The organism is Streptomyces sp. CB02261, from assembly GCF_001905665.1.
Lineage (GTDB): Bacteria > Actinomycetota > Actinomycetes > Streptomycetales > Streptomycetaceae > Streptomyces.
Map to the genome: position 1 here is coordinate 1 of NZ_LIVX01000003.1, position 225,535 is coordinate 225,535.

Here is a 225,535-nt window from a genome sequence, read left to right on the forward strand (position 1 = left end):
CTCTCCGTGAATGTTTACCCGTAATCGGGTGACACTCGCGTTGAGCGGGACAGTCAGGCCGGAATAGGGCCGACTGTCCACAGCGTCCTCGCTGTGTATGTTGCCTACCAGTCCACAAGGGGCCGGCAGGACTTTCAAAGGAACCTCGCCATCCGAAGATGGACGGGGTATCAACTAATCTGGCGTTGATTTTTGGCACGCTGTTGAGTTCTCAAGGAACGGACGCTTCCTTTGTACTCACCCTCTCGGGCTTTCCTCCGGGCTTCCCTTCGGTCTTGCGTTTCCGACTCTATCAGATCTTTCGGCGTCTGATTCCCAGTCAGCGGGGTTTGTCTTTGCGGCTGTTGGGCCGTTCCGACGAGTGAGACTTTAGCGGATTCCCTGCCTCCGACGCTAATCGGGCGGCTGCGCTCAGGTTTCGAACGCGGATTCCTCATTTCGCAAAAACGCACGGAAAGCAGAACGGCACGACAAAGCACCGTCAGCTTCTGTGGGTCTTGCGGGATGGCTGTCCGGGGCCGACCGGGGTCGGTGCTCACGTCGGACAACTCGGAGAACCTTACGGATCGGTCAATCCCGTGTCAACCCCGGTCCTCCGGCGTACGCTCAGCGCATGACTACGCGTGCGCACACCACCCAGTGGTGGGCCGCCTGACGGCGGCCCGCACTCGCGCATGCATCACGCGGCCGCCGCCTCGGCGGCCGTTCGCGTATCCCCCTCCGGGAGCCGGCCGTCGGGTCGGCGCACAGGAGAAGAGGGAGAACGTACGGGATGACGAGGATCTTCAGCGGGGTCAAGCCGACCGGGCACCTGACGCTGGGCAACTACCTCGGGGCCGTCCGGCGGTGGGTCGAGGTCGATCAGCATCGGGCGGAGGCGCTGTTCAGCGTCGTGGATCTGCACGCGCTGACCGTCGAGCACGACCCTGGGCGGGTCCGGCGGCTCAGTCGACAGGCGGCCACGCTGCTGCTGGCCGCCGGGCTCGATCCTGAGCTGTGCACCTTGTTCGTGCAGAGCCATGTGGACGAGCACGCGCGGCTGTCGTATCTGCTGGAGTGCACAGCCACGGACGGCGAGCTGCGGCGGATGATCCAGTACAAGGAGAAGAGCGTCCGGGCCCGGGCGGCTGGGGAGGGTGTGCGGCTGTCGTTGCTGACGTATCCGGTGCTGATGGCGGCGGACATCCTGGCGTACGGGGCGGACGAGGTGCCCGTGGGTGAGGACCAGACGCAGCACGTGGAGCTGACCCGGGACCTGGCGGTGCGGTTCAACCAGCGGTACGGGCACACGTTCACGGTGCCGAGGGCGACGCGGCCGGAGGTGGCGGCGCGGGTCATGGACCTGCAGGACCCGCTGTCGAAGATGGGGAAGTCGCATGCGAACGGGGCCGGGATCGTCTATCTGCTCGACGACGCGGAGACCGTGCGGCGGAAGATCATGCGGGCCGTGACCGACAGCGGACGGGACGTGGAGTACGACCGGGACGTCCGGCCGGGGATCGCGAATCTGCTCGATCTGCTGGCGGCCGCGACAGGTGGGAACCCGAAGGAGCTGGCCGGTGTATATGAATCGTACGGAGCGTTGAAAAAGGACACGGCGGAGGCGGTGGTCGAGCTGCTGAGGCCCGTGCGGGAGCGGCATGCCGAGCTCGCGGCGGACCCCGGCTTCGTGGATCAGGTGCTGAGGGAGGGGGCCGAGCGGGCCCGGGGGACGGCGCGGCCTCTGGTGGACCGGGCCTATGGCGCGATCGGGCTGTTGCCTGCCGGGTGACGGAACGCGTTGCGGTAGTCGCGTGGGCTGGTGGCGAGGTGCGAGGCGAAGTGCTGGCGCATCGTGACCTCGCTGCCGAAGCCCGCGCGGCGGGCCACCTGGGGGAGGGGGTGGTCGGTGAGTTCGAGGAGTTTCTGGGCGGCGGCGACGCGCTGGCCGATGAGCCAGTGCAGGGGGGTGGTTCCGGTGGTGGCCTGGAAGTGGCGGGCGAAGGAGCGGGGGGACATCCCGGCTCGGGCGGCGAGGGACGCGACGGTGTGGGGCTCGTCGAGGTGGGCGAGGGCATGGGCGCGGACGGCGGCCAGGGCGTCGGCGTCGCGGTCGGCACGGGGGGTGGGGTGCTCGATGAACTGGGCCTGGGTGCCGGTGCGGAAGGGGGCGGTGACCATCGCGCGGGCGATGGAGGCGGCGGCTTCGGCTCCGTGGGCGGTGCGGACGAGGTGGAGGCAGAGGTCGATCCCGGCGGCGGTGCCGGCGGAGGTCCAGACGCCGGTGTCCTCGACGAAGAGGGCGTCGGGTTCGACCTGGACGTTCGGGTGGCGGGTGGCCAGGGTCCTGGCGAGGTGCCAGTGGGTGACGGCGCGGCGGCCGTCGAGGAGTCCGGCGCGGGCGAGCACGAAGGCGCCGGCGCAGAGCGAGGCGACCGGTATGCCGGCGGTGTGGGCGCGGCGGAGGGCGTCGAGGACGGGGGCCGGGAGGTCGGCGTCGGGGTCTTCGATGCCGGGGACGAGGACCAGGTCGGTGGGGGTGAGGTCGTCGAGCCAGGTGAGGGGGCGGTCGGGGGTGAGGGTGAGGCCGCCGCGCAGCGGGATGGGGGTGTGCGGGTCGGCGGCGGCCCTGTGGAGTTCGAAGGGTGGGACGCCTCGGAGGGTGCGGTCGCTGCCCCAGACCTCGGTGATGACCGAGACGTCGAACGCGCGGACGCCGGGGAAGGAGAGAAGGGCGACGCGCTGGGGGCGGGGCGTGGCGGTGGGCGGCACGTGTGGCAGTAAACCATCGATCGCTGTCATTCACTCCTCTGGGAGAGCCGTCGGGCCGGGGGAAGGATCGTGGCTATGGAGATCGCACAGAACGCAGCGCTGGTTGTCATCGACGTACAGAAGGGCTTCGAGGATGAGTTCTGGGGGCGGCGGAACAATCCGTCGGCGGAGGAGAACATCGCGGCTCTGATCGACCTGTGGCAGGAGACGGGTCGGCCGGTCGTCTTCGTGCGGCACGACTCGCCGGAGGGCTCTCGTTCGCCGCTGCGGACGGGGTACGCGGGGAACGCGTTCAAGGACTTCGTCGAGGAGCGGCGGGGGAAGGGCGGTGGTCCGGAGCTGCTCGTGACGAAGACCGTGAACTCGGCCTTCTACGGGGAGCCGTCGCTGGACGGGTGGCTGAGCGGGCAGGACGTCGCGCAGATCGTGATCGTCGGGATCCAGACGAACATGTGCAACGAGACGACCGCGCGGATGGGCGGGAACCTCGGGTACGACGTGGTGTTCCCGTTGGACGCGATGCACACCTTCGACCTGGAGGGGCCGTTCGGGTGGTCGCGGAGCGCGGATGAGCTGGCACAGGCGACGGCCGTGTCCCTGCACGGGGGCGGGTTCGCGAAGGTCGTGTCGACGGAGGAGGTCGTGAAGGGGGCGGCCGCCGGGGTCCGGTGACCCCGGCGGGGCGGGCGGGGCGTCAGCTGGTGCCGGAGGCGAGTTCGCGGCTGCGGTCGCGGGCGGCTTCGAGGGCGGCGATGAGGGCGGCGCGGACGCCGTGGTTCTCGAGCTCGCGGATGGCGCTGATGGTGGTGCCGGCGGGGGAGGTGACGGCTTCGCGGAGCTTGACGGGGTGTTCGCCGCTGTCGCGGAGCATCACGGCGGCGCCGATGGCGGCCTGGACGATGAGGTCGTGGGCCTGGGCGCGGGGCAGGCCGAGGAGGATGCCGGCGTCGGTCATGGCCTCGACGAGGAAGTAGAAGTAGGCGGGGCCCGAGCCGGAGAGGGCGGTGGCTGCGTCCTGCTGGGACTCGGGGACGCGGAGGGTCTTGCCGACGCCGCCGAAGATCTCCTCGGTGTGGGCGAGGTGCTCGGGGGTGGCGTGGCTGCCGGCCGAGATGACGGACATGCCCTCGTCGACGAGGACGGGGGTGTTGGGCATGACGCGGACGACGGGGGTGCCGGTGGTGAGGCGGTCCTCGATGAAGGAGGTGGGGATACCGGCGGCGGCGCTGATGACCAGGCGGTCGGCGGCGACGTGGGGGGCGAGTTCGTCGAGGAGGCGGCCCATGTCCTGGGGCTTGACGGCCAGGATGAGGGTGTCGGCGCGCTTGGCGGCCTCGGCGTTGGTGACGGTCTCGACGCCGTAGCGGGTGCGGAGTTCTTCGGCGCGTTCGGCGCGGCGGGCGGTGACCAGGAGGTTCGCGGGGCGCCAGCCGGCGCGGATCATGCCGCTGAGGAGCGCTTCACCGATCTTGCCGGTGCCGAGGACTGCGACGGTCTGGGTCATGGCTCTGTTCACCTCGCCGGAGGGGGTACGTGTCGTCATCCTCGCACCGGCGGGCCGGGTGGTGTGCGGGTGTCCGAGGGGCGGTCACGCGGTGCGGCGGCGGAGGGTGGCCGCGCCGAGGGTGAGGACGAGGAGTGCGCAGCCTGCGACGACGAGGGCGTCGCGGACGAAGTCGCCGGTGATGTCGGGGTGGCGGAGGACCTGGTTCATGCCGTCGACGGCGTAGGACATCGGGAGGGCGTCGGAGATCGCTTCGAGGGCGGGGGCCATCCGGTCGCGTGGGGTGAAGAGTCCACAGAGGAGCAGCTGGGGGAAGATCACCGCCGGCATGAACTGGACGGCTTGGAACTCGGAGGCGGCGAAGGCGGAGACGAAGAGGCCGAGGGCGGTGCCGAGGAGGGCGTCGAGGAGGGCGACCAGGAGGAGGAGCCAGGGGGAGCCGATGACGTCGAGGCCGAGGAACCAGACGGCGAGGCCGGTGGCCAGGGTGGACTGGACGACGGCGAGGAGTCCGAAGGCGAGGGCGTAGCCGGCGATGAGGTCGGCTTTGCCGAGGGGCATGGCGAGGAGGCGTTCCAGGGTGCCGGAGGTGCGTTCGCGGAGGGTGGCGATGGAGGTGACCAGGAACATCGTGATGAGGGGGAAGATGCCGAGCAGCGAGGCGCCGATGTTGTCGAAGGTGCCCGGGCTTCCGTCGAAGACGTAGCGCAGCAGGAAGAGCATGAGGCAGGGCACGAGGAGCATGAGGGCGATCGAGCGCGGGTCGTGGCGCAGCTGACGCAGGACGCGGGCGGCGGTGGCGAGGGTGCGGGCGCTGCTCATGGCCGGGGCTCCTCTTGGGTGGTTCGGGGGTGCGTGGCTCGGGCGGCGGCGGCGTCGACGAGGTGGAGGAAGGCTTCTTCGACAGTGGCGGTGTCGTTGCGGCGGCGGAGGGCTTCGGGGGTGTCGTCGGCGAGGATCTCGCCTTCGCGCATGAGGAGGAGCTGGTGGCAGCGTTCGGCCTCGTCCATGACGTGTGAGGAGACGAGGAGGGTCGTGCCGCGGTCGGCGGCGATCTGGTGGAAGAGGTTCCACAGGTCGCGGCGGAGGACGGGGTCGAGGCCGACGGTGGGTTCGTCGAGGACGAGGAGTTCCGGGGTGCCGAGGAGGGCGACGGCGAGGGAGACCCGGCTGCGCTGGCCGCCGGAGAGCCGGCCGGCGAGGGAGTCGGCGTGGGAGGTGAGGTCGACGTCGCCGAGGGCGCGGTCGACGGTGGTGCGGCGCTCCTGGCGGTGGGCGCGGCCGGGGAGCAGTACGGCGGCGAAGTAGTCGAGGTTCTGGCGGACGGTGAGGTCGTCGTAGACGGAGGGGGCCTGGGTGACGTAGCCGATGCGGGAGCGGAGGGTGGGGTCGCCGGCGGGGTGGCCGAGGACCTGGAGGGTGCCGTCGACGTTGGCCTGGGTTCCGACGATGGCGCGCATGAGGGTGGTCTTGCCGCAGCCGGAGGGGCCGAGGAGGCCGGTGATGCGGCCGGCGGGGACGGTGAAGTCGAGGCCGCGCAGGACGGTGCGGGTGCCGCGGACGGCGGTGAGGCCGTGTGCGGTGATGGCCGGGGTCTCGGTGGCGGGCTCCGGTGGGGCGGGCGGGGCGTCGGCCTTGTCGGCGGCCTCACCCGCCGGGTAATTCATCATGTGATGAATAGTGCGCCTGGGGGTGCCGAGGGGTCAAGAGCTGGGTGGCACCCAGGGTGCGCGGTGGGGTGGCTTGCCGGTGGGTCCGCAGGCCCGTGCTCGGCCGTGGGCCCGTGCGGGCCGCGGGCCCGTGCTCGGCCGTGGGCCCGTGCGGGCCGCGGGCCCGTGCTCGGCCGTGGGCCCGTGCGGGCCGCAGGCCCGTGCTCGGCTACGAGCCGTTGGCATGGCGCTGCGGCCGGTGGCGGTGGGGGCCGGTGGGCGGTGAAGGGCTCCCGGCTGGCGGGCGGGGGCGCTTACCCGTTCCGTCCTTGCGGGGCGGGTGGGGGGCCACCACCGGCGGGTCAGCGGCGCTTGGGCTTTTTGCGGGCGGCTGGGTTGCCGGTGCGGGTGCCGCGGCGCTTCTCGAACTGGTCGCGGGCCTTGTCGTACTCCGCGCGGCGCAGCTTCTCGCCGGGGGCCTCGACGAGGCAGCGGACGCCGTACGCGAGGAGCGAGCCGATGAAGCCGATCGCCTTGAGGCTGCGCAGGGCCTCCTCGCGGGCCGGGTCGACCGGGCGGCGGAGGAAGCCCTCCCAGGTCTTGCGGAAGGCGATGGCGCTGCAGACCGCGAACATGACGACGACCAGCGTGTTGACGATGCCGCCGACGTCGGCGATCTGCAGGCCCTCGTAGCCGAAGCGCAGCACGAGGCAGGCCGCGACGGCGACCGCGAGCGAGCCGGCGGCCAGGCCCGCGCGGCGCAGCGCGTACCGGCCGCCGTGGTCGACCCAGGTCGTGCCGAAGAAACGGATCTCCTCGGGCTGGGGACCGGCGGGCGTGCCGCCGGTCGTGCGGGGGGTCTGCTCGTCGTCGCTCACGGGGTCGATTATCCCCGGGGCGACCGAGGAGACCCTCAGGCGCAGCGCGGTGCGACGAGGCCGTCGCTGCCCGTGTTCACGTACGCGTCGGAGATGTACTCGCCGGGCGCGATGCTGTCCCAGATCCGCGTGGTGCCGTACGGGCCGCTGATCCACTCGCCGTACTTCTGGCAGGAGATCATCACCGTGGCGCCCAGGGGCAGCACCCGGACGACCGGGTACGCGGTGCTCGGGCCCGAGCGCACGTTGACCCGGTAGCCCGGCGCGACCGCGTAGCGCGTCGCGCTCAGTGCGGTCACGGTGTCCCCCACGACGTTCTTCTCGTCCGTACCCATGCTGTCCTCCCCCTTGGCGCAAAAGCGCTCCACAGAGTTTCACTCTCCGCGACGCGCAGGCTAGCAAGCCCCACCGACATCGGGGATGCCATGGACTAGGCTCCGTCGGGTCGCGCACGTGCGCGCGAGGTGACGGGTGATCACACGGGGGTGGGCGATGCCGCCGTTGCGCGGTACCGGAGCCGACCGGGAAGCGGAGGGGCCCGAATACGCGGGCGACTACCGTCTCCAGGCATGCCTGGGCGCCGGCGGCATGGGTGTCGTGCACCTCGCCGCCTCGGCCTCCGGGCTGCGGCTCGCGGTCAAGGTCGTGCACGCTCGGTACGCGGAGGACCCCGAGTTCAGGGCGCGTTTCCGCCAGGAGGTCGCCGCCGCCCGCCGGGTCAGCGGAGCCTTCACGGCGCCGGTCGTCGACGCCGACCCCGATGCCGTACGCCCCTGGATGGCCACCCTCTACGTGCCCGGGCCCACCCTCGCCGACCAGGTGAAGCGGAACGGTCCGCTGGCCCCGGCCGAACTGCGCCGCCTCACCGCCGGACTCGCGGAGGCCCTGCGCGACATCCACCGCGCCGGGGTCGTCCACCGCGACCTCAAGCCCAGCAACGTGCTGCTCACCGACACCGGCCCCAAGGTCATCGACTTCGGCATCTCCCGGCCCGTCGACAGCGATCTGCACACCGAGACGGGCAAGCTCATCGGCTCACCGCCGTTCATGGCGCCCGAGCAGTTCCAGCGGCCCCGCGACGTCGGACCCGCGGCGGACGTCTTCGCCCTCGGCTCGGTCCTCGTGCACGCGGCGACCGGCCACGGCCCCTTCGACTCCGACAGCCCGTACATCGTGGCGTACCAGGTCGTGCACGACGAGCCGGATCTGACGGGCGTGCCCGCGGAACTGGCGCCGCTCGTCGCGCGCTGCCTCGCCAAGGAACCCGCCGAGCGGCCCACCCCGGCCCAGATCATGGCGGCGCTGCTGCCGCCCTCGTACGCGGCGGAGGCGTTCATACCGGCGCAACGCCGACGGCCCGCCCTCCCGGGCGGCGAGGACGGCGACCGGGGCCCCGCGCCCGCGTGGGACGCCGACACCCCGGTCCGGGCTCCCGCCGCTCCCCCGCGCCGCCGCCGGGGCCCGCGTCTCGGCCGGCCGCGCCTGCCGATCGCCGTCGCCGCCGCGCTCGCGCTGACCGGGGCCGGTCTGTACGCGGCCCTGAGCCCCACGGAGCCCGCCGGACCCGACACCCCCGCCCGTCCGGCCGAGGTGGCCACCGCCTTCGCCGGCTGGCAGACCACGCTCCAGAAGCACGGCCCCACGGTCGCGCCCGCGTGCGCCCACGCCGGGGGCGCGCTGTACTGCTCGGCCCGGGGCGTCGGCCTCGCCCGTCTCGACCCGGTGACGGGCCGCGTGCTCTGGTCACGACCCGTACCCGTCAAGGCGGAGACGCCCCTCGCTCCCTTCCTCCTCGCGGACGGTCTGATCGGCGCCGCCGCTCCGACGGGACCGCCTCGGGCGTACGCGGCCGCCGACGGAGCCCCCGGCTGGACGGCCGCGTCGGAGCTCCCCGAGCTGTACCGTCCGGCCGGCACCGCCCTCGTCCTGTCCGACGGGCAGGGCGGGCTCCGGGCCGTCGACAGCCGCAGCGGGAAGGAGCTCTGGCGCCACGGCCTGGCCGGCTTCGGGGTCCCGCTGCCGGGGGCGTACGACGCCCCGTCCGGGCTGCTCACCGTGGCCGAGGCCTCGGCCGACGGGACGCGCACGCGGGTCGGCGGGCTCCATCCCGGGACCGGTGAGGTGGCCTGGCAGCGGAATCTGGACGGCGACCTCGATCCGCTGGGCCGCACCGGCGACGGGACGCTGCTCCTCGGCTCCCGCTACCAGGGGACGCTGGTCGACGCCCTCGTCCTGCTCGACGAGGACGGCGGTTCCGTACGCCGGGTCCCGCTGCCCCACCGGATCGACGTCCGGGGCGTCGCCGTACGCGGCGCGGTGGTGTACGTGCTCGACACGGACGGCCACCTCACCGCCTTCGACACCGCAGCGCCGAAGGGACGGGTGCTGTGGGAGCTGGAGACCGGGGCGGGGAACGTGTCCTCGCCCGTCATCGGCTCCGGCGACCGGCTCTACTTCTCCGTCCAGGACGGACGGCTGCTCGCCGTCGACACCGCACGCGGGGCGCTGATCGGCCAGACCCGGCCGCGGCTGCTCAACGGGCGGCTCGCGTACGCGTCCCTGGTGCCGCCGCCGCTGGCCGCCGGCGACCGGGTGTTCGGGACGGCCCCCGACGGCTCCGTCTTCGCGGTGGACGCGCGCGACCCCGCGTCCTGGTGAGCCTCGTGTCCTGAGACCCACGCGCGCGCGTGGCCCGTCCGCGTACCCGGGAGAGACAGCGGCGGCGGGGAGCCGGCTCGTGCCGCTCCCCGCCGCCGCGGGTCGTCCCGGTGCCGGGATCAGCCCAGCCTGGTCACGTCGCGGACCGCGCCCTTGTCGGCGCTCGTCGCCATCGCCGCGTAGGCGCGCAGGGCCGCCGACACCTTGCGCTGGCGGTTCTTCGGCGCGTACACGCCGTTCAGCGCCTCCCGGCGGGCGGTGAGGGTGGTCTCGTCGACGAGCAGCTCGATCGAGCGGTTCGGGATGTCGATCCGGATGCGGTCGCCGTCCTCGACGAGGGCGATCGTGCCGCCCGAGGCCGCCTCCGGGGAGGCGTGGCCGATGGACAGACCGGACGTGCCGCCGGAGAAGCGTCCGTCCGTGACCAGCGCGCAGGTCTTGCCCAGGCCCCGCCCCTTGAGGAAGGAGGTCGGGTAGAGCATCTCCTGCATGCCGGGACCGCCGCGCGGACCCTCGTACCGGATGACGACCACGTCGCCGTCCTTGACCTGCTTGTTCAGGATCTTCTCGACGGCCTCGTCCTGGGACTCGCAGACCACGGCCGGGCCCTCGAAGGTCCAGATCGACTCGTCGACGCCGGCCGTCTTCACGACGCAGCCGTCGGCGGCGAGGTTGCCGTGCAGGACGGCGAGACCGCCGTCCTTGGAGTACGCGTGGGCCGCGTCGCGGATGCAGCCGCCCGCCGCGTCGACGTCGAGCGCCGCCCAGCGCTCGGACTGCGAGAAGGCGGTCGCCGAGCGGACGCAGCCGGGGGCCGCGTGGAACAGCTCGACGGCCTCGTCGGACGGCGAGCCGCCGCGGACGTCCCAGGTGTCCAGCCACTCCTTGATGGAGCGGGAGTGGACGGAGTTGACGTCCTCGTTGAGCAGGCCCGCGCGGTACAGCTCGCCGAGGATGGCGGGGATGCCGCCGGCGCGGTGCACGTCCTCCATGTAGTACGTGCGGTCCTTGGCGACGTTCGGGGCGACCTTGGCCAGGCAGGGGACCCGGCGCGAGACCTCGTCCATGTCGGTCAGGCCGTAGTCGAGCTCGGCCTCCTGGGCGGCGGCGAGCAGGTGCAGGATCGTGTTGGTGGAGCCGCCCATGGCGATGTCGAGGGCCATGGCGTTCTCGAAGGCCGCGCGGGTCGCGATCGAGCGGGGCAGGACGGAGGCGTCGTCCTCGTCGTAGTAGCGGCGGGTGATGTCGACGACCGTGCGGGCCGCGGCCTCGTACAGGCCCTTGCGGGCGGTGTGGGTGGCGAGCAGCGAGCCGTTGCCGGGGAGGGAGAGGCCGATCGCCTCGGTCAGGCAGTTCATCGAGTTGGCGGTGAACATGCCGGAACAGGACCCGCAGGTCGGACAGGCGTTCTCCTCGATGCGGAGGATGTCCTCGTCGGAGATCTTCGGGTTCACGGCGTCGGAGATCGCGTCGACCAGGTCGAGCGTGCGGACCGTTCCGTCGACGAGGGTCGCGCGGCCGGCCTCCATCGGACCGCCGGAGACGAAGACCGTCGGGATGTCGAGGCGCAGGGCCGCCATCAGCATGCCGGGGGTGATCTTGTCGCAGTTGGAGATGCAGATCAGGGCGTCGGCGCAGTGCGCCTCGACCATGTACTCCACGCTGTCCGCGATCAGGTCGCGCGAGGGCAGGCTGTAGAGCATGCCGCCGTGGCCCATCGCGATGCCGTCGTCGACGGCGATCGTGTTGAACTCGCGCGGGATGGCCCCCGCGGCCGTGATGGCCTCGGAGACGATCCGGCCGACCGGCTGGAGGTGGGTGTGGCCGGGGACGAACTCCGTGAAGGAGTTGGCGACCGCGATGATCGGCTTCCGGCCGATGTCCGCGCCGGGTACACCGGAGGCGCGCATAAGGGCGCGTGCGCCCGCCATGTTGCGACCGTGGGTGACTGTGCGGGACCTCAGCTCGGGCATCGTCGCTCGCTCCTCGTGAAGGGTGTGCTTGCATTCGAGCGTACGCCGACGGACCAAGATCTGGACAGGCTGTCCGTATGCCGGACGAGGTGTTCAGCTTTCGGTCAGGGCGCCGCGGGTGGGCTCCACCGGGGGGGCGGTCAGGCCTCGGTCAGGTACCGCTGGAGCGTCGGGGCCACCATCGCCACGATCTTCTCCGGGTCCGCCGTCGCCAGCGGCTCGACCTGGATCACGTACCGCAGGATGGCGATCCCGATCATGTGGGAGGCCGCAAGCTCCGCGCGGAACTTCGGGTCCGGTACGTCGAGCTCGTCCGCGATCCGCTCCAGGAGCCGCCGCAGCACGAAGGTCCGCAGCACCTTGGCCGCGGCCTCGTGGGTCAGCGCGGAGCGGACGATCGCGAGGAGCGGGGCGCGGCTCGCCGGGTTCTCCCAGACGCCGATGAAGAAGCGCGCGAGGCGCTCCCCGATGGTGTCGCGCGGGCCGCCGACGATGGCGGGGACGACGGTCGCCGGCTCGAACGACACCTCGATCGCGGCGGCGAAGACCTCGTCCTTCGTACCGAAGTAGTGGTGCACGAGTGCCGGGTCGACGCCGGCCGCCTTGGCGATGCCGCGGACCGAGGCCTTGTCGTAGCCGCGCTCGGCGAACTGGGCGCGGGCCGCATCCAGGATGCGTTCACGCGCGCCGGGCCCGCTCTCCTCCTCGGTACGGGACGGGCGGCCGCGGCGGCGCGGGGCCGGTTCGGTCACGGTCGGCGGGCCCGGGAGGAGCGGGTGGCCGCCGAGGCGAGATGGAGCCGGGTGAAGGCGAGGGCCTCCGCGAGGTCGGCCTCGCGTTCGGCGGCGGACATCGCGCGGCGGGTGTTGACCTCGATCACGACGTGGCCGTCGAAGCCGGTGAGCGCGAGGCGCTCGAGGAGCTCGGCGCAGGGCTGGGTGCCGCGCCCCGGGACGAGGTGCTCGTCCTTGGCGGAACCCCTGCCGTCGGCGAGGTGGACGTGGCCGAGCCGGTCGCCCATGCGGTCGATCATCGCCAGGGCGTCGGTGCGGGCGGTCGCGGTGTGCGAGAGGTCGACGGTGAAGTGCCGGTAGTCGTCCTTGGTGACGTCCCACTCGGGGGCGTACGCGAGCATCTCGCGGTCCTTGTACCGCCACGGGTACATGTTCTCGACGGCGAACCGTACGTCGGTCTCGTCCGCCATCCGCCAGATTCCGGTGACGAAGTCCTTGGCGTACTGGCGCTGCCAGCGGAACGGGGGGTGCACGACGACCGTCGAGGCGCCGAGCCGCTCGGCCGCCGCCTGGGCGCGCTGGAGCTTGACCCAGGGGTCGGTGGACCAGACGCGCTGGGTGATGAGGAGGCAGGGGGCGTGCACGGCCAGGATCGGCACCTGGTGGTAGTCGGAGAGCCGGCGCAGTGCCTCGATGTCCTGGCTGACCGGATCGGTCCACACCATGACCTCGACACCGTCGTAGCCGAGGCGCGCGGCGATCTCGAAGGCCGTCGCCGTCGACTCCGGATAGACCGAGGCCGTCGACAGGGCGACCTTCGCATCCGGGACGCGCACCGCTGGTTCTGCCACGGAGACAGGGTACGGGGCGGGCCGGGGGGCAGGGGGGTGGTTCCGGTCACGCGGGGGGCGGGCCCGGCGGGGTGGGCCCGGCGGGGTGGGGGCGGGGTTGCCGCCCCCGTGGCCCGTGCTCAGTGCTCCGGCAGGTGGTCCAGGCGGCGCAGGATGACGCCCTCGCGCAGGGCCCAGGGGCAGATCTCCAGCACCTCCACCCCGAACAGGTCCATCGCGGCCTCCGCGACGAGCGCGCCCGCGAGGAGCTGGCCGGCGCGGCCCTCCGACACGCCCGGCAGGGCCGCGCGCTCGGGGACGGTCATCCCGGCGAGGCGCGGGACCCACTCCTCCAGGGACTTGCGGGTCAGCAGCCGCTGGACGTAGAGGCCCTCGCCCGAGCCGGGGGCACCGGCGATCCTGGCCAGCTGCTTGAAGGTCTTGGAGGTGGCCACCACGTGGTCGGGGCGCCCCGAGCGGCTGAACTCGCTCACGTTACGGGCGATCTGCGCGCGCACATGGCGGCGGAGGGCCTTCACGTCGTCGAGGTCGGCCGGGTCGCCCCGCAGCCAGCCGGCGGTCAGCCGGCCCGCGCCCAGCGGCAGCGAGACGGCGGTGTCGGGGTCCTCGTCCATGCCGAACGCGACTTCGAGGGAGCCGCCCCCGATGTCGAGGAGGAGCAGCTTGCCCGCGGACCAGCCGAACCAGCGGCGGGCGGCGAGGAAGGTGAGCCGGGCCTCCTCCTCACCGGTGAGGACCTGGAGGTCGACCCCGGTCTCGTCCTTCACGCGCGCGAGGACGGCGTCGGCGTTGCTGGCCTCGCGGACGGCGGAGGTCGCGAACGGCAGCACCTCCTCGCAGCCCTTCTCCTCGGCGGCCAGGAGGGCGTCCCTGACGGTCGTGGTGAGCCGCTCGACGCCGTGCGGGGCGATGGCGCCCCGCTCGTCGAGGAGCTCGGCGAGCCTGAGCTCCGCCTTGTGGGAGTGGGCGGGCAGCGGCCGGGCGCCCGGATGGGCGTCCACCACCAGGAAGTGCACCGTGTTCGAACCGACGTCGAGGACTCCGAGTCTCATGGGCGGAACGGTACTGCGCGTACCCGCATACGCTTGGTGGTGTGCCAAAGACGAAGAAGGCGAAGCCCGGCAAGGACAGCGGCGACGACACGGCTGTGACGACGGCTGCGGCCGCCGTGACGGGCGTGAAAGCCGGCAGGACCGGCGGTGCCGTGAAGAGCGGCAGGAAGCGGGGCAAGGGCGTGGAGCCGGACGAGAAGGGCCTCGACTTCGCGCGCGCGTGGGTCGAGTTCCCCGACCCGGCCGACGACGAGCAGGTCTTCCGCTGCGACCTGACCTGGCTGACCTCCCGCTGGACGTGCATCTTCGGCAGCGGCTGCCAGGGCATCCAGGCGGGCCGGGCGGACGACGGCTGCTGCACGCTGGGCGCGCACTTCTCCGACGAGGACGACGAGAAGCGGGTCGCGACGCATGTGGCACGCCTCACTCCCGAGCTGTGGCAGTTCCACGACGTCGGTACGGAGTCGGGCTGGGTGCAGCTCGACGAGGACGGCGACCGGCAGACCCGCCGCTGGGAGGGGTCCTGCATTTTCCAGAACCGCCCCGGGTTCGCGGGCGGCGCGGGCTGCTCGCTGCACATCCTGGCCCTGAAGGAGGGCCGGGAGCCGCTGGAGACCAAGCCGGACGTCTGCTGGCAGCTGCCGGTGCGGCGCACGTACGACTGGATCGACCGGCCCGACGACACCCGGGTCCTGCAGATCACGATCGGTGAGTACGACCGCCGGGGCTGGGGTCCCGGCGGCCACGACCTGCACTGGTGGTGCACCTCGGCCACGTCGGCTCACGGGGCCGGGGAACCGGTCTACGTGACGTACCGGCCCGAGCTCACGGAGCTGATGGGCAAGGAGGCGTACGAGGTCCTCGTCGGCCTGTGCGAGGCCCGGCTCTCCTCGCAGCTGCCGCTCGTCGCCCCGCACCCGGCGGACCCGAAGGGCTAGACAGGGCCGAGGGCTCGGGGCCGGGTCGGCGGGCCGGGCCCCGCACGCGCGTCGCCCCGGCCCCCGCCGCGCTCGTTCAGGATGTGGACGGCGGGGGCTGTTCCTCCGTCGTCGGCGGGGGCGTGGTCGGTTCCGTCGGGCCCGGCTCCGTGGTGGCCGGAGGCGGCTCCTCCGTCGTCGGCGGCGGGGTGGTCGGCTCCGTGGTCGGAGGGCTCGTCGGCGGGGTCGTCGGCTCCGTCGTCGGAGGGTTGGTCGAGGGTTCCCCGGTCGTCGGCGGAGGCGTCGTCGGCTCCGTGGTCGGCGGGCTCGTCGGCGGGGTCGTCGGCTCCGTGGTCGTCGGCGGCGGGACGACCGGGTCGACGGCGGGGGGCGGGGCGGTCCATCCGCGCCCGTCGATCCTGACCACCGCCCCGGAGGGGTTCACCCCGATCCGGGCGCTCCAGACCCCCTGCGGCTCGCGACCGTGGTCGACGCGGACGGCGATGGTGACCGTCTCACCGGGGCGGAGCGTGCCGGAGGCCCGGCTGACGTACAGCCAGGGCGCGTCCGTCCACAGCGACCACTCGACGGGGGCGCCGCCCGCCGCGGTGAGGGTCAGCAGGGTGAGATCGCCGTCGCCGCGCGCGGCGACCGTGATCCAGCCGGGCGCGGTCTCACCGGGCCGGATCTCCGTGGGACCGGTGGGACCGCCGGGGCTGATCACCTCGACGGAGACGTCGGGGGCGCGGCTGCCCCGGGTGAAGCGGGGCTCGGGGGTCGTACGGGCGTTGCCCGCGTTCTCGTAGCGGTCGTAGGAGCGCCCGTCCGGGCCCGTCGGCTCGTCGGCCTCGCGCGCGCTGATCCGGGACCCGTCGTGGGCGGTCACGTCGGTGTCCGGGGCGCCCCGGTAGGAGGTCCACAGGGCGAGGACGGGCGCGGCGACCACGGCCGCGACGACCGTGGTCGTCACCGCGCGGGCCCGCATCCGGTCGCGGCGGGCCACATGGTCCTTCGGGTCCATGGGGAAGCCGGTCGGGCTGAAGCGCGGGGCTCCCGCACGCGCGCGCGGGACGTGGAGCATCGCCATGTACGCGGCGGCCCGCGGCGCCTCGACGAGCGGCAGCCCGCCCGGGGGCAGGGCCCCGCCGCCCGGCCAGGGGCCGGCGGCGCCCACGCGCTCGGCGGCCTTCCGGCAGCGGGGGCAGTCGTCGACGTGCCGGACGAGTTCCGCGCGCAGGGCCGCCGAGAGCAGCACCTGGTGGTCGCCGGTGAGCCGGGCCACGGTGGGGCAGCTGCCGGTCTCGACGACGGCGAGCGCGGCGCGGGTGCGCTCGACCTCGCAGCCGGCGGTGGCGAGGAGCTCGCGGGCGGCGAGCGGGTCGAGGGAGAGCACGGCGGCGACCTGACGGTGGCTGAGGCCGTGGCGTACGGCCAGCTCCAGGGCCTCGCGCTGCTCGGGGGTGGTGCCGGCGGCCTCGGGCCAGGCGAGCAGGGCGAGTTCGGCGCGGCGCCGCTCGGCGGTCTCCTCGGGGACCCGGGGCGGCTCGGGCGCGATGACGGCGGGCCGGCCGGTGTGGGCGCCCTGGCGCTTGCGGCGCTGCTCCCCGAGGCTGCGCAGGCAGGCCCAGCGGGCGAGGGCGTACAGCCAGGCCGTGCGCCCCTCCTCGTCGGAGGGGCAGCGGCCGTGGTGGCGCTCCGCGACGGCCAGGACGTCGCCGAGGACGGCGGTCGCCGTGTCGTGGTCGCAGAGCACGGAGAGGCAGTACGTGAAGAGGCCGTCGAGGGCGGCCTCGTAGCGCGCGGGGGGCCGCCGGCCGAGCGCGCGCGGTCCGTCGTCCGTGGCGGGGTGCGCCCGGTGTGCGCCGGTGGTGCGTGCGGTGGATTCCAGCCTGCTGCTCGTCACCGGTCGACCGTAGGCAGGGTGGGGGGCGCTTTTCGTACCGGTCGTGTTCTTCTCAGTCTTACGGGTGAATGAATCGCTCGAAAGGGGACAGGAACACGACATTCCGGGGCCGGGATGCGGTGCGGCGGCGGACCGGGGCCCGTTGTCGGTGGGGGCCGCTACGGTGGGCGACATGGCTGCCCGTACGAAATCGACCAAGGACCGGCCGTCCTACCGCTGCACCGAGTGCGGCTGGCAGACGGCCAAGTGGCTCGGCCGCTGCCCCGAGTGCCAGGCCTGGGGGACGGTCGAGGAGTACGGCGCGCCCGCCGTCCGCACGACCGCGGCGGGCCGGGTGTCCACCGCCGCCCTCCCCATCGGGCAGGTCGACGGCCGGCAGGCCACGGCCCGCTCCACCGGTGTCGACGAACTGGACCGCGTCCTCGGCGGGGGGCTGGTGCCCGGAGCCGTCGTGCTGCTCGCGGGGGAGCCGGGCGTCGGCAAGTCCACGCTCCTGCTCGACGTGGCGGCCAAGGCGGCGAGTGACGAGCACCGCACGCTCTACGTGACCGGCGAGGAGTCCGCCAGCCAGGTCCGGCTGCGCGCCGACCGGATCAACGCGCTCAGCGACCACCTCTACCTGGCGGCCGAGACCGATCTGTCGGCGGTCCTCGGGCACCTGGACGCCGTGAAGCCCTCGCTGCTGATCATGGACTCGGTGCAGACCGTCGCCTCACCCGAGATCGACGGCGCGCCCGGTGGCATGGCGCAGGTGCGTGAGGTCGCCGGGGCGCTCATCCGGGCCTCCAAGGAGCGCGGCATGTCCACGCTCCTCGTCGGTCACGTCACCAAGGACGGGGCCATCGCGGGCCCCCGCCTCCTGGAGCACCTGGTCGACGTCGTCCTGAGTTTCGAGGGCGACCGGCACGCGCGCCTGCGCCTGGTCCGGGGCGTCAAGAACCGGTACGGGGCGACCGACGAGGTCGGCTGCTTCGAGCTGCACGACGAGGGCATCACCGGCCTGACCGACCCCTCGGGGCTCTTCCTGACCCGGCGGGACGTGGCCGTGCCGGGCACCTGTCTGACGGTGACACTGGAGGGCCGCCGTCCGCTCGTCGCCGAGGTCCAGTCGCTGACGGTGGACTCCCAGATCCCCTCCCCGCGCCGGACCGTCTCCGGTCTGGAGACCTCCCGCGTCTCGATGATGCTGGCGGTCCTGGAGCAGCGCGGCCGGATCAGCGCGCTGGGCAAGCGGGACATCTACAGCGCGACCGTGGGCGGTGTGAAGCTCACCGAGCCCGCCGCCGACCTGGCGATCGCCCTCGCGCTCGCCTCGGCGGCGAGCGACACCCCGCTGCCGAAGAACCTGGTGGCGATCGGTGAGGTCGGGCTCGCGGGCGAGGTCCGCCGGGTGACGGGGGTGCAGCGCCGGCTGGCCGAGGCGCACCGGCTCGGCTTCACGCACGCGCTGGTCCCCTCGGACCCGGGCCGGGTGCCGGCCGGCATGAAGGTGACGGAGGTCGCGGACATGGGCGACGCCCTGCGGGTACTGCCCCGCAGCCGCCGCGCGAAGGCCCCGGAGGGCGGGGAGGGCTAAGGAGTGTCCGCCGAGGCCCGGCGCGCGGTGGGCGTACGGCGGGGGTGCGGGGCGGGGCACGGCGCGCGAGGCCCGGCGCGCGACGCGGCACGGCGCGCGGGGCCCGGCGCGCGGTGCGAGCGCGGCTTGTGCCGGGTGCGGCAGGAGTGCCGTGGGGGCGCGGCGGGTGCTGGTCCGGTACCCCGTAGGGGAGCCGGAAGGTTTCCTCCGTAGGCTGCACGAAGGCGCGGAGGGTTAGGTCCGTGCCGAGGCGGGGACCCCTTTCGGACCACCCGGGATCGGTCGGGGGCGGAGGGCGGCGGGGTGGTGTCGCTAGACTTTGCCCTGGTCTCGCCCATCCGTACGAGCCGGAGGAGTGCAGTGGCAGCCAAGGACGGGGCAGCAGCTCCTGGAAAGTCCGGCGCGGGCTCCGGCAACGAAGCACTGATGCGGGCCGCGCTGAGCGCGGTCGCGCCGGGCACCGCGCTGCGCGACGGCCTGGAGCGGATCCTCCGCGGCAACACCGGTGGGCTCATCGTGCTCGGCCTGGACAAGACGGTCGACTCGATGTGCACCGGCGGTTTCGTGCTGGACGTCGAGTTCGCCGCCACGCGCCTGCGTGAGCTGTGCAAGCTCGACGGCGCGCTCGTCCTCGACAAGGACATCACCAAGATCCACCGCGCCGGTGTGCAGCTGGTCCCGGACGCCTCCATCCCCACCGAGGAGACCGGCACCCGGCACCGTACGGCCGACCGGGTCTCCAAGCAGTGCAACTTCCCCGTCGTCTCCGTCTCCCAGTCCATGCGCCTGATCGCGCTGTACGTGGACGGGGAGCGGCGGGTCCTGGAGGAGTCCGCCGCGATCCTGTCCCGGGCCAACCAGGCGCTCGCGACGCTGGAGCGGTACAAGCTCCGGCTCGACGAGGTGGCCGGCACGCTCTCCGCCCTGGAGATCGAGGACCTGGTCACGGTCCGGGACGTCACCGCCGTCGCCCAGCGCCTGGAGATGGTCCGCAGGATCGCCACCGAGATCGCGGAGTACGTGGTCGAGCTCGGTACGGACGGGCGGCTGCTCTCCCTCCAGCTCGACGAGCTGATCGCGGGTGTGGAGCCGGAGCGCGAGCTGGTGATCCGGGACTACGTGCCGGAGCCGACGGCCAAGCGGTCGCGGACGGTCGCCGAGGCGCTCACCGAGCTGGACGCCCTGACCCACACCGAGCTGCTCGAACTGCCGGTCGTCGCGCGGGCGCTGGGGTACAGCGGCTCGCCCGAGACCCTCGACTCGGCCGTCTCGCCGCGCGGCTACCGGCTCCTGGCGAAGGTGCCGAGGCTGCCGGGCGCGATCATCGAGCGGCTCGTGGAGCACTTCGGCGGGCTGCAGAAGCTGCTCGCCGCCAGCGTGGACGACCTCCAGGCCGTCGACGGGGTCGGCGAGGCCCGCGCCCGCAGCGTGCGCGAGGGCCTGTCCCGGCTCGCGGAGTCCTCGATCCTGGAGCGGTACGTCTAGGAGACGGACGAGCCCCTCGGCGGACCTTCGGCGGTACGCCCCTCCGGGGCCGCCGGGTCTCGTCTGGCGGGGCCGCCGGGTCACGCGTGGCCGGGGCGGCCGCCCGGAGGAACGTCCCTCCGGGCCCGCCGGGTCACGCCGTCGGTTCAGTCCTTGGCCAGGGTGAACGAGGCCGGGAGGACCTTCGTGCCCGGCATCGTCGCTTCCACGAGGTAGGTGCCGGGGCCGGCCTGGCCCGGCGGGGCGGTGGCGCACCGCGGCGCGCTCCGCTTGCGGTCCCACTCCACGGTGTGGGTGACGGTGGCCCCCGCGGGGACGTGCAGCAGGACGGGGCCGCCGGGGCGCGGGCAGTCGGCGGAGGACCAGATCTCGTCGTCCTGCTTGTCGCTGATCGTCACGACCGCGGTGCGGGGCCCGAAGTCGGCCTTGCAGGCGGCGTTCGAGGTGTTCCTCGCGATGAGCTGGAAGCGGGGCCTCTCCCCCGTCTCGTAGCTGACCTGCACGCTGCGGAGCGTCAACTGCAGTGCTCCGGCGGGGCAGTTCGGGAGCGGTGAGTTCGCCGGTACGCGCTGTCCCGCGCCGGTGCCCGCGCCTCCGTCGCCGCCCGCGCCGTCGGTGTCGCCGTTCTTGCCGCCGTCACCGGTTCCGGTACCGGCGGTCGTGCCCGCGTCCGTACCGGCGTCGGCGCCGGAACCCGGGTCCGTACCGCCGCCGCCCGTACCGCCGTTGCCGCCGGTGGTGTCGCCGGAGTCGCCCGACTCATCGCGTCCGCCCGGCTGTTGGCTGATCGCCGGGCCCGTGCCGGACGGTCCCGGGGTGATCGAGGGGGGCGTGGGAGACGAGCCGTTGGCCCCGTCGTTCGGCTTCTTCCCGCCCCCGTCACCGGAGGTGACGGCCCATACGGCGAGGAGCGCGAGGAGCGCCACCAGGCACGCCGCCACCGCCCTCCGTCGCCAGTAGATGGTGGAGGGAAGCGGCCCGACCGGATTGCGCAAAGATCCCACGACCCGAACCTTACGAGAGATCCGGCTCAACTCCCGCCCCACCCGCCGCCCGAGACGGCAAGTTTTGCCGATCATCACATCCGTTCGTTCCGGGAACTTCTCGCGTGACGACGCCCGGCGCCTACGCGCTCCGTCCGAAACCGGGGGGAACCGGACGGAATCGCGAGACCCCCACTTTCGTCGGGGGTCGCTCTGGCCGTTGGCCCGGGGCGGAGGACTCCGGATTCCGGTTAGCGTCGTGCACCATGAACACCCTCCTCGACCTCTCCGATCGTCTGTATCTCGACGTCGCCGATCTCGCCCACTCCACCCCCCACTGGTTCCAGTGGCTCGCCGAGGTCTGGACCGAGGCCGGACTGCTGCTGTTCGGCGCGCTGTTCCTGGCCGGCTGGTGGCGCTCCCGTGACGGGTCGAGCCGGATGATGGCGCTCGCGCTGCTCGCCCCGCTCGCCACCGCCTTCGGGTACGTGGTGAGCGAGTCGCTGAAGTCGGTGATCGACGAGGAACGGCCGTGCCGCGCGGTCCTCGGGGCGCCCACCTCGCTCGTCACCTGCCCGCCGTACGGCGACTGGTCCTTCCCCAGCAACCACTCGGCCATCGCGGGCGCGGCCGCGATCGCGCTCGCCCTGTCCTGGCGCGGGATCGTCTGGCTGACCGTGCCGATGGCGCTCCTGATGGCGTTCTCCCGGGTCTTCGTCGGTGTCCACTACCCGCACGACGTCACGGTCGGTCTGCTCCTCGGCGGCCTGGTCGCCTTCCTCGTCATGCGGGCGGCGGTCCGGCCGGTGGGCACCCTGGTGGAGACGGCCCGGTCGAGCCGGAGTTCGGCGGTCGTGTGGTGCGCGGGCCGCGGACCCCGGGCGCACGCGCTCCCGCACGCGGAGGAGCCCCAGCGGGCCGGGCACGGCGTGTTCTAGCCGCGAGCCCGGCCTGATCGACAAGACACCCCCGAGGGCCCTCGCCCACCCCCGCGCTCGCTCCGGCGCACGCACCCCGGCGCGCGCGCCTCGGCGCGTGGTGCGATGCCACCCCGGTGCCCGTGCCACGGCGCGTACGGTTCGCGTCGTGGACGTGCCAGGATCGGGGGTGCCATGACTTCCATCGACGCTCCCCTCACGCCCGACGTCCCCGACGCCCCCGCCGGCCCGACGCCCCCCGCCGAGCTGCACGGGCCCGTCCTCGCCTGGTTCGACCGGCACGCCCGTGACCTGCCCTGGCGCCGCCCCGAGGCCGGCGCGTGGGGCGTCATGGTCAGCGAGTTCATGCTCCAGCAGACCCCGGTCGTGCGGGTCCTGCCGGTGTACGAGCAGTGGCTCGCGCGCTGGCCGCGCCCCGCCGACCTGGCCGCCGACGCTCCCGGCGAGGCGGTCAGGGCCTGGGGCAGGCTCGGCTATCCGCGCCGGGCGCTGCGGCTGCACGCGGCCGCCGTGGCCATAACGGAACGGCACGGCGGCGACGTGCCGACCGACCACGGGCAGCTGCTCGCGCTGCCCGGCATCGGCGAGTACACGGCGGCCGCGGTGGCCTCCTTCGCCTACGGACAGCGGCACGCGGTCCTGGACACCAATGTGCGCCGGGTCTTCGCCCGGGCGGCGAGCGGCGTGCAGTACCCACCGAACGCGACCACGGCCGCCGAACGGCGGCTCGCCCGCGCCCTGCTGCCCGAGGACGAGGCGACGGCGTCCCGCTGGGCCGCCGCCTCCATGGAGCTGGGCGCGCTGGTCTGCACGGCGAAGAACGAGGACTGCGCGCGCTGCCCGATCGCCGGGCTGTGCGCCTGGCGGCTCGCCGGGAAGCCGGCCCACGACGGTCCGCCGCGGCGCGGCCAGACGTACGCGGGGACCGACCGGCAGGTCCGGGGCCGGCTCCTCGCGGTGCTGCGGGACTCGGCGGAGCCGGTCGCTCAGGCGGTCCTGGACGCGGTCTGGGACGAGCCGGTGCAGCGGGCCAGGGCCCTGGACGGTCTGGTCGCGGACGGTCTCGTCGAGCCGCTGGACGACGGGTTCTACCGGCTTCCCGTGGCCTGAGCGGGGCTTTCCCGTGGCCTGAACGCGGCTTTTCCATGGCCTGAGCGTCCGCTGGGACCGGCCGGACGGCGCGCGAAACCTCCTCCGCCCCGCTGTTACACAACCGATGGGTAGCCGTGCGTCCACCGACGGCTGCCCCGCACAACCCCGTGACAACCGCTCCGTAGCGTCGTCCACGACACGAGGAACAAAGCTGGTCACGGGGTTCGGAGGCGGTTCGGATGAGGCATGGCGAGGTGCTCGACTTCGAGGAGTACGTACGCACGCGGCAGGACGCGCTGCTGCGCAGTGCACGGCGTCTCGTGGCCGACCCCGTCGACGCCCAGGACCTCCTCCAGACGGCTCTCGCCCGCACCTTCGGGCGCTGGGACGGCATAGCCGACAAGTCCCTGGCCGACGCCTACCTGCGCCGGGTCATGATCAACACCCGGACCGAGTGGTGGCGCTCCCGCAAGATCGAAGAGGTGCCCACCGAGCAGCTGCCCGACGCCTGCGGCGACGACCCGACCGAGCAGCACGCCGACCGGGCCCTGCTCATGGACGTCCTGAAGGTGCTCGCGCCGAAGCAGCGCAGCGTCGTCGTCCTGCGCCACTGGGAACAGATGAGCACCGAGGAGACGGCGGCGGCGCTCGGCATGTCGACCGGTACGGTGAAGTCCACGCTCCACCGCGCGCTCGCCCGGCTCCGTCAGGAGCTGGAGAGCCGTGACCTCGACGCCCGTGCCCTGGGCCGGACCGGGGAGCGGACGACCGTACGAGGCGACGAACGGGAGCGGGAGCGGTGCGCGGCCTAGACGGCGAAGCCGACGGCAGCAGACACGACGGCGGCGGTGACGGACCCGGCGGTGACGACCCGTACCGGGCCGGGCGCCGCCGCCGGCGTCGTACCGTCAAGGCGGCGAGCATCACGGCGGCGGCCGGGCTCGTCGCCCTCGGGCTGTCCATGGCCGCCTGCTCCAGCGGCGGTACCGGGTCCCGCGACGAGGGCGCGGCGGGCACCCACGAGGTGGCCTCGACGGGTCCCGCCCCCGCTCCGTCCGCCGCGGGAGGGCAGGCCCCCGCCGAGCGGGTCGATCCGATCGCGCTCCTGAAGGCCGACCCGAAGATCGGCGAGCGGCTCAAGACCGATCTGAAGCCGTGCGTCGCGGACGCCTACCCGGTGGACGCCTCCTACGGCAATCTCACGAACAGCCCCGCACCCGATGTCGTCGTCAACGTGATGACCTGCGGCGATGCCATCGGCATCGGCACGTATGTCTACCGGAAGCAGAGTGACCGGTACGAGAACGTCTTCATGGCGGAGGACGCGGCGGTCTACGCCACGATCGACCGGGGCGAGCTCGTCGTCACCAAGCAGGTGTACGCGGAGGGCGACCCGGTCGCGTACCCCTCGGGCGAGGACGTGATCACGTACCGCTGGTCGGGGAGCAGGTTCACCCAGCACGACTGGGTGCACAACGACTACAGCCGGGCCGTCGGCGACGGCGGTGTCGAGGAGCCCGCGCCCAGCGAGCCCCCGGCCGACTGACCCGGCCGCCGGGCCACGACCCGGAACCGTACGCCGGGCGCACTCCCGGAGCCGTACGCCGGGGCGTGTCCCCGGGCCGTACGCCGGGGCGTGTCCCCGGAGCCGTATCCCCAGAGCCGTACACCACCCCACGACCGCAGAACCAGCGCACGACCCGGAGGGCACGCACGATGGCCGAGACCCATGTCCTGTTCGTCGAGGACGACGACGTCATCCGTGAGGCCACCCAGCTCGCCCTCGAGCGGGACGGCTTCCGGGTCACGGCCGTGCCCGACGGGCTCTCCGGCCTGGACGCCTTCCGGGCGCAGCGGCCGGACATCGCCCTGCTCGACGTGATGCTGCCGGGCATGGACGGGGTCAGCCTCTGCCGGCGGATCCGGGACGAGTCGACCGTGCCGGTGATCATGCTGTCGGCGCGTGCCGACTCGATCGACGTCGTCCTCGGCCTGGAGGCGGGGGCCGACGACTACGTCACCAAGCCCTTCGACGGCTCCGTGCTGATGGCGCGTATCCGCGCGGTCCTGCGCCGCTTCGGCCACGCGGGCGCGGGGGAGCACGGTGACGACGGGCCGGGCGTCGGCGGGATCCTCGTCTTCGGCGACCTGGAGGTCGACACCGAGGGCATGGAGGTCCGCAGGGGCGGGGCGCCGGTCGCGCTGACCCCGACCGAGATGCGGCTGCTCCTGGAGTTCTCGTCCGCGCCGGGCACCGTACTGTCCCGGGACAAGCTCCTGGAGCGGGTCTGGGACTACGGCTGGGGCGGCGACACCCGGGTCGTGGACGTCCATGTGCAGCGGCTGCGCGCCAAGATCGGCCAGGACAGGATCGAGACGGTCCGCGGCTTCGGCTACAAGCTCAAGAGCTAGGGCCGGGTGTGAAGCTGCTTCCCCTCCGTACCGGCGTCCGCTGGAAGATCGCCGTCGCCATCGCCGCGGTCGGCGCGCTGATCGCGGTCACCCTGAGCGTGGTCGTGCACAACGCCGCCCGCATCTCGATGCTCGACAACGCGCGCGAGGTGCAGATGGAGCGGCTGCTGTTCGCGCAGCGGCTGTACGAGACGTCGAAGCCGAAGGAACCGCGCTTCGGCACGAAGATCAACGACCCGGCGCTGCCCGCCCAGCTCGACCAGCTGATGCGGGACAAGCGGCGGGGCACGTTCGTGCAGGAGCACCGGCACGGCGGGCCGCCCGACGTGTGGGCGGCCGTGCCGCTCGCCAACGGCGACGTGCTCTCGCTGCACATCCCCTTCGCCGACCGCAGCGCGACGATCATGAACGATCTGGACCGGGCCCTCGTCGTCGGCTCGGTCTCGGTGGTCTTCGGCGGCTGCGCGCTCGGTGTTCTCATCGGCGGTCAGCTCTCGCGGCGGCTGCGGAAGGCGGCGGTCGCGGCCGGCCGGGTCGCGCAGGGGAACACGGAGGTACGGGTCAGGGAGGCCGTCGGCGGGGTCGTCCGGGACGAGACCGACGACCTGGCGTGGGCGGTCGACGCCCTCACCGACGCCCTCAACGAACGGATCGAGGCCGAGCGGCGGGTCACCGCGGACATCGCGCACGAGTTGCGCACCCCGGTGACGGGGCTGCTCACGGCGGCCGAGCTGCTGCCGCCCGGGCGTCCCACCGAGCTCGTACGGGACCGGGCGCAGGCGATGCGGACGCTGGTCGAGGACGTGCTGGAGGTGGCGCGGCTCGACAGCGCGTCCGAGCGGGCGGAACTCCAGGAGATCGCGCTCGGCGAGTTCGTGGAGCGGCGGGTGCGGGCCCTGGACCCGGAGGTCGCCGTCCGGGTCGTCCACGAGTCCTGGGTGAACACCGACCCGCGGCGCCTGGAACGCGTCCTGGGCAATCTCCTCGCGAACGCCGCCAAGCACGGCAGCACGCCGGTGGAGGTCACGGTCGAGGGGCGGGTCGTCCGGGTCCGCGACCACGGGCCGGGCTTCCCGGAGGCGCTCCTCAAGGAGGGCCCGAGCCGGTTCCGTACGGGGTCGAGCGACCGCGCGGGCCAGGGCCACGGCCTGGGCCTCACGATCGCGTCGGGCCAGGCCCGGGTCCTCGGCGCCCGGCTGACCTTCCGGAACGTGGCCTCGGAGCGGGAGCCGAACGGGGTGGGCGGCGCCATCGCGGTCCTCTGGCTGCCGGACCACGCGCCGACGAACACGGGCAGCTTCCCGATACTGCGGCCGGCGACCGACTGAGGCGTGAGGGAAGAACGGCGGTGGGGCCGGCAGGTCCCGTCACCCGCCGGGTCCGGCCCCGTCCTACGCCGGGCCCGGCCCGTACGAGACAAGGGTGGGGCCGGTCCCCTTCCGGGACCGGCCCCACCCTTGTCGTATCCACGGCGCCGCGAGGTCAGACCGTCTCGGCGACCTTCGCGTCGTCGCCGTCCGTAGCCTTCGGGGCCGGGGCGGGCCCGGCGCCGCGGAGCGCCACCTCCTTGACGAGGAAGGCGAGGAGGAAGCCGAGGACGGAGACCGCGGCGGCGACCAGGAAGGCGCCGTGCGTGCCTGAGGCGACGGCGTGCTGGTAGGCCTCGCGGAGCGCCTCCGGCAGCTTGGCCAGGCTCGCCGCGTCGAGCTGGGCGGTCCGCTCGGTGAGCCCGGACCCGCCGCGGGCGGCCATCTCGTCCTGGACGCGGCTCGTGAAGAGCGCGCCCATGATCGCGACGCCGAAGGAGGAGCCGAGCGTCCGGAAGAGGGTGGTGGAGGACGAGGCGACGCCCATGTCCTTCATCTCGACGCTGTTCTGCGCGACGAGCATCGTGATCTGCATCAGGAAGCCCATGCCGGCGCCGAGGAGCGCCATCCAGACCCCGGAGACCAGCCGCGAGGTGCCGGTGTCCATCGTGGAGAGCAGGAAGAGGCCGGTCGTCATCAGCGCGCCGCCGACGATCGGGAAGATCTTGTACTTGCCGGTGCTCGTGGTGAACCGGCCGACGAGCAGTGAGACGACCATCATCGCGAGCAGCATCGGCAGGAGCAGCAGGCCGGAGTTGGTCGCGGAGGCGCCCTGGACGGACTGCTGGAAGATCGGCAGGTAGAGGACCGCGCCGAACATCACGAAGCCGGTGATGAAGCCGATCAGCGACATGACCGTGAAGTTGCGGCTGCGGAAGATGTGCAGCGGCATGATCGGGTCGCTCGCCCGCGTCTCGACGTACAGGAAGGCGGCGAGCGCCGCGGAGCCGCCGACCGCGAGGCCGACGATGGTGGCCGAGCCCCAGGCATACTCCGTACCGCCCCAGGTGGTGACCAGGACGATCGCGGTGATGCCGACGGTGAGCAGGGCCGCGCCGAGGAAGTCGATCCGGGTGCCCCGGGCCCGCTGCTTCCTGGGCAGGTGCAGGACGGTGGTGACCATGGCGAGGGCGACGGCGCCGAGCGGCAGGTTGATGTAGAAGGACCAGCGCCAGCCCCAGTGGTCGGTGATGGTGCCGCCGACGAGGGGGCCGCCGATCATGGCGAGGGCCATCACGCCGGCCATCATGCCCTGGTACTTGCCGCGCTCGCGGGGCGGGATCAGGTCGCCGATGATCGCCATCACACCGACCATGAGGCCGCCGGCGCCGAGGCCCTGGATGGTACGGAAGCCGATGAGCTGGCCCATGTCCTGGGCCATGCCGCTGAGCGCCGAGCCGATCAGGAAGATCACGATCGAGGTCAGGAAGACGCCCTTGCGGCCGAACATGTCGCCGACCTTGCCCCAGAGGGGGGTGGAGGCGGCGGTGGCCAGGGTGTAGGCGGTGACGACCCAGGAGAGGTGCTCCAGGCCGCCGAGTTCGCCGACGATCGTCGGCATCGCGGTGCCGATGATCATGTTGTCCAGCATCGCGAGGAGCATCGCGATCATCAGGGCGAGGAGGACGACGCGGACACTGCGTGGCCTGTGCTCCGAGTCCCCCTGCGCCGGCTTCGCTGTGGCTTGTGTCGTCATCTCGTTCCCTTACTTGCCGCCCGGCTAGTTACTACACTGGGGGACGGTAGGCCCGTAACTAGCCGGTCGTCAAGTAAGTTTTCTGGAAAGTGGAGAGCAGCCATGGCCCGAGGCAACACCCGCCAGCGCATCCAGGACGTGGCCCTGCACCTCTTCGCCGAGCAGGGGTACGAGAAGACCTCGCTGCGGGAGATCGCCGAGCACCTCGATGTCACCAAGGCCGCGCTCTACTACCACTTCAAGACCAAGGAAGACATCATCATCGGCATCTTCCAGGACCTCACCCGGCCCGTGGACGAGCTGATCGCCTGGGCGCGGGAGCAGCCCCGCACGCTGGAGGTCAGGGAGGAGATCCTGCGCCGCTACCAGGAATCCCTGATCAGCGCGTACCCGCTGTTCCGCTTCATGCAGGAGAACCAGGCGGCCGTCCGCGAGCTGAGCATCGGCCTGACCTTCAAGGAGCGGATGCTGGAACTGAGCGGTCTGATCCAGGAGCCCGACTTCGCCGTGCGCGACCGGGTGCGCTGCGTCAGTGCGATCTTCACGCTGCACGCCGGGATGTTCTTCATGGACAACGTCGAGGGCGACACCGAGGAGAAGCGCGAGGCCGTCCTCGAGGTCGCCCTCGATCTGCTGAACCAGGCCCACGGGGCCGGCTAGCGGGAGCTCGGAAGCTCACGCCGGGGTGGCGGAAGCTCAGATGGAGACGCCGTGGGACCGCAGGAAGGCGGCCGGGTTCACGGCGGAGCCGTAGTTCGGGGTCGTACGGATCTCGAAGTGGAGGTGGGGGCCGGAGGAGTTGCCGGTGTTGCCCGAGAGGGCGATCTGCTGACCGGCGGCGACCTTCTGGCCGACGTGCGCCTTGATCTTCGAGAGGTGGGCGTACTGCGAGTACGTGCCGTTGGCGTGCTTGACGACGATCGCGTTGCCGTACGCGGGGCCGTCGCCGCCGCCGTTGGGGCCGGCCTTGACGACGGTGCCCGCACCCGCGGCCTTGACCGGGGTGCCGACCGGGACGGCGAAGTCCTGGCCGGAGTGCTTGTGGGCCCACATGGCGCCGCCCTGGTTGTAGCTGGCGGTCAGGGTGTACGTGGCGACCGGCTTGACCCAGGACGCGGCCTTCTTCGCGGCGACGACCTTCGTGGCGGCCTTCTTGACGGCGACCTGCTTGGCGGCGGTGGCCTTCGCGGCGGCGGCCTTGACCTGAGCGGCTGCGTGGGCCTGGGTCTCGGCCTGGGCGGCGACGGCGGCGGATGCGGTGACCGCGACCGGGGCGGCGGCCTTGCCCTCGGCGGCGAAGGCGGACCCTGCTCCGGTCACCATCGTCGCCCCCAGGCCCGCGGCGGCGAGAGCGACAGCGGTGGCACGGGCGGCGGGGTTCATGACGCGCTTCGACATACGGGGGAAAACCTCCGGGAAGTACGGGACCCGGCGTGAACGGTGCGTTCCGTCGGGCTTGCTCATCCTTGGTAACCCGGACTCCCATCCAGCCCAAAACACCCCATCTACGACATGACGTCGTAGCGATCTCCGCGGAAGTTCAGCTCTTGACGACCTCCCGTGGCACCTTCGAAATCGGACATACCGGCACAAGGAAACCGGTTTATCTGCATGTCACCCGTGCCCGGAACCGCCGAAAACGCCGCCTCTCGTCCGGTTCGGGACCCTCTGGGACCAAAGTCCCGACGGTTTGGCCCTGAACGTCCAGAATCAACACCTATGGGCACCACTAATGCGGCTAGTACCCCTCAAAACGCCTGTGCGCCTTGTCACCAGACGCGGGGCGCGGATGGGATCTGGGTCACGCGACCGAGCCGCCTAGACGGCCGTCCCGCACTACGCTGACCGCTTCGGGAACCACGGGGGGACACACATGGAACCGGCACTCATCGGCACGCGCCTCGCCTCGGCGGCGATCGGCCCGCTCCTGAAGAAACTGCTGGTCAGCGACGCACCCGGAGCGGGTCTCACGGGCACGGCGCCCAAGGTCCGGCTCTCCGGCCTCGTCTCCTTCCGCGGCGAGAAGCGCACGCTGACGGAGAAGGACGTCCGCAGGCTCGCGACGACCCTCGTCGAACGCTCGGGCAGCGGCCCCGGCGAGACCCCCTTCCCCGCCGACGAGACGGGGGCCGTCACCGACACCCTCGCCGCCACGCTCCTCGCCCTCGGCGACCTCGACATGGACGACGTCCAGGCGGTGCGGATGGGCCACCAGGACCTCGCCCGCCGACTGCGCGCGGCCGCCCCGGCCCCCGACGGCCTCTCCACCGACTCCGTGCTCTACCTGGAGTCGATGACCGAGTGGGCCTGCCTCCACATCCTGGAGTTCTTCACCCAGCGCCCGACCTTCGTCGCCCGCGGCCTGGTGGAACAGACCCGCGGCCAGGCCGAGCTCATCGCGAAGATGGACGAGGTCATCCGCCGGACGCCACGGATCGACGGACGGGACGCGGAGTTCGAACGGCGGTACCTGGCACACCTGGCGAAGAAGCACGGCCGCCTGACGATCTACGGCATCGACCTGCACGAGACGCCCGACCGGTGGCCGCTGGACATGGCGTATCTGTCGCTGGAGGCGACGGGCCGGGAAGACGCCCTCCCGTTCGACGAGGAAGCGGCACACGTGGCCTGGCAGCGGGACCCCGCCCCCCTCCGCGCCGACCTCGCCCTCACCCGCCACGACAGGATCCTCCTGCGCGGACTGGCCGGTTCCGGGAAGACCACGCTCGTCCAGTGGCTGACGGTCTCGGCAGCGGCCGAAGGACAGCCGGAAGGCATGGCGTACCTCCGGGGCCGCATCCCCTTCGTCCTCCCCCTGCGCACCCTCACCCGCCACGGCGAGCGCCTGCCCTCACCGGACCTCTTCCTCGCCACGGCCGGCTGCCCGCTCACCCCGCCCGACGGCTGGGCCGACCGGGTCCTGGCCGCCGGCCGGGGCCTGGTCCTCGTGGACGGCATCGACGAGATCCCCGAGGGGGAGCGGGCCCGCGCCCGCGACTGGCTGCGCGGCCTCCTCGACACCTACGACGGCAACCGCTGGCTCGTCACCTCGCGCCCCACGGCCGTACGCGACGACTGGCTGGCCGGCGACGGTTTCACCGAGCTGACGCTCTCCCCCATGACCCGTACGGAGGTCACCACCTTCGTACACCGCTGGCACCGGGCTGCCGGGCCGGACGCCGCCCCCTTCGAGCAGCCGCTCCTCGACGCCCTCCGCACCACCGAGCACGTGGCCCAGCTCGCCACCAACCCCCTCATGTGCGGCCTCATCTGCGCCCTCCACCGCGACCGGCGCGGCTACCTCCCCCGCGGCCGCAAGGCGCTCTACGAGGCCGCGCTCTCCCTGCTGCTCGCCCGGCGCGACCGCGAGCGGGACATGGGCACCCCGTACGGGATCACCCTCGACGAGGCCCCGCAGATCCAGCTGATCCAGCGGCTCGCGTACTGGCTGACGCGCAACGGCCGGACGCAGATGGACCGCGACCACGCGAAGGCGATCGTCACCGAGGCCCTCCCGGCGGTCCAGGAGGCCGCGGCGCACCCCCCGGAGACGGTCTTCACCCACCTCCTCCACCGCAGCGGCCTCCTGCGCGAGCCTGCGGCGGACACGGTCGAGTTCGTCCACCGCACGTTCCAGGACTACCTGGCGGCGAAGGCCCTGGTGGACAGCTGGGACATCGGCGTCCTGGTCGAGCACGCCACGGACGACCAGTGGGAGGACGTCATCCGCATGGCGGTGGGCCACGCGCGGCCGCGGGAGTGCGCCGAGATCCTGCGCGAGCTGCTGACCGCGGCGGCCGGCAGCCAGGACCGGCGCGCCCGGCTGCGCCTCGTGACACTGGCGGCGACCGCCCTGGACCACGCGACGGAGGTGGCACCCGAGGTCCGGGACGAGGTCCTGGCCCGCGCGGCGGAGGTGATCCCGCCCCGCACCCCGCACGAGGCGCGGGAACTCGCGGCGGTGGGCCGACTGGTCCTCGACCTGCTGCCCGGACCGGAGGGGCTGGGCGACGCGGAGGCCCAGATGGCGGTGACGACGGCGACCCATGTCGCCTCCGACGCGGCGATCCCCTACCTGGCCCGATTCGCCGGCCACCCCGCCCTCCTGGTCCGTTCCCAACTCGTCTGGGGGTGGTCCCGCTTCGATCCGGACCAGTACGCCGAGGAGGTCATCGCGGGCCTCGCCCCGGACGGCCTCGCCTACACCGTCGCGACCGACGAGCAGGCCGCCGCTCTCGTGCGGCTCGGCCTGCGGCCCGGGTACCTGGACATCAGGGAGGGGATCGGCGAGCACGGCCTCGCGCTCCTCCGACCCCTGCTGCCCGGCGTGGAAAGGCTCCGAGTGATCGGCGTCGTCACGGGACGCCGGGTGCTCGGTGCGCTCTCGGCGCTCCGGCTGCCGCGGATGATCGCGCTCGAACTGGAAGTCGGCCTCGCCGATCCGCCCTTCCGGCTGATCGCCGACCTCTTCCCCCGCCTCCACCGCCTCGTTCTCCACGCGGGGCCCGGCGCCCGATGGGACGTGGCCCCGCTCGCACCCCTTCACGAGCTGGGGCGGCTGTACGTCCCCGCACGGGCCGAAGTCACCGGCACCGAGCACCTCCCACCCCAGGTCCGGGTGGCCACCTCCTGACCCCGCACGAGGTGACCACCTCCTGACCTCATACGAAGGGGCGGCCCCGGGACCATCAGGTCCCGGGGCCGCCCCTTCGGCGTCACACGCTCAGCGCGTGTGTCACGCGTCCTTCGACAGGTTCGGGCCCGTGCCGCCCGTCGCCTCGATCGGCGGGGCGTCCGGCAGAGCCGTCTTCTCCTCGCCGCGGAAGGTGAACGCGCGCTCCTCGCCCTCGCCCTCCGTGTCCACGACCACGATGTGACCGGGGCGCAGGTCGCCGAAGAGGATCTTCTCCGACAGCGTGTCCTCGATCTCGCGCTGGATCGTCCGGCGGAGCGGACGGGCGCCGAGCACCGGGTCGTAACCCTTCTTGGCGAGCAGCTCCTTCGCGGACTGGGAGAGCTCGAGGCCCATGTCCCGGTCCTTGAGGCGCTCGTCGACGCGGCCGATCATCAGGTCGACGATCTGGAGGATGTCGTCCTGCGTCAGCTGCGGGAAGACGATGACGTCGTCCACACGGTTGAGGAACTCCGGGCGGAAGTGCTGCTTCAGCTCGTCGCTGACCTTCGCCTTCATCCGCTCGTAGTTGGACTTCGTGTCGCCCTGGGCGGCGAAGCCCAGGTTGAAGCCCTTCGAGATGTCCCTGGTCCCGAGGTTGGTCGTCATGATGATGACCGTGTTCTTGAAGTCCACGACCCGGCCCTGGGAGTCGGTCAGGCGACCGTCCTCCAGGATCTGGAGAAGGGAATTGAAGATATCGGGGTGGGCCTTCTCGACCTCGTCGAAGAGAACGACGGAGAACGGCTTGCGGCGCACCTTCTCGGTGAGCTGGCCGCCCTCTTCGTAGCCGACGTATCCGGGCGGCGAACCGAAGAGACGGGAAACCGTGTGCTTCTCGCTGAACTCCGACATGTCGAGGGAGATCATCGCGTCCTCGTCGCCGAAGAGGAATTCGGCGAGCGCCTTGGAAAGCTCGGTCTTACCGACACCGGACGGACCGGCGAAGATGAACGAGCCACCGGGGCGCTTCGGGTCCTTCAGACCGGCCCGCGTACGGCGGATGGCCCGCGAGAGGCCGATGACGGCGTCCTTCTGCCCGATGACGCGCTTGTGGAGCTCGTCCTCCATGCGGAGCAGGCGGCTGGACTCCTCCTCGGTCAGCTTGAAGACCGGGATGCCGGTGGCGGTCGCGAGGACCTCGGCGATCAGATCGCCGTCGACCTCGGCCACGACGTCCATGTCGCCGGCCTTCCACTCCTTCTCGCGCTTGGCCTTCGCGGCGAGGAGCTGCTTCTCCTTGTCACGGAGCGAGGCGGCCTTCTCGAAGTCCTGCGAGTCGATCGCGGACTCCTTGTCGCGGCGGACGCCGGCGATCTTCTCGTCGAACTCGCGGAGGTCCGGCGGCGCGGTCATCCGGCGGATGCGCATCCGGGAGCCGGCCTCGTCGATCAGGTCGATCGCCTTGTCCGGGAGGAAGCGGTCCGAGATGTACCGGTCGGCCAGGGTCGCGGCCTGGACGAGGGCCTCGTCGGTGATGGAGACCCGGTGGTGGGCCTCGTACCGGTCACGGAGACCCTTGAGGATCTCGATCGTGTGCGGCAGCGACGGCTCGGCGACCTGGATGGGCTGGAATCGGCGCTCGAGGGCCGCGTCCTTCTCCAGGTACTTGCGGTACTCGTCGAGCGTCGTGGCGCCGATGGTCTGGAGCTCACCGCGGGCCAGCATCGGCTTGAGGATGCTGGCGGCGTCGATCGCGCCCTCGGCGGCGCCCGCACCCACGAGGGTGTGGAGCTCGTCGATGAACAGGATGATGTCGCCGCGGGTGCGGATCTCCTTGAGGACCTTCTTCAGGCGCTCCTCGAAGTCACCGCGGTAGCGGGATCCGGCGACCAGCGCGCCGAGGTCCAGGGTGTAGAGGTGCTTGTCCTTGAGGGTCTCGGGCACCTCGCCCTTGACGATGGCCTGCGCCAGGCCCTCGACGACGGCGGTCTTGCCGACGCCGGGCTCGCCGATCAGCACCGGGTTGTTCTTGGTGCGGCGGGACAGCACCTGCATGACCCGCTCGATCTCCTTCTCGCGCCCGATGACCGGGTCGAGCTTGGACTCGCGGGCCGCCTGGGTGAGGTTGCGGCCGAACTGGTCGAGGACCAGGGACGTCGAGGGGGTGCCCTCGGCAGGACCGCCGGCGGTGGCGGCTTCCTTGCCCTGGTAGCCGGAGAGCAGCTGGATGACCTGCTGCCGCACCCGGTTGAGGTCGGCGCCCAGCTTCACGAGGACCTGGGCGGCGACGCCCTCGCCCTCGCGGATCAGGCCGAGCAGGATGTGCTCGGTGCCGATGTAGTTGTGGCCGAGCTGGAGGGCCTCGCGGAGCGACAGCTCCAGGACCTTCTTGGCACGCGGGGTGAAGGGGATGTGCCCGGACGGGGCCTGCTGCCCCTGCCCGATGATCTCCTCAACCTGCTGGCGGACCGCCTCGAGCGAAATCCCGAGGCTCTCCAGGGCCTTAGCGGCGACACCCTCACCCTCGTGGATAAGGCCCAGAAGGATGTGCTCGGTGCCGATGTAGTTGTGGTTGAGCATCCGGGCTTCTTCCTGAGCCAGGACGACAACCCGCCGCGCGCGGTCGGTGAACCTCTCGAACATCGTTAATCGCTCCTCAGAGCGGTCAGTCAGTTAGGGGTCGATCCCCTCCCTGTCCTTCCGCAGCTTAGTCCCGCAAGCGGGGACCGCTCATTCCAACTGCCGACATCCGTCCGGATCACCCCCTCTTCAGCGGGGAGACCTGCTGCCGAACAGCCGACAAATGCTCCAACCCGATGGTGCGAGACGATGTTCCCGCAGGCCAAGTAGTTAGCCACGCCTTCACTACGCCGATGGCGAACGTGAGACGCCGAAGCCCGCGACTCGCCCCTCTCCACTAGGAATGTCTTACCCGTAAGCACTGACACTCCATGCGGCGCACCCCGGTTCCCTCCGCTACCAGCGAACACCCTTGCGCTGCCGAGCGCACTCTTACGCCCCATTCCGGACACCTTGCGCGTCCGGGAGGGGACGGTGCGTCACCGCCGGGCCGTAACCGACGCGCCTTCGCGGGAGTTCCCCGTGCATGCCCTTCTCCGTCCCGCCTCCCCGCACGCCGCTCGACGGTGGTCCGGCGGGGTGGTACGAGGACCAGCTCGGCTGGGCGACGGTGGCCGGCCCGCCGGTGCAGCTGGTCACGGGGCTGCGGTTCGACGTCCTGGATCTGCCCGCCGCGGCCGGCCGCGGCGTGCTGCGCCGGGTCGGTCCCGCCACGGGGCCGGTGGCCCTGCTCGGGCGCCGGATGCGGCTGCTCGTGGCCGCGGGGAGCGCGGAGGAGCTACCGGGCCTGCTCGACTGGCTGGAGTGGGGCGGGATCTCGCTCGATCTCGCGGCCCTGGGCGCCGACGGCCGGATGGCCGCGCCCCTTCCCCCGGGGCGGGGCGGCTCCGGCACGCCGGGCGGCGCCGTGTGGCTGCGGGCCCCGGCACCGGGTCGCGAGGTCGAGTCCTCGCTGCCGGCGCTGCGGTCCGCGCCGTGGGGCGGTGCGGCTGCCCCGTGTCTGGTGCGTCTCGTGGCCGCCGCCGCGGCGGAGTGCCATCGGGTCCGGCTGCTGAGTGCCCGGACCGGGGGTCCGGCGGCTCAGCAGCTGTCGCCTCAGCGGTTCGCGTCCTCGTAGGCCGCCTTGATGTCGGCGGGCACGCGGCCGCGGTCGTTCACGTTGTAGCCGTTGTCCTTGGCCCACGCGCGGATCTTCGCGGTGTCCTGGCTGCCCGTCGCCACGGCGCGGCCCTTGCCGCGTCCACCGGTGGTGCGGCCACCGGTGCGACGACCGCTCGTGGTGTACGGCTCGAGCAGGCCACGGAGCTTTTCCGCGTTGGCGGTGGTGAGGTCGATCTCGTAGGTCTTGCCGTCCAGCGCGAACGTCACGGTCTCGTCCGCCTCGACGCCGTCGAGGTCGTCGACAAGAAGGACCTGAACCTTCTGTGCCACCGGATTTCCTTTCATCGAAAATGCAGTACGCGGAAAGGAAACCGCTTTTCCCGGAAAAACACAAACCCCTGGCAGAGGTTCAGAAGCCCGGCAACGCGGGAAACGTGCGCGATTCGGACATAGGGTTCCGGCTGGGGGTTCCGGATCACAGGTGCAGAAGCATCCGACTGTTGCCCAAGGTGTTCGGCTTCACTCGTTCGAGACCGAGGAACTCGGCGACTCCCTCGTCATAGGAACGCAGGAGCTCACTGTAGACATCTCCGTCGACCGGGGTCTCGCCGATCTCGACGAAGCCGTGCTTCGCGAAGAAGTCGACTTCGAAGGTCAGGCAGAATACCCGCCGCACCCCGAGCCATCGGGCCGTGTGCAACAACTTGTCCAGCACCTGATGTCCGACGCCGGCCCCCTTGAACTCGGGATCGACGGCGAGAGTACGGACTTCCGCGAGGTCTTCCCACATCACATGGAGGGCGCCGCAGCCGACGACGGTGGCGTCCTCGTCGCGTTCCGCCACCCAGAACTCCTGGATGGACTCGTAAAGGGTGACGGTCGCCTTGTCGAGCAGGATGCCCCGCCGGACGAACGGGTCGACGAGACGGCGGACGGCGGCGACATCTCCGGTGCGGGCCCTGCGTACGGTGACGGCTTTGGCGGAGGCCGCGGAGGCGGCCGGGGAAGCAGACGGCGACATGGGGGGACGCTATCGCTCCCGGACCCCGGATTCGTCGGCGCCCTCCTCGGGCGGGGCGGCGAGGGGCGTATCGCGCTGGACGATACGGATGGCGTCGTTCAGGGCCTCGCGCTGGTCCTGCGACATCATGCCGAAGAAGGCGACGAGCGCCGCGGCGGGGTTGTCACTCCGGGCCCATGCCTCGTTCATCAGGGCCGCCGCGTATGCGGCGCGGGTGGAGACCGCCGTATATCGATAGGCACGGCCCTCGACTTCCCTGCGGACCCAGCCCTTCTGATGGAGATTGTCCATGACGGTCATGACGGTGGTGTAGGCGATGGACCGTTCCTGCTGAAGGTCCTCCAGAACTTCGCGGACGGTCACCGGACGGTTCCATTGCCAGACGCGCGTCATGACGGCGTCTTCGAGCTCTCCCAAAGGACGGGGCACACTGTCACTTTAGATCGCAAAACGCCAATGAGCGCTCATTGAGGGAAAGAAACGCAACAAAAAGGACGTACGACCACGAGGGTCGTACGTCCCGGGTGCCACGTCCGCCGCCCCGGAGGGCGGCAGGGGCTCAGCCGGCGGGGGTGCCGTCCGTCTGGCGGGTGGCCTCGGCGCGGGCGAGGGCGGCGTCCACGACCGCGTCCTCCTTGGCCTTGTTCGTGCCTCCCTGGCTCTTCACGATGACGACCACGAGGGCGATGAAGAACGCGGCCATCACGACGGGGGGCAGGAGCGCGGATACGTAGTCCATGGCGACCAGGGTAGCTAGCCCGCGACCCGTTCCTCGGGCGGGGGCGGGGGTACGGGCCTCCGGCGTGGCGGGAACACCTCGGAGGGCTTGGGGACCGGGCGCTCGGCCGGCGTGGGCGGCGTCGGCTTGGGCTCGTCGCCCGCCGAGCGCCCGCCGGACAGGACGAGCAGCCGGGCCCGGGGCGCGACGGCCGCCGAGGTGGAGGTGGCCTGGGAGACACGGGCCAGGCGGGCGCGCACGGAGCGCTCGGCGAGGATCTGGCAGCGGGCGAGCATCGCGGCCGCCGCGGGGTTGCGGCGCAGCGCGCGGAGGGCGGCGAGGTCGTCGGCCGCGGGGTCGCACCCGGCGGTGAGCGCCTCGTCCAGCAGCTCCAGGTAGCCGCTGAGGGACCCGGGCAGGGCCTCGCGGTAGCGGGCCAGGTCGTCGAGGAGGAACGCGCGGAGCCGGCCGGCCTCGCGTACGGCTTCGTCCACGGATTCGGCCAGGCGCAGCGCGTCCTGGACGTCCTCGTCCTGGAGGGGGGCTGGGTGGAGGGCGATGGCGAGGGCACGGCGGAGCACACGCAGCTCGTCCGCGCTGAACGCCATGCCGCCGCGGGATCCGTATGGCGTGGGCATGGGGCGACGATACGCGCTAATCGGACAATTTTCTCTTAGCGATCATTACGGCGCGCCGGTGAGGGCCCGCGACCGAGCCGCCGGGCGCCCCCTCGTCGACGGGGCACGAACCGCCCGGCCGGGCGTGAGCCCGGCCGCTCGACGAGACGCCCCCCGGGGCCTCACATGCGGGAGACGTTCCGCTCGTAGACCATGCGGAGGCCGATCAGCGTCAGCCAGGGCTCGTGCTCGTCGATCTCCTTGGAGTCGGCGAGGACCATCGGCGCCAGACCGCCGGTGGCGATCACCGTCACGTCCGACGGGTCGCCGTTCGCGCCGACGAGCTCCCGCTTCATCCGGGCGACCACACCGTCGACCTGGCCCGCGTAGCCGTAGACGATGCCCGACTGCATCGCCTCGACCGTGTTCTTCCCGATCACGCTGCGCGGCCGGGCCAGCTCGATCTTGCGGAGCATGGCCCCCTTCACCCCGAGCGCCTCGACCGAGATCTCGATGCCCGGCGCGATGGCCCCGCCCGCGTACTCGCCGCGCGCGGTGATCGCGTCGTACGTCGTCGCCGTGCCGAAGTCGACGACGATCGCGGGACCGCCGTAGAGCTCGACGGCGGCGACCGCGTTGATCACGCGGTCCGCGCCGACCTCCTTGGGGTTGTCCGTGAGGACCGGCACGCCCGTCTTGACGCCGGGCTCCACCAGGACCGCGGGTACGTCCCCGTAGTACCGCCGCGTCACCTCGCGCAGCTCGTGCAGCACCGAGGGGACCGTCGCGCAGATGGCGATCCCCTCGATGCCGTCGCTCAGCTCGACGCCGAGCAGGGGGTGCATGCCCATGAGGCCCTGGAGCAGGACCGCCATCTCGTCGGCGGTGCGGCTCGGATCGGTGGAGATCCGCCAGTGCTCGACGATCTCGTCACCGTCGAAGAGACCGAGGACCGTGTGCGTGTTGCCGACGTCGATGGTGAGCAGCATCAGGCCCGCACCTCGCGCAGGTCGAGGCCGATGTCGAGGATCGGGGAGGAGTGGGTCAGCCCGCCGACCGCCAGGTAGTCCACACCGGTCGCCGCGTACGCCGCCGCGTTCTCCAGGGTCAGCCGGCCCGAGGACTCCAGGGCCGCGCGGCCCGCGACGAGGGCGACGGCCTCCTCGGTCTCGGCCGGAGTGAAGTTGTCGAGCAGGATCAGGTCGGCGCCCGCGTCCAGGACCTCGCGGACCTGGTGCATGGTGTCGACCTCGACCTCGATCGGCAGCTCGGGGAACAGCTCGCGCACGGCCTTGAAGGCCTCGGCCACGCCGCCGGCCGCCACCACGTGGTTGTCCTTCACGAGGGCCGCGTCGGAGAGCGACATGCGGTGGTTGACGCCGCCGCCGCAGCGGACCGCGTACTTCTCCAGGGCGCGCAGGCCCGGCGTCGTCTTGCGGGTGTCGCGGACCTTCGCCTTCGTGCCCTCCAGGGCGTCCGCCCACGCGCGCGTGGCGGTGGCGATGCCGGAGAGGCGGCACAGGATGTTGAGCGCGCTGCGCTCGCCGGTGAGCAGGTCGCGGGTGCGGGCGGTGACGCTCAGGAGGACGTCTCCGGCCTCGACCCGCTCGCCGTCCTCGACGTGCCGCTCCACCTCGAACTCGTCCGCGCAGACGATGGACAGCACGGCCTCGGCGACCCGCAGCCCTGCGACGACACCGGCCTCGCGGGCGGCGAAGTCCGCGGTGGCGACGGCGTCCTCGGGGACGGTCGCCACGGTCGTGACGTCGACCCCGCCGTCGAGGTCCTCGGCGATCGCGAGGTGGGCGATGTCCTCGACCTGGACGGGGTCGAGACCGGCGTCCGCGAGCAGCTCGGCGAGCGCCGGGTCGAGCCCGCACTCGAACTCCTCGCCGCCGCAGCCGCAGCCGTCGCCGCAGCCACCGGTCTCCTCGGCCGCCGGGGAGGCGCTGATCTGGATCAGAGGGACGTCCACGGGCTCGGGACGGGCTTCCTCGGGCGTGGTCACTTCGGCTCCCTGGGGGCATCGGAGGTGGGGGGGAAGTCATGCGTGCCGGTCGTCCGGACGTCGAGGGTCCGCTCCGGCGTGAGGCGTACGACGAGATGGCGGCGCCAGTCCGTGTCGTCGCGGTCCGGGTGGTCCTCGCGCCAGTGGCAGCCGCGGGTCTCCTCGCGGCGGCGGGCGGCGGCGACCAGGACCCGGGCCACGCACAGCAGGTTGGTGGTCTCCCAGGAGTCGACCCCCGGCTCGCCCGCCTTGCTGTCGTCGGTGCCGCCCGCGAGGGCGTCGCCGTGCAGGGCGTCGAGGGCCTCTGCGGCCTCGCGCAGGCTCGCCTCGGAGCGCAGCACGCCCGCACCGGCCGTCATGACCCGCTGGATACGGGTCCGGGCGCCCGCCACGGGCAGCGGCAGGGTCACCGGGACCGGGTGGGGCACCGGGGCGCCCGGCACGCGCGGGGCGGCGGCCGTGATGTCCTCGGCGATCCGCTCGGCGAAGACCAGGCCCTCCAGGAGGGAGTTCGAGGCGAGCCGGTTGGCGCCGTGGACACCCGTACAGGCGACCTCGCCGCACGCGTACAGGCCGGGGACGGTGGTGCGGCCGCGGAGGTCCGTGCGGACGCCGCCGGAGGCGTAGTGGGCGGCGGGGGCGACCGGGATCGGCTCCGTCACCGGGTCGATGCCGTGGGAACGGCAGGCCGCGAGGATCGTCGGGAAGCGCTGCTCCCACATCTCGGCGCCGAAGTGGCGGGCGTCGAGGTACATGTGCTCGGTGCCCCGCTCCTGCATCCGGCGCATGATCCCCTTGGCGACGATGTCCCGGGGCGCCAGCTCGGCCAGCTCGTGCTGCCCGGTCATGAAGCGGACGCCGTCGGCGTCGACCAGATGGGCGCCCTCCCCCCGCACCGCCTCGGAGACCAGCGGCTGCTGGCCCTCGGAGCCGGCGCCGAGGAAAAGCACCGTGGGGTGGAACTGGACGAACTCCAGGTCGGAGACCTCGGCCCCGGCCCGCAGGGCGAGCGCGACGCCGTCGCCGGTGGAGACGGCCGGGTTCGTGGTGGCGGAGAAGACCTGCCCCATGCCGCCGGTGGCGAGGACCACCGCGGGCGCGTGGACGGCGCCGACGCCGTCGTGCTGCCCCTCGCCCATGACATGCAGGGTCACACCGGCCGTACGGCCCTCGGAGTCCGTCAGGAGGTCCAGGACGAGGGCGTGCTCGATGGTGCGCACGCCCCGGTCCCGTATCGCCTCGACCAGGGCGCGGGAGATCTCGGCGCCGGTGGCGTCCCCGCCCGCGTGCGCGATCCGGCGGCGGTGGTGGCCGCCCTCGCGGGTCAGCGCGATCTCGCCGTCGGCGGTCTTGTCGAAGTCGGCGCCGGTCGCGATGAGGCGGCGGACGGCGTCGGGGCCCTCGGTGACGAGGGCGTGGACGGCCCGCTCGTCGCAGAGCCCGGCACCGGCGACGAGCGTGTCGTCGAGGTGCTGCTCGGGGGTGTCGCCCTCACCGAGCGCGGCGGCGATGCCGCCCTGGGCCCAGCGGGTGGAGCCGTCGTCGAGGCGTGCCTTGGTGACGACGACCGTACGGAGCCCGGCGGCGGTGCAGCGCAGGGCGGCGGTCAGGCCCGCGACGCCGGAGCCGACCACGACGACGTCGGCGTCGATGGCCCAGCCCGGCGCGGGCGCGTGCAGCCGTATTCCGGTCACTTGGTGGCTCCGAAGGTCAGGGGGATGTTGTCGATGAGCCGCGTGCTCCCCACGCGCGCGGCGACGGCGAGGATCGCCTCCCCGTCGTGATCGTCGGCGACCTCGGTGAAGTCGGCCGGGTCGACGAGGGCCAGGTAGTCGAGGATGAGCGGCGGTTCCGCCCTGGTCGCGTCGTCGAGGACGGAGCGGGCGGCCGCCCGTACGGCCCCGGCGCAGCCGCCCTCGACGGCCTGCGCGACCGCGTGGGCGTCGGCGGCGGCCCGTGCCTCGCCGAGCCGGGACAGCGCCTCGGCGCGGTTCTCGGACCGGCCCTGGGCGCCCGGCAGGGACGCGGCACGCGCGCGCAGCGCCTCCTGGGCGGCGAGCCGGTCACCGGCGGCGAACAACGCGCGGGAGAGCGCGAGGGCGGTACGGCGCTCGTCGGCCGACAGGTACCGGTTGCGGCTGGAGAGGGCGAGGCCGTCGGTCTCGCGGACGGTGTCCACGCCGACGATCTCGACCGGGAAGTTCAGGTCGCGGACCATCCGGCGGATCAGGGCCAGCTGCTGGGCGTCCTTCTGGCCGAAGAAGGCCAGGTCGGGGCCGGTGAGGTGGAGGAGCTTGGCGACGACGGTCAGCATGCCGTCGAAGTGTCCGGGCCGCGAGGCGCCTTCGAGGCGCTCGCCCATGGGCCCTGCGGTGATCCGGACCTGGGGCTCCCCGCCCGGGTAGACCTCGTCGACGGAGGGCGCGAAGACGGCGCTCGCGCCCGCCTCCGCGGCCAGCAGCAGGTCGGCGTCGAGGGTGCGCGGGTAGCGGTCGAGGTCCTCGCCCGCGCCGAACTGGAGCGGGTTGACGAAGACGGTCACGACGACGAAGCCCTGCGCGCCGACACGCGCGCGTGCGGTCCGGATCAGGGTGGCGTGGCCCTCGTGGAGGGCGCCCATCGTCATGACCACGGCGACGCCGCCGGCCGGTCGGGCGGCGACGGCCTCCGCGAGGTCCCCGACCGTGGGGAGGAGCGGGGCCGGGTGCCGGACGGGCTGCCCGCTCCCGGCGCTCGTGCGGGCGGACAGGCTCATCGGTCGTCTCCTTGCGGCCCGTCGGCGGGCCCGGTGGTGCCCACCGCGCTGTCGGCGAGCACCCCCAGCAGGTCCTCGGCCAGCTCGGGCTTGAGCAGGCCGTGCGCGAGCGCCCGGTCGGCGGTCGTGCGGGCCATCGCCAGATAGCCGGCGACGGTGCCGGGCGCGTGCTTGCGGAGCTCCGCGACGTGGGCGGCGACCGTGCCGGCGTCACCGCGCGCGACGGGGCCGGTGAGGGCCGAGTCGCCGGACCGCAGGGCGTTGTCCAGGGCGGCGCCCAGGAGCGGCCCCAGCATCCGGTCGGGCGCGCCGACCCCGGCCTTGTGGAGCAGCTCCATCGACTGGGCCACGAGGGTGACTAGGTGGTTCGCGCCGAGGGCCAGGGCCGCGTGGTACAGCGGGCGGGCCTCCTCGGCGATCCACTCGGGCTCGCCGCCCATCTCGATCACCAGCGCCTCCGCGGCGAGCCGCAGCTGCTCGGGCGCGGTCACCCCGAAGGAGCAGCCGGCGAGTCGCTGGACGTCGACGGCGGTGCCGGTGAAGGTCATCGCGGGGTGCAGGGCGAGCGGCAGGGCGCCGGCCCGGCGGGCGGGGTCGAGGACCTGTACGCCGTACCGTCCGGAGGTGTGCACGAGCAGCTGTCCCGGCCGTACGGCCCCGGTGTCGGCGAGGCCCTCGACGAGACCGGGCAGGGCGTCGTCCGGCACGGTCAGCAGGACCAGGTCCGCGAGGGCGAGGACCCGCGCGGGCTCGACGACGGGGACGTCGGGCAGGAGGGCCGCGGCGCGCCGGCGGGACACGTCCGAGACGGCGGAGACGGCGACGGGGCGGTGCCCGGCGAGCTGGAGCGAGGCGGCGAGGGCGGGGCCGACACGGCCGGCGCCGACGACTCCGACGGTGAGCCGGGCGGGTCGGTCCTCGGCTCGGGGCTCTGGCGCTGCTGGTGCGTTCACGGTGGGGACGGCCTTCCGTTCCAGTCCTCGGCGGGTACCGGACGATTTCTGGTCATGCTACGCCAGCGTTTCGCCCGCCCGGTGGCTGTCCACAGGGGGTGTGGGCGGGGGGTGCGTGCGCGAGCCGGGCTTCGAGTGCGGAGGACGGGTGGGGGCTGGGGTGGTGGTGCGGGCGCTGGGGTGGTGGTGCGGGCGCTGGGGTGGTGGGGGCGGGAGCCCGGATGGTGCGGTGGGTGCGGGAGCTGGGATGGTGCGGTGGGCGCGGGAGCCGGGGTGGTGGGTGCGGGCGGTGGTGTGATGATCGGCCCATGGATCCTGTGGACGAGGAAGCGGCCCGGCGTCACCGGGCGAAGGTCTGGGGCGGCGCCGAACGGAAGCTGTGGCACGCCCCGGTGGACGGAACGGTCGGCACGCGCCTGCGTGCGCTCGCCGAATGGGCGGAGGCGTCCGGGCTCGCGGAGGGGCCGCCCGACGCGTACGGGGACGGCCTGGTCGAGGAGCTGGAGCTGCGCGTGGCCGCGACGCTCGGTCTGCCCGCCGCCGTCTTCTTCCCCACCGGCACGATGGCCCAGCAGGTGGCGCTGCGCTGCTGGGCGGGACGCACGGGCAGCCCCGTCGTCGCCCTCCACCCGCTCGCCCACCCCGAGGTCCACGAGGGCGGGGCGCTCGCGGCCGTCTCGGGGCTCCGCACGGTCCACCCCACCGACGCGCCCCGGCTGCCGACGGCCGAGGAGGTACGGGACCACCCGGAGCCCTTCGGGACGCTGATGCTGGAGTTGCCGCTGCGGGACGCCGGCTTCGTGCTGCCGACCTGGGACGAGCTGACCGGGACGGTGGAGGCGGCCAGGGAACGGGACGCGGTGGTCCACTTCGACGGGGCCCGGCTCTGGGAGTGCCCCGCGTTCCTGGGCCGGCCGCTCGCGGAGATCGCGGGGCTCGCCGACAGCGTCTACGTCTCGTTCTACAAGTCCCTCGGCGGGCTGTCCGGTGCCGCGCTCGCCGGCCCCGAGGACGTCATGGCGGAGGCACGGGTGTGGCGGCACCGGTACGGCGGCCAGGTCTTCCAGGAGTACCCGGCGGCGCTCTCCGCGCTCCGGGGCCTGGAGGTCGAGCTGCCCCGGCTGCCCTCGTACGTGGCCCACGCGCGCGTGGTGGCCGACGCGGTGCGGGAGGCCCTCACGGAGTCGGGGACGGGCTGGTTCCGGGTGCACCCCGAGACCCCGCACACCCATCAGTTCCAGGTCTGGCTGCCGTACGACCCCGAGACCCTGACGCGGGCGTCCGTCGCCCAGACCGAGTCCACCGGCACGGTCCTCTTCCGCCGCTGGTCCGCTCCGGGGGCGGGCGGCCCGCCGGGGGTCTCGGTGACGGAACTGACGGTGGCGGAACCGGGCCTGGAGTGGACGGCGGAGGACGTGAAGGCCGCGGTACGGGACTTCCTGTCGCGGCTCGCGTAGAAGCGCTCGCCTGAGGGGCGCCCGCGGGCGAGGGGCGCGCGGGCCGGGCGGGTCGTGCGGCTCGCGTGGAGCGGCAGCCGGGCGCACCGGGAGGCGCCCGGCTCACGAGGAGGCGCGCCGGCGCCACCACCGGCGCACGGCGGCGCGCGTCCCGCCCCGGGCGAGGCGGCCCGCCACCACGCGCTCGAACCGCCGGCGGTCGCGGACGGCCCGCAGCAGGGAGACGTCACAGGTGCCCGGCGCCGGTGGCATCGGTTCGCCGAGCCGCTCGGCGCGGTAGGTGTCGAAGAGGTACTGGTGCAGCGCGTTCATGCCCTCACGGTGCGCGGCACCGGCACGGCCGGTCCCGCCGATTGACGGCCCCCGTCAAACGGGGCGACCCGCCCCCGCCCCACCCCGCACCATGGACGCGTGAGCGTGACCATCGACATCACCGGACTGCCGCCCGAGCGGATCACCTTCTGCCCCTCGCCCCTGGCGGAGCTGGGCGCCGCCCTGCACGCCCTGGCCGAGCCCGCACACCACGCCCGGCTCCACGCCTGGACCACCACGACGGCGGCGGCGCTGAAGCCTGAGCTCGCGGACCGGCTGCACGAGGCCGACTTCATGTGGAACACCACCCGCTCGGACATCCTGCTGCCGGCGCGGCCCCGCGAGACCCTCGCCGAGGAGCTGGACGACCTCGACCTCATGGACGACGAGAAGTTCGTGGGCGCCGCGCTGGAGATCTCCTGCAACAGCAAGTACCCGCACGGCGCCCCCTCCCCGCTCGTCGACGAGCCGATGCGCCGCCGCGCCCTCGACCTGGCCGCCGCGCGCGGGCCTCGGCAGAGCGCCTTCGTGGAGCGGATGCTGGCCGATCCGCCCGGTACGCGCGCGTGGATCCGCCGGCTCCTCGAGGACTGCGACGAGGCGTTCTTCTCCGACACCTGGCGCCGGGTGCGGATCCAGCTGGCCGCCGACGCCCGGCACAAGACGGAGCTGATGCGCCGCAAGGGCCTGGCCGAGGCCGTCACCGCCGCCTCGCCCGCGATGGCCCTGGAGGAGGACGGACGGGGCTCCCGGATCGTCGTCGACAAGCTGGTCCAGGGGCGGACGGCCGAGGCCTCGGCGGTGACGTTCCTGCCGACGGCGTTCGGCTGGCCGCACCTCTTCGCCCTCTACACCCCGGGCTGGCAGCCCGTCATCCAGTACCCCGTCGCCGACCGCGACCTCGGCGGCGCGGCCTCCGTCGAGGCGGTCACGCTGCGCCTGGAGGCCGTCGCCCACCCCATGCGGATGCGGCTCTGCCGCAGTCTCGCCCGGGGGTCCAGCACGACGAGCGAGCTGGCCGACGCGTACAACATCACCGCCCCGGAGGTCTCCCGCCACCTCGCCGTCCTGAAGAAGGCGGGGCTGATCATCACCCAGCGGCGCGGCCGGTACGTCCTCCACCAGCTCGACGTGTCGGTCGTCGCACGCCTCGGCAGCGACTTCCTGGAGAGCGTGCTGCGCTGAGCGCCCCCGGCCGGGTCCGTAAAGTCCCGCCCGGCACGGCTCAGCCGGCCCCGCCGCCCGCCCTGACCAGGCCCGTCTCGTAGGCGAGGACGACGACCTGGACCCGGTCGCGGAGGCCCAGCTTGGTCAGGATGCGCCCCACGTGGGTCTTCACCGTCGCCTCCGACAGGACGAGCCGGGCGGCGATCTCGCCGTTCGACAGGCCCTGCGCGACCAGCATCATCACCTCGCGCTCCCGGTCCGTGAGCCGCCCCAGCTCCTTGTGCTCGGGCTCCTTGCCCGACGACGGCAGCATCGGGGAGAAACGGTCGAGCAGGCGCCGGGTGGTCGAGGGCGCCACCACCGCGTCGCCGCTGTGCACCGAGCGGATCGCGCTCAGCAGCTCCCCCGGCGGCACGTCCTTCAGCATGAAGCCGCTCGCGCCCGCCTTCAGCCCGGAGAAGGCGTACTCGTCGAGGTCGAAGGTGGTCAGGATCAGGACCTTCGGGGCGTCCGGCTGCGAGCAGATCCGCCGGGTCGTCTCCACCCCGTCGAGCTTGGGCATGCGCACGTCCATCAGGATGACGTCGACCGCCGTCGACCTCAGCACCTCCAGGGCCTCGACGCCGTCGCCCGCCTCCGCCACGACCTCCATGTCCGGCTGGGCGGCGAGCACCATACGGAAGCCAGTGCGCAGCAGCACCTGGTCGTCGACAAGCATCACGCGGATGGACATCAGTTTCCTTCGAGTCGTCAGTGGGCGGGCTTGAGGGGGAGCAGGGCGCTGATCCGGAAGCCTCCGCCGGGACGCGGACCCGCGTCCAGCGTGCCGCCGACCATGCCGACCCGCTCCCGCATGCCGATGAGTCCGTGGCCCCGGCCGTCGGCTCCGCCGTCCTCGTACATCTCCTGCGGCGCCCCCCGGCCGTCGTCCTCGACGAGCAGCCCGAGGCCGTCGTCGAAGTACACCAGCCGGACGCTGGCACCGACGTCGGGACCGCCGTGCTTGCGCGTGTTGGTGAGGGCCTCCTGCACGATCCGGTACGCGGTGAGCTCGACGCCGCTGGGCAGCGGGCGGGGGCTCCCCTCGATCGCGAAGTCGACGGTGAGCCCGGCGCCCCGCACCTGCTCGACGAGGTCCTCGATCTGCTGCACGTCGGGCTGCGGCACGTACTCCCCGGCCTCCTGGTGCTCCCCGGTGCGCAGGATGCCGAGGAGTCTGCGCATCTCGGCGAGCGCCTGCCGACCGGTGGTGGAGATGGTCTCCAGGGCCTGCTTGGCGGTCTCGGGGGAGGAGTCCATGACATAGGCGGCGCCGTCGGCCTGCACCACCATCACCGACACGTTGTGCGCGACGACGTCGTGCAGCTCGCGGGCGATCCGGGCCCGCTCGGCGGCGACCGCGACCTTGGCCTGGGCCTCGCGCTCCTTCTCCAGGCGGGAGGCCCGCTCCTCCAGCTGCGCGAAGTAGGCGCGGCGGGTGCGGAGCGAGTCGCCGAGGACCCAGGCCAGCACGAACGGCACGGTCATGATGACGACGAAGAAGACCTTGGCGGGCCCCGAGGAGGGGTCCGTGATCGGCCATCTCAGCGCGGCGAGCGGAGACGCGCAGAGGCCGCCCACGAGGGCGAGGCGGGAGCCCCAGCGGGGTCCGTCGTGCGCGGCGACCGTGAAGATGATGACGAGCATGGCGAAGTCGGCCAGGAACGGCTCGAGCCCCAGACCGAGCTGGAAGAGCCCGAGGGCGACCGCGAGCACCAGCATCTTCTCCGGTGCGCGCCGCCGCAGCGCCACGACCAGGGACAGCAGCGCGGCGACGACTCCGTACGCGGCGGGGTTGCCGACCGCCGGGTAGGTGTTCCCCACCCACAGCAGGGAGAACCCGAAGAGGACGACCGCCCAGAAGGTGTCGACGCCCGTCGGGTGTCTGCGGATGAAGTCGTAGAGGCGCTGCACGTCACCCAGAGTAGGGAAGAGCAACAGGTGCGGGGATCAACCGTGGGGTCGATCCTTGACGCGGGACCCGTACTCCCCGGGGTGGAGACTGGGGCCCGTGACGGATGAGACGTGTCAGTGGCAGGGGTGGCGGCAGGCCACGGAACGGGCGCTGTACGGCCCCGGGGGCTTCTACCTGCGCCCCGAGGGCCCGGCGGGGCACTTCCGCACCTCGGTGCACGCCTCCCCGCTCTTCGCGGCGGCCGTGGCCCGGCTGCTCGGCGAGGTCGCCGACGAACTGGGAACGGCCGAGGTGGACCTCGTGGACGTGGGCGCGGGGCGCGGGGAACTCCTCACGGGCGTCCTCGCCGCGACGGAGGGCCGGGGCCTCACGGTCCGGGCGTACGCCGTCGAGCGCGCCGCCCGCCCGGCGGGGCTCGATCCCCGGATCGTGTGGACCGACCGGCCGCCCCGGGGCGCGCGGGGGCTCCTGTTCGCGAACGAGTGGCTCGACAACGTGCCGGTGGACGTGGCCGAGGCGGACGCGGAGGGCACGGCCCGGTACGTGGAGGTCCGCGGGGACGGCGCGGAGCGGTTGGGCGCCCCGGTCTCCGGCCCGGACGCGGAGTGGCTGGCCCGCTGGTGGCCGCTGCGGGAGCCGGGCGCGCGGGCCGAGATCGGCCGGCCGCGGGACGAGGCCTGGGCGGCGGCGGTCGCCTCCATGGCGGCGGGCCGGGCGGTGGCCGTGGACTACGCGCACGTACGGGCCTCCCGGCCGCCCTTCGGCTCCCTGACGGGCTTCCGCGCGGGCCGCGAGGTCCCGCCGGTCCCGGACGGCGGCTGCGACCTGACGGCCCACGTGGCGCTGGACGCGTGCGAGGCGGCCGTCCGGCCGGGAAGCGAAGGGGGGCAGGACCCGGCGATGAGCGGCGGCCGACCCGGATCCGGCCGGGGGCCGGACCCTGCCGGGGACGGCAGTCGGCCCGGAGTCGCCGGGGGGCAGGACCCGGCGGTGAGCGGCGGCCGGCCCGGGGCCGGTGGGGAGCCGGACCCGGCTGGGAGCGGCGGTCGGCCCCCCGCCTACAGGGAGCCGGGCCCGGCCGGGAGTGGCGCGACGGAGCTGGTCTCGCAGCGCGAGGCTCTGGGCCGGCTCGGGGTGTCGGGCGAGCGGCCGCCGCTCGCGCTCGCCTCGACGGATCCCGCCGCGTACGTCCGCCGTCTCGCCACCGCCGGGGAGGCCGCCGAGCTGACCGCCCGGGGCGGCCTCGGTGACTTCCTCTGGCTGACCCGGCGGATCCCGGGCTGAGCCTCTGGGGGCCCGCGCGGTTCCCGCCGACGGCCGGTCCGGGGCGGTGGCTGCCCCGGTCCGCCCCGTCGGTCCTCCCCGCTCCGTGGGCGGGACCTCCGGGGTGCGGGCCGCGGGGGATACTGGCCGCATGACGGAGACGACGGTCGGTATCGGCGGCGCGGCGGAGAGCACCGACATGGTGCTGAACATCGGGCCGCAGCATCCCTCGACCCACGGTGTGCTCCGGCTCCGGCTCGTGCTCGACGGCGAGGTCGTCCGGCAGGCCGAGCCGGTCATCGGCTATATGCACCGGGGTGCCGAGAAGCTCTTCGAGGCGCGGGACTACCGGCAGATCATCATGCTGGCCAACCGTCACGACTGGCTCTCCGCCTTCTCCAACGAGCTCGGCGTGGTCATGGCCGTCGAGCGGATGCTGGGCATGGAGGTCCCGGAGCGCGCGGTGTGGACCCGTACGCTCCTCGCCGAGCTGAACCGGGTCCTCAACCACCTCATGTTCCTCGGCTCGTACCCCCTCGAACTGGGCGGTATCACCCCGGTCTTCCACGCGTTCCGGGAGCGCGAGGAGCTCCAGGCGGTGATGGAGGAGGTCTCCGGCGGCCGGATGCACTACATGTTCAACCGGGTCGGCGGCCTCAAGGAGGACCTGCCCGCGGGATGGCTGGGCCGGGCGCGGCAGGCCGTCGCGGACGTGCGGTCGCGGATGGACGTGTACGACCGGCTGGTCCTCGGCAACGAGATCTTCCGGGGCCGTACGCGCGGGGTCGGCGTCCTGTCCCCGGCGGCGGTCCACGCGTACGGGGTGTCGGGGCCCATCGCCCGCGCCTCGGGCGTCGACTTCGACCTGCGCCGTGACGAGCCGTACCTGGCCTACGGGGAGCTCCAGGACACGCTGCGGGTCGCGGTGCGCGAGGAGGGCGACTGCCTCGCCCGGTTCGAGTGCCTGCTCGACCAGACGCACAACTCCCTGGACCTGGCGGACGCCTGTCTGGACCGGATGGCGGAGCTGCCGCCGGGGCCGATCAACCAGCGGCTGCCGAAGGTGCTCAAGGCGCCCGAGGGCCACACGTACGCGTGGACCGAGAACCCGCTCGGCGTCAACGGCTACTACCTGGTGTCCAAGGGCGAGAAGACCCCGTACCGGCTGAAGCTGCGCTCGGCCTCGTTCAACAACATCCAGGCCCTCGTGGAGCTGCTGCCGGGGACGCTCGTCGCCGACATGGTGGCGATCCTGGGTTCGCTGTTCTTCGTCGTCGGCGACATCGACAAGTAGGACCGGGCCGGGCGGGGCGGCGGGCCTCCGCGTCGCCTCACCGGCCGGGAGACCGGTGAGGCGGTACGTCAGGAGTTCACCGCTCCGCGGAGTTCGGCGACGTCGAGCTGCTCGGTCTCGTCGTGCGCGGTCAGGTCGATGACCTGGCCGACCGCCTGGGACGGCGCCGCGGCGCCGGGCTCCGAGGCGGGCCCGGGGGTGCCGGCCGGGCCGACCGGGGTGAGCAGCGGGGTGCCGAGCGCGGCCCGGTTCGCCAGGGCCTCTTCGAGGGCCTCCTCGCCCACGACGTCGGCGAGGTCCGTGTGCTGCACGGCCTCGATGGCCGCCGCCGCCTTCTGCGTACCGAAGAAGTCGAAGCCGCCCTCGGGGCGCGCGACGGGCCTGCGGGCCGCGTACGGGACGATCGCCGCGGCGGTCGGCACCGCCGGCACCCTGGCGGCGGGCGGAAGCGCGAGGGAGGGGGCGGCCGGGCGGGTGTGCTCGGTTCCGGCGGCCGCCGCGTGCTTCCCCTGCGGCTCCTCCGTCTCCAGGGCCCGCTCCGCGAGGTCACGCGCGCGGGCCGCCTCGGTGGTGCGGCGGGCCTGCTGGGCCGCGGCGTTGCGCGGGAGGTCGCGCAGCGCCTGGGCGGCGCGGCGGAAGGCCTCCGGGGTGGGCAGGGAGCCACCGGCGGTCAGCGCCTTGGCCGTCGCTCCCGGGGCCGAGCCGTCCGTCGCCCCGGTCGCCTCAAGGGCGAGGACGCGCCGGCCTTCCAGGGCGCTGGCCCGCTCGGTCTCGGCGGTGGCGTACCGGCGGAGCAGATCGGCGTGCTCGCCGCGCAGGCCGGCGAGCTCCACGCGCTTGGCGCGGAGCTTGGCGTCGAGCCGCGAGCGCAGCGCACGGGACTCCTCCAGGTCGGACTCCAGCTCGGCGAGCCGCTCCTCGGCCTTCCACTGGTCGGCGGTGCGGGCCCGGTCGAGCTCGGCGACCTTCAGACCGGCGCCACGGTCCCAACTGCGCATGAGGACGGCACCGGTGACGGCGGCGGCCGCCGCCGCGGCGGCGAGCAGCCGCACGACCACCAGATCGCCGGGCAGCCAGGAGGCCGCGGCGCACACGACCGCGGCGCCGGCGACCGCGGAGGGCGGCAGCAGCTTGTGCAGAGGCGGGGAATGGCGGTGGCGTCCACGTGGCATGGCCTGAAATTTACCGTGCGTAGGCGCCGTGTGGGGCGTCGGCCCGGCAATCTCTTGGCGACTTCTCGCCATGAGAAGTGGATATCCGCCGTTCCGGTTCCGTTTCGGGCCGACTCCCCTCCGTCGGCATCTACTTCTTGAGCAGCCCCTTCGCCGTCAGATAGTCCTTGGCGACGTCCTCCGGCTTCGCCCTCTCGGCGTCCACCTTGCGGTTGAGTTCGGCGAGATCCGCAGTGGTGAGGACCTTGGTGATCTTGTCGAGGGCGGCGGCTATCTCGGGGGAACCCGCGTCCTCGGCGTTCACCACGGGCAGCACGTTGTCGGCGTTCTGCAGCTTCTTGTCGTCATCGAGGAAGACGAGGCCGTAGCTGTCGATCGTGGCGTCCGTCGTGGTCGTCAGGACCAGCTGGTCCACCCCGTCCTTGACCGCCTGCTTGGCCTGCGGGGTGCCGACGCCCTTGGGGTCGATCCCGGTCACGTCGATCCCGTACGCCTTCTTCAGACCGGGCGCGCAGAACGGCCGTACCGCGCATTCGTCACCGGCGGCGATCTTCACCTTCAGCTTCGCCGCGCCGAGATCCGAAAGCGTCTTCAGCTTGTTCTTCTCGGCGAATTCCTTCGTCACCGCGAACGCGTTCTGATCGACCGCCTCACCGGCCGCGAGCACCTTCAGACCGCGCGGTTCGGCGAGCTTCCGCAGCGCCTCGACCGTGGCCGTCACGTCACCGGAGGCGACCGGCTTCTCCTCGGGCGCCTTCGGCCCGTTCACCTTCGCGTTGAGGAATTCCGCGATCGTCGCCGCGTATTCCGGCACGACGTCGATCTCGCCCTTCTCCAGGGAGGGTTCGTACAGCTCACGGTTCTTCACGGTGGTGATGGACACGGAGTATCCGGCGTCCCGCAGCGTCTGCGCGTACAGCTCGGCGAGGACCTTGGCCTCGGTGAACGCGGCCGCGCCGACCACCAGCGCGCCCTTCTTCCCCCCGCCGGGGAGCCCGGCGCTACCGGTCCCCTTGTCCTTGTCCTGCTCCAGGCTGTCACCGCCGCACGCGGCGAGCCCGACGGTCAGCGCCGCCGCACCCAGCACCGCGCCCGCGATACGCGAGACCCTGTTCACGAGATCACCCATCTCCAGTCAGCTTCCGATCGGTCTTTCACGTCGTCCGAGCAGGCGGTCCGCGCCCACGAGCAGGCCCTCCACCAGGAGGGCGAGCAGCGCCACGAGCACGGCGCCGGCCACGACCTGCGCGGTGTCGTACGTGGCGAAGCCGGCCGTGATGATCCGGCCGAGGCCTCCCTGGCCGACCATCGCCGCGATCGTCGCCGTGGCGACCACCTGCACCGCGGCCGAGCGCACCCCGGTCATCACCACCGGCCGGGCGAGCGGGAGTTCCACCCGCAGGAAGAGCTGACCGCCGGTCATCCCCATGCCCCGCGCGGCCCGCACCGCGGCCCGGTCCACCTCCCGCACCCCCACGTACGCGTTGGTGAGGAGCGGCGGTATCGCGAACAGCACGAGGGCCACCACGGTCGGCACGTATCCGGCGTTCCGCAGGGGGGACACCATGAACAGGGCCAGGACCGCGAAGACCGGGATGGCCCGCCCCACGTTCGACACGTTCACCGCGAGCGTCCCGCCCCGGCCGAGGTGGCCGAGCCACAGGCCCAGCGGCAGCGCGAGCGCCGCCGCGATCAGCAGCGCCGCCCCGCTCACGTACACGTGCTCGGCGAGCCGCCGCCCTATGCCCTCGTCGCCCGACCAGTGCGCGCCGGTGGTGAGCCAGCCCCAGGCCTCCGTCACGATGCCCATCTCACCCACCTCCCGGCGCGGTCCGTATCCGGGCCCACGGCGTCAACAGCCGCTGGAGGCCCAGGAGCAGCAGGTCGGCGGCGACGGCGAGGAGCACGCACAGCACCGAGGCGGCGAGCATCTGCGCCTTGAAGAAGGTGGGCAGGGCGTCCTCGATGAGATTGCCGAGGCCGCCGCGGCCCACCACCGAACCGACCGTCGTCAGCGCGATCGTGGACACCGTCGCCATCCGTATCCCCGCCATCAGCACCGGCAGCGCGAGCGGCAGTTCGACCTGGCAGAGCAGCCGCAGCGAGCCGTACCCCATGCCACGGGCGGCCTCCCGGGTCTCGGCGGGCACCGCCGCGAGACCCGCCAGCGTGTTCCGCACGAGGATCGTCAGCGCGTACAGCACGAGGCCGGTCACCACGAGCGCCGCCGACAGTCCGAAGAAGGGCAGCAGAAGGGAGAACATGGCGAGCGACGGCACCGTGTAGAGCAGGGTGGTGAGACCGAGGACCGGCCCCGCGAACCGTGGCCGCGCCCGGACGAGCAGCGCGAGCGGCACCGCCACGACCAGCGCGATCAGCACGGACACGACCGTGATCCCCACGTGCTGGAGGGTGGCGTCCGTCAACTCCCCGGCGCGCGTGCGCAGATACTCCCCGCAGATCCAGTCGTTCGTGACCAGACAGTTCGGCGCGCTCATCCGTCCCTCCCCCCGGTCGTCGACTTCCCGAACGCATGTATGACGACCCTAACCCCCGCCACCGACAATCCCGGATACCCACCACAAGGCGGCAACACGCCCTTCACACACCCCCGGCGTCCAGGGGCCAGAATGGGGAACCATGATCCGGTTCGAGCACGTGACCAAGCGGTACGCGGACGGCACCACCGCCGTGGACGACCTCTCCTTCGAGGTCGCCGAGGGCGAACTCGTCACCCTGGTGGGGCCCTCCGGCTGCGGCAAGACGACCACGATGATGATGGTGAACCGGCTCGTCGAGCCGACCTCCGGCCGCGTCCTCGTCGACGGCCGGGACGTCGCCGACGTCGACCCCGTCGCCCTGCGCCGCAAGATCGGCTACGTCATCCAGCAGGTCGGCCTCTTCCCCCACCGCACGGTCCTCGACAACACCGCGACCGTCCCCGCCCTCCTCGGCTGGAAGAAGGCCGCCGCACGCGCGCGTGCCGCCGAACTCCTCGACCTGGTCGGCCTCGACCCGGCCGTGTACGGCTCCCGCTACCCCGCCCAGCTCTCCGGCGGTCAGCGCCAGCGCGTCGGCGTCGCCCGCGCCCTCGCCGCCGATCCGCCCGTCCTCCTCATGGACGAGCCCTTCGGCGCCGTCGACCCCGTCGTCCGCGAGCGCCTCCAGAACGAGTTCCTCGCGCTCCAGGCCACCGTCCGCAAGACCGTCCTGCTCGTCACCCACGACATCGAGGAAGCCGTCCGCATGGGCGACCGGATGGCCGTCTACGGGCAGGGCCGCATCGAACAGTTCGACACACCCGCCACCGTCCTCGGCTCCCCCGCCACGCCGTACGTCGCGGACTTCGTCGGCAGCGACCGCGGCCTCAAGCGGCTCGCCGTCACCCCCGTGACCGAGGCCGACCTCGAACCCGTACCGCACGCGGGCCACGCCCTCCCGCAGGAGCCCGGCAGCCCGGACGGCGCCGCCCCCGAGAAGCCCGGCAGCCCGGACGGCGCCCCCGCGCCCGTACCCCTCGGGACCTCCCTCAAGGACGCCCTCGCCGTACTCCTCCAGCACGACACCGGCCGGCTCACCGTCACCGGGACCGACGGGCGCCCGCTCGGCGTCCTGACCCCGGCGGGCGTCCACCGGGCCCTGCGACGCGCCACCGCCGAGTAGACGTCACGTCGCGCTGAGCCTGGCGCCCATCCAGACCATCGCCGGCGGGATCTCCCGGTTCCACGTGTTGAAGTTGTGGCCACCGCTCTCCAACGTGATCGAGGAGACACGCGCCGCACCCTTCGCCTTCCCGATGAAGTCCAGCGTCGCCTTGCGGTTGCCCTCGCCCCGCTCCGACGTCGTCACCAGGAACGACGACTTCCCCCGCGGCAGACGCTCCAGGCTCCGCAGCAGGTCGGCCCGCTCGCGCAGCCGGTCGTCCCCGTGGAAGAGGTCACCCGTCGTCACGTCCTCCGCCGCCCGGTAGTACGCGGAGAACCCGGCCCCCGCCGCGAACCGGTCCGGGTGGTGCAGGGCGACCTTCAGCGCGCAGTAACCGCCCGTGGAGATCCCCATGAACCCCCAGTTCCGCGGCTTCGTCCCCACCCGGTACGTCTCCGACACCGCCTTCGGCAGGTCCTCGGCGAAGAAGGTCTCCGTCTGCGGACCCCCGGGCACGTCCACACACTCGGTGTCCCGGGGCGGCGCCACCGTCGGGCGCAGCATCACCAGGATCATCGGCTGCATCCGGCCCTCCTTCGCCTGGAGATACGCCGTCCTCGGGAACTTCAGCCCCTTGATGAGGTTCTCCGCCGTCCCCGGATACCCCGTGAGCACCACCGACGCCGGGAACGTGCGCTTCGCGTACCGCTCCTGGAAGTACTCCGGCGGCAGGTACACATAGGCCGGCGAGACGATCCCCGACCGCTCCCCCGCCACGACGACCTTCTGTATCTGCCCGCCGACCGCGGGACGCTTGCCGCCCGGCACGTCGACCGCCCGCGTCCCCACCACCCGCAGGTCCTTCGAACCGGCCGCGTGGTCGACGACCACCCCCATCTCCTGCTCCTGACCGAACAGATCGGCCCACGAGCCGTAGAAGAGGAACGACCGGTTCGCCGCCAGACCCACCGCCGCGAACAACGCCAACTGCGTCGCGAGCAGCAGCCCCACCCGCCCCACGTACGCCCGCCAGCCCCGGCGGGCGAGCCGCGGCCACAGCCAGACCGTGGCGAAGAACAACGCCACGGCCAGCGCGACCGCCACCACGAGGACTTTGTTGCTGGTGAGACCCATGGGACGACCGAGCCTTCTTTCCGAGAATTTCCTGTGAACGAATGAACCCGACTCCGCACGGCTCCGTCCTAGAAGGCGCACCAGCCGGAACGGCCCGCCGAACGCGCCGCGGGGCCCGACCGGAGTCAAAGACCCCTCGCTGGACCACGGGAAGTACGGGAAGCCATGTCTGACACGCTAGATGGGGACAAATCAGGAATGGTTCCGGTTCGGGTACGCCGGATTCTCCGCGGCCCCCGACCCGAGAAGGTCCCCGCACTCGTCGGCACGGCCTGCACCCTCATCGGCCTCATCGACATCGCCGCCGGCGTCTTCCCCCGCTTCCGCGCCAGCCGCATGCACGCCATCGCGGAAGTCCTCCCCGGCACCCTCGGCCCCCTCTCCGCCGCCCTCTCCCTCAGCGCAGGCGTCCTCCTCCTGCTCCTCGCCCACGGCCTCAAGCGCCACAAGCGCCGCGCCTGGCGCGCCGCCGTCGTCCTCCTCCCCCTCGGCGCCGCCGCCCAGTTCGTCTGGCGCCACTCCGTCCTCGGCGCCCTCCTCTCCCTCGTACTCCTCGCCCTCCTCCTGCGCCACCGAGCCGAATTCGCCGCCCTCCCCGACCCCCGCAGCCGCTGGCGCGCACTCGCCAACTTCGTCCTCATGGGCGGCGGATCCATCGCCCTCGGCCTCGTCATCGTCAGCGCCCACCCCCGCCGCGTCCTCGGCAGCCCCAGCCTCACCGACCGCCTCGAACACGTCCTCTACGGACTCTTCGGCGTCGAAGGCCCCGTCGGCTACAGCAACGGCGTGGACTGGACCGTCGGCTACTCCCTCGGCGCCCTCGGCATGCTCACCGCCCTCACCACCATCTACCTCGCCTTCCGCCCCGAGCACCCCGCCGCCCGCCTCACCGACGACGACGAACTCCGGCTCCGCGCCCTCCTCGCCCAGCACGGCGGCCGCGACTCCCTCGGCCACTTCGCCCTCCGCCGCGACAAGGGCGTCGTCTTCTCCCCCAGCGGAAAAGCCGCCGTCTGCTACCGCGTCGTCTCCGGCGTCATGCTCGCCAGCGGCGACCCCATCGGCGACGTCGAAGCCTGGCCCGGCGCCATCGAACGCTTCATGGACGAGGCCAAAGCCCACTCCTGGACCCCCGCCGTCATGGGCTGCTCCGAGACCGGCGGCCAGGTCTGGACCCGCGAAACCGGCCTCGACGCCCTCGAACTCGGCGACGAGGCCGTCGTCGACGTCCCGGACTTCTCCCTCTCCGGACGCGCCATGCGCAACGTCCGCCAGATGGTCAAACGCATCGAACGCAACGGCTACACCACCCAGGTCCGCCGCGTCCGCGACCTCGACGACGCCGAACTCGCACGCGTCCGCCGCGCCGCCGCCGACTGGCGCGGCACCGACACCGAGCGCGGCTTCTCCATGGCCCTCGGCCGCATCGGCGCCCCAGGCGACGGCGACGCCGTCATAGCCACCGCCCACAAACACGACCCCGACGGCGACCCCGCCGACTCCCCCTACGGCGACCTCAAGGCGATCATCCACTTCGTCCCCTGGGGCACCGACGGCATGTCCCTCGAACTCATGCGCCGCGACCGCTCCGCCGACCCCGGCATGAACGAGCTCCTCATCGTCGCCGCCCTCCAGGCCTCCCCCGCCCTCGGCATCACCCGCGTCTCCCTCAACTTCGCCATGTTCCGCTCCGCCCTCGCCCGCGGCGAGAAGATCGGCGCGGGACCCGTCCTACGGGTCTGGCGCGGACTCCTCGTCTTCCTCTCCCGCTGGTTCCAGATCGAGTCCCTCTACAAGTTCAACGCCAAGTTCCGGCCACGCTGGGAACCCCGCTTCGTCGTCTACCGCACCAGCCGCGACCTCCCCCGCATCGGCTTCGCCGCCATGCAGGCCGAAGGCTTCGTGAACCTCCCCCGGCCCCGCCCCTTCACCCGACGGCGCCCCGCCCCGGCCCCCCGGCCCTGCGCCCACATCGTCCCCGTATCCGCCGAACGCGAGATCCGCGCGGCCTGATCTCGCCCCCGGGCCCTACGCTGGACACATGAGTACGACGATCGACCGGGGCACCGCCCGGGGCCTGCCGGAGTGGGACCGCTGCGCGGTCATGGGCGTGGTCAACGTGACGCCCGACTCCTTCTCCGACGGCGGCCGCTGGTTCGACACCACGGCCGCCGTCAAACACGGCCTCGACCTCGTCTCCGAGGGCGCCGACCTCATCGACGTCGGCGGCGAGTCCACCCGCCCCGGCGCCACCCGCGTCGACGAGGACGAAGAGCTCCGCCGCGTCGTCCCCGTCGTCCGCGGCCTCGCCGCCGAAGGCGTCACCGTCTCCGTCGACACCATGCGCGCAGGCGTCGCCGCCCGCGCCGTCGACGCCGGCGCCGTCCTCGTCAACGACGTCAGCGGCGGCCTCGCCGACCCCGGGATGATCCCCGCCGTCGCCGCCGCCGAAGTCCCCTTCGTCGTCATGCACTGGCGCGGATTCAGCCAGAACATGAACAGCCTCGCCGTCTACGACGACGTCGTCACCGAAGTCGTCGGCGAACTCCGCACCCGCCTGGAAGCCGTCGTCGACGGCGGGATCGACCCCGAACGCATCGTCGTCGACCCCGGCCTCGGCTTCGCCAAGCTCGCCCCCCACGACCTCGCCCTCGTCGCCCACCTCCCCGAACTCCGCGCCCTCGGCCGCCCCCTCCTCGTCGCCGCCTCCCGCAAACGCTTCCTCGGCCACGTCCTCGCCCGCGAAGGCGCCGGACCACCGCCCGCACGCGAACGCGACGCCGCCACCGCCGCCGTCTCCGCCCTCGCCGCCCACGCGGGCGCGTGGGCCGTCCGCGTCCACGAGGTCAGGGCCACCGCCGACGCCGTACGCGTCGCCCGGGCCGTCGAGGGAGCCGCATGAGCCCCGCGGACTGGGACGACGACGACACCGGACCCGCCGCGGAACCCCTGAACGGCCGCAGCGCCGACGCAGCAGCCGTGGAAGCCGCCAACACCGCCTTCTACGAAGCCATGGAGACCGGCGACTTCGAAGGCGTCGCCGACCACTGGCTCGACGACGGCGCCACCCCCATCACCTGCGTCCACCCCGGCTGGCCCGTCCTCACCGGCCGCGGCGAGGTCCTCCGCTCGTACGCGCTGATCATGGCGAACACCGAGTACATCCAGTTCTTCCTCACCGACCTCAAGATCTCCCTCGCCGGCAGCACCGCCGTCGTCACCTGCACCGAGAACATCCTCAGCGGCGGCCCCGCCGAGGACGGCGCCGCCCTCGGCCCCCTCGTCGGCCAGCTCGTCGTCGCCACCAACGTGTTCCGCCACACACCCGACGGCTGGAAGATCTGGTCCCACCACGCCTCCCCCGTCCTCACCGAGACCGAGGGAACCGAGGACGACGAGCCCGGCACGGACGGCACCGAACCACCCTCCTGAGCCACCCCCGGCCCCCCACGGGCAAGCGCTGTCGGTCCCCGCAGGTAGATTCGACACTGGACACCCGGCCGTCCGCACCCGGCTGCGTGACCACCCGAACTACGACAGCAGGAGTGATTCGCGTGGATCGTGTCGCGCTGCGCGGCCTCAAGGCCCGGGGCCACCACGGCGTCTTCCCCAAGGAGCGCGAGGAGGGCCAGACCTTCATCGTGGACCTGGTCCTCGGCCTGGACACCCGCCCGGCGGCCGCCGACGACGACCTGACGAAGACCGTGCACTACGGAATCGTCGCCGAAGAGGTCGTCGACGTCGTCCAGGGCGAGCCCGTCGACCTCATCGAAACCCTCGCCGAACGGATCGCGCAGCGATGCCTCGGCCACGACGGGGTACAGGAGGTGGAAGTCGTCGTCCACAAGCCGGACGCACCCATCACCGTGCCCTTCGACGACGTGACCGTCACGATCACCCGGAGCCGACGATGAAGCCGACGCAGAGCGACCCCACCGTGCAGCCCGTACCGGCCGCCGTCGTCGAGACCGTCGACGCCGCCGACGTCACCCTGTCGAACCCCCGCTGGGCCGTCGTCGCCCTCGGCGCCAACCTCGGCAACCGCCTGGAGACCCTCCAGGGCGCCGTGGACGCCCTCGCGGACACCCCCGGCCTCCGGGTCAAGGCCGTCTCCCCCGTCTACGAGACCGAGCCCTGGGGCGTCGACCCCGACACCCAGCCCTCGTACCTCAACGCCGTCGCGCTCGTGAAGACGACCCTGCCGCCCTCCTCCCTCCTGGAGCGGGCCCACGCCGTCGAGGAGGCCTTCCACCGCGTCCGCGAGGAGCGCTGGGGCGCCCGCACCATCGACGTCGACATCGTCGCCTACGCCGACGTCGTCTCCGAGGACCCCGTCCTCACCCTCCCGCACCCCCGCGCCCACCAGCGCGCCTTCGTCCTCGCCCCCTGGCACGACGTCGACCCCGAGGCCCAGATCTCCGGCCACGGCACCGTCGCCGCGCTCCTCGCCGCCGTCGGCAGCGAAGGCGTCACCCGCCGCGCCGACCTGGAACTCCGTCTGCCCGAGTAGTCGTTACGCTTCGTGGCAGACCGCCCACGACCACGACCGACGACCACGTGAAGGACACCCGGTGAAACAACTGCGGCTGAAGGTGCTCGCCGGACTCTTCGTCGTCGCCGGCATCATCTCCTGGGGCGCGGCCCGCCTCTGGGACTCGGTCGGCACCCTCCCCAGCGTGCCGATCGCCGCGCCCATCGTCCTCGCCGCGATCGCGGCCGTCCTCACGGCGACCGCCCTCTCGATCCGCAGCCGCCTCAGGGCCCAGCGCGACCGCCGCCCGGGCGCCAAGGGCGTCGAACCCCTGATGGCGGCCCGCGCGGTGGTCTTCGGCCAGGCGAGCGCCCTGGTCGCCGCCCTCGTCGCCGGCATGTACGGCGGCGTCGGCGTCTTCCTCCTCGCCTCCCTCGACGTCCCGGCCCGCCGCGACCAGGCCCTCTACGCGGCCTTCTCGGTCCTGGCCGGCATCGGCGTCATCGCGGCCGCCCTCTTCCTGGAGCGGGTCTGCCGCCTCCCGGAGGACGACGACGAAAGCCGCGCCCCGGCCGCGTAGCCCGCCCTACCAGGGCTCCCGCACGAGGTGCCCGTTGACCAGGAACGTCGGGTACGGGGCCAGCCGGTAGCCGTAGAAGGTGAAGGGCTTGGCGCCGAGAGCGGGCCGGGGACGGACTTCCTGGACCTCGATCCAGGAGGACTCGGGCGGGTCGATGGGGTGGTGCTCGGGGGCGAAGGTGCCCCGGCTCTCCCAGCGGTCGGAGACACACAGCTGGGAGGCTGTTCCTCGCTTCGACGGCGTGAAGCGTGCCCCGATGACGGGAGCAAGATCGGCCAGGAATCCCACATTCGCGCTCACGATCATCCGCGCCGGCCAGCGCTTGATACGACAGCCGTCGCCTTCGATGTATCCGTCGAGGAAGCCGCGGAACGTGTCGAGGTCGCGCAGGACCACCCGCGGGAATCGCTGCCGCATGTGGTGGGCGTCTCCGCCGACGTAGTGACGCAGGGCATCCGCGAGGTACGAGGAGACGACCCGTACGCGGAAACCAGGCAGGTCCCGCTTCAGATAGCCAGACGGCCGAGTCACCGCCTCCAGGCGGGCAGACAGACCGGTGCATGCCGTCAGCGCGGCAGCGTATCGGGACGCGAAAGTCTCCTCGTTGACCACCAGCGACACGTAGTTCTTCCCCACCGTGCCGTCGGCGCAAGTGGCGCCGACGAAGTAGCCGAACTCGTACCCCGGCCGGATGGTCAATCGCTCCCGGCACAGCTTCCGCGCATGCGTCCAGGCGATCGTCGTCCCCGCCGCGTCCCCCGCGTGGGTCCAGCCGTCCGGTGTGTCCAGCAGCAGATCAGGGCTGACGGTGAAGGTCATACGGTCCGTGACCACGTCGACAGCGGCACGTGCTTTCACCGCCGTCACGCCCACGACCGTGGTCTGTACCGTCCGGTCTCCGTCCAGCGTCCACATCGCGCTGCCAGGCGTTACGTTCTTCGCCTGCACGCAGCCGTCCACCAGGTTCACCAGCATCTTGCTGGTCGGCCCGTACCCCATACCGATCCCCCTTGATCAGTGATCAACTCCATTGATCGGGGACGGTATGGAGCAAGGCGGACAGCCCGCTACTAACGGGCCAATATCAGGGACATGGCCTCGGCGCGGGTAGTAGCGTCGCGAAGTTGACCACGTACTGCCGAGGTGGTCGTCTTCGCACCCGGCTTTCGGATACCGCGTAGCGACATGCACATGTGCTCCGCCTCGATGACGACGATCGCGCCGCGCGCCTCAAGGATCTTCATCAGCGAATCGGCGACCTGCGTCGTCAGGCGCTCCTGGACCTGCGGGCGCCGCGCGAAGACGTCGACGAGCCGCGCCAGCTTCGAGAGCCCGGTGATCTTGCCGCTTTCCGCCGGAATGTAGCCGACGTGGGCCACACCGTGGAACGGCAGCAAATGATGTTCACAGAAGCTAACGAGTTCAATGTCCTTAACGAGGACCATTTCATCGTGGCCCAGGTCAAAAGTCGTGGTCAGGACATCCTCGGGTTCCTGCCGCATCCCTGACAGAAGCTCCCTGTATGCACGTGCAACGCGTGCAGGAGTCTGCTGCAAACCCTCGCGGTCCGGGTCCTCGCCGACCGCGATGAGGAGCTCCCGTACGGCGTTCTCGGCGCGCTTCTCGTCGAAGTCGCCGATCCTGCCCTCGCCGTCCAGCGTCACCGGGTCGGTCATCCTGTGCCTCGTTCCGTCTGACTGTGTAAGCGCGAAAGAGCCGCGCCCCCACAGGCTAGAACCTGTGGGGGCGCGGCATCCATTCCGGGGTGGGGACCTCAGTCCTCCGGAGTGTCCACCGGGGCGATCTCGATGCCCTTCGTGGTGTCGACCGCGGGGGTCGCCGTGCCGTTCGCCGTGTTCGTCAGTGCGAGCTCCTTGGGGGAGAGCACCGGCGGACGCGTGGAGGGCGTGCGGCGGGAGGAGCCGGTCCAGGCCGGGCGGGCCGGGCGCTTGACGATGGTGGAGAAGATCTCGGCGATCTCCTCCTTGCCCAGCGTCTCCTTCTCCAGGAGGGCGAGGACCAGGTTGTCGAGGACGTCGCGGTTCTCGACGAGGATCTCCCAGGCCTCGTTGTGCGCGGTCTCGATGAGCTTCTTGACCTCTTCGTCGACCAGCGCCGCGACCTCTTCCGAGTAGTCGCGCTGGTGCGCCATCTCACGGCCGAGGAACGGCTCGGTGTTGTCGCCGCCGAACTTGATGGCGCCGAGACGCTCGGTCATGCCGTACTGCGTGACCATCGCGCGGGCCGTGGCGGTGGCCTTCTCGATGTCATTCGCCGCGCCCGTGGTCGGGTCGTGGAAGACGAGCTCCTCGGCCGCGCGGCCGCCCAGCATGTAGGCCAGCTGGTCGAGCATCTCGTTGCGGGTGGTGGAGTACTTGTCCTCGTCCGGCAGGACCATCGTGTAGCCCAGGGCGCGGCCGCGGGACAGGATGGTGATCTTGTGGACGGGGTCCGAGTTCGGGGAGGCCGCCGCGACCAGGGCGTGTCCGCCCTCGTGGTACGCGGTGATCTTCTTCTCCTTGTCCGACATGATCCGGGTCCGCTTCTGCGGTCCCGCGACCACGCGGTCGATCGCCTCGTCCAGAGCGTGGTTGTCGATCAGCTTCTGGTCGCTGCGGGCGGTGAGGAGCGCCGCCTCGTTGAGGACGTTGGAGAGGTCCGCGCCGGTGAAGCCGGGGGTGCGTCGGGCGACGGCGCCGAGGTCGACGTCCGGGGCGACCGGCTTGCCCTTCTGGTGGACCTTGAGGATCTCCAGGCGGCCCTGCATGTCCGGGCGGTCGACGGCGATCTGCCGGTCGAAGCGGCCGGGGCGGAGCAGTGCCGGGTCGAGGATGTCGGGGCGGTTGGTCGCCGCGATGAGGATGACGCCGCCCTTGACGTCGAAGCCGTCCATCTCGACGAGCAGCTGGTTGAGGGTCTGCTCGCGCTCGTCGTGGCCGCCGCCGAGGCCGGCGCCGCGGTGGCGTCCGACGGCGTCGATCTCGTCGACGAAGACGATGGCGGGCGCGTTGGCCTTGGCCTGCTCGAACAGGTCGCGGACCCGGGAGGCGCCGACGCCGACGAACATCTCGACGAAGTCGGAGCCGGAGATCGAGTAGAACGGCACGCCGGCCTCGCCGGCGACGGCGCGCGCGAGGAGCGTCTTGCCGGTGCCGGGCGGGCCGTAGAGCAGGACGCCCTTGGGGATCTTGGCGCCGACGGCCTGGAACTTGGCGGGTTCCTGGAGGAATTCCTTGATCTCGTGGAGTTCCTCGACGGCCTCGTCCGAGCCGGCGACGTCGGCGAAGGTGGTCTTCGGCGTGTCCTTGGTGATGAGCTTGGCCTTGGACTTGCCGAACTGCATGACGCGGGAGCCGCCGCCCTGCATCTGGTTCATCAGGAAGAGGAAGACGACCACGATGAGGACGAAGGGGAGGAGGGAGAGCAGGATCGAGACGAAGGGCGACTGCTTCGTCGGGGAGACGGTGTAGCCCTTCTCGATCTGCCCGGCCTCGAACTTCTCCTGCAGCTTGTCGGCGAGGTCGACGCCCTGGCTGCCGATGTAGCTCGCCTGGACCTTGCTGCTCTTGTCGATCTTCTGGCCGTCGATGAGCTCGATCTTGACGATCTGCTCGTCGCCGGTGGTGATCTTTGCCTGCTTGACCTGGTTCTTGTCGATCGCCTGGACGACCTTGCCGGTGTCCACCGTCTTGTAGCCCTCGGACGAGCCGACGACCTGCATCAGCACGACCACGGCGAGGACGGCCAGCACGATCCACATGACCGGCCCACGGAAGTATCGCTTCACGTCCATCCATACGGAGCGAGAACGCTCCGTCCCTCCTGCCCGTAGGAAAATGCTGCTGTGAGTGCTGCTATGTGAAAAAGCTGTTCTTCGGACGGTACCTCAGCATCGTCGCCCGCGACCGCCTTCCCGTGGTTCAACGGAGGGAAGGCGGTCGGGGTTCCCCGTACGGCCGGAGGTTCAGCCGCCGTAGACGTGCGGGGCGAGCGTGCCGACGAACGGAAGGTTCCGGTACTTCTCGGCGTAGTCGAGGCCGTAGCCGACGACGAACTCGTTGGGGATGTCGAAGCCGATCCACTTGACGTCGATCGCGACCTTGGCGGCCTCGGGCTTGCGCAGGAGCGTGCACACCTCGAGGGAGGCGGGCTCGCGCGAGCCGAGGTTCGAAAGGAGCCAGGACAGGGTCAGGCCGGAGTCGATGATGTCCTCGACGATCAGGACGTGCTTGCCCTTGATGTCGGTGTCGAGGTCCTTGAGGATCCGGACGACGCCCGAGGACTGGGTGCCGGCGCCGTAGGAGGAGACGGCCATCCAGTCCATGGTGACGGGGGTGGAAAGGGCGCGAGCCAGATCCGCCATCACCATCACGGCGCCCTTGAGGACTCCGACGATGAGCAGGTCCTTGCCCGCGTATTCCGCGTCGATCTTCGCGGCCAGCTCTGCCAGCTTGGCGTCGATCTCTTCCTTGGTGATGAGCACCGACTTGAGGTCGGTGCCCATGTCCTTCTCGTTCACCCGGGTCACTTTCGTTGCAGCGTGCGTCAACCTTGCCGGATGACCAGTCTGCCACCCTGGCGGCGGGCTTCGACGCGGCCGGGCAGGTTGATGGCGCCCTGGCCCCGCCAGCCGGTGATGAGCCGGTCGACTTCTTCGATGTGCCGGGCGAAGAGGGAGCCGGCGGGTGCGCCCTCGGCGATGACGGCGCGGCGCAGGACGCGGCGGCGTACGGCGGGGGGCAGTCCGTGGAGCTTGGCGCATTCGAGGGCGCCCGCCTCGTCGCGTACGGCGGTCTCGGCGTCGGCGGCCCAGGTGTCGAGGGCGTCGGCGTCGTCGCGGGAGAGCTGGGCCGTCCGGGCGAGGGCTTCGACGACGCCTTTGCCGAGGGCCTTCTCGAGGGCGGGGAGGCCTTCGTGGCGGAGCCGGGAGCGGGTGTAGGCGGGGTCGGTGTTGTGGGGGTCGTCCCAGACGGCGAGTTCTTGTGCGACGCAGGCCTTGCGGACGGTCTGGCGGTCGAGCTGGAGGAAGGGGCGCCGGTAGCGGCCGGCGGCGCCGGAGATGGCGGCCATGCCGGAGAGCGAGCGGATGCCGGAGCCGCGGGCGAGTCCGAGCAGCACGGTCTCGGCCTGGTCGTCGCGGGTGTGGCCGAGGAGGATCGCGGCGGCTCCGTGGCGCTCGGCGGCGGCGTCGAGGGCCGCGTAGCGGGCGTCGCGTGCGGCGGCTTCGGGTCCTCCTTCGCGGCCGACGGTGACGGCGACGGCCTCGGCGGGGGTGAGGCCGAGGGCGGTCATGCGGTCGACGACCTCGTCGGCGCGGGTGTCGGAGCCGTGCTGGAGTCCGTGGTCGACGGTGATGCCGCCGGCGCGCACGGGCAGTTTGCGGGCCTCGAAGGCGAGGGCGGAGGCGAGCGCCATGGAGTCGGCGCCTCCGGAGCAGGCGACGAGCACGAGCGGGGCTTGTGCGTCGCGTGCGGGGGCGGGGTCGGTCTGGTGCTCGGTGAGGACGTCGTGGAGTACGCGGCGGACCGCCAGGCGTATCGCCGCGACCGCAGGATGGGGACCCATGTCCGGTGCCCTTCGTGATGGGGTGGGGTGCCTCGGTCGGAGTCTTAACGGTCGGAAAGGGGGGTTCGGTCACTCAGAGTGCGTCGATGGTGACAGAAACCCGGCCGTTACCCGAGCATTGCACGCCTCACCCCATGCCCAGGGTCCCTCGGATGGGTGATTGGTGAGGTGTTCTGACGTGTTCCTGTGCCGTCTGCCGCACCTGTCTCAGGAGTCTGCCCTACGGTGCACCCTCGCGATCCAGTCGGCGGGGGCGGCGATCTCGGACTTGGTGGGGAGCGTGTTGGGGGAGGTCCAGACGCGGTTGAAGCCGTCCATGCCGACCTCGTCGACGACGGCCCGTACGAAGCGTTCGCCGTCGCGGTACTGGCGGAGTTTGGCGTCGAGGCCGAGGAGCTTGCGCAGGGCGAGGTCGAGGCGGGAGGCGCCGCGGGCGCGTCGTGCCTGGAACTTCTCGCGGATCTCGGCGACGGAGGGCACGACCTGGGGGCCGACGCCGTCCATGACGTAGTCGGCGTGGCCTTCGAGGAGGGACATGACGGCGGTGAGGCGGCCGAGGATCTCGCGCTGTTCGGGGGTCTGGACGAGTTCGACGAAGGAGGGGGAGGGTTCGCCCTCCTCTCCTTCGGGGCGGCCGCCGGCGAGGGTCTGGACGGCTTCGCGGAGGCGTTCGACGACGGTGCCGGGGTCGACGTCGGTGGCGGAGAGAAACGACTGGATCTCGCCCTGGAGGTGGTCGCGGAGCCAGGGGACGCCGGTGAACTGGGTGCGGTGGGTCTCCTCGTGGAGGCAGACCCAGAGGCGGAAGTCGTGCGGGTCGACTTCGAGTTCGCGTTCGACGTGGACGATGTTGGGCGCGACGAGGAGGAGGCGTCCGCCGCCGTTCGCGCCGGTGGGGAGGTCGCGGCCGGCGGGGGCGAAGGTCTCGTACTGGCCGAGGATGCGGGAGGCGAGGAACGACAGGAGCATGCCGAGTTCGACGCCGGTGACCTTGCCGCCGACGGCGCCGAGGACGGCGCTGCCGGGGGTGGCGGAGCGGCGCTCCTGCATCTTGCCGAGGAGCGGGGTGAGGAGTTCGCGGAAGCCGGCGACGTTGGCCTTGATCCAGCCGGCCCGGTCGACGACGAGGACGGGGGTGTCCTGGGGTTCGTGGCCCTCGGGGATCATCCGGGTGTAGGCGCGGACGTGTTCCTCGGAGGCTTTGGCGTGCCTGCGGAGTTCGGCGACGACCTCGCGGGCCTCGTCGCGGCTGACTTCGGGTCCGGGCCGCACGAGGCGGGTCGCGGTCGCGACCGCGAGGTTCCAGTCGACCATCCCGGATGTGCCTGCGCCACCGATGCTCGTCATGCGTCAACCGTACGGTCTCGGCGCCTGTTCGGTGAGGGTTCGGGGCGGGTCGGGGTGGGCCGGGGTGTGGGGCGGGGGTGGTCCGGCGGGTGGTCAGCGCTGTCCGGCGAGGGCGGCGGAGAGCCGGTCGAGGGCGGGCTGGGCCTCGTACGGGGAGAGGGTGCTGCCGGCGAGGAACGCGAAGGCGAGGAGGCGTCCGTCGGGGGTGACGACGGTCCCGGCGAGGGTGTTGACGCCGGTGAGGGTGCCGGTCTTGGCGCGGACGAGTCCGGCGCCGGCGGTGGCGGGGGCGGTGTCGAAGCGGTCGGCGAGGGTGCCGGTGAAGGCGCCGACGGGGAGTCCGGTGAGGAGGGGGCGCAGGGCGGGGTGCGCGGGGTCGGCCGCTCGGGTGAGGAGGGCGGTGAGGAGGGCGGCGGAGGCGCGGTCGCGGCGGTCGAGTCCGCTGCCGTCGGCGAAGCGGGCTCCGGTGACGGGGAGGCCGAGGCGGGTGAGTTCGTCGTGTACGGCGCGGGCGGCGCCGTCGAAGCTCGCGGGCTGCTTGCGGGCGAGGGCGGTCTGCCGGGCGAGGGCTTCGGCGAGGTCGTTGTCGCTGTGGGTGAGGGTGCGCTCGACGAGGTCGGCGAGGGGGGCGGAGTACGTACGGGCGAGGGGGGTGGTCTTGGGGGTGCGGCCGGGGGTCGGGTCGCCGGTGACCTGGGTGCCGGCCTGGGTGAGGAAGTCGGCGAAGGTGCGTGCGGTGTCGCCCGCCGGGTCGGCGGTGCGGGGGGCGGGGCCGCTGTCGCTGTCGTCGAGGCGTCCGGCGCGGGTCATGAGGGCGACGACGGGGGCGAGGTTCTCGTTGGGGCCGATGGGGTGGAGCGTGGGGCCCGGGTAGAGGCTCGTGTCGTAGGTGAGGCGTACGGAGGTGCGGCCGCGTGCGGTGAGGGCGCGGGCGGTGTCGGTGGCGAGGGCCTTCAGGCGGGCCGGGTCGAGGGTGGGGTCGCCGCCGCCGGTGAGGGTGACGGTGGTGCCGTCGGGGGTGGCGGTGACGGTGGTGGGGATGCGGTGGTCGGGGCCGAGGGCGGAGAGCGCGGCGGCGGCGGTGGCGATCTTGACGGTGGAGGCGGGGGTCATGGGGGTGCGGGCGCCTTCGCCGTACAGCTGTCTGCCGGTGGCGGTGTCGACGACGGAGGCGGTGCGGAGGGGGCCGAGGCCGGGGTCGGCGAGGAGCGGTACGAGGACGGCGGCGAGGTCCTCCGTGGGGCGCCCGGCGGGGGCGGGGGCGTGGAGGGCGGGGAGGACGCCGGGGGCGCTGGGGGCGGGGGCGGGGCGCCGGGGTGCGGCGGGGGNGGGGGCGGGCGGCGGGGCGTGATGTGCGCCACCCGTCGCCGGGGCGGCGGCGCGGGCCCGCTCGGCCGTACGCTGACCGGAGTCCCACGGGCCGGCCGCGGTCACCGCCACGGCGGCCAGGGCCAGTCCGAGGGCGGCGGAGCCCGCCGTGAGCTGCCACATCCTCGGCTCGGGCATTGCTGACCAGCCCCTTTCGCGATCACACACATGCGTGAGGGACACTTAATCACCGCGCGTCGTCGCGAGCATTCACTTGTGTTGATTCAGGAGGAGCCACCCGTGGAGTTCGACGTTCTCATCGAGATCCCGAAGGGATCGCGGAACAAGTACGAGGTCGACCACGAGACGGGTCGCATCCGTCTGGACCGTCGCCTCTTCACGTCGACGGCCTACCCGACCGACTACGGCTACGTCGAGAACACCCTGGGTGAGGACGGCGACCCGCTGGACGCGCTCGTCATCCTCGACGAGCCCACGTTCCCGGGCTGCCTGATCAAGTGCCGCGCCATCGGCATGTTCCGTATGACGGACGAGGCGGGCGGCGACGACAAGCTGCTGTGCGTCCCGGCGACGGACCCGCGCATGGAGCACCTGCGGGACATCCACCACGTGGCCGAGTTCGACCGCCTGGAGATCCAGCACTTCTTCGAGGTCTACAAGGACCTGGAGCCGGGCAAGTCGGTCGAGGGCGCCGACTGGGTCGGTCGCGCCGAGGCCGAGGAAGAGATCGAGAAGTCGTACGCGCGCGCCAAGGAGCAGGGCGGCCACTGAGCCCCCGGTTCTGTCGATCGCGTGAAGGCGGTGCACCTGTGGGGTGCACCGCCTTTCGCGTGTCTGTCGCACACTCATACTGGAATGCACGGTTCCTGGAGAGAGAGCGAGGCGGGCAGAGTGGTGGCGGAGCCGAACGGCTCGAGGGGGAATCCGGACGACGCTCCGGAGGACCGTAAGCCGCAGTCGGACGAGGCGCGGAGCGCGTTCGTCCCGCCTGCGGGGGTGGAGCAGCCCACGCCGCCGGAGGAGGAGCATCCGACCTCCGAGTTCGCTCTTCCCGCCGGGTTCACCGCGGAGCCGCCGGCCGAGCAGGAGGGGTCGGCGTTCGCGACGCCGGCGACCTATTCGGCGAAGAGCTCGCCGCCCGCGTTCACCCCGGCGTACGGGGTGCCGTTGGTGCGGCTGTCGAAGGACGCGCCGTGGCAGGACCGGATGCGGACCATGCTGCGGCTGCCGGTGGGCGAGCGGCCGGTGCCGGAGGCGGCGCGCAAGGAGGACGAGGCCGGTCCCTCGGTGCCGCGTGTGCTCGACCTGACGCTGCGTATCGGGGAGCTGCTGCTCGCGGGCGGGGAGGGCGCGGAGGACGTCGAGGCGGCGATGTTCGCGATCTGCCGCTCGTACGGTCTGGACCGGGTCGAGCCGACGGTGACGTTCACGCTGTTGTCCGTCACGTACCAGCCGTCGCTCGTGGACGATCCGATCACGGCGAACCGGACGGTACGGCGTCGGGGGACGGACTACACGCGGCTCGCGGCGGTGTACACGCTGCTCGCCGATCTCAACGCGCGGGCGCACGAGGTGACGACGGAGGAGGCGTACCGGCGGCTCGCGGAGATCCGGCGGAACCGGCATCCGTATCCGGGGTGGGTCCTGACGTCGGCGGCGGGGGTGCTGGCGGGTGCGGCCTCGGTGCTGCTGGGCGGTGGTCTGACGGTCTTCCTGGTGGCCGCGCTGGGCGCGGTGCTCGGTGACCGGCTGGCGTGGCTGTGCGCGGGGCGTGGGCTGCCGGAGTTCTACCAGTTCCTGGTGGCGGCGATGCCGCCGGCGGCGATGGGTGTGCTGCTGACGATGCTGCACGCGGATCTGCGGCCGTCGGCGGTGATCACGGGTGGTCTGTTCGCGCTGATTCCGGGGCGGGCGCTCGTGGCGGCGGTGCAGGACGGTCTGACCGGTTTCTACATCACGGCCTCGGCGCGGCTCCTGGAGGTGGCGTACTTCTTCGTCGCGATCGTGGTGGGCGTGCTGTCGGTGCTGTACATCGCCGTGCAGTTCGACGCGCAGCTCAATCCCGAGGGGGCGCTGCAGGCGGAGGAGCGGCCGGTGGTCCAGATCCTGGCGTCGATGGTGCTGTGCGCGACCTTCGCGATCCTGTTGCAGCAGTCGCGGGCGACGGTGCTGTTCGCGACGCTGAACGGCGGGGTGGCGTGGGTGATCTACGCGTCGATCGCGGTGACGGCGGAGGGGTCGACGGTGATGGCGACGGCGGTGGCGGCGGGTCTGGTGGGGCTCTTCGGGCAGTTGATCGCCCGCTACGAGCACACCTCGTCGCTGCCGTACGTGACGGCGGCGATCGGGCCGCTGCTGCCCGGTTCGGCGACGTACTTCGGGGTGCTGGCGATCGCCCAGAACAATCTGGACCAGGGTTTCGCGTCGCTGGCGAAGGCGGCGGCGCTCGCTCTGGCGATCGCGATCGGGGTGAACCTGGGAGGCGAGCTGGCCCGTCTCTTCATGCAGGCCCCGGGCGCGGCGGCGGCGCGGCGCGCCGCGAAGCGCACCCGGGGGTTCTGACCTCGGTCGCGCCGGGGGTCAGCGCTTGGCGTGGCGGCCGCGGGGGTTCGGGGCGCCGGGGGCGTCGTGGTCGCTGCCGTCGGCCTGCGCCTTCTTGGACTGGGAGCGGGCGCGGAGGAACTCGATCACGATCGGGATCACGGAGATCAGGACGATCCCGACGAGGATCATCTCGATGTGCTTGTGCACGAAGTCGATCTTGCCGAGGGAGGCGCCGAGCAGGGTCACGCCGGCGCCCCACAGGACTCCGCCGATGATGTTGAACGTGATGAACGAGCGGTAGTTCATCCGGCTGACGCCCGCGATGATCGGCGTGAACGTCCGCACGATGGGGACGAAGCGGGCCAGGATGAGCGACTTCGGGCCGTGCTTCTCGAAGAACTCGTGGGCCTTCTCGACGTTCTCCTGCTTGAAGAGCCTGGAGTCGGGGCGCTTGAAGAGGGCGGGGCCCACCTTGCGGCCGAAGAGGTAGCCGACCTGGTCGCCGATGATCGCGGCGGCCACCACCAGGGTGCAGACCACCCACAGCGGCGAGTCGAGCTTTCCGGTGGTGACCAGGAGGCCCGTGGTGAAGAGCAGCGAGTCGCCGGGCAGGAAGAACCCGATGAGGAGTCCGGACTCGGCGAAGACGATGACGAGGACACCGATCAGACCAAAGGTCTGGATCAGATAGTCAGGGTCCAGCCAGCTCGGTCCGAGGGCAAGCGTGTTCACGGGTTCCGGGCTCCTGCGGTCGGTGGGGGCATGGGGGACGGCTGGCCCCAAGCTATCAACGCGGGGCGGACGCGACCGGTTCCACCCGGGGCCCACGGGATGCGGAGACGGGGCGCGGCCCTGAGGCTGGGGGGTCAGGAGGTGTATGCCGATGGGCATCGAGGAGTACGGAGGCGGTCAGGGACCGCACCCCGACGTGCTGGTCGTGACGACGAACGACGTGCCGGGCTTTGAAGTGCGGCAGGTGATCGGTGAGGTCTTCGGGCTCACCGTCCGGTCCCGCCATCTGGGCAGTCAGATCGGCGCGGGTCTGAAGTCGATGATCGGCGGGGAGCTGAGGGGTCTGACGAAGACCCTCGTGCAGACCCGCAACCAGGCGATGGAACGTCTGGTGGAGCAGGCGCAGTCGCGCGGGGCGAACGCCGTGCTGATGTTCCGCTTCGACGTGACGGAGGCGGCGGACGTGGGCACGGAGGTGTGCGCGTACGGCACGGCGGTGGTGATCGCGCCTCGGGCGTGAGGCCGGGGGCGTGTACCGCACGGGGGTGGTGATCGCGCCTGGGGCGTGAGGCCGGGTCGGAGTCCGGGCGGTGACCGCCGCCTGCGGGGTGGGCCTGTGCGGGGCGCCGGGGTGGGCCTGACCGGTGACCGCCCCCGGGCGCGTCCGTGGGGCCCGCGGGGATCGTGGTTCGCGCAGGCGTTCGGGTCCCGGCTTGGGGCGTTGTGCGGCTTTTGCTCACTTATGGTGGGGCGGTGGCTACCGATCGCGCTCAGCCTGCTCCGTCCGCCCCCTCCGGCGAGACCCCGCTGCGGGTCCTGCTGCCGCAGGTACTGCCCGCGGTCGTGGTCGGGGCGGCGGCGAGCCTGCTGTTCCTGGGGATCAGCGCCCTCGCGGAGCAACTCGAGGGCGTCCTCTGGGACGACCTGCCGGACGCCCTCGGCATCGGCGGCCACTCCTCCCTCTGGATCATCATCATGCTCACGGCGACCGGGATCGCCGTGGGCCTCGTCGTCTGGAAGGTGCCGGGGCACGCCGGTCCCGACCCCGCCTCCACCGGCCTGGGCGGGCCGCCCCTCGCCCCCGGGGTGGTCCCGGGGCTGCTGCTCGCGAGCACGCTCGCTCTCGCCGGCGGGGTCAGCCTCGGCCCCGAGAACCCGATCATCGCGACCAACATCGCCCTCGCCTACTGGCTCGGCCGCAAGGCCCTGCCCGCGGTGCCGGGCGCCGCCTGGGTCGCCCTCGCCGCGTCCGCCACGATCGGCGCCCTCTTCGGCACCCCCGTGGCCGCCGCCCTCGTCATCTCCGAGGCCCTGACCGGGCAGCCCGGCCGCGGCTCCCTGTGGGACCGGCTCTTCGCCCCGCTCGTCGCCGCCGGCACCGGCGCGATGACCACCCAGCTCCTCGCCGAGCCCAGCTTCGCCCTGGGCCTCCCGCCGCTCAACGACCCCGGCTGGGGAGACCTCCTCGCCTCCCTCGTGATCGCCTCCGCCGCGGCTGTCTTCGGCCTCGGCGCCTGCTCCCTCTTCCCCCATGTCCACGCCGCCTTCGGGCGGCTGCGCCACCCGATGCTGATGCTGCCCCTCGGCGGCCTCGTCCTCGGTCTCCTCGGCGCCCTCGGCGGGCCCCTGACCCTCTTCAAGGGCCTGGAGGAGACGAAGGAGCTCGCCTCCTCGATCGGCGGCTGGTCCTCCGGCGAACTGGCCAGGTTCGCCGTGGTCAAACTGCTCGCCCTCGTCGTCGCCGCCTCCTGCTGCTTCCGGGGCGGCCGCATCTTCCCCGCCGTCTTCATCGGCGCCGCCTTCGGGCTCCTCGCCCAGGCCCTCGTCCCCGAGGTCCACCCCGCGGTCGCCGTCTCCTCCGCCGTCCTCGGCGTCCTGCTCGCCACCACCCGGCAGGGCTGGATCAGCCTCTTCACCGGCGCCGTCCTCGCCGCCTCCCCCGCGGTGCTCGCCCTGCTCTGCATCGCCTCCCTCCCCGCCTGGCTGATCGTCACCGGCCGGCCGCAGCTCGAACTCGACGATCAGGGCCGATCCCGGCACTGACCCCCGCTCCCCCACCGTCAGAAGGAGTCACCATGCCGCTGCACAAGGGCCCCGCCGCCACCCCGTCCGAGCCCACGAGCCGGCTCGCCCTCAACCCCTTCTTCGGGCAGGCCAACCCGGTCGGCGGCATGACCGACGCACCGCCCCGTCACCGGCTGCCCGACGGCCCGCTCCCCCCGGCGAGCGCCTATCAGCTCGTCCACGACGAGCTGATGCTCGACGGCAACTCCCGCCTCAACCTCGCCACCTTCGTCACCACCTGGATGGAGCCCCAGGCCGGGGTGCTGATGAGCGAGTGCCGCGACAAGAACATGATCGACAAGGACGAGTACCCGCGCACCGCCGAACTGGAGCGCCGCTGCGTGGCGATGCTCGCCGACCTGTGGAACGCCCCGGACCCGTCCTCGGCCGTCGGCTGCTCCACCACCGGCTCCAGCGAGGCCTGCATGCTCGCCGGCATGGCCCTCAAGCGGCGCTGGGCCCAGCGGAACGCCGACCGCTACCGGGCCGGGGCCCGACCCAACCTGGTGATGGGTGTCAACGTCCAGGTCTGCTGGGAGAAGTTCTGCAACTTCTGGGAGGTCGAGGCCCGGCTGGTCCCCATGGAGGGTGACCGCTTCCACCTCGACGCCGAGTCCGCCGCCGCGCTCTGCGACGAGAACACCATCGGCGTCGTCGCCATCCTCGGCTCCACCTTCGACGGCTCCTACGAACCGGTCGCCGAGATCTGCGCCGCTCTGGACGCGCTCCAGGAACGCACCGGTCTCGACGTCCCCGTCCACGTCGACGGTGCCTCCGGCGCCATGGTCGCCCCCTTCATCGACGAGGACCTCGTGTGGGACTTCCGGCTCCCCCGCGTCTCCTCCATCAACACCTCCGGTCACAAGTACGGCCTGGTCTACCCGGGCGTCGGCTGGGCCCTGTGGCGCTCGCCCGCCGAACTCCCCGAGGAACTCGTCTTCCGCGTCAACTACCTGGGCGGCGACATGCCCACCTTCGCCCTCAACTTCTCCCGGCCGGGCGCGCAGGTCGTCGCGCAGTACTACACCTTCCTCAGGCTCGGCAGGGAGGGCTACCGGGCGGTGCAGCAGGCCTCCCGGGACATCGCCCGAGGCATCGCCGAACGCGTCGAGGCCATGGGGGACTTCCGGCTCCTCACCCGAGGCGACCAACTGCCCGTCTTCGCCTTCACCACCGCCCCCGACGTCACCTCCTTCGACGTCTTCGACGTGTCACGGCGGCTGCGTGAACGCGGCTGGCTGGTGCCCGCGTACACCTTCCCCGCCGACCGCGAGGACCTGTCCGTCCTGCGCGTGGTCTGCCGCAACGGCTTCTCGGCCGACCTGGCCGAACTCTTCGTCGAGGACCTGAAGCGCCTGCTGCCCGAACTGCGGCGCCAGTCGCAGCCGTTCACCCACGACAAGAGCGCCGCGACCTCCTTCCACCACTGACCGGCTCAGCCCACCCGGTCCTCGCAGGCCAGCTCGAACTCCGACCACCGCACCCCGTCCGCGGTCAGCTCGTACACACACCGCGAGCTCTCGCGCAGCAGACCCAGCGGGGTGCGGCGGACGAAGGACGTCCCCGTGTCGAGGAGGGTGAAGCGCCGCCCGCCGTCCACGCTCACGTACCCGTCGCGCTCCCCGCCGATCTCCACCCGGCCCCCGGGACCCGGCACCGGCACACCGAGGAGCGTGCGCGGCTCCGCCTCCGGTCCCGTGGTCCACGTCCGCTGCCAGCTCCTGCCCCCGTCCAGCGACCGGTGCAGGGCCCGCAGCGGGTTCTTGACGGGCTCACCGCCCGGCAGCTCGCCCAGCTCCGCCGCGTACACGGCGTCCCGGCCGACCACCACCGCGACCCCCCGCCCCGGCGTCGTCGCCGTACTCGGCAGCCGGCTCACCGTCCAGCTGCGGCCGGCGTCCCGGGACACCGCCACCGCCGCCCGCCCGGACAGCGGGTCCACCCCCGACACCCACCAGGAACCGTCGGGCTCCGGCTGCGCCGCGGGCCACGGGTGCGCCCCGAGGAGCGGCTCCCGGACGAGCGCCCTGCGCCGCCCGTCCGCCGGGGAGACCACCACCAGGCGCTTCCGCGCGCACGCGTCGGGACCGGCCCCGGCCGGGTCGGCGCAGTCGGTGGTGAGCACCGCGCCCGCCGGTATCTCCGGGACGCGGCCCACCGTCCGCCGGTCGACGGCGCGCCAGCTCCGCCCGCCGTCCCGGGTGAACCAGGCCTCCTCCGGCCGGTCGCCGCCCCCGTCCGTGATCAGGGCCCGGCCGGGCCCGAGGACCTGCAGGTCCGCCGAGACGCCGTCGGTCCCGTGGATCCGGGGCAGCGGGGACCGCCGCGGCACCCACCGCTCCACCCCGGCGTCCCGCACGGCCACGTGCTGCCTGCAGAAGCCGCTCTCCGGGTCCTCGGCGACGCCCACGCACTCGGCGAGCAGCGCGAACCCGCTGCCGTCCCGCGCGAAACCCAGCGCGTGCGCCCCGCCGGGCAGCCCCGGCGCGGACGGTATCCGCGGCGGAGCGCCGTACACCCCCTCGTTCCGGAAGGCCGGGCTCCCCGAAGCGCCGCCGGGCGCCGACGCCCCCGTCCCCTGCCCCGGCCCGGAGGGCGCCGACGCCCCCTGCCCGGCGGGCCCCGCGCCCCCCGGTCCGGTGGAGGCCACCCCGCCCGGCCCCGCCCCCGACCAGCCCGTACACCCCGTCAGTACCAGCCACACCAGCGCCACGACGGCGCCGGCCACACCCATGGGCCTGCGCATCGCACGTCCCCCGTCCTCCCTCGGGCGGTCCGCGGTGAACCGCTGCTTTCAATACACCGCTCGCCGCCCCCGGGTTCCCACCTCCGCGCCGCTACTTCCCGAGCCGGCCGAACTTCCGTACCGCCAGGGGGAAGAAGACCGCGAGCAGCGCCAGCGGCCACACCACCGCCGCCCCGATGTGCCCCGGCTCGCCGCCCGGGTTGCCGAACAGCTCACGGACCGCCGTCGCGGTCGCCGACATCGGGTTCCACTCCACGAACGTGCCGAGCCAGCCCGGCATCGCGTCCGGCGACGCGAACGCGTTGGAGAGGAAGCCGACGGGCCAGACCAGGATCTGCACCGCCTGCACCAGCTCGGCCCGCCCCGCGACCAGGGCGAGGAGGATCCCGATCCACAGCATCGCGAAGCGCAGCCACAGCAGCAGCCCCAGGGCCGCCAGGGTGCTGCCGAGGCCGCCGTCCGCCCGCCAGCCGATCGCGTACCCGACGCCGACCATCACGAGCAGCCCCACCGTCGACTGGAGCATGTCGGCGGCGGCCCGCCCCACGAGCACCGCGCCGTCGCTCATCGGCATCGACCGGAACCGGTCGATCACGCCCTTGTTCAGGTCCTGCGTCACCGCCGTCATGGTGCCTTCGAGACCGAACACCATGGTCAGGGTGAGCATCCCGGGAACCAGGAAGTCGACGTAGTCGCCCTCGACGCTCCGCCCGCCACCCACCAGGTAGCCGAACATCAGCAGCATCATCACCGGGAACACGAGCCCGACCAGGACCTGCACCGGCTGCCTCGCCCAGTGCGCCAGCTCCCTGCGGGTCATCGTCCAGCAGTCGCTCACCACGTACGCCGCGCTCATGCCGCCACCTCCTTCTCCCGGCCAGCGCCGGGGGCCGTCTCGCGCGCGGTCAGGTGCAGGAAGACCTCGTCCAGCGTCGGCCGCCGCAGGGCGATGTCCTCCGCCTCGATGCCCGCCGCGTCGAGCGCCCGCACCGTCTCGGCGAGCGAGGCCATCCGGTCGGCGACCGGCACGCTGAGCCGTCGCCGGTCCGCGTCGACGGTCACCTCCGCCCGCGCGGCGGGCAGCAGCGCCGCCGCCTCGTCGAGCCGTGCCCCGTCCCGGACCACCACGTCGATCCGGTCGGCGCCGACCCGGGTCTTGAGCTCGTCGGCCGTGCCGTCCGCCACGACGCGGCCCCGGTCCACGACCGAGATGCGGTCGGCGAGCCGGTCGGCCTCCTCCAGGTACTGCGTGGTCAGCAGCACGGTGGTGCCTCCGCCGACCAGGGAGCGCACCGACTCCCACACCTCGCCGCGGCCCCGCGGGTCGAGCCCGGTCGTCGGCTCGTCGAGGAACAGCACCTCGGGGTCCGTGATCAGCGAGGCGGCCAGGTCGAGCCGCCGCCGCATACCGCCGCTGAACTGCCTGACCGGCTTGTGGCCGGTGTCGGTGAGACCGAAGCGCTCCAGGAGCTCGTCGGCCCGTGTCCCGGCGCGGCGCGCTCCCAGGTGGTGGAGCCTGCCGAACATCTCCAGGTTCTGCCGGCCGCCCAGCTCCTCGTCCAGGGCCGCGTGCTGTCCGAGCAGCCCGATCCGCCGCCGCACCTCCCGGGCCTCGGTCCGCACGTCGTGCCCCGCCACCCGCACCAGGCCCGCGTCGTGGCGCAGCAGCGTGGCCAGGATCCGTACCGTCGTGGTCTTGCCCGCGCCGTTGGGGCCGAGGAGGCCGTGGACCGTGCCGCGTCCGACCGTCAGGTCGAGGCCGGCCAGGGCGTCCTTCTCTCCGTACCGCTTGCGTGCGCCCTCCACGAGGATCGCTTCCGCCGCCATGTCGTTTCCTCCCGAAATCGTCATAGTCAAATTTGACCACTCACCACCGACGGAGGAAGGTATGCCCTCGCCGAGAGGTTAGTCAAACTTGATTAGCCTGAGATCGGCGGCCCGGTCCGATCACGTCGCAAAGGGGTTCTCCTCCCCCTCGGCGAGCACGCCCACGAAGGGCTCCCCCTCGCCCGCGAACACGTACGCGCCGCCCTCGATCCGCTCGATCAGGCCGAGCGTCCACTCCTTGCCGGCGTCGGCCGAGTGGACCCACATGTGCATGATCTCGCCGATGTGACCGAGCTGGCCGGGCCCGCCCTCCGGCGTGTAGTAATCCGTGACCGCCGCCCGCCACTCGTCGAGCGCCCGCACCCGCCGGCGCAGCAGCTCCGCCGCCTCCTCGCGGGGCAGGTCCACGATGAAGCCGATACCCGCGGACAGCACGTCCATCTTCTGGTCGTACGTGGTCAGCGCCTCGCGCAGCAGCGCGAGGTACTCCTCCCTGCCCTGCTCCGTCAGCTCGTACTCGACGCGCGGCGGCCCGCCGACGGCGCTCGGTGCCACCTCGTGCGCGCGCAGCAGTCCCTGCTTCGCCATCTGCTTCAACGCGTGGTAGATCGAGCCGGGCTTGGCATGGGACCACTCGTGCGCGCCCCAGTACTCCAGGTCGTTGCGCACCTGGTAGCCGTGGGCGCGGCCGTGCTGCTTCACCGCGCCCAGGACGAGAAGACGGATCGCCGACATCCCACGTACCTCCTAGTCAATTTTGACCAGGGTACGCGCGGGGGCCTGCCCGACCCCCACTCCCGCGCCGCCGCGCGGGTCAGCCCTGGCCCTGTTCCGCCGCGATCAGCTCGAAGGAGCCCTTGCCGTCGATGGACTCGCGGATGATGTCCGCGTGCCCGGCGTGCCGGGCGCCCTCCTGCACCAGGTGGAGCAGCATCCAGCGGACCGAGACCCGTCCGCCCTCGGGGAACCAGGGGGCCTCCGGCAGCGGGAAGGTGTCGTCCAGGCTCGGCACGGAGCGGACGAAGTCCTCGGTCTCCTTCGCCACGCCGGCCCAGAACGCGACGATCTCCGGGATCGTCTCCCCGTCCACGAGCCGGAAGCCCTCGCTCCAGGTCTCGCGGCTGCGCTGTCGCTCGTTGGGCCGCTGCTGCGCCAGCCGGAGCCAGTTGAGCTCGACCTCGGCGACGTGCTTGAGCAGACCGGAGAGGCTGAGCTCGCTGGCGCTGGGCCGGCTCGCCGCCTGCTCCTCGCTGAGTCCGAGGAGCGAGCGGCGGATCGCGGCGCGCTGGACCTCGACGAAGTTGAGGAGCGCGCCGCGCTCGTCGCCGTGGGCCTCCGCGGGAACGAGAGCCACCATGATGTCCGCCTTCCGTAGCGTGAACCGTGCGTCACGTGAGCCGTGCCTCGCACGTCCTTCTCGACACCGACCACGTTACGGAGCCTTGCGGACAACTACTGTCCTCAAGTGGCGCGGGGACCCGAAGAGGCCCCAAGAGGCTCAGAAGGGGAACCGGCTCCGGCCGTGCTGGATGGAGATCCACTTCTGGGTGGTGAAGCTCTCCACCATGGCCTCGCCGTTGAGCCGGCCGACGCCCGAGTGCTTCTCGCCGCCGAAGGGCACGATCGGCTCGTCGTGCACGGTGCCGTCGTTGATGTGGATCATGCCGGTGTGGATGCGCTTGGCGATCCGCACACCCCGCTCGACGTCCCCGGTGTGGACGGCGCCACTGAGTCCGTACGGGGTGTCGTTGGCGATCCGTACGGCCTCCTCCTCGCCGTCGAACGGGACGATCAGGGCGACCGGACCGAAGATCTCCTGGCCGAGGACCGGGGCGTCCGGGGCGAAGCCGGTGAGGACCGAGGGGGAGACGAGGTTGCCGTCCACCGTGCCGTGCAGGAGCGCCGTCGCGCCGGCCGCCACCGTCTGGTCGACGAGCGAGGACACGGCCGCCGCCTGCCGCGCGTTGATGAGCGGGCCGATGTGGGTGGCGGGGTCGGCCGGGTCGCCGACCCGCAGGGTCTTCACCTTCGCCACGAACTTCTCGGTGAACTCCTCCTCCAGCGCGCGGTCCACCAGGATGCGGTTGGCCGCCATGCAGACCTGGCCCTGGTGCACGAAGCGGCTGAAGACGGCCGCGTCCACGGCGTAGTCGACGTCGGCGTCGTCGAGGACGATCAGGGCGCTGTTGCCGCCGAGTTCGAGGATGGCGTGCTTGAAGTTCTGCGCGCAGACCGTGGCGACGTGGCGGCCGACCTTGTCGGAGCCGGTGAAGGAGATGACCTTGGGGACGGGGTGGGTCAGGAGCGCGTCGCCGATCTCGGCGATGTCGGTGACGACGACGTTCAGCAGGCCTGCGGGCAGGCCGGCCTCCTCCAGGACCTTGGCGACGAGGGTGCCGCCGCAGATCGGGGTGTTCTGGTGCGGCTTGAGGACGACCGCGTTGCCGAGCGCGAGCGCCGGCGCGACCGACTTGATCGAGAGGAGGAAGGGGAAGTTGAAGGGTGAGATGACACCGACGACGCCGACCGGGACGCGGTAGACGCGGTTCTCCTTCCCGTCGACCGGGGACGGCAGGATGCGGCCCTCGGGACGCAGGGCCAGCTGCACCGCCTCGCGCAGGAACTCCTTCGCGAGGTGCAGCTCGAAGGCCGCCTTGAGGCGGGTGCCGCCGAGCTCCGCGACGATCGTCTCGGCGATCTCCTCCTCGCGGTCCTCGACGATCCGCAGGGCGCGCTCGAACACGAGCCGGCGCGTGTACGGGTTGGTCTCCGCCCACGCGGCCTGGGCGCGCTCGGCGGCCCGGTAGGCGAGGTCGACCTCACCGGCGGTGGCGATGGTGATCGACGCGAGCTTCTCCCCCGTGTAGGGGTTGAAGTCGATGATGTCCCACGACCCGCTGCCCGGCTTCCACTCGCCGTCGATGTACTGGTGGGCCAGGTCGGTGAAGTGCGACATGAATCGAGACCCCTCTCCCCGCTCTACCTCTGCACGAACGACAGAAGTGACGTCGGCACTGATGTCACGTCATCGTACTGATGTGTCACGAGAGTTGAAGGAGTCCTCGGAGAAGATCACGGCTTTCGGCCGGATCGGGGCCGTCCTCCTGGAGTCGCTCCATCACGCGCCGGTACTGGGCGACCTCCTCGGGCTTGTCGAGGTAGAGGGCGCTGGTGAGCTGCTCCAGGTAGACGATGTCGGAGAGGTCGGACTCGGGGAAGCGCAGCATCGTGAAGGCGCCGCTCTCGCCGGCGTGGCCGCCGAAGCTGAAGGGCATGATCTGGAGCGTGACGCCCGGGTGCTCGGAGATCTCGATGAGGTGCCTCAACTGGCCCCGCATGACCGCCCGGTCGCCGTAGGGGCGGCGCAGCGCGGCCTCGTCGAGGACCGCGTGGAACTGGGGGGCGCTCTCGGACACGAGGACCTTCTGCCGTTCGAGGCGCAGGGCGACCCGGCGGTCGATCTCGGCGCTCGGGGCGTCCGGCATGCCGCGGGTGACGACGGCCTGGGCGTACGCCTCGGTCTGCAACAGGCCGTGGACGAACTGCACTTCGTAGACGCGGATGTGGGAGGCGGCGCCCTCCAGACCGACGTACGTCTGGAACCAGCCCGGCAGGACGTCGCCGAAACTGTGCCACCAGCCGGCGACGTTGGCCTCGCGGGCGAGCCCGAGGAGCGAACCGCGCTCGGCCTCGTCACCGACCCCGTACAGCGTGAGCAGATCCTCGACGTCCCTGGCCTTGAAGCTCACCCGTCCCAACTCCATGCGACTGATCTTGGATTCGGACGCGCGGATCGAATAGCCGGCCGCCTCGCGGGTGATCCCACGCGACTCACGCAACCGCCTCAGCTGGGAACCCAGCAGGATGCGCCGCACCACACTCCCGCTCGTTCCGCCCGATTCGCCTGCGGTCACGGCTCCCAGCCTCCCCTTTACGGTGTCGAGCCCCCGTCGAGCCCCGGATTCTGCCACCAAACGCTTCAGCGCGTACACATTCGATTACGGAAAGGCGGCGAGATCCGGGCAGTCGGCGGCACAGCGCACGTACTTCGCGGAAAGTTCCCCTCAACGAGTGCACGACTTATCCGCAGATTCGGCACGGGAACGGACAGGTCCGGCGCGTGCACGTGCATCTGCCCTTGCATCCAGTGGGCGCATTCGGAACCATGGTGCCCGCGCAGCCGCGTACTCGTTCGTGTTGTCGTGTTGTCGCACCACAGTCGCGATTCCCGGGAGTGCCTCGCATGGGGACCAATGGATCGACCGTGCTCGAGCCGTTACGGCAGGGCCTTCCGCCGATCGATCCCGGCGCCGTCTCCACCTCCGCCTCCTGCGCCCTCCCCGCACGGTACGAAGCCGTGCGCGGGGCCCGGAAGTTCACCAGCGCGACACTGGACCGCTGGGAACTGAGCGAACGTTTCGACGACGTGGCCCTCGTCGTCTCCGAGCTCGTCACCAACGCGCTCCGGCACGCGGTACCCGCCGACGCACCCCAGGAAGAAGGCCAGAACCCACCGGTTCGACTGCACCTGATGCGCTGGTCCTCGCGCCTCGTGTGCGCCGTGCGCGACCCGAGCCAGGAGAGCCCGGAGGCGCGCGGCGGCGAGGAGGACTTCGCCGCCGAGTCGGGCCGCGGACTGTTCCTGGTCGACTCGTTCAGCGACAGCTGGGGATGGCATCCGCTCGCCGGCACGCTGCGGGGCAAGGTGGTGTGGGCGCTGTTCCAGGTCGGGCCGGAGTAGCCGCGGGACGAGCGACACCGCGGCACAGGCGACAGGTGCAGGACAGGTACAGGTACAGGTACGGAAGAAGGGCCCTGGCGTACGACGCCGGGCCCTTCGCTCGTGCGGGTCCGCCGATGGACCTCACACCAGGTGGTCGAACTCCCCGTCCTTCACGCCCAGCAGGAGCGCCTCGATCTCGGCGGGCGTGTAGACGAGGGCGGGACCCTCGGGGTGGCGCGAGTTGCGTACGGCAACGTTTCCCCCCGGCAGTTTGGCGAACTCCACACAGGATCCCTGGGAGTTGCTGTGCCGGCTCTTCTGCCACACGACGCCTCGCAGCTCCGTGGCCGCCATGCCGTTGTACGCGCGATGCGCATGATGCATTGGTAGCTCCCCGAGTTGCTTGTTGCAGGTGTCAACTTCCTCGGATCATAGCTGTGTTCATATGCCGCTGCATGAGCATATGCACGTGCACGGGGGGTCGCGTAGCGACTACGCGACTCAGTGTGTCACCAGCGAGTATGCCGGAATCGGCGGCCACCCCACGGCCCCGTCCGACCCTCGGTCGGGCGGGGCCGGACGCCGGACGAAGCGGGGGCGCGGGCTCCGCTCCGACCCGCTCAGCGCTCCTCTCGGAAGTCGACGTGCCGACGGGCGATCGGGTCGAACTTGCGCAGGGTGAGGCGGTCGGGATCGTTGCGGCGGTTCTTGCGGGTGACGTAGGTGAATCCGGTACCGGCGGTGGACCGGAGCTTGATGACGGGGCGGAGTTCGTTGCGTGCCATGGTGTGTAGAGTAAATGAAAATGGTTCCCATTTCCAATGTCTCGACGGAGAGGTAGGTCACCCATGTCCGCCCACTGCCAGCTGACCGGAGCGCGCCCCGGCTTCGGCAACCGGATCTCGCACTCCCACCGGCGCACCTCACGCCGCTTCGACCCCAACATCCAGCAGAAGCGCTACTGGCTGCCCGGCGAGGGCCGGTACGTCCGGCTCACCCTGAGCGCCCGTGCGATCAGGACCGTCGACACGATCGGCGTCGAGGCCGCCGTGGCCCGCATCCGGGCGCGCGGGGTGAAGGTCTGATGGCCAAGCGCAGCAAGATCGCCCGGAACGAGCACCGGAAGACGGTCGTGGCGCGGTACGCGGAGCGGCGGGCCGAACTGAAGGAGATCATCCGCCGTCCCGGCACCCCCGCCGCCGAGCGTGAGGCCGCGGTACGGGAGCTGAGCCGCCAGCCCCGGGACGCCAGCGCGACCCGTGTCCGCAACCGGGACGCCGTGGACGGCCGGCCCCGCGGCCACCTGCGGAAGTTCGGCCTGTCCAGGGTCCGGGTCAGGGGGCAGGCGCACGCGGGACACCTGCCGGGGGTGCGGAAGGCCTCGTGGTGAGGGGCCCGGGTCAGTAGCGGATCGCGGGCAGCTCGGAGAGGAGCGCGCCCGCGCGGTCGTACAGCGCGATGCCGGCTTCCTGATCCCCCGGCCCGGTGTACGCGTACCAGACCCCCCAGCCCGGTCGGCCCGGCAGTTCGAGCAGGGTGGCGAGGGTCGTCCGCCCGCCCGGGCCCGTCAGCTCGACGCGTCCCGCCGCACGGGTGCCGTAGTAGAGGCCCGAGTGGAAGATCCTCGTCGCGTCGCCCCCGCTCTGGTGACTCACGCCCGGCTCCGCCGTGTCGATGTTGCCGTCGGTGACGCTGCGGGCGTTCTCGTAACCGTCCGGGCCCGACCAGTGCTTCCCCTCCTCCGTCAGCCAGATCGTCCAGCCCTTCCCGGCGTCCACCCGCTCGCCGGACGCCACCACCCGGACCGGCTTGGGAGCCGGCGGCGGGGCCGGGACCCGGGTCGGCGGTGCGGGGCGCGACGCCGTCGGGAGGGCGCTCGTGGGGGTGGCGGCGGGGCCCGTGACCAGCGGGGACGGACGTACGGGGGTCAGGGTCACGACCGCCGCGACGGCCGCCGCGACCGCGAGCACCGTGAGCGCCGAGAGGGCGGCCGTACGGCGCCGCCGGCGCGTCCGCCCGGCCCGCCGCACGGCGGCCAGGGGCACCGGGCCCGGGGTGACGTCGAGCGCGGCCCGGGTGAACGCGGCGCGCACGTCGGCGTCGTCGGGGACGGGTCCTGGACCGGGGGATGCCGGCGGGCTTGCGGGGGTCATCGTCGGGCTCCGGAAGGGGCGGGCAGGGACGGGAGGGGGGCGGTGCCGAGCCCGGGGTGGGCGCGCAGAGCCGCCAGACCGCGCCGGGCGTGGGTCTTGACCGTGCCGATCGAGCAGTTGAGGACGCTCGCGATCTCCGGTTCGGTCAGATCCTCCCAGTAGCGGAGCACCATGACCGCGCGCTGGCGGGGGGTCAGGTCCGCTAACGCCGCCAGGAGTGAGGTGCGCCGCTCGACCGCCTCGGCATGGCCCGCGGAGGTGTGGCGGACCGACTCGGGCAGCACCGGCGTCAGCAGATGGACGACCCGCTTCCGGCGGAGCCTGCTCAGGTTGTTGTTGATCAGCGCCCGGCGGACGTAGAGGTCGATCTCGCCGCGGGGCACCTTCCGCCACCGTACGTACACCTTGGCCAGCGTCGTCTGCACCAGGTCCTCCGCCTCGTGGAAGTCCCCGGTCAGGAGCTGGGCCGTACGCACCAGACGCGGCCAGGCGGCGAGGGCGAACTCGGCGAAGCCCTCGTCCTCGGTGACGGACTCGTGCGGCACGGTCTCGGACCTCGCGTTCGGTCGGCGGTCGGTGTGGGTGGGTGTGGGTGTGGGTGTGGGTGTGGGTGTGGGTGTGGGTGTGGGTGTGGGTGATGGTGTTGCTGATGGTGCTGGCGTTGCTGCTAGTGCCGTGGTCGGTGTCCGCGGGGGTGGGGTGGTGGCGGGGCCCGCCCCGTGCCGGGCCCCGCCACGTCTCTGCCCCCCGGGCCGACCGCGGATCAGCCGCGGCCGGCGGGGAAGTCGAAGCCCGGCAGGTCGGCCAGGAGCTTGCCCGCGCGGTCGTACAGTGCGACGCCGTGGCTGCCGCCGTGGTTGCCCTCCGACGGTCCGGTGTGGGCGTACCAGACGCCCCAGTCGGGGCGGCCGGGCAGGGCGACGAGGGTGGCGACGGTCGTGCGGCCCTCGGAGTCGGTCAGTTCGACGCGGCCCGCGTGACGGGTGCCGTAGTAGAGACCCGAGTGGAAGGCGCCCGTCGCGTCCCCCTCGCTCTGGTGGCTGACGCCGGGCTCGGAGCGGTCGATGTTGCCGTCGACGACGCTGCGGAAGTTCTCGTAGCCGTCCGGCCCGGTCCAGTGCTTGCCCTCCCTGGTCAGCCACACGGTGTACCCCTTTCCGGCGTCCACGCGCTCGCCCGGCCGGACCGTGCGGACCGGGTTCGGAGCGGGCGCCACGGCCCTGGCCGGGGTGACGTCCGCGGGGGCGGCCTCGGTGGCGGAGGTCGCGGTGGCGGAGGTCGCGGTGGTGGAGGTCTTGGTGGGCGCCCCCACGGCCGAAGGAGCCGCGATCACGACAGCGGCCACGACTCCGGCCGCGGCCCACAGGTACTTCTTCATCCGGTTGCTCCTGGGATCGGTGTCTCGACGGACCGCACGCCTTCCGCGGCCCTCTCCCCTATCAACTCCGGTGGCCCGCGGTCCGGATGACATCGGGCGGCAACTCCGCGAAATCGGTGCCCGGGCGAGAGGACGCAGGGGTCGGGACACCTCGGGGGCGCATGGGAGGTGCCCGACGTGCCGGGCTCAACGCGCGCGCGTGGAGTCCGTCAGCGCCGTCGTGACCTCGTCGAGGGCCTCCAGGAGCAGCACGGCGCCCTTGTGCAGCAGGAAGTGGTCGGGAGGGTCGGCCGACCAGGCGTCCAGCGTCTCGCGCAGGTCCTCCCAGCGCGGCTCCTTGCGCTCCCGTACCTCCCTCGCGCCCCGTTCCGTCGCCCGGCGCAGGGACTCCGCGAGGGTCGCGGCGGCCGGCTCAGGCGGGGCACCGCGCTCCGGCAGGTGGGCCTCCAGGAGCATCGCCACCCGTCCGAACTCCGCGAGCGCGTGGTCGGCCTGCTCCGCCGCCGCGTGCGAGAGGCCCCGGTGCCGCACCGGTTCGTGCGTCGCGCGGTCCACCGCCTCCTGCCAGGCGACCCGGGCCGCGCGCGTGTCCAAGAGCGCCTCCCGTACGTCGGGGCTGCCGGTGCCCGCCGGGTCGGCGTACCGCGCGGTGACGACGGCCGCGTACCGACCGACCGACGCCAGCCAGTCCGCGAGCCGGCCGCGCAGCCGGGGCGTCTCCCAGGCCGGGTAGACGGCGTACGCCAGCATCGCGAGGAGCCCGCCGAGCAGGGTCAGCGTCACCCGGTCCCGTACCGTCTGGGTCAGGTCGGCGCCCTGCATGCCGAGCAGGAACACGACGTACGCGGCGACGAAGACCTGACCGGCCGCGTACCCCGTACGCATCAGCAGGTACATCCCGAAGGCGCACACCACGGAGAGACCGGCCGACAGATACGTGCCGGGGTGCGCCGACTGGACCACCGCCGTCGCCAGGGCCACCCCGATCAGGGTGCCGCCGAACCGCGCCACCGAGCGGGCGTACGTCTGCGAGAAGTCCGGGCGCATGACCATCACCGAGGCCATCGGCGCCCAGAAGCCGTGCCCGAACGGGAGCACCCCGCCGAGGAGGTAGCCGGTGGCCGTGACCACCGAGACGCGGACCGCGTGGCGCAGGACCGGGGAGTCCCGGCGGAGTTCGCCCCGGGCCTTCGCCGCGACGACCGGCGCCATCCGGACGAGCGAGGGACGGGCGAGGGCGGACGCGGTGCCGTGGCCCGGCGTCCCGGTGGTCTCCGTCCTCGGCTCCGCCGTCTCGACGACGTCGCCGAGCAGCGCGGCGAGGCGGAGGGCGGCGCGGCGGGAGGGGCCGGTGAGGATCGCGCCGGTGTCCGGGGTGCGGAGTGCGGCCATGGCGGGCGCGGGCAGAGCGACCGGTTCACCGTGCCGGATCGCGTGCGCGGCGGCGTCCAGGACCGCGCCCGCCGCCGCGAGCAGCTCCCGGACCCGGGCCCGCTGCGGGCCCTCCTCCGGCACGCCGACCGCCGGGTCCGCGAGGGAGGCGAGGACCGGACGGATGCGTTCCGCGAGGCCCCGGGCGCCGTGCAGCTCCGCCGGGCGCCGGCGGGCCTGGCCGGGCGTGACGGCGGCGGCGCTGCGGGCCGTCATCAGGGGCAGGGGGTCGAACGGGGCGACCGGGTCGTGGCGGAGCCGACGGGCGTAGTCCGCCTCGGCGGCGAGCGCGTCCGCGAGGGCGTCGCGCTGGGCACCCCAGCGGCGGACCGGGAGGACGACGACCAGGACGGCCTGGACGACGCCCCCGGCGAAGATCATGGCGGCGTGGCCGGCGGCCGTGGCGACGGAGGTGGGGAGCGTGACCGTCACCAGCATCATCGCCACGTTGGAGGAGGCGATGATGCCGGCGGTGGGCCCTGCGGCCCAGGCGAGCCCCGCCAGGAACGTCCACAGGAGCAGCAGCGCGAGGAAGAGGGCGCCGTGGGCGGCCGTGAGATAGCCGAAGAACGTCGACAGGGCGAGGCTGGCGCCGGAGGCGAGGGCGAGGGTGGGGCGGGGGCGCCAGGAACGCTGGAAGGTGGCGATGGCCGCCTGGAAGGCGCCGAAGGCGGAGGCGGCGGCGACGGCGGGGCCGAAGAGCGCGAGCGAGAACCCGACGACGAGGGCGAGGCCGAGGGCGGCTCGGGCGGCGACGACGGGTTCGAGCCGCCGCCGCTCGACGGTGAGCCCGGAGCGGGCGGTCTCCTTCAGGGCCCGGAGCCAGCTCATGGGCCGAGCGTAGCCGCGATCGGGTCATAACCGTCCATAACGTGCCATGGCTGGCCATGGCACGTTCGCGACAGGCCACGACCGGCCAGAGCGGGTCCATCCTGGGCGACTTCCCGGCGCCCCCGCCAACCCCGTCCCGCCCGTCACCCCCGCAGGCCCCGCCGCCCCGGGTTCAGGCCCGCCCGGTCCGCCGCCGTCTCGCCGTGGGTCCAGCCCGCCTCGTCCCAGGCCGCGCGGACCCGGGTCGTCCGCGTCTCCGGGAACAGCTCGTCCGTGCGGGTGGTGACCGCGAGGTCGCGGGAGGCGAGGGCGGGGAGGAGGGTCGGAGCCTCGGCCGCCACCCGGCGGGACGTCGCCGAGAGTCGGGCGCCCAGCCGGTTCGCGTACGCCAGCAGGAACGACTGCCGGAACGACTTCGTGCGCTTGCGCCCCCCGGCCCGCTGCTCCGCCTCCGCCCGCGTCATCGCCGCCGTCCCCTGCACGAGCAGCGACGTGTACAGCAGCTCCACCGGGTCGAGGTCCCCCTCGAAGCCGATCACCGTCGAGAAGCCGTACGTCTCGTTCCACACCGCCCGGCAGTGGTTCGCCGTCGCCACCGCGTCCAACAGGATCGCCTTCGCCTGCTCGTACGGCGGTTCCACGCCGATCCTGATCGCCCCCGGAGTCTCCGGCGACGGCGCGCCCGCCGCGAGCGTCGCCTCGTCCAGGCTGTGCCGGGCCATCAGCTCCTGCGCCTTGGCGGTGAGCGCCTCCGCCTCCTCCGGGTACCCCGTCGCCTCCGCCTTCGCGAGCAGCGCCCGGATCCGCGAGAGCATGCGGGGCTCCCCGGCCACGGCGGGCGGCAGCGCCTCCCCCGGCACCGGCCCGACCGCGTCCAGGCGCGGCAGCCGGACCAGGAGCCGGTACAGCTCCAGAACGGTCGTCGCGTACGAGAAGCGGTCCGCCGGCCGGCCCGGGGCGGCGGCGTCCAGCTCGTCGAGCTGCGCCTGCCAGCGGCGCGGCAGCGTCCCGTACCGGACGGTCTCGGACCGGATCAGCCCGATCAGGACCCGGAGGTGCTCGTCCGCCAGGTCACGGCGGGCGATGCGGACGAGGTCCGCCGGCTGCCAGCCCCGGGCCCACAGCGTCCGTACGAACTCCTCGCCCCGGCGGACCAGTTCCGCGTCGGTGGAGCGGTCGGCGGCCAGCAGGGACGCGGCCGTGTCGAGCGACCCGTCGTCGCCCGCGTACAGCGCCTCGAAGGCCTTGTCGACGGTGGTGCCGGTACTCACGCCGTGCCCTTCGCGTCGCTGCCGGTGCGGCGGGGGCCGCCCGCCTTCGCCGCGTCCCACTCCTCGCGCGACCGGGCGATCGCCGCGCGGTGGTCGAGCGACCAGTCGACGAGCTCCTTGATCAGCCGGGTCATGCTGTGGCCGGTCTCCGTCAGCGCGTACTCCACCTGCGGCGGCGTCGTCGCGTAGACCGTCCGCGAGACGAGGCCGTCGCGTTCGAGGCGGCGCAGCGTCAGGGTCAGCATCCGCTGCGAGACCCCGGTGACCAGCCGCTGGAGTTCCCTGAACCGCCGTGGCCCCGGCGCGAGTTCGACGACCACGTGCACGGTCCACTTGTCGCCGAGCCGGTCCTGGACGTCCCGTACCCCGCACTCCTCCGCACAGCTCACCAAGGGTTCGGTGGTTACCTCCGTGTGCCCCACGGACATCGATGTGCCTCCTTACGCGATCTTCCCCGTCCCCCCACGATGGTCTCAGCCATCTCGACCCCTGGGGGAAAACATGCTGCTCGTCACCGGTGTCTCCGGCGCTCTCGGCTCGCTCGTCGCCGAACGGCTCGCCGGCCGTGGCGACGTCGTCCTCGGTACGCGCGCGGGGCTCCCCGGCACGAGGCTCCTCGACTTCGACGCGCCAGAAACCCTCCCGGAGGCGTTCGCCGGGGTGGACACACTGCTGCTGATATCCGCCGGGTACGGGGAGGACGACACCGTCGTCGCCCGGCACGAGGCCGTCATATCGGCCGCCGAGCGGGCGGGCGTCCGGCACGTCGTGTACACGAGCCTCTCCGGCGACGGCGACCACCTCACGTACGCGCTCGCGCACCGCTGGACCGAGCGGCGCCTGCTCCGCTCCCCCACCCTCGACTGGACGATCCTCCGCAACGGCCTCTACGCCGAGTTCCTCACGTGGATCGCCGCTCCCGACGCCGACGGCCGGATCACTAGCCCGCTCGGCGAGGGCCGTCTCTCCGCCGTCGCCCGCGCGGACCTCGCCGACGTCGCCGTCTCCGTGGCCACGGACCCGGCCGCCCACCGGAACCGGGTGTACGAGCTCGTCGGCGAGCGCCCCCTCGGCGGCGCCGACCTCGCGGCGGCCCTGGGCGCCACGTACGCCCCCGGCACGCTCGCGGACACCCGCGCCGCCGTCGCCGCCTCCGGGGCCGCGCCCTTCCAGGTGCCGATGCTGGCGAGCACGTACTCGGCGATCGCCCACGGCTTCATGGACGGCACGGGGGTCGAGAGCGACCTGCGGGCGCTGCTCGGCGGGCGCGAACCCCTCGACGCGCTCGACGTGTTCGTGCGGGCGGTACGCGCGGGGTAGGGCCAGGCATACCCTCCGGACGCCCGCCAGTGGTCGTGATCGGCGGCGGCGGAAACGGTTCGCTTGGGCCATGACCGCGACCGCCGCCACCACCACGAACGCCGCCACCACTAGCGCCTCCGCCACCACCACCGTCGCTGTACGGCTACGAGGGCTCACCCGGCACCACCGGGACGTCCGCGCCCTCGACGGCGTCGACCTCGACTTCCAGGCCGGGACCTTCACCGCCGTCATGGGTCCTTCCGGCTCCGGCAAGTCCACGCTGCTCCAGTGCGCGGCCGGACTCGACCGGCCCACCGCCGGGCGCGTGGAGGTCGGCGGCACCGCCCTCGAAGGGCTGAGCGAGCGGCGCCTGACCCTGTTACGGCGGGACCGGATCGGCTTCGTCTTCCAGTCCTTCAACCTGCTGCCCTCCCTGACGGCCGCGCAGAACGTGGCCCTCCCCCTCCGGCTCGCCGGCCGCCGCCCGTCCCGCGCGGAGGTACGGCAGGCGCTGGCGCGGGTCGGGCTCGCGGGACGGGAGCGGCACCGGCCGGGGGAACTGTCCGGCGGCCAGCAGCAACGGGTCGCCCTCGCGCGCGCGTTGATCACCCGTCCGGCCGTCCTCTTCGGCGACGAACCGACCGGGGCGCTCGACTCGACGACGAGCCGCGAGGTGCTCGACATGCTGCGGGAGCTGGTCGACCGGGACGGGCAGACGATCGTCATGGTCACCCACGACCCGGTGGCGGCGGCCCGCGCGGATCGGGTGGTCTTCCTGGTCGACGGCCGTGTGGCGGGCGAACTGCCGGACCCGACGGTGGAGCGGGTCGCGGCGCGGATGACGAGGCTGGAGGCCCTCGCCGCGCCCGATGCCCCCGTCACCGCCGACAGCTCCGTCGCCGTCACCACCCCCGACACCTCCGTCGTCGCCGCCACCGCCGACGTCTCCTGCGCCCCCGTCACCGTCGCCGCGCCCGGGAGGCAGTCGTGCTGACCGTCGTACTCTCCGGGCTCCGGGCGCGCTGGGCCTCCTTCCTCGGGGGGTTCGTCGCGCTCGCCCTCGGGGTCGGGCTGCTCACGACCATGGGGCTCGGCCTCTCCGCCACGTTCGACGCACCCGAGCGCTCGCCTCAGCGGTTCGCCTCCTCGCCCGTCGTCGTGCAGGGTCAGGACCGGCTGACGCTGGACGTGCGGCGGGGGCCGGGGACCGCCTCCGTGTCGCTGCCGCTCGACCGTCCACAGTTTGTGGACAGCGAACTGCTGCGCGAGCTCCGCGTCCGCTGGACCGTCACCACCTCGGGCGGCCCCGACGCCGTCGGTGTCGACGCCCCGGCCGCCGAGGTCCGGGCCCTCGTCGGCGACCGCGCCCGGGTCCTCACCGGCGGCGAGCGGCGGCACGCCGATCCCGGATCCGAACGGGACGCCGACGCGCTCGTCGGCCTCAACGCCCTCCTCGGCACCTCCGGCGGCGTCACCGCCTTCGTCTCGATCTTCGTCGTCGCCTCCACCTTCGCGTTCGCCGTGGCACTGCGCCGCCGCGAGTTCGGGCTGCTCAGGACCGCCGGAGCCACCCCCGGGCAGATCAGGCGGCTCCTCCTCGCCGAAGCGACGGCGCTCGGCGTGCTCGCCTCCGGGGCCGGCTGCGCGCTCGGCGCCCTGGGCGCGCCCCTGCTCGCGAGGACCCTCGTCGACGGCGGCCTGGCACCCGCGTGGTTCACGGTCGGCGGGCCCGTCTGGCCCTTCCACGCCGCCTTCTGGACGGGCGTGACCGTGGCCCTCGCCGGGGCCGTCGCCGCGTCCCGGCGCGCCGGGAAGGTCGGGCCGACGGCAGCGCTCCGCGAGGCGGACGTCGACGCCGACACCCTGCCGCTCGGCCGCGCGCTGCTCGGCACGGCACTGCTCGTGACGGGCCTCGGGCTCCTTGTCTGGACGTGCGCCACGGACCCCTCCGCGCTGCTCAAACGGAAGACGTACACGACCCTTCCGATGCTCCTGATCACCGGTGTCGCGCTGCTCTCCCCGCTGCTCGTCCGCCCGGTGGCCCGGCTGCTGCGGCTGCGGGGTGCGGTGGGGACGCTGGTACGGGAGAACAGCGCGGCCTCCGTACGCCGTACCGCCGCCGTCGCCGCTCCCGTCCTCGTGACGGTGGCGCTCGCCGGGACGCTCTTCGGCTCGGCGACGAGCATCACGCGGGCGAAGGAGGTCGAGGCACGGGACCGGACGGCCGCCGAGTACGTCGTGACGGGCGCCGACCTGCGGCCGGTGGCGGCGCCGCCCGGGGCGGTCGTGTCCCCGACCGGGGCGACCTCGGTGTTCGTACGGGACGGGGCCGAGGCCGTCGTCAGGTACGGAGCCCGGGCGGTCACCGACCCGGCGGCCTTCGCCGAGCTGGCACGGCTGCCCGTGGTCGCCGGTGACCTGCGGGACCTCGACGACCGGTCGATCGTCGTCAACGAGGAGTTCGAGCGGCGCCGGGTGGGCGAGACCGTGGAGGTCTGGCGCGCGGACGGAACGGGTCCGGTACGGCTCCGGGTGGCCGCCGTCCTCGCCCTGGGGACCGGCGACAACGGGCCGTACGTCACACGGGCGAACGCCCCCGGTTCCGCCCCCGACCGGATCGAGGCGCGGGGCGGCGGTCCGGCCACCGCACCGGCCCTGGAGGCGAGCGGCGGGACCGTCAGGACGGCCGAGGCGTGGGCCGAGGCCGGGCACCGGGAGGGCGACAACCCGCAGAAACGGCTCGGCATGGCGCTGGTCCTCGGCATCGCCCTGGTCTACACGGTGATCGGCCTGGTCAACACCCTGCTCATGGCGACCTCCGTACGCGGAGCGGAGCTGGCCTCGCTGCGGCTCGCCGGGGCCACCCGGGCCCAGATCCTGCGGGTGGTGACGGGCGAGGCGACCCTCGCCGTCGCGATCGGCACCGTCCTCGGCCTCGTGGTGACCGCCCTCGTCCTGGGCGCCCTGGGAGCCGGCCTGGCCGCCCTCTCGGCGCCGGTGGCCCTGGCCCTTCCGTGGGCCACGGTCGGCGCGGCGGCGGGCGTGTGCGCGACGGTCGCGGTCGCCGCGTCGGCCCTCCCCGCGTGGCGCCTGACGCGCTGAGCGGCCAAGGTGGACGGCGGGGCGGTGGCCGGGGTCGGAGCCGGGCCACCGCCCCGCCCTACGCCCCTGCCGACGCCGTCGTCCCCGTCGCCACCGTTGTCCCGCTCGCCCCCGTCGCCACCGTCGCCACCGCCCCGCCCTACGCCCCTGCCGGCGCCGTCGTCCCCGTCGTCCCCGTCGTCCCGGTCGTCCCGGTCGTCCCCGGCGTCCCCGGCGCCCCCGCCGCCCGCGCGGACTTGGCCGCCCTCCACTCCGGGGCGAGGACCGACCAGACCTCCTCGTCGTGGAGTCGGCCCCGGTAGGCGTAGCTCTCCCTCAGGACCGCGTCCCTGCTCATGCCGAGCCGGCGGGCCACGGCGATGCTCGGCGCGTTGTCGGAGGACACCACCCACTCCACCCGGTGGATCCCCCGTACCTCGATCGCCCAGTCGATGAGCGTCCGCGCCGCGCGGGTCACCAGGCCCTTGCCGACGCCCGCCGGCTCCAGCCAGCAGCCCGCCTCGGCCGTGCCGGCGGCCGGGTCCAGCTGCCGGAGGATCACGGCGCCGACGAGGGTGCCGTCGGACCAGATGCCGTGGATGCGCCCCGAGTCGGTGGCCGTCTTCTCGGCGTACAGGCGGAGGTAGGCGCGGCTCGACTCCAGGTCGGTGACGACGTCGGGGAGTCCGTTGCGGGCGCCGATGAACTCCCGCCCCCGGTCCATGTGCGCCAGGAACTCGTCGGCCTGCCACGGTTCGAGCGGCCGCAGCTCCGCGCCGTCGTCGCCCAGGGGTATCGCGTACATCGTCGTCGCCTTCCACGGTCGGGTCCATCCGGCGGGAGTCAGCACCGGCCCTCAGTACACAACACCACTCGGCACTCGGCACTCGGCACTCGGCACTCGGCACTCGGCACTCGGCACTCGGCACTCGGCACTCGGCACTCGCGGCGAGGATCCTCGTACTCCCCCCCCGGATCTTCCCCTACGGAACAAGGACCAACTTGCCCCGCACCCGCCCCGTCTCGCTCAGCTCCTGGGCGCGCGCCGCCTCCTTCAGGGGGAGCGTGTCGGCGAGCCGGACCGCGAGGGTGCCCGCCTCCGCCGCGCGCGCGTGGGCCGTGAGTCCGGCCCGCACGGCCTCCGGGTCGCCCATGACGCCCGTGAAGGTGATGCCGTGCTTCGCCGCGTCGACGTCCGCGATCGTCGCGATCCGTTCCTTCGCCGCCTCGGCCCCGCCGAGGAGCTCGATCGCGACCGGCAGCACACCGTGTCCGGCCGCGTCGAAGACGGCGTCGACGCCGTCGGGGGCGGCGGCCCGGACCCGGTCGGTCAGACCCTCCCCGTACTCCACGGGGATCGCGCCGAGTTCGCGCAGGTACGCGTGGTTGGCGCCGGACGCGCTGCCGATCACCGTGACCCCGGCCGCGACGGCGAGCTGCACGCCCACGGAGCCGACGACTCCGGCCGCTCCGTGCAGGAACAGCGTCTCGCCCGCCCGGACGCCGATCAGGTCCAGGACGCGCTGTGCCGTCTCCGTCGCCACCGGCAGGCTCGCGGCGGACGCCCAGGAGAGCCCGGCGGGCTTGGGCACGACGAGGCCGGCGATGGCGTACTGGGCGTAGGCGCCGGTCTTCGTCCAGCCGAGGACCTCGTCGCCGACGGCCAGGTCGTCGACGCCCTCGCCGACCTTGTCGACGGTGCCGGCGAACTCCAGGCCGGGGACGGCCGGAAAGGTGGTCGGGTAGAACTCCTCGACCCAGCCGTAACGGCGCTTCCAGTCCACCGGGTTGAGCCCGACGGCCGCGACCTTCACCCGGACCTCGCCGGGGCCGGGCTCCGGTACGGCTACGCCGGTCGCGTGGCGCAGCACCTCGGGGCCGCCGAACTCCTCGTACACGATCGCTTCCATCTCAGCCTCCACAGCAGCCCGTTCACTTCGACGGGTCCCAGCCTGCGCTGCCGGGCACCGACTCCCCGCCCTCCTGACGGCCAGTGCCGCCTGGCCGAAAGACGGGCCGCGACCCGGCCCTCCCCCCGTACGCTCGACCGCATGGACGCGCTCACGCTGACCACGGCGTACGAGATCATCCGGCAGCCGCTCGGGGAGATCCTCCCCAAGGTCTCGGCGGCCCTCGCCCCCTTCGTCCCGCACGTGGACGCGGCCGAACTCTCCACCCACTGCGCCCACTCCCCCTTCAAGGCGCTCGGCGGTACGGAGCTGCTGACGGCCACCGAACTGGCGCCGCTGCTCGCCGCCGGCGTGCCGGGGAGCCCCTGGCAGGGCACGGCGACGATCGGCGGCCGGGAGCGGCGGGTCGTCGCCGTCACGAGCCACGCGACCGTGCGCGGGGCGGTGCTCGTGCTCGTACGGGAGGACGGCGCCGCCCCGGTCGACGCGGCCGCGCTCACCGTGGCGCAGGCCCTGTGGGACCTGGTGGCGGGGCACTTCGACCGGTTCGCGGTCGAGGCGCTGCCGGGGGCCCTCGCCCGTTCGCGGGCGGCCGCAGACACCCGGGCCCGGGTCATCGCGGAACTGACGGCCTCGCACACGGCGGCGCTCTCCGGCGTCCTCGGTGTGCTGCGCAGCAGGGCCCTGGACGACACCACGGCCCGTACGACCGCGACCGACCTGGCCGCGTCCGCGCTGATCGAGATGCGGGCGGAGCAGCGGCGGGACCGGGCGCTCGCGGAGGAGCCCGCCCAGGACGCCTTCGAGCGGCTGGCCGGCGAGCTGCGGCCGATGCTGCGGCACAGCCAGGTCCGGCTCGACCTGGGGGCGCCGGACGCGACCCGGTCGCTCGCGGCGGACGTGGCTCACAGCGCGCGGGCGATCGTACGGTCCCTGCTCCTGATCGTGCTCGAACAGGACTCGGTCCGCCGGATCCACGTCGGCTGGCAGCTGACCGAACACGAACTGCGGGCGTCCGTACGGGACGACGGGGCGGGTGCGCTCGCCCCTTGCGACCTGGGGGCGGGCACGATCCGGGACCGGCTCGACGTGCTCGGCGGGCGGCTCGACATGGACGCGGTCCCCGGCTGGGGCACGACGATCACGGCGGTGATCCCGCTGGCGGCACCGGCCGCCCCGGTCGGAGCGGCGCACCCGCTGTCCGGCCTCGGCGAACGGGAGGTGGAGGTCCTGCGCCATCTGGCTCTGGGGCACCGCAACCGGCGGATCGCCGAGGAGCTGCACATCAGCGAATCGACGGTGAAGTTCCACGTCGCGAACATCCTCAACAAACTGTCCGTCAACTCCCGAGGCGAAGCAGCAGCCCTCTTCCACGCGGCGGCGTAGCCCGCACGTTGTGGGCATGGTGGGCAAGCCCCTGACCACGCACGTTGTGGGCATCTCGTCCGCAGGGGCGGAGCGGGCGGCAACTCCCGACCACGCACGTTGTGGGCATCTGTTCCGCAAGAGCGGAACGGGTGGGCACAACGCCGACGACGGCGCTCAGCCGCCCCCGGACCCGGCCCACCAGGTGGGCGCCCTTCGCCCGAGCCCGGACCTCGGGAGCGCCGTACCGGCAGGAGGCCTGGGCCCGGCAGGGGCGCCGTCCCGTGTGCCCACCCGTTCCGCCCAGCGGGACGATCGCCCGCTCGGGAGGGGGCGCCGCCCAGTCGGCTTCGCCCCGCGGCGAACCCGACGCCCACACAGGAGGGGCACCGCCCACCCGTCCCGCGCCCGACGGGACGATCGCCCACACGGAGGGGGCAGCGCCACGCCGCATGGCGGCTCGGCGGCGCGGCGCTGTCAGTGCCGGCTGCCAGACTCGCACCCATGACCGAGAGGTGGGCCCTCGCACCCGAGGCCGAGGGCGACGGAGCACTGCTCGTGCCCCTCGGCCCGGACGGCCTGCCCGCGGGCGAGACCCGGCGCGAGCCGGACCTGGTGGCGGCCGTACGGGCGCGGCCCGAGGTGGCCCGCTGGGTGTGGCGGTCGACGGCCGAGGTGTACCCCCGGCTGCTCGCCGCCGGCGTACGCGTCGAGCGGTGCTACGACATGGAGGACGCCGAGCAGCTGCTCCTCGGCCACGAGGGCCGCCTCGGCGAGCCCCGCTCGGCGGCGGCGGCCTGGGCGCGCCTGCGGAACGCGCCGGTGCCCCCCGATCCGCCCCAGCGCGGCGCGGAGCCCGGTTCGCAGGACTCGCTCTTCGAGCCGCGCCCGGTGGCCTCCGTACCCTTCGACGGCCTCCTCGCGGTGTACGCGGAGCAGCTGCGCCGCCACGACCTGGCGGAGCACCCGGGCAGGATGCGGCTGCTCACGGCCGCCGAGTCGGCGGGGATGCTGGTCGCGGCGGAGATGCACCGGGCGGGCCTGCCGTGGCGGGCGGACGTGCACCGGGACCTGCTGCACGAGCTGCTGGGCGAGCGGTACGCGGGCGGGGGCGAGCCACGCCGCCTCGCCGAGCTCGCGGAGGAGGTGTCCGCGGCGTTCGGGCGCCGGGTCCGGCCGGACCTGCCCGCCGACGTGGTGAAGGCCTTCGCGCAGGCCGGTGTGCGGCTGAGGTCGACCCGCCGCTGGGAGCTGGAGGAGATCGACCACCCGGCGGTGGCGCCGCTGGTCGCGTACAAGAAGCTGTACCGGATCTGGACGGCCCACGGCTGGTCGTGGCTCCAGGACTGGGTGCGGGACGGACGTTTCCGCCCGGAGTACCTGCCGGGGGGCACGGTCAGCGGGCGCTGGACGACGAACGGCGGCGGGGCGCTGCAGATCCCGAAGGTGATCCGGCGGGCGGTGGTGGCGGACCCGGGCTGGCGCCTGGTGGTGGCCGACGCCGACCAGATGGAGCCGCGCGTCCTGGCCGCGATCTCCCGGGACCCGGGCCTGATGGAGGTCGCGGGGCACCCGGACGACCTCTACACCCGTCTGTCGGACCGGGCCTTCTCCGGCGACCGCGACCACGCCAAGATCGCGCTCCTGGGCGCGATCTACGGGCAGACCAGCGGCGACGGCCTGAAGAACCTGGCGGCGCTGCGGCGGCGCTTCCCGCGCGCGGTGGCCTACGTCGACGAGGCGGCGAAGGCGGGCGAGGAGGGCCGGCTCGTGCGGACCTGGCTGGGCAGAACCAGCCCCCGGGCGGTCGGCGCGGGCGACGACGACGAGGCGGGGCTGCCGCAGGAGGGTGGTGAACCGGTGGCCGAGGAGGGCGAGTTCGTCCCCGGGTACGCCTCGGGGAACGCGCGGGCGCGGGGCCGGTTCACCCGTAACTTCGTGGTGCAGGGCAGCGCGGCCGACTGGGCGCTGCTGATGCTGGCGGCGTTGCGGCGGGCCTTGGCGGGGATGCGGGCGGAGCTGGTGTTCTTCCAGCACGACGAGGTGATCGTGCACTGTCCGGCGGAGGAGGCGGTGGGGGTCACGGAGGCGATCCGGGCGGCCGGGGACGAGGCGGGGCGGATCGCGTTCGGGGAGACGCCGGTGCGGTTCCCGTTCACGACGGCGACGGTCGAGCGGTACGCGGACGCCAAGTAGGCGCGAGGAGAAGAGGAGTGGGCTCCGCCCCGCACTGCGGGGCGGAGCCCACTCCGGCCTACCCGACCGTCCCGGCGGGCCCGCTCACTCCGGCGGCGCCTGCAGCCGCAGCCAGTCGGTGCTCAGGGCGATCGTCTTCAGCTGCTCCATGCTCAGCGCGGGCTCGGCGCGGGTGGCGTCCTCGTGCTGGGCGCCGGTGTTGAAGGCCGAGACGACGACCCGGAAGCCGTCCGGTGTGATGGTGTCCGCGGTCCACCACACGACACCGGCGCCGCCCTTCTCACCGGGCTGCTGGGTGAGCTTCACCAGGCGGCCGTCGGGGAGCGTGGTGACGTCCCCGCTGCCGAAGAGGTCACCGACGACACCGCCCATGTTCGGCTGGACGTTGATCTGGACGAGGCTCTCGCCCTTGCCGTCGTCGACGACCACGAAGCCGTAGCCGGAGTCCGCGCCCTTGTCGGCGACCTTGAGGCCCGTGGGCAGGAGGGAGAGCAGGGTGCTCTGGACGGCGGGGCCGCCCAGCTCGCCCGGCGGCTGCTGGGAGCCGGCGCCCGGCCTCTTCGTCTTCGGTTCCGCGGGCAGCTGCTTCAGGAGCTGCTGCCAGGCGTCGGCGGTGACGAGGGCCTTCAGCTGGGCGGGGGTGAAGGGCGGGTTCTCCCGGCTGATCGCGGCCCCCTTCTCGGCGGCGGCGTTGTACTCGGTGACGTCGATGAGGAAGCGGTCCTTGGTGAGCAGCACCGCCCGCCACGCCTTGGTCTCCTCGCGCCGGTCGGGGTACTCGTACCCCTGGAAGATCATCAGCCGGGAGCCGTTCGGCAGCCGCTCGGTCGAGCAGTCGTCGAAGGAGACGTGCGTCCTCGACGGGCACGTCACCTGCTCGTCGACCGCCTCGCCGGTGCCGTGGGCGCGGTGGAGGCCGAGGGAGACGCCCGCCTTGCCCCTGCCGTCGTCGTAGACGCCCTGGACGTACTGCTCCTTGCCTTCCAGGTTCTCGATCTCCCACGTGCCGGCCGGGGTGTTGGCCTGGAGGACGGCCGCGAGGTCCTTGACCGCGATCTGCGCCTGGAGCGGTTTCTTCACGACGGGCCCGGTCGGGTCCGACGCGCCGGCGGTCGGCTTGGGGGTCTTGGGCGCCCCCGCGACGGAGACGTGGTCCGGGGCACCGGAGGGCGAGAGCAGGGAGCCGCCCCACACCCCGCCGATGCCGACGGCGGCGAGGGCGAGGACGCCACCGGTCACCGCGAGGCGGCGGCGGAACAGGCGGCGCCGGCCGCGCCGGAGGCCGCCCTCGACCAGCTCGCGCCGGTCGTCGACGTCGAAGCCGTCGCCGGTGCGGCGCAGGACCGCGCCGAGCTCCTCCTCGAATCCCTCGTGCGGGGAATCTGCGTTCTGGGGCATGTCGAATTCACCGTCTCCGGTTGGTTGAAAGACAGGGGGTGGTGCGGGATCCGCCGCGGTCGTCCTGGGGCACCGCGGTCGTCCGGGGGCACCGCGGTCGTCCGGGGGCACCGCGGTCGTCCGGGGCGGCCTCGCCGTCAGCGGGCGGCGAACTCGGCGATGCTGCCGCCGAGACGCTGCCGCAGCTTCCCGAGCGCGCGCACGGAGCGGGTGCGTACCGCGGCCGAGCTGACGTGCAGGGCGTCGGCGGTCTCCTCGATGCTGCGGTCCTCCCAGTACCGCAGCACCACGACCGCGCGGTCCTTGGGCGCGAGTCCGGCGAGCGCGTCGAGCAGGGCGATGCGGAGTGCCGGGTCCTCGCCGGTGTCGGGGGCGCGGTCGGGCAGTTCGCCGAGGGGGCGCTCGGTGGCCGAGCGGCGGCGCTGGTGGCTGAGGAACGTGCGGACGAGGACCGTCTGGGCGTACGCGGCGGGGTTGCCGATCCGTGCGACGCGGCCCCAGAGGGCGTACATCCGGCCCAGCGTCTCCTGGGTGAGGTCCTCGGCGAGATGCGTGTCTCCGCTGGTCAGCAGGCAGGCGGAGCGGAACAGGTGGCCCGAGCGTGCGGAGGCGAACTCCATGAACTCGTCCGCGCGGGACTTCCTCATACCCCTCCTTTCCGTCGTGGTCACGTGGTGTGGTCGCCGTACACCTCATTGACGCGACGGGGGCGGGGAAATGTTTCAGCGCCCGTCCGAGATTTTTGCGAGGAGCCTGCCGGACGCATCCAAAGAAGCGGAATCGGGTAATCCCCTTGTATGAACACTCTCAGCGCAGCCCAGACCCTGGCCGCGGGAGTCTGGCAGTCGGGCCTCGGACAGTTCCTCGCCGGACTCATCGTCGTCTTCGTCCTGATCGGGGCGGTCGCGCTCGGATTCCGGGTCCGCGACCGCGAGTCCCGCACGCCCAAGCCGGAAGAGCACCCGCACCGGCCGGAGACGGACCGGCTGCCCGGTGAGATGTCCGAATACCGCAGGCCGGCCGAGATGCCGCAGACCGACGGCGAACACCGGCTCATGCCGTACCAACTCAAGAACTCCGGCACGTCGGGTACGGAGACCTCGCCCGACCCGCCCAGTGAGGAGAAGCGCAAGTGGGGCGGTATCTCCAGCGGAGGCTTCGGCAGCGGAGGCACGGGCCACGGCGACTGACGGCAGCCCGCTCCGACCGAGGCCAGGAGGCCACACCCCGTGAACGACGACACACCCGTCCCCACCCCCACCGCTCCGGAGGCGCGCCTCCGGGCGGTGGCGTACCGCCTGCTCGGCACGTCCCCGGAGGCCGACGAGGCGGTGGAGGACGCGCGGAGGACCTGGCGGTGGCCGGAGGATCCGACCATCGCCGTGGCCGCGGCGTGCCTGTCCCGACTCCGCGCCCGCGAGACGCACGACCGCCCCTCGGAGACCGCCCCGGCTCCGGGTGAAGCGGCTTCGACGGCGGACCTCGACGAGCTGACGCCTCCGGAACGGGTGGCGTTCGTCCTCCACGACGAGTTCCAGGTCCCGTACGAGCGGATCGCCCCGGTCCTGGAACACGCCCCGGTCGCCGCCCGCCGCCTGGCGGGCCGGGCCCGGCACCGGCTCCGGGACGCGGAGGAGATGCCGGAGGCCGTCTAGCGCCCGGGCCTCAGCCCGGCACGCGACCCGGTGGCCGTGCAGACCCCGGCCTCAGCCCAGGACGCGACCCGCGCGGGAGGCCACATGGGCGGGCGGGGCGGAGTCCGGGGGAAGAACGGGGTCGGTGACCGGCTCGCCGAAGGTGGTGACCACCGGCAGCTCCCCCGCCCACAGACCGAGCGCCGCGTCCTCGGACTCGCCGTCGTCGGGCGGGCCGCTACGGGTCTTGACCGAGGCCTCGGTCAGATCCAGCGCGACGACCGAGGTCGCGGCCAGTTCCTTGCGGCTGGGCTGCCGCGCGTACTCCCACTGCCCCGGAGAGCTCTGCTCGGTGAGCGCCCGCAGAGCGCGCAGCTTCTCGTCGGGGTCCGTGACGAGGCGGGGAACGCCGTAGATCATCGCGCAGCGGTAGTTGACCCCGTGCTCGAAGACGGAGCGGGCGAGGACGAGCCCGTCGACATGGGTGACCGTGACGCAGACGGTGGCGTCGGGCGCCTGGACGAGACTGCGGCTGGCGACCGAGCCGTGCAGGTACAGCTGCCCGCCGTCCACCCCGTACGCGGTGGGCACGACCATCGGCGTGCCGTCGACGGTGACCCCGAGATGACAGAGGAACCCGGCCCCGAGCACGGCCTCCAGATCGGCCCGCCCATGACTCCCCTTCTCCCGCATCCGCCGCAGCCGGGTCCGCTCGGTGACGACGAGCTCCTCACCCCTGTCGGACGTGGACGTGCCGGTACTGCTCACGCTTTCCCCCTGGTTCCCAGTGCTTTGTTCCCTGCTGTGTCGACCGACGTGCCGGTCCCCAGGAGTTCTATGACGCCCCACCCGTCACCCGCCACCCCCGCCCACCTGTCGAACAGCGGGCCCCGTCTCGGGGCATGAAAAAGCCCCAGGTCACGGCGAGTGAGTCCTGGGGCTGATCCGAGCCGCCTTCGGGATTCGAACCCGAGACCTACGCATTACGAGTGCGTTGCTCTGGCCAACTGAGCTAAGGCGGCGTGCTGTGCAGACCCATGTTGGGTGCAGCAGCGCCGCCAAGTCTACACAGTTTCCAGGGGTGCTCCGACCACCCCTGGATCATGCCTACGAGCAGCGCTTTCCGTCTTGCGGAGGGGTGCCTTCCAGGAGGTAGGTGTTGATCGCCGTGTCGATGCAGTCGCTGCCCCGGCCGTACGCCGTGTGGCCGTCGCCCTCGTAGGTGAGGAGCGTGCCGGAGGAGAGCTGGCCGGCCAGGGACTGGGCCCACTTGTACGGGGTGGCCGGGTCGCGGGTGGTGCCGACGACCAGGATCGGGGCGGCGCCCTCGGCCGTGATGCGGTGGGGCTTTCCGGTGGCCGGCGTCGGCCAGGACGTGCAGTTGAGGGCCGCCCAGGCGAGGCCCTTGCCGAAGACCGGGGAGGCCTTCTCGAAGGACGGGACGGCCTTCTCGACGTCGGCGGGGCCCTGGTAGGCGGGCGGCAGGTCCAGGCAGTTCACGGCGGCGTTGGCGAACATGAGGTTCGCGTACGTGCCGTCCGCCTCGCGCTCGTAGTAGCTGTCGGCCAGGGCCAGGAGGCCGGAGCCCTCGCCGCCCATCGCCCGGGTGAGGGCCTCGCGCAGCTGGGGCCAGGCGGCCTCGTCGTACATCGCCGCGATCACGCCGGTGGTGGCGAGGGACTCGCCGAGCGGGCGGCTCTGGCCGGTGGGCACGGGCTTGGCGTCCACGTCGCGGAAGAACTTCTTGAGCGCCTCGCCTGCCGCGTCGACCGACCCGGTGCCCAGGGGGCAGTCCGGGGTGCGGACACAGTCGGCGGCGAAGGCCCGGAACGCGGTCTCGAAGCCGGCGGTCTGGTCGCGGTTGAGGTCGATGGCCGGCAGCGAGGGGTCCATGGCGCCGTCGAGGACGAGGCGCCCGACCCGGTCCGGGAAGAGCTCGGCGTAGGTGGCTCCGAGGAACGTGCCGTAGGACGCCCCCACATAGGTGAGCTTCGCGTCGCCGAGCACCGCCCGCAGGATGTCCATGTCACGGGCCGTCTCGACGGTGGAGACATGCGGCAGGATCGTGCCCGAGCGCTTCTCGCAACCGGCCGCGAACTTCTTGAAGGACGCGCTGAGCGCGTCGGTCTCCGCACGGTCGTCGGGGGTCTGGTCGACCTGCGTGTACGCGTCCATCTGCGGGCCCGTCAGGCACTCGACCGGCTCGCTGCGGGCGACTCCGCGCGGGTCGACGGCCACCATGTCGTAGCGGGCCCGGACGGGCGCGGGGTAGCCGACGCCCGCGTACGCCTGGAGGTAGCCGACGGCGGAGCCGCCGGGGCCGCCAGGGTTGACCAGGAGGGAGCCGAGCCGCTTGCCGGGGCCGGTCGCCCGGACCCGGGAGACGGCCAGCTTCACCTCGGGCCCGTCCGGCTTCGCGTAGTCCAGGGGGGCGCGCAGGGTCGCGCACTGGAAGCCGTCGACCCCGCACTCCCGCCACGTCAGCTGCTGGGAGTAGAACGACTTCAGGGCCTCCGGCGGGGCGGAGGGGGCGGCCGGCCTCGCCGCCGTCGTGCGGGACGCCGCCGCGTCGCTTCCGCTCGTACAGCCGGAGAGGATCAGCCCGGCGGCCGCGAGGGCCGACGCGGACGTACGGAGCAAGCGCCTGGAGTCCATCCCCGGAGCGTATCCGGACCGGTACGTACCGTGTCCAATCGTGTCGTGTCCCCCGGTCGGGCGGCCCCGGGTCAGCCGCGGAGCGCCATCGTCATCGCCTCCACCGCCAGCAGCGGCGACACGTTCCGGTCGAGGGCCTCGCGGCAGGCCAGGATGGCCTCGATGCGGCGGAGCGTCCGCTCCGGGGTGGTGGCGCCGGCGATCCGCTCGAGCGCGTCCCGCACGTCCGTGTTGGCGAGGGCCGAACGCGAGCGCAGCTGCAGGGCGAGGACGTCGCGGTAGAAGCCCGTCAGGTCGGTCAGCGCGAGATCCAGGCTGTCGCGCTGCGTACGCGTCCTGCGGCGCTTCTGCCGCTCCTCCAGCTCCTTCATCGCCCCTGCCGTGCCGCGCGGCATCCGTCCGCCCTGGGCCGCGCCGAGCGCCGCCTTGAGCTCGTCGGTCTCCTTGACGTCGATCTCCTCCGCGGCCTGCTTCGCGTCCTCGGCGGCGGCGTCCACCAGCTCCTGGGCCGCCCTGAGGCAGCCGCCGACGTCGTCGACGCGGAGCGGCAGCTTGAGGACGACGGCCCGGCGGGCGCGGGCCCGCTCGTCCGTCGCGAGCCGCCGGGCCCGGTCGATGTGGCCCTGGGTGGCGCGGGCGGCGGTCCGCGCCATCTCCGGATCGACGCCGTCGCGCCGCATCAGCACGTCGGCGACCGCTTCCACGGACGGGGTGCGCAGGGTCAGGTGCCGGCAGCGGGAGCGGATGGTGGGCAGCACGTCCTCCAGGGAGGGCGCGCAGAGCAGCCAGACCGTGCGCGGGGCGGGCTCCTCGATCGCCTTCAGGAGCACGTTTCCCGCGCCCTCGGTGAGCCGGTCGGCGTCCTCGAGGACGATGACCTGCCAGCGGCCGCCGGCCGGGGAGAGCTGGGCGCGGCGGACGAGGGCGCGGGTCTCCTTCACGCCGATGGACAGCAGGTCCGTGCGGATGATCTCCACGTCCGCGTGGGTGCCGACGAGGGTGGTGTGGCAGCCGTCGCAGAAGCCGCAGCCGGGTGCCCCGCCGAGGGCCCGGTCGGGGCTCACGCACTGCAGCGCGGCGGCGAAGGCCCGCGCCGCCGTCGCCCGGCCGGACCCCGGCGGACCGGTGAAGAGCCAGGCGTGGGTCATCTTCGACGCCTCGGGGTCGGGCTCACCTGCGGCATGGGCGGTCACGAGCGCGTCGGCGTCCCGCGCGGCGGCGGCGAGCTGCTCCTCGACCCGTGTCTGTCCGACCAGGTCGTCCCATACGGCCATGTCTGCCCCTCCTCAGGTACGCCCTCCATTGTGGGGCAGCGCTCTGACACTCCCCGCCGGAGCCGGGGCGGCCCTCGGAACACTCCCTGCCGGAGCCGGGGCCGACCTTCGGAACCCTCCGTGCCGGAGCCGGGGCGGCGAGTCCTCGCCCACCGGCACGTCCCGCCGGGGCTCAGGCCTCGCCGCGGGCGCCGGTGCGGGCGCGGGTGAGCCAGAGGCCGACCGCCGAGCCGAGCACCGCCACGCCCGAGGCGACGGTCGCCGTGGCGTGGGCGGCGCCGGTCCAGTCGGCGAAGGTGTTGACGTAGGCGTTGCCGAGGACGCCCGCCGTGAGGAGCAGCCAGAACAGGAACCGCATGGAGGTCTCCGTGCTTCGGGAGGAGGTGGGTGGACGCGCCGCCGATGAGCCGCGGCCCCGTACGGTTTCGATCTTCGTCGTCACGCCGTCCGCGCACAGCGGTGCCCGCCCCCGGACCGATGGTGGTGCCTGCTCCACCGCGCCCCTCGGGCCCTCCCGCCTAGTCTGGCGGCATGCGCGACGCGATCAAGGAAGCGGCCCGGGCGTCGCTCCATCTCCTGGGCGGGGCCGTCATCGCGATCCTCTGTCATCTGATGGTGGGCGTCGCCCTCTTCACGGCCTGCCTCACCGTCACGGTCATCGGCGCCGGGGTGCTCCCCGAGAGCGTGCTGCTGCTGCGGCGGCTCGCCGGCTGGGAGCGGCGCAGGACCGCCGCCTGGACCGGCGCGCCCATCCCGGAGGCGTACCTTCCGCTCGAAGGTCCGCTCCCCGCGCGCGTGCGCACCGCCGTCACCGATCCCGGGACGGTACGGGACGTGGTCTGGGCCGGCGCGCAGCTGCTCTACGGCATGGTGCTCTGGTACGCCTCGCTGGTGCTGTGGGTGCCCGCGCTGCTGGTCGACGGCGTGGTGACCGGGCTCGCGGGACGGCGGCCGGTGGCGCTGCCGCTGATCGGCCGTCTCGCCGGCCTCGCGGGCGACTGGTCGCGCACCCTGCTCACCCCCGCCCCGTCGGCCGCCCGCGACGCCGCCCTCGCCGCCCGCATCGAGCAGCTGACGGCCACCCGGGCGGGCGCGGTCGCCGCGCACGGCGCCGAGCTGCGCCGGATCGAACGCGACCTCCACGACGGCGCCCAGGCCCGGCTCGTGGCGCTCTCCATGCGGATCGGCCTGGCCAGACGGGCGTACGACTCCGACCCCGCCGCCGCGCGGGCGCTCCTGGACGACGCGCAGACGCAGGCCGAGGAGGCGCTGGCGGAGCTGCGGCACGTGGTGCGGGGCATCCATCCGCCGATCCTCACCGACCGGGGTCTGACCGGGGCGGTCCGCGCCCTCGCCGCGAGCAGCGGGCTGGAGGTGCAGGTGTCCGTGACGGGGCCGGCCGGCCACGCGGACCACCCGGCCGGGGAACCCGCCGTGACGGGGCCGGCCGACCACGCGGACCACCCGGCCGAGGCGCCCGCGGGTGACTTCCGTGCTCCCGCCGCGGTCGAGGCCGCCGCGTACTTCGTGGTCGCCGAGGCCCTCACCAACGCCGCCAAGCACAGCGGCGCCGCCCGCGCCTCCGTCTCCCTCACCCGCGCGCCGGCCGCTCTCCGCGTGCGCGTGGCGGACGAGGGGCGGGGCGGCGCGGAAGCCGGTGAACGCGCGGGCTCGGGGCTCACGGGCATGCGCCGCCGGGTCGCCGCGCTCGACGGCACCGTGGAACTGACCAGCCCCGAAGGGGGCCCGACCGTGATCGAAGTGGAGCTTCCGTGCGTGTGGTGATCGCCGAGGACAACGCCCTCCTGCGGGAAGGACTCGTGCTGCTGCTGACCTCCTCCGGCCATGAGGTCGTCGGCGTCGCGGCCACCGGGCCCGAGATCCTGCCGCTGCTGGTGGAGCAGCGCCCCGACGTGGCCGTCCTCGACGTACGGCTGCCGCCCGGTTTCCGCGACGAGGGGCTGCGGGCGGCGCTCGCGGCCCGCGAACAGCTGCCGGACCTGCCGGTGCTGGTGCTCTCCCAGTACGTGGAGGAGACGTACGCGGCCGAGCTCCTGGGCGGCGGCGCGCGGGGCGTCGGCTATCTCCTGAAGGACCGGGTGGGGCGGGTGGACGAGTTCCTCGACGCCCTGGAGCGGGTCGCCGCCGGTGGTACGGCCCTGGACCCGGAGGTCGTCACCGAGCTTCTCGCCCGCCGCCGCGACGACCCGCTGAAGTCCCTCACGCCCCGCGAGCGCGAGGTCCTCGAACTGATGGCCCAGGGGCATGACAACGGCACGATCGCCCGCTCGATGGTGGTCACCGAGCGGGCCGTGCACAAGCACATCGGCAATGTCTTCCTGAAGCTCGGCCTGCCGCCGAGCGACAGCGGCGGCCACCGCCGGGTCCTCGCCGTGCTGGCCTACCTCGACGCCTGAGCGGCCCGGCGAACGGCACCCGCCGGGCCGCACCCCATGGCAGCACCTGCCAGGCAACACCCACCGGGCAGCACCCGCCGGGCCGGGCCGCCGCGCACGGCCGCGGCCCGGCCCGACCCGGCACCCGCCGATCAGCTCCTCGCTCGCCGCCCCGGCCGCGGCAGGAACACGCCCGCGACCACCGTGACGGCCACCGATCCGGCGATCAGGCCGAGTTGTGCGGGCGGCAGGTACGGCAGGCCGCCGGTCAGCGACCAGGCGAAGGCGGTCAGCGGCAGCGCGGCCACCACGACCCCGATGAGCAGGCCGGTCGCGGTCACGAACCCCGCTTCCAGGCCCAGCATCCGGCGCAACTGACCCGCCGAGGCGCCGACCTGGCCGAGCAGCCGGAGCTCACCGCGCCGCCCGGCACCGATCAGGGTGAGGGTGCTGAGGACGGAGAGGAGGGTGAGCCCGCCGATGGCGGCGACGATCGCGGCCGAGACGATCCCGTTCAACTCGGCCCCCGGCGGCGTCACCTGCTCGGGCACGACGGGACCGCCTGCGGGGCTCCGGTCCGCGGCGGCGGCCAGTACGCGCGCGGGGTACGGATCGCTCATGTGCGGCGCCAGTTCGGCCTTCGGCAGCAGGAACTCACCGAGGGCGAGGGAGCGTTCGTACACCGCCACCACCCGCAGCCGCTTCGGCACGCCGTCGCCGAGGCGCAGCTCGACCGTCGAACCGGCCCGTAGGTCCAGGGAGTCGGCCATGGTCGCACCGACCGCGACGGTGCCGCGCCCGGCGAGCCCGGCCAGGTCGCCGGAGACGACGCCCGGGTCGAGCGTGCCCGCGAGGCCCTCGGCGTCCACCCCGAGGACGGGAAGGCGGTCGAAGCGCGGCGAACCGGCCTCCGTGCGGGCCAGGACGACGGTCGACCGCAGCACGTCCGTGGCCGCCTCGACCCCCGGCAGCTTCCGCACGCTCTCCGCGGTCGTCCCGGAGAACGCGAGGTCCGCGGTCGTCGCGGCCCGTGCCTGCGCGGTCGCGGCCCGCTCCATCGTCGTGCCCGCCGAGAGCTGCACGAGCGCGAAGGCGGTGACGAGGACGACCGGGACGAGCGCCGCCCCGAGACGGCGGGAGTGCGCGCTCGCGCCGGCGGCGGTGAGCCGCCCCGCCGCGCCGCCGAACCGGCGGAACGTAGGCTCCAGGACCTTCATCGCGGCCCGCGCGATCCACGGCCCGAGCAGGGCGCACCCGGAGACCAGCGTCACCGTGGCGGCTCCGGCGGCGGCCGCGGCGGCCCCACCGCCCTGGACCGAGGCGGTGCCGGCCGAGGCCACGCCCGCCAGGAGCAGCAGGATCCCGCTGACGCGCCGCGCGCGGCCCTTCCCGGGGCGTCCGGGCCGCCGGGTCGCGAAGAGGACGACGAGCCGGGTGACGGCGACGACGACGAGGGCGACGAGAGCGGGGGCGGCCGCGAACAGCCACGGCGGGACGGGGACTTCGAGGCCCTCCGGTACGACTCCGGTACGGGCCCGCAGCGCCGACCACAGCGCCAGGAACACCGGCACGGCCGTGACCGCGCCGAGCAGCGCCGCGAGTCCCGCCACCCGGGTCACCTCCCGGCCGGCCGCCGATCGCACCTGACGGGGTGTCGCCCCCACCGCGAGCAGCAGGTCCCGCTCGGCGGCGCGCTGCTGGAGCGCCTGCGCGACGAGCGAGGCGAGGACGAGGACGGCGATGAGGACGACGGTCCCGGAGACGGCCGCGAGCAGCTGGAGGAGTTCGCCGCGCGCGGGCGCGGCGGCGAGGTGCTCGGCACCGCCGCGCCCGTCGCCGGTGAGCGCCCGGAGCGGCTGCCCCGACGCGGTGTCCTTGAGGCCGGCCCGGTCGAGGGCGGCCCGCACGCGCGCGTGGAGGGTGTCCACGGGTACGCCGGGCTCGGCCAGGACCCCGACGGCGTCGACGGCACCGAGGTGCCCGGCGCGTTTCCGCGCCTCCGCGGCCGTGACGTACAGCGCGGCGGGCCCGTCGGCGACCCCGACGATCCTGAACCCGGCGAGGGAGTCCCCGACCCGGGTCCCGGCACCGGAGCCCAGGACCGCTTCTCCGGCCCGCTGGGGCGCCCGCCCGGCGACCAGCCCGTACGGGGCGAGTCGCGCCGCCTCCCAGGACCGCCCGGGGTAGGTCCGGCCGGCGCCGGAAACGGCACCGGCACCCTTCCCCTCGTCACGTACGACCGCCTCGCGTACGCCCACGCCCCGGGCACCCGCCTCCCCGGCGGTCACCTCCCGTACGACGAACGTGTGGTCCGGCACCGCGGCGCGGACGCCCGGGACCGTACGCAGCACGTCGACGGCCTCGCCCGGGACCCGTACCCGCTCGGTCAGGCCCGCCGTCTCCGTGGTCGGTTCGCCGCCCCAGGGCTTCGTCGTCCAGCGGACCTCCTGGTCGCCGGCGACGACGACGGCCGCCGCCGCGTACCGCTCCACGCGCGCGTGGCCGAGCGCGGTCGAGCCGAGGGCGAGGGCCAGGGCGCCGAGCAGGGCCGAGGTGACGGCCACGGCCGCGAACACGGCGGTCCACGCCTTCCGGTGGGTCCGCAGGTACCGGGCCGAGAGCAGCCGGACCGCGGGATCTGCCAGTGGCTTCATCGGGCGACCGCCATCCGGCGGTGCCCCGCGTCGGCCCGACCGCCCAGCAGCTCCCGTACGCGGTACTCGTCCGGGCGGTCGAGGTGCCCGACGAGCCTGCCCCGGTCGAGGAACACGGCCTCGTCCGTCCAGGCGGCGGCCACCGGGTCGTGGGTGACGAGGACGACCGTGGTGCCCCGCTCGTCGACCGCGCGCCGCAGCAGGGCGAGGACCCCGGCCGCGGTGACCGGGTCGAGGGCGGCGGTGGGTTCGTCGGCGAAGACGACCTCGGGTTCGCCGACCAGGGCGCGGGCGATCGCCACCCGCTGCCGCTGGCCTCCGGACAGGGCCTCCGGCATGTCCTCGGCCCGGTCGGCGAGCCCGACCGCCCCCAGCCCGGCGAGGGCGCGGGCGTCGAGTTCCCGGCCCTCGCGGGCTCCGGCGAGGAGCAGCGGCAGGGTGACGTTCTCCCGCACGGTGAGGGCGGACACGAGGTTCAGCGACTGGAAGACGAAGCCGACCCGGTCCCGCCGGAGCCGGGTGAGCCCGGCCGCCTTCAGCGTGGCGAGGTCGGTGGCGCCGATCCGGACCGTCCCGGTCGTCGGCCGTTCGAGTCCGGCCGCGCACCGCAGCAGGGTGGACTTGCCGGAGCCCGACCGACCCATCACCGCGAGGAACCGGCCGCGCGGCACGGCCAGGCTCACCCGGTCGAGCGCGGGCGCCCCGCCTCCGTACGTCCGGCTCACGCGGTCGAGGGTGAGGGCGGCATCCAGGGCGCGGGCGGCACCGCTGTCCGTCACAGCTGTCGTCGTCATGCCCCCCACGCTAGAAAAGCGCAGGTCACAGCGGGATGGTGCTGGCTTCCGAAAGGGGGGTGGAGCTAGCTCCACCCCCCACGGGATCAGCGGTGGCGCCGGGGCCCCTCGTCCTCGTCGTCGTGCGGGCCGAACAGCTCGTCCGCCAGCGTCGGCAGGTCGTCGAGCGGGGTCTCCTCGGCCCAGTCGGAGCGGCCGCGCGGCCGGCCGTTCTCGTCGAGCTGGGGCAGCTCACGGGTCCGGTCGTTCGCGCCGTCCGACTCCTCCCGCGCGTCGCGGAAGATGCCCTGCGGCACCCGGTCGACGGGGTCGGACGCCCGGGCGCCCCGTACGGGCCGGAGCACGGCGGTCTCCTCGGCGTCCCGTACGGGAGGCAGGACCGCGGTCTCGTCGACGCCGCGCGTCTCCCGGACGCGGGGCAGGGCGGCCGTCTCGGCCTCCGGCTTCGTCATCTTCACGATCGGCGTGGCCACGGTGACCTCGTCGGGCGAGACGGTCGGCGCGTCCGCCGCCGAGCCCTGCGACACGTCCGTCCGCGGGTCGGCCACGCGGCCCACGCGCGGGTCCGAGGCGCCGGCCCGGCCTCCCGTGCCCGTACCCGCGCCGGCCCCACTGCCGCCCGCCCGCGCTTCCGGCTTCACGATCGGCGTCGCGACGGTGACCTCGTTCGCGGACACCGCGGCGGCGCTCGCCGCGCGAGCCGCGTCCTCGGCGGCCCGCTCGGCCGCCGCCGTCTCCGCGGCCTTCGCCGCCTCGGCGCGCTGAGCGGCCGCCTGCTCCGCCGCGGCACGCTCGGCCGCCGCGCGCTCCGCGGCCGCCTTGGCGGCGGCTTCGGCCGCCGCCCGCTGCGCGGCCGCCTTCGCCGCGGCCTCCTCCGCCGCCTTCGCGGAGGCGGCGGCCTCGGCCATCCGGCGGGCCTCCTCGGCCCGGAGCAGGGCCTCCTCCGCCTTGCGCTGCTTCTCCAGGCGGCGTTCCTCCGCCTCGGCCCGCAGCCGGGTCTCCTCCTCGGCCTCCTTGCGGAGTCGTTCCTGCTCCTCCTTGCGGGCCTTCTCCTCGGCCGCGAGACGCTTCCGCTCCTCCTCGGCGGCGGCCTCGGCGGCGAGTCGGGCCTCCTCGGCCTTCCGCCGGGCCTCCTCCGCCTGCCGTTCGGCCTCCAGACGGCGCGCCTCTTCCTCCTCGCGCCGCTTGCGCTCCTCCTCCTCGGCGCGGAGCTTGGCGAGCTGCGCCTGACGCTCGCGTTCGAGACGCTCCTCCTCCGCCTTGCGGGCCGCTTCCTCCTCGGCCTTCCGGCGCGCTTCCTCCTCGGCCTTCCGGCGGGCCTCCTCGACGGCCTTCACCTCGGCCTCGGACAGCGGCAGCATCCGGTCGAGCCGGTGGCGTACGACGGTGGTGACCGCCTCGGGCTCCTGACCGGCGTCGACGACGAGGTAGCGGCTGGGGTCGGCGGCGGCGAGGGCGAGGAAGCCGGCCCGTACGCGCGCGTGGAACTCCGGCGGCTCGGACTCCAGGCGGTCGGGCGCCTCGGTGAAGCGCTCCCGCGCGGTCTCCGGCGAGACGTCGAGGACCACGGTCAGATGGGGGACGAGACCGTCCGTCGCCCAGCGCGAGATCCGGGAGATCTCCGTCGGGGACAGGTCACGGCCCGCTCCCTGGTAGGCCACGGACGAGTCGATGTACCGGTCGGAGAGGACGATCGCGCCCCGCTCCAGGGCGGGCCGGACCAGGGAGTCGACGTGTTCGGCGCGGTCGGCGGCGTACAGCAGGGCTTCGGCGCGGTTCGAGAGCCCCGCCGACGACACGTCGAGGAGGATCGAGCGGAGCCGCTTGCCGATCGGGGTGGCGCCGGGCTCGCGGGTGACGACGACCTCGTGGCCCTTGGCCCGGATCCACTCGGCGAGCGCCTCGACCTGGGTGGACTTGCCGGCGCCGTCGCCGCCCTCCAGGGCGATGAAGAAGCCGGTCGCGGAGGGCGCCTGCGCCGGGTCGGAGCCGCGCAGCGCGTCGCGCAGGTCGCGGCGGAGCGGGACGCCCGCCCGGTCGTCGGTCTTCGCGAGGACGAGCGCGGCGACGGGCAGCAGCAGGGCGCCGACGAGGGCGAGCGTGAAGGCGGCTCCGCCGTGCGCGAGGACCAGGTCGCCGGCGGCGAGACGGTGCGGGCCGATCGCGGCGGCGAGCAGCGGGGCGGCGAGCGCGCCGATGCCCATGCCGACCCGGGCGGTGGCCTGGAGGTGCTCGGTGGTGCGGGCCCTGCGCGGCTCCTCGGTCTCCTGGTCGACGAGGACGTGGCCGGTGTTCGCGGCGACTCCGGCCGCGTATCCGGCGAGGACGGAGAGGAACAGCACGGTCGCCGTGTCCGGGACCAGGCCCATCGCGATCAGGGCGACGCCGGTGACGGCGGTCGCGAGGGCGAGCAGCCGGCGCCGGGACAGCACGGGCAGGACGGAGCCCGCGGTGCGGATGCCGACGGCGGTGGCGCCGCTGAGGGCCAGGATCAGCAGGGCGTACGTGACGGGGCCGCCGCCCAGGTCGTACGCGTGGAGGACGGCGACGGACGCGGCGGCGGCGATGGCGCCGGCGACCGTGGCGCAGGTCAGGACCAGCGGCTGGAAGGCTCCGGTACGGCCCTTCTCGCCGGCCGGCCGGCGCAGGCCCTCAAGCGGCGAACGGGGCCGGGGCGTCTCTCCGCCGGGCAGCGCCATCGCGTACACGACGGTGACGGCGGCGGCGAAGAGCCCGGCGGCGACGTACGAGCCGAGGGCGGCCTGGTGGAACGAGAACCAGTCGATGCCGACGCCGAGCAGGTTGCCGACGAGGGTGGCGACGAACAGCACGGCGGCGGCGGCCGGTACGGCGAGGAAGCCGGTGCGCTGGGAGAGGCGCCGCAGCGCCCCGAGGTGGTCGGGCAGCGGTCGTACGGCCCCGCCCTCGATCGGCGGGGCGGGCAGCAGCGCGGGCGCGGCGCCCTCCCGGCTGACCGTCCAGAGCCGCTCGGCGGCGCCGGTGACGAAGACGGTGCCGAGCAGGTACCAGAGGGCGCTGCCGGGGGTCCAGTCGATCCACAGGGGCGCGACGACGAGCAGCGCGATCCGGACGCCGTCGGCGCCGATCATGGTCCAGCGCCGGTCGAGCGCGCCGCCGGGACCGGTGAGCGCGGTCAGCGGCCCGAGGAGGACGGCCCCGAAGAGGACCGAGGCCAGCAGGCGCGCGCCGACGACGGCGGCCACGGCGAACGCGGCTCCCCGTGCTCCCCCTCCGAGCGCGCCCTCGGCGACGGCGGCCTGGAGGCCGAGGAGGACGAGGACCATGAGGGTGAGCGCGTCACCGGTGCTGCCGGCGAGGTGCGCGCTCCACAACCTGCGCACTGGCTGATGGCGCAACAGGGCGCGTACGGCACGCTCCCTGGAATCCGCGACGAGTGCGGCGTCGGAATCGCCGAGGCGGTCTGGCTGCTCTGCTCGCGTCATCCGTCCACCCTATCCGGACGCCGTTGCTCCCCGCGGCCCCCGCCCGAACATCCGGACGAGCCTGTGACGAAGGGCGGCACGAGCCTGTGACACGGGGCGGGGCGGGCCCGCGGACCGGGGCCTCCGCAGGCGGCGGACCGGGCCTCCGCAGACGGCGGATCGGACCCGCCGCGGGTGGGACGAGGCCATGTCGGGCGGCGGGGCGGGCGCCTGTGACGACGGCGGGGGCGGGGGTCTTCACCCCCGCCCCCGCCGTCTCGCGAGCCGTGCCTACTCGGGCTTCGCCGCCGCCGTCTTCTTGGCTGCGGTCGTCTTCTTCGCCGTCGTCGTCTTCTTCGCCGCGGTCTTCTTGGCGGCCGTGGTCTTGGCGGCGGTGGTCTTCTTCGCCGCCGTCTTCGTGGCCGTCTTCTTCGCCGTGGTCGTCTTCTTCGCCGGGGCCTTCTTGGCGGTCTTCTTCGCCGGTCCCTTGGCCCGCTTCTCCGCGAGCAGCTCGTAACCGCGCTCCGGCGTGATCGTCTCCACGCTGTCGTCGGTCCGCAGGGTGGCGTTGGTCTCGCCGTCCGTCACGTACGGGCCGAAGCGCCCGTCCTTGACGACCACGGGCTTCTCGCTGACGGGGTCGGTGCCCAGCTCCTTCAGCGGCGGCTTGGCCGCGGCCCGGCCCCGCTGCTTCGGCTGGGCGTAGATCGCGAGCGCCTCGTCGAGGGTGATCGTGAAGAGCTGCTCCTCGTCGGTGAGCGACCGCGAGTCCGTGCCCTTCTTCAGGTACGGCCCGTAGCGGCCGTTCTGCGCGGTGATCTCGACGCCCTCGGCGTCGGCGCCGACGACCCTGGGCAGGGACATCAGCCGGAGCGCGTCCTCCAGGGTGACAGTGTCGAGGGACATCGACTTGAAGAGGGAGGCCGTGCGCGGCTTCACCGCGTTCTTGCCGGTCTTCGGGGTGCCCTCGGGCAGGATCTCCGTGACGTACGGGCCGTAGCGGCCGTCCTTCGCGACGATCTGGTTGCCGCTGACCGGGTCGGCGCCCAGCTCGAAGTCGCCGCTCGGCTTGGCGAGCAGCTCCTCGGCGAGCTCGACGGTCAGCTCGTCGGGCGCGAGCTCCTCGGGGACGTCGGCCCGCTGGTGGCCCTCGGCCTCCTTCTCACCGCGCTCGACGTAGGGGCCGTAGCGGCCGACGCGGAGCACGATGCCGTTGCCGACGGGGAAGGAGGAGATCTCGCGGGCGTCGATGGCGCCGAGGTCGGTGACGAGTTCCTTCAGGCCGCCGAGGTGGTCGCCGTCGCCGTTCCCGGCGTCCGCCGCACCACCGGAGGCGCCCGTTCCGGCCTCGCCCTCGCCGAAGTAGAAGCGCTTCAGCCACGGCACGGACTGGGCCTCGCCCCGCGCGATGCGGTCGAGGTCGTCCTCCATCCTCGCGGTGAAGTCGTAGTCGACGAGCCGCCCGAAGTGCTTCTCCAGGAGGTTGACGACGGCGAAGCTCAGGAAGGACGGCACGAGAGCCGTGCCCTTCTTGAAGACGTAGCCGCGGTCGAGGATCGTGCCGATGATCGACGCGTACGTCGACGGCCGGCCGATCTCGCGCTCTTCCAGCTCCTTGACCAGCGAGGCCTCGGTGTAGCGGGCCGGCGGCTTGGTCGCGTGGCCGTCCGCCGTGATCTCGTCGGCGGTCAGCGCGTCGCCCTCGGCGACCTGCGGCAGGCGCCGCTCGCGGTCGTCGAGCTCCGCGTTCGGGTCGTCGGCGCCCTCGACGTAGGCCTTCATGAAGCCGTGGAAGGTGATCGTCTTGCCGGACGCGCTGAACTCGGCGTCCCGGCCGTCGGAGGACCGGCCGCCGATCTTCACGGTGACGGAGTTACCGGTCGCGTCCTTCATCTGGGAGGCGACGGTCCGCTTCCAGATCAGCTCGTACAGCCGGAACTGGTCGCCGGTCAGACCGGTCTCCGCCGGGGTGCGGAAACGATCACCCGAAGGGCGAATCGCCTCGTGCGCCTCCTGCGCGTTCTTGACCTTGCCCGCGTAGACGCGCGGCTTCTCCGGCAGGTAGTCGGCGCCGTACAGCTGCGTGACCTGCGCCCGCGCCGCCGCGACGGCGGTGTCGGACAGGATCGTGGAGTCCGTACGCATGTAGGTGATGAAGCCGTTCTCGTACAGCTTCTGCGCCACCTGCATGGTCGCCTTCGCACCGAAGCCCAGCTTGCGGCTCGCCTCCTGCTGGAGGGTGGTGGTGCGGAAGGGGGCGTACGGGGAGCGGCGGTACGGCTTCGACTCGACCGAGCGCACGGAGAAGGCGGTGTCGGCGAGGGCGGCGGCGAGCGTCCGCGCGTTCGCCTCGTCCAGGTGGAGCACGGCCTCGCTCTTGAGCCGCCCGTCGGCGCCGAAGTCACGACCCTGCGCGACCCGCTTGCCGTCGACCGCCGCGAGGCGCGCGACCAGCTGGGACGGGTCGGACGCGTCACCGGAGCGGCCGGTGCCGAAGGTGCCGGTGAGGTCCCAGTACTCGGCGGAGCGGAAGGCGATGCGCTCGCGCTCCCGCTCGACGACGAGCCGGGTGGCGACGGACTGCACGCGGCCGGCGGACAGCCGCGGCATGACCTTCTTCCACAGGACCGGCGAGACCTCGTAGCCGTAGAGGCGGTCGAGGATGCGGCGGGTCTCCTGGGCGTCGACCATGCGCTGGTTCAGCTCGCGCGGGTTGGCGACGGCCTCGCGGATGGCGTCCTTGGTGATCTCGTGGAAGACCATCCGGTGGACCGGGACCTTGGGCTTGAGGACTTCCTGGAGGTGCCACGCGATGGCTTCGCCCTCGCGGTCCTCATCGGTGGCGAGGTAGAGCTCGTCGGACTCGGCGAGAAGCTCCTTGAGCTTCCTGACCTGCGCCTTCTTGTCGGCGTTGACGACGTAGATGGGCTGGAAGTCGTGCTCGACGTCGACCCCGAGGCGGCGCACCTCGCCGGTGTACTTCTCGGGCACCTCGGCGGCGCCGCTGGGGAGGTCACGGATGTGCCCGACGCTCGCCTCGACCACGTAGCCGGGGCCGAGGTAGCCCTTGATCGTCTTCGCCTTGGCAGGCGACTCGACGATGACGAGTCGGCGGCCGCCGTGTGCGGTCTCGCTGGTCGGGGACAACTTCGCTCTTCTCTCCGGATCGACACTCTCTGGCACGTAGCGCTGGCACGCACGGCAGCGGCACGGACGGTGACGCTCCCGTCGCTGCGGAGTGTGACGGTACAACCCGCCCCCGTGTCAAACGGCGAAAGCCCGCAACGGCCACTCGAACGGTAACCCGAGTTTTGGCATTCCTGCCGCCCGGACTGCCGGTCGGGCGGGGCGGGACGTCGGCGCCGGGGCCCCGGCGAAAGATCACGAAGGTCCGTGAAAGGGCCCGGGAGAAGAGTCAGAGCCTGGCGAAGCACCAGACGCCGAGGACGAGGAAGCCGGCGCCGAAGAGGCTCGTCAGCGCGACGGCGGCACGGGGGGCGACCCCGTACGCGACGGGCTCGCGGTGCAGCGTCCGCACGGTGGTCCACACCAGCAGCGCGCCTCCGAACAGCGTGAACGCCGCCCCCGCGAAAATCGCCGGCCCGCTCTCCATGCCCGTACCCCGTTCCGTCCCCGTGCGATGTTCGTCTCCCGCTGCCGAGGCTGGCACCTCCGGGCATCGGGGGTGCGAATTCCGGGTGAACGACGCGGAGCGTCCCGTACGGTTTCACGAGGATGGCCGGTACTGATCCGCCCTTCGCCGCCGGGCGAGAGGCGGAAGCCGTGGGGGCGGCCGCTCCGACCCGATCGGCACGGCCCGCGACGGCACCCGGTCCTCCGCCCCGGCGGACGGGGAGGAGAACCCGGACAAGGGGCCCGACCAGCAGCATTCCGGCTTCCACGAACGGGCCGGCCGCCACGGGCAGGGTCCGGCCCTGCCCTGCCCCGCCGGCGTCGGCGGGCCGCCCGGCGGCCGGGAAGCGGAACGCGCCTCCCGGCCTTCCGGCGGAGGCTCACTCGGCGGGCAGCAGGAAGCCCTCCTCCACGAGCAGCCGGATCGCCTGCGGGGTGCGGTCCCGCAGTATCACCGGGTCCTCGCCCATCAGCTGGCCGATCGCGTCGAGGATGCGGCCCGCGCTGAGCGTGCCGTCGCACACCCCGGCGAACCCGGCACCGATGTGGTCCACCTTGGTGGCGCGGCGCATGCCCCGGTTCTGCCGGAGCACGACGTGCTCGGGATCCTCCGCGCCCGGGAGCCCGACCTGCTCCTGCACCACCTCCGGCGCGAGCGTGAACCGGTCGGCGAGGAGGGCGGCGTCGTCGCGGGCGCGCAGATAGTCCTGGCGCTCGAAGTGGGCGAGGACGGTGGGCCCGAGGGGCTGCTCGACGGGGTGCGGCCACTCCTCGACGACGATCGACGGCTCGACGGAACCGGAGGCCACCGCCTCGTTCCGCCGGATCGTGATCCAGCCGAAGCCCACCGCGCGCGTCTTGCGGGCCTCGAACTCGTCGAGCCAGGCCTCGTACGCCTGCCGGTACGCGTCCGGGTCACCGCGGTGGTCGCCGCTGTCCCGCAGCCACAGCTCCGCGTACTGGGTGACGTCCTGGACCTCCCGCTGCACGATCCAGGCATCGCAGCCGCGCGGCACCCAGGACCGCAAGCGCTCCTGCCACTCCTCGCCCTCGACGTGCTGCCAGTTGGCGAGGAACTGGGCGTATCCGCCGTCGTTGAGCCGCTCGCCGGCCTCCTGCACGAGCGTGCGGCACAGGTCGTCGCCGCCCATCCCGCCGTCCCGGTAGGTGAGCCGGGCGCCGGGGGAGATCACGAACGGCGGGTTGGAGACGATCAGGTCGTACCTGTCGCCGTCCACCGGCTCGAACAGCGAGCCCGCGAGCAACTCGGCCTCCCGGGCCCCGGAGAGAGCGAGCGTCAGCCGGGTGAAGTCCAGGGCGCGCGGGTTGAGGTCGGTCGCGGTGACCAGGGTGGCGTGCTGGGCGGCGTGCAGCGCCTGGATGCCGGAGCCGGTGCCGAGGTCGAGCGCGGAGGAGACCGGCGTGCGGACGGTGATGCCGGCGAGCGTGGTGGACGCCCCGCCGACCCCGAGGACGACGCCTTCGTCCTTCTTGCCGATGCCTCCGGCTCCGCCGACGGCGCAGCCCAGGTCGGAGACGATGAACCAGTCCTCGCCGTCCGGCCCGCCGTACGGCCGGATGTCGACCGTCGCGGACACGGCGTCGCCCTCGCGGACCACCCAGCCGTCGGCGAGGGCCTCGTCGAGCGGGAGCGCGGCGGCGGCCCGGTCGGGGGCGACGGTCTCCTGGAGCAGGAAGAGCCGGACGAGGGTCTCCAGCGGGGAGTCGCCGCGGGTGGCGCGCAGGGCGGGCACGGTCTCGCTGCGGGCGAGCGCCGCGTAGGCGGGGGCGCCGAGCAGGTCGAGCAGCCCGTCGGCGGTGAAGTCGGCGGCGAGGAGGGCCTCGCGCAGACGGGCGGCGTGCGCGGGCACCGGGAGGCGGGGAGGCAGGCTGGTCGTACTCACCGCTCCATTGTGACCGCCGCCACCGACATCGGGACGGCCGACCCGGCGACGGCCGCCGGATCGGCGGCCATCGGTCGGCGGTCGCCGGTCGTCGGTCGCCGGTCGCCCGTCGTCGGATCGGCGGCCATCGTCCGGCGGTCGGCGGATCGGCGGCCGTCGTTCGGCGGTCGGCGGATCGGCGGCCGTCGTTCGGCGGTCGGCGGATCGGCGGCCGTCGTTCGGCGGTCGGCGGATCGGCGGCCGTCGTTCGGCGGATCGGCGGCCGTCGTTCGGCGGTCGGCGGATCGGCGGCCGTCACGGGCCCGGCCGGGCGGCGGCCCGGCCGATGTCCCGTCCTACTCCGCGCGCTTGGTCGCCGGGGTCGTCTTGGTCGGCTTGGCGGAGGGCTTCTTCGTGGGGTCGGCGTCCGGCCCCTCGTCCGAGCCCGTGGCGGTGGAGCCGGGCTGCGGGGAGGCGGAGCCGGAGGCCTTCGGCGGGACCGAGGCCGTGGGCTTCTGGCAGCCGGGCTGCTTGGCCATCGCCTGGCCCAGCTCGCCTTCCTCCAGCTTGGCCAGGGCGTTCTGGTCCATCTTCTCGATCCTGGTCAGCCCGTCGGCGACGCCCTGGAGACCGTCCGCGAACTTCTGCTGGTTCGTCGGATCCAGCGCGTCGACCTGCTTCTTGAGCCCCTCGTACGCCACCGCGGTGGCGTTCAGCTCCTTGATCGCGTCCTGCTGGATCTTCTGGCCGTTCTCTACGGGCGGGGCTCCGGCGCTCTCGACGGCCTTGGCCAGCGCCCGGTCGGCGTTGGCGATGTCCTGGAACGCCTTCGAGTCAGCTGCCTGGATCTCGGCCGGCTTGCTGTCCGCGGCCGTCGAAATGATGATCTGGTGGGCGTCGGCCCGCTTCTGGATCTGCGGCTTCGCCTGATCGCAGAACGTCTTGGCCCAGTCGCCCACCTTGTCGCCCTCGTCGTCGCTGCAACCGGACAGCGCGAGCACCAGTACCGCGCCGCCGGACAGTGCGGCCGCAAGCTTCTTGTTCACCGGATCGGTCCCTTCCAAGGCTCTCGGCCCCGGAACATACACGCCGAACGGGCTACTTCCACCTTTCGTACGACTGATTCACCCCGTATTGCAACCTTTTGCCCCAAGGGAGACACCCCTCACCCACTCTGGAAGCACGCGGGAATGAGACGGACGCCACGTCAGGAGACCCGGCGTCAGGACATGCTCACCGAACGCCTCTTGGTGACCCGCACGGCGGCGACGACCACGAGCAGCGCGAACCCGGCGACCGCCGTCCTCAGCCCGGCACTGGCGTCGTCCCCGTGGCCGAACCGGACGACCGCCGGCGCGATGAGCAGCGCCACCAGGTTCATGACCTTCAGCAGGGGGTTGATCGCCGGGCCCGCGGTGTCCTTGAACGGATCTCCGACCGTGTCCCCGATGACGGTCGCCTCGTGCGCCTCGCTGCCCTTGCCGCCGTGGTTCCCGTCCTCCACCAGCTTCTTCGCGTTGTCCCAGGCGCCACCGGAGTTGGCGAGGAAGACCGCCATCAACGCGCCCGTGCCGATCGCTCCGGCGAGATACGCGCCGAGGGGCCCGACGCCGAGCGCGAAGCCGACGGCGATCGGGGCCATCACGGCGAGCAGTCCGGGCGTGGCGAGCTCCCGCAGCGCGTCCTTGGTGCAGATGTCGACGACCCGTCCGTACTCCGGCTTCTCGGTGCCGTTCATGATCCCGGGATGCTCGCGGAACTGCCGCCGCACCTCGTACACCACCGATCCCGCCGACCGGGAGACGGCGTTGATCGCGAGCCCCGAGAAGAGGAAGACGACCGCCGAGCCGAGGATCAGACCGAAGAGGTTGTTGGGCTGTGAGATGTCCATCGAGAGCGTCAACTCTCCCGCTCGGGCCCCGACCTCGGCGACCGAGGTCGCGATGGCGTCCCGGTACGAGCCGAAGAGCGCCGCCGCCGCGAGAACGGCAGTGGCGATGGCGATGCCCTTGGTGATGGCCTTCGTCGTGTTGCCGACGGCGTCCAGATCGGTGAGGACCTGGGCTCCCGCGCCCTGGACGTCCCCGGACATCTCCGCGATGCCCTGGGCGTTGTCGGCGACCGGGCCGAAGGTGTCCATGGCGACGATCACCCCGACGGTGGTGAGCAGGCCGGTCCCGGCGAGGGCGACCGCGAACAGCGCCAGCATGATCGAGCCGCCGCCGAGGAGGAACGCCCCGTACACGGTGAGCCCGATCAGGAGGGCCGTGTAGACGGCGGACTCCATGCCGAGGGCCACGCCCGCGAGGACGACGGTCGCGGGGCCGGTGAGCGAGGACTTGCCGATGTCCCTGACCGGCCGCCGGCTCGTCTCCGTGAAGTAGCCGGTGAGCTGCTGGATGAGGGCGGCGAGGACGATGCCGAGGGCGACGGCGACCAGCGCGAGGACCCGGGGATCGCCGGCGTGGTCCCCGATGCCCGGCTCGGTGACGCCCTGGAGGTCGGCGTACGAGGACGGCAGGTACACGAAGGAGGCGACGGCGACCCCGGCCAGCGAGATGACCGCCGAGACGAGGAAGCCGCGGTTGATCGCGCTCATCCCGCCGCGGTCGGCGTGCCGCGGGGAGACCGCGAAGATGCCGATCACGGCCGTGACCACCCCGATCGCCGGCACGATCAGGGGGAACGCCAGGCCGTGGTCGCCGAAGGCCGCCTTGCCGAGGATGAGCGCGGCGACGAGGGTCACGGCGTACGACTCGAAGAGGTCGGCGGCCATGCCCGCGCAGTCGCCGACGTTGTCGCCCACGTTGTCGGCGATCGTGGCCGCGTTGCGCGGGTCGTCCTCCGGGATGCCCTGCTCCACCTTTCCGACGAGGTCGGCGCCGACGTCGGCGGCCTTGGTGAAGATCCCGCCGCCCACGCGCATGAACATGGCGATGAGCGCCGCGCCCAGTCCGAATCCCTCCAGGACCTTGGGCGCGTCGGCGGCGTAGACGAGGACGACACAGGCGACGCCGAGGAGTCCGAGGCCGACCGTGCACATGCCGACGACACCTCCGGTACGGAACGCGATCCGCATGGCCCGGTGCGCGACCTCGGTCAGGCCCCTCTCCGGTTCGCCCGGCGCCGGGGTGGCCTCCCTGGCCGCCGCGGCGACCCTGACGTTGGCCCGTACGGCGAGTCGCATGCCGATGTAGCCGGTGACCGCCGAGAAGAGCGCTCCGACCAGGAAGAACAGGGAGCGACCGACGCGCTGCGACCAGGTGTCGGCGGGCAGCAGCATCAGCAGGAAGAACACGGCGGCCGCGAAGACGGCGACGGTCCGCAGCTGCCGCGCGAGGTAGGCGTTGGCCCCCTCCTGCACGGCCGCGGCGATCTCCCTCATCCTCTCGGTGCCCTCACCCGCGGCGAGCACCTGGCGGACGAGGAGCCGGGCGACGACCAGCGCGGCGAGGGCGACGGCGCCGACGACGACCACGATCGTCCGGTTCCCGCTCGTGAGCACCGCCGCGGCGAGAGAAGTGGCGTACATGGAGACGGATCATAGGGAGACGAACCAGCACATACGGGGACGCTGTAGGACCCCCGCGCGGATGCACCAATCCGGGGGCCCGGGCGTGGCGCGGCTCCGGGGGACGGCGGGCGCGGCGAGGCGCGGCGAGGCGCGGCACGGTGCGCTGCGGTGCGGTGCGGTGCGGTGCGAGATCGCGCGAGGGCACGGGCGGGACGGCGCCGGGCCGGGAGGCCCCGCCGGGGCGCGGGGGCGCCGGGCCGGGAGGCCCCGCCGGGGCGCGGGGGCGCCGGGCCGGGAGGCCCCGGGGCGCGGGGGCGCCGGGCCGGGAGGCCCCGGGGCGCGGGGGCGCCGGGCCGGGAGGCCCCGGGGCGCGGGGGCGGCAACGAGAAGAGGCCCTGCGGGGCAGGGCCTCTTCTCGTACAGCTGTCTGCTTGTCGTGCGTGCACGCGGGTCAGGACAGGATGTCCGCCGCGTTCACGGGCCAGGTCATCCGGATGGTGCCGCCGTCCTCGCCGGCGCTCACCTCGACGTCGTCGACGAGCCCGCGGATCACCGCGAGCCCCATCTCGTCCTCACCGTCCGCGTCGTCGAAGTCCTCGGCCGGAGCCGCGGAGCGCGCGCCGGGGACACCGGCGGCATCGGCCGCCGCCACCCCCGCACCCGGCACCTCGTCGCCGACCTCGATGGAGAACGACTTCTCCTCCTCGGTCAGGACGACCCGGATGGGGGTCGTGACGTCGTTGCTGCGGTGGAGCCCGACCGCACGGGTACAGGCCTCACCCACGGCGAGACGCACCTCGTCGAGGACCGCCTCGTCGACACCGGCCCGGCGCGCCACCGCGGCCGCCACCAGGCGGGCCGTGCGGACGTGCTCGGGCTGAGCGCTGAAGCGGAGTTCAACGGTGGCCATGCGAACCCCCTGGGCTCAGTCGACGGCGTTGACGGCCTCGTCGACCGAGGTGTGGATCGGGAACACCTTGGTGAGACCCGTGATCCGGAAAATCTTGAGAATGCGCTCCTGGTTGCAGACGAGGCGCAGCGAGCCCTCGTGGGCACGGACGCGCTTCAGGCCGCCTACGAGCACGCCGAGTCCGGTGGAGTCGAGGAAGTCCACGCCCTCCATGTCGACGACCAGGTGGTAGCTGCCGTCGTTCACCAACTCGACCAACTGCTCGCGCAGCTTGGGCGCGGTATACACATCAATCTCGCCACCGACCTCGACGACCGTACGGTCGCCACCAGCGCCGGACACATTGCGAGTCGACAGGGACAGGTCCACGGATCCTCCAGCACCTTGCTATCGAACGATCGTCCCCCGGGATCTCCCGGACGGAGTCAGGAAACTGATCGTCAGCCGCGATGGCATTCAATCACTTACCAGCAGCCATGCACGACGCCTTGGAAGCATTGTCCGTCATGGCAGTGACACACTCGGTGCCGATGGCCAAGAATCACCGCCCCAGTCGTCCAGCCGGGGACATGGGCAACCGACCCTCCCCCGGCATGGTCCTCGACCGGCTCTCCTCGGGCGAGAGCCGGGCCGCGCGCATCACTCATACGGAGCACATGCCCGCCCGGGCGGGCCGTCATGCAGTCTGGCCGCACCGCATCCGTCCGGAGGTGATCGCGGCGATCGAGGCGGCCGGGATCGAGCACCCCTGGGCCCATCAGGCGGAGGCGGCCGAGCACGCCCTGGACGGCGAGTCCGTGGTGATCGCCACCGGCACCGCCTCGGGCAAGTCGCTGGCCTATCTCGCCCCCGTCCTCAGCACCCTCCTGGACGGCGCCGAGGCCCCGAACGGGCGCGGCGCCACCACCCTGTACCTGGCCCCCACCAAGGCCCTCGCCGCCGACCAGCGGCGCCGTGTGCGAGAGCTGGCCGCCCCGCTCGGCAACCGGATCCGCCCCGCCGTCTACGACGGCGACACGCCCGTCGAGGAGCGCGAATGGGTCCGCCAGTACGCGAACCACGTGCTGACCAACCCCGACATGCTGCACCGGGGCATACTCCCGTCCCACCCCCGGTGGTCCTCCTTCCTGCGGTCGCTGCGCTACGTCGTGATCGACGAGTGCCACACCTACCGGGGTGTCTTCGGCTCGCACGTCGCCCAGGTGCTGCGGCGACTGCGCCGGATCTGCGCCCGGTACGGCTCCGAACCGGTCTTCCTCCTCGCCTCCGCCACCTCCGCCGAACCCGCCCTGGCCGCCGGCCGCCTCACCGGGCTGCCGGTCACCGAGGTCGCCGACGACGCCTCCCCCCGCGGTGAGCTGGTCTTCGCCCTGTGGGAGCCCCCGCTGACCGAGCTGCACGGCGAGCGCGGCGCGCCCGTGCGCCGCACCGCCACCGCCGAGACCGCGGACCTGCTGACCGACCTGACCCGGCAGGGCGTCCGCTCGGTCGCCTTCGTCCGCTCCCGGCGCGGCGCCGAACTGATCTCGGTCATCGCGCAGGAACGCCTCGCCGAGACCGATCGCTCCCTCGCCCGGCGTGTCGCCGCCTACCGGGGCGGCTACCTGCCCGAGGAGCGCCGGGCCCTGGAGCGGGCCCTGCACTCCGGCGAGCTCCTCGGCCTGGCCGCCACGAGCGCCCTGGAGCTGGGCGTGGACGTCTCCGGCCTGGACGCGGTCCTGATCGCCGGCTATCCGGGCACCCGGGCGTCCCTGTGGCAGCAGGCGGGCCGCGCCGGCCGCTCGGGCGAAGGCTCCCTCGCGATCCTGATCGCCCGCGACGACCCCCTGGACACCTTTCTGGTCCACCACCCGGAGGCGATCTTCGACCAGCCGGTCGAGTCGACCGTCCTGGACCCCGACAACCCCTACGTCCTCGCCCCCCATCTGTGCGCCGCCGCCGCCGAGCTCCCGCTGACCGAGCCGGACCTCGCCCTCTTCGGCCCGGCCGCCCCCGGACTGCTGCCGCAGCTGGAGGGCGCCGGTCTGCTGCGCCGCCGCTCCACCGGCTGGTACTGGACCCGGCGCGAGAGGGCCGCCGACCTCACCGACATCCGGGGCGGCGGCGGCAGCCCCGTCCGGATCGTCGAGGCCGGCACCGGCCGGCTGCTCGGCACCGTGGACGAGGCCGCCTCCCACACCGCCGTCCACGAGGGCGCCGTCCACCTCCACCAGGGCCGCACCTACCTGGTGCGGGAGCTCGACCTCAAGGACTCCGTGGCCCTCGTGGAGGAGGCCGCCCCGCCGTACTCCACCACCGCCCGCGACACCACCTCCATCGCCGTCCTCGACACCGAGACCGAGATCCCCTGGGGGGCCGGCCGTCTCTGCTTCGGCTCCGTCGAGGTCACCAACCAGGTCGTCTCCTTCCTGCGCCGCCGCCTGATCACGGGCGAGGTCCTCGGCGAGACCAAACTCGACCTGCCGCCCCGCACGCTGCGCACCCGGGCCGTCTGGTGGACGGTCACCGAGGACCAGCTCGACGCCGCCCGGATCACCCCGGAGATCCTCGGCGGCGCCCTGCACGCCGCGGAGCACGCCTCCATCGGCATGCTGCCGCTGTTCGCCACCTGCGACCGCTGGGACATCGGCGGCGTCTCCGTACCACTCCACCCCGACACCCTGCTGCCCACCGTCTTCGTGTACGACGGGCATCCCGGCGGCGCGGGTTTCGCCGAGCGCGCCTTCCACACGGCCCGCGCCTGGCTGACGGCCACCCGGGAGGCCATCGCCTCCTGCGAGTGCGAGGCGGGCTGCCCCTCCTGCATCCAGTCCCCGAAGTGCGGCAACGGCAACGATCCGCTGCACAAGCGGGGCGCCGTACGCCTCCTCACCGAGATCCTGCGGGAAGCGCCGGGGAGCCCGGAGGGCCCGCCCGGGACCTGACCTCGGGCCGGTAGGGCCCGGCGGCGACCCGCGCGGTCACCTCCGCGATCTCGCCGCGCAGCGCGCACCGCACCAGCTCGGCGCGCTGCGCGGCGGCCACCCTGGCGGCGACGGCGCACGCCTCGGCCTCACCCCACAGGGCACGGTCGGCGGCGGCGAGGACGGCCAGATCGGCGGCCCCACCGGCCCGGTGCCGGGCCGCCACCGCCTGCCCGAGCGCGAGCACCGCCCCGAACACCACACACAGCGCGCACGCCGCGACCGCCACCCACACGGTCGCCGCACCCCGATCGGACCGCCGGGCGGACGGACGACCGGACGGACGGCCGGTCCGGCGGCCGGCGCAGCGGTCACGCGGGCTGCCGCTCATGCCGCCGACCCGGCCGCCGCCCACGCCTCGGCCGGCTCCCCCGCCTCGGCCCGCAGCGACTCCGGCGGTCACCGCGGAGCACCTGCCTCCGGGCTTTGCGTCTCCGGTCCTTCCGCCTCCACGCCTTCCGGTACCAGGCCCCCGGCTTCCACGCCCCCGGCCTCCGTGCCCCCGCTCTCCACGCCACCGGGCGTCACACCCCCGGTCGCGGCGCCGCCCGGCGCCGCCGTGTCCTCGGCGAGGGCCGCCGCGTCCGCTCTCAGGGTGAGACCCATGCCCCCGGGGCCTGGGGCCGACGCCTCCACCGTGACCCGCCACAGGTCCCCGGAGCGTGTCACCGACACCCGGGCGCCCTCGGGCGCCGCGGACCGTGCGGCCGACTCGGCGGCGGGGGCCGGCTCCGAGCGGGCCGCGGCACGGGCCCCGGCCCGTGCCGCGTCCACGCACCGGATCTGCGCGGCGGCCGCCGCCAGCGCCCAGAGCAGCGTCACCGTGAACAGCGCAAGGACGGGCAACACCATCGCCGCCTCCACAGTCACGAACCCCCGGTCAGAACGGCGCATCGAGGGCCTTCCCGATCACCGACTCCAGCGCGCCCGAGACCGCCCCGCTGGTCACGATCTTGTACAGGACCGCGGCGAACCCCGCCGCGGCGATCGTTCCCACCGCGTACTCGGACGTGGTCATCCCCTCGTCGCGGCGCGCGGCCTCCCGTCGCTCCCGCCACCATCCGCACACCGTCGCCCTGCCTGCCATGCCGACCTCCTCTGATCGTCGTGTCGTGCCGTGTCGTGTCTTGTCGTGTCGCATCTCGTCCTGCCTCGCCGTTCATCCGTCCAGGAGTCCCGTCGCGAGGCCGATCACCACCGGGGCCACCCCCACCGCCAGGAAGGCGGGCAGGAAGCAGAGCCCCACGGGAGCGCTGATCAGTACCTGCGCGCGGCGCGCCCTGGCCTCCGCCGCACGGGTGCCGGCCGATCGCAGCGCCGCCGCGTGCCGGGCGACGGCCTCCGCCGCGGGCGCCCCGGAGGAACCGGCCCGTTCCATGCAGCGGGCCAGCCCCCCGGCACCGGGTATCGCGCCGAACCTCCGCCACACCTCGGCCGGTTCGCCACCGAGCCGAAGCTCGGCCGCCGTGCGGGTCAGCCGCTCGCCGAGCGGACCGCCCAGGGACCGGCCGACGGCTTCCGCCGCCTCGGCGGGGCCCGCTCCGGCCGAGGCACAGGCCGCCAACAGGTCGGCGGCGAGCGGCAGATGGCGTGCCGCCTCCGCCCCGTCGACCGGCGGCGCGGCTCTCCTCGCCGCTCCCCGCCTCACCCCGGCCGCCACCAGCCCACCGGCGAACAGGCCGCCGAGCGCCCCGAACAGCACCCATCCGATGCCGACCGCCACGAGCGGCGCACCCCAGTGCCCCACCCACACCGGCAGCCCCGGCCGGCCCCGCACGGTCCGTGCCGCCGGCACCGGGAGAAGGCTGTCCAACCGTCGCCGCATCCCTCTCGCCCGGCGCTCGCCGACCACCTCCCGGGCGGCCTGCGCACAGCAGACCAGGGCCAGGACCACGAGTCCCGCCAGCTGCAACGCCCCGATCACGCCCGCTCCCCTCCTCGTACGATCCGTCCGGCCCACCACAGCCCGACCGCCTCCAGAGCCCCTCCCACGACGAGGCAGCCCAGGCCCGCCGGCGTGTGCAGCAGCACCCGCAGCGGCTCGGCACCCAGCGCGGCGCCGAGGGCGATCCCGGCCAGCGGAAGCAGCGCGAGCACCGCGACCGTCGCCCAGGCGCCCGCCAGTTCGGCGCGCAGCCGCTCCCGCTGCTCGCGGTGGTCCCGCAGGGCCGCTTCGAGCCGGTCGAGCCCGGCCGCGAGACCGGCGCCACCGTCGACGGCCACCTGCCAGCAGGCCGCCATGCCCGCGAGCCCTTCGGCGCCGTCCTGTCCCGCGGCCTTCCGCAGCGCGTCCGGCACGTCCCCGCCGAAGCGGGCCGCCGCGAGCACCGCCGCCTCCTCACCGCCCAGCGCGTCCGTCTCCCGGGCCGCGAAGGCCAGGGCCTGCGCGGGCTGCCATCCGGCTCTCAGCTCCCCGACGACCGCCCCGCACAAGGCCGCCACCCGCTCGGCCCGCGCCTCACACCCCTTGCGACGCTCGGCCGCCCGCAGCCGCCGCCCCACCAGGGGCACCGCCACCACGCCCGCCACCAGCGGCAGCGGCGACTCCCCGAGCAGCGCGAGGACCCCCGCCACGGGCAGACAGAGCCACGCACGCCGTCCGCGCGCCACCGTCCACCAGCGCGCGACCACCGCCCGCCACGCCTCCCCAGGAGCGTCCGGAACACCTCGCGCACCCGGGCCGCCCCGCACGAGCACGGCCGTCGCCCTGCGCACACCGCGCCGCCGCTCGATCACCCCCCAGAGGGCGAGACCCGCGCAGAGCGCCGCCATCCCGTGGGCCAGGGCCCGTACCGGCACCGGTTCCGCCGTCATCGGGCTCCCCCTCCGATCAGCGACCGCAGCCGCTCCCAGCCCCGGTCCCGCTCGAACCCGGACGCGCCCCACCGCAGCGCGGGAACCGTCCGCACCAGACCGGCCCCGTCCCGCTCCAGGACGTGCACCTCCGCGATCCGCCGCCGCCCGTCCCGGTCACGGGCCAGGTGCAGCACGACCGACAGGCCGGCCCCCAACTGGCTGTGCAGAGCGGCCCGGTCGAGTCCCGCGGCCGTTCCCAGGGCTTCGAGCCGCGCCGGTACGTCCGCCGCGGTGTTGGCGTGGACCGTTCCCGAGCCGCCTTCGTGGCCCGTGTTCAGGGCGGCGAGGAGGTCCACGGCCTCACCTCCCCGGACCTCGCCGACCACCAGCCGGTCGGGCCGCATCCGCAGCGCCTGACGGACCAGATCCCGGAGGGTCACCAGCCCGGCGCCCTCCTGGTTCGCGGGCCGCGCCTCGAGGCGCACCACGTGCGGGTGGTCCGGCCTCAGCTCCGCCGAGTCCTCCGCGAGCACGATCCGCTCCCGCTCCCCCACCAGACCGAGCAGGCTGGCGAGCAGCGTCGTCTTCCCCGTCCCCGTGCCGCCGCTGACCAGGTACGAGACCCGGGCGTCGATCAGGGCGCGCAGGATCGGCGCGCCGCCCGGCGGGACGGTGCCCGCCGCGGCGAGCTCCTCCAGGGTGAAGGCGCGGGGCCGCACCACCCGGAGCGACAGACAGGTCGAGCCGACCGCCACCGGCGGGAGCACGGCGTGCATCCGGGTGCCGTCGGGCAGCCGGGCGTCCACCCACGGGCGGGCGTCGTCGAGCCGGCGTCCGGCCACCGCCGCGAGCCGCTGGGCGAGCCTGCGCACGGCCGCGGCGTCGGGAAAGGCCACCGGGGCCCGTTCGAGTCCGGCGCCGCGGTCCACCCACACCCGGTCGGGGGCCGAGACCAGGACGTCGGTGACGGCCTGGTCGGCGAGCAGCGGTTCGAGAGGGCCGGTGCCGATGAGCTCGCACCGCAACTCCTCGGCCGCGCCGAGCACTTCCGTGTCACCGAGCAGCCGCCCCTGGGCCCGTAGGGCCGCCGCGACCCGCGCCGGGGTGGGCTCGGACCCGCTGGCAGCGAGGCGCTGCCGTACGGCGTCGAGCAGCCCCGCTCCGCCGGCCGCGCCTCCCGCCCCGGTCATGCCGCGGCTCCGGGGCCGAGGGCGCACGCCCAGAAGGCGTCGCAGAACCGGCCGAGCGGCCCGCGGGGCTCGGCGCCCGGCGGAACGCCCGCGTCCTGGTCGGCCACGATCCCCGGGTCGTAGGGGAGTTCACCGGCGAGCGGCAGCCGCAGCGCGTCGGCGACCCACAGCTCGTCGAGCCCCGCCGCGTAGGGTCCGCGGACCACCGCCCGCAGGTCGCGCACGCTCATGGAGAGCGTCGAGGCCACCCGGTGGGCCGCCGCGACGGCCCTCAACTCACCGGGGACGACGAGCAGTCCGAGGTCGAGCTGAGCATGGGCCTCGCTGGCCGAGGCGTCGGCTCCGCGCGGCAGGTCGACCACCACGACTCCGCCGCCCCGGCGCGCCGCGGCGAGCACGGACCGGACGGCTTCGGGCGGCACCGGCGCCGCGGGCTCCCTGCCCCAGCTGAGCACCCGGACGCCCCGCACGGACGGCAGGGACTCCTCCAGGGCGCCACCGGCGAGGCGGCCCTTCGACGCGGTGAAGTCGGGCCACCGTCTGCCCTCCTCGCGCTCACCGCCGAGCAACACGTCGAGTCCCCCACCGAGCGGGTCGCCGTCGACGAGCAGGGTCCGCCGCCCGGTCCGCGCGGCGGCGAGGGCGAGCCCGCAGGCCAGGGTGGAGGCGCCCGCGCCTCCCCGCCCGCCGACGACGCCCACGGTCAGCGCCTGCCGGCCCACGCCCTCGGCCGCGTCGGCGATGCGGTCGACGAGGAGACCTTCGGCGTCCGGCAGCCGCAGCACGCATTCCGCGCCGATCTCCACGGCGAGCCGCCACACTCCCGGGTCGTCCCGGTCGCGGCCGACGAGGACGGTCCCGGGGCGGCGTGCCGCTCCACGGCAGTGGGCCGCGGCGTCGTCGCCGACCAGGACGAGCGGTGGGTCGGTCCAGCTCGCCCGCCGCTCCGGCACCCGATGGTGCACCTCGGGCTCGACCCCGGCCGCGGCGCACAGCCGGAGGAGGTCGTCGAGCAGCCCGAGGTCCTCCGTGACGATGAGCGGACCCGTCCGGCGCGGCTCGTCGGCGCCCGGCGCCTCCGGCGCGCTCGGCGGCGAAGTCCGCGCCCCCCTGCCGGTCCCGGAAGTCCTGGTGGTGTCCATCCGCACGCCCCTCTCGTGATTCCTGCCGTTCGCGAACTTCGCGACAGGAATCACCGTGGGGCCGTGCCGAGAATCATGGGGATCGTGCCGAAAAACTGGGGATATCCGAAGGCCTGTGAATAACTTCGTCACCCGTCCCGGGACTGCCCGGAACGCAGCCTGCCGGTTACCGTGAGTGAGGAAACAGGGGTCCGATCGGGCATTCGCCGAATCACGGCCGACCGGCCGGAAGGAAGGGAGCAGACGATGGTCCACAGCGCCGAAACGGCTCCGGACATGCGACGACCCCCGCCGGGGGGGAGAGCGGGGGTCGTCTTTCCGGCCGACTCGGGGGGGGAGGAGCCGGGCCGGGTTAGCACGGTCGCGAACGATCCGTGACTTCCATGGTGTACCCGAGAGCCTTCTCAGGCAAACCCACGCGCCCCAGCGTACGCCGAATGGCGGGCACCTATGCTCAGGCTCGTGGAAAACCACTCCTTGCCGCGCACAGCCGCCTTCTTTGACCTGGACAAGACGGTCATTGCGAAGTCCTCGACGCTCACCTTCAGCAAGTCCTTCTACCGTGGCGGACTGATCAGCCGCCGCGCCGCCCTGCGGACGGCCTACATCCAGTTCGTCTTCCTGGCCGGTGGGGCCGATCACGACCAGATGGAGCGGATGCGCGAATATCTCTCCGCGCTCTGCAAAGGCTGGAACGTCGCCCAGGTGAAGGAGCTCGTCGCCGAGACCCTCCATGACCTGATCGACCCGATCATCTACGACGAGGCGGCCTCCCTCATCGAGGACCATCACGCCGCCGGCCGTGACGTCGTGATCGTCTCGACCTCGGGCGCCGAGGTCGTCGAGCCGATCGGCGAGATGCTCGGTGCCGACCGGGTCGTCGCCACCCGCATGGTGGTCGGCGAGGACGGTTGCTTCACGGGCGAGGTGGAGTACTACGCCTACGGGCCGACGAAGGCCGAGGCGGTGCGGGAGCTGGCCGAGTCGGAGGGCTACGACCTCTCACGCTGCTACGCCTACAGCGACTCGGCGACCGACATCCCCATGCTGGAGGCCGTCGGCCATCCGTACGCGGTCAATCCCGACCGGGCGCTGCGCCGCGAGGCCGCGGCCCGGGAGTGGCCGGTTCTCGCCTTCGAGAAGCCGGTACGGCTCAAGCAGCGGCTGCCCGAGTTCCGGATGCCGCCTCGGCCGACGCTCGTCGCGGCGGCAGCCGTCGGTGCGGCGGCCGTGGGCGCCGGTCTCGTCTGGTACGCCTCCCGGCGTCGGCAGGCCGCTCTGGCCCATCGCCTCGCGGATGACTTTGCCCGAATTTGAGCAATGCGTCAGAGAAGTGGAGCCAGCACTTTCGCTTCTTCTTCCAGAGGAGTAGAAAGGAATCAGGCCCGCGAGACCAAGGACATCCGAGAGGATCACCTGTTGAGCATGAAGGCCCCACGGACCTAGCACGGAAACCGGGCACCCACGCGACGTCGACCCGTCGATTACGGGCCAGCCGCACCAGGCCAAGGGCAAAGTTCCCGGCCTGATGGGCACATATCGAGGACGCTTGGTAACTGGGTGGACGTGCCAGCGGCGGTACCAGCACTTGGTACCGCCGCAACCCTTTGTCGGGGGTGATCCCGCGCCGGGCCGGTCCTCGGCCGATCCGGTCCCGCGTCAGGCCGCGCCGCGCTGGAGCGCCTCGCAGACGGCCGTCGACTCGCGGACCCCCAGCTCGACCGAGCGCCCACAGTGCGCGATCCAGCCGCCCACGCCCTCCGGCGTCCCCGACACGTACCCCTCGAAGGCGGCGAGGTACGCGGCCCGGCCCTGCTCGGCGTGGCCGACCTCCGCCGGACAGATCGCCTTGGGGTCGAGACCGCTGCCGACCAGGACGATCCGCTCGGCCGCCCGAGCGACCAGCCCGTTGTACGAGGTGAACGGCCGCAGCGCGAGCAGTTCGCCGTGCACCACGGCGGCCGTCACCAGCGCGGGGGCGTCGCCGCCCGCGACGATCAGTTCCGCGAGCCCGTCGAGCCGGCCCGCGACCTCGGCGGGCGAAGGCGCCGCCGACGCGATCAGCGGCTCGTCGACCGCTTCGCCGTCCAGCCGGGGCCGCCCCACCGATTCGCCCTGCTCGCCCGCGGCGACCAGGTGGAGCCGGGCGAGCACCCGCAGCGGCGACTGGCGCCAGATGGAGAGCAGCTGCCCCGCCTCGGCACCGAGCCGCAGGGCGGCGCCGACCGTGCGGGCCTCGGGGTCGGCACTGAAGTCGGTGCGCCGTCGGACCTCTTCCAGGGCCCAGTCGGCGCCCGACAGGGCGGCCGAGCCGCGGGCGCCGCGCAGGGCCGCCTCGGACGAGATCTCGTTGCTGCGGCGACGCATCACACGGTGGCCGTAGACCCGGTCGACGGCCTTGCGTACGGAGTCCACCGCGTCGGCGACGCCCGGCAGGGAACCGAGGGCGGCCAAGGGGTCAGAGGCGTGCGTACTCATAGGTAGGGAGGCTACGCGCCCCAGGGCCCCGCCCCACGATGGAGTGGTCTTCTTCACGCACCTCGACCACGGGCCGCACTCATACCGCTACGGTAGGTGAACATGAAGATCGCTTTCGTCGGGAAGGGCGGCAGCGGCAAGACCACGCTGTCCTCGCTCTTCATCCGCCACCTCGCCGCCAACGAAGCCCCGGTCGTAGCCATCGACGCCGACATCAACCAGCACCTGGGCGCCGCGCTCGGCCTGCCCGACGCGGAGGCCGCCGCGCTGCCCGCGATGGGCGCGCACCTGCCGCTCATCAAGGAGTACCTGCGGGGCACCAACCCGCGGATCGTCTCCGCCGACACCATGATCAAGACGACGCCGCCGGGGGAGGGTTCACGGCTGCTGCGGGTCCGCGAGGAGAACCCGGTGTACGAGGCCTGCTCCCGGCCGGTGCGGCTCGACGACGGCGAGATCCGCCTGATGGCGACCGGCCCCTTCACGGAGTCGGACCTCGGGGTCTCCTGCTACCACTCGAAGGTCGGCGCGGTGGAGCTGTGCCTCAACCACCTGGTCGACGGCGCCGACGAGTACGTGGTCGTCGACATGACCGCGGGCTCGGACTCCTTCGCCTCCGGCCTCTTCACCCGCTTCGACATGACGTTCCTGGTCGCCGAGCCGACCCGCAAGGGAGTCTCGGTCTACCGCCAGTACAAGGAGTACGCCCGGGACTTCGGCGTCGCGCTCAAGGTCGTCGGGAACAAGGTGCAGGGAGAGGACGACCTCGACTTCCTGCGCGCGGAGGTCGGCGACGACCTGCTCGTGACGGTGGGCCACTCGGACTGGGTCCGCGCGATGGAGAAGGGCCGCCCCCCGCGCTTCGAGCTCCTGGAGGCGGAGAACCGGATGTCGCTCCAGGCCCTCCAGGACGCGGCGGACGACTCGTACGCCGATCGCGACTGGGAGCGCTACACCCGCCAGATGGTCCACTTCCACCTGCGCAACGCGGAGAGCTGGGGCAACGCCAAGACCGGGGCCGACCTGGCGGCGCAGGTCGACCCCGATTTCGTACTGACCGAGAGCCTCGGAGCCGTACAGCCCGCCTAGCCCCGGTGCCGCGCGGCCCGCTCAGGCTCCAGGCCGTGCGGTCGGCTCACGCCCCGGGTCGTGCGACGCGGCCTCAGGGCCGGGCGGCGGCCTGCTTGGCGGGAGCCGGCGGGGCGGGCGAGGTCGCCGGCTGGGGGGAGAGGAAGGCCTTCCAGCCGGCCGGCGGCGCCTCGCCGACCTTCAGGGTGCGCATCTTGGCGATGACGTCGGGGTCCTGGGCGTCGAGCCAGTCGGCGAGCTGGCGGAAGGACACGCACTTGACGTCCTTCTGCACGCACACCGTGGCGATGGTCTCCTCGATGGCCCGCATGTACGTGCCGCCGTTCCAGGACTCGAAGTGGTTGCCGATGATGAGCGGCGCCCGGTTGCCCCGGTAGGAGCGCTGGAAGGCCTCCACCAGGCCGTCCCGCATCTGGTCGCCCCAGTAGCGGTGCCGGGAGGGGTCGCCCTGGGTGGTGCCGGGCGACTGGTTGACCAGGAAGTTGTAGTCCATGGCCAGCGTCTGGAAGGCGCGGCCGGGGACGGGCACGAGCTGCATCGACAGGTCCCAGAGGCCCAGGTCCTTCTTGGGCCAGATCTGGTCGTTCACGCCGCTCGTGTCGTAGCGGAAGCCCATCTGCGCCGCCGCCCGCACGAAGTTCTCCCGGCCTTCGAGGCAGGGGGTGCGGGCGCCGACGAGTTCCTTGTCGTAGTCGAAGGGCAGCGGCTGCTCCGCGCGCAGTCCCGCGTTGGTCTTCCAGTTCTTGACGAAGGACTTGGCCTGGTTGATCTCGCTCTTCCAGTCCTCGACCGACCAGTTGCCGACGCCGCTCTCCTTCCCGCAGAAGTGCCCGTTGAAGTGGGTGCCGACCTCGTTGCCCTCCAGCCAGGCGCCGCGCAGTTCGCGGACGGTGGCGCGGATGCCCTCGGTGTCGTTGAAGCCGATGTCGGAGCGTCCGGGGCTGTGCTGGGGCGGGTCGTAGAGCTTCCGCTTCTCCTCGGGCAGCAGGTACACGCCGCTGAGGAAGTACGTCATGGTGGCGTCGTACTTCTTGCCCACGGAACGGAAGTGCGAGAACAGCTTCTGGCTGTCCTCGCCGGCGCCGTCCCAGGAGAACACGACGAACTGCGGCGGGGTCTCGCCCGGCTTGAGGCGCTGCCAGACCGGCTGGCGGGGCTGGGCGCCGGTGAAGGCGGTGGAGCCGTCGCCGATCAGGCGGACCGCGTTCGGCGGGGCCGCGGCCGGATCCTTCTTGGCGCCGGCGCCGCCCTGGGTTCCCTTCGTGGCGGTGCCGTCGGAGCCCGAGCAGCCGGCGAGGCCGGTGATCAGGGCGACGGCGAGGGCGCCGGCGGCGAGCGCCTTCCTCTGGGCAGTGGTCCTTCTCCCGGCGGCTGTCATCCGCCCACCTCTCCTCGGTTCCGTGCGAGTGCCCCGCGACGTCCGTACGGGCGGCGTCAACGTCGCACCACGACGGCCGGAAAGATGAAACGACAAGCGGCAAACCGCGCGCCTATCACCGGAACCGGTGAATTATTGCCCTGTTTGCCCCGAAAATAATGCCGGAGTCTTTACTCTCCATTACGATCCATTTACCGAGCGTTGATCCTCGCCCCGGCGGGGACCCCGCTCGGATCCCGCCGCTGCACGCCGTGACCCACGGCCGCGAGCCCCCATGTTCGTCCCGCACGAACCGCGACCGCGCTGCCCCGGAGGAGACGGGAATGACCCTCTGCACCCCCGCCCGCACCACCACCCGGCCCCGAACCCAGCGGCCCCACAGTCCGCCGGAGGGGCCCCGCCGCTTCCGTATCGCCGGCGCGGACCTCTCCGCGTCCATCGCCGTCTTCCTGATCGCGCTGCCCCTCTCGCTCGGCATCGCGCTCGCCACCGGAGCTCCGCTCCAGTCCGGTCTGGTCGCCGCCGCCGTCGGCGGCCTGGTGGCCGGCCGCTTCGGCGGCTCCCCGCTCCAGGTGAGCGGACCCGCCGCCGGCCTCACCGTCGTGACGGCCGAAATCATCCAGCTGTACGGCTGGCGCACCACCTGCGCCATCACCGTGCTCGCCGGGCTGGCGCAGATCGGCCTCTCCGCCCTGCGGGTGGCCCGCTCGGCGCTCGCCGTCTCGCCCGCGATCGTGCACGGCATGGTGGCCGGCATCGGCGCGACCATCGCCCTCGCCCAGCTCCACATCGTGCTCGGCGGGACCCCGCAGAGCTCCGCCGTCGACAACGTCCTCGGCCTTCCCGCCCAATTGGCCGACATCCACGGGGCGGGGCTCGCCGTCAGCGCCCTCACCGTGGTCGTGCTGCTGTGCTGGCCCCGGCTGCCGGGCCGCGCGGGCCGGCTCGTACGGAAGGTCCCGGCCGCGCTCGTCGCGGTCGCGGGGGCGACGGCGGCTGCGACGTTCGCCGGGCTCGCCGTGCCCCGGGTCGACCTGCCGTCCTGGAGCAGCCACGCGCTGCCCGGGATGCCCGAGGGCCCGGTGCTCGGCATCGCGGCCGGCGTGCTGACGATCACGCTGGTCACGAGCGTGCAGTCGCTGCTCTCCGCCGTCGCGGTCGACAAGCTGGTCGCCGCCCGCCCGGACGGCGGCCGGGGCGTGCCGCGTTCCGCCCTCGACCGCGAACTCGCGGGTCAGGGCGCGGCCAACATGGTGTCCGGGGCGCTCGGCGGCCTGCCGGTCGCCGGGGTCGCGGTCCGCAGCGTCGCCAACGTGTCGGCGGGCGCGGTGAGCCGGGCCTCCACGATGCTGCACGGCCTGTGGATCGTGCTCGCGGCGCTGGTGCTCGTCCCCGTGCTCGACCTGATCCCGCTGCCCGCGCTCGCCGCCCTGGTGATGGTGGTCGGCATCCAGATGGTCAGCATCACCCACATCCGTACCGTCACCCGGCACCGCGAGGTCGTCGTCTACGTGGTGACGCTGTCCGGTGTCGTCCTCATCGGCATCCTGGAGGGCGTCGCCCTCGGCATCGCCGTGGCCATCGCGGTCTCCCTGCACCGGCTGGCCCGCACCCGGATCAATCTGGAGGAGCGGGACGGGCGCCACCTGCTGCACGTGCGGGGCCAGTTGACGTTCCTCGCCGTTCCCCGGCTGAGCCGGGCCCTGCACCAGCTGCCGCACGGTTCCGACGTGGTGGTCGAGCTGGACGGGTCCTTCATGGACCACGCGGCCTACGAGACGCTGAGCGACTGGACGGCCGGGCACCTCGCCCACGGCGGTTCGGTCGAGACGACCGGCCCCTCCGGCGTCCGGATCGCCGATCCGCTCCCCGCCCCCGCCGCAGCGCACGCCTGCTGCCGTCCCTGGACGCCGTGGCACAACCACCAGTGCGGGGAGCCGCCGGCCGAGCGGCCCGACGAGGCCACGGAGGAGACCGGGTCCCGGCGTTCGCCCGGGTTGCAGCTGGCGAGCGGCATCGGCAAGTTCCAGCGGAACACCGCCCCGCTGGTGCGGGACGAGCTCGCACGGCTCGCGCGGGAGGGCCAGAATCCCTCGCAGCTCTTCCTGACCTGCGCCGACTCCCGCCTGGTCACCAGCATGATCACGTCGAGCGGCCCCGGTGACCTGTTCACCGTGCGCAACGTCGGCAACCTCGTCCCGCTGCCGGGCGAGGAGAGCGGCGACGACTCGGTCGCGGCGGCGATCGAGTACGCGGTGGAGGTGCTGCGGGTCGATTCGATCACCGTCTGCGGGCACTCCGGCTGCGGTGCGATGCAGGCCCTGCTGAACGGCGGCCCCGACGACCCGCCGACCCCGCTGCGCCGCTGGCTGCGGCACGGCCGGCCCAGTCTGGAGCGGATGGCGAGCCGGAGACACGCCTGGGCCCGGATCTCGGGGCGGCTCCCGGCCGACGCGGTCGAGCAGCTCTGCCTGACCAACGTGGTCCAGCAGCTGGAGCACCTGCGGGCGTACGAGCCGGTGGCGCGGCGGCTCGCCGAGGGCACGCTGACGCTGCACGGGATGTACTTCCACGTGGGTGAGGCGCAGGCGTACCTGCTCGCCGGGGCGGACGAGGTGCACAGCTACGACGACGTGTTCACCCAGGTCATGCCGACGGGCCCGCTGGAGGCGGCCCGCGCGTCCTGAACCTTCCGTCTCTCCCTTCCGTGAGACTGTGTGGCCCCTTCTCCCACCGCTCGGGTTCACCGCCCGGGAAGAAGGGGCCGCCGCGCATCACCCGCTCAACAGGTCTAAACCAATTGTCCGGAGACTCTTGTCACCCGGGCATCTGACTGATGAGCTATGACGCGGGACACATACGCACAGAGGACGCCCTGGGAAAGGGAGATGTCGTGAGCAACGAAAGCCTGGCCAATCTGCTTCGGGAAGAGCGTCGATTTTCGCCGCCCGCCGAGCTGGCCGCGCACGCCAACGTGACGGCGGAGGCGTACGAGCAGGCCAAGGCGGACAGGCTGGGCTTCTGGGCCGAGCAGGCCAAGCGCCTGACCTGGGCCACCGAGCCGACCGAGACCCTCGACTGGTCGAACCCGCCGTTCGCCAAGTGGTTCGCGGACGGCGAGCTGAACGTGGCGTACAACTGCGTCGACCGGCACGTCGAGGCCGGCCACGGCGACCGGGTCGCCATCCACTTCGAGGGCGAGCCGGGCGACAGCCGCGCGATCACCTACGCCGAGCTCAAGGACGAGGTCTCCAAGGCGGCCAACGCCCTGACCGAGCTCGGTGTCCGCAAGGGCGACCGGGTCGCGGTCTACCTGCCGATGATCCCCGAGGCGGCCATCACCATGCTGGCCTGCGCCCGCGTCGGCGCCGCCCACTCGGTGGTCTTCGGCGGCTTCTCGGCCGACGCCGTGGCCTCCCGTATCCAGGACGCCGACGCCAAGCTGGTCGTGACCGCCGACGGCGGCTACCGCCGGGGCAAGCCGAGCGCTCTCAAGCCGGCCATCGACGAGGCCGTCGCCAAGTGTCCGCAGGTCGAGCACGTCCTCGTGGTCCGCCGGACGGGCCAGGACACCGCCTTCACCGAGGGCCGCGACGTGTGGTGGGACGACATCGTCGCCCGCCAGTCCGCCGAGCACACCCCCGAGGCCTTCGACGCCGAGCACCCGCTCTTCATCCTCTACACCTCGGGCACCACGGGGAAGCCGAAGGGCATCCTGCACACCTCCGGCGGCTACCTCACCCAGGCCGCGTACACCCACCACGCCGTCTTCGACCTGAAGCCGGAGACCGACGTCTACTGGTGCACCGCCGACATCGGCTGGGTCACCGGGCACTCCTACATCGTCTACGGCCCGCTGGCGAACGGCGCCACGCAGGTCATGTACGAGGGCACCCCGGACACCCCGCACCAGGGCCGGTTCTGGGAGATCGTGCAGAAGTACGGCGTCACCATCCTCTACACGGCGCCGACCGCGATCCGCACGTTCATGAAGTGGGGAGACGACATCCCCGCCAAGTTCGACCTCTCCAGCCTCCGCGTCCTCGGCTCGGTCGGCGAGCCGATCAACCCCGAGGCCTGGGTCTGGTACCGCGAGCACATCGGCGCCGGCAAGACCCCGATCGTGGACACCTGGTGGCAGACCGAGACCGGCGCGATGATGATCTCGCCGCTGCCGGGCGTCACCGAGACCAAGCCGGGTTCCGCCCAGCGCCCGCTGCCCGGCATCGCCGCGACCGTCGTCGACGACGAGGCCAACGAGGTGCCGAACGGCGGCGGCGGCTACCTGGTGCTCACCGAGCCGTGGCCGTCGATGCTCCGCACCATCTGGGGCGACGACCAGCGCTACATCGACACCTACTGGTCCCGTTTCGAGGGCAGGTACTTCGCCGGTGACGGCGCCAAGAAGGACGAGGACGGCGACATCTGGCTGCTCGGCCGGGTCGACGACGTCATGCTCGTCTCCGGGCACAACATCTCGACCACCGAGGTCGAGTCGGCGCTCGTCTCCCACCCGTCGGTGGCCGAGGCGGCCGTCGTCGGCGCCGCCGACGCGACCACCGGCCAGGCCATCGTCGCCTTCGTCATCCTGCGCGGCAGCGCGAGCCAGGACGACACCCTCGTCGCCGAGCTGCGCAACCACGTCGGCGCGACCCTCGGCCCGATCGCCAAGCCGAAGCGGATCCTGCCGGTGGCGGAGCTGCCGAAGACCCGGTCCGGCAAGATCATGCGCCGTCTGCTGCGGGACGTCGCCGAGAACCGGGAGCTGGGTGACGTCACCACGCTGACCGACTCCTCGGTCATGTCGCTCATCCAGACGCAGCTGCCGGCCGCTTCCAGCGAGGACTGAGCCCAGGCGCCCGCATGGAGACGCCCGCCCCGAGCCAGTGGGGGCGGGCGTCCCCGTTCCCCCGCCCCGACGGGACGAAACGGGCAAAGCTTTCTACAGTGAATCTCACCGGACGCCACCCACGCCCTCTAGGTCAGGCTCTCTGGGTAAGGTGAGAACCACGTCAATGATGTGATGAGAAGACCTAGGTGCGCCGGGAAGTCTGGTCGGCAACGTGCTCTGTGCTGCCCACCCGACCGGAGGTTCCCCCCGTGGCCGCGCCCTCACCGACCGACCGCAAGTTCCTCGGCCGTCTCTCCCTGCCCGAGCGGCGCTACCTCACCGACGCCCTGCGCACCGAGACCGTGGGCGGCGTACTCCTGCTCGCCGCCGCCGTCGCCGCCCTCATCTGGGCCAACACCCCGCTCAGCGACAGCTACGAGTCCGTCAGCGACTTCCACTTCGGTCCTGCCGCCCTCGGCCTCGACCTGTCGGTCCAGCACTGGGCCGCCGACGGCCTCCTCGCGATCTTCTTCTTCGTCGCCGGCATCGAGCTCAAGCGCGAGCTCGTCGCGGGCGAGCTGCGCGACCCCAGAGCCGCCGCGCTCCCCGTCGTCGCCGCCCTCTGCGGCATGATCGCGCCCGCCCTCGTCTACGCCCTGGTCAACGTCGTCGGCGACGGCTCGATGGACGGCTGGGCCGTCCCCACCGCCACCGACATCGCCTTCGCGCTCGCCGTCCTCGCCGTCATCGGCACCTCGCTCCCGTCCGCGCTGCGCGCCTTCCTGCTCACCCTCGCCGTCGTCGACGACCTCTTCGCGATCCTGATCATCGCGGTCTTCTTCACCAGCGACCTGAACTTCGCCGCGCTCGGCGGCGCGTTCGCCGGACTGGTCCTCTTCTGGCTGCTGCTCCGCAAGGGCGTCCGCGGCTGGTACGTGTACGTGCCGCTCGCCCTGGCCATCTGGGCCCTGATGTACAACAGCGGCGTCCACGCCACCATCGCCGGCGTGGCCATGGGCCTGATGCTGCGCTGCACCACCCGCGACGGCGAGCAGCACTCCCCCGGCGAGCACATCGAGCACCTCGTGCGCCCCCTCTCGGCCGGTCTCGCGGTCCCCCTGTTCGCGCTCTTCTCGGCCGGCGTGAGCGTCTCCGGCGGCGCGATCCACGACGTCTTCACCCAGCCGGTCACCCTCGGCGTGGTCCTCGGCCTGGTCGTCGGCAAGACCCTCGGCATCTTCGGCGGCACCTGGCTCGCCGCCCGCTTCACCCGGGCCGAACTCAACCCGGACCTGGCGTGGGCGGACGTCTTCGCCGTCGCCTCCCTGGCCGGCATCGGCTTCACCGTCTCGCTCCTCATCGGCGAACTCGCCTTCGCCGGGGACCCCGCCCTCACCGACGAGGTCAAGGCCTCCGTCCTCATCGGCTCGCTGATCGCCGCCGTCCTCGCCTCCGTCCTGCTGAAGCTGCGGGTCCGCACGTACCGGGCGATCTACGATGCGGAGAACCGCGACGACGACGAGGACGGCATCCCCGACGTCTACGAGGAGGACGACCCGGAGTACCACCTGCGCATGGCCGACATCCTGGAGCGGAGGGCCGCCGAGCACCGGGAGCGCGCCCGAGCGGCGGGGGCACCGCGCGACGAGGGCGACCGTCCGGCATGATCTGAGTCGGACCGCAGAAGAGAAGAGGGAGCACCGATGAGCGACCCGTTCAACGGAACCGAGCGCAGCCTCGGCCAGCTGGTCGCCTCGGCGACAGCCGAGATGTCCGCGCTGGTGCACGACGAGATCGCCCTGGCCAAGGCCGAACTGCGACAGGACGTCAAGCGCGGAGCGCTCGGCGGCGTGCTGGGAACGGTGGCCCTCGTGGTGCTGCTGTTCTCGCTGCCGATGCTGAGCTTCGCGCTCGCGTACGCCATCAACACCTGGACCGGCGGGCACAACGGCCACGGGGGCTGGAACCTCGTCTGGTGCTTCCTGCTGTCCTTCGCCTTCAACGTGCTGGTCGCGAGCCTCCTCGGGGCCATCGCCGTCGCCAAGTTCAAGAAGGTCAAGCCGCCGGAGAAGAGCATCGCGTCCGCCAAGCAGACGGCCGCGATCATGCAGAACGTCAAGCCGCACCCGCGCCCCGAGCACGACAAGGCGCTCGACAAGGCGCTGGGCGGGTCCTCCGCTGTGGCACGCTCGTCCGTATGACCCTCCCCGAGAGCAGCAACAGCGGGCCCGTACGGCTCGACGGGCCGTGGACGCATCGCGACGTGGCCGCCAACGGCGCCCGCTTCCACATCGCCGAGATGGGCGACGGCCCGCTGGTGCTGCTCCTGCACGGCTTCCCGCAGTTCTGGTGGACCTGGCGCCACCAGCTGCCCGTCCTCGCGGAGGCCGGATTCCGGGCCGTCGCGATGGACCTGCGCGGCGTCGGCGGCAGCGACCGCACGCCCCGGGGTTACGACCCCGCCAACCTCGCCCTCGACATCACCGGGGTCATCCGCTCGCTGGGCGAACCGGACGCGGCGCTCGTCGGGCACGACCTCGGCGGGTACCTCGCCTGGACAGCGGCCGTGATGCGACCCAAGCTGGTGCGCCGGCTCGTGGTCTCCTCGATGCCGCATCCGCGCCGCTGGCGCTCGGCGATGCTCTCCGACTTCGCCCAGTCGCGCGCCGGTTCGCACGTGTGGGGCTTCCAGCGGCCGTGGCTGCCGGAGCGTCAACTCGTCGCGGACGACGCCGCGCTCGTCGGGGAGCTGATCCGGGACTGGTCGGGGCCGCAGCCCCGGCGCGCCTCGGACGACGAGGCGATCGAGGTGTACCGGCGGGCGATGCTGGTCCCGTCGACGGCGCACTGCTCGATCGAGCCGTACCGCTGGATGGTCCGCTCCCTGGCGCGCCCGGACGGCATCCAGTTCAACCGGCGCATGAAGCGGCCGGTGCGGGTGCCGACGCTCCATCTGCACGGCTCCCTGGACCCGGTGATGAGGACGCGGAGCGCTGCGGGATCGGGCGAGTACGTGGAGGCGCCGTACCGCTGGCGGCTGTTCGACGGCCTCGGTCACTTCCCGCACGAGGAGGACCCGGTGGCCTTCTCCACGGAGCTCGTCAACTGGCTGAAGGACCCCGAGCCCGACCGCTGACGGTCCCTCCGCTCCGGTGGCGTACAGACGTTCCCCGAACGGCCATGTGCCTCGCGCATACTCCAATTGGCGGGCCCCCAGGCGGTTACCGACCTTGGGCCCCGGGCACACGTCGAAGTATGGGCTGGACGCACGACTACGCTGACACGACAGCACGCAACCGCCGCTCGGCCGCTGGGCCGGGCCCCCGCGAGGGAGGTGGCCCGCCGGACTCCGGCGGCTCGCACGCCGTGCAAGGGGCGGGGATGGCAGGCATGCAGGAGGTGGGGATCTCACGGATCCTGCGCCGCCGGGCCCGCTGGGTCTCGGCCCGTCTCCGGCACCCCCGCGACACCTCCTGAGAGAAGTCCCGCGCCCCTTTGAGGGGCGTACTCACCCCTTCGGGGGTGATCCCGCGCCCCCGCCGAGGGGCATATCCGGCCCCTCCAGGGGCGAATCCCACGCCCCTGCCGAGGGGCACAGCCATGTCCCTCGGCGGGGGCGATCCCATGCCCCGGTCGAGGGGCGCGGGACCGGAATCACAGGGCGCAGGCCTGGGTGTCGACCTGCTGGCCGGCGCTCCGGCCGCGCTCGATGTCCTCCCGGATCTCATCGACGGTCAGCGCGTAGCCGGTGTTCGCGTCGTCGAGCGAGCGGGCGAAGATCACGCCGTACACCCTGCCGTCCTCGGTGAGGAGCGGGCCGCCGGAGTTGCCCTGGCGGACCGTCGTGTACAGCGAGTACACGTCCCTGCGCACGTCACCACGGCGGTAGATGTCGGGCCCGTCGGCGTTGATACGGCCCCGGACGCGGGCCGAGCGCACGTCGTACGAGCCGTTCTCCGGGAACCCGGCGACGATCGCGCCGTCGCCGCTCCTGGCGTCCTCGTCGGTGAAGGCGAGCGGCGGGGCCTTGAGGTCCGGCACGTCCAGGACGGCGATGTCACGCTGCCAGTCGTAGAGGACGACCTTGGCGTCGTACAGCTTGCCCTCGCCGCCGATCTGGACGGTCGGCTCGTCGACGCCGCCGACGACGTGGGCGTTGGTCATGATCCGGCGGTCGGCGAAGACGAAACCGGTGCCTTCGAGGACCTTGCCGCAGCTCTGAGCGGTGCCGACGACCTTCACGATGGAACGCTGGGCGCGGGCCGCGACGGGGCTGTCGGCGAGCGCCGGGTCGGGCGGCAGGACCGGGGTGATCGGCTCGCTGGCGAAGGAGTCGAAGACCGGGGGGAAGCCGCTGCGGGCGAGGGTGGAGCTGAAGTCGTCGAACCAGCGCGACGTCTGATCCGGTATCACCAGGTCCACTCCGCGCAGGACCTTGGAGCTCCGCACCTCCTTGCCGACCGTGGGCATGGAGGTCTCGGCGAGCAGGGAGCCGAGCAGCCAGGCCACGAGCAGCATCGCGACGACGTTGACCAGGGCGCCGCCCGTGGCGTCGAGGGCGCGGGCGGGAGACCAGGTGATGTGGCGCCGCAGCTTGTTGCCGAGGTGGGTGGTGAAGGCCTGGCCGATCGAGGCGCAGACGATGACGATCATGACGAAGACGACCGTCGCCGTGGTCGAGACCTCGCTGTGGTCGGTCAGCTGGTTCCAGATGACCGGGAGCAGCAGGACGGCGGCGAGACCGCCCCCGAGGAAGCCGATGACCGACAGGATGCCGACCACGAATCCCTGGCGGTAACCGATGATCGCGAACCACACGGCGGCGAGCAGCAACAAGATGTCCAGCACGTTCACCGTCTAATGCCTCGCAGATTCGTTTCCGGTCGCCGGGGTTCAGCCTGTCATGACCGCCAGTCGAGCGGGACCTGCTTGGTTCGGTCCCAGGGGCGCTCCCAGCCGGAGAAGTGCAGCAGCCGGTCGATCACTCCGGCCGTGAAACCCCAGACCAGAGCGGACGCGACCAGGAAAGCGGGGCCCTTGTGGCCGCTCGGGTGGACCGCCGTCGCGCGGTTCGCGGGGTCCGTGAGATCCGCCACGGGCACGGTGAAGACCCGGGCGGTCTCGGCCGGGTCCACGACCCCGACCGGGCTCGGGGAGCGCCACCAGCCGAGGACCGGGGTGACGACGAAGCCGCTGACCGGGATGTAGAGCTGGGGCAGTACGCCGAAGATCTGGACGCCCGCCGGGTCGAGCCCGGTCTCCTCCCAGGCCTCGCGCAGGGCCGCGCGCAGGAGCCCGCCGTCGGCCGGGTCGCCGTCGTCGGGGTCGAGGGCGCCGCCGGGGAAGGAGGGCTGGCCGGGGTGCGAGCGCAGGCTGCCGGCCCGCTCCATGAGGAGCAGTTCGGGGCCGCGCTCCCCCTCCCCGAAGAGGACGAGGACGGCGGACTGGCGCCCCGCGCCGCTGGCGGGCGGCAGGAAGCGGCTCAGCTGCTCGGGCGCGACCGTGCGGGCGACGCGGTCGACGGGCCCGAGCCAGTCGGGCAGCCCGTCCCGGCTGAGCAGCCCGCCGGTCCCGGGCGGGCGAGCGGCGCCGGTACCGCTGTGGATCTCTTCGTCGTGGATCTCTTCGTCGTGGATCTCTTCGTCAGTGCGCGTCATAGGCACCCCCGTGTTGCACAACGCCATCGATGAACGGGTTCGTTCCCGGGCCATCCCGGAAACGGCCCGGGGGACCGGCTCACTCACCGGCGCCCAGCGGGGGCGCGGGCAGGCCCGGGTAGCCGGGCGGCGGGTTGAGCCGCTGGCCGGGGAAGCCGCCCTTCTCGTACTTGAGCAGCTTCCTCGCCTTCTCCGGGTCGGTCTCGCCCTCTCCGTACGAGGGGCAGAGGTGGGTGATGGGGCAGGCGCCGCAGGCCGGCTTGCGGGCGTGGCAGATGCGTCGGCCGTGGAAGATCACCCGGTGCGAGAGCATGGTCCACTCGCTCTTCGGGAAGATCTCGGCGATCTCCGCCTCGATCTTCACCGGGTCCTCCTGCTCGGTCCACTTCCAGCGCCGCACGAGTCGCATGAAGTGCGTGTCTACGGTGATGCCGGGGACCCCGAAGGCGTTGCCGAGGACGACGAAGGCCGTCTTGCGGCCGACGCCGGGGAGCTTGACGAGGTCGTCGAGGCGGCCGGGGACCTCACCCCCGAACTCGTCCCTGAGGGCGGCGGCGAGGCCCATGATCGACTTGGTCTTGGCGCGGAAGAAGCCGGTGGGGCGGATGAGCTCCTCGACCTCCTCGGGGACGGCGGCGGCGAGGTCCTCGGGCGTGGGGTACTTGGCGAAGAGGGCCGGCGTGGTCTGGTTGACCCGCAGGTCGGTGGTCTGCGCCGAGAGGACCGTGGCGACGAGCAGCTCGAAGGGATTGCGGAAGTCGAGCTCCGGATGGGCGTACGGGTAGACCTCGGCCAGCTCCCGGTTGATCTTGCGCGCCCTGCGCACCATCCCGAGCCGCGACTCGGGCTTGGCGGGCTTGGGTGTCCTCGCGGACCCGGCGGGCTTCGCGGGCTTGGCGGGCTTGGCGGACCCGGCGGGCTTCGCCGGCTTGGCACTCTTGAGCGCCTTCGCGGGCTCCACCGACTCCACCGGCTTCCGATTAGAGGCATTTGCCCGTTTCGACATACCGTGTTCGCCCACGGCGGAATTACCTTCGGCCGACACTCTTCCAGCCCCCTTGGCCTGCACTGTCACCGGCGAGTTGGACACCCGACCAGCCTAGGGGCCGCCACCGACATCCGCCCCGGGCCTGGCCGATCAACCCCCAATCGGGCCCCTGACGTACGGACGGGCGACTCGGTACGTCAAACTTGTTGTGATTGATCGCACTGTTTTGTACGTCCGGCATCATGGGACACGGTCCCTGAGCAGGTCGACAGTATGGAGAGAACTCGTGGACGACGTTCTGCGGCGCGCCCCGCTCTTCGCGGCGCTCGATGACGAGCAGGCTGCCGAGCTGCGCGCCTCGATGAGTGAGGCGACGCTCGCCCGTGGCGACGCGCTCTTCCACGAGGGCGACCCCGGCGACCGCCTGTACGTGGTCACCGAGGGCAAGGTGAAGCTGCACCGCACCTCCCCCGACGGCCGGGAGAACATGCTGGCCGTCCTCGGCCCCGGCGAGCTCATCGGCGAGCTGTCGCTGTTCGACCCGGGCCCGCGCACCGCGACCGCGACCGCGCTGACCGAGGTCAAGCTGCTCGGCCTGGGCCACGGCGACCTCCAGCCCTGGCTGAACGCCCGCCCGGAGGTGGCCACGGCGCTGCTGCGGGCCGTCGCCCGCCGCCTGCGCAAGACCAACGACCAGATGTCCGACCTGGTCTTCTCCGACGTCCCGGGCCGTGTCGCCCGCGCGCTCCTCGACCTGTCGCGCCGCTTCGGCGTGCAGTCGGAGGAGGGCATCCACGTCGTCCACGACCTCACCCAGGAGGAGCTGGCCCAGCTGGTCGGCGCCTCCCGCGAGACGGTCAACAAGGCGCTCGCCGACTTCGCCCAGCGCGGCTGGCTGCGCCTGGAGGCCCGCGCCGTGATCCTGCTCGACGTCGAGCGCCTCGCGAAGCGCTCGCGGTAAGCACGCGCGTACGTGCCGTGCGCGCCGGTGCGCGTACGGGAAAGGCCGCCCCGGGTCCGACGGACCCGGGGCGGCCTTTCGCGTGCGGGGGGACCGGCGGGTCAGCGCTTCGAGCCGTCCACGATCACCGGGGCGGAGGCGCCGTTCGCGCAGGGCACGGTGTAGATCGGGTTCTTCGCCGCGGCCTCCTTGAACGCGTCGATGCACTGGTTCATCAGGACCTTGTCCGTCAGCGAGTCGTTGAGGATCTTGTTGGCGCGGGCGATGCCCTCCGCCTCGATCCGGCGGCGGTCGGACTCGGCCTTGGCGGTACGGGCGGCCTCCAGGGCGCGCTCCGTGGCCTGCTGCTGCTGGATCTTGCGGTCGATCTGGCCCTGGAGGGCGTCCGAGGGCTTCACGTTGCGCAGGTTGACCGTGGTCACGTCGATGCCGCGCGGGACGAGACGCTCCTTGATCAGGACGCCGATCTCGGCGTTGATCTTCTCGCGGTCGGTGGCGTACCCCTGCTCGCTCGTGTAGCGGGCGAAGACGTTACGGACGATCTCCCGGCTGTCGGGGTAGACGAGCCGCTGCTGGATGGAGTCCTCGCTGCCCGCGAGCTTGTACAGCTCCACGGCCTTGGTCGGGACGACGGCCCACTTGACCGTGACCTCGACGTACATGACGCCGCCCTGCGAGGAGCGGACCTCGACGACGTCCTTGTCCGAGAGGTTGAGGTCGACGGGGCGGGTGGAGAAGGTCGTGACGTCGGTGAAGGGCGACTTCACGTGCATGCCCGAGGTCATGGGCGAGCCGACCTTGCCGAAGGCGACCGGGACACCGACCTCGTACGCGCTGATCACGTAGGTCATGCTGACGACCAGCGAGAAGAGGCCGGCGACCACGGCGCCGACGGCACCGAGCTTCAGCCCCTTCGAGTCGTTCGAGCGGGCGACGAAGTAGAGCACCACTGCGGCGATGAGCAGCAGGATGGCGATGACGAACACGGGCGTTCCCCCCGAAAGCTACGGCCAGAAGTAAGCGGAGCGTAAAACACGGGTCAAGAACGCCGCAGGGCCGGGGGCCGCCTCGGGACAGGATCGTGACGTCCACGCGCGCGCGTGACGACCGTGACGTCCGCCCGCCATCGGGCCGATCCGGCCGTGACATCCCCCGCCACCACGACATCTCCGCGCCGTCACACGCCGAGGTCGCCCGCCGCCTCCGGCTACACGAGCCCCCGCTCCCGCAGGTACTCCAGCTGCGCCCGTACGGACAGCTCGGCCGCCGGCCACAGCGAGCGGTCCACGTCCGCGTACACGTGGGCGACGACCTCCGCCGCCGTCCGGTGACCGTTCTCGACCGCCGTCTCGACCTGAGCCAGCCGGCTCGCCCGGTGCGCCAGATAGAACTCCACGGCCCCCTGCGCGTCCTCCAGGACCGGCCCGTGCCCCGGCAGGACCGTGTGGACCCCGTCGTCCACCGTGAGCGAGCGGAGCCGCCGCAGCGAGTCCAGGTAGTCGCCGAGCCGCCCGTCCGGATGCGCCACCATCGTCGTCCCGCGCCCCAGCACGGTGTCGCCCGTCAGCACCGCCCGGTCGGCGGGCAGGTGGAAGGAGAGCGAGTCCGAGGTGTGGCCGGGCGTCCCGACGACCCGGATCTCCAGGCCTCCGACCGTCACCACGTCCCCCGCGCCCAGCCCCTCGTCACCCAGCCGCAGCGCCGGGTCGAGGGCCCGCACGGCCGTGCCCGTCAGCTCGGCGAACCGGCCGGCGCCCTCCGCGTGGTCCCAGTGGCCGTGGGTCAGCAGGGTGAGCGCCACCCGCTTGCCGAGCTTCTCGGCCGTCTCGATCACACGACCCAGGTGGGACTCGTCGAGCGGCCCGGGATCCACGACGACGGCGAGGTCGGAGCCGGGCTCGGACAGGAGCCAGGTGTTGGTGCCGTCCAGGGTCATCGCGGACGGGTTCGGGGCGAGGACGTTCACGGCGCGGTCGGTCGCGGGCCCGGAGGCCACGATTCCGCGCGGCTGGCCCGGCAGGGCGGCGGCGTCGCTCATCGCTCCTCCCCTCCCGCCGGGATGATCTTGGTGAACTCCTCGTGCCCCGGCCAGCTCAGCACCAGCTCCTCGCCCTCCAGACGCGCCTGGGCGAGCACCGGGGCCAGGTCCTGCGTCTCCGCCGCCGCGAGGGCCTCGGCCGCCGTGCCGTACGGCTCCAGGGCGCGCAGGGTCGAGATCGTCGGCGGCATCATCGTCAGCTCGCCCCGGTCGTAGCCCGCGGCGGCCTCCGCCGGGCGGATCCAGACGGTGCGGTCGGCCTCCGTGGACGCGTTCCGGGTGCGCTGCCCGGCCGGCAGCGCGGCCACGAAGAACCAGGTGTCGTACCGGCGCCGCTCGAACTCCGGCGTGATCCAGCGGGCCCACGCGCCGAGCAGGTCGGAGCGGAGCACCAGGCCCCGCCGGTCCAGGAAGTCGGCGAAGGACAGCTCCCGGGCGACCAGCGCCTCCCGGTCCCGCTCCCACTCCGCGCCGGTCGTGTCGCCGACGACGCCCTCGTCGGTCTCCCCGGCGAGCAGGACGCCCGCCTCCTCGTAGGTCTCGCGTACGGCGGCGCACACCACGGCCTGGGCCTGCGCGGGGTCGTCGAGGCCGAGCCGGGCCGCCCAGGTCTCCCGGGAGGGTCCCGCCCAGCGCACCGGGTGCTCGTCGCGCGGGTCGACACCACCGCCGGGGTAGGCGTACGCGCCGCCCGCGAAGGCCATGGAGGTGCGGCGGCGCAGCATGTGGACGTCGGGCCCGGCGGCCCCGTCCCGCAGGAGCATGACGGTCGCGGCGCGCCGGGGGGTCACCGGGACGAGCTCGCCGGCGGCGAGGGCGCGGATGCGGTCGGGCCACTCGGGCGGGTACCACTGACCGTTCGACGGCTGGGGCCGCACCGCCGGCTCCGTCGGGCTCGGCTGCTTCGGCTGCTTCGGCTGACCTTGGGACATGGCCGGATGCTATGCGCAAGCACCGGATTGCACGAGAGCCACTCGTCGCCGCACGAGAACCCCTCGTCACCGCACGAGAACCCCTCGTCGCCGCACGACCGCTTCTCGTCCGGCCGGAGCGCACGAGAGCCGGTCCCCTCACGCGGAGGGCACCGGCTCGTGTCGTACGGAGGCGGTCAGGCCTCGACCAGCTCCACCTGGACCTCGACCTCGACGGGGGCGTCGAGCGGCAGCACGGTCACGCCGACGGCGCTGCGCGCGTGCACGCCCTTGTCGCCGAGGACCGCGCCGAGCAGCTCGCTGGCGCCGTTGATGACGCCGGGCTGCCCGGTGAAGTCGGGGGCGGAGGCGACGAAGCCGACGACCTTCACGACCCGCTTGATCCGGTCCAGGTCACCGGCGACCGACTTCACGGCCGCGAGCGCGTTCAGCGCGCAGGTGGCCGCGAGCTGCTTGGCCTCCTCGGCGGTGACCTCGCCGCCGACCTTGCCGGTCAGCTGGAGCTTGCCGTCCACCATCGGGAGCTGGCCCGAGGTGTAGACGTACACGCCGGACTGCACGGCCGGCTGGTAGGCGGCCAGGGGCGGCACGACCGCCGGCAGGGTCAGGCCCAGCTCGGCGAGCTTCGCCTCGACGGCCCCGCTCACGACTTGGCCCGCTTCAGATAGGCCACGAGCTGCTCGGGGTTGTTCGGCCCGGGCACGACCTGGACGAGCTCCCAGCCGTCCTCGCCCCAGGTGTCCAGAATCTGCTTGGTCGCGTGCACCAGAAGCGGCACCGTGACGTACTCCCACTTGGTCATGGGCCCGACTGTATCCGCTGCCGCGGAGCGGCCCCCCGAGGCTCCCCCTAGGGAGCTTCTCCGGGGCGGCCACCTGATTGGGCGCCGCCGCCAATGGTTAGGCTCGACAACGTGAGCAGGCTTCAGGTCGTCAGCGGCAAGGGCGGTACCGGTAAGACGACGGTCGCCGCCGCCCTCGCCCTCGCCCTCGCGACGGAGGGCAAGCGCACCCTCCTCGTCGAGGTCGAAGGCAGACAGGGCATCGCACAGCTCTTCGAGACGGAGGCCCTTCCGTACGAGGAGCGCAAGATCGCCGTCGCCCCGGGCGGCGGGGAGGTGTACGCGCTGGCGATCGACGCCGAGCGCGCGCTCCTCGACTACCTCCAGATGTTCTACAAGCTGGGCAGTGCGGGGCGGGCCCTGAAGAAGCTCGGCGCGATCGACTTCGCGACGACGATAGCGCCGGGCGTACGGGACGTCCTGCTGACCGGCAAGGCGTGCGAGGCGGTCAGGCGGCGGGAGAAGCACGGCGGCCACACGTACGACCACGTGATCATGGACGCGCCGCCCACCGGCCGCATCACCCGCTTCCTCAACGTGAACGACGAGGTGGCCGGCCTGGCGCGGATCGGCCCCATACACAACCAGGCGCAGGCCGTCATGCGGGTCCTCAAGTCCCCGGAGACGGCGGTCCATCTGGTGACCCTCCTGGAGGAGATGCCGGTCCAGGAGACGGCGGACGGCATCGCGGAGCTCCGCGCGGCCGAACTGCCGGTGGGCCGGGTCGTGGTGAACATGGTCCGGCCCCACGTCCTCGACGAGGCGGCGGTACGGGCCGCCTCCGGCGACCACCGGGAGGCGATCGCCAGGACCCTGGTCTCCGCCGGCGTCACGGGCGGCACGGCGCTCGTCGAGCCGCTGCTGGACCAGGCGGCCGAGCACGCCCGGCGGGTGGAGCTGGAGCGGGCGCAGCGGGCCGTCCTCGACGGCGTCGGCGTCCCGGCGTACGAGCTCCCCTATCTCGGGGACGGGGCGGACATCGCGGGGCTCTACCGGATGGCTAAGGAACTGCGGAAGCAAGGGGTGGGCGCGTGACGGAGAAGGCTGCGGGCTCCGCCGGGGGCGGGCGTCGCACGGTCCCGGTCCCGGAGTTCGACCTTCCGGAGCCGGAACTCGACGCACCGGTCTCGGAGCTCGACGTCCCGGTCCTCGAGGTCGACCCGATCCTCGACGACCCGGGCACCCGCATCATCGTCTGCTGCGGCGCCGGCGGGGTCGGCAAGACCACCACAGCCGCGGCCCTCGGCGTCCGGGCGGCGGAGCGCGGCCGGCGCGTCGTCGTCCTCACCATCGACCCGGCCCGCCGCCTCGCCCAGTCGATAGGCATCGACTCCCTCGACAACACCCCGCGCGAGGTCGCCGGGATCAAGGGATCCGACGGCGGTCGGCTGCACGCGATGATGCTGGACATGAAGCGGACCTTCGACGAGATCGTCGAGGCGCACGCCGAGCCCGAGCGGGCGCGGGCGATCCTGGAGAACCCCTTCTACCAGTCCCTGTCGGCCGGCTTCGCCGGGACGCAGGAGTACATGGCGATGGAGAAGCTGGGCCAGCTCAGGGCGCGCGACGAGTGGGACCTGATCGTCGTGGACACCCCGCCGTCCCGGTCCGCCCTGGACTTCCTGGACGCGCCGAAGCGGCTCGGGTCGTTCCTCGACGGGACGTTCATCAAGCTGCTCATGGCGCCGGCGAAGGTGGGCGGCCGGGCCGGGATGAAGTTCCTCAACGTCGGCATGTCGATGATGACGGGGACCCTCGGAAAGCTGCTGGGGGGTCAGTTCCTCAAGGACGTGCAGACGTTCGTCGCCGCGATGGACACGATGTTCGGCGGTTTCCGGACCCGCGCCGACGCCACGTACAGGCTGCTCCAGGCGCCGGGCACGGCCTTCCTGGTGGTGGCCACGCCGGAGCGGGACGCGCTGCGCGAGGCCGCGTACTTCGTGGAGCGGCTGGCCGCCGAGAAGATGCCGCTGGCCGGCCTCGTCCTCAACCGGGTCCACGGCAGCGAGGCCGCCGGGCTGTCGGCGGAGCGGGCGCGGGCCGCCGCGGAAAATCTTGACGAGGGGCGGATTGTGGATCAGGGGGACGGGAAGACTGTGCGCAGCGGCTCCCCGACCCAGGAGCCCGAGCCGTCCGACCTCGCCACCGCCGCCGCACGTCCCGTGCCCGGAGCTGCCCCCACAGCCGACCAGGGCACACCGCACGACAGCACGGCCGAGAGCACCGACGCGGGCACCATCGACGCGAGCACCGCAGCCAGCCCAGAGGACCGACTCGACACCGGCGCCGCCCCCAGCGCCGTCCACATCTCTGTCGACAGCACGTCCGACGCGGACGTGCGCCGCCTTACCGCGGGACTTCTGCGCCTGCATGCCGAGCGCATGCGGGTGCTCACGCGTGAGCAGCACACGCGTGACCGCTTCACCGCTCTCCACCCCGAGGTGGCGGTGGCCGAAGTGGCGGCCCTGCCCGGCGATGTGCACGACCTCGCCGGGCTGCGGGCCATCGGTGACCGGCTCACGGCCGGGCGAAGACCGTCGGTCTGACGGGTTACGAGCCCGCCGCCTGACGGGTTGCTAGCCCACCGCGGCGTACGCCTCGTACGTCGCGTCGTCCTCCATCGCCACGGGCAGCAGGCCCGCTCCCCGCTCGTACTCCGTGCGCGCGGTCTCGAGCAGCCGCCGCCACGAGGTGACGGTCGGCCTGCGGCGCAGCAGGGCACGGCGCTCGCGCTCCGTCATGCCGCCCCACACGCCGAACTCCACGCGGTTGTCGAGGGCGTCGGCGAGGCACTCGGTCCGCACCGGGCATCCGGTGCACACCGCCTTCGCCCTGTTCTGCGCCGCTCCCTGCACGAAAAGTTCATCCGGATCGGTAGTGCGGCAGGCCGCCTGCGCACTCCAGTCAGCTACCCAGCCCATACCGGCGCCGTCCTCTCCCGAATCGAGGCTCCCCCACGGCGGCAGCGGCATATTCACCGCTGCCAGTTGGGACGTTACGGAAGGTGGGCACAGCGCAACACCCCCTTCGGGCCCAATCTTGGATGGCCCGAACGGACTATGCGTGCGCGTCAGATCACCCAGGGGAGTGATCGAAGGACATGCGTGTGATAGCGGACATACCGCGCGGATACGCCCTTCCTCGGCGGGTCCACTTCGGACACCGCGTGACGCATGAGCCGTAATCGGACACGAGGTCCCCATGTTTTCGGGTTCACGGGAATTCATGTCGATGTCACACGCGGGTCTTGATGCCGGACCGCACTGCTGTGACAGTTGGGAGCAGCTTAGGCCAAGGCCTCTCCGTGTGTCCGGCGAATGCGAACGTCGCCGCCGACGCGCGCCCGGCCGCCCCGCCGGTCTCCGGATGTCACGGTCTGGTACTCGAACGCTCCGAGAGGACCCCGCTCCTGCGGATCGCTCATCCCTACGGATTAGGCTGCCCCCATGGCAAAGAAGCGCTCGGGCGGTGGTCTGACCGGGACCCAGCAGGCCGCCAAGTTCCTCGGTGTCAGTGTGCTCTCCGGAGCCGTGCTGGCGGGCATCGCCCTGCCCGCGGCCGGGGCACTCGGGCTGGCGGCGAAGGGGACGGTCGAAGGGTTCGACGAGATCCCCTCCAACCTGAAGACCCCACCGCTGAGTCAGCGCACCACGATCCTCGACTCCGAGGGCGGCCTCCTCGCCACGGTGTACTCGCGGGACCGCAAGGTCGTGCCGCTGGAGAAGATCTCCCCGTACATGCAGAAGGCGATCGTCGCGATCGAGGACGGCCGCTTCTACGAGCACGGGGCGATCGACCTCAAGGGCGTGCTGCGCGCGATCAACCGCAACGCGCAGGAGGGCGGGGTCGCGCAGGGCGCGTCCACGCTCACCCAGCAGTACGTGAAGAACGTCTTCGTCGAGGAGGCCGGTGACGACCCGGAGAAGGTCGCGCAGGCCACCCAGCAGACCATCGGCCGGAAGGTCCGCGAGCTGAAGTTCGCGATCCAGGTCGAGGAGGAGCTGGGCAAGAAGAAGATCCTGGAGAACTACCTCAACATCACGTTCTTCGGGCAGCAGGCGTACGGCATCGAGGCCGCCTCCCAGCGGTACTTCTCCAAGCACGCCGCCGACCTGAGCCTGGGCGAGGCGGCGATGATGGCCGGTCTCGTCCAGTCGCCGAGCCGCTACGACCCGATCAACGACATCCAGGAAGCCACCAAGCGCCGGAACGTGGTCCTCCAGCGGATGGCCGACGTGAAGGACATCAGCCAGGCCGAGGCGGACAAGGCGAAGGCGGCCCCGCTCAAGCTGAAGGTGAAGACCCCGAAGAACGGCTGCATCACCGCCGTCGACGGCGCCGGCTTCTTCTGCGACTACGTCCGCAAGACGATCCTCACCGACCCGGTCTTCGGGAAGACGGCCGAGGAGCGCCAGAAGCTGTGGAACCTGGGCGGCCTCACCGTCAAGACCACGCTCGACCCGCGCGCCCAGGCCGCCGCCAACGAGGCCGCCGTCGCGAAGATCAACAAGGACGACCCGGTCGCCGCCTCGGTGGTGCAGGTCCAGCCCCGTACCGGCAAGATCCTCTCGATGGGCCAGTCCCGCCCGTACGGCCTGGACCAGAAGCAGAACCAGACGACGCTGAACCTCGCCGTCGGCAGCAGGATGGGCGGCACGACGTACGGCTTCCAGGTCGGCTCGACCTTCAAGCCGATCACGGCGGCGGCGGCGCTGGAGAAGGGCATCAGCCCGGCGACGAGCTTCGACACGCCGTGGAAGATCAACATCCCGGAGAAGGACTACACCCGCTGCGACGGCAAGCCGGCCGGGTACGCCAACTGGGAGATCGGCAACGAGGTCGAGTCGGAGAAGGGCGCGTACGACATGACCAGCGCGCTCGGCAAGTCCATCAACACGTACTTCGCCAAGCTGGAGCAGATGGCCGGCCTCTGCGAGACGCTGACGATGGCGAAGAACGTCGGGTACGAGCGCGAGCTCGGCAAGCGGCTCCAGCAGCTGCCGTCCGTGACCCTCGGCGCCCAGGAGAGCACCCCGCTCGACATGGCGGCGGCCTACTCGACCTTCGCCAACCGTGGCATCTACTGCACCCCGGTCGCCATCGAGTCCGTCAAGGCGGCCAACGGCGACAAGCTGAACGTGCCGCAGACCAAGTGCACGCGGGCGATGAGCGAGCGCACCGCCGACCTGATCAACCAGATGCTGAAGGGCGTCGTCGAGGACGGCACGGGTACGAAGGCCGGCCTCAGCGACCGTGACAACGCGGGCAAGACCGGTACGACGAACGACCGCAAGGACGCCTGGTTCGTCGGCTACACGCCGAACCTGTCCACCGCCGTCTGGGTCGGTGACGACGTCGGCGAGAAGCAGTCGATGTACGACATCACCATCGGCGGCGTGACCTACGACAAGGTCTGCGGCGGCTGCCTCCCCGGCCCCATCTGGAAGATCGCGATGACGGGCGCACTGGACGCCTCCGAGACGCCGCGCTTCGCCCCCATCTCCGTACCGCGGGCCGAGAAGCCCAAGGACAAGGAGAAGGAAGGCGAGCAGGGCCCGAACAAGCCGGCGAAGCCGGGCAACGGCAAGCCGGGCGACAGCAAGCCCCCGACCAACCCGTTCCCGGGGATCACGCTCCCGGAGGACCTGCTGGGCGGCGGCAACGGCAACGGCCGCGGCGGAAACCGCTGACGCACGGACACGAGAGAGGGCGCCCCACCTGGTGGGGCGCCCTCTCTCGTACGTCCGACGGATGAGCGACTCGGCTCCGCCTGTCAGCTCAGCGGACCGGCGCGGCTCGGCCCGCGAGCGGGGTGGCCCGCTCGCTCACCTCGGGTCAGCCCGCGAGCAGCTTCTTCACGGAGGCGGCGACGCGACCGCCGTCGGCCTGGCCGGCCACCTTCGGGTTCACGATCTTCATGACGGCGCCCATGGCACGCGGCCCCTCGGCGCCCGCCGCCCTGGCCTCCGCGACGGCCGCCGCGACGATCCCGTCGAGCTCCTCGTCGCCGAGCTGCTTCGGCAGGTACGCGTCGAGGATGACGCCCTCCGCCTTCTCCCGCTCGGCGGACTCGAGACGACCGCCCTGGGCGAAGGCGTCCGCGGCCTCGCGGCGCTTCTTCGCCTCCTTGGCGATCACCTTCTGCACCTCGTCGTCGGAGAGTTCGCGCTTGGTCTTGCCCGCGACCTCCTCCTTGGTGATCGCGGTGATGGTCAGCCGCAGGGTCGAGGAGCGCAGTTCGTCGCGCTCCCGGATCGCGGCGTTGAGGTCGGCCTGGAGCTTCGCCTTCAGCGTGGTCATGGGGTCAAGTGTGGCAGGTGGATCACCCCACCCGCCCGCGCATTTACGCTCGACGGGTCTGCGACGATGGGGGAATGCGCGCACGGTACGGGATCCCCCTGAAGATCACGGCAGGCCTCACGGCGACTGCCGCCGCCGGAATCGTCTACGCGGCCGGTTTCGAGGCCCGCTCGTTCCGGCTCCGCCGCGTGACGGTCCCGGTGCTGCCACCGGGCATGAGCGACCTGCGGGTCCTCCAGGTCTCCGACATCCACATGGTGAGCGGCCAGCGCAAGAAGCGGGCCTGGCTCCAGTCCCTCGCGGGGCTCCGCCCCGACCTCGTCGTGAACACCGGCGACAACCTCTCCGACCCGGAGGCGGTCCCGGAGGTGCTCGACGCGCTCGGCCCGCTGATGGAGTTCCCGGGGGTGTACGTCTTCGGGTCCAACGACTACTACGGGCCCAAGCTGCGCAACCCCGGCCGCTACCTGTGGGAGAAGGCGCAGGGCCGCCACGGGCTCAACGGCAACAAGCCCGTCGCCGGCGCCGTCCACAACCCGTGGGAGGGGATGCGGGACGCCTTCGACGCGGCGGGCTGGGTGAACCTCACCAACACCCGCGGACGGGTCAAGCTGCCGCAGGCGGACCTCGCGTTCACCGGCCTCGACGACCCGCACATCAAGCGGGACCGGTACGAGCAGGTGGCCGGCGGCCCCGACGGCACGGCCGACTTCACGGTCGGCGTGGTCCACGCCCCGTACCTGCGGTCGCTCGACGCCTTCACGGCCGACGGGTACGAGCTGATCCTCGCCGGGCACACCCACGGCGGACAGCTGTGCGTCCCCTTCTACGGGGCGCTCGTCACCAACTGCGACCTGGACACCGACCGGGCGAAGGGGCTGTCCACCCACACGGCCGCCGACCGGACCTCGTACCTGCACGTCTCGGCGGGCTGCGGCACCAACCGCTACACCCCGATCCGCTTCGCCTGCCCGCCCGAGGTCACCCTGCTGACCCTGACGTCCCGCACCTGAGCGCGCCCGGCGGGGCGCGGCGCGCAAAAGCGGCGCACGAGCGGCACACGAGCGGAACCCCCGGGGGCCACACCGCCCCCACCCCGCGCCTCCAGCGCCCGCCGGACCTCCCCGCGACCCCCCGGAAACCGGATTTCGCCTCAGCGCGCGCGTGGGCTAAAGTAAGCGATGTCGCCGCGACGTGAAGAGCAGAGCAGCGACATCGGGGTGTAGCGCAGCTTGGCAGCGCGCTTCGTTCGGGACGAAGAGGTCGTGGGTTCAAATCCCGCCACCCCGACAGCCAAAACAGCAGGTGGGGCCGGTACTGATATCAGTACCGGCCCCACCTGTTTCTGTCTGCGTGACTACCGGTTCTCACGGGAAGTTCCGCCCGCGGGAACTCGGCCTCCGTCAGGCCGGGTTCGAACGCGTGGAGGCCGGGCCCGACGAGAGAAAACGCCGTGCCCGGGCTCCGGAAGTCGAGGTGCCTAGATCACCGGCGGGCGCCCCAGCCGGGTCATGTGGCGGACCGTGGACCAGCGCATGGGGCGGCGGGGGCCGCCGGAGCGGCGGACGCCCTCCGCGAAGCCGGCGAACCAGGACGCGAGGCCCGGCAGGGAGCGGGTGCGGGCCAGGGTGAGCAGGGTCCAGACGCCCAGGTAGACGGGGACCAGCAGCGCGGGCAGGTTCCGCTTGGCGAGCCAGACGCGGTTGCGGGCGGTCATCCGGTGGTAGACGGCGTGCCGGGCGGGGCTGGTCTTCGGGTGCTGGAGGAGGAGCGCCGGCTCGTAGATGACCTTCCAGCCCGCGTCGAGGGCGCGCCAGGCCATGTCGGTCTCCTCGTGCGTGAAGAAGAAGTCCTCCGGCCAGCCGCCGATCTCGTCGAGCATCGCCATCGACAGGCCGTGGCCGCCACCGAGGAAGGTCGTGACCTCCCCGCCGCGCATCGGGTCCTTCGCCCCGAGGCGCGGGACGTGGCGCCGCTGCGTCTCGCCCGTCTCGTCGGCGATACGGAACGAGACGACGCCCAGGGCCGGGTCGCCCTCGTACAGGTCGGCGAGGCGCCGGAAGACGTCGGTGTCGACGAGCAGTCCGTCGTCGTCCAGGTCCACCAGGACGTCGACGTCGCCGCAGTCGCGCAGCGTCTCGATGGCGACGTTCCGGCCGCCCGACACACCCCGGTTCTCGGGCAGTTCGACCCCGATGACGCCCTCGGGAAGCTCCGGGAGCGTCCCGGTACCGTTGCCGACGACGACGATCCGGGCGGCGGGCTCGTCCTGCCGCGCCACGGCGTCGAGCAGTGCCCGCAGCTCGACCGGGCGCGTGCCCATCGTCAGTACCGCCACACCCACACGAGGTCGTGCCACGACCCACTCCGTTCCACGCTCACCGGCGAATGCCGGCACTCACTCCGGGCCGCGATGCTAACCGGACGGCGCCACCTCTCGTTCATCCGCATCACAGTCCGCGTCCATCCGTGGGGGCCGCCGGACACGCCGTCGCGGCCTCGCGGCGGCCGGGGGCGGGCGTCTTCGCGACGATCGGAGCGGGCACAGGGGGGAGCGCGGCGAAGAGCACGGTCGCGCGGCTCTACGCTGGTTGTCTTCCGTCAAGTTGATCGATCGTCGAAAGGGTGGTCTCCAGGTGCTGGTCGCGGACCGATATCGGCTTCACGTGTGTATCGGCCGGGGCGGCATGGGCGAGGTGTGGCAGGCCACCGACGAGGTGCTCGGCCGGTCCGTGGCCGTCAAGCTGATGCTGGCGCAGTCGACGGACCCCTCCGCCGGTGACCGGTTCCGGCTGGAGGCGCAGACCGCCGCCCGGCTCAGCCACCCGCACGTGGTCGGCGTCTTCGACTTCGGTACGTGGGACGGGAAGCTGTTCCTCGTCATGGAGCTGGTGGAGGGCGACAGCCTCGCCGGGAGCCCGTCCGACCCGCTGGTCCTGCCCCCCGAACGGGTCGCCGTCGTCGCCGCCCACGCCGCCGCCGGGCTCGCCGCCGCGCACCGGCAGGGTGTCGTGCACCGGGACATCAAGCCGGGGAACCTGCTGGTCGACGGGGACGGAACGGTGAAGCTGGCCGACTTCGGCATCGCGCGGTTCGTCGACGACCCCTCGGCGGCGCTCACCACGACCGGGCAGATCGTGGGCACCGGGCTCTACCTGGCGCCCGAGCGGGCCCTCGGGCAGCCCGCCTCACCCGCCTCCGACGTGTACTCGCTCGGCTGCGTGCTCTACCAACTCCTCACCGGCCGCCCGCCGTTCCGGGCGGACACGGCGACGGCACTGCTGTACCAGCACATCGACACCGCGCCGGTACCCCCCGGGCGGCTCGGGGTGGCGCTGCCGTCGGAGTTCGAGGCGTATCTGCTGAGCCTGCTGGCCAAGCAGCCTGAGCAGCGGCCCTCGGCGCAGGCCATCGCGGACTGGTTCTCCTCCGGTGCCTGGCGGGCCTACGCGCCGGGCATACCGACGCAGCCCGGACCCGGCGCCGCGCACCACCACGCCGGCCCGCCGCCGGGTGCCGCCGCCCGGGCCACGCCCAGGTCCGCGCCGCTGTCGGCGCACAGGTCGGGTCCCGCCTCCGGGTCGCTGTCGGGGCCCATGCCCGCGCCCGCGGCGATGCCGACGGCCATGCCGGGGCAGGCCCACAGACCCGGGGCCGGGCAGGCGCACAGACCCCTGTCGGCCGGGGCGCCCACCTCGTCCCGGCGACGGGAGCGGCCCGCCGCCACGAGCAGCGGACTCGCGGAACTCTCCCGGCGCCGCCCCCGCAAGACGGCCGCGGTCGCCGGCGCCATCGCCTTCGTGGTCTTCCTGATCATCGGGATGGCCTGGCTCTCCTGAGCCCTGCCACGGGCCGCGGGACCCTCGGTCCGGGCGTCCTGGCCCTCCTGAGGCCCGCCACTGCCCGGGGCCCTCGGCCCCGGGCCGTCAGTACGCTCTCGGCGCCATCACCTGCGGCTCCCCGTCCGCCGTCAGGATCAGCCGGCAGCTCGGCTCGCCGGGCCCCGGGGTGACCCGTACGGACACGGCCGTCGGCGGGTCGGTCGGCAGCTCGACCGGGACGGTGACCGGCTCGTCACCACGCGTCTTGGCGTAGCCGGTCTCCTTGCCGTCGACGAGGATCTCGACGACGGTGCTGTGCCCCGTCCTGACCGTCGCGGAGACCGAGTGCCCGCGGTGGTCGATGTGGAAGTGGTGCCGTCGGGTCATGGGTCACCTCCGTACCCTCCAGAGTAGGTACGGAACGCCGCACGCGCCGCTCCACGCGCGACGGGCGGTCCCTACGCCGTCTCCGCCAGGGCGAACAGGCCGATCCTCGCGCCCTCTTCGTACGCCCGGCGCAGCTCCGGGTCGTCGAGCATGCCCCGCAGGGCCGTCTCGCTGCGGTCCCGGGTGGTAACGCAGTACTCCGCGGGCCGGTACGAGGCGTCGAAGGCGGAGGTCCGCAACAGGTTCACGGCGCCGAGCAGATGCGCGGCGGAGGCGGCACGGCCCGTCATGAGCCGCAGCTGGGCGAGGAGTTCGGCCGCGCAGGCCGCGCCGACCGCCGAGCCCAGCGTCAGATGGCCGCGCAGCGCCCTGCGGGCGTGGTCGGCGGCCCGTTCCCGCTCGCCGTCCCAGGCGAGGAGCTCGGCCCGCGCGTGGTGCGTCCAGGCCTCCGCCCACAGGTCGCGGCCCGCCCAGGCCCGCCGTGACGACGGGTCGAGCACCAGCTGGTCCAGGGCCTCCTGGGCGGCCTCCGGGTCGGTACGGGTGAGGCTGAGGGCGAGCGCGGCCCAGCACAGCTCCCGGGTGGGCCCGAACTCCGGATAGTGGCCCATCAGGGCCAGCGCGTCCCTGAACTCGGCCGCCGCCGCGCGCGTACGCCCCTGGTAGAGGGCGGCCGCGCCGCGCAGGTGCGACAGCAGACCGAGGGTGCGGTCGTCCCTCTCCCGTACGGCGGCCGCCCAGGCCTGGACGAGGAGCGGGTCGGCGTCCTCGGGGCGGCCCGACTCCAGCTCCAGGAAGGCGGCGAGCCACAGGGCGCGGGACGTCGGCTGCCCGGTGTGCAGGGAGAGAGCGTGGCGCAGCCGGGTCCTGCCCTCGGTGACCCGCCCGCAGGCGACCCACAGGAACCACAGGGAGACGGCTATCTCGACGGCGGTGTCGGCCTCGGCGCTCGGCGAGAGGGGCGCGGTCGTCGGGTCCATGGCGGCGGCCAGGTCGGGGAGTTCGCGCAGGGCGAGGTCGCGGGCGTCGAGCTGCCGGCCGCTCTGCCACCAGTCGGCGGCCTGCCGGGCGACCCGTGCGCACCATCTGCGGTGGCGCAGGACGACGGCCCAGCGGTCGCCGCGCGCGGTGAGCCGGCGGGCGCCGACGGCCCGCATGGGCTGCGGCATCCAGTAGCGGGGGGCGTCGTCCTCGCCGTCGAAGAGGTCGTCGACGGGGAGGAGGGCGGCGGGGGCCAGCCGGTCGAGGACCGACAGGACGACCGCCGGCGGCAGGGCGTCGGAGGCGCACACCTCACGGACGGCGTCCAGGCCGAAGGCGCCCTCGAAGACGGAGAGCCGTTCCCACAGGAGCTGTTCGGCGAGTCCGCAGCGGGCGTAGCCGCGCTCGGCGGCGGCGAACTGCTCAGGGCTCACGGGCTCGCCCCACAGCTCGGCCCCCGGCTCGGTCCTCGGCGGCCTCGGCTCGGTCCTCGCCCCCGGCGTCCTCGGCTCCGCCCCCGGGCTCGTGGGCTCTGCCCCCGGCGTCCTCGGCTCCGTCCTCGGTCGTTCACCGGTCACCCTGTACCCCCGTCACCCGTTCGTTCCGTGCCCGCGGCCGTGCCCGCATCGGTGAGGTGTGGCCGAATCGATGGCGGACAATCGCCGTTGCGGCTTGAATGCAGAGGCCCTGACCCACATCCTGGGGCGCTCCGGGACCCAGACCCACGGATTCCCAGGGATCGGCCAAGGAGGAAAATGCGTACCGGGGAATCCGTCCTGGGAGAGGCGGATCTTTCGCTGATCCACGCATTGCAGATAGCCCCGCGGGCCAGCTGGACCCAGCTCTCGGCCGTCCTGGGGGCGAGCCCGGACACCCTCGCCCGGCGCTGGGAGCACCTCACGGCCGGTGGCTACGCGTGGAGTTCCCTGCTCGCCGCGCGCCGCGGCACGGACGCCATGCTCTACGCGTGGATCGAGCTGGAGTGCGTCGCGGGCCGTGCCGAGGCCACCGCGACCGAGGTGTCGCGCGACCCCTGCACCCTCGGCGTGCACGCGGTGACCGGCGACGCCGATCTGGTCCTGCTCGTGGCCTGCCCCGACCTGTACGCCCTCGACGCGTACCTCGCCGGGCGGGTGCGGCGGCTGCCCGGGGTGATCCGCTCCCGTACGCAGGTCGTCACGCGGCTGCACAACCGCCCGTACCGGTCGCGGATCGAGCAGCTCACCCCGGGGCAGGTCCAGCTCCTCACGGGGATCACGGGCGGCGACCGGCGCTCACGCGCGCGCGTGGGGACCGGGCCGAACCTGACGGAGCTGGACCACCGGCTGGTCGCGGAGCTGGCGGGGGACGCCCGCCGCAGCGCCGCGGAGCTGGCCCGGCAGTGCGGTACGAGCGAGTCGACGGTACGGCGGCGGCTGGACGTCCTCGCGGCGGGCGGCGCCCTCCACCACCACTGTCTGCCGGCCCCGAGGTTCTCCGGGCGCCCGGTGTGGGCGATGGTCACGACCGACGTACCGCCGCTGGAGGTGCCGGAGACGGTGGCGGCGCTGGCCCGGCTGCGCGAGACCCGGCTCGTCACCTCGGTCACGGGACCGCACAACCTGGCCGTCGCCCTGTGGCTGCGTACCGTCGACGAGCTGCACGACGTGACGGCGGCGCTGGTGCGGGCCGCCCCGGCGCTGCGGATCGCGGGCACCGCGCTCTCGCTGCGCACCCACAAGATCGGGGCGCAGGTCCTCGGCCCGGACGGCCGCCGCACGCATCACGTGCCCCCCGAGACGCCGTTCTGAGGGACACGGGAACGCCACGGGCACCCGGCACCCGGCTCAGGCCGGCCTGGACGCCCTGATCGAGTACATCAGCGGGATGCGGGGGCGGTCCGCCGGGAAGCGGTAGGAGCCGTCGTCGTGCCGCTGGAGCGCGCCGTAGCGGGGGAACAGCGAGGCGTCGTGCTCGTGGAGGAACTCGATCCGCAGACCCGCCCCGGCGATCGCGGTGACGACCTCGCCGACCGGGTGCACCCACTCGACGCTGCGGTTGTGGACGGTGGCGGCGTCGAGGTCGGCGTAGGTGCCCGGGGTGGTGTCGACCCAGGGGTCGCGGACGAAGTAGTCGTGGACGACCCGGCTGCCGGTCTCGTCGTCGAGCGAGTCCGTCAGCGGGTGGAACTCCGCCACGTAGAGGAAGCCGCCGGGAGCGACGAGCGAGGCGGCGGTCTCCGCCCAGCGCTCGATGTCGGGCAGCCAGCACAGCGCCCCGCTGCCGGTGTAGACGACGTCGTACGCGCTGTCCGGCACGGCCTCGGCGGCGTCGTACACGTCGGCGGCGACGAAGGCGGCGCGGTCCTGGGTGAGGCCCAGGTCGGCGGCGAGCGAGCGGGCGGTCTCGACGGCCGGCTCGGAGAAGTCGAGACCGACGACGTGCGCGGCGCCGTGCCGGGCCCAGGAGAGGGTGTCGAGGCCGATGTGGCACTGGAGGTGCAGCAGGGAACGGCCGGTGACGTCGCCGACCTCCGCGCGTTCGAACTCCCGCAGGGGGTCCTTGCCCGCGCGGAAGCTGTCGAGGTCGTAGAACCGGCTCGCCGCGTGGATCGGGACGCGTTCGTCCCAGCGTGCGCGGTTGGCCTCGCGCCAGTCCTCGGGGGTCGGGGAGTACATGCCAGCGAGGTTATCCACAGGTTCGGAGGGACGCGACCTGATAATTCGCCGCGCGGAGCATCATGGGTGCCATGACTGAGAGCAAGGCAATCGACACCCCCGTCTGGGAGCAGCGCTTCCGCGCGCCGCGCGTCTCCCTGCCCGACTGGGCCGAGGAGGCCCCGGACCGCTCCCTCTTCGTGTCCAACGCGACGGGGACGTACGAGCTGTACGCCTGGGACCGGGCGAGCGGGGAGCAGCGGCAGGTCACGGACCGGCCGAACGGCACGACGGACGGCACCCTGTCACCGGACGGCGCCTGGATCTGGTGGTTCGCGGACACCGACGGGGACGAGTTCGGGGTGTGGATGCGCCAGCCGTTCGGCGGCGGCGCCGACGAGCCGGCCGTGCCCGGTCTCGCCCCCTCCTATCCGGCGGGCCTCGCCCTCGGCCGGGAGGGCACGGTCGTCGTGGGCCGCTCCACGGACGAGGAGGGCTCGACGGTCCATCTGGTCCGCCCCGGGGCGGACGCCCCCGTCGAGATCTACCGGCACCGGGAGTCGGCCGGGGTCGGGGACCTGTCGCGCGACGGGTCGCTGATCGCGATCGAGCACACGGAGCACGGGGACGCGATGCACTCGGCGCTGCGGGTGCTGCGCGCCTCGGACGCGGGCGTGGTCGCGGAGCTCGACGACACCAAGGGCGGTACGGAGGAGCTGGGGCTCGCGGTCCTCGGCTTCGCGCCGGTCGCCGGGGACGGCCGGCTGCTCGTCGGGCACCAGCGGCGCGGCCGCTGGGAGCCGATGCTCTGGGACGTGACGACGGGCGCGGAGACGGACCTGGCGCTCGACCTGCCGGGCGACGTGTCGGCCGAGTGGTACCCGGACGGCACCGGGCTGCTGATCGTCCACAGCTTCGAGGCCCGCAGCGAGCTGTGGCGGTACGAGATCGCGACCGGCGCGCTGGTGCGGGTGGACACCCCGGCCGGTTCGGTGTCGAGCGCCACGGCCCGCCCCGACGGCAGCGTGGAGTACCTGTGGTCGTCGGCCGCCGAGCCGCCGGTGGTGCGGTCCACGTCCGGCCGGGTCGTCCTCGACCCGCCGGGCCCGAAGGCGCCGCCGTCGGTGCCGGTGGAGGACGTGTGGGTGGAGGGCCCCGGGGGCCGGGTCCACGCGCTCGTGCAGCGCCCGGAGGGCGAGGGCCCGTTCCCCACGGTCTTCGAGGTGCACGGCGGTCCCACCTGGCACGACAGCGACGCCTTCGCCTCGGGCCCGGCGGCCTGGGTGGACCACGGGTACGCGGTGGTGCGGGTCAACTACCGGGGGTCGACGGGATACGGCCGGGAGTGGACGGACGCGCTCAAGCACCGGGTCGGCCTGATCGAGCTGGAGGACGTCGAGGCGGTGCGCGCGTGGGCGGTGGCGAGCGGTCTCGCCGACCCGGCGCGGCTCGTCCTGTCCGGCGGCTCCTGGGGCGGCTATCTCACGCTCCTGGGTCTCGGCACCCAGCCGGACGCCTGGGCGGTGGGTCTCGCGGCGGTCCCGGTCGCGGACTACGTCACGGCGTACGAGGACGAGATGGAGGCTCTCAAGGCGCTGGACCGGACGCTCCTCGGCGGCTCGCCCGAGGAGGTGCCCGAGCGGTACGCGGCCTCGTCGCCGCTGACGTACGTGGACCGGGTGAAGGCCCCGGTGCACATCTCGGCCGGTGTCAACGACCCGCGCTGCCCGATCCGCCAGATCGACAACTACGTCGAGCGGCTGGCGGCCCGGGGCGCGGTGCACGAGGTGTACCGGTACGACGCGGGGCACGGCTCGCTGGTGGTGGAGGAGCGGATCAAGCAGGTCGCCCTGGACCTGGCGTTCGCCGCGAAGCACCTGGGGACCCGGCCGACGGGGGGCTGAGGCGGCTTGCGTACCGTGGGGGGCGTGTACCGGTTCCTGAGAACGCCCCGCTGGTGGGGGATCAACGTCTTCGTCCTGCTGGCGATCCCGTTCTGCGTCTTCATGGGGACCTGGCAGCTGGGCAAGTTCGAGGATCGCGTCGACACCCACCAGGAGGCCGAGGAGCGGCCGGCCGCGAGCTCCCTGGCGGCGGCGCCGCTGGACTCGCTGCTGCCGGTGGACAAGGAGACCTCGGGCCGCCCGGCCGAGGCGCGCGGCCGGTTCGGGGAGCAGTTCCTCGTCCCGGACCGTGAGCTGGACGGCCGGGCCGGCTCGTACGTCCTGACGATGCTGCGGACGGACGCCGGGCGGTCCCTGCCGGTGGTCCGGGGCTGGCTCCCCACGGGCGCGGAGGCCCCCGCCCCGCCGTCCGGCGAGGTGACGGTGGTGGGCGCGCTCCAGGCCTCGGAGACCGCGGGCACCAAGGGCGTCCACACGGCCGGCGGGCTGCCCGAGGGGCAGCTCGGCATGATCAGCGCGGCCACCCTGGTGAACGTGGTGACGGACGACGTCTACGACGCCTGGATCACCCTCGCCGACGCGCCCGCCGGTCTCACCCCGGTCCCCGCGGCCGCGGCGGCGGGCACGAGCCTGGACGTGAAGGCCTTCCAGAACCTCGGCTACACGGCGGAGTGGTTCGTCTTCGCCGGTTTCGTCCTCTTCATGTGGTTCCGCCTGGTGCGCCGCGAGGCGGAGGCGTCCCGCGACGAGGCCCTGGGCCTGTAGGCCGTCCTGCTCAGGCGGGCGGGCCCCGCAGGACCCGCCCCTGAGCTTCCAGGCCCTGAGCCTTCCGCCCCTGAGCCTCCCGGCCCAGGGGCTCGCGGCCTCAGGACAGGAGGCCGGTCCGGTAGAGGGTGCCCGCGCAGGCGTTGGAGATGGTCGCCGACGCCGCCGGACCGCCCGGTTCGGCGACGTGGGTGACCAGGACGCTGCCGTCCGCCGGGCCGTCCTCACGGAGCAGCTGGGGTGCCGCGCCGGCTTCCGCCTCCGCGCCCGTGCCCGCCTCCCCGCCGGTGTCCGGTCCGGTGCCGGTGCCGCCCGCGCCCGAGCCCTCGCTGGGGTCGGGGTCGGTCGTCGGCTCCGTCGGCGGGGGGTCCGTCGGGGGCGGTGTGGTCGGCGGCTCGGTGGGCTCCACCGGATCCGTCGGGGTGGGCTCGCCGCCGCTCGTCGGGCAGGTCTCGCTGGGTACCCAGACGAACTTCACCTGGTAGGAGCCGCTCGGCCGCAGGACGAGCGAGGACGACTCCTGCGAGGGGTCGGGCAGCCCGCTGCCGCCGTCGCCCGAGGTGTGCCGGACCACCGAGATCCGCGAGGGGTCGGCGGCGCCGCGGGCCTCGAAGCTGAAGACCCCGCTGCCGTCGACGACACAGGCACGGCCGGAGTAGTTGGCGATGCGGAAGGAGCCGTGCACCTTTCCCTCGCCGTCGGGCCCGCCGGCCCCGGCGGAGCTGATGACGAGCTGGTCGGCCCTGCACCGCGGCACGGAGCCGGTGTCCGTGCCCTGCGTCTGCCGGGGGCCGCCGCCGACCGCGCCGGTGCCGGGCCGCTGCGGCGTGCCGGAGGCACCTTCCGCCTCACCCGGGGACGGGGACACGGTGGTCGCGGGGCCCGTCGCGCTCTGACCGCCCTCGACGCCGGTCTCGGCGCCGGTGCCGCCCTGGGCCTCCTCGCCGTGGCCCGCGTTCACCGGGTTGCCGGCGGCGGAGACGCCGCCCGACGCGGCGACGTGCACGAAGGCCGGCACCGCCGTCCCGATGAGGACCGCCGCGGCGGCCGCGCCCACGATGGCCTGCCGCTTCCGGGCCCGCCGCGCGGGCACGGCGCGGTGCAGGTGTTCGAGCGAACCGTGGGACGGTTCGAGGCCGGACACGGCGCTCTGGAACAGCCGCCGCAGCGCCAGTTCCTCGTCGCCGTCGCCCTCGCCGGGCTCGATGTTCACCATGCGCTGTCCACTCAGGTCGTCACGTTCTTCTCCGGCGTCACGTCCGCCGTCCTTGCCGATCGCCTCGCTCATGACGTCGCTCCCATGGCGACGCGCAGCGCCGCGATGCCCCGCGAACCGTATGCCTTCACCGAACCCAGCGATATCCCGAGCGCCTCGGCGACCTGCGCCTCGGTCATGTCGGAGAAGTACCGCAGGGCGAGCACCTCGCGCTGGCGCCGCTGGAGCCCGCGCATGGCCTTGATCAGGTCCTCGCGCTCCAGCTGGTCGTACGCGCCCTCCTCCGCGCTGGCCATGTCCGGCATCGGCTTGGACAGCAGCTTGAGGCCGAGGATGCGGCGGCGCAGCGCGGACCGGGAGAGGTTCACGACGGTCTGGCGCAGGTAGGCGAGCGTCTTCTCGGGCTCGCGCACCCGCTTGCGGGCCGAGTGGACGCGGATGAACGCCTCCTGGACGACGTCCTCGCAGGAGGCCGTGTCGTCGAGGAGCAGCGCGGCGAGTCCGAGCAGCGACCGGTAGTGGGCGCGGTAGGTCTCGGTGAGGTGGTCGACGGTGGTGCCGGCGGCGGGGGCGCTCTCGGCGCTCGCCCGGGGCGACGGGATGCCGTCCATGGAGCCGGCGCGGGATCCGGTGGGCACGGGGGCGATCACCGGCATGCCGCCGAGAGCGCGCGGGCGCCGGTACGGGGCGGCCGCCGCGGAGGCGCGTACGGGGACGACTGCGACGCTCCGCGCGGGGAGCACCGCCGTGCCCGCGCCGCGCAGCGGGGCGATGGTCGCGATGTCGAGTAGCTCAGCCACGCATGTTGGACACGCTTCCCCCCGTCAGGGTTGTACGCGTGCGTCACCCTTTTCGACGGTGCGTCGTCTGTCCTCATCCGTAACCGTTCTCCCCGATGCCCCGCCCTCACAGCGTGTCCGCTCCCACGACCGTGGCGAACGCAGAGACGCCTCCACCCAACTACTGGTTGCAGCAAGGGGGAAGAGCATCGTCAACCACGGAATCACCGCAGTTCAAGAGGTATCTGACGCGTATTTGCTCACAGGACGTACACAGATCCTACAAAGCCGGGACAACAGATTCCGCGATCTGAAGCGCGTTCAGCGCCGCACCCTTGCGGAGATTGTCCACGCAGACGAAGAAATCGAGGGCGCGCTCGTCGTCGAGGGAGCGCCGTACCCGCCCCACCCAGGCGGGGTCGGTGCCGACGACGTCGGCGGGGGTGGGGAAGTCGCCCGCGCCGGGGTCGTCGTACAGCACGACCCCCGGCGAGGTCGCCAGGATCTCGTGCGCGCGCCCGACGGGCACGGGGCGCTCGAAGCGGGCGTGCACGGAGACGGAGTGGCCGGTGATGACGGGCACCCGCAGGCAGGTGGCGGAGACCCGCAGCATGGGCAGTCCGAGCACCCGTCGGGTCTCGTCCCGTACGCGCTCCTCCTCCGAGGAGGCCCCGTCGGCGCCCGGGGTGCCCGACCAGGGCAGGACGTTGGCGGCGAGGGGCCCGGGGAAGGGGCCGGTGTTCTCGCCCACGGCCCGCCGCAGGTCACCGGGTTGGGTGCCCAGGTCGCCGTCGGCGGCCACCAGGCCGAGCTGGCCCCGGAGCGCGTCGACGCCCGCCTGTCCGGCACCGGCGCCGCCTGCTGCCTGCTGGGCGGTGACGACGAGTTCGGTGAGCCCGAACTGGGCGTGGAGGGCGCCCACGGCGACGATCAGGGCGAGGGTGGTGCAGCCGGGGCTCGCGACGATGCCCCGGGGCCGTACGCGCGCCGCGTGCGGGTTGGTCTCGGGGACCACGAGGGGGACGTCGGGGTCCGCCCGGAAGGCGGCGGAGGTGTCGACGACGACGGCGCCCTTGGCCGCGGCGATGGGCGCCCAGTGCGCGGCGACCGCCTCGGGCACCAGGAAGAGCGCGAGGTCGACGCCTTCGAGGGCCTCCTCGTCCAGCGCGAGGATCTCGCACTCCACCCCGCGCACGGCGGCCTTGCGGCCCGCCGAACGCGGGGAGGAGAGGAGGCGTATCTCGCCCCAGACGTCCGCGTGGTGCGTGAGCATCTGGAGCATCACCGAGCCGACGGCTCCGGTCGCACCGACGACCGCGAGCGTCGGCTTCGGCGTCATCGGCCGGTGCCTCCATAGACGACGGCCTCGTCCGAGTCGCTGTCCAGGCCGAAGGCCGAGTGGACGGCGCGCACGGCCTCGTTGACGTCGTCGGCGCGGGTGACGACGGAGATGCGGATCTCGGACGTCGAGATCAGCTCGATGTTCACACCGGCGTCGGAGAGCGCGCGGAAGAAGTCCGCGGTGACCCCCGGGTTGGTCTTCATGCCGGCGCCGACCAGGGAGATCTTGCCGATCTGGTCGTCGTACCGCAGCGACTCGAAGCCGATCGCGGTCTTCGCCTTCTCCAGGGCGTCGATGGCCTTGCGGCCCTCGGCCTTGGGGAGGGTGAAGGAGATGTCCGTGAGGCCGGTGGAGGCCGCGGACACGTTCTGCACGATCATGTCGATGTTGATCTCGGCGTCCGCGACGGCCCGGAAGATGGCCGCGGCCTCGCCCGGCTTGTCCGGCACGCCGACGACGGTGATCTTCGCCTCGGAGGTGTCGTGGGCGACGCCCGAGATGATGGCCTGCTCCACCTTGCGGTCCCCTTGTGGCTCGTTGCTGACCCACGTGCCCTGCAGCCCCGAGAAGGACGAGCGGACGTGGATCGGGATGTTGTAGCGACGCGCGTACTCGACGCACCGGTGCAGCAGCACCTTGGAGCCGGAGGCGGCGAGCTCCAGCATGTCCTCGAAGGAGATCCAGTCGATCTTCTTCGCCTTCTTCACGACGCGCGGGTCGGCCGTGAACACACCGTCGACGTCGGTGTAGATCTCACAGACCTCGGCGTCGAGCGCGGCCGCCAGCGCCACGGCGGTGGTGTCGGAACCGCCACGGCCCAGCGTGGTGATGTCCTTCTTGTCCTGGGACACACCCTGGAAACCGGCGACGATGGCGATGTTGCCCTCGTCGAGGGCGGTGCGGATCCGGCCCGGCGTGACATCGATGATGCGCGCTTTGTTGTGGACGGAGTCGGTGATGACACCGGCCTGGCTGCCCGTGAACGACTGGGCCTCGTGGCCCAGGTTTTTGATCGCCATGGCCAGCAGGGCCATGGAGATCCGCTCTCCGGCGGTCAGCAGCATGTCGAACTCACGCCCGGCAGGGATCGGGGATACCTGCTCGGCGAGATCGATCAACTCGTCCGTCGTGTCGCCCATCGCGGAAACCACGACGACCACCTGGTGGCCGTTCTTCTTGGCGTCCACGATTCGCTTGGCGACGCGCTTGATGCCTTCGGCATCGGCAACGGAGGAGCCTCCGTACTTCTGCACGACAAGGCCCACGTGCGCTCCTCGCTCAGTGTGTGCCGCAGCCGGCGCTGCGATCGCCTCAGTCTAACGAGGGACCTGCGAACCCCTCTGTGATATCGAATGCTGAGACGCGGCGCTCACTGGCTGATCATCCGGGCCTCCGGCGCGGTGCGCTACTTCCTGAGCGGGCGCATCCCCAGCGGCGCGCCGATCTCCTGGACCATGACGCGGCCCGCCTCCTCGGCGAGGTCGTCCTCGGTGATGTCCTCGTCGATGTCGAGGCCGTCGAGGGCCGCGAGGGGCTGGTCGAGGCGGACGTGGGCGACGAGGGACTGGAGGGCGCGGAGGGTGGCCGACGCGGTCGGGCCCCAGTTGGAGAAGTAGGAGAACTGCCACCACCACAGCGCCTCGCTGGTCCGGCCCGCCCGGTAGTGGGCGAGGCCGTGCCGCAGGTCGGTGACGATGTCGGCCAGGTTGTCGGAGATCCGGGCCGGGACCGGGGCCTTGCGGGGCTCGTACGGGTCGAAGACCTCGGAGAACACGTCGACCGGGTCGAGGAGCACGGCGAACCGCTCGCGGAGGTCGTCCACGTCGGGCTCGGGGCCCGTGTCGGTCTCGTACCGCTCGTCCGGGACGATGTCCTCGTGCGCGCCGAGCCGGCCGCCCGCGAGGAGCAGCTGCGAGATCTCCAGGAGCAGGAACGGCACCGCGCTGTCCGGCTCGTCGCCCTTGGCGACCTCGGTGGTCGCGACGATGAAGCTCTCGATGGAGTCGGCGATCTGGACGGCGAAGTCGTCGGGGTTCTGCGTGATCGCGTGCAGCGTGGGGTCAGACATCGAGGAGCCTCCCTGAGAGCGCGCCGGCCCGGTCGTCATACATCTAGCAGCCTCCGTCCCTCGAAGGCACGGCCGAGCGTCACCTCGTCGGCGTACTCCAGATCGCCGCCGACCGGGAGGCCGCTGGCGAGCCGGGTGACCTTCAGACCCATGGGCTTGATCATCCGCGCCAGGTAGGTCGCGGTGGCCTCGCCCTCCAGGTTCGGGTCGGTCGCGAGGATCAGCTCCGTGACGGTGCCGTCGGCGAGCCGCGCGAGCAGCTCGCGGATGCGCAGGTCGTCCGGGCCGACGCCCTCGATCGGGCTGATCGCGCCGCCGAGGACGTGGTACCGCCCCCGGAACTCGCGCGTCCGCTCGATCGCCACGACGTCCTTCGGCTCCTCGACGACGCAGATGACGGTCAGGTCGCGGCGCGGGTCCCGGCAGATGTTGCACTGCTCCTGCTGGGCCACGTTGCCGCAGATCGCGCAGAACCTGACCTTCTCCTTGACCTCCAGGAGCGCGTGCGCGAGCCGCCTGACGTCGGTCGGCTCGGCCTGGAGGACATGGAAGGCGATCCGCTGCGCGCTCTTGGGACCGACGCCGGGCAGCCTGCCCAGTTCGTCGATGAGGTCCTGCACCACGCCTTCGTACACGGAACGCCCTTCCAAGGGAGTGCTTGATTCTTACGGTAGTAGCTGCGGGCGGCCCGTAGAAGCCCAAGGGACCCCGGGCCTCGGAAGCCCGGGGTCCCCGGGGCCCCGGAGGGCCGCGGGCCGGGGTCTCAGAAGCCGAGGCCCGGCATGCCGCCCATGCCCTGGGCCAGGGGGCCGAGCTTGGCCTGCTGGAGCTGCTGCGCGTTCTCGTTGGCGGCCTGGACGGCCGCCACGATCAGGTCGGCGAGCGTCTCCGTGTCCTCCGGATCCACCGCCTTGGGGTCGATCACCAGGCCGCGCAGCTCGCCGGAGCCCGTCACGGTCGCCTTGACCAGGCCGCCGCCCGCCTGACCGTCGACCTCGGTCGCCGCGAGCTCCTCCTGGGCGCGGGCGAGGTCCTGCTGCATCTTCTGGGCCTGCTGGAGAAGCTGCTGCATGTTGGGCTGACCACCACCGGGAATCACGGTCACTCCTGAGGTTCGGTACGTCCGTATGTCGGTACGCCGAGCCTACGTGGTCCCCGCCCGCCCTGCCTCCACCACTCTTTCGAGTGAGAAACTGCGGGCTCCTCTACCTGATCAAGACGCTCTTGCGGGCGGAAATCCTGGGATTCCGGGCCCGTCGCCCACCATTCGGCGGTAGGAAGGGCAGGCACCACGTGCACCGCACGTCACAGAAGGACACGAGCGCTGAGCTGAACAGAGGAGTCCCCCGGTGAGCCAGCAGCCGGAGATGCAGCCACCGGGACCCCCCGGGGGAGACGTCCACCGCGATCTGACCGGTACGCCGTTCCCCCTGGGCGACTGGGGCGAGCCCGCCGAGCGGCTCGACGAGCTGTACCGCTGGGTGGAGTCCCATGCCCTGCGCACCGTCGAGTGGTACCTCTCCGACCGTGTCCGCAAGCGCCTCTGCGCCAGGATCCTGCGCATCGGCACGGCCGCCGGTGTGATCGCCGGCGCCGCCCTGCCCCTCCTCGACCTGACCGGGGTCGTGAAGGGCGCCGCGGGCCTGGGTTACCTGTCGCTGCTGCTCGGTGCCGCCTGCCTGGCCTGCGACCGGTACTTCGGTCTGACGACCGGCTGGATGAGGGACGTGGCGACCGCCCAGGCCGTGCAGCGGAGACTCCAGGCGCTGCAGTTCGACTGGGCCTCGGAGAGCGTCCGGGAGGTGCTCGGCCCCACGGAGGGCACCGCCAGCGAGGCGGCCGAGCGATGTCTCGGGGTGCTGCGCCGCTTCTCGGAGGACGTGACGGAGCTCGTACGGGCGGAGACGGCCGACTGGATGGTCGAGTTCCGCTCGGGTCCGGCGCCGCTGGCGCTCCAGTCGGTCGGCGTGGTGTCCGCCAGGGGGGCGGAGAGCCCCCACCCCTCGGGCCGCTTCCCGCTGCCGCCCGGCACCCGTCCGAACATGCCGCGCCAGCGCCCCCCGGAGGCCCGCTGAGGCCCCCGGGGGTACCGGGGGCACGGCTCAGCTCAGGATGATCATCGAGCCCTGGGCCAGGCTCCGGGTCGCCGCCGCGTGCAGTCCCAGCCACACGTGCCGCTCCCGCGCGAAGGGGCCCCCGTCCAGCGGGACCGGCACGGCCGGCTCCTCCAGGGTGGTGGGCCGCTCCGGCGGTACGGGGGCCGCCGGCGGGTTCGCCGGGTCGATGCCGATCGAGGGCGCCACGTACTGGAGCTCGCGCAGCAGGCCGTACGAGGAGCCGAGCGGGCCGCCGCCCTCCAGGAGCTCGTCGCTGGCGAGCGGCACCGGGAAGTCGACCGGCACGTACGCGCCCGCGTGGTCGTAGTGCCAGACGAGGTGCGACTGCTGGGCGGTCGCCTCGAACATCTCCAGGAGCTGTTCGTAGTCCCCGCCGAGCTCGCCGACCGGCTCGACCGGCAGCCCGCACATCTGGAGGAGGTAGGCGCGCCGCAGGAAGTGCAGGGCCTCGTAGTCGAAGCCGGCGACCGGGGCGACGTCGCCGGAGAGTCCCGGCATGTACGCGTAGACGGGCACGGTCGGCAGACCGGACGCGGTGAGCACGGCGTCGTACGCGGCGATCTCTTCGGCGAAGGGGTTGTCGGGGCTGTGGCACAGCACGTCGACGAGGGGGACCAGCCACAGGTCACAGGCCAAGGGAGGCTCGCTCTCCGTCAGTTGCGGGGGACGTGTGCGGGGGACACGCGCGGGACAGTCGCAGGACGTTTGCAGGGACGGCCAGGTTAGTCGGCGCCCCACAGGCACCGTCCACCCGCTGTGGACCTGCCCCCGGAGGCCCGCCCTCAACCTCCCCGCCGCTCCAGCCGGTCGGCCCACTCCAGGGAGTGCGCGTGGTAATCCCGCACGACCGTGACGGCCGCTTCGGCGTCGCCGCGCGTGATGGCGTCGACCAGGTCCACGTGGCCGCTCCACAGCCAGCCCAGCATGTCCCGCTCGGAGCGGAGGTAGGGCACGGAGAAGACCCAGGCCTGGACGCGGAGGCGGTGCAGGAAGTCGGCGATGTAGTCGTTGGCGGCGACCAGGCGGCCCAGTTCGCGCCAGTAGCGGATGTCGTACCCGATGAGGATGTCGAGGTCCCCGGCGCGGGCCGCGCGGGCCGCCGCCTCGCCGCGGCGCCGTACGGAGACGAGCGCGACGCCGATCCCGTGCTCGGGTCCCGCGCCGGCGGCGGGGGGCGGGGGCATCGCGGGCGCGTGGCGGCGGAAGATGCCGTCGACGACGAGCATCCGGGCCTCGACCATGCGCCGGTAGTCGTCGACCGAGTACTCGTGGACGCGGAAGCCGCGGTGCTGGTCGGAGTCGAGGAGGCCCTGCGCGCAGAGGTCGACGAGGGCTTCCCGCACGGGTGTTGCGGACACTCCGTACTGCTCGGCGATCTGCTTGACGGTGAATTCCTCGCCGGGCTGGAGACGGCCCGCGAGCACCTCGTCACGCAGCGCGTCCGCGATCTGCTGTCGCAAGGTGTTGCGGGTGACAGCTCCGCTCGCGGGCATCTTCGTCGGCCCCCTCCGTCCGGCTGCGGACACCCTAGTCCAGACGGAGGGAAGCTCTCCGGTACGGCGGTTACGCGGTGTGCTCGTCGGCCACGGAGAGTGCCGCGTCGAGGGCGGCGAGGCCCTCCTTGACCTCGGCCTCGGAGACGTTGCAGGCGGGGACGGCGTGGGCGCGGTTCATGTTGACGAAGGGCCACAGGCCGTTCTTCTTCGCCGCGGCGCCGAAGGCGGCCATCGGCGCGTTGGCCTCGCCGGCCGCGTTGTACGGGACGAGCGGCTCGCGCGTCTCGCGGTCCTTGACCAGTTCGATCGCCCAGAAGACGCCCAGGCCGCGCACGTCGCCGACCGACGGGTGGCGCTCGGCGAGCTCGCGCAGGCCGGGGCCGAGGACGGTCTCGCCGATGCGGGCCGCGTTCTCGACGACCTTCTCGTCCTCCATCACCTGGATGGTGGCGACGGCGGCGGCGCAGGCCAGCGGGTGACCCGAGTAGGTCATGCCGCCCGGGTAGGGCCGCTTGTCGAAGGTCGCGGCGATCTCCGCGTTGATGGCGACGCCGCCGAGCGGCACGTAGCCGGAGTTCACGCCCTTCGCGAAGGTGATCAGGTCGGGCACGACGTCGAAGTTGTCGGCGGCGAACCACTTGCCCGTGCGGCCGAAGCCGGCCATGACCTCGTCGAGGATGAAGACGATGCCGTACTTGTCGCAGATCTCGCGTACGCCGGCGAGGTAGCCGGGCGGCGGGGTCATGATGCCGGCGGTGCCGGGCACGGTCTCCAGGATGATCGCGGCGACGGTCGCGGGACCCTCGAAGGCGATCGTGTCCTCCAGGTGCTGGAGGGCCCGCGCGCTCTCCTCCGCCTCGGTGGTGGAGTAGAAGGGCGAGCGGTAGAGGAACGGTGCCCAGAAGTGCACGACACCGGCGGAGGCGGTGTCGGAGGGCCAGCGGCGCGGGTCACCGGTCAGGTTGATCGCGGTGGAGGTGGCGCCGTGGTACGAGCGGTAGGCGGAGAGCACCTTCGTACGGCCGGTGTGCAGCCGGGCCATGCGGACGGCGTTCTCGACGGCCTCGGCGCCGCCGTTGGTGAAGAAGATCTTGTCCAGGTCGCCCGGGGTGCGCTCGGCGATGAGGCGTGCGGCCTCGGAGCGGACGTCGACGGCGAAGGAGGGCGCGAAGGTGGCGAGCTTCCCGGCCTGCTCCTGGATGGCCGCCACCACGCGCGGGTGCTGGTAGCCGATGTTCGTGTAGACGAGGCCGCTGGAGAAGTCGAGGTAGCGGTTTCCGTCGTAGTCCCAGAAGTACGAACCCTCGGCGCCGGCGACGGCGAGCGGGTCGATCAGGCCCTGGGCGGACCAGGAGTGGAAGACGTGCGCCCGGTCGGCTGCCTTGACGGCGGCGCCGGCCTGGGGATCGGGTTCGATGACATGAGGGGTCATGCGGTCGAGGGTAAGGAAACGCAGGTGGGGCGGGCCATGGCCATCTTGTCCACCGAGACCGGGGCGGACGCGACACCTTGTTCCACCGCGGACCCCTATTGACAGCATGCTGTCATCATGACAGTCTTCTGTCATGGGTACCGAGACTGACACCAGGACCGTTCACCTCGCCGTCTACGACACGCTCGCCGACTGGGAGACCGGCCACGCCACGGCGTGGCTCGCCCGCGCCGGGTACACGATCAGGACCGTCGGTCCGGTCGCCGGAGAGCCCGTCACCACGATCGCCGGCATCCGGATCGTGCCCGACCTCGCGCTCGCCGACCTCCGCCCCGAGGACAGCGCCCTCCTGATCCTCCCGGGCGCCGAGAAGTACGACGAGGGCGACGAGCTCGCCCCCTTCACCGCCAAGGCCCGCGCCTTCCTCGCCGCCGGCGTCCCGGTCGCCGCGATCTGCGGGGCCACGGCCGGACTCGCCAAGGAGGGCCTGCTCGACGACCGTCCGCACACGAGCGCGGTCTCGTTCTACCTGGCCGCCACCGGCTGCAAGGGCGGTGACCACTACGTCGACGCGGACGCGGTGCGGGACGGGGACCTGATCACGGCGGGTCCGACGGAGCCGGTCGCCTTCGCCCGCGAGATCTTCGCCCGCCTCGGCGCCTACGAGGGCAAGCGGGACGCCTGGTACCGCCTCTTCCACGACTCGGACCCGGCGGCCTTCGAAGAGCTGAACGCGTGAGCCGCGCGCAGCAGGACGCCCTCTCCCGCACGGCCCTCGGCGTCTTCCGCCTCAACGGCCAGTTCCTCGCCGTCTCCGAGAAGCTGGCCGAGCCGGCGGGCCTGACCGCCGCCTGGTGGCAGGTCCTCGGCGCCGTCCTCCCGGAGCCCCTCCCGGTCGCCGGGATCGCCCGGGTCATGGGCATCACCCGGCAGAGCGTCCAGCGGATCGCGGACCTGCTCGTCCGGGAGGGCCTGGCCGCGTACGAGCCGAACCCGGCCCACCGCCGCGCCAAGCTCCTCGCCCCCACCGAGGCGGGCCGGGCCGCCGTCCGGCGGATCGACCCCGGCCACGCGGAGCTGGCCGCCGAACTCCTGCGGGAGCTGGGCGGCCAGGAGGCCTTCGACGAGACGGTACGGGTCCTGGACCGGCTCTCGGCGGCCCTGGAGCGGATCAGCGAGCGGCGGCCGGACCCCCAGGACCCCCCCGCAGCGCCCCCGACACGTACTCCATCGCCCGGGTGAACTCGGGGTCGGTCAGCCGCCGGGCCATCTCCTCCTCGGAGACGTCCTCGATGTGCGTCTGGATCCACCACAGGTTCCCGTACGGGTCGCGGACCCGGCCGACCTCGTCGCCGAAGAACAGGTGCGTCACCTCCGTCACGGAGGTGCCGCCCGCCTCGACCGCCCGCCGGTGCACGGCCTCCGCGTCCTCCACGTACAGCCGGATGAACGCGGGCGTCGCCTCCCAGCCCGGCGGGCTGTCGAAGGCCATGAGGTGCCCGGTGCCGATCCGCAGCTCCGCGTGCCCGATGGTGCCGTCGTCCATGACGAACCGCCCCAGCTCCTCGGCGCCGAACGCCCGCACCAGATAGTCGATGAGCCCTGCCGTGTCGTGTCCGATGACCCAGGGCGTGACGGTGGTGTAGCCGTCCGGGACGGCCTTGACCGCTTCGTTGTCGCTCATGGGGCGAACCTAGGTCGCGTATAGGCCAGTTCCTGGCCTCGATCCCCGGGCGCGCCGAAAACGGTTCGCGCCGTTCAGAGGGGAGGGAACGTCGGGCAGCACCCGGAACGCCTTGTGCCTGCCGGGCGGACGCACGGCACGGAAGTCGCGCCGGTCGGCCCGGCGGCCTGAAGGGCCTCGCCGGCGGCCTCCCTTCACCCGGCCAGCAGCTCGGACACCACGCTGCGCAGGAGCAGCGGATGGACGAACCTGTCCGGGCTCGTCGGCGGGAACCGCCACGCCAGCGGCCAGGTCCGGCCGGTCAGGGCGGGCACCGGCACGAAGCTGACGTGGGCGGGCCCGGCGTTGAGCCGGGTCACCCCGCGCGGCCACGACTTGCGGGCGGTCGAGCCCGGCGGCACCAGGAAGTAGACCCCGCGCCGCCCGTTCGCCTCGATGACGACGGGGCCGGGGTCGCCCCCGGTGAGGACCTCCATCCGGTCGGCGAGCCGCCGCCCCTCGTCGCCGTCGACGCGGACGGCGTCGAATTGCACCCCGGCCTTGCGGAGCTGGAATCCGGAAACCGGAATCCAATCCGCGTTTACTTCCCGATTCTCTTCATTCACGGGGACATGTTCCCGCGTCGGCGCTAGCGTTTTCCACGACTGCGGAGGGCGCGTCGACAACCCTTTGACCTGCGCCAACACCCTTGTGGGCAGTCGAATTCGGCGGGGAGCGGTTGAGACCGGTTGAGATCGGTTGAGTTCGAATGGGGATCGCGGATGGCGCGAGTGGAAAGCAGGGAATCGACGGGGCCGGCGGCGCGGATGGCGGCTTCGGTGGCGAAGAGAATGCGCGTGAAGCGGGGCCTGACGCAGGACCAGCTGGGGACGCAGATGGGCTTCACGGGCGCGGCGATCAGCGCGATGGAGCGGCTGATCCACCCGGTGAGCGACGAGATGCTGACGCAGCTCGAACGTGCCCTGGGCGGCGGGACGGGCGTCTTCGAGGAGATGCGGGAGCTCGTACGGCTGGAGAAGCTGCCGGAGCAGTTCCGCGGGTACGCGCCGATCGAACAGAAGGCGGTGGCGCTGTGGCTGTACGCGAACCACGTGGTCCACGGCCTCTTCCAGACGGAGGCCTACGCCCGGGCGCTGATCGCGGGCGGCCACCCGGAGCCCTCGCCGGAACGGGTCGAGGAGCTGGTCGTCGCCCGGATGGCACGGAAGGCGCTGTTCGACCGGAAGCAGGTGTGCGAGATCGAACTGATCCTGGACGAGTCGGTGCTGCGGCGGCCGATCGGGAGCGAGGAGATCATGCGGGAGCAGCTGGTGTATCTGGCGGAGTGCGCGCGGCGGAGGAACGTGAACCTTCAGGTGCTTCCGCTGGATGCGGGGTTGGGGGGTGAGTACGCGGGTGACCGAGGGGATCTGAACATCATTGAGACACCGGCCCATGACCGCGTGACCTATCTGGAGATCCAGCGGGAAAGCCTGCTGATCACCGACCGGGCGAAGGTAAGTGCCCACGTGCAGCAGTATGCGAAGATCCGAGCACAGGCCCTGGATCCGCGCAGGTCGCTGGGGCTCATCGAGGAGTTGGCGGGAGTACGGAGATGAACGACAACACCCTGCACTGGTTCAAGTCCAGCTACAGCGACAGCAGTGGCGGGAACTGCGTCGAAGTGGCCTTCGACCAGGTCGCCGCCCCCCGCGCCGTCCACCTCCGTGACTCCAAGGTCGGTGACGGGCCCACGTTCGTCGTGGGGCCCGCCGCCTGGACCTCGTTCCTCGGCTGGCAGGGCTGATCAGCAGTACAGGTTCGCCCCGGTGGGGACGCCCAGGATCTGGGTGAACTGCTGGTACTTGGTGACCCGGCTCTGGACCTGGGCCGGGTTCTTCCCGTCGCACTCCAGCGAGCCGTTGATGGAGCGGATGGTCTGGCCGAAGCCGGCGCCGTTGACCATGGCGTTGTGGGCGGTCATCGTGCCGGGGCCGTTCTGGGTGTTCCAGTACCAGAGGCCCGTCATCATGGCGACGGCCGGCTCGCGCTCGACGCGCCAGGGGTTGTTGAGCAGATCGATGCCGAGGGCGTCACCGGCGGCCTTGTAGTTGAAGTTCCAGGAGAGCTGGATGGGCCCGCGGCCGTAGTAGGCGGCCTGGCCGGCCGGGCAGCCGTAGGGCTGGCCCCAGTCGCAGTAGTGCGGGTAGTTGGCGGTGTTCTGCTCGACGATGTGGACGAGGCCGCCGGTCTCGTGGGAGACGTTCGCGAGGAAGGCCGCGGCCTCCTGCTTCTTCACCGTGTCGCCGCCGGTGGTGGCGAAGGCGGGGTAGGACTTGAGGGCGGCGGTGAGGCCCGCGTACGTGTAGAAGGGGTTCCTGTTCGGGAACATCTGGTTGAACTGGGCCTCGGAGACGACGAATCCGGACGGGTCCGGGGTGCCTCCGCCGCCGCCCGTGCCGCAGACGCCCTCGTCGCGCCAGACGTCGGTGGTGCCGGGGCGCTCGTTCTGCGTCCACCACTTCGCGTACCAGTTGTGGCCGTTGTACGAGGCGGTCATGCCGCCGGTGTAGACGCTGCCGGAGTTCCAGGCGCCGACGCAGGCCGGGGCGGCTCCGGCGGATGCGGCGGGGAGGAGTACGGCGAGTCCGACGGCCGTACAGAGCGCGGCCAGCAGAGTGACCAACTTGCGCAGCATGCGTGCTTCCTTCCGGGTGGGGCCGGGACGGGGAAGCCACAGCGAAGCGCGATTGGTCTGAACCTGTCAAGGTCTAGACCAAAACTCGTATCGGGCAGGAAAAAGCCGCGCGGGTCGCTCTTCGACCACACGCGGCTTCTTTCGGCCAGTGCCCCGCGGAAGCGCGGAGCCCCGGCTCAGATCAGCAGCACGATCCGACCGGGCCGGTGTCCCGCCTCCGCCCTGCGGTGCGCCTCCGCGACCGATTCGAGGGGCATGACGTCGGCCACCCGGGTGATCAGCTCCCGGGCCTCCACCTTCTCCAGGGTCTCCTTCAGGCGGGCCGCGTCCGGCCTGGCCCGGACCGTCTCCACGCGGATGTTCCGCTCGCCGACCGGGACCCGGTCCGGCGCGAGGGCGACGAAGACGCCGCCGTCCTTCACCGCCGGGAGGAGCCCCTCACCGACGAGCGCCCCGTCGAAGACCCCGTCCACCCGGTAGGGATCGCCCTCGATCACCCGCGCGACCACCTCCTCCGGTGTGCCGCGCGTGACGACGTGGTCCGCGCCGAGGACCCGCAGCTCCTGCTCGTCGCCCTCGTGGGCGACGGCCACCACCCGCAGCCCGGCCGCGTGGGCGTACTGCACCGCCAGCCGGCCCACCACCCCGCTCGCACCGGTCACCAGCAGCGACGCGCCCGGCTGGAGCCTGAGCCGGTCGAGGCCCTCCAGGGCGGTCGCCGAGGCCAGCGGTACGGACGCGGCCACGGTGAACTCGACGTCGTCCGGGATCGGGGCCAGCCATTCGGGGGCGACCCGGATGATCTCCGCGTACGTGCCCTCGCCCGTCAGCTCCTCGTACCAGGGCATGAATCCGGCCACACGGGTGCCGGGCGCCATCCCGGGCACGGGGTCGAGCAGCTTGCCCGCGAAGTCCGTCCCGAGGACGAACGGCGGCTTGAGGTCGCCGACCGAGTCGGCGTACAGGCCGGCGCGGATCCGCAGGTCGGCCTGGTTCACCCCGGCGGCCTTCAGGCGCACCCGCACCCGCCCTGGGACGTCCCCGGCCTCCGGTTCGGGCCGGCGGCCCATCCTGAGGACCTCGGGTCCGCCGTAGGCGATCACTTCGACGACACGCATCGGGTACTCCTCAGCCGGAAGGCCCCCTCGTCGCCATTACACCCACGCTCCACACCCCCGGCAACCTCGGCCCGTCCACCTGAACGAACGGAGAAGTCCAAGTGGACGCCCGCTACACCACCCCCGCGTTCGTACAGACGTCCGTACCGTCCCGGCCATGGAGTGGATAACGGCGGAGAACGTCATCGCCCTCGGGACGGCGCTCCTCGGCGTCCTGGTCTCGGTCGCGGTCGTCTGGATCGACCGGATCTCCCCGCAGCGCAAGCGGCTCGGCTACCGCGTCCAGCTCAACACCCCACTCCACCGGGAGCAGAGCCGGGACAGCGAGGTCATGACGGTGCGGGAGGGCCAGGTCCTCGGGATGGCCCCGCCCGCCAACGAGTCCACCCTCGTGCTCCTCCGCATCGAGAACGACCGGGACCTCGACATCAGCGGCGAGGACTACGGGCCCGCCGCCCACCCGCACGGGCTGAGGATCACCTTCGGTGAGCGGGAGGTCGAGGGTGTCGTCGCCACCGTCCCGGCAGGCTGGGTCTCGATCCGGGACGACCTGGAGCGCACGCCCAGGCTGGGCCGGAACGGCAGCGCGGTCCTCGTCCCCAAGGTGGCCCTGGAACGCGGCCAGTACTTCAAGCTGCTCGTGCAGCTCTCCGGCCGGGTCGCCGACAAGGACATCAAGATCGAGGGAACCCTCCAGGGCGGCTCCGTCCGGCGCAACAGGAGCACCACCCCCGACGAGAAGGCGGCCCGGTTCAGCCCGACGGCCCGCAACGTCACCATCATCCTCACCGCCTGCGTGATGGTCCTCGCCTCGATCATCGTCAGGGAGCAGACCCCGCCGCCGATCGGCTGCGCCCGGGGAACCCTCACCGTCACCGGCTCGACGGCCTTCGCACCCGCCCTGCGCAAGGTCGCCACGGCGTACGAGAAGGACTGCGAGGGCTCGACGGTGATCGTCGACGCCCACGGCTCGAACGCCGGGATCCGGGAACTGGCCGCCGCCGGGGCGAAGGCGGGCAAGGGCTCCCCCGCCGTCATCGCGCTCTCCGACGGGCGCAAGCCCGGCGGCTACCCGCAGCTGCGGGAGAGCATGGTCGCCGTCTCCCTCTTCACCCTCGTCCTCAACGACTCGGTCCCCGTCGACGACCTGACCCTGGACCAGATCCGCCGCCTCTACCGGGGCGACATCACCCGCTGGAACACCCTCGTGCCCAGCCTGGACCAGCCCGTGCTGCTCGTCAGCCGCGATGCCAACTCCGGTACGCGCGAGGTCTTCCAGCGCCGGGTCCTCGGCCGCAACGAACCGGCCCACTCCTCCCGGGACTGCCAGACCCTCGACGACCCCGAGTCGAAGGTCATCCGCTGCGAACTCGACTCCACCGAACAGGTCCTGTCCACCGTCGCCCGGCTTCCCGGAGCCATCGGCTACACCGAACTCCGCTCCGGCACGGGCCTGAAGGGCCTGCACCGGGTGACCGTCGACGGACGCGGGGCCGTCCTCGACGAGACGGGCGCGTCGAGCTACCCGTACCGGGAGATCGAGTACGCCTACACCTGGGGCCAGCCCGCGGCCGACTCGCTGACCTCCAGCTTCCTCACCTATCTGACCCGGGGCAGCGGCCAGGACGTCATCCGCGCCCACGGCCACCTGCCCTGCGCCACCCCGAAAGGGCTGCGGATCTGCGGAGACGGCTGACGCCGGGTCTGGCATCCTCTTTCGACGTGGACCCATTGAACGCGGAAGACCCGGTCAGCATCGGCCCGTTCCGTCTGCTCGGCCGCCTCGGCGTCGGCGGGATGGGCCGGGTGTTCCTCGCGCGCTCGGCCGGCGGCCGGACCGTCGCGGTGAAGGTGGTGCACGCCGAGCTGGCGGCCCAGGACGAGTTCCGGCGCCGGTTCGCCCGCGAGGTCGCCGCCCTGGAGCGGGTCGGCGGGACGGGCACGGCGCCCGTACTCGGCTCGGACACCGCCGCCGACGCGCCGTGGGTGGCGATCGGGTACGTGGCCGGGCCGTCGCTGCGGGTCGTGGTCGGCGACGAGTTCGGGCCGCTGCCGGCCGCGACCGTGAAGGCCCTGGCCGCCGGGCTCGCCCGCGCCCTCGTCCACATCCACAGCGCCGGGCTCGTGCACCGCGACCTCAAGCCGTCCAACGTGCTGCTCACGGTCGACGGGCCCCGGATCATCGACTTCGGCATCGCCCGCGCCGTCGACACGGTCGCCGACGGCGGCAACCTCACCAGCACCGGGGCGGTCGTCGGCTCGCCCGGCTTCATGTCACCGGAGCAGGTGCGCGGCGAGCACCTCACGCCCGCGTCGGACATCTTCTGCCTCGGCTCGGTCCTCGCGTACGCGGCGACCGGCCGCTCCCCCTTCGGTACGGCGGACAGCGGTGTCCACGCCACCATGTTCCGCATCGCCCACGACGAGCCCGACCTGACGGATCTCGCGCCCGAGCTGTCCGGCCTCATCCGGGCCTGCCTCGCCAAGGACGCCGCGAACCGCCCCTCGGCCGCCGAGATCGCGGAGACGCTGCCGGTGCCGGACCCCTGGCTGCCGGCGGACGTCCTGGCCCGCCTGGGCCGGCACGCGGCGCGCCTCCTGGAGGCGGAGACGGAGGCCGTGACGGCGACGGGGGCGCGGTCGGGGGCCGGGTCCGTCGTGGCCGGGTCGGCCGGGGCCGGCGGCGGCGCCACCGGAGGCCTCGCCTCCGGGGATCCGACCCCGCCGCCTCCCCCGCCGTCCACCGCCTCCACGGCTCCGCAGCCGCCCGTACGGCGCCGGGGCCGCACCGCCCTCGTCGCCGGCCTCGTGGCCCTCGCGGTGGCGGCCACGGCCGGTCTCACGTACACCTTCTGGCCCGACCCGGACACCGGCCGCGACGCGCAGCGGAACAAGGCGAAGGGCGACACCGGCAGCGTCTCCGCCCGGCCCGCGGGGATCGTCCCGGCCGCCTTCCTCGGCGCCTGGGAGGGCATCCTCCAGGGTTCCCCCGACCACCCGAGGGAGACCACCCGGATCGAGATCTCCCAGGGCGCGGCCGGCGCCAAGAACGCCGTCTACGTCCAGGTCACCGAGAACCGGCTGTGCATGGGCCGGTCCCGGCTCGTCTCGGCCGACGAGGACAAGGTCGTCCTCGGCGAGTCCGACGTGACGACCAGCGTGCCCGCGCAGCGCTGCACCCCCGCCGCCCACCAGACCCTCACCCTGCGCTCCCCCGACGTCCTGGAGTGGACCTCGGGCGCCGCGAAGGCCACCTTCCGCAAGGCCCCCACCGGCACCGAGGTGGTCCCCGCCCGCTTCCTCGGCCGCTGGTCGCGCATCCCGGCGCCCGAGATCTACGGCGAGAACGACGACCGGTACACCTCCCAGGTGACGATCACCCAGGGCCCGGTCGGCGCACCCGTGGTCAGCGTCATCAACGGGTACCCGCGCATCGTCGACGGCGTGCCGACCTCCGAGGACTGGTCCTGCGGCACCACGGCCGTCCTCGCGGGAGTCGGCAACCTGCTGATCATCGGCCCGGCCACCCGGGACACCAACGCCTGGGACCGCGAGTGCCAGGAGGGCCTGTCCGGCTACATGGCCGTCGACAAGCTGAAGGGCAAGGACCGGCTGCTCGTCTACCCGATGCTCGACGGCGAACCGAACGAGTACTACCGCTCCTGAACCCCCCGCCCGGCCGCGGCGCGGGCATAGGCGTGGACCAGAGGGCGGGTGTCGTCCGCGCGCCAGGCGAGGGCGAACCGGCTGGGCGTGACGCCGTCGACGGGACGGGTGACGACGCCGCCACGGGTGAGCAGCGGCGCGTTGCCGGCCGCGACCAGACAGATGCCGAGCCCGCCGACGAGCGCCTCGTACGTCTCGTCGGCGCTGGCGATCTCCCCGCCGATGACCGGCGGGCGGCCGCCCCGGGCGTCCAGGGCCAGCCAGTGGTCGCGCAGTTCGGGACCGCTGTCCGGCAGGGCGAGGAACGGCTCGTCGAGGAGGTCCGCGAAGTCCAGCCGCTCACGCGTGGCGAGGGGGTGGCTCTCGGGCAGGGCGACGAGCCGGGGTTCGGCGGCCACGACGACCCAGCGGAAGCGGTCCGCGCCGATCAGCGGAAGCCAGACGAAGGCGACGTCGCTCACCCCGTCGGCGAGCCCGGCCGTCGGATCCTCCCACCCCACGTGGCGCAGCTTCAGCCGGGCCTCCGGGTGGGCCTCGGTGAACCGGGAGCGGATCGCGGGCAGCAGACCGCCGCGCCCGGGGCTCGTGCTCATCCCGACGACCAGGGTGCCGTCGGCGGCCTCGCGGGCGCGCCGTACGGCCTCGTGGCCCGCCTCCCATGCGGCGAGCACGGCCCGGGCGTGCGGCAGCAGAGCCGTACCGACGGGGGTGAGGGCGACGCCCTGCCGGTCGCGGTCGAAGAGGGGTGCGCCGAGGAGGCGTTCCAGGGCGCGTATCTGCTTGCTGAGCGCGGGCTGTGAGACGTACAGCCGCTCGGCGGCGCGGGTGAAGTGCAGCTCCTCGGCCACGGCGAGGAAGGAGCGCAGATCCCGTCCGTGGACGTCGGTGATCGTCATGCCCATGGGTTATCACGACAGGTCTTGGACGGCCAACGCCATTGCGACGCAGGCTTGTTGTGTCACGCCACGGACCACACACGACGAGGGAGTACGGACATGGGCAAGGTCTGGCTGATCACGGGCGCCAACAGCGGTTTCGGGCGGGCGTTCACCGAGGCGGCCGTCGCGGCCGGCGACGTGGTCGTCGCGGCGGCCCGCCGCGTGTCGAGCCTGGACGACCTGGTCGCCGCCCACCCGGACCAGGTGGACCCGGTCGCGCTGGACGTCACCGACACGGCGGCGGTCGACCGGGTCGTCGCGGAGGTCGTCGAGCGGCACGGGCGCGTCGACGTCCTCGTCAACAACGCGGGCCGGACGCACGTCGGTTCGGTCGAGGAGACGGACGACGCCGAGCTGCGGTCCCTCTTCGACGTGCACGTCTTCGGCCCGGCCGCCCTGACCCGCGCGGTCCTGCCCCACATGCGGGCCCGCCGCTCGGGGGCGATCGTGCAGCTCAGCAGTGTCGGCGGGCAGATGTCGATGGCGGGCTTCGGCGCGTACAGCGCGACCAAGTTCGCGCTGGAGGGCATGTCGGAGGCGCTGGCGGCGGAGGTCCGCCCGCTCGGCATCGACGTCCTGATCGTGGAGCCGGGCGCGTTCCGCACCAGCCTCTTCGGCAACCACAGCCTGAGCGGGGACGGCATCGCGGACTACACGGACACGGTCGGCGCGACCCGGACGTACGTGGAGACGGGCGGCGGCACGCAGGCCGGCGACCCGGCCAAGGCGGCGCAGGCGGTCCTCGCGGCCCTGGACGCGGAGGAGACCCCGCTGCGCCTCGCCCTCGGGGACGACTCGATCGACACGATCCTGGGCCACCTGGACCAGGTTCGCGCCGACCTGGCCGCCTGGGAGAAGGTCGGCCGGGACACGAAGCTGGACGGGTAGGACCGGACCGGCGCGCCCGTCGGGGCGTCAGCAGGGACAGGCCGAGGGCCCGCACCCCGACGAACGGGGGTGCGGGCCCTCGGGCGTACCGCCTACAGGAACGAGTTGATCTCGATCGTCTCCGTGCGGCCGGGGCCGACGCCGATCGCCGAGATCGGCGCGCCCGACATCTCCTCCAGCGCCTTCACGTAGGCCTGCGCGTTCTTCGGCAGGTCCGCGAAGGTCTTCGCCTTGGAGATGTCCTCGGACCAGCCCGGCAGCATCTCGTAGATCGGCTTCGCGTGGTGGAAGTCGGTCTGCGAGTACGGCAGCTCCTCGACGCGCTTGCCGTCGATCTCGTACGCGACGCAGACCGGGATCTGCTCCCAGCCCGTCAGCACGTCGAGCTTCGTCAGGAAGAAGTCGGTCAGGCCGTTGACCCGGGTCGCGTACCGCGCGATGACCGCGTCGAACCAGCCGCAGCGACGGTCACGGCCGGTGGTGACGCCCCGCTCGCCGCCGATGCGGCGCAGCGCCTCGCCGTCCGCGTCGAACAGCTCCGTCGGGAACGGACCGGCGCCGACACGGGTCGTGTACGCCTTGAGGATGCCGATGACCCGGCTGATCTTCGTCGGGCCCACGCCGGCGCCGGTGCAGGCGCCGCCCGCGGTCGGGTTCGAGGAGGTGACGAAGGGGTACGTGCCGTGGTCTACGTCCAGGAGCGTGCCCTGGCCGCCCTCGAAGAGAACGACCTTGTCCTCGTCGAGCGCGTTGTTGAGGATGAGGGTGGTGTCCGCGACGAACGGCTTGATCTGCTCCGCGTACTGGAGCATCTCCTCGACGATCTGCGCGGCGTCGATGGCGCGGCGGTTGTACAGCTTGGCGAGCAGCTGGTTCTTGCCCTCCAGCGCCGCCTCCACCTTCTGGGTGAGGATCGACTCGTCGTACAGGTCCTGGACGCGGATGCCGACGCGGTTGATCTTGTCGGCGTACGTGGGACCGATGCCACGGCCCGTGGTGCCGATCTTGCGCTTGCCGAGGAACCGTTCCGTCACCTTGTCGAGGGTGACGTTGTACGGGGTGATCAGGTGAGCATTGCCGCTGATCAGGAGCTTCGACGTGTCGACGCCTCGCTCGTTCAGCCCGCTCAGCTCGGAGAGCAGGACCGCCGGGTCGACGACGACACCGTTTCCGATCACCGGGGTACACCCCGGCGAGAGGATTCCGGAAGGGAGAAGATGCAGCGCGTACTTCTGGTCGCCGACGACGACGGTGTGGCCGGCGTTGTTGCCGCCCTGGTAACGCACTACATAGTCAACGGATCCACCGAGGAGGTCGGTGGCCTTTCCCTTGCCCTCGTCACCCCACTGAGCACCGAGCAGCACAAGTGCGGGCACAGGCGTACACCCCTTCCGGGTGGGGCATGTCCAAGGTCAGGGGCATACGCCGCCTCACCGGTGTGCCCCGGAATAGACGAAGCCCCTGGCGCAATAGCGCAAGGGGCTCTTGCACAAAGATGCTACCCGAGGAAGGACCGAGGTGTCGGATCACGACCAGCTGCTGGTCATCGTCGACCCGGTCGCCCGCCGAAGTGACGGCGAGTCCGTACGGATCGCGAAGGATGTGCTGTCCGCGGGCGCGGAGGCGAAGATCTGCCTGCCGGGCACTCCGGAGGAATTCTCCCGGGCCCTGGCCCGGAGGGGTTCCCGGCGCCTCGTGGTGCTCGGGGACGACCGTGCCCTGCTGCGGACGGTGGCGCTCCTCCACCGGGACCGGGAGCTGTCCGGGGCCGCCCTCTCCCTCGTCCCGATCGGGCCTCCCGACGCCCTGGAAATCGCCCACGCCCTCGGCGTGCCGCGCTCCACCCCGGCGGCGGCCCGTGCGGTCCTCGACGGGGCGGCTCGGCCGCTGGACCTGCTCGTCGACGACAGCGACGGGGTCGTCCTCGGCGACCTCCTGGTGCCCGCCGCCCCCGCGCCGTCCTCGGCGGCCCCGTCCGTCTGGGGCACCTGCCGCTCCCTGGTCCGCACCCTGGTCCGCCCGGCCCCTGCGGGTCTCGTCGGCCGCACCCACCGGCTGCGGGTGGAGGCGGACGGGGTGCTGCTCAGCGATGTCGGCACCCCGCTGGAGAGCCTGACGGTCCGCTCGGTCGCCGGAACGGCCGAGGTGACCGTCCGCCCCTGGTCCGCCCCGGCCCGGCAGGCCACGGCCGACGTCCTCACGGTCTCGGGCCCGGACTTCCGCTACCGCGCGGACGGCCGCCTCACGGGCCCGGTCCGCCGCCGGACGTGGACGGTCAGGGCGGGGGCGTGGGGACTCGTCCTGCCCCGGGACACGGCGGCCGAGCGGCGGGAGGCCCCGGCCGTCCTGCGGGAGACTGCAGCCGGCCTGAGGGAGACTCCGGCCGGTCGGCGGGAGTCTCCGGCCGGTCGGCGGGAGTCTCCGGCCGGTCGGCGGGACGGCCGGCCTCAGGAGTCGGGTCGCGAGGCCTCGTAGGCGGGGGCCTCTGCCTGGGGCTCGGAGGGTCTGACCACGACGGGCCAGGTGGGGCCAGGCCGCCGGGACCCGCTGACGTGATGTTCCTGCACGACGGAGGTGCTCACGTCGGAAGCGAGACGATCCGCCACGCGACCATGCCGGCGGCTCCGGTCGCCGGGGTGATGTCGATCGGCAGCTGCGCCGACGCCTTCTCGACGCGCCGCGACGCCGGTACCCCGTCGCACGGCACGGTCTGCGGGCCCTTGTCCGCGACGACGACCTTCACGGTCCCCGTGCCGTCTCACACCTCCACGAGCAGCTCTTCGAAGCCGCGGATCACATAGCCCGGCTTCCACGTCGGTTCGGCCGTGAGGCGCAGGGTCGGGGCCTGGCGCAGGAGCTCGGCGAACACAGCGGTCAGTTCGAGGCGGGCGAGGGGGGCGCCGAGGCAGTAGTGGATGCCGGCGCCGAAGGTGACGTGGGGGTTGTCGGTGCGGGTGAGGTCGAGGGTGTCGGCGGTGGGTCCGAAGCGGGCCGGGTCGCGGTTGGCGGAGCCGAAGAGCAGGGCGACCTCGGAGCCGCGCGGGATGGTCACACCGCCGAGCTCGATGTCGTCGAGGACCCAGCGTTCGAACATCTGGAGCGGGGTGTCGTAGCGCAGAAGTTCTTCCACAGCTGTGGACAACTTTTCGGGATCCGGGCGGACGCCCTCCCTCAGGAGCGTCCACCAGCCGTTGACCGTGGTGTTCACGGTGGCCTCGTGGCCCGCGTTCAGCAGGAGCACACAGGTGGAGATCATCTCCTGTTCGGTCAGCTCCTCCACCGCGATCAGGGACGAGATCAGGTCGTCCCCCGGCTCCCGGCGCCGCCGCGCGATCAGCTCCCGCAGATAGTCCGAGAACTCGATCGAGGCCACGACGGCCCGCCGGGCCGCCTCCTCCGACGGGTTCAGCTCGAACATGCCGCAGATCGCCGCCGACCAGGGCCGAAGCCGCCCCCGCTCCTCGTCCTCCTCCGGCACGCCGAGCATCTCGGCGATCACCGCCACGGGGAGGGGCTCGGCGACCGACGCGAGCAGATCGCCGCCGCCCGCCGCGACCAGGTCACCGACCAGACCGGCGGCGAGCCGCCGTACCGTCGGCACCAGGTTCTCCACCGTCCTCGGCGTGAACGCCTTCGAGACGAGCCGCCGGATCCGGGCGTGGTCGGCCGCCTCCAGATCCAGCAGCCCGTGGTCGTTGAGCGTGTGGAACGGCTCGTGCGCGGCGTCCGGCGGCTCCTGCCCGAACTCCTCGTGGGTGAAGCGGTGGGTGTACGTCCGCCCGAGCCGCCGGTCCCTGAGGAGCGCCGACACGTCCTCGTGGTGCGGGATCAGCCACTGCCGGGTGGGCGCGAACCAGTGCGCGCGGCCGGTGGCGCGGAGCCGGGCGTACGCGGGGTACGGATCGGCGACGAAATCGGCGGACCAGGGGTCGAAGGCGGCGTCAGCGGCATCCATGCCCGGACGCTACCCCCCACGGTCGCCGTCAGCCGCCGACCCGTCCCGCGACGAAGGCCGTCAGCCGCCGACCCGTACCAGGCCCGCCTCGTACGCGAACACCGCCGCCTGGGTCCGGTCCCGCAGCGCCAGCTTCACCAGGATCCGGCTCACATGCGTCTTGATCGTGGACTCGGCGACGACGAGATGGTCGGCGATCTCGGCGTTCGACAGGCCCTGCGCGATGAGGACGAGCACCTCCGTCTCCCGCTCCGTCAGCTCCCCGATCCGGGCCATCGCCGGCGGTCGCGGCGAGCCGCCCGGCGCCTTCGCGAACTCGGTGATCAGCCGCCTCGTGACGGTCGGCGCGAGCAGCGCCTCGCCGGCCGCGACGACCCGGACGCCCTCCGCGAGCTGCCGGGCCGAGGCGTCCTTGAGCAGGAAGCCGGACGCCCCGGCGCGCAGCGCCTGGTACACGTACTCGTCCAGGTCGAAGGTGGTCAGGACGAGCACCTTCGCGTCGGCGTCGGCGGCGACGATCTCCCGGGTGGCGTCGATGCCGTTCAGCTCGGGCATGCGGATGTCCATGAGGACCACGTCCGGACGGAGGGCCGCGACCTGCGCGACGGCCTCCCGGCCGTTGACGGCCTCCCCGACGACCTCGATGTCCGGCATCGCGCCGAGCAGCACCGAGAAGCCCTCGCGGACCATGATCTGGTCGTCGACGATCAGTACGCGGATCACTGCGCGGCCTCCTCACGGCTGACCGGGATGAACGCCGCGACCTCGTAGCCGCCGTCCGGGGTGTCCTCGGCCGTCATGTCCCCGCCCAGCATCGTCACCCGCTCCCGCATGCCGGTGATGCCGTGCCCGGCGCCCGGCGAGGGCTTCACGAGCCCGCGCGCCGGGCCGTTGGCGATCCGCAGCCCGAGGCCGCCGAGGACGTAGCTGACCTCGACCTTCGCCGCGGCTCCCGGTGCGTGCCGCAGCACGTTCGACAGGGCCTCCTGGACGATCCGGTACGCCGAGAGCTCCACGCCCTGCGGCAGCTCCCGCACCGCGCCGGTGACCGTCTTCTCGACGTCGAGCCCGGCCTCGGCGACGTTGCGGACGAGGGCGTCCAGGTCGCCGAGGGTCGGCTGCGGGGCGTCGGGGGCCTCGTAGTCCTCGGCGCGTACGACACCGAGGATGCGGCGCAGCTCGGTCAGCGCGGCGACCGCGTTCTCGCGGATCGTGCGGAAGGCCTGCTCCAGCTCCGGCGGCGGGTTCTCGACCCGGTACGGGGCGGCCTCCGCCTGGATGGCGACCACCGACATGTGGTGGGCGACGACGTCGTGCAGCTCGCGGGCGATGGTGGTGCGCTCCTCCAGGACGGTCCGCTTGGAACGCTCCTCGGCGGTGACGCTCTGCTGGGCGGTGACCTCGCGGGTCGCCTGGCGGCGGACCTGGATCACGGTGACGGTGAGCAGCGCGAGGGCCGCGACGAACAGCAGCGGGACGGAGTCGGAGCTGCGCCCCACGCCGAGGAACATCTCGGCGAACAGGGCGTAGGCCGCCGTCCCGGCCCACATCCACCCGGCGGCACGGGGTCCGGTGCGGGCGGCGACGACGGTGAGGACGACCAGGTGGGCGGCGAACGAGTTGTCCGCCCAGGGCCAGCCGCTCCAGTATCCGCCGCCGAGGACGGCGATGAACGGCGTGGAGGCGAGCGAGGCCCAGTAGGCGAAGACGGGCCTGATCAGGGTGGCGAGCACGATCGCGGGCGGCACCCAGGCGAAGACGAAGGCCGCCGCTCCGAAGCCGCTGTCGACCCGGTCGTATCCGATCAGGAAGATCACGAAGGCGCAGAAGGCGACGGTCGCGTGCGGGAGCAGGCCGAGGTAGAGGCGTATCCGCTCCGGCAGGCGTCGGACGCGCCCGTTGTTCACGTCCATCCGCGGCAGCGGCCGGTAGGCGAAGGCGTCGTGGAAGAGTTCCTGGCGCAGCCCCCCGAGGGCCACCTGCACCAGGCGGAACTCGGGGCTGCGGCTCGTCTCGGTGGGCTGTGTCTGAGTCACACCCAGAACGGTACGGGGGGCGCGGGCCGGGGTCGTCCGGCTCTGTACGGATCCTCCGGGCTCCCCCTTGAGAACTACGGGGTCCCCCGCGCGCCCGTCGGGACCCCGCGTCACCAGGCCAGCTGGGCGATCTCCTCCGCCACCACCGCGCACGCGTCCGCCGACGGGTCGATCAGGGGGAAGTGGCCGACCTCTTCGAGGAGGGTGAGGCCCACCGTCTCGCCGGCCTTCGCGGCGGCCTCGGCGTAGGCGTCGGCGACCTGGTACGGCACGTCGACGTCCTCGCGGCCCTGGACGACCGTCGTCGCGATCCCGGTCGGGAGCAGGGCGGAGGGGTCGGTGTACGCCGAGCGTTCCTCGTACGGGGACGGGCCGCCGAGCAGCTCGGTGACGGCGCCGCCGCAGACGCCCAGCTCGACGGCGCGCCCGAAGTGGGCGATCGGGGCGAGGGCGACGACGCCGCGCAGCGGGGGCGGGGCGGGCAGGCGCCACGGGGAGCCGGCGGGCAGCACGTGCCGGGCGGCGGCCCAGAGGGCGAGCTGGCCGCCCGCCGAGTGCCCGGTGAGCACGATCCGGCCGGTGTCGGCCTGCGGCAGGTGCGCGGCGGCCAGGTCCGGGACCGCGTCGAGCGCGGCGGCCACGTCGTCGAAGGTCTCCGGCCAGCGCCCGGCGACCGGGGCGGCGCCGCCCTGCCGGGGGATGTCGCTGCCGCGCCGGTACTCGACGTTCGCCACGGCGAAGCCCCGGCGGGCGAGGAAGTCCACGAACGGGGTCAGATGCCGCCGGTCGTAGGGGGCCCGCCAGGCGCCGCCGTGCAGGGCGACGACGAGCGGTGCCCGGGTCGCTCCGCCGCGCGGCGCGTAGAAGTCGATCACCTGGTCCGGGTGCTCGCCGTACGCGGCGGAGGCGTCGGGGGCGACGGCCGGGTGCGAGAACGCGGACGCCTCTTCGGCGGCACCGCGCGCGGCGGGATCCGGCATGCTGTTCCAACCTCTCGGATACGCGGCCGAATTGGCCTGACCTGCGGGGACGGTACCAGGACCGGAGCCCCCGCAGATCAGGCGATCATCGGACCGTCACACCTCAGGAGGCGAGGTCGGCCAGGACCTCCGAGAGGACCCGCGCCGCGCGTTCCGCGTCCGCGAACCCGACGTACAGCGGGGTGAAGCCGAACCGCAGCACGTCCGGCCTGCGCAGGTCGCCCACGACTCCGCGCCGGATCAGCTCCGCCATGACGGCGGAGGCGTTCTCGCAGCTCAGCGCGGTCTGGCTGCCGCGCTCCTCGTGCGCCTCCGGGGTCACGGAGCGGACCCGGCCCTCCGGTACGTACGCCCGCACGCACTCCAGGAAGAAGTCCGTGAGCGCGAGGGACTTGGCTCGTACGTCCTCGATCGCGACCCCGTCCCAGACGTCGAGCGACGCTTCGAGGGCCAGCAGGGAGAGGATGTCGGGCGTGCCCACCCGGCCCCGCAGGGCGCCCGCGGCCGCCTCGTACCCGGGGGTCATGGCGAACGGGTCGGCATGCGAGTTCCAGCCGGGGAGCGGCGAGTCGAAGGCGGCCTGGTGGCGCTCGGCGACGTACAGGTAGGCCGGCGAACCGGGCCCGCCGTTCAGGTACTTGTACGTGCAGCCGACGGCCAGGTCGACCCCGTGCGCGTCCAGGCCGACGGGCAGGGCGCCCGCGCTGTGGCACAGGTCCCAGACGGCGAGCGCGCCCGCCGCGTGCAGCGCGGCCGTGATGCCCGGCAGATCCTGGAGGCGGCCGCTGCGGTAGTCGACGTGGTTGACGAGCGCGAGGGCCGTGCGGTCGCTCACCGCGTCGGCCATGCCGGCCGGGTCGCACGCCACGATCCGGTGACCCGTCATCCGCGCGGCCGACTCCGCGATGTACCCGTCCGTGGGAAAGGTCGTCGCGTCGACGAGGATCTCGTCCCGGTGGTCGTCGCTCAGCCGGGCCGCCGCGACGACCGCCTTGAAGACGTTCACGCTGGTCGAGTCGCCGACCACGATCTGTCCCGGGGCGGCGCCGACGATCGGTGCGATCCGGTCGCCGACCCGCTCGGGGGCGGTCCACCAGCCGGACTCGTCCCAGGAGCGGATGCGCAGCTCGCCCCACTCGCGGGTGATGACGTCGGCCATGCGGGCGGGGACGTGGGCGGGCAGGGCACCGAGGGAGTTGCCGTCGAGGTAGACGGTGTCCGCGTCGAGGGCGAACTTCTCCCGGTGCTCGGCGAGGTCGTCGGCCGCGTCGAGGGCGCGGGCCCGGTCGCTGAGGAGGTCAGACATGGCTGCGCGCCGTCCAGAGCTCCGGGAACACGTTCTTCTGGGCCCGCTTCTCCAGCCAGGCCACGCCGGCCGAGCCGCCGGTGCCGGTCTTCGCGCCCATCGCCCGGCGGGTCGCCACCAGGTGGTCGTTGCGCCAGCGCCAGACGAGCTCCGCGACGTCGCTGAGGGCCTCGCCGAGGCGGACGAGCTCGCCGTTCTGGTCGGCCTCCGTGTAGATCCCGGCCCAGACGGCCTCGACCTCGGGGGACGGCTCGTAGCGCTGCGCCAGGTCCCGGCCGAGGACCTCGGCCGGGACGGGCAGGCCGCGGCGGGCCAGGAACGCCAGCACCTCGTCGTACAGGCTCGGCTCCTGGAGCGCCTTCTCCAGCTCGGCGTGGACGCGGGGCGCGCCCCGGTGCGGGACGAGCATGGACGCGGACTTCTCGCCGAGGAGGAACTCCATCCGGCGGTACATCGCGGACTGGAAGCCGGAGCCCTCGCCGAGCGCGGACCGGTAGGCGTTGAACTGGGCGGGGGTGAGCTGGGCGAGCGGGCGCCAGGAGTGGTTGAGGGCCTCCAGCTCGCGCACGGAGCGCTTGAGCGCGTCCATCGCGACGGGGGCGTCGTCCTCGCGCAGGGCGCGGCTCGCGGTCTCCCACTCGTGGACGATCACCGTGAACCACAGCTCCATGACCTGGGTGGTGACCAGGAAGACCATCTCGCCCGGGTCGTCCGAGCGGAGGTGCTGGAGGTGGGTGAGGACGTCCGCCTGGACGTAGTCCTCGTACGGCGTCGTGCCGGCGAAGTCCAGGTTCGGTGCGTCGGCGACCGAACCGGCTCCGGAATCGGGAGAACCCGGGAAGAGTGACATTGCTGTCTCCTCGATACGAACTACCGGGTAGCGGTCTGCTCCACCGCGTCCACGTCGTTCCGTGTGGCACGGGAGCCCCGGTCCCCTCGGGAGGCGCGCTTCGTCGCGCGTCGTCCCAAGCGCATCATGACACGATCGGCCCGGTGATGTAGTTCCCGTCTTCGTCATACGGAAATGCGTTCGATCGGCAGCCGTTCAGGCCCTTGATCTGCTGCATCATCGCGGGCGCGAGCTTGCCCGGACCCGGGCAGTCCATGTGCTGCCGGATGCCGATCTCGTGCCCGACCTCGTGGTTGATGATCAGGTGCCGGTACTCGGCGGGCGGCCCCGCGAAGGTGGGCGAGCCGAGCATCCAGCGCTTGAGGTTCACCACGACACCGTCGGTGGTCTCGCAGTTCAGCTCGCCGCGGGTGTCGAGGCCCTGCCGGGCGCAGAGCGCGTCGGCCGTGTCCGGGGTGGCGATCCGGATGACGAAGTCGGCGTCCTCCGAGACCAGCTGGAACCGGCCACGGCCGTGCGCGGCCCAGCCGCGCGGATGGGCCAGGATCCCCTGGATCTCCGCGGCCGTCTCGCGCGCGGAGAGCGCGATGCCGTTCTCGACCTGGACCCGGTAGCGGCGCAGGACACCGTTGTCGCCGACCGCGGCGCCCGAGGCCTGCGCCGTGGTGAAGGTCCCCGCGCCGGACTGCGGCACGGTGGGCTTCCTCGGCGTGGTCCTCGGGGTGGAGCGCGACTTCGGCGGCGTCGGCCGGGGCTTCGGCTTCGCCGTCGTGGCCCGGCGGGTCGGGGCGGCCGTCGTCGGGGCCGCGGAGGCGGTCGCCGGGGGCGCGGTGACGGGGGCGGGGAGCGGGGCGGCGGCGGCCGAGTCGTCCGTCACGGGGCCGTTGAAGTGGGCGAGGGCGACGCCGGCGCCGAGCGCGCCCGTCATCAGGACCAGGGTCGGCAGCGCGAGCCGGCGCGCGGGACCGCGTCGGTCTCCGCCCTTCCGCCCGCTCGGGGGCGTCCGTCTCCGTCCTGCGGGTGCGGCACGCTTGCCCACGTGAGTCTCTCCCCTGCGTCGGCCGGCGGTGGGGAAGAGGAGAGGGGCCTCGGAAACCGGCGTCTTCGGTCCTGCGGTCCCCGGGATCGTACCGGCCGCCTCGAACAGAATCGAACGGCACGGAAAGTCTGTCCGGATTTCCCCCTGCCCACCGGGACAGGGGGAACACGGAAGCGGAAAGTCGAGATCGGCCGAACGTTTCCGCCTAGGTCGGCCGAGCGTCTCCGCCGCGGCCGCACCGAACGTCTCCGCCTAGGTCAGCCGAGCGTCTCCGCCGCGGTCTCCGAGGAGTCCCGCAGGAAGGTCGTGCAGCGCTCGTACTCGTCCTTCTCACCGATCTCGCCGGCCGCGCGGGCGAGCGAGTGGAGGGCGCGCAGGAAGCCCCGGTTCGGCTCGTGCTCCCACGGCACCGGGCCGTGGCCCTTCCAGCCGTTGCGGCGCAGCGCGTCGAGGCCGCGGTGGTATCCGGTACGGGCGTAGGCGTACGACTCGACGACCGAGCCGCGCTCGTACGCGTCGTCGGCGAGCTGGGCCCAGGCGAGCGAGGAGGTCGGGTACTTCGCGGCGACGTCCGCCGGCGCCGTACCGTTCGCGAGCAGCTCGCGCGGACCCGGGTCGTCCGGCAGGTGGGTGGGGGCCGGTCCCCCCAGGAGGTTCTCGTGGATGGCCATGGGCCCAGTCTGCCTCAGTCCGGGCGCCGCGAAGCGCGGCCCTCGGCTCCCTCCCCCGGCTCCAGCGGCGGGGACGTCACCCCGCAGTGCACCCGGCACCCCGGATGGCAGCCCGCCGTCGCCGGGGTGCGCATCGTCGTCCAGGCGAGCACCGCGCCCACCACCAGGATCCCCGCGCACATCGGCATCGCCCGCCGGAACGTCTCCCCGAACTCCTCCGCCGAGCGGTACGCCTCCGGGCCCATCCCGGCGAGCATCGGCAGCGCCGCCACCGCGAGCAGGCCGGCCGCCCGCGCCGCCGCGTTGTTGATGCCGCTCGCCAGGCCCGCCCTCGACACGTCCACCGAGGCGAGCACGGTCGCGGTCAGCGGCGCGACCAGGGTCGTCATCCCGAGCCCGAGCACCAGCAGGGCGGGCAGCACGTCCCGGACGTACGAGGCGTCCTCACCGACCCTGAGCATCAGGAGCATGCCCGACGCGCACAGCAGCGGCCCGACCGTGAGCGGGATGCGGGGCCCGATCCGCTCCCCCAGCTCCCCGGACTTCGCCGAGAGCAGCAGCATCAGGACGGTCGTGGGGAGCAGGGCCGTACCGGCGCCGAGGGCCGAATAGCCGGACACCACCTGGAGCTGGAGGGCCGCCAGGAAGAAGAAGCCGCCGAACGCCGCGTACACGCAGAGCGTGACCAGGTTGACCGCCGTGAAGATCCGGGACGCGAAGATCGACGGCGGCACCATCGCGGACCCGCCGCGCCGCCGCTCCACCGCCACGAACCCGGCCCCGACGACGACCCCCGCCGCCCCGGCCCACCAGGCCTCACCGATCAGCGCGTACGTCACGAACGCCAGGGACGTCGCGCCGAGGACCGCGCCGAGGACGTCGAACCGGCCGTGCGCCGCCTCGTCCCGCGACTCCGGCACGTGGCGCAGGGCGACCGGTACGCAGAGGGCGGCGAGCGGCACGTTGAGCAGGAACACCCACCGCCAGCCGGGGCCGTCCACCAGCCAGCCCCCCACGAACGGTCCGACCGCCGCCCCGACCCCGCCGAAGCCGGACCAGAGCCCGACCGCCCTGGCCCGGTCGTCCTCGTGGAAACTGGCCTGGATCAGCGCGAGCGAACCGGGCGTGAGCAGCGCCCCGCCCACGCCCTGGAGGGCGCGGGCCGCGATCAGCACCCCGGCGTTCGGCGCGAGCCCACACAGCAGCGAGGCGAGCGCGAACCACACCACCCCGATCACGAAGACCCGGCGGCGCCCGTACCGGTCCCCGAGCGCCCCGCCGAGCAGGATCAGCCCGGCCAGCGTCAGCATGTACGCGTTGACCGTCCACTGGAGCGCGCCGAGGTCCGCGTCCAGGTCCTCGCCGATGTGGGGCAGGGCGACATTCACGACGGTGGAGTCGAGCAGCGCCATCCCCGACCCGAGGACGGTCGTGAACAGGATCCACCGCCCGGTCCCCGAGGCCATCCGTACGTCCCGCTCTCCCATGCCTGCATGGTCCCGCGAACGACGGAGCCCCGCCCGCCGGAATCCGAGCAGACGGGGACGGGGGCGGGGGCGGACGCACGAGGGCCCGGTACCTCGGGAGGTACCGGGCCCCACGCTCACGCCTGCGTCCGCTGCCGGCTCCGGGCCGGCGGGATCAGCCGCTTACTTCAGCTTGGTGCCGGTCGAGCGCAGCGCCGCGCACGCCTCGGTCACCCGGACGGCCATGCCGGCCTCGGCCAGCTTGCCCCAGGTGCGCGGGTCGTAGGTCGACTTGACGCCGACCTCGCCGTCGACCTTCAGGACGCCGTCGTAGTTCTTGAACATGTGGTTCGCCACCGGACGCGTGAAGGCGTACTGCGTGTCGGTGTCGAGGTTCATCTTCACGACGCCGTTCTCGAGCGCCGTGGCGATCTCCTCGGCCGTGGAGCCCGAGCCGCCGTGGAAGACGAAGTCGAACGGGGAGGCCTTGCCGTACTTCTCGGCCACGCCCGCCTGGAGGTCCTTGAGGAGCTCGGGGCGGAGGACGACGTTGCCCGGCTTGTAGACGCCGTGCACGTTGCCGAAGGAGGCGGCGAGCAGGTAGCGGCCCTTCTCGCCCAGGCCGAGGGCCTCGGCGGTGCGGAGAGCGTCGTCGACGGTGGTGTACAGCTCGTCGTTGATCTCGTGGCTGACGCCGTCCTCCTCGCCGCCGGTCGGGGTGATCTCGACCTCAAGAATGATCTTGGCGGCGGCGGCCTTGGCGAGCAGCTCCTGGCCGATGGCCAGGTTGTCGGCCAGGGTCTCGGCGGAACCGTCCCACATGTGCGACTGGAAGAGCGGGTTGTCGCCGCGGGCGACGCGCTCGGCGGAGACCTCCAGCAGCGGACGGACGTAGCTGTCCAGCTTGTCCTTCGGGCAGTGGTCGGTGTGCAGCGCGACCGTGATGTCGTACTTCGCGGCGACGATGTGCGCGAACTCGGCCAGGGCGACGGCGCCCGTGACCATGTCCTTGTTGTACTGGCCGCCCAGGAACTCGGCTCCGCCGGTCGAGATCTGGATGATGCCGTCGCTCTCGGCCTCCGCGAAGCCGCGCAGAGCAGCGTGCAGGGTCTGGGACGAGGTCACGTTGATGGCCGGGTAGGCGAACTTGCCTGCCTTCGCCCGGTCGAGCATCTCGTTGTAGACCTCGGGGGTTGCGATGGGCATTCGTCCGCTCCTTGTGATGTGCGGGGTGTGTGCGTTGCTGTCCCTGACCTGGGGGCGACGTCATCGTCGACGCCCATCCTTCCAGACTCTCGTCCGGGCTCCCACGGGCACGGCACACAGAGGGGCGGGGTGTTTCACGTGAAACACCCCGCCCCTCGGCAAAAATGCAGGTCAGGCCACGTATCAACCGGGTCCCGGACCTAAGTCACGACTTCGCGGCAGTTACGCCAGATCCAGATCGGCCAGCTGGTAGCCCGTGAGGTACGTCAGACCGGCCCCCGCGATCGCCTCCGCGGCACCCCGGTCCACGATCGTCGCCACGGCGACGACCTCGCCGCCGGCCTCGCGGACCGCCTCGACCGCGGTCAGCGGCGAACCGCCGGTGGTCGAGGTGTCCTCGACGACGAGGCAGCGACGGCCCTTGACGTCCGTGCCCTCGATCCGGCGCTGCATCCCGTGCGCCTTCTGCGCCTTCCGGACGACGAAGGCGTCGAGGCGCTGCCCGCGCGCGGCGGAGGCGTGCAGCATCGAGGTCGCGACCGGGTCGGCGCCCAGGGTCAGGCCGCCGACACAGTCGAAGTCCAGGTCGGCCGTGAGGTCGAGCATGACCTGGCCGACCATCGGCGCGGCCTCGCCGTCCAGCGTGATCCGGCGCAGGTCGATGTAGTAGTCGGCTTCCAGACCCGAGGAGAGGGTCACCTTGCCGTGCACCACGGCCTTGTCCTTGATCTGCTGGAGCAGCTCAGCGCGTACGTCAGTCATGCCCCTGAGCTTAGAGGGCCCTGCTCAGAGGCGGCGCCAGCTCCAGGTGCTCTCGACCTCCAGGGGGTCGATCGGGGTGACCAGGCGCGGGTGGGTGTTGAGGCCGTTCGGCGGGCCGGACTGCGGCTCGACGCAGACGGCTTCCTCGGGCTCGTCGTAGATCACGACCCAGGGCGCGCGGCTGGTGACCTTCAGCTCCATCTCCTCCGGCCAGGTCAGGGTGACGTCGACGCCGTCGGGCATGCCGAAGCAGTCGTCCCAGGGGCCGGGCAGGGGGTCGATCCGGCGCCCGGTGGGGAGGTGGTCGTCCCCGCGCTCCTCCTGCCAGGCGGCGGTGAAGCCGATCCGCACGTCCTGGCCGCCGGCGCCGAGGTTGCGCAGGAACCAGGGGTGCCAGCCGGCCTGCGCCGGGAAGGAGGCGTCGTAGGTCTCGACCCCGAAGCGGAGGGTCAGGGAGTCCTCGGCCAGCTCGAAGACCTGCGTCACCATGCCCTTGTACGGCCAGGGGTCCCCGAGCTCGCAGGTGAAGACCGCCTCGGTCGCGGAGGTCCTGACGGTCTTCCAGGCGAGGTCCCGGACGGTGCCGTGGATGGCGTGCGGGGCCGCGTTGACCGGCAGCTGGTGCGGGGTGGCGCCGTTGTGGAAGCGCCCGTTCCCGGTCCGCCCGCACCAGGGCACCATCGGGAAGCTCCCGTACCGCTCGCCCTGGCGCAACACCTCGGTGCCGCCGATGCGCAGGCTCTCGATCCGGCAGCCGTTCTCGGGGCTGATGGTCAACTCGGCGTCGCCCGCCGTCAGTCGCGTCTGCATGCTCACGCCCCGACCCTAATCGCGCGGGGGCCCCAACGGTGCCGACCCCGTGCGGGCAGGTCTCAGCGGCGCCGGCGCAGCGCTCTGCCGACGACGACGGCGGAGGCGAGCGCGAGGGCCGCGGCCGGTGCGATCCAGCGCAGCGTGGCACCGGCGGTCGACGACTCGGGGGCGGGCACGGGGGCGTACCGGCCGCGCGGCGGGGCGTGGTCGACCTCCTCGGCGCTCCGTCCGATCATCGTCCGGCGGGCGTGGGCGGCCTCGGCGGCGGGCTGCGGGGCGGGGAACGCGAGGGAGGCGTCGCCGAAGTCCTCGGCGAGGAGGGGGTCGAGGGTGGACGACGGCGGAACGGGCGCGTCACCCCGTCGCGGCTCCTCGACCCCGTCGTCGACCCCGTCGTCATCGGTGTCGGGCTCGGGGGCGGCGTCGGCCTCGGGGGCGGCGTCGGCCTCGGCCTCGTCGACAGGGGCCGTGTCGGCCTCGGGGGCGGAGACGGCGGCGGGCTCGGCCCCGGACATCGCCCCGGCCTCGGCCCGCTCCGGGCCCTGCTCCCGCTCCGGCTTGCCCTTCCGCTCCTCCGTCACGTCCGTCAGTGCCTCCGCGAACCTGTCCAGGAGGCGGGTGGCCGCTGTCGCCCGTTCCTCGTCCGTCGCCTCGGCGAGCCGGCCGCTCGCCTCCACGGCGCCGGTGAAGCCGAGGCTGGTCCCCTCCGCCACCGGGGTGAGGACGACGGTGAGCGTCAGCTCCGCCGTGCCCTTGCCCCGGACCTCCGTGCCCTCGCCCTCATAAGTGAGGGCGCCGTCCCGGTCGACGATCTTCAACGCGCCGCGGTAGGTGATGGTGTGGCCGCCGACCCGCACCTTGAGCCGGCCCGTGAGGGGGCCCGCCTCCGCGTCGGCGTCCCGCTGGAAGCCGGGTACGCAGCGCACCACCCGGCCCGGGTCCGTGAGCGTCGCGCGCAGAACCTCGGCCGGGACCGGGACGAACACCTCATGCTCCATGGACACCGAGCCTACTCAGGCCGGGGCGCGGCGTCGCCTGTTCGGCGCGGCGCCCCGGCGCCCGGACCCTCGGGCCCTCGTGGTCAGCCGCCGTACCGCGGGTGCACCAGGGTGGACGGCGGCAGCGCCGCGAGCCGGCCGCGCTCGGCGTGGCGGGCGGCCGCGGCCAGGGTGTCCTCGGCGAGCGCGCGCAGCCGGGGCGCGTCGGCGGCGAGGCCGAGGGCGGGCGGGCGGCTGCCCCGGACGGCCAGGAGGAAGCCCCAGTCGGCGGGCCCCCGTCCCGTACCGCCGGCGCGGTCGGCGCGGCCGGGGCCCGAGACGAAGCCGGGGGTGCGGCCGCTCGCGCCGTAGGGGCGGGTCGCGAACCCGGCCGCGCGCAGGGTGGCGTCCACGGTCCAGAAGGTGTGGGGCCGGTCGGTGACGGATCCGGCGTGGACGGCGAAGCGTCCGGAGCGGGTGAGGACCTGGGCCACGAGGCCGTAGAACTCCTGCGCGTACAACTTGGTGCTACGGGTGATCCCGGGGTCGGGGAGGTCGGAGATCACCACGTCGTACCGTTCCTGCACATGCGCGGTGGCGCCCCGGAGCCAGTGGAAGGCGTCCGCGTAGACCACCCGGACGCGGGGGTCCAGGAACGCCCGCGCGTTCAGCCGGGCGAGCGCCGGGTCCGTACGGGCGAGGCGGACGACCCCCGGATCGAGTTCGACGACGGTGACGGCGCGGACCCCGGGGTAGCGCAGGACCTCGCGGGCGGCCATGCCGTCCCCGCCGCCGACGATGAGCACGCGCGCGTGCACCCCGTTCATCGCGGGGTGGACGAGCGCCTCGTGGTAGCGGTACTCGTCCCGCCCGGCGACCCGGAGGCGGCCGTCGAGGAACAGGTCGGGCGCGCCGTCGACGCCTCCCGTGACGACGATCTCCTGGAGCTCGGTGTGGACGGCGACCCGCACCCGGTCGCCGTACACGGCCCGGCGCGCCGCCTGTTCGAAGTCGTCGACGAGCACGGTCGCCGTGGCGAGGACGGCGAGGACCGACAGGTTCACGGCGACGAGGAGGGCTCGGGAGCGGGTGGTGAGGTCGCGGCGGAACACCCACAGGACGAGGCCGCCGCCCGCCACCGCGTTGACCGCGCCGGTGACGAGGGCGCCGGTGAGCTGGCCGAGCCAGGGCAGCAGCAGGAAGGGAAAGGCGAGGCCGCCGACGAGCGCGCCGACGTAGTCGGCGGCGAACAGGTCGGCGACCGTCCCCGCGGCGTCGTCCTGCTCCCCGCGCGGGGCCTGCCGGCCGGAGCGGTCCGCGCACGGGGGGCGTGCGGCGGCCCCGGCGGGCCGCTGTATCAGCGACATCAGGAGCGGGATCTCCGCGCCGATGAGCACCCCGATGGCGAGCGAGAACGCCACCACCACGTACCGCGATTCGCCGAGCCAGGCGAAGGCCGCGTACAGCACCATCGCCGAGCAGCCGCCGACGAGCGCGAGCCCGGCCTCGACCAGGCCGAAGCCGACGGCGGCACGGCAGCACAGCCGCTTGGCGAGGAGCGAGCCCACGCCCATCGCGAAGACCATCACGGAGAGCACGACGGAGGCCTGGGTGACCGAGTCGCCGATCAAGTACGAGGAGAGGGCGACCAGTTCGAGCTCGTAGACCAGGCCGCAGGCGGCGCAGACGAAGACCACCGCGAGGACCGGGAACCGCACCGCCCGAGCGGTCCCGCGGGGCGGCTCGGGCCGCCGCACGGGCGCCCGCCGCACCCTCTTGGGTGGCATGGTCACGGTCGGCTCGATCATGCCCGTAACGCTACGTCACGATACGCACACCCCTTGTCACCCACACGAGTGCACCTGGAGCGTCGGGTGGGCGTATCAGAGTGTCGCGGGCATACGTGCGCCGATTCGGGTCCTGGTCACCACCAACTGCCCTTCCTGCGGGTAGGCGTGCCAGGTGCGCCAGCGCACCTGACCCTCGTGGCGCTGGGCCAGCATCGCCGTGAAGGCGTGCGGAGAGCCGGGGAAGGTGCCCGCGAGCCCGTTGGGGTGGTCCGCGACGAGTGCGAGCAACTCCTGTGCGCGGCCCGCGAAGGAGCCGTGCGACAGCGTCTCGACGCGCGCGGCGAATTCGTACTCCCATGCGCCGACGCGCTTGGAGACGCCGAGCGGGAGCGGGGTGCTACTGCCGGGCATGCAGGCGACGGTCTCCGAGCAGCTGCCGCCCTCCTCTTCCAGGAGAACCTGGTGGGAGGCGCCGAGCAGTCTCAACTGGAGTCTGGCGTCGTCGAGTTGGAGGTCGAGCACGGCGAGGGCGGGAAGCGGCTCGCGCCCGAGGGCCCAGGCCAGATCGGCCGCTCGCGTGTCGGTGTAGGAGGTCTTCAGGGTGGTGAGCATGGGTCGGCTCCGCAAACACGGTTTGGCGGGTGGGCCGGGGGCGCCCCGGAGAGGGTTTCAGCGGGAGTGGGGAATCGCCGGCTCGGGTCCACACACGGTCCGAGGGCTGTCTCTGTCAGGAGCGAGAGAACCACGGACCCCGAGCGACTCGCAGCGGTTTTACCCAACTTGCTGTGTTTTCCAACCCCTTCGGGGACCCCACAGTTCACTTGTTCAATCGGACTCGATCGCCGGGTTCGTGCGGACCGCCCCGGTCCTGTGCTTCAGCTCCGGATTCCGCCTCAGTTTCCGCCGCCGCAGCCTCCGCCGCCGCCCCCGCAGCTCGACCCACCGGAACTGCAGGAGCTGCCGCCGCCGCCGCAGCCCCCGCCCCCGCCCCCGTCGGCCCAGGTGCTGTGGCGCGACCGGCCCCCGCGCGGCCTGACGGTGCGCGGGCCGCCGCGCGTGCTGTGGATGGCGGCGGCCACCCCGATGACCACCACGACCACGAAGATGACAATGACGATGGCGATGAAGGATTCCATCTGTACTACCCCCGTTCTTCTGTGCGAGGGAGATGCCCTTTCCGCCCTTGTGTCAAAGCGCACTTGAGCAAGTCCAGAGCTTGGCTCCAGGATGGCCGTCATGACACGACCGCCGCTCAACCGCCGCCTCGCCGAGTTCGGGACGACCGTCTTCGCCGAGATGTCCGCGCTCGCCGCCAGGACCGGAGCGATCAACCTCGGTCAGGGCTTCCCCGACACCGACGGCCCCGAGGAGATCCGGGAGGCCGCGGTCCGCGCCCTGCGGGACGGTCGCGGCAACCAGTACCCGCCCGGCCCCGGCGTCCCGGAGCTGCGCTCGGCCGTCGCCGACCACCAGCGGGAGCGGTACGGCCTGACGTACGACCCGGACACGGAGGTGCTCGTCACCGCGGGCGCCACCGAGGCCATCGCGGCGGCGCTGCTCGCCCTGGTCGAGCCGGGCGACGAGGTGATCGCCCTGGAGCCGTACTACGACTCGTACGCGGCCTGTGTCGCGATGGCCGGCGGGACCAGGGTCCCCGTCACCCTCCGTCCGCACGAGGGGTCCTACGTCCTCGACCTGGACGAGCTGCGGGCCGCCGTCACCGACCGGACCCGGCTGATCCTCCTCAACACCCCGCACAACCCGACCGGCACCGTCCTCACCCGGGCCGAACTCACGGCCGTCGCGGAGCTCGCCGTCGAGCGGGACCTGCTCGTCGTCACCGACGAGGTGTACGAGCACCTGGTCTTCGACGGCGCCGAGCACCTCCCGATCGCGAGCCTCCCCGGCATGCGGGAGCGCACGGTCAGCATCGGCTCGGCCGGCAAGACCTTCTCCTTCACCGGCTGGAAGGTCGGCTGGGTGACCGCGAGCCCCGAGCTGACCTCCGCCGTCCGCTCGGCCAAGCAGTTCCTCACGTACGTCTCCTCGGGCCCGTTCCAGTACGCGATCGCCGAGGCCCTCCGGCTCCCGGCCTCCTACTTCGACGGCCTCCGCGCCGACCTCCAGGCCAAGCGGGACCTGCTGAGCGAGGGCCTCGCGCAGGCGGGCTTCGAGGTCTACCGGCCGTCCGGCACCTACTTCGTCACCACCGACATCCGCCCGCTCGGCGACGCCGACGGCTTCGCCTTCTGCCGGTCGCTGCCGGAGCGCGCCGGGGTCGTCGCCATCCCCAACGCCGTCTTCTACGACCACCGCGACGCCGGCGCCCCCTTCGTCCGCTTCGCCTTCTGCAAGAAGACCGAGGTCCTGGAGGAGGCCGTCTCCCGCCTGAAGCGGCTGGGCTGAGGCCGCCGCGCCGGGGCGCGGCCGAGACGCCCCGGGACGTACGAGAGCCCGGCCCCCCGCTGACGGGGGGCCGGGCTCTCGTGGCGGTACGGGGGAGGCTCAGGCCTCCTCGTCGCCCGCCTTCTCCTCGGGGGTCTCCAGACCGAACTGCTCGACGATCCACTTGTCGAACTCGATGGAGGCGCGGACCCAGCTGACCGTGGAGGACACGAAGTGCTCCAGGGCGACGCCGGTGCCGATCAGCATCTGGGCCTCACCGATGAGGCGGAGGGTGGCGGAGCCGTCCTCCTCCTCGTGCAGGTGCGTGTAGACCTTCGGCCACAGGGTGCGGCGGTTCCAGTCGTCGATCGCGTCGAGGATCCGCGCGCGGTCGTCGGCCGAGTGCGGACGGTCGTAGAACGTCCGCACCGAGAAGACCTGCTGCTCGTCCTCGCCGCGGAACATGAAGTACGTGCGGAATTCCTCCCACGGCGCCGCGAGGTCACCCTCGTCGTCGACGACGTACTTCAGCTCCATCTGCTCGAGGAGCTGCTTGACGAGGTCCTGGTCGGGGACGACGGGGCCCGCCGGTCCTGCGGCCTGAGGCTGGGGCTGGCCCCCGAAATTCGGAATCGAGGACGGGTCGATGCTCACCGTGTATTTCCCTTCGTACGGATGCTCGCCATCCTCCCCCATCCCGGGCGGGTTGTGGCAACCCCGGGCCGGTCGGATGGCTGAGCGCGATCGTCAGCGTCCGGCCGGTCCCACGATCAGACCGTCCTCGAAGCGGTCCACGCGGACCGTGTCGCCGTCCTGGATCTCGCCCGCGAGGATCTCCTTGGCGAGCCGGTCGCCGATCGCCGTCTGGATCAGGCGGCGCAGCGGCCGCGCGCCGTACGCGGGGTCGTTGCCCTCCTCGGCGAGCCAGTCCAGGGCCTCCTGGGTGACGTCCAGGGTGAGCCGCCGCTCGGCGAGGCGCTTCGCGAGGCGGTCGATCTGGAGCCGCGCGATCCGGCCGAGCTCGGCCCGGTCGAGGGCGGAGAAGACCACCAGGTCGTCCAGCCGGTTGAGGAACTCCGGCTTGAAGCTGGCCCTCACCACGTCCATGACCTGCTGCTTCTTGACCTCGGCCGAGGTCAGCGGGTCCACCAGGTACTGGCTGCCGAGGTTCGACGTGAGGACCAGGATGGTGTTGCGGAAGTCCACCGTCCGGCCCTGGCCGTCGGTGAGCCGCCCGTCGTCCAGGACCTGGAGCAGGACGTCGAAGACCTCCGGGTGCGCCTTCTCCACCTCGTCGAGCAGGACCACGCTGTACGGGCGGCGGCGGACCGCCTCCGTGAGCTGGCCGCCCTCCTCGTAGCCGACGTAGCCGGGAGGCGCGCCGACCAGACGGGCGACGCTGTGCTTCTCGCCGTACTCCGACATGTCGATGCGGATCATGGCCCGCTCGTCGTCGAAGAGGAAGTCGGCGAGCGCCTTCGCCAGCTCGGTCTTGCCGACGCCCGTCGGGCCGAGGAAGAGGAAGGAGCCGGTGGGCCGGTCGGGGTCGGCGATGCCGGCGCGGGTCCGGCGCACGGCGTCGGAGACCGCCTGCACGGCCTCGGACTGGCCGATCAGGCGCCTGCCGAGCTCGTCCTCCATCCGGAGCAGCTTCTGCGTCTCGCCCTCCAGGAGACGGCCGGCGGGGATGCCGGTCCAGGAGCCGACCACGTCCGCGATGTCGTCGGGGCCGACCTCGTCCTTGACCATCGTGTCCTTGGAGGACTCCTGCTGGGCCTCGGCCTCCGAGGCCTCCTCCAGCTCCCGCTCCAGGGCGGGGATCTCCCCGTAGAGCAGCTTGGACGCGGTGTCGAAGTCGCCGTCGCGCTGGGCGCGCTCGGCCCGGCCGCGGGTCTCGTCGAGGCGCTCCTTCAGCTCACCGACCCGGTTGAGGGACTCCTTCTCCTTCTCCCAGCGGGCGGTGAGGCCCCGCAGCTCCTCCTCGCGGTCGGCGAGGTCGCGGCGGAGCTTCTCCAGGCGCTGCTTGCTCGCCGCGTCCGTCTCGTTCTTGAGGGCCAGCTCCTCCATGCGGAGCCGGTCCACGGAGCGCTGGAGCTCGTCGATCTCGACCGGGGACGAGTCGATCTCCATGCGGAGCCGGGAGGCGGCCTCGTCGACGAGGTCGATGGCCTTGTCGGGGAGGAAGCGGGAGGTGATGTACCGGTCGGACAGGGTCGCGGCGGCCACCAGGGCGGAGTCGTTGATCTGCACCTTGTGGTGGGCCTCGTACCGGCCCTTGAGGCCGCGGAGGATGGCGATGGTGTCCTCGACCGTCGGCTCGGCGACCAGGACCTGCTGGAAGCGGCGCTCCAGGGCGGGGTCCTTCTCGATCCGCTCGCGGTACTCGTCGAGGGTGGTCGCGCCGACCATGCGGAGCTCGCCGCGGGCCAGCATGGGCTTCAGCATGTTGCCCGCGTCCATGGCGGAGTCGCCGCCGGCGCCCGCGCCGACGACCGTGTGCAGCTCGTCGATGAAGGTGATGATCTGGCCGTCGCTGGCCTTGATCTCGGAGAGGACGGTCTTGAGCCGCTCCTCGAACTCGCCGCGGTACTTGGCCCCGGCGACCATCGCGCCGAGGTCGAGCGAGACCAGCCGCTTGTTCTTCAGCGACTCGGGCACGTCGCCCTTCACGATCCGCTGGGCGAGGCCCTCGACGACGGCGGTCTTGCCGACGCCGGGCTCACCGATGAGGACCGGGTTGTTCTTGGTGCGGCGGGACAGCACCTGCACGACGCGGCGGATCTCGTGGTCGCGGCCGATGACCGGGTCCAGCTTGCCCTCGCGCGCGGCGGCCGTGAAGTCCGTACCGAACTTCTCCAGCGCCTTGTACTGACCCTCCGGGTCGGGTGTGGTCACCCGGCGTCCTCCCCTGCTGTTCTCGAACGCGTCGAGCAGCTTGGATGCGCTCGCGCCCTGCCGGTCGAGGATCTCACCGGCCTGGCCGCCCTTGGCGGCGATCGCGATGAGGAGGTGCTCGGTGGACAGGTAGTCGTCGCCGAGCTCCTTCGCCTGCCGGTCGGCGTCGGCGATGACCGCGAGGAACTCGCGGTTGGGCTGCGGAGGCGCGACCGTCGACCCCGTGACGCTCGGCAGGGCGGCGGTCAGCCGCTCCGCGCCGGCGCGGACGACCGCCTGGTCGGCGTCGACGGCGGCGAGCAGGTCGGTGATGTTCTCGTTGTCCTGGCCGGTGAGCAGCGCGAGCAGCAGGTGGGCGGGGGTCAGGTCGGCGTGCCCCTCGGACACGGCGCGGCTGCTCGCCGCGTTGATCGCGTCCCGGCTCCGGTTGGTCAGTTCGGCGTCCACGTGCGGTGCTCCTCCTCGAACGTCGTGGGTCCTCTCCCTTTATGACCTCTCCAGAGTACACAAAGTTGAGTCGGTTCCGCTCAAGGTGTCGCCCACAGCTCCCGTACGGGTAGTTTCCGGGCATGGCGACTGATCCGAGGAACCCCTCCGACTCGTACCTCAGCTTCTGGCGCGAGTACCACATGTGCACCCTGACCACCCCGCGCCCGGACGGCACCCCGCACGTCGTGGCGGTCGGCGTCACGTACGACCCCGAGAACGGGTACGCGCGGGTCATCACCAACAAGCACAGCCGGAAGGTCGCCAACGTCCTGGCCGCGGGCCCGGAGGGGGCGCGGGTCGCGGTCTGCCAGGTCGACAAGGGGCGCTGGGCCACCCTGGAGGGCGTCGCCCGCATCCGTACGGAGGCGGAGGTCGTCGCGGACGCCGTGGCCCGCTACGCGGAGCGGTACGGACGGACGCCGGCCCCGAACCCGGACCGGGTCGTCGTCGAGATCACCCTCACACGGGCGATGGGCCGCGCCTGACGGGCTCCGGGGCGCGCGGTGCAGCCGTGCACCCCGGCTCCGGACGCGGCGGAGCGGCCGCCGGGCTCCGGCCGCACGTACCGGCGGAGCTCGGCTCCGGACGCAGCACAGCGGCGCCATCGCGTTTCAGGTCCGCGATGGCGCCGCTGTGTGGGGGGTAGTACCTGAGCGATCTACAACGACGGGGGAATCGCTCAGGCACTGCGGGGGGTGGCGGTGATGGTCTCGGGTTCGATCAGCTGGTGGTCCCGCTGGTCGAGGTTGACGAAGATCATGCCGTACCGGATGGCACAGCGGATGGGCTGTGGGGCGCCGCGGGGCCGGCGGAGGCAGCGGTAGGCGCGGACGTCCTCGTCCTGCTCCCGTGCCACCACGATCGGCTCCCCGAAGAGGGTGACCTTCAGCGAGTCGCCACGGTGGGGGATGGCCGTGGCGAGGTCGACGAAGTGCCATCCGGATCGGTAGGCCGAAGCCATCTCCCGTCGGAACCTGGGGTCGTCCGGCGGCACGGTCACGCGCCCGCGCCCCGGGCAGGGATCTCCCAGGACGGCTCGTAGGGTGCCGCGAGCACGGTGTCCGCGGATGCGCTCTCCCACGAGGGTTCGCCCGGTCCCGCCACCACGGAGTGCGCCGGTGCGATCTCCCACGAGGGCTCGTCCGGCCCCGCGACGGAGTGCGCCGGAGCGACCTCCCACGAGGGCTCGCCGACGGCGAGTGCGCCGAGAGCAGCCGCCGCAACGGCTATGGCGCTAAGTGCACGAACCATCCTGGTCATGACCGATCTCCACCTCTTTTGATCACTACCTCCCCCCCGCGAATAAGACGATGGCTCACGCACGCCCCCTTTCACCAGCCACGCCGGGCATCATGTTCCTGTAATTCATGACCCTGAGGGGGGTGCAAATGAGGCGAGAATGCGACGAGTCCGGTCATAAGCACAGTCACGGTGAACTATGCGACGTGGGCAAGGAGCTCTATGCGAGCGCTCTCCGCACCGGACGCATAGCCCGTGCGGACGCCGAGGGCGCCCCCTGTCTGAGGGCCCTCTCCCTGCTGCACCCGGACCCGGACGACAGCCAGTGGCTGCGTCCCGTACCGCCGTCGATCGCCCTCAGCCAGCTCGTGCACCCCATCGAGCAGGAGATACAGGCCCGCCGGCAGCACGCCATCGCGCTCGCCGACGCTTTCGAGCCGTTCATGGCCCTCCACACGCAGGATCCCTCCGGCGTACAGGCCATCACCGTCCTCGAAGGCCTCAGCGTCATCAACGCCGCCCTCGACCGCGCCATCAACGAGTGCACCGAGGAACTCCTCACCATCCAGCCCGGCAGCGGCCGCCGTCCCGAGACCCTCGAAGCCGCCCTGCGCCGCATGGAGCCGCTCCTCGACCGCGGTGTCCGGATGCGCACGCTCTACCAGCACACCGCGCGGCACCACCCCGCCACCCTCGCCTACGTCGAGCGCGTCGCCCCCTACGGCCTCGACCTGCGCACCCTCGAGGAGATCGTCGACCGGCTGATCATCGTCGACCGCAAGGTCGCCTTCGTGCCCGCGCGCAGCGACCGCCAGGTCGCCCTCGAACTGCGCCACGAAGGCCTCGTCCAGTACCTCGTCGGCGTCTTCGACCAGTTCTGGCTGCACGGCGTGCCCTGGGAGGAGGAGATCCCCTACAGCCCCTCCGTGGACGGCATAGGGGGCGTCCAGCGCTCCATCGCCAAGCTCCTCGTCGAGGGCCACGTCGACGAGGCCATCGCCCGCCGCCTCGGCATGAACGTGCGCACCTGCCGCGCCCACATCGCCAAACTCGCCGCCGCCCTCGGCAGCGGCAGCCGGGCCCAGCTCGGCTACCTCATCGCCCAGTCGGGCATCCTCGACGGGGACAACCGGCCCGCGCGCCACCTGACCGGTATCGAACGGAACGCCTGACCACCGTGTACGTACAGATCGACCTCGACGGCCCCGCCGGGACCCTGAGGGTCTCCGGGCACGGGCTGCCCACCGTGGAGCTCGTCCGGGCCCCCGGGACCCGCCCCGACACCACCACCCCCATCGGGACCCGCAGGGCCGGCCTCCTGGCGCTCACCGTGGACGGGGAGCCCGCCACGATCCGGCCGGCCCGCGGACGGCTCCTGCGGCGCTCCTACCGGGTCGACGTACGGACCGGCGGCGCCCGCTACCGGCTGATCCCCTGCGGATACGACCAGAGCCGGTTCCAGCGGGGCCGGCGGCGGATCGGCACCCTCGTCAGCTCGGGCGACGGCCGGGTCGTCGACACCTGGGAGCCCGGCGCGACCCCCCACGACATCGCCCTCGGCACCGCCCTCGCCGCGGCCTTCGGGACCGGCGCCGCGCCCTGGTTCGAGACGGTCGGCGACATCGTGTCGGAGCTGATCCCCTGACCCGGACGCGCCCGATCCCGCCCGGACACGCGTGAGGCCCCCTCCACAGTGATGGAGGGGGCCTCACGCGTGTCCCGTCGCGTCTACTCGCCGCGCTTGGGGCGCCACACCACGAGGGCGCTCGCCTGCTGCACGTCCTGGTACGGCACCAGGTCGCGCCGGTACGAGGCGTGCACCTGGGCCTCGCGCTGCCGCATCGCCGCCGCCGCGCCGTCGACCGCCGCCGACAGCTCCGCGATCCGGCTCTGCAGCGCGGCGACCTGGTTCTCCAGCTCGATGATCCGCTTGATCCCGGCCAGGTTGATGCCCTCGTCCTGCGACAGCTGCTGCACCTGACGGAGCAGCTCGATGTCACGGGCCGAGTAGCGCCTGCCCCGGCCGGCCGTGCGGTCCGGGGAGACCAGACCGAGCCGGTCGTACTGCCGCAGGGTCTGCGGGTGCAGACCCGAGAGCTGGGCCGCCACCGAGATGACGTACACCGGCGACTCGTCGGTCAGTTGATACGGATTACGTCGGCGCCCGTCCACGGGTCACGCTCCCTTCGCGGCCTGGAACAGCTCCGCCCGCGGATCCTCGGAGGCGGTCGCCTCGCGGTAGGTCTCCAGGGCGTCACGTGCCTTGTCGTCCAGCTCCTTCGGCACCGCGACCTCGACCGTCACGAGGAGGTCGCCCCGGGTGCCGTCCTTGCGGACCGCGCCCTTGCCCCGGGCGCGCATGGTCCGGCCGTTCGGGGTGCCCGCGGGCAGCTTGAGGGTGACCGCGGGGCCGCCGAGGGTCGGCACCTTGATCTCGCCGCCGAGCGCGGCCTCCGTGAAGGAGACCGGCACGGTGACGGTGAGGTTGTCGTCCTTGCGGCCGAACACCGGGTGGGCGTCGACGTGCACGACGACGTACAGGTCGCCGTTCTGCCCGCCGCGCTCGCCCGGCGCGCCCTTGCCGCGCAGACGGATCTTCTGGTTGTCGCTCACGCCGGCCGGGATGCGGACCTGCATGGTGCGGGAGGACTTGGCCCGGCCGCTGCCCTTGCAGACCTCGCACGGGTTCTCGGCGATCAGGCCCCGGCCCTTGCAGTCCACGCACGGATCGGTGAGCGAGAAGCCGCCACCGCTGCCGCGCGAGACCTGCCCGGTGCCGACGCAGGTCGGGCACACACGGGGCGTGCCGTTCTTGTCGCCGGTGCCCGAACACGCCGTGCACGGCTGCTGGCTCGACATCCGCAGCGGTACGGTCGCGCCTTCGATGGCCTCGGTGAAGCTGAGGGTCACCTCGGACTCGATGTCCTGGCCGCGCCGCGGCTGGGTGCGGGCTCCCGCGCCGCCGCCGCGGTTGAACAGGCCGCCGAAGACGTCCCCGATTCCGCCACCGCCGCCGAAGCCGCCCGCTCCGCCGGGGCCGCCCTGGGCGCCGCCGAAGAGGTCGCCCAGGTCGAAGTTGAACGAGCCGCCGCCCGGGCCTCCGGCGCGGAAGCCGCCGTTCCCGAAGAGGGCGCGGGCCTCGTCGTACTCCTTGCGCTTCTTCGGGTCGCCGAGGACGTCGTTCGCCTCGGAGATCTCCTTGAAGCGCGCTTCCGCCTTGCTGTCGCCCTTGTTGGCGTCCGGGTGGTTCTCGCGGGCAAGCTTCCGGTACGCCTTCTTGATCTCGGCGTCCGTGGCGTCCTTGGGGACGCCGAGGACCTTGTAGTAGTCCTTCTCGACGAAGTCCTTCGTGCTCATCGACGTCCCTCCTTCCGGACTGCTCCGGTGTCCGTCACTGGTCCGGTGACCGCCGGCGCTCCGGCGGTCACCCCTGCTCCGACGACCGTCGCGTCACCCCTCGTCGGGGGCACCGCTCTCCTCGTCGGCCGACGTGCCGTCCTCCTTGGCCGGGGCCGCGCCCGGCTGGGGCTCGGCGACGGCCACGCGGGCGGGCCTGATGGTCCGCTCGCCGATCCGATACCCGGGCTGCAGGATCGCCACGCAGGTCGTCTCGGTGACGTCCGGCGCGTACGAGTGCATCAGGGCCTCGTGGATCGTCGGGTCGAAGGGCTCGCCCTCCTTGCCGAACTGCTGCAGACCCATCTTGGCGACGACGGTCTCCAGCGATTCGGCCACCGACTTGAACCCGCCCACGAGCTCGCCGTGGTCCCGGGCCCGGCCGACGTCGTCGAGCACCGGGAGGAGGTCGGACAGGAGGCTCGCGACGGCGATCTCCTTGACCGTGACCCGGTCCCGCTCCACGCGGCGGCGGTAGTTCTGGTACTCGGCCTGGAGCCGCTGGAGGTCCGCGGTGCGCTCGTCGAGCGCGGAACGGACCTGGTCCAGCTGGGCGGTGAGG

At 72.8% G+C, this 225,535-nt stretch carries 212 protein-coding genes, 2 tRNA genes and 2 pseudogenes (1 of these 216 cut by a window edge); 75 read left to right on the forward strand and 141 right to left on the reverse strand.

Going from position 1 to position 225,535, the window contains the following annotated elements:
• Positions 1-772: 772 nt before the first annotated feature.
• Complete coding sequence (gene trpS, locus AMK29_RS10140; RefSeq protein WP_073810813.1) at positions 773-1,771, forward strand: tryptophan--tRNA ligase; 999 nt, start codon at positions 773-775, stop codon at positions 1,769-1,771.
• Here the strand turns inward: trpS and AMK29_RS10145 are convergent.
• Positions 1,738-2,781 (reverse strand): GlxA family transcriptional regulator, encoded by a 1,044-nt coding sequence (locus tag AMK29_RS10145; protein WP_198942213.1) that lies wholly within the window; start codon positions 2,779-2,781, stop codon positions 1,738-1,740. The genes trpS and AMK29_RS10145 overlap by 34 nt on opposite strands.
• A 45-nt stretch (positions 2,782-2,826) precedes the next feature.
• On the opposite strand from AMK29_RS10145, the gene AMK29_RS10150 reads away from it, so the two are divergent.
• Positions 2,827-3,423, forward strand: a complete 597-nt coding sequence (locus AMK29_RS10150; RefSeq protein WP_073810817.1) for a cysteine hydrolase family protein — start codon at positions 2,827-2,829, stop codon at positions 3,421-3,423.
• Positions 3,424-3,445: 22 nt separating this feature from the next.
• On the opposite strand, the gene proC is transcribed toward AMK29_RS10150, so the two are convergent.
• From proC to AMK29_RS10175, 5 genes are all read right to left on the reverse strand, one after another.
• On the reverse strand, positions 3,446-4,255 hold the full coding sequence (gene proC / locus AMK29_RS10155; protein ID WP_073810819.1) for a pyrroline-5-carboxylate reductase: 810 nt from the start codon (positions 4,253-4,255) through the stop codon (positions 3,446-3,448).
• Between the two features lie 84 nt (positions 4,256-4,339).
• Positions 4,340-5,077, reverse strand: coding sequence for an ABC transporter permease (locus tag AMK29_RS10160; RefSeq protein WP_073810821.1), 738 nt, complete (start codon positions 5,075-5,077; stop codon positions 4,340-4,342).
• A complete protein-coding gene (locus tag AMK29_RS10165) occupies positions 5,074-5,925 on the reverse strand; it encodes an ABC transporter ATP-binding protein (RefSeq protein WP_073810823.1) in 852 nt (283 codons plus the stop codon). The genes AMK29_RS10160 and AMK29_RS10165 overlap by 4 nt, the downstream gene beginning before the upstream one ends.
• A gap of 341 nt (positions 5,926-6,266) precedes the next feature.
• Positions 6,267-6,782 carry a hypothetical protein gene (locus AMK29_RS10170; protein ID WP_073810825.1) on the reverse strand — a complete coding sequence of 172 codons (516 nt, stop codon included), beginning with the start codon at positions 6,780-6,782 and terminating at the stop codon, positions 6,267-6,269.
• 35 nt (positions 6,783-6,817) lie between these two features.
• Positions 6,818-7,117 carry an SH3 domain-containing protein gene (locus tag AMK29_RS10175; RefSeq protein WP_073810827.1) on the reverse strand — a complete coding sequence of 100 codons (300 nt, stop codon included), beginning with the start codon at positions 7,115-7,117 and terminating at the stop codon, positions 6,818-6,820.
• Between the two features lie 157 nt (positions 7,118-7,274).
• Between AMK29_RS10175 and AMK29_RS10180 the strand changes: the two genes are divergently transcribed.
• Positions 7,275-9,440, forward strand: a complete 2,166-nt coding sequence (locus AMK29_RS10180) for a protein kinase domain-containing protein (RefSeq protein WP_073810830.1) — start codon at positions 7,275-7,277, stop codon at positions 9,438-9,440.
• Positions 9,441-9,559: 119 nt separating this feature from the next.
• Here the strand turns inward: AMK29_RS10180 and ilvD are convergent, their stop codons facing one another.
• The 4 genes from ilvD to AMK29_RS10200 form a co-directional block, all read right to left on the reverse strand.
• Complete coding sequence (gene ilvD / locus AMK29_RS10185; protein WP_073810833.1) at positions 9,560-11,413, reverse strand: dihydroxy-acid dehydratase; 1,854 nt, start codon at positions 11,411-11,413, stop codon at positions 9,560-9,562.
• A 140-nt stretch (positions 11,414-11,553) separates the two neighbouring features.
• Positions 11,554-12,165 (reverse strand): TetR/AcrR family transcriptional regulator, encoded by a 612-nt coding sequence (locus AMK29_RS10190; protein ID WP_073810835.1) that lies wholly within the window; start codon positions 12,163-12,165, stop codon positions 11,554-11,556.
• Positions 12,162-12,998, reverse strand: a complete 837-nt coding sequence (locus AMK29_RS10195) for a sugar phosphate isomerase/epimerase family protein (RefSeq protein ID WP_073810837.1) — start codon at positions 12,996-12,998, stop codon at positions 12,162-12,164. Before AMK29_RS10195 ends, AMK29_RS10190 begins: the two co-directional genes overlap by 4 nt.
• Before the next feature lie 119 nt (positions 12,999-13,117).
• Positions 13,118-14,050 carry a Ppx/GppA phosphatase family protein gene (locus AMK29_RS10200; RefSeq protein WP_073810840.1) on the reverse strand — a complete coding sequence of 311 codons (933 nt, stop codon included), beginning with the start codon at positions 14,048-14,050 and terminating at the stop codon, positions 13,118-13,120.
• 41 nt (positions 14,051-14,091) lie between these two features.
• On the opposite strand from AMK29_RS10200, the gene AMK29_RS10205 reads away from it, so the two are divergent.
• Positions 14,092-14,988, forward strand: a complete 897-nt coding sequence (locus AMK29_RS10205) for a hypothetical protein (RefSeq protein WP_079196827.1) — start codon at positions 14,092-14,094, stop codon at positions 14,986-14,988.
• Positions 14,989-15,064: 76 nt separating this feature from the next.
• Here AMK29_RS10205 and AMK29_RS10210 read toward each other — a convergent pair whose 3' ends face one another.
• Positions 15,065-16,870 carry a BACON domain-containing protein gene (locus AMK29_RS10210; protein ID WP_073810843.1) on the reverse strand — a complete coding sequence of 602 codons (1,806 nt, stop codon included), beginning with the start codon at positions 16,868-16,870 and terminating at the stop codon, positions 15,065-15,067.
• A 172-nt stretch (positions 16,871-17,042) separates the two neighbouring features.
• Between AMK29_RS10210 and radA the strand changes: the two genes are divergently transcribed.
• Together radA and disA are read left to right on the forward strand one after the other, a co-directional pair.
• Positions 17,043-18,446 carry a DNA repair protein RadA gene (radA, locus tag AMK29_RS10215; protein ID WP_073810846.1) on the forward strand — a complete coding sequence of 468 codons (1,404 nt, stop codon included), beginning with the start codon at positions 17,043-17,045 and terminating at the stop codon, positions 18,444-18,446.
• A 360-nt stretch (positions 18,447-18,806) separates the two neighbouring features.
• The gene (gene disA, locus AMK29_RS10220; protein WP_073810849.1) at positions 18,807-19,931 is read left to right on the forward strand and encodes a DNA integrity scanning diadenylate cyclase DisA; all 1,125 of its coding nucleotides are present in this window, start codon (positions 18,807-18,809) and stop codon (positions 19,929-19,931) included.
• A 146-nt stretch (positions 19,932-20,077) separates the two neighbouring features.
• Here disA and AMK29_RS10225 read toward each other — a convergent pair whose 3' ends face one another.
• Positions 20,078-20,935, reverse strand: a complete 858-nt coding sequence (locus AMK29_RS10225; RefSeq protein WP_073810852.1) for a hypothetical protein — start codon at positions 20,933-20,935, stop codon at positions 20,078-20,080.
• A gap of 245 nt (positions 20,936-21,180) precedes the next feature.
• Here AMK29_RS10225 and AMK29_RS10230 point away from each other — a divergent pair, with 245 nt between their 5' ends.
• The 6 genes from AMK29_RS10230 (at position 21,181) to cseC (ending at position 26,684) form a co-directional block, all read left to right on the forward strand.
• On the forward strand, positions 21,181-21,852 hold the full coding sequence (locus tag AMK29_RS10230; protein ID WP_073810855.1) for a phosphatase PAP2 family protein: 672 nt from the start codon (positions 21,181-21,183) through the stop codon (positions 21,850-21,852).
• A gap of 174 nt (positions 21,853-22,026) precedes the next feature.
• Positions 22,027-22,962 (forward strand): A/G-specific adenine glycosylase, encoded by a 936-nt coding sequence (locus AMK29_RS10235; protein ID WP_073810858.1) that lies wholly within the window; start codon positions 22,027-22,029, stop codon positions 22,960-22,962.
• Between the two features lie 221 nt (positions 22,963-23,183).
• Positions 23,184-23,756: a SigE family RNA polymerase sigma factor gene (locus AMK29_RS10240; RefSeq protein WP_073810863.1), complete on the forward strand. Its 573-nt coding sequence runs from the start codon at positions 23,184-23,186 to the stop codon at positions 23,754-23,756.
• Positions 23,744-24,490 (forward strand): hypothetical protein, encoded by a 747-nt coding sequence (locus AMK29_RS10245; RefSeq protein ID WP_073810865.1) that lies wholly within the window; start codon positions 23,744-23,746, stop codon positions 24,488-24,490. Before AMK29_RS10240 ends, AMK29_RS10245 begins: the two co-directional genes overlap by 13 nt.
• A gap of 170 nt (positions 24,491-24,660) precedes the next feature.
• Positions 24,661-25,356: a two-component system response regulator CseB gene (cseB, locus tag AMK29_RS10250; RefSeq protein WP_073810868.1), complete on the forward strand. Its 696-nt coding sequence runs from the start codon at positions 24,661-24,663 to the stop codon at positions 25,354-25,356.
• Positions 25,357-25,364: 8 nt separating this feature from the next.
• A complete protein-coding gene (gene cseC, locus AMK29_RS10255; RefSeq protein WP_073810871.1) occupies positions 25,365-26,684 on the forward strand; it encodes a two-component system sensor histidine kinase CseC in 1,320 nt (439 codons plus the stop codon).
• 154 nt (positions 26,685-26,838) lie between these two features.
• On the opposite strand, the gene AMK29_RS10260 is transcribed toward cseC, so the two are convergent.
• Positions 26,839-28,419 carry an MDR family MFS transporter gene (locus AMK29_RS10260; RefSeq protein WP_073810873.1) on the reverse strand — a complete coding sequence of 527 codons (1,581 nt, stop codon included), beginning with the start codon at positions 28,417-28,419 and terminating at the stop codon, positions 26,839-26,841.
• 102 nt (positions 28,420-28,521) lie between these two features.
• Between AMK29_RS10260 and AMK29_RS10265 the strand changes: the two genes are divergently transcribed.
• Positions 28,522-29,079, forward strand: coding sequence for a TetR/AcrR family transcriptional regulator (locus AMK29_RS10265; RefSeq protein ID WP_073810876.1), 558 nt, complete (start codon positions 28,522-28,524; stop codon positions 29,077-29,079).
• A 36-nt stretch (positions 29,080-29,115) separates the two neighbouring features.
• Here the strand turns inward: AMK29_RS10265 and AMK29_RS10270 are convergent, their stop codons facing one another.
• Positions 29,116-29,817: a M23 family metallopeptidase gene (locus tag AMK29_RS10270; protein ID WP_073810879.1), complete on the reverse strand. Its 702-nt coding sequence runs from the start codon at positions 29,815-29,817 to the stop codon at positions 29,116-29,118.
• 475 nt (positions 29,818-30,292) lie between these two features.
• On the opposite strand from AMK29_RS10270, the gene AMK29_RS10275 reads away from it, so the two are divergent.
• The gene (locus AMK29_RS10275) at positions 30,293-33,052 is read left to right on the forward strand and encodes an NACHT domain-containing protein (RefSeq protein ID WP_073810882.1); all 2,760 of its coding nucleotides are present in this window, start codon (positions 30,293-30,295) and stop codon (positions 33,050-33,052) included.
• Between the two features lie 102 nt (positions 33,053-33,154).
• Here AMK29_RS10275 and AMK29_RS10280 read toward each other — a convergent pair whose 3' ends face one another.
• The gene (locus AMK29_RS10280; RefSeq protein ID WP_073810884.1) at positions 33,155-35,677 is read right to left on the reverse strand and encodes an ATP-dependent Clp protease ATP-binding subunit; all 2,523 of its coding nucleotides are present in this window, start codon (positions 35,675-35,677) and stop codon (positions 33,155-33,157) included.
• 463 nt (positions 35,678-36,140) lie between these two features.
• On the opposite strand from AMK29_RS10280, the gene AMK29_RS10290 reads away from it, so the two are divergent.
• Positions 36,141-36,731, forward strand: coding sequence for an SCO3374 family protein (locus AMK29_RS10290; protein WP_073810886.1), 591 nt, complete (start codon positions 36,141-36,143; stop codon positions 36,729-36,731).
• On the opposite strand, the gene AMK29_RS10295 is transcribed toward AMK29_RS10290, so the two are convergent.
• The 10 genes from AMK29_RS10295 to AMK29_RS10340 all read right to left on the reverse strand — a co-directional run bounded on the left by AMK29_RS10295 (position 36,710) and on the right by AMK29_RS10340 (position 44,787).
• Positions 36,710-37,045 (reverse strand): histone-like nucleoid-structuring protein Lsr2, encoded by a 336-nt coding sequence (locus AMK29_RS10295; RefSeq protein WP_073810889.1) that lies wholly within the window; start codon positions 37,043-37,045, stop codon positions 36,710-36,712. The two genes, AMK29_RS10290 and AMK29_RS10295, sit on opposite strands and share 22 nt — an antisense overlap.
• A gap of 145 nt (positions 37,046-37,190) precedes the next feature.
• Entirely contained in the window at positions 37,191-37,736 is a 546-nt protein-coding gene (locus AMK29_RS10300) for an amino-acid N-acetyltransferase (protein ID WP_073810891.1), read from the reverse strand.
• 9 nt (positions 37,737-37,745) lie between these two features.
• On the reverse strand, positions 37,746-38,165 hold the full coding sequence (locus AMK29_RS10305) for a BlaI/MecI/CopY family transcriptional regulator (RefSeq protein WP_073810893.1): 420 nt from the start codon (positions 38,163-38,165) through the stop codon (positions 37,746-37,748).
• Between the two features lie 130 nt (positions 38,166-38,295).
• Positions 38,296-38,475 carry a hypothetical protein gene (locus AMK29_RS10310; protein ID WP_073810895.1) on the reverse strand — a complete coding sequence of 60 codons (180 nt, stop codon included), beginning with the start codon at positions 38,473-38,475 and terminating at the stop codon, positions 38,296-38,298.
• Between the two features lie 14 nt (positions 38,476-38,489).
• Positions 38,490-39,062, reverse strand: coding sequence for a hypothetical protein (locus AMK29_RS10315; RefSeq protein WP_198942231.1), 573 nt, complete (start codon positions 39,060-39,062; stop codon positions 38,490-38,492).
• Between the two features lie 191 nt (positions 39,063-39,253).
• Positions 39,254-40,060, reverse strand: coding sequence for a type III pantothenate kinase (locus AMK29_RS10320; RefSeq protein ID WP_073810899.1), 807 nt, complete (start codon positions 40,058-40,060; stop codon positions 39,254-39,256).
• Positions 40,060-41,079 (reverse strand): carboxylating nicotinate-nucleotide diphosphorylase, encoded by a 1,020-nt coding sequence (gene nadC / locus AMK29_RS10325; protein WP_073810901.1) that lies wholly within the window; start codon positions 41,077-41,079, stop codon positions 40,060-40,062. The genes AMK29_RS10320 and nadC overlap by 1 nt, the downstream gene beginning before the upstream one ends.
• On the reverse strand, positions 41,076-42,773 hold the full coding sequence (locus AMK29_RS10330) for an L-aspartate oxidase (protein WP_073810903.1): 1,698 nt from the start codon (positions 42,771-42,773) through the stop codon (positions 41,076-41,078). The genes nadC and AMK29_RS10330 overlap by 4 nt, the downstream gene beginning before the upstream one ends.
• Positions 42,770-43,834 (reverse strand): pantoate--beta-alanine ligase, encoded by a 1,065-nt coding sequence (gene panC, locus AMK29_RS10335; protein WP_073810905.1) that lies wholly within the window; start codon positions 43,832-43,834, stop codon positions 42,770-42,772. Before panC ends, AMK29_RS10330 begins: the two co-directional genes overlap by 4 nt.
• The gene (locus AMK29_RS10340; RefSeq protein WP_073810907.1) at positions 43,831-44,787 is read right to left on the reverse strand and encodes a Rossmann-like and DUF2520 domain-containing protein; all 957 of its coding nucleotides are present in this window, start codon (positions 44,785-44,787) and stop codon (positions 43,831-43,833) included. Before AMK29_RS10340 ends, panC begins: the two co-directional genes overlap by 4 nt.
• Positions 44,788-45,095: 308 nt before the next feature.
• Between AMK29_RS10340 and AMK29_RS10345 the strand changes: the two genes are divergently transcribed.
• Positions 45,096-46,244 carry a threonine aldolase family protein gene (locus tag AMK29_RS10345; RefSeq protein WP_073810910.1) on the forward strand — a complete coding sequence of 383 codons (1,149 nt, stop codon included), beginning with the start codon at positions 45,096-45,098 and terminating at the stop codon, positions 46,242-46,244.
• A gap of 102 nt (positions 46,245-46,346) precedes the next feature.
• On the opposite strand, the gene AMK29_RS10350 is transcribed toward AMK29_RS10345, so the two are convergent.
• Positions 46,347-46,556: a hypothetical protein gene (locus tag AMK29_RS10350; RefSeq protein WP_073810913.1), complete on the reverse strand. Its 210-nt coding sequence runs from the start codon at positions 46,554-46,556 to the stop codon at positions 46,347-46,349.
• A gap of 99 nt (positions 46,557-46,655) precedes the next feature.
• Between AMK29_RS10350 and AMK29_RS10355 the strand changes: the two genes are divergently transcribed.
• A complete protein-coding gene (locus tag AMK29_RS10355; protein WP_073810916.1) occupies positions 46,656-47,741 on the forward strand; it encodes a DUF5937 family protein in 1,086 nt (361 codons plus the stop codon).
• 40 nt (positions 47,742-47,781) lie between these two features.
• On the opposite strand, the gene AMK29_RS10360 is transcribed toward AMK29_RS10355, so the two are convergent.
• Positions 47,782-48,456: a response regulator gene (locus tag AMK29_RS10360; protein WP_073810919.1), complete on the reverse strand. Its 675-nt coding sequence runs from the start codon at positions 48,454-48,456 to the stop codon at positions 47,782-47,784.
• A 17-nt stretch (positions 48,457-48,473) separates the two neighbouring features.
• Complete coding sequence (locus tag AMK29_RS10365; RefSeq protein WP_073812113.1) at positions 48,474-49,676, reverse strand: sensor histidine kinase; 1,203 nt, start codon at positions 49,674-49,676, stop codon at positions 48,474-48,476.
• Positions 49,677-49,773: 97 nt separating this feature from the next.
• Between AMK29_RS10365 and AMK29_RS10370 the strand changes: the two genes are divergently transcribed.
• Positions 49,774-50,961, forward strand: coding sequence for an SAM-dependent methyltransferase (locus AMK29_RS10370; protein ID WP_073810922.1), 1,188 nt, complete (start codon positions 49,774-49,776; stop codon positions 50,959-50,961).
• Between the two features lie 130 nt (positions 50,962-51,091).
• The gene (locus tag AMK29_RS10375) at positions 51,092-52,234 is read left to right on the forward strand and encodes an NADH-quinone oxidoreductase subunit D (protein ID WP_073810924.1); all 1,143 of its coding nucleotides are present in this window, start codon (positions 51,092-51,094) and stop codon (positions 52,232-52,234) included.
• Between the two features lie 68 nt (positions 52,235-52,302).
• Here the strand turns inward: AMK29_RS10375 and AMK29_RS10380 are convergent, their stop codons facing one another.
• The 4 genes from AMK29_RS10380 to AMK29_RS10395 form a co-directional block, all read right to left on the reverse strand.
• Entirely contained in the window at positions 52,303-53,406 is a 1,104-nt protein-coding gene (locus AMK29_RS10380) for a hypothetical protein (RefSeq protein ID WP_073810927.1), read from the reverse strand.
• Between the two features lie 130 nt (positions 53,407-53,536).
• A complete protein-coding gene (locus AMK29_RS10385; RefSeq protein ID WP_073810930.1) occupies positions 53,537-54,535 on the reverse strand; it encodes an ABC transporter substrate-binding protein in 999 nt (332 codons plus the stop codon).
• 6 nt (positions 54,536-54,541) lie between these two features.
• Positions 54,542-55,216, reverse strand: a complete 675-nt coding sequence (locus tag AMK29_RS10390; protein WP_073810932.1) for an ABC transporter permease — start codon at positions 55,214-55,216, stop codon at positions 54,542-54,544.
• A 1-nt stretch (position 55,217) separates the two neighbouring features.
• The gene (locus AMK29_RS10395) at positions 55,218-55,904 is read right to left on the reverse strand and encodes an ABC transporter permease (RefSeq protein ID WP_073810934.1); all 687 of its coding nucleotides are present in this window, start codon (positions 55,902-55,904) and stop codon (positions 55,218-55,220) included.
• A gap of 142 nt (positions 55,905-56,046) precedes the next feature.
• Between AMK29_RS10395 and AMK29_RS10400 the strand changes: the two genes are divergently transcribed.
• On the forward strand, positions 56,047-57,069 hold the full coding sequence (locus AMK29_RS10400) for an ABC transporter ATP-binding protein (RefSeq protein ID WP_073810935.1): 1,023 nt from the start codon (positions 56,047-56,049) through the stop codon (positions 57,067-57,069).
• A gap of 3 nt (positions 57,070-57,072) precedes the next feature.
• On the opposite strand, the gene AMK29_RS10405 is transcribed toward AMK29_RS10400, so the two are convergent.
• Positions 57,073-58,185 carry an alpha/beta hydrolase gene (locus AMK29_RS10405; RefSeq protein WP_073810936.1) on the reverse strand — a complete coding sequence of 371 codons (1,113 nt, stop codon included), beginning with the start codon at positions 58,183-58,185 and terminating at the stop codon, positions 57,073-57,075.
• Between the two features lie 165 nt (positions 58,186-58,350).
• Between AMK29_RS10405 and AMK29_RS10410 the strand changes: the two genes are divergently transcribed.
• From AMK29_RS10410 to AMK29_RS10435, 6 genes are all read left to right on the forward strand, one after another.
• On the forward strand, positions 58,351-60,198 hold the full coding sequence (locus AMK29_RS10410; protein ID WP_198942214.1) for a phosphatidylglycerol lysyltransferase domain-containing protein: 1,848 nt from the start codon (positions 58,351-58,353) through the stop codon (positions 60,196-60,198).
• Positions 60,199-60,226: 28 nt separating this feature from the next.
• Positions 60,227-61,087, forward strand: coding sequence for a dihydropteroate synthase (folP, locus tag AMK29_RS10415; protein ID WP_073810939.1), 861 nt, complete (start codon positions 60,227-60,229; stop codon positions 61,085-61,087).
• 110 nt (positions 61,088-61,197) lie between these two features.
• Positions 61,198-61,617, forward strand: a complete 420-nt coding sequence (locus AMK29_RS10420; RefSeq protein WP_241845317.1) for a nuclear transport factor 2 family protein — start codon at positions 61,198-61,200, stop codon at positions 61,615-61,617.
• Positions 61,618-61,739: 122 nt separating this feature from the next.
• Positions 61,740-62,099: a dihydroneopterin aldolase gene (gene folB, locus AMK29_RS10425; protein WP_073810940.1), complete on the forward strand. Its 360-nt coding sequence runs from the start codon at positions 61,740-61,742 to the stop codon at positions 62,097-62,099.
• Positions 62,096-62,695 carry a 2-amino-4-hydroxy-6-hydroxymethyldihydropteridine diphosphokinase gene (gene folK, locus AMK29_RS10430; protein ID WP_073810943.1) on the forward strand — a complete coding sequence of 200 codons (600 nt, stop codon included), beginning with the start codon at positions 62,096-62,098 and terminating at the stop codon, positions 62,693-62,695. The genes folB and folK overlap by 4 nt, the downstream gene beginning before the upstream one ends.
• Before the next feature lie 61 nt (positions 62,696-62,756).
• Positions 62,757-63,236 (forward strand): DUF3180 domain-containing protein, encoded by a 480-nt coding sequence (locus tag AMK29_RS10435; protein WP_073810946.1) that lies wholly within the window; start codon positions 62,757-62,759, stop codon positions 63,234-63,236.
• A 6-nt stretch (positions 63,237-63,242) separates the two neighbouring features.
• On the opposite strand, the gene AMK29_RS10440 is transcribed toward AMK29_RS10435, so the two are convergent.
• The 8 genes and pseudogenes from AMK29_RS10440 to AMK29_RS37010 form a co-directional block, all read right to left on the reverse strand.
• Positions 63,243-64,235 carry a hypothetical protein gene (locus AMK29_RS10440; protein ID WP_241845266.1) on the reverse strand — a complete coding sequence of 331 codons (993 nt, stop codon included), beginning with the start codon at positions 64,233-64,235 and terminating at the stop codon, positions 63,243-63,245.
• Positions 64,236-64,306: 71 nt separating this feature from the next.
• A complete protein-coding gene (gene folE, locus AMK29_RS10445; protein ID WP_073810948.1) occupies positions 64,307-64,912 on the reverse strand; it encodes a GTP cyclohydrolase I FolE in 606 nt (201 codons plus the stop codon).
• A 98-nt stretch (positions 64,913-65,010) separates the two neighbouring features.
• Positions 65,011-67,029 carry an ATP-dependent zinc metalloprotease FtsH gene (gene ftsH, locus AMK29_RS10450; RefSeq protein ID WP_073810951.1) on the reverse strand — a complete coding sequence of 673 codons (2,019 nt, stop codon included), beginning with the start codon at positions 67,027-67,029 and terminating at the stop codon, positions 65,011-65,013.
• A gap of 171 nt (positions 67,030-67,200) precedes the next feature.
• Complete coding sequence (gene hpt, locus AMK29_RS10455; protein WP_064067358.1) at positions 67,201-67,740, reverse strand: hypoxanthine phosphoribosyltransferase; 540 nt, start codon at positions 67,738-67,740, stop codon at positions 67,201-67,203.
• Positions 67,741-67,781: 41 nt separating this feature from the next.
• Positions 67,782-68,801: a tRNA lysidine(34) synthetase TilS gene (gene tilS / locus AMK29_RS10460; RefSeq protein ID WP_073810953.1), complete on the reverse strand. Its 1,020-nt coding sequence runs from the start codon at positions 68,799-68,801 to the stop codon at positions 67,782-67,784.
• A 207-nt stretch (positions 68,802-69,008) separates the two neighbouring features.
• Positions 69,009-70,148, reverse strand: coding sequence for a zinc-dependent metalloprotease (locus AMK29_RS10465; RefSeq protein ID WP_073810956.1), 1,140 nt, complete (start codon positions 70,146-70,148; stop codon positions 69,009-69,011).
• A gap of 93 nt (positions 70,149-70,241) precedes the next feature.
• Positions 70,242-71,476 (reverse strand): D-alanyl-D-alanine carboxypeptidase/D-alanyl-D-alanine endopeptidase (dacB, locus tag AMK29_RS10470; protein ID WP_241845268.1); only part of this gene is annotated, 1,235 nt, incomplete at its 5' end.
• Position 71,477: 1 nt separating this feature from the next.
• Positions 71,478-71,654: pseudogene (locus tag AMK29_RS37010) on the reverse strand (D-alanyl-D-alanine carboxypeptidase/D-alanyl-D-alanine endopeptidase); the annotation flags it as partial.
• A gap of 102 nt (positions 71,655-71,756) precedes the next feature.
• On the opposite strand from AMK29_RS37010, the gene AMK29_RS10475 reads away from it, so the two are divergent.
• Entirely contained in the window at positions 71,757-72,248 is a 492-nt protein-coding gene (locus AMK29_RS10475) for an inorganic diphosphatase (protein WP_024758444.1), read from the forward strand.
• Positions 72,249-72,368: 120 nt separating this feature from the next.
• Positions 72,369-74,039: a threonine/serine ThrE exporter family protein gene (locus tag AMK29_RS10480; protein WP_073810961.1), complete on the forward strand. Its 1,671-nt coding sequence runs from the start codon at positions 72,369-72,371 to the stop codon at positions 74,037-74,039.
• Between the two features lie 18 nt (positions 74,040-74,057).
• Here AMK29_RS10480 and AMK29_RS10485 read toward each other — a convergent pair whose 3' ends face one another.
• Entirely contained in the window at positions 74,058-74,753 is a 696-nt protein-coding gene (locus AMK29_RS10485) for a DedA family protein (RefSeq protein WP_073810964.1), read from the reverse strand.
• A 151-nt stretch (positions 74,754-74,904) separates the two neighbouring features.
• Here AMK29_RS10485 and AMK29_RS10490 point away from each other — a divergent pair, with 151 nt between their 5' ends.
• From AMK29_RS10490 to AMK29_RS10500, 3 genes are all read left to right on the forward strand, one after another.
• The gene (locus tag AMK29_RS10490; protein ID WP_073810967.1) at positions 74,905-75,273 is read left to right on the forward strand and encodes a YbjQ family protein; all 369 of its coding nucleotides are present in this window, start codon (positions 74,905-74,907) and stop codon (positions 75,271-75,273) included.
• A gap of 233 nt (positions 75,274-75,506) precedes the next feature.
• Positions 75,507-76,796 carry an ion channel protein gene (locus AMK29_RS10495; protein ID WP_073810970.1) on the forward strand — a complete coding sequence of 430 codons (1,290 nt, stop codon included), beginning with the start codon at positions 75,507-75,509 and terminating at the stop codon, positions 76,794-76,796.
• 32 nt (positions 76,797-76,828) lie between these two features.
• On the forward strand, positions 76,829-78,247 hold the full coding sequence (locus AMK29_RS10500) for a glutamate decarboxylase (protein ID WP_073810973.1): 1,419 nt from the start codon (positions 76,829-76,831) through the stop codon (positions 78,245-78,247).
• 5 nt (positions 78,248-78,252) lie between these two features.
• Here AMK29_RS10500 and AMK29_RS10505 read toward each other — a convergent pair whose 3' ends face one another.
• The 7 genes from AMK29_RS10505 to AMK29_RS10535 form a co-directional block, all read right to left on the reverse strand.
• Positions 78,253-79,563, reverse strand: coding sequence for an exo-alpha-sialidase (locus AMK29_RS10505; protein ID WP_241845270.1), 1,311 nt, complete (start codon positions 79,561-79,563; stop codon positions 78,253-78,255).
• 91 nt (positions 79,564-79,654) lie between these two features.
• Positions 79,655-80,419: an ABC transporter permease gene (locus AMK29_RS10510; RefSeq protein WP_073810975.1), complete on the reverse strand. Its 765-nt coding sequence runs from the start codon at positions 80,417-80,419 to the stop codon at positions 79,655-79,657.
• Entirely contained in the window at positions 80,416-81,390 is a 975-nt protein-coding gene (locus AMK29_RS10515) for an ATP-binding cassette domain-containing protein (protein ID WP_073810978.1), read from the reverse strand. Before AMK29_RS10515 ends, AMK29_RS10510 begins: the two co-directional genes overlap by 4 nt.
• A gap of 120 nt (positions 81,391-81,510) precedes the next feature.
• The gene (locus tag AMK29_RS10520; RefSeq protein WP_073810980.1) at positions 81,511-82,125 is read right to left on the reverse strand and encodes a PadR family transcriptional regulator; all 615 of its coding nucleotides are present in this window, start codon (positions 82,123-82,125) and stop codon (positions 81,511-81,513) included.
• A gap of 79 nt (positions 82,126-82,204) precedes the next feature.
• Positions 82,205-82,747 carry a DinB family protein gene (locus AMK29_RS10525; RefSeq protein WP_073810982.1) on the reverse strand — a complete coding sequence of 181 codons (543 nt, stop codon included), beginning with the start codon at positions 82,745-82,747 and terminating at the stop codon, positions 82,205-82,207.
• Positions 82,748-82,888: 141 nt separating this feature from the next.
• Positions 82,889-84,346 (reverse strand): aldehyde dehydrogenase family protein, encoded by a 1,458-nt coding sequence (locus tag AMK29_RS10530; RefSeq protein ID WP_073810984.1) that lies wholly within the window; start codon positions 84,344-84,346, stop codon positions 82,889-82,891.
• Between the two features lie 85 nt (positions 84,347-84,431).
• A complete protein-coding gene (locus AMK29_RS10535) occupies positions 84,432-85,304 on the reverse strand; it encodes a helix-turn-helix domain-containing protein (RefSeq protein ID WP_073810986.1) in 873 nt (290 codons plus the stop codon).
• Positions 85,305-85,633: 329 nt separating this feature from the next.
• Here AMK29_RS10535 and AMK29_RS10540 point away from each other — a divergent pair, with 329 nt between their 5' ends.
• Positions 85,634-86,131: an ATP-binding protein gene (locus AMK29_RS10540; protein ID WP_073810988.1), complete on the forward strand. Its 498-nt coding sequence runs from the start codon at positions 85,634-85,636 to the stop codon at positions 86,129-86,131.
• Positions 86,132-86,254: 123 nt separating this feature from the next.
• On the opposite strand, the gene AMK29_RS10545 is transcribed toward AMK29_RS10540, so the two are convergent.
• Together AMK29_RS10545 and rpmG are read right to left on the reverse strand one after the other, a co-directional pair.
• Complete coding sequence (locus AMK29_RS10545; RefSeq protein ID WP_055600858.1) at positions 86,255-86,497, reverse strand: DUF397 domain-containing protein; 243 nt, start codon at positions 86,495-86,497, stop codon at positions 86,255-86,257.
• A 236-nt stretch (positions 86,498-86,733) separates the two neighbouring features.
• On the reverse strand, positions 86,734-86,898 hold the full coding sequence (rpmG, locus tag AMK29_RS10550) for a 50S ribosomal protein L33 (protein WP_073810990.1): 165 nt from the start codon (positions 86,896-86,898) through the stop codon (positions 86,734-86,736).
• Between the two features lie 63 nt (positions 86,899-86,961).
• Between rpmG and rpmB the strand changes: the two genes are divergently transcribed.
• Both rpmB and rpsN read left to right on the forward strand, forming a co-directional pair.
• Positions 86,962-87,198 (forward strand): 50S ribosomal protein L28, encoded by a 237-nt coding sequence (gene rpmB / locus AMK29_RS10555; protein WP_073810993.1) that lies wholly within the window; start codon positions 86,962-86,964, stop codon positions 87,196-87,198.
• On the forward strand, positions 87,198-87,503 hold the full coding sequence (gene rpsN, locus AMK29_RS10560; protein ID WP_073810996.1) for a 30S ribosomal protein S14: 306 nt from the start codon (positions 87,198-87,200) through the stop codon (positions 87,501-87,503). Before rpmB ends, rpsN begins: the two co-directional genes overlap by 1 nt.
• Positions 87,504-87,513: 10 nt before the next feature.
• Here the strand turns inward: rpsN and AMK29_RS10565 are convergent, their stop codons facing one another.
• The 6 genes from AMK29_RS10565 to AMK29_RS10590 form a co-directional block, all read right to left on the reverse strand.
• A complete protein-coding gene (locus AMK29_RS10565) occupies positions 87,514-88,266 on the reverse strand; it encodes a hypothetical protein (RefSeq protein WP_143202889.1) in 753 nt (250 codons plus the stop codon).
• Positions 88,263-88,811 (reverse strand): SigE family RNA polymerase sigma factor, encoded by a 549-nt coding sequence (locus AMK29_RS10570; protein ID WP_073811002.1) that lies wholly within the window; start codon positions 88,809-88,811, stop codon positions 88,263-88,265. The genes AMK29_RS10565 and AMK29_RS10570 overlap by 4 nt, the downstream gene beginning before the upstream one ends.
• A 218-nt stretch (positions 88,812-89,029) precedes the next feature.
• Complete coding sequence (locus AMK29_RS36340; protein WP_073811006.1) at positions 89,030-89,644, reverse strand: hypothetical protein; 615 nt, start codon at positions 89,642-89,644, stop codon at positions 89,030-89,032.
• A 186-nt stretch (positions 89,645-89,830) separates the two neighbouring features.
• On the reverse strand, positions 89,831-91,906 hold the full coding sequence (locus AMK29_RS10580) for an FUSC family protein (RefSeq protein ID WP_073811008.1): 2,076 nt from the start codon (positions 91,904-91,906) through the stop codon (positions 89,831-89,833).
• Positions 91,907-92,049: 143 nt separating this feature from the next.
• A complete protein-coding gene (locus AMK29_RS10585) occupies positions 92,050-93,177 on the reverse strand; it encodes a DUF2786 domain-containing protein (protein ID WP_073811011.1) in 1,128 nt (375 codons plus the stop codon).
• The gene (locus tag AMK29_RS10590; protein WP_073811014.1) at positions 93,174-93,605 is read right to left on the reverse strand and encodes a winged helix-turn-helix transcriptional regulator; all 432 of its coding nucleotides are present in this window, start codon (positions 93,603-93,605) and stop codon (positions 93,174-93,176) included. Before AMK29_RS10590 ends, AMK29_RS10585 begins: the two co-directional genes overlap by 4 nt.
• Before the next feature lie 73 nt (positions 93,606-93,678).
• Here AMK29_RS10590 and AMK29_RS10595 point away from each other — a divergent pair, with 73 nt between their 5' ends.
• The 3 genes from AMK29_RS10595 (at position 93,679) to AMK29_RS10605 (ending at position 97,581) form a co-directional block, all read left to right on the forward strand.
• Positions 93,679-94,497: an NAD(P)H-binding protein gene (locus tag AMK29_RS10595; RefSeq protein ID WP_073811016.1), complete on the forward strand. Its 819-nt coding sequence runs from the start codon at positions 93,679-93,681 to the stop codon at positions 94,495-94,497.
• A 70-nt stretch (positions 94,498-94,567) separates the two neighbouring features.
• The gene (locus AMK29_RS10600) at positions 94,568-95,473 is read left to right on the forward strand and encodes an ABC transporter ATP-binding protein (protein ID WP_241845271.1); all 906 of its coding nucleotides are present in this window, start codon (positions 94,568-94,570) and stop codon (positions 95,471-95,473) included.
• Positions 95,467-97,581, forward strand: a complete 2,115-nt coding sequence (locus tag AMK29_RS10605; RefSeq protein ID WP_073811019.1) for an FtsX-like permease family protein — start codon at positions 95,467-95,469, stop codon at positions 97,579-97,581. The genes AMK29_RS10600 and AMK29_RS10605 overlap by 7 nt, the downstream gene beginning before the upstream one ends.
• A 139-nt stretch (positions 97,582-97,720) precedes the next feature.
• Here AMK29_RS10605 and AMK29_RS10610 read toward each other — a convergent pair whose 3' ends face one another.
• Together AMK29_RS10610 and AMK29_RS10615 are read right to left on the reverse strand one after the other, a co-directional pair.
• Positions 97,721-98,365 (reverse strand): GNAT family N-acetyltransferase, encoded by a 645-nt coding sequence (locus AMK29_RS10610; protein ID WP_079196829.1) that lies wholly within the window; start codon positions 98,363-98,365, stop codon positions 97,721-97,723.
• 178 nt (positions 98,366-98,543) lie between these two features.
• Complete coding sequence (locus tag AMK29_RS10615) at positions 98,544-99,470, reverse strand: NADP-dependent oxidoreductase (protein WP_073811023.1); 927 nt, start codon at positions 99,468-99,470, stop codon at positions 98,544-98,546.
• 141 nt (positions 99,471-99,611) lie between these two features.
• Here AMK29_RS10615 and AMK29_RS10620 point away from each other — a divergent pair, with 141 nt between their 5' ends.
• Positions 99,612-100,856 carry a helix-turn-helix transcriptional regulator gene (locus AMK29_RS10620; RefSeq protein WP_073811025.1) on the forward strand — a complete coding sequence of 415 codons (1,245 nt, stop codon included), beginning with the start codon at positions 99,612-99,614 and terminating at the stop codon, positions 100,854-100,856.
• 483 nt (positions 100,857-101,339) lie between these two features.
• Positions 101,340-103,031 (forward strand): bifunctional 3'-5' exonuclease/DNA polymerase, encoded by a 1,692-nt coding sequence (locus AMK29_RS10625; RefSeq protein ID WP_073811028.1) that lies wholly within the window; start codon positions 101,340-101,342, stop codon positions 103,029-103,031.
• A gap of 84 nt (positions 103,032-103,115) precedes the next feature.
• Here the strand turns inward: AMK29_RS10625 and AMK29_RS10630 are convergent, their stop codons facing one another.
• The gene (locus AMK29_RS10630) at positions 103,116-104,429 is read right to left on the reverse strand and encodes a hypothetical protein (RefSeq protein ID WP_073811030.1); all 1,314 of its coding nucleotides are present in this window, start codon (positions 104,427-104,429) and stop codon (positions 103,116-103,118) included.
• 137 nt (positions 104,430-104,566) lie between these two features.
• On the reverse strand, positions 104,567-105,076 hold the full coding sequence (locus tag AMK29_RS10635) for a SigE family RNA polymerase sigma factor (RefSeq protein ID WP_073811032.1): 510 nt from the start codon (positions 105,074-105,076) through the stop codon (positions 104,567-104,569).
• A gap of 150 nt (positions 105,077-105,226) precedes the next feature.
• Between AMK29_RS10635 and AMK29_RS10640 the strand changes: the two genes are divergently transcribed.
• Together AMK29_RS10640 and AMK29_RS10645 are read left to right on the forward strand one after the other, a co-directional pair.
• Positions 105,227-105,619 (forward strand): DUF6479 family protein, encoded by a 393-nt coding sequence (locus tag AMK29_RS10640; protein WP_073811034.1) that lies wholly within the window; start codon positions 105,227-105,229, stop codon positions 105,617-105,619.
• A gap of 39 nt (positions 105,620-105,658) precedes the next feature.
• Entirely contained in the window at positions 105,659-106,084 is a 426-nt protein-coding gene (locus AMK29_RS10645; protein WP_073811037.1) for a hypothetical protein, read from the forward strand.
• Positions 106,085-106,135: 51 nt separating this feature from the next.
• Here the strand turns inward: AMK29_RS10645 and AMK29_RS10650 are convergent, their stop codons facing one another.
• The 5 genes from AMK29_RS10650 to AMK29_RS10670 form a co-directional block, all read right to left on the reverse strand.
• Positions 106,136-106,756: a pyridoxamine 5'-phosphate oxidase family protein gene (locus AMK29_RS10650; protein ID WP_073812124.1), complete on the reverse strand. Its 621-nt coding sequence runs from the start codon at positions 106,754-106,756 to the stop codon at positions 106,136-106,138.
• A 255-nt stretch (positions 106,757-107,011) separates the two neighbouring features.
• Positions 107,012-107,085, reverse strand: a tRNA-Thr gene (locus AMK29_RS10655).
• An 85-nt stretch (positions 107,086-107,170) separates the two neighbouring features.
• Complete coding sequence (locus AMK29_RS10660) at positions 107,171-108,718, reverse strand: alpha/beta hydrolase (protein WP_073811040.1); 1,548 nt, start codon at positions 108,716-108,718, stop codon at positions 107,171-107,173.
• Between the two features lie 71 nt (positions 108,719-108,789).
• Entirely contained in the window at positions 108,790-109,992 is a 1,203-nt protein-coding gene (locus tag AMK29_RS10665) for a DNA polymerase III subunit delta' (protein WP_073811042.1), read from the reverse strand.
• Between the two features lie 172 nt (positions 109,993-110,164).
• Positions 110,165-110,350 (reverse strand): hypothetical protein, encoded by a 186-nt coding sequence (locus tag AMK29_RS10670; protein WP_073811045.1) that lies wholly within the window; start codon positions 110,348-110,350, stop codon positions 110,165-110,167.
• Between the two features lie 173 nt (positions 110,351-110,523).
• On the opposite strand from AMK29_RS10670, the gene AMK29_RS10675 reads away from it, so the two are divergent.
• Positions 110,524-111,777 carry a sensor histidine kinase gene (locus tag AMK29_RS10675; protein ID WP_073811048.1) on the forward strand — a complete coding sequence of 418 codons (1,254 nt, stop codon included), beginning with the start codon at positions 110,524-110,526 and terminating at the stop codon, positions 111,775-111,777.
• A complete protein-coding gene (locus AMK29_RS10680) occupies positions 111,765-112,409 on the forward strand; it encodes a response regulator (RefSeq protein WP_073811051.1) in 645 nt (214 codons plus the stop codon). The genes AMK29_RS10675 and AMK29_RS10680 overlap by 13 nt, the downstream gene beginning before the upstream one ends.
• A gap of 131 nt (positions 112,410-112,540) precedes the next feature.
• Here the strand turns inward: AMK29_RS10680 and AMK29_RS10685 are convergent, their stop codons facing one another.
• From AMK29_RS10685 to AMK29_RS10730, 11 genes are all read right to left on the reverse strand, one after another.
• Positions 112,541-115,042 (reverse strand): FtsX-like permease family protein, encoded by a 2,502-nt coding sequence (locus tag AMK29_RS10685; RefSeq protein WP_073811054.1) that lies wholly within the window; start codon positions 115,040-115,042, stop codon positions 112,541-112,543.
• Positions 115,039-115,836 (reverse strand): ABC transporter ATP-binding protein, encoded by a 798-nt coding sequence (locus AMK29_RS10690; RefSeq protein WP_073811056.1) that lies wholly within the window; start codon positions 115,834-115,836, stop codon positions 115,039-115,041. Before AMK29_RS10690 ends, AMK29_RS10685 begins: the two co-directional genes overlap by 4 nt.
• An 86-nt stretch (positions 115,837-115,922) precedes the next feature.
• Complete coding sequence (tmk, locus tag AMK29_RS10695) at positions 115,923-119,300, reverse strand: dTMP kinase (protein WP_073811059.1); 3,378 nt, start codon at positions 119,298-119,300, stop codon at positions 115,923-115,925.
• A gap of 270 nt (positions 119,301-119,570) precedes the next feature.
• Positions 119,571-122,426: a type I DNA topoisomerase gene (gene topA / locus AMK29_RS10700; RefSeq protein WP_073811061.1), complete on the reverse strand. Its 2,856-nt coding sequence runs from the start codon at positions 122,424-122,426 to the stop codon at positions 119,571-119,573.
• A 268-nt stretch (positions 122,427-122,694) separates the two neighbouring features.
• Entirely contained in the window at positions 122,695-122,892 is a 198-nt protein-coding gene (locus AMK29_RS10705) for a hypothetical protein (RefSeq protein WP_073811063.1), read from the reverse strand.
• A 400-nt stretch (positions 122,893-123,292) separates the two neighbouring features.
• Positions 123,293-124,816 (reverse strand): DUF7059 domain-containing protein, encoded by a 1,524-nt coding sequence (locus AMK29_RS10710; RefSeq protein ID WP_073811066.1) that lies wholly within the window; start codon positions 124,814-124,816, stop codon positions 123,293-123,295.
• On the reverse strand, positions 124,813-124,944 hold the full coding sequence (locus AMK29_RS37620; RefSeq protein WP_274535632.1) for a hypothetical protein: 132 nt from the start codon (positions 124,942-124,944) through the stop codon (positions 124,813-124,815). The genes AMK29_RS10710 and AMK29_RS37620 overlap by 4 nt, the downstream gene beginning before the upstream one ends.
• A gap of 207 nt (positions 124,945-125,151) precedes the next feature.
• The gene (locus tag AMK29_RS10715; protein ID WP_079196831.1) at positions 125,152-125,841 is read right to left on the reverse strand and encodes a small secreted protein; all 690 of its coding nucleotides are present in this window, start codon (positions 125,839-125,841) and stop codon (positions 125,152-125,154) included.
• 176 nt (positions 125,842-126,017) lie between these two features.
• Positions 126,018-128,327 (reverse strand): sodium-translocating pyrophosphatase, encoded by a 2,310-nt coding sequence (locus tag AMK29_RS10720; protein ID WP_073811072.1) that lies wholly within the window; start codon positions 128,325-128,327, stop codon positions 126,018-126,020.
• 433 nt (positions 128,328-128,760) lie between these two features.
• Complete coding sequence (locus AMK29_RS10725; RefSeq protein ID WP_073811074.1) at positions 128,761-129,219, reverse strand: ATP-binding protein; 459 nt, start codon at positions 129,217-129,219, stop codon at positions 128,761-128,763.
• 15 nt (positions 129,220-129,234) lie between these two features.
• Entirely contained in the window at positions 129,235-129,588 is a 354-nt protein-coding gene (locus tag AMK29_RS10730; protein WP_015034520.1) for an STAS domain-containing protein, read from the reverse strand.
• A gap of 80 nt (positions 129,589-129,668) precedes the next feature.
• Between AMK29_RS10730 and AMK29_RS10735 the strand changes: the two genes are divergently transcribed.
• On the forward strand, positions 129,669-132,143 hold the full coding sequence (locus tag AMK29_RS10735) for a DEAD/DEAH box helicase (protein ID WP_073811077.1): 2,475 nt from the start codon (positions 129,669-129,671) through the stop codon (positions 132,141-132,143).
• On the opposite strand, the gene AMK29_RS10740 is transcribed toward AMK29_RS10735, so the two are convergent.
• The 7 genes from AMK29_RS10740 to ssd all read right to left on the reverse strand — a co-directional run bounded on the left by AMK29_RS10740 (position 132,088) and on the right by ssd (position 137,310).
• Entirely contained in the window at positions 132,088-132,417 is a 330-nt protein-coding gene (locus AMK29_RS10740; protein WP_073812126.1) for an Rv3654c family TadE-like protein, read from the reverse strand. The two genes, AMK29_RS10735 and AMK29_RS10740, sit on opposite strands and share 56 nt — an antisense overlap.
• 164 nt (positions 132,418-132,581) lie before the next feature.
• On the reverse strand, positions 132,582-133,034 hold the full coding sequence (locus AMK29_RS35010) for a TadE family type IV pilus minor pilin (RefSeq protein ID WP_079196862.1): 453 nt from the start codon (positions 133,032-133,034) through the stop codon (positions 132,582-132,584).
• Between the two features lie 28 nt (positions 133,035-133,062).
• The gene (locus AMK29_RS10750; protein ID WP_079196832.1) at positions 133,063-133,269 is read right to left on the reverse strand and encodes a DUF4244 domain-containing protein; all 207 of its coding nucleotides are present in this window, start codon (positions 133,267-133,269) and stop codon (positions 133,063-133,065) included.
• 72 nt (positions 133,270-133,341) lie between these two features.
• Positions 133,342-134,103 (reverse strand): type II secretion system F family protein, encoded by a 762-nt coding sequence (locus AMK29_RS10755; protein ID WP_073812128.1) that lies wholly within the window; start codon positions 134,101-134,103, stop codon positions 133,342-133,344.
• Entirely contained in the window at positions 134,103-134,996 is an 894-nt protein-coding gene (locus tag AMK29_RS10760; RefSeq protein WP_073811083.1) for a type II secretion system F family protein, read from the reverse strand. Before AMK29_RS10760 ends, AMK29_RS10755 begins: the two co-directional genes overlap by 1 nt.
• Positions 134,993-136,168, reverse strand: a complete 1,176-nt coding sequence (locus tag AMK29_RS10765) for a TadA family conjugal transfer-associated ATPase (protein ID WP_073811086.1) — start codon at positions 136,166-136,168, stop codon at positions 134,993-134,995. The genes AMK29_RS10760 and AMK29_RS10765 overlap by 4 nt, the downstream gene beginning before the upstream one ends.
• Complete coding sequence (ssd, locus tag AMK29_RS10770; protein ID WP_241845275.1) at positions 136,165-137,310, reverse strand: septum site-determining protein Ssd; 1,146 nt, start codon at positions 137,308-137,310, stop codon at positions 136,165-136,167. Before ssd ends, AMK29_RS10765 begins: the two co-directional genes overlap by 4 nt.
• Before the next feature lie 450 nt (positions 137,311-137,760).
• Here ssd and AMK29_RS10775 point away from each other — a divergent pair, with 450 nt between their 5' ends.
• The gene (locus AMK29_RS10775) at positions 137,761-138,627 is read left to right on the forward strand and encodes an HAD-IB family hydrolase (RefSeq protein ID WP_073811089.1); all 867 of its coding nucleotides are present in this window, start codon (positions 137,761-137,763) and stop codon (positions 138,625-138,627) included.
• Positions 138,628-138,969: 342 nt separating this feature from the next.
• Here the strand turns inward: AMK29_RS10775 and AMK29_RS10780 are convergent, their stop codons facing one another.
• A complete protein-coding gene (locus AMK29_RS10780; RefSeq protein ID WP_073811092.1) occupies positions 138,970-139,788 on the reverse strand; it encodes a Fic family protein in 819 nt (272 codons plus the stop codon).
• Between the two features lie 102 nt (positions 139,789-139,890).
• On the opposite strand from AMK29_RS10780, the gene AMK29_RS10785 reads away from it, so the two are divergent.
• The gene (locus AMK29_RS10785) at positions 139,891-140,877 is read left to right on the forward strand and encodes an ATP-binding protein (protein ID WP_073811095.1); all 987 of its coding nucleotides are present in this window, start codon (positions 139,891-139,893) and stop codon (positions 140,875-140,877) included.
• A gap of 73 nt (positions 140,878-140,950) precedes the next feature.
• Here the strand turns inward: AMK29_RS10785 and AMK29_RS10790 are convergent, their stop codons facing one another.
• Positions 140,951-142,255 (reverse strand): hypothetical protein, encoded by a 1,305-nt coding sequence (locus AMK29_RS10790; protein WP_073811100.1) that lies wholly within the window; start codon positions 142,253-142,255, stop codon positions 140,951-140,953.
• A 323-nt stretch (positions 142,256-142,578) separates the two neighbouring features.
• Here AMK29_RS10790 and AMK29_RS10795 point away from each other — a divergent pair, with 323 nt between their 5' ends.
• The 6 genes from AMK29_RS10795 (at position 142,579) to AMK29_RS10820 (ending at position 150,563) form a co-directional block, all read left to right on the forward strand.
• The gene (locus AMK29_RS10795) at positions 142,579-144,942 is read left to right on the forward strand and encodes a SulP family inorganic anion transporter (RefSeq protein ID WP_073811103.1); all 2,364 of its coding nucleotides are present in this window, start codon (positions 142,579-142,581) and stop codon (positions 144,940-144,942) included.
• A gap of 206 nt (positions 144,943-145,148) precedes the next feature.
• Complete coding sequence (gene acs, locus AMK29_RS10800; RefSeq protein WP_073811105.1) at positions 145,149-147,104, forward strand: acetate--CoA ligase; 1,956 nt, start codon at positions 145,149-145,151, stop codon at positions 147,102-147,104.
• Positions 147,105-147,355: 251 nt separating this feature from the next.
• Entirely contained in the window at positions 147,356-148,753 is a 1,398-nt protein-coding gene (gene nhaA, locus AMK29_RS10805) for a Na+/H+ antiporter NhaA (protein ID WP_073811107.1), read from the forward strand.
• Positions 148,754-148,789: 36 nt separating this feature from the next.
• A complete protein-coding gene (locus AMK29_RS10810) occupies positions 148,790-149,287 on the forward strand; it encodes a phage holin family protein (RefSeq protein WP_073811110.1) in 498 nt (165 codons plus the stop codon).
• Complete coding sequence (locus AMK29_RS10815) at positions 149,284-150,222, forward strand: alpha/beta fold hydrolase (RefSeq protein ID WP_073811112.1); 939 nt, start codon at positions 149,284-149,286, stop codon at positions 150,220-150,222. Before AMK29_RS10810 ends, AMK29_RS10815 begins: the two co-directional genes overlap by 4 nt.
• Before the next feature lie 119 nt (positions 150,223-150,341).
• The gene (locus AMK29_RS10820; RefSeq protein ID WP_073811114.1) at positions 150,342-150,563 is read left to right on the forward strand and encodes a hypothetical protein; all 222 of its coding nucleotides are present in this window, start codon (positions 150,342-150,344) and stop codon (positions 150,561-150,563) included.
• A 177-nt stretch (positions 150,564-150,740) separates the two neighbouring features.
• On the opposite strand, the gene AMK29_RS10825 is transcribed toward AMK29_RS10820, so the two are convergent.
• The 3 genes from AMK29_RS10825 to nth form a co-directional block, all read right to left on the reverse strand.
• On the reverse strand, positions 150,741-151,940 hold the full coding sequence (locus tag AMK29_RS10825; RefSeq protein ID WP_073811117.1) for a MarP family serine protease: 1,200 nt from the start codon (positions 151,938-151,940) through the stop codon (positions 150,741-150,743).
• Between the two features lie 47 nt (positions 151,941-151,987).
• The gene (locus AMK29_RS10830) at positions 151,988-152,743 is read right to left on the reverse strand and encodes an NUDIX hydrolase (protein WP_198942217.1); all 756 of its coding nucleotides are present in this window, start codon (positions 152,741-152,743) and stop codon (positions 151,988-151,990) included.
• 79 nt (positions 152,744-152,822) lie between these two features.
• Positions 152,823-153,833 (reverse strand): endonuclease III, encoded by a 1,011-nt coding sequence (gene nth, locus AMK29_RS10835; protein ID WP_198942218.1) that lies wholly within the window; start codon positions 153,831-153,833, stop codon positions 152,823-152,825.
• Positions 153,834-154,017: 184 nt separating this feature from the next.
• Here nth and AMK29_RS10840 point away from each other — a divergent pair, with 184 nt between their 5' ends.
• Positions 154,018-154,692 carry a Crp/Fnr family transcriptional regulator gene (locus AMK29_RS10840; protein ID WP_015034542.1) on the forward strand — a complete coding sequence of 225 codons (675 nt, stop codon included), beginning with the start codon at positions 154,018-154,020 and terminating at the stop codon, positions 154,690-154,692.
• 101 nt (positions 154,693-154,793) lie between these two features.
• On the opposite strand, the gene AMK29_RS10845 is transcribed toward AMK29_RS10840, so the two are convergent.
• The 5 genes from AMK29_RS10845 to AMK29_RS35565 form a co-directional block, all read right to left on the reverse strand.
• Positions 154,794-155,678, reverse strand: a complete 885-nt coding sequence (locus tag AMK29_RS10845) for a prohibitin family protein (RefSeq protein WP_073811123.1) — start codon at positions 155,676-155,678, stop codon at positions 154,794-154,796.
• A 221-nt stretch (positions 155,679-155,899) separates the two neighbouring features.
• Positions 155,900-156,730: an MBL fold metallo-hydrolase gene (locus AMK29_RS10850; RefSeq protein ID WP_073811126.1), complete on the reverse strand. Its 831-nt coding sequence runs from the start codon at positions 156,728-156,730 to the stop codon at positions 155,900-155,902.
• Positions 156,727-157,662: an NUDIX hydrolase gene (locus AMK29_RS10855; RefSeq protein ID WP_241845277.1), complete on the reverse strand. Its 936-nt coding sequence runs from the start codon at positions 157,660-157,662 to the stop codon at positions 156,727-156,729. Before AMK29_RS10855 ends, AMK29_RS10850 begins: the two co-directional genes overlap by 4 nt.
• Positions 157,663-157,838: 176 nt before the next feature.
• Positions 157,839-158,309: a RidA family protein gene (locus tag AMK29_RS10860; protein WP_073811132.1), complete on the reverse strand. Its 471-nt coding sequence runs from the start codon at positions 158,307-158,309 to the stop codon at positions 157,839-157,841.
• Positions 158,306-158,464 (reverse strand): DUF4177 domain-containing protein, encoded by a 159-nt coding sequence (locus AMK29_RS35565; protein ID WP_015034547.1) that lies wholly within the window; start codon positions 158,462-158,464, stop codon positions 158,306-158,308. Before AMK29_RS35565 ends, AMK29_RS10860 begins: the two co-directional genes overlap by 4 nt.
• 111 nt (positions 158,465-158,575) lie before the next feature.
• On the opposite strand from AMK29_RS35565, the gene AMK29_RS10865 reads away from it, so the two are divergent.
• Together AMK29_RS10865 and AMK29_RS10870 are read left to right on the forward strand one after the other, a co-directional pair.
• Positions 158,576-159,538, forward strand: a complete 963-nt coding sequence (locus tag AMK29_RS10865; RefSeq protein ID WP_198942219.1) for an ArsA family ATPase — start codon at positions 158,576-158,578, stop codon at positions 159,536-159,538.
• Positions 159,539-159,666: 128 nt separating this feature from the next.
• Positions 159,667-161,049, forward strand: a complete 1,383-nt coding sequence (locus tag AMK29_RS10870; protein ID WP_073812135.1) for an ArsA family ATPase — start codon at positions 159,667-159,669, stop codon at positions 161,047-161,049.
• Positions 161,050-161,079: 30 nt separating this feature from the next.
• On the opposite strand, the gene AMK29_RS10875 is transcribed toward AMK29_RS10870, so the two are convergent.
• Positions 161,080-161,424 (reverse strand): WhiB family transcriptional regulator, encoded by a 345-nt coding sequence (locus AMK29_RS10875; RefSeq protein WP_026058363.1) that lies wholly within the window; start codon positions 161,422-161,424, stop codon positions 161,080-161,082.
• Positions 161,425-161,949: 525 nt separating this feature from the next.
• Here AMK29_RS10875 and AMK29_RS10880 point away from each other — a divergent pair.
• Positions 161,950-164,193: a transglycosylase domain-containing protein gene (locus AMK29_RS10880; RefSeq protein WP_073811140.1), complete on the forward strand. Its 2,244-nt coding sequence runs from the start codon at positions 161,950-161,952 to the stop codon at positions 164,191-164,193.
• Positions 164,194-164,338: 145 nt separating this feature from the next.
• Here the strand turns inward: AMK29_RS10880 and AMK29_RS10885 are convergent, their stop codons facing one another.
• Positions 164,339-164,803 carry a GatB/YqeY domain-containing protein gene (locus AMK29_RS10885; protein WP_073811142.1) on the reverse strand — a complete coding sequence of 155 codons (465 nt, stop codon included), beginning with the start codon at positions 164,801-164,803 and terminating at the stop codon, positions 164,339-164,341.
• Between the two features lie 74 nt (positions 164,804-164,877).
• Here AMK29_RS10885 and AMK29_RS10890 point away from each other — a divergent pair, with 74 nt between their 5' ends.
• Both AMK29_RS10890 and AMK29_RS10895 read left to right on the forward strand, forming a co-directional pair.
• Positions 164,878-165,816, forward strand: a complete 939-nt coding sequence (locus tag AMK29_RS10890; RefSeq protein ID WP_073811145.1) for a metallophosphoesterase — start codon at positions 164,878-164,880, stop codon at positions 165,814-165,816.
• Between the two features lie 203 nt (positions 165,817-166,019).
• Positions 166,020-166,093: transfer RNA gene (locus AMK29_RS10895), tRNA-Pro, on the forward strand.
• Between the two features lie 190 nt (positions 166,094-166,283).
• On the opposite strand, the gene AMK29_RS10900 is transcribed toward AMK29_RS10895, so the two are convergent.
• Positions 166,284-167,162 (reverse strand): glycosyltransferase family 2 protein, encoded by an 879-nt coding sequence (locus AMK29_RS10900; RefSeq protein ID WP_198942220.1) that lies wholly within the window; start codon positions 167,160-167,162, stop codon positions 166,284-166,286.
• A gap of 328 nt (positions 167,163-167,490) precedes the next feature.
• Here AMK29_RS10900 and AMK29_RS10905 point away from each other — a divergent pair, with 328 nt between their 5' ends.
• The gene (locus AMK29_RS10905; RefSeq protein ID WP_241845323.1) at positions 167,491-168,642 is read left to right on the forward strand and encodes a serine/threonine-protein kinase; all 1,152 of its coding nucleotides are present in this window, start codon (positions 167,491-167,493) and stop codon (positions 168,640-168,642) included.
• 87 nt (positions 168,643-168,729) lie between these two features.
• Here AMK29_RS10905 and AMK29_RS10910 read toward each other — a convergent pair whose 3' ends face one another.
• Together AMK29_RS10910 and AMK29_RS10915 are read right to left on the reverse strand one after the other, a co-directional pair.
• Complete coding sequence (locus tag AMK29_RS10910; RefSeq protein ID WP_073811152.1) at positions 168,730-169,011, reverse strand: hypothetical protein; 282 nt, start codon at positions 169,009-169,011, stop codon at positions 168,730-168,732.
• A 71-nt stretch (positions 169,012-169,082) separates the two neighbouring features.
• Positions 169,083-170,426, reverse strand: a complete 1,344-nt coding sequence (locus AMK29_RS10915; RefSeq protein WP_241845279.1) for a tetratricopeptide repeat protein — start codon at positions 170,424-170,426, stop codon at positions 169,083-169,085.
• 321 nt (positions 170,427-170,747) lie between these two features.
• On the opposite strand from AMK29_RS10915, the gene AMK29_RS37625 reads away from it, so the two are divergent.
• Complete coding sequence (locus tag AMK29_RS37625) at positions 170,748-171,782, forward strand: Lrp/AsnC family transcriptional regulator (RefSeq protein ID WP_073811155.1); 1,035 nt, start codon at positions 170,748-170,750, stop codon at positions 171,780-171,782.
• A gap of 36 nt (positions 171,783-171,818) precedes the next feature.
• On the opposite strand, the gene AMK29_RS10925 is transcribed toward AMK29_RS37625, so the two are convergent.
• Positions 171,819-172,649 (reverse strand): class I SAM-dependent methyltransferase, encoded by an 831-nt coding sequence (locus tag AMK29_RS10925; RefSeq protein ID WP_073811158.1) that lies wholly within the window; start codon positions 172,647-172,649, stop codon positions 171,819-171,821.
• Positions 172,650-172,711: 62 nt separating this feature from the next.
• Between AMK29_RS10925 and AMK29_RS10930 the strand changes: the two genes are divergently transcribed.
• Together AMK29_RS10930 and AMK29_RS10935 are read left to right on the forward strand one after the other, a co-directional pair.
• The gene (locus tag AMK29_RS10930; protein WP_073811161.1) at positions 172,712-174,532 is read left to right on the forward strand and encodes a S9 family peptidase; all 1,821 of its coding nucleotides are present in this window, start codon (positions 172,712-172,714) and stop codon (positions 174,530-174,532) included.
• Positions 174,533-174,556: 24 nt separating this feature from the next.
• A complete protein-coding gene (locus AMK29_RS10935; RefSeq protein WP_073811164.1) occupies positions 174,557-175,297 on the forward strand; it encodes an SURF1 family protein in 741 nt (246 codons plus the stop codon).
• A 100-nt stretch (positions 175,298-175,397) separates the two neighbouring features.
• Here the strand turns inward: AMK29_RS10935 and AMK29_RS10940 are convergent, their stop codons facing one another.
• The 7 genes from AMK29_RS10940 to AMK29_RS10970 all read right to left on the reverse strand — a co-directional run bounded on the left by AMK29_RS10940 (position 175,398) and on the right by AMK29_RS10970 (position 181,801).
• A complete protein-coding gene (locus AMK29_RS10940; protein ID WP_073811166.1) occupies positions 175,398-176,585 on the reverse strand; it encodes a hypothetical protein in 1,188 nt (395 codons plus the stop codon).
• The gene (locus tag AMK29_RS10945; protein ID WP_073811168.1) at positions 176,582-177,313 is read right to left on the reverse strand and encodes a SigE family RNA polymerase sigma factor; all 732 of its coding nucleotides are present in this window, start codon (positions 177,311-177,313) and stop codon (positions 176,582-176,584) included. Before AMK29_RS10945 ends, AMK29_RS10940 begins: the two co-directional genes overlap by 4 nt.
• 259 nt (positions 177,314-177,572) lie before the next feature.
• Positions 177,573-178,631 (reverse strand): aspartate-semialdehyde dehydrogenase, encoded by a 1,059-nt coding sequence (locus AMK29_RS10950; protein WP_073811170.1) that lies wholly within the window; start codon positions 178,629-178,631, stop codon positions 177,573-177,575.
• Positions 178,628-179,899, reverse strand: coding sequence for an aspartate kinase (locus tag AMK29_RS10955; RefSeq protein WP_073811174.1), 1,272 nt, complete (start codon positions 179,897-179,899; stop codon positions 178,628-178,630). Before AMK29_RS10955 ends, AMK29_RS10950 begins: the two co-directional genes overlap by 4 nt.
• A gap of 140 nt (positions 179,900-180,039) precedes the next feature.
• Entirely contained in the window at positions 180,040-180,702 is a 663-nt protein-coding gene (locus AMK29_RS10960) for a DUF5063 domain-containing protein (protein ID WP_073811176.1), read from the reverse strand.
• Positions 180,703-180,737: 35 nt separating this feature from the next.
• The gene (gene recR / locus AMK29_RS10965; protein WP_073811178.1) at positions 180,738-181,337 is read right to left on the reverse strand and encodes a recombination mediator RecR; all 600 of its coding nucleotides are present in this window, start codon (positions 181,335-181,337) and stop codon (positions 180,738-180,740) included.
• 128 nt (positions 181,338-181,465) lie between these two features.
• Complete coding sequence (locus AMK29_RS10970) at positions 181,466-181,801, reverse strand: YbaB/EbfC family nucleoid-associated protein (protein WP_073811180.1); 336 nt, start codon at positions 181,799-181,801, stop codon at positions 181,466-181,468.
• Positions 181,802-182,069: 268 nt separating this feature from the next.
• On the opposite strand from AMK29_RS10970, the gene AMK29_RS10975 reads away from it, so the two are divergent.
• Positions 182,070-182,777, forward strand: a complete 708-nt coding sequence (locus tag AMK29_RS10975) for an SLATT domain-containing protein (RefSeq protein ID WP_241845325.1) — start codon at positions 182,070-182,072, stop codon at positions 182,775-182,777.
• A 27-nt stretch (positions 182,778-182,804) separates the two neighbouring features.
• On the opposite strand, the gene AMK29_RS10980 is transcribed toward AMK29_RS10975, so the two are convergent.
• The 3 genes from AMK29_RS10980 to AMK29_RS10990 all read right to left on the reverse strand — a co-directional run bounded on the left by AMK29_RS10980 (position 182,805) and on the right by AMK29_RS10990 (position 185,747).
• Positions 182,805-183,455 carry a hypothetical protein gene (locus AMK29_RS10980; RefSeq protein WP_073811184.1) on the reverse strand — a complete coding sequence of 217 codons (651 nt, stop codon included), beginning with the start codon at positions 183,453-183,455 and terminating at the stop codon, positions 182,805-182,807.
• 146 nt (positions 183,456-183,601) lie between these two features.
• Complete coding sequence (locus AMK29_RS10985) at positions 183,602-184,312, reverse strand: GntR family transcriptional regulator (RefSeq protein ID WP_073811187.1); 711 nt, start codon at positions 184,310-184,312, stop codon at positions 183,602-183,604.
• Positions 184,313-184,382: 70 nt separating this feature from the next.
• The gene (locus AMK29_RS10990; RefSeq protein WP_073811189.1) at positions 184,383-185,747 is read right to left on the reverse strand and encodes an aspartate aminotransferase family protein; all 1,365 of its coding nucleotides are present in this window, start codon (positions 185,745-185,747) and stop codon (positions 184,383-184,385) included.
• Positions 185,748-185,880: 133 nt separating this feature from the next.
• Between AMK29_RS10990 and AMK29_RS10995 the strand changes: the two genes are divergently transcribed.
• Together AMK29_RS10995 and AMK29_RS11000 are read left to right on the forward strand one after the other, a co-directional pair.
• Complete coding sequence (locus tag AMK29_RS10995; RefSeq protein WP_073811191.1) at positions 185,881-186,486, forward strand: DJ-1/PfpI family protein; 606 nt, start codon at positions 185,881-185,883, stop codon at positions 186,484-186,486.
• Entirely contained in the window at positions 186,483-186,989 is a 507-nt protein-coding gene (locus AMK29_RS11000) for a MarR family winged helix-turn-helix transcriptional regulator (protein WP_107422564.1), read from the forward strand. The genes AMK29_RS10995 and AMK29_RS11000 overlap by 4 nt, the downstream gene beginning before the upstream one ends.
• Here the strand turns inward: AMK29_RS11000 and AMK29_RS11005 are convergent.
• The 3 genes and pseudogenes from AMK29_RS11005 to AMK29_RS11010 all read right to left on the reverse strand — a co-directional run bounded on the left by AMK29_RS11005 (position 186,919) and on the right by AMK29_RS11010 (position 188,036).
• A complete protein-coding gene (locus AMK29_RS11005) occupies positions 186,919-187,431 on the reverse strand; it encodes a VOC family protein (protein WP_073811193.1) in 513 nt (170 codons plus the stop codon). The genes AMK29_RS11000 and AMK29_RS11005 overlap by 71 nt on opposite strands.
• A gap of 90 nt (positions 187,432-187,521) precedes the next feature.
• Positions 187,522-187,587, reverse strand: a pseudogene (locus AMK29_RS37775) (VapC toxin family PIN domain ribonuclease); the annotation flags it as partial.
• A 38-nt stretch (positions 187,588-187,625) separates the two neighbouring features.
• The gene (locus AMK29_RS11010; protein WP_073811195.1) at positions 187,626-188,036 is read right to left on the reverse strand and encodes a hypothetical protein; all 411 of its coding nucleotides are present in this window, start codon (positions 188,034-188,036) and stop codon (positions 187,626-187,628) included.
• Between the two features lie 156 nt (positions 188,037-188,192).
• On the opposite strand from AMK29_RS11010, the gene AMK29_RS11015 reads away from it, so the two are divergent.
• Both AMK29_RS11015 and AMK29_RS11020 read left to right on the forward strand, forming a co-directional pair.
• Positions 188,193-189,029, forward strand: coding sequence for a helix-turn-helix domain-containing protein (locus AMK29_RS11015; protein ID WP_073811197.1), 837 nt, complete (start codon positions 188,193-188,195; stop codon positions 189,027-189,029).
• On the forward strand, positions 189,026-189,217 hold the full coding sequence (locus AMK29_RS11020) for a DUF397 domain-containing protein (protein ID WP_073811199.1): 192 nt from the start codon (positions 189,026-189,028) through the stop codon (positions 189,215-189,217). The genes AMK29_RS11015 and AMK29_RS11020 overlap by 4 nt, the downstream gene beginning before the upstream one ends.
• Here the strand turns inward: AMK29_RS11020 and AMK29_RS11025 are convergent, their stop codons facing one another.
• Both AMK29_RS11025 and AMK29_RS11030 read right to left on the reverse strand, forming a co-directional pair.
• The gene (locus tag AMK29_RS11025; protein WP_073811200.1) at positions 189,218-190,108 is read right to left on the reverse strand and encodes a glycoside hydrolase family 19 protein; all 891 of its coding nucleotides are present in this window, start codon (positions 190,106-190,108) and stop codon (positions 189,218-189,220) included.
• A 176-nt stretch (positions 190,109-190,284) separates the two neighbouring features.
• Complete coding sequence (locus tag AMK29_RS11030) at positions 190,285-191,226, reverse strand: NADP-dependent oxidoreductase (protein WP_073811202.1); 942 nt, start codon at positions 191,224-191,226, stop codon at positions 190,285-190,287.
• Between the two features lie 157 nt (positions 191,227-191,383).
• On the opposite strand from AMK29_RS11030, the gene AMK29_RS11035 reads away from it, so the two are divergent.
• Both AMK29_RS11035 and AMK29_RS11040 read left to right on the forward strand, forming a co-directional pair.
• Entirely contained in the window at positions 191,384-192,922 is a 1,539-nt protein-coding gene (locus AMK29_RS11035; RefSeq protein ID WP_073811204.1) for a PstS family phosphate ABC transporter substrate-binding protein, read from the forward strand.
• Positions 192,923-192,948: 26 nt separating this feature from the next.
• Complete coding sequence (locus tag AMK29_RS11040; RefSeq protein WP_073811206.1) at positions 192,949-194,892, forward strand: serine/threonine-protein kinase; 1,944 nt, start codon at positions 192,949-192,951, stop codon at positions 194,890-194,892.
• Here the strand turns inward: AMK29_RS11040 and AMK29_RS11045 are convergent.
• Positions 194,880-195,794: a LysR family transcriptional regulator gene (locus AMK29_RS11045; RefSeq protein WP_382615835.1), complete on the reverse strand. Its 915-nt coding sequence runs from the start codon at positions 195,792-195,794 to the stop codon at positions 194,880-194,882. The genes AMK29_RS11040 and AMK29_RS11045 overlap by 13 nt on opposite strands.
• 93 nt (positions 195,795-195,887) lie before the next feature.
• Here AMK29_RS11045 and AMK29_RS11050 point away from each other — a divergent pair, with 93 nt between their 5' ends.
• Positions 195,888-196,718, forward strand: coding sequence for an oxidoreductase (locus AMK29_RS11050; protein ID WP_073811208.1), 831 nt, complete (start codon positions 195,888-195,890; stop codon positions 196,716-196,718).
• Between the two features lie 92 nt (positions 196,719-196,810).
• On the opposite strand, the gene AMK29_RS11055 is transcribed toward AMK29_RS11050, so the two are convergent.
• Positions 196,811-198,094: an adenylosuccinate synthase gene (locus AMK29_RS11055; RefSeq protein WP_073811210.1), complete on the reverse strand. Its 1,284-nt coding sequence runs from the start codon at positions 198,092-198,094 to the stop codon at positions 196,811-196,813.
• A 142-nt stretch (positions 198,095-198,236) separates the two neighbouring features.
• Between AMK29_RS11055 and AMK29_RS11060 the strand changes: the two genes are divergently transcribed.
• Complete coding sequence (locus AMK29_RS11060) at positions 198,237-199,193, forward strand: diacylglycerol kinase (RefSeq protein ID WP_241845281.1); 957 nt, start codon at positions 198,237-198,239, stop codon at positions 199,191-199,193.
• A gap of 103 nt (positions 199,194-199,296) precedes the next feature.
• Here the strand turns inward: AMK29_RS11060 and AMK29_RS36345 are convergent, their stop codons facing one another.
• The 17 genes from AMK29_RS36345 to AMK29_RS36655 all read right to left on the reverse strand — a co-directional run bounded on the left by AMK29_RS36345 (position 199,297) and on the right by AMK29_RS36655 (position 215,705).
• The gene (locus AMK29_RS36345; protein ID WP_158071306.1) at positions 199,297-199,461 is read right to left on the reverse strand and encodes a hypothetical protein; all 165 of its coding nucleotides are present in this window, start codon (positions 199,459-199,461) and stop codon (positions 199,297-199,299) included.
• Between the two features lie 15 nt (positions 199,462-199,476).
• Complete coding sequence (locus AMK29_RS11065; RefSeq protein WP_073811213.1) at positions 199,477-200,673, reverse strand: cytochrome P450; 1,197 nt, start codon at positions 200,671-200,673, stop codon at positions 199,477-199,479.
• Between the two features lie 60 nt (positions 200,674-200,733).
• Positions 200,734-201,396, reverse strand: coding sequence for a response regulator (locus AMK29_RS11070; RefSeq protein ID WP_073811217.1), 663 nt, complete (start codon positions 201,394-201,396; stop codon positions 200,734-200,736).
• A complete protein-coding gene (locus AMK29_RS11075; RefSeq protein ID WP_073812141.1) occupies positions 201,393-202,715 on the reverse strand; it encodes a sensor histidine kinase in 1,323 nt (440 codons plus the stop codon). Before AMK29_RS11075 ends, AMK29_RS11070 begins: the two co-directional genes overlap by 4 nt.
• Positions 202,716-202,819: 104 nt before the next feature.
• The gene (locus tag AMK29_RS11080) at positions 202,820-203,689 is read right to left on the reverse strand and encodes an alpha/beta hydrolase (RefSeq protein ID WP_073811219.1); all 870 of its coding nucleotides are present in this window, start codon (positions 203,687-203,689) and stop codon (positions 202,820-202,822) included.
• A 103-nt stretch (positions 203,690-203,792) separates the two neighbouring features.
• A complete protein-coding gene (gene kynU / locus AMK29_RS11085) occupies positions 203,793-204,995 on the reverse strand; it encodes a kynureninase (RefSeq protein WP_073811222.1) in 1,203 nt (400 codons plus the stop codon).
• Positions 204,988-205,845: a tryptophan 2,3-dioxygenase family protein gene (locus AMK29_RS11090; protein WP_073811224.1), complete on the reverse strand. Its 858-nt coding sequence runs from the start codon at positions 205,843-205,845 to the stop codon at positions 204,988-204,990. The genes kynU and AMK29_RS11090 overlap by 8 nt, the downstream gene beginning before the upstream one ends.
• A gap of 124 nt (positions 205,846-205,969) precedes the next feature.
• Positions 205,970-206,884: a DUF3152 domain-containing protein gene (locus AMK29_RS11095; RefSeq protein WP_073811227.1), complete on the reverse strand. Its 915-nt coding sequence runs from the start codon at positions 206,882-206,884 to the stop codon at positions 205,970-205,972.
• Positions 206,885-207,141: 257 nt separating this feature from the next.
• A complete protein-coding gene (locus AMK29_RS11100) occupies positions 207,142-207,555 on the reverse strand; it encodes a DUF3151 domain-containing protein (RefSeq protein WP_073811230.1) in 414 nt (137 codons plus the stop codon).
• Positions 207,556-207,569: 14 nt separating this feature from the next.
• A complete protein-coding gene (locus tag AMK29_RS11105; protein ID WP_073811233.1) occupies positions 207,570-209,042 on the reverse strand; it encodes an MFS transporter in 1,473 nt (490 codons plus the stop codon).
• Between the two features lie 162 nt (positions 209,043-209,204).
• Positions 209,205-210,227 (reverse strand): class II fructose-bisphosphate aldolase, encoded by a 1,023-nt coding sequence (gene fbaA / locus AMK29_RS11110; protein WP_073811235.1) that lies wholly within the window; start codon positions 210,225-210,227, stop codon positions 209,205-209,207.
• Between the two features lie 222 nt (positions 210,228-210,449).
• Positions 210,450-210,989 carry an orotate phosphoribosyltransferase gene (gene pyrE, locus AMK29_RS11115; RefSeq protein WP_073811238.1) on the reverse strand — a complete coding sequence of 180 codons (540 nt, stop codon included), beginning with the start codon at positions 210,987-210,989 and terminating at the stop codon, positions 210,450-210,452.
• 24 nt (positions 210,990-211,013) lie between these two features.
• Positions 211,014-211,799 (reverse strand): aldose epimerase family protein, encoded by a 786-nt coding sequence (locus AMK29_RS11120; RefSeq protein ID WP_073811241.1) that lies wholly within the window; start codon positions 211,797-211,799, stop codon positions 211,014-211,016.
• Positions 211,800-211,861: 62 nt separating this feature from the next.
• Positions 211,862-212,800 (reverse strand): SRPBCC domain-containing protein, encoded by a 939-nt coding sequence (locus AMK29_RS11125; protein WP_073811244.1) that lies wholly within the window; start codon positions 212,798-212,800, stop codon positions 211,862-211,864.
• A gap of 83 nt (positions 212,801-212,883) precedes the next feature.
• Complete coding sequence (locus AMK29_RS11130; protein ID WP_079196834.1) at positions 212,884-214,587, reverse strand: polyamine aminopropyltransferase; 1,704 nt, start codon at positions 214,585-214,587, stop codon at positions 212,884-212,886.
• A 75-nt stretch (positions 214,588-214,662) separates the two neighbouring features.
• On the reverse strand, positions 214,663-215,181 hold the full coding sequence (locus tag AMK29_RS11135) for a DUF2617 family protein (RefSeq protein ID WP_073811250.1): 519 nt from the start codon (positions 215,179-215,181) through the stop codon (positions 214,663-214,665).
• Positions 215,182-215,462: 281 nt separating this feature from the next.
• Positions 215,463-215,705 (reverse strand): hypothetical protein, encoded by a 243-nt coding sequence (locus AMK29_RS36655; RefSeq protein WP_073811253.1) that lies wholly within the window; start codon positions 215,703-215,705, stop codon positions 215,463-215,465.
• A 100-nt stretch (positions 215,706-215,805) separates the two neighbouring features.
• Here AMK29_RS36655 and AMK29_RS11145 point away from each other — a divergent pair, with 100 nt between their 5' ends.
• The gene (locus tag AMK29_RS11145) at positions 215,806-216,975 is read left to right on the forward strand and encodes a pyridoxal phosphate-dependent aminotransferase (RefSeq protein WP_382615846.1); all 1,170 of its coding nucleotides are present in this window, start codon (positions 215,806-215,808) and stop codon (positions 216,973-216,975) included.
• 99 nt (positions 216,976-217,074) lie between these two features.
• On the opposite strand, the gene AMK29_RS11150 is transcribed toward AMK29_RS11145, so the two are convergent.
• Positions 217,075-217,608: a YbjN domain-containing protein gene (locus AMK29_RS11150; RefSeq protein ID WP_073811258.1), complete on the reverse strand. Its 534-nt coding sequence runs from the start codon at positions 217,606-217,608 to the stop codon at positions 217,075-217,077.
• Between the two features lie 93 nt (positions 217,609-217,701).
• Entirely contained in the window at positions 217,702-220,296 is a 2,595-nt protein-coding gene (clpB, locus tag AMK29_RS11155) for an ATP-dependent chaperone ClpB (RefSeq protein ID WP_073811261.1), read from the reverse strand.
• A 122-nt stretch (positions 220,297-220,418) separates the two neighbouring features.
• On the opposite strand from clpB, the gene AMK29_RS11160 reads away from it, so the two are divergent.
• Positions 220,419-220,823 (forward strand): pyridoxamine 5'-phosphate oxidase family protein, encoded by a 405-nt coding sequence (locus AMK29_RS11160; RefSeq protein WP_073811264.1) that lies wholly within the window; start codon positions 220,419-220,421, stop codon positions 220,821-220,823.
• A gap of 194 nt (positions 220,824-221,017) precedes the next feature.
• On the opposite strand, the gene AMK29_RS11165 is transcribed toward AMK29_RS11160, so the two are convergent.
• Positions 221,018-221,338, reverse strand: coding sequence for a (2Fe-2S)-binding protein (locus tag AMK29_RS11165; RefSeq protein ID WP_073811266.1), 321 nt, complete (start codon positions 221,336-221,338; stop codon positions 221,018-221,020).
• Positions 221,335-221,598 (reverse strand): hypothetical protein, encoded by a 264-nt coding sequence (locus AMK29_RS11170; protein WP_073811270.1) that lies wholly within the window; start codon positions 221,596-221,598, stop codon positions 221,335-221,337. The genes AMK29_RS11165 and AMK29_RS11170 overlap by 4 nt, the downstream gene beginning before the upstream one ends.
• 107 nt (positions 221,599-221,705) lie before the next feature.
• Here AMK29_RS11170 and AMK29_RS11175 point away from each other — a divergent pair, with 107 nt between their 5' ends.
• Positions 221,706-222,749, forward strand: coding sequence for a helix-turn-helix transcriptional regulator (locus AMK29_RS11175; protein WP_198942221.1), 1,044 nt, complete (start codon positions 221,706-221,708; stop codon positions 222,747-222,749).
• 5 nt (positions 222,750-222,754) lie between these two features.
• Positions 222,755-223,222 (forward strand): hypothetical protein, encoded by a 468-nt coding sequence (locus AMK29_RS11180; protein ID WP_073811275.1) that lies wholly within the window; start codon positions 222,755-222,757, stop codon positions 223,220-223,222.
• Between the two features lie 83 nt (positions 223,223-223,305).
• Here the strand turns inward: AMK29_RS11180 and AMK29_RS11185 are convergent, their stop codons facing one another.
• The 3 genes from AMK29_RS11185 to grpE form a co-directional block, all read right to left on the reverse strand.
• Positions 223,306-223,749, reverse strand: coding sequence for a heat shock protein transcriptional repressor HspR (locus AMK29_RS11185; RefSeq protein ID WP_073811278.1), 444 nt, complete (start codon positions 223,747-223,749; stop codon positions 223,306-223,308).
• 3 nt (positions 223,750-223,752) lie between these two features.
• Positions 223,753-224,934, reverse strand: a complete 1,182-nt coding sequence (dnaJ, locus tag AMK29_RS11190; protein ID WP_073811279.1) for a molecular chaperone DnaJ — start codon at positions 224,932-224,934, stop codon at positions 223,753-223,755.
• Positions 224,935-225,027: 93 nt separating this feature from the next.
• A protein-coding gene (grpE, locus tag AMK29_RS11195; RefSeq protein WP_073811280.1) for a nucleotide exchange factor GrpE crosses the window boundary here: on the reverse strand, positions 225,028-225,535 show its 3' portion. 155 nt of this gene lie beyond the right edge of the window; the window shows 508 of its 663 coding nt (coding positions 156-663); its start codon lies beyond the right edge, outside the window; it ends in the stop codon at positions 225,028-225,030.

Excerpts from the sequence above, each read along its gene's own strand:
- AMK29_RS10315 (WP_198942231.1), bottom strand. The coding sequence starts at position 39,062 with ATGGCGTTCAGCGCGGACGAGCTGCGTGTGCTCCGCCGTGCCCTCGCC.
- AMK29_RS10260 (WP_073810873.1), bottom strand. The coding sequence starts at position 28,419 with ATGACGACACAAGCCACAGCGAAGCCGGCGCAGGGGGACTCGGAGCAC.
- AMK29_RS10320 (WP_073810899.1), bottom strand. The coding sequence starts at position 40,060 with ATGCTGCTCACCATCGACGTCGGCAACACGCACACGGTCCTCGGTCTC.
- ssd (WP_241845275.1), bottom strand. The coding sequence starts at position 137,310 with ATGGACACCACCAGGACTTCCGGGACCGGCAGGGGGGCGCGGACTTCG.
- AMK29_RS10275 (WP_073810882.1), top strand. The coding sequence starts at position 30,293 with ATGGAACCGGCACTCATCGGCACGCGCCTCGCCTCGGCGGCGATCGGC.
- AMK29_RS11015 (WP_073811197.1), top strand. The coding sequence starts at position 188,193 with ATGGCGCGAGTGGAAAGCAGGGAATCGACGGGGCCGGCGGCGCGGATG.
- AMK29_RS10420 (WP_241845317.1), top strand. The coding sequence starts at position 61,198 with ATGGAGACCGGCGACTTCGAAGGCGTCGCCGACCACTGGCTCGACGAC.
- proC (WP_073810819.1), bottom strand. The coding sequence starts at position 4,255 with ATGACCCAGACCGTCGCAGTCCTCGGCACCGGCAAGATCGGTGAAGCG.
- AMK29_RS10685 (WP_073811054.1), bottom strand. The coding sequence starts at position 115,042 with ATGAAGCCACTGGCAGATCCCGCGGTCCGGCTGCTCTCGGCCCGGTAC.
- AMK29_RS10780 (WP_073811092.1), bottom strand. The coding sequence starts at position 139,788 with ATGAGTACGCACGCCTCTGACCCCTTGGCCGCCCTCGGTTCCCTGCCG.
- AMK29_RS10515 (WP_073810978.1), bottom strand. The coding sequence starts at position 81,390 with ATGGCGGCGGAAGCGATCCTCGTGGAGGGCGCACGCAAGCGGTACGGA.
- dnaJ (WP_073811279.1), bottom strand. The coding sequence starts at position 224,934 with ATGAGCACGAAGGACTTCGTCGAGAAGGACTACTACAAGGTCCTCGGC.
- hpt (WP_064067358.1), bottom strand. The coding sequence starts at position 67,740 with ATGGGCACCGACCTCAAGTCGGTGCTCATCACCAAGGAAGAGATCGAC.
- AMK29_RS10400 (WP_073810935.1), top strand. The coding sequence starts at position 56,047 with ATGATCCGGTTCGAGCACGTGACCAAGCGGTACGCGGACGGCACCACC.
- AMK29_RS10885 (WP_073811142.1), bottom strand. The coding sequence starts at position 164,803 with ATGACCACGCTGAAGGCGAAGCTCCAGGCCGACCTCAACGCCGCGATC.
- AMK29_RS10990 (WP_073811189.1), bottom strand. The coding sequence starts at position 185,747 with ATGACCCCTCATGTCATCGAACCCGATCCCCAGGCCGGCGCCGCCGTC.
- rpmB (WP_073810993.1), top strand. The coding sequence starts at position 86,962 with ATGTCCGCCCACTGCCAGCTGACCGGAGCGCGCCCCGGCTTCGGCAAC.
- AMK29_RS10280 (WP_073810884.1), bottom strand. The coding sequence starts at position 35,677 with ATGTTCGAGAGGTTCACCGACCGCGCGCGGCGGGTTGTCGTCCTGGCT.
- AMK29_RS10665 (WP_073811042.1), bottom strand. The coding sequence starts at position 109,992 with ATGGCCGTATGGGACGACCTGGTCGGACAGACACGGGTCGAGGAGCAG.
- AMK29_RS11090 (WP_073811224.1), bottom strand. The coding sequence starts at position 205,845 with ATGTCACTCTTCCCGGGTTCTCCCGATTCCGGAGCCGGTTCGGTCGCC.
- rpsN (WP_073810996.1), top strand. The coding sequence starts at position 87,198 with ATGGCCAAGCGCAGCAAGATCGCCCGGAACGAGCACCGGAAGACGGTC.
- tilS (WP_073810953.1), bottom strand. The coding sequence starts at position 68,801 with ATGGGTCCCCATCCTGCGGTCGCGGCGATACGCCTGGCGGTCCGCCGC.
- AMK29_RS10890 (WP_073811145.1), top strand. The coding sequence starts at position 164,878 with ATGCGCGCACGGTACGGGATCCCCCTGAAGATCACGGCAGGCCTCACG.
- ftsH (WP_073810951.1), bottom strand. The coding sequence starts at position 67,029 with ATGGACGTGAAGCGATACTTCCGTGGGCCGGTCATGTGGATCGTGCTG.
- AMK29_RS10175 (WP_073810827.1), bottom strand. The coding sequence starts at position 7,117 with ATGGGTACGGACGAGAAGAACGTCGTGGGGGACACCGTGACCGCACTG.
- AMK29_RS10995 (WP_073811191.1), top strand. The coding sequence starts at position 185,881 with ATGGGTACCGAGACTGACACCAGGACCGTTCACCTCGCCGTCTACGAC.
- AMK29_RS10850 (WP_073811126.1), bottom strand. The coding sequence starts at position 156,730 with ATGAGCGACGCCGCCGCCCTGCCGGGCCAGCCGCGCGGAATCGTGGCC.
- fbaA (WP_073811235.1), bottom strand. The coding sequence starts at position 210,227 with ATGCCCATCGCAACCCCCGAGGTCTACAACGAGATGCTCGACCGGGCG.
- AMK29_RS10145 (WP_198942213.1), bottom strand. The coding sequence starts at position 2,781 with ATGACAGCGATCGATGGTTTACTGCCACACGTGCCGCCCACCGCCACG.
- AMK29_RS10580 (WP_073811008.1), bottom strand. The coding sequence starts at position 91,906 with ATGAGCTGGCTCCGGGCCCTGAAGGAGACCGCCCGCTCCGGGCTCACC.
- AMK29_RS10165 (WP_073810823.1), bottom strand. The coding sequence starts at position 5,925 with ATGATGAATTACCCGGCGGGTGAGGCCGCCGACAAGGCCGACGCCCCG.
- AMK29_RS10660 (WP_073811040.1), bottom strand. The coding sequence starts at position 108,718 with ATGGACTCCAGGCGCTTGCTCCGTACGTCCGCGTCGGCCCTCGCGGCC.
- AMK29_RS11125 (WP_073811244.1), bottom strand. The coding sequence starts at position 212,800 with ATGGAGCATGAGGTGTTCGTCCCGGTCCCGGCCGAGGTTCTGCGCGCG.
- AMK29_RS11160 (WP_073811264.1), top strand. The coding sequence starts at position 220,419 with ATGGCGACTGATCCGAGGAACCCCTCCGACTCGTACCTCAGCTTCTGG.
- AMK29_RS10705 (WP_073811063.1), bottom strand. The coding sequence starts at position 122,892 with ATGGAGAGCGGGCCGGCGATTTTCGCGGGGGCGGCGTTCACGCTGTTC.
- AMK29_RS10875 (WP_026058363.1), bottom strand. The coding sequence starts at position 161,424 with ATGGGCTGGGTAGCTGACTGGAGTGCGCAGGCGGCCTGCCGCACTACC.
- AMK29_RS11105 (WP_073811233.1), bottom strand. The coding sequence starts at position 209,042 with ATGGGAGAGCGGGACGTACGGATGGCCTCGGGGACCGGGCGGTGGATC.
- AMK29_RS10820 (WP_073811114.1), top strand. The coding sequence starts at position 150,342 with ATGGGCTGGACGCACGACTACGCTGACACGACAGCACGCAACCGCCGC.
- AMK29_RS10775 (WP_073811089.1), top strand. The coding sequence starts at position 137,761 with ATGCTCAGGCTCGTGGAAAACCACTCCTTGCCGCGCACAGCCGCCTTC.
- AMK29_RS10360 (WP_073810919.1), bottom strand. The coding sequence starts at position 48,456 with ATGTCCATCCGCGTGATGCTTGTCGACGACCAGGTGCTGCTGCGCACT.
- AMK29_RS10985 (WP_073811187.1), bottom strand. The coding sequence starts at position 184,312 with ATGCCCGCGAGCGGAGCTGTCACCCGCAACACCTTGCGACAGCAGATC.
- AMK29_RS10905 (WP_241845323.1), top strand. The coding sequence starts at position 167,491 with ATGGGCGAGGTGTGGCAGGCCACCGACGAGGTGCTCGGCCGGTCCGTG.
- AMK29_RS10760 (WP_073811083.1), bottom strand. The coding sequence starts at position 134,996 with ATGACGGCGGAACCGGTGCCGGTACGGGCCCTGGCCCACGGGATGGCG.
- rpmG (WP_073810990.1), bottom strand. The coding sequence starts at position 86,898 with ATGGCACGCAACGAACTCCGCCCCGTCATCAAGCTCCGGTCCACCGCC.
- cseB (WP_073810868.1), top strand. The coding sequence starts at position 24,661 with ATGGCCGAGACCCATGTCCTGTTCGTCGAGGACGACGACGTCATCCGT.
- AMK29_RS10960 (WP_073811176.1), bottom strand. The coding sequence starts at position 180,702 with ATGTCTGACCCCACGCTGCACGCGATCACGCAGAACCCCGACGACTTC.
- AMK29_RS10690 (WP_073811056.1), bottom strand. The coding sequence starts at position 115,836 with ATGACGACGACAGCTGTGACGGACAGCGGTGCCGCCCGCGCCCTGGAT.
- AMK29_RS10465 (WP_073810956.1), bottom strand. The coding sequence starts at position 70,148 with ATGACGAGCATCGGTGGCGCAGGCACATCCGGGATGGTCGACTGGAAC.
- AMK29_RS10785 (WP_073811095.1), top strand. The coding sequence starts at position 139,891 with ATGAAGATCGCTTTCGTCGGGAAGGGCGGCAGCGGCAAGACCACGCTG.
- AMK29_RS11170 (WP_073811270.1), bottom strand. The coding sequence starts at position 221,598 with ATGACCAGGATGGTTCGTGCACTTAGCGCCATAGCCGTTGCGGCGGCT.
- AMK29_RS10510 (WP_073810975.1), bottom strand. The coding sequence starts at position 80,419 with ATGAGCGCGGCGTACGTGGTGAGCGACTGCTGGACGATGACCCGCAGG.
- AMK29_RS10650 (WP_073812124.1), bottom strand. The coding sequence starts at position 106,756 with ATGCGGGAGAAGGGGAGTCATGGGCGGGCCGATCTGGAGGCCGTGCTC.
- AMK29_RS10595 (WP_073811016.1), top strand. The coding sequence starts at position 93,679 with ATGCTGCTCGTCACCGGTGTCTCCGGCGCTCTCGGCTCGCTCGTCGCC.
- AMK29_RS10750 (WP_079196832.1), bottom strand. The coding sequence starts at position 133,269 with ATGGCAGGCAGGGCGACGGTGTGCGGATGGTGGCGGGAGCGACGGGAG.
- AMK29_RS10310 (WP_073810895.1), bottom strand. The coding sequence starts at position 38,475 with ATGGACTACGTATCCGCGCTCCTGCCCCCCGTCGTGATGGCCGCGTTC.
- AMK29_RS10610 (WP_079196829.1), bottom strand. The coding sequence starts at position 98,365 with ATGTACGCGATACCCCTGGGCGACGACGGCGCGGAGCTGCGGCCGCTC.
- AMK29_RS10380 (WP_073810927.1), bottom strand. The coding sequence starts at position 53,406 with ATGCCACGTGGACGCCACCGCCATTCCCCGCCTCTGCACAAGCTGCTG.
- AMK29_RS10930 (WP_073811161.1), top strand. The coding sequence starts at position 172,712 with ATGGGTGCCATGACTGAGAGCAAGGCAATCGACACCCCCGTCTGGGAG.
- AMK29_RS10620 (WP_073811025.1), top strand. The coding sequence starts at position 99,612 with ATGGACGCGCTCACGCTGACCACGGCGTACGAGATCATCCGGCAGCCG.
- AMK29_RS11025 (WP_073811200.1), bottom strand. The coding sequence starts at position 190,108 with ATGCTGCGCAAGTTGGTCACTCTGCTGGCCGCGCTCTGTACGGCCGTC.
- AMK29_RS10880 (WP_073811140.1), top strand. The coding sequence starts at position 161,950 with ATGGCAAAGAAGCGCTCGGGCGGTGGTCTGACCGGGACCCAGCAGGCC.
- AMK29_RS35010 (WP_079196862.1), bottom strand. The coding sequence starts at position 133,034 with ATGGTGTTGCCCGTCCTTGCGCTGTTCACGGTGACGCTGCTCTGGGCG.
- folK (WP_073810943.1), top strand. The coding sequence starts at position 62,096 with ATGAAGCCGACGCAGAGCGACCCCACCGTGCAGCCCGTACCGGCCGCC.
- AMK29_RS10910 (WP_073811152.1), bottom strand. The coding sequence starts at position 169,011 with ATGACCCGACGGCACCACTTCCACATCGACCACCGCGGGCACTCGGTC.
- AMK29_RS10545 (WP_055600858.1), bottom strand. The coding sequence starts at position 86,497 with ATGCATCATGCGCATCGCGCGTACAACGGCATGGCGGCCACGGAGCTG.
- AMK29_RS11100 (WP_073811230.1), bottom strand. The coding sequence starts at position 207,555 with ATGGCCATCCACGAGAACCTCCTGGGGGGACCGGCCCCCACCCACCTG.
- AMK29_RS11145 (WP_382615846.1), top strand. The coding sequence starts at position 215,806 with ATGACACGACCGCCGCTCAACCGCCGCCTCGCCGAGTTCGGGACGACC.
- AMK29_RS11120 (WP_073811241.1), bottom strand. The coding sequence starts at position 211,799 with ATGCAGACGCGACTGACGGCGGGCGACGCCGAGTTGACCATCAGCCCC.
- trpS (WP_073810813.1), top strand. The coding sequence starts at position 773 with ATGACGAGGATCTTCAGCGGGGTCAAGCCGACCGGGCACCTGACGCTG.
- AMK29_RS10790 (WP_073811100.1), bottom strand. The coding sequence starts at position 142,255 with ATGACAGCCGCCGGGAGAAGGACCACTGCCCAGAGGAAGGCGCTCGCC.
- AMK29_RS36340 (WP_073811006.1), bottom strand. The coding sequence starts at position 89,644 with ATGAAGAAGTACCTGTGGGCCGCGGCCGGAGTCGTGGCCGCTGTCGTG.
- AMK29_RS10855 (WP_241845277.1), bottom strand. The coding sequence starts at position 157,662 with ATGTCCCAAGGTCAGCCGAAGCAGCCGAAGCAGCCGAGCCCGACGGAG.
- AMK29_RS10810 (WP_073811110.1), top strand. The coding sequence starts at position 148,790 with ATGAGCGACCCGTTCAACGGAACCGAGCGCAGCCTCGGCCAGCTGGTC.
- AMK29_RS11065 (WP_073811213.1), bottom strand. The coding sequence starts at position 200,673 with ATGGATGCCGCTGACGCCGCCTTCGACCCCTGGTCCGCCGATTTCGTC.
- folE (WP_073810948.1), bottom strand. The coding sequence starts at position 64,912 with ATGACCGACCCGGTGACGCTGGACGGCGAGGGCAGGATCGGCGACTTC.
- AMK29_RS10635 (WP_073811032.1), bottom strand. The coding sequence starts at position 105,076 with ATGAGGAAGTCCCGCGCGGACGAGTTCATGGAGTTCGCCTCCGCACGC.
- AMK29_RS36655 (WP_073811253.1), bottom strand. The coding sequence starts at position 215,705 with ATGGAATCCTTCATCGCCATCGTCATTGTCATCTTCGTGGTCGTGGTG.
- AMK29_RS10950 (WP_073811170.1), bottom strand. The coding sequence starts at position 178,631 with ATGACGCCGAAGCCGACGCTCGCGGTCGTCGGTGCGACCGGAGCCGTC.
- folP (WP_073810939.1), top strand. The coding sequence starts at position 60,227 with ATGAGTACGACGATCGACCGGGGCACCGCCCGGGGCCTGCCGGAGTGG.
- AMK29_RS10235 (WP_073810858.1), top strand. The coding sequence starts at position 22,027 with ATGACTTCCATCGACGCTCCCCTCACGCCCGACGTCCCCGACGCCCCC.
- AMK29_RS10735 (WP_073811077.1), top strand. The coding sequence starts at position 129,669 with ATGGCATTCAATCACTTACCAGCAGCCATGCACGACGCCTTGGAAGCA.
- AMK29_RS10160 (WP_073810821.1), bottom strand. The coding sequence starts at position 5,077 with ATGAGCAGCGCCCGCACCCTCGCCACCGCCGCCCGCGTCCTGCGTCAG.
- AMK29_RS10240 (WP_073810863.1), top strand. The coding sequence starts at position 23,184 with ATGAGGCATGGCGAGGTGCTCGACTTCGAGGAGTACGTACGCACGCGG.
- AMK29_RS10405 (WP_073810936.1), bottom strand. The coding sequence starts at position 58,185 with ATGGGTCTCACCAGCAACAAAGTCCTCGTGGTGGCGGTCGCGCTGGCC.
- AMK29_RS10525 (WP_073810982.1), bottom strand. The coding sequence starts at position 82,747 with ATGGTGGCTCTCGTTCCCGCGGAGGCCCACGGCGACGAGCGCGGCGCG.
- AMK29_RS11030 (WP_073811202.1), bottom strand. The coding sequence starts at position 191,226 with ATGCGTGTCGTCGAAGTGATCGCCTACGGCGGACCCGAGGTCCTCAGG.
- AMK29_RS10385 (WP_073810930.1), bottom strand. The coding sequence starts at position 54,535 with ATGGGTGATCTCGTGAACAGGGTCTCGCGTATCGCGGGCGCGGTGCTG.
- AMK29_RS10720 (WP_073811072.1), bottom strand. The coding sequence starts at position 128,327 with ATGTACGCCACTTCTCTCGCCGCGGCGGTGCTCACGAGCGGGAACCGG.
- AMK29_RS10630 (WP_073811030.1), bottom strand. The coding sequence starts at position 104,429 with ATGCCCCAGAACGCAGATTCCCCGCACGAGGGATTCGAGGAGGAGCTC.
- AMK29_RS10925 (WP_073811158.1), bottom strand. The coding sequence starts at position 172,649 with ATGTACTCCCCGACCCCCGAGGACTGGCGCGAGGCCAACCGCGCACGC.
- ilvD (WP_073810833.1), bottom strand. The coding sequence starts at position 11,413 with ATGCCCGAGCTGAGGTCCCGCACAGTCACCCACGGTCGCAACATGGCG.
- AMK29_RS10795 (WP_073811103.1), top strand. The coding sequence starts at position 142,579 with ATGACCCTCTGCACCCCCGCCCGCACCACCACCCGGCCCCGAACCCAG.
- AMK29_RS10265 (WP_073810876.1), top strand. The coding sequence starts at position 28,522 with ATGGCCCGAGGCAACACCCGCCAGCGCATCCAGGACGTGGCCCTGCAC.
- panC (WP_073810905.1), bottom strand. The coding sequence starts at position 43,834 with ATGAGCCTGTCCGCCCGCACGAGCGCCGGGAGCGGGCAGCCCGTCCGG.
- AMK29_RS11005 (WP_073811193.1), bottom strand. The coding sequence starts at position 187,431 with ATGAGCGACAACGAAGCGGTCAAGGCCGTCCCGGACGGCTACACCACC.
- AMK29_RS10670 (WP_073811045.1), bottom strand. The coding sequence starts at position 110,350 with ATGCGGTTCCTGTTCTGGCTGCTCCTCACGGCGGGCGTCCTCGGCAAC.
- AMK29_RS37625 (WP_073811155.1), top strand. The coding sequence starts at position 170,748 with ATGCGTACCGGGGAATCCGTCCTGGGAGAGGCGGATCTTTCGCTGATC.
- AMK29_RS10290 (WP_073810886.1), top strand. The coding sequence starts at position 36,141 with ATGCCCTTCTCCGTCCCGCCTCCCCGCACGCCGCTCGACGGTGGTCCG.
- AMK29_RS11050 (WP_073811208.1), top strand. The coding sequence starts at position 195,888 with ATGGGCAAGGTCTGGCTGATCACGGGCGCCAACAGCGGTTTCGGGCGG.
- tmk (WP_073811059.1), bottom strand. The coding sequence starts at position 119,300 with ATGACGCGAGCAGAGCAGCCAGACCGCCTCGGCGATTCCGACGCCGCA.
- AMK29_RS10375 (WP_073810924.1), top strand. The coding sequence starts at position 51,092 with ATGACGGAGACGACGGTCGGTATCGGCGGCGCGGCGGAGAGCACCGAC.
- AMK29_RS11080 (WP_073811219.1), bottom strand. The coding sequence starts at position 203,689 with ATGCCGGATCCCGCCGCGCGCGGTGCCGCCGAAGAGGCGTCCGCGTTC.
- AMK29_RS11045 (WP_382615835.1), bottom strand. The coding sequence starts at position 195,794 with ATGGGCATGACGATCACCGACGTCCACGGACGGGATCTGCGCTCCTTC.
- AMK29_RS11135 (WP_073811250.1), bottom strand. The coding sequence starts at position 215,181 with ATGCTCACCACCCTGAAGACCTCCTACACCGACACGCGAGCGGCCGAT.
- AMK29_RS35565 (WP_015034547.1), bottom strand. The coding sequence starts at position 158,464 with ATGACCAAGTGGGAGTACGTCACGGTGCCGCTTCTGGTGCACGCGACC.
- AMK29_RS10540 (WP_073810988.1), top strand. The coding sequence starts at position 85,634 with ATGGGGACCAATGGATCGACCGTGCTCGAGCCGTTACGGCAGGGCCTT.
- AMK29_RS11130 (WP_079196834.1), bottom strand. The coding sequence starts at position 214,587 with ATGATCGAGCCGACCGTGACCATGCCACCCAAGAGGGTGCGGCGGGCG.
- AMK29_RS10500 (WP_073810973.1), top strand. The coding sequence starts at position 76,829 with ATGCCGCTGCACAAGGGCCCCGCCGCCACCCCGTCCGAGCCCACGAGC.
- kynU (WP_073811222.1), bottom strand. The coding sequence starts at position 204,995 with ATGTCTGACCTCCTCAGCGACCGGGCCCGCGCCCTCGACGCGGCCGAC.
- AMK29_RS10230 (WP_073810855.1), top strand. The coding sequence starts at position 21,181 with ATGAACACCCTCCTCGACCTCTCCGATCGTCTGTATCTCGACGTCGCC.
- AMK29_RS10350 (WP_073810913.1), bottom strand. The coding sequence starts at position 46,556 with ATGAACGCGCTGCACCAGTACCTCTTCGACACCTACCGCGCCGAGCGG.
- AMK29_RS10440 (WP_241845266.1), bottom strand. The coding sequence starts at position 64,235 with ATGGGGTACGGGCCGACCAGCAAGATGCTGGTGAACCTGGTGGACGGC.
- AMK29_RS10200 (WP_073810840.1), bottom strand. The coding sequence starts at position 14,050 with ATGAGACTCGGAGTCCTCGACGTCGGTTCGAACACGGTGCACTTCCTG.
- AMK29_RS10270 (WP_073810879.1), bottom strand. The coding sequence starts at position 29,817 with ATGTCGAAGCGCGTCATGAACCCCGCCGCCCGTGCCACCGCTGTCGCT.
- AMK29_RS11175 (WP_198942221.1), top strand. The coding sequence starts at position 221,706 with ATGACCCTGAGGGGGGTGCAAATGAGGCGAGAATGCGACGAGTCCGGT.
- pyrE (WP_073811238.1), bottom strand. The coding sequence starts at position 210,989 with ATGACTGACGTACGCGCTGAGCTGCTCCAGCAGATCAAGGACAAGGCC.
- AMK29_RS10390 (WP_073810932.1), bottom strand. The coding sequence starts at position 55,216 with ATGGGCATCGTGACGGAGGCCTGGGGCTGGCTCACCACCGGCGCGCAC.
- AMK29_RS10150 (WP_073810817.1), top strand. The coding sequence starts at position 2,827 with ATGGAGATCGCACAGAACGCAGCGCTGGTTGTCATCGACGTACAGAAG.
- AMK29_RS10180 (WP_073810830.1), top strand. The coding sequence starts at position 7,275 with ATGCCGCCGTTGCGCGGTACCGGAGCCGACCGGGAAGCGGAGGGGCCC.
- AMK29_RS37620 (WP_274535632.1), bottom strand. The coding sequence starts at position 124,944 with ATGGCCGCCGATCCGACGACGGGCGACCGGCGACCGACGACCGGCGAC.
- AMK29_RS10765 (WP_073811086.1), bottom strand. The coding sequence starts at position 136,168 with ATGACCGGGGCGGGAGGCGCGGCCGGCGGAGCGGGGCTGCTCGACGCC.
- AMK29_RS10625 (WP_073811028.1), top strand. The coding sequence starts at position 101,340 with ATGACCGAGAGGTGGGCCCTCGCACCCGAGGCCGAGGGCGACGGAGCA.
- radA (WP_073810846.1), top strand. The coding sequence starts at position 17,043 with ATGGCTGCCCGTACGAAATCGACCAAGGACCGGCCGTCCTACCGCTGC.
- AMK29_RS10410 (WP_198942214.1), top strand. The coding sequence starts at position 58,351 with ATGTCTGACACGCTAGATGGGGACAAATCAGGAATGGTTCCGGTTCGG.
- AMK29_RS10600 (WP_241845271.1), top strand. The coding sequence starts at position 94,568 with ATGACCGCGACCGCCGCCACCACCACGAACGCCGCCACCACTAGCGCC.
- AMK29_RS10565 (WP_143202889.1), bottom strand. The coding sequence starts at position 88,266 with ATGACCCCCGCAAGCCCGCCGGCATCCCCCGGTCCAGGACCCGTCCCC.
- AMK29_RS10615 (WP_073811023.1), bottom strand. The coding sequence starts at position 99,470 with ATGGAAGCGATCGTGTACGAGGAGTTCGGCGGCCCCGAGGTGCTGCGC.
- AMK29_RS10590 (WP_073811014.1), bottom strand. The coding sequence starts at position 93,605 with ATGTCCGTGGGGCACACGGAGGTAACCACCGAACCCTTGGTGAGCTGT.
- AMK29_RS10940 (WP_073811166.1), bottom strand. The coding sequence starts at position 176,585 with ATGAGCGAGGCGATCGGCAAGGACGGCGGACGTGACGCCGGAGAAGAA.
- AMK29_RS10975 (WP_241845325.1), top strand. The coding sequence starts at position 182,070 with ATGCAGCCACCGGGACCCCCCGGGGGAGACGTCCACCGCGATCTGACC.
- AMK29_RS11035 (WP_073811204.1), top strand. The coding sequence starts at position 191,384 with ATGGAGTGGATAACGGCGGAGAACGTCATCGCCCTCGGGACGGCGCTC.
- AMK29_RS10505 (WP_241845270.1), bottom strand. The coding sequence starts at position 79,563 with ATGCGCAGGCCCATGGGTGTGGCCGGCGCCGTCGTGGCGCTGGTGTGG.
- AMK29_RS10640 (WP_073811034.1), top strand. The coding sequence starts at position 105,227 with ATGAACACTCTCAGCGCAGCCCAGACCCTGGCCGCGGGAGTCTGGCAG.
- AMK29_RS10490 (WP_073810967.1), top strand. The coding sequence starts at position 74,905 with ATGGGCATCGAGGAGTACGGAGGCGGTCAGGGACCGCACCCCGACGTG.
- AMK29_RS11020 (WP_073811199.1), top strand. The coding sequence starts at position 189,026 with ATGAACGACAACACCCTGCACTGGTTCAAGTCCAGCTACAGCGACAGC.
- AMK29_RS10345 (WP_073810910.1), top strand. The coding sequence starts at position 45,096 with ATGGATCCTGTGGACGAGGAAGCGGCCCGGCGTCACCGGGCGAAGGTC.
- AMK29_RS10395 (WP_073810934.1), bottom strand. The coding sequence starts at position 55,904 with ATGAGCGCGCCGAACTGTCTGGTCACGAACGACTGGATCTGCGGGGAG.
- AMK29_RS10675 (WP_073811048.1), top strand. The coding sequence starts at position 110,524 with ATGCGCGACGCGATCAAGGAAGCGGCCCGGGCGTCGCTCCATCTCCTG.
- AMK29_RS10530 (WP_073810984.1), bottom strand. The coding sequence starts at position 84,346 with ATGTCGCACTTCACCGACCTGGCCCACCAGTACATCGACGGCGAGTGG.
- AMK29_RS10300 (WP_073810891.1), bottom strand. The coding sequence starts at position 37,736 with ATGTCGCCGTCTGCTTCCCCGGCCGCCTCCGCGGCCTCCGCCAAAGCC.
- AMK29_RS10725 (WP_073811074.1), bottom strand. The coding sequence starts at position 129,219 with ATGGCCACCGTTGAACTCCGCTTCAGCGCTCAGCCCGAGCACGTCCGC.
- AMK29_RS10830 (WP_198942217.1), bottom strand. The coding sequence starts at position 152,743 with ATGACGCGCACTGACGAAGAGATCCACGACGAAGAGATCCACGACGAA.
- AMK29_RS10520 (WP_073810980.1), bottom strand. The coding sequence starts at position 82,125 with ATGTCGGCGATCCGTCTTCTCGTCCTGGGCGCGGTGAAGCAGCACGGC.
- AMK29_RS10815 (WP_073811112.1), top strand. The coding sequence starts at position 149,284 with ATGACCCTCCCCGAGAGCAGCAACAGCGGGCCCGTACGGCTCGACGGG.